At 72.9% G+C, this 230686-nt stretch carries 170 protein-coding genes and 2 pseudogenes (2 of these 172 cut by a window edge); 94 read left to right on the top strand and 78 right to left on the bottom strand.

Annotated features, from left to right (window positions below; translation table 11 throughout):
• Window positions 1-1491: the 5' portion of a pyruvate dehydrogenase gene (locus ACQYWQ_RS25620; RefSeq protein WP_431037823.1), read on the bottom strand. Its footprint begins 255 nt before the window's first position; 1491 of the gene's 1746 nt are visible here — the first part of the coding sequence; its start codon is at window positions 1489-1491; its stop codon lies beyond the left edge, outside the window.
• An 84-nt stretch (window positions 1492-1575) separates the two neighbouring features.
• Entirely contained in the window at window positions 1576-3915 is a 2340-nt protein-coding gene (locus ACQYWQ_RS25615) for a protein phosphatase 2C domain-containing protein (RefSeq protein ID WP_431037821.1), read from the bottom strand.
• 381 nt (window positions 3916-4296) lie between these two features.
• Here ACQYWQ_RS25615 and ACQYWQ_RS25610 point away from each other — a divergent pair, with 381 nt between their 5' ends.
• A complete protein-coding gene (locus ACQYWQ_RS25610; RefSeq protein ID WP_431037820.1) occupies window positions 4297-5280 on the top strand; it encodes a helix-turn-helix transcriptional regulator in 984 nt (327 codons plus the stop codon).
• Window positions 5281-5503: 223 nt separating this feature from the next.
• On the opposite strand, the gene ACQYWQ_RS25605 is transcribed toward ACQYWQ_RS25610, so the two are convergent.
• Window positions 5504-8686, bottom strand: a complete 3183-nt coding sequence (locus ACQYWQ_RS25605; RefSeq protein ID WP_431037818.1) for an NACHT domain-containing protein — start codon at window positions 8684-8686, stop codon at window positions 5504-5506.
• Window positions 8687-8878: 192 nt separating this feature from the next.
• Between ACQYWQ_RS25605 and ACQYWQ_RS25600 the strand changes: the two genes are divergently transcribed.
• Window positions 8879-9067 carry a hypothetical protein gene (locus ACQYWQ_RS25600; protein WP_431037816.1) on the top strand — a complete coding sequence of 63 codons (189 nt, stop codon included), beginning with the start codon at window positions 8879-8881 and terminating at the stop codon, window positions 9065-9067.
• Between the two features lie 99 nt (window positions 9068-9166).
• On the top strand, window positions 9167-9649 hold the full coding sequence (locus ACQYWQ_RS25595) for a DUF456 domain-containing protein (RefSeq protein WP_431037815.1): 483 nt from the start codon (window positions 9167-9169) through the stop codon (window positions 9647-9649).
• Window positions 9650-9803: 154 nt separating this feature from the next.
• On the opposite strand, the gene ACQYWQ_RS25590 is transcribed toward ACQYWQ_RS25595, so the two are convergent.
• From ACQYWQ_RS25590 to ACQYWQ_RS25570, 5 genes are all read right to left on the bottom strand, one after another.
• On the bottom strand, window positions 9804-10385 hold the full coding sequence (locus ACQYWQ_RS25590; RefSeq protein ID WP_431037814.1) for an NAD(P)H-dependent oxidoreductase: 582 nt from the start codon (window positions 10383-10385) through the stop codon (window positions 9804-9806).
• 267 nt (window positions 10386-10652) lie between these two features.
• Window positions 10653-11789, bottom strand: coding sequence for a ribosome small subunit-dependent GTPase A (gene rsgA, locus ACQYWQ_RS25585; protein WP_431037813.1), 1137 nt, complete (start codon window positions 11787-11789; stop codon window positions 10653-10655).
• Between the two features lie 407 nt (window positions 11790-12196).
• Entirely contained in the window at window positions 12197-13150 is a 954-nt protein-coding gene (locus tag ACQYWQ_RS25580) for a biotin-dependent carboxyltransferase family protein (protein WP_431037811.1), read from the bottom strand.
• Window positions 13147-13755, bottom strand: coding sequence for a 5-oxoprolinase subunit PxpB (pxpB, locus tag ACQYWQ_RS25575; RefSeq protein WP_431037810.1), 609 nt, complete (start codon window positions 13753-13755; stop codon window positions 13147-13149). Before pxpB ends, ACQYWQ_RS25580 begins: the two co-directional genes overlap by 4 nt.
• Window positions 13756-14023: 268 nt before the next feature.
• Window positions 14024-14791, bottom strand: a complete 768-nt coding sequence (locus ACQYWQ_RS25570; RefSeq protein WP_431037809.1) for a LamB/YcsF family protein — start codon at window positions 14789-14791, stop codon at window positions 14024-14026.
• A 94-nt stretch (window positions 14792-14885) separates the two neighbouring features.
• On the opposite strand from ACQYWQ_RS25570, the gene ACQYWQ_RS25565 reads away from it, so the two are divergent.
• Complete coding sequence (locus ACQYWQ_RS25565) at window positions 14886-16199, top strand: FAD-binding protein (RefSeq protein WP_431037808.1); 1314 nt, start codon at window positions 14886-14888, stop codon at window positions 16197-16199.
• A gap of 21 nt (window positions 16200-16220) precedes the next feature.
• On the opposite strand, the gene ACQYWQ_RS25560 is transcribed toward ACQYWQ_RS25565, so the two are convergent.
• Complete coding sequence (locus ACQYWQ_RS25560; RefSeq protein ID WP_431037807.1) at window positions 16221-16928, bottom strand: helix-turn-helix domain-containing protein; 708 nt, start codon at window positions 16926-16928, stop codon at window positions 16221-16223.
• Window positions 16929-16937: 9 nt separating this feature from the next.
• Window positions 16938-18182, bottom strand: a complete 1245-nt coding sequence (locus ACQYWQ_RS25555; protein ID WP_431039343.1) for a YhjD/YihY/BrkB family envelope integrity protein — start codon at window positions 18180-18182, stop codon at window positions 16938-16940.
• Between the two features lie 146 nt (window positions 18183-18328).
• Here ACQYWQ_RS25555 and ACQYWQ_RS25550 point away from each other — a divergent pair, with 146 nt between their 5' ends.
• From ACQYWQ_RS25550 to ACQYWQ_RS25475, 16 genes are all read left to right on the top strand, one after another.
• Window positions 18329-19975: an acyl-CoA dehydrogenase family protein gene (locus tag ACQYWQ_RS25550; protein ID WP_431037805.1), complete on the top strand. Its 1647-nt coding sequence runs from the start codon at window positions 18329-18331 to the stop codon at window positions 19973-19975.
• Window positions 19976-20360: 385 nt separating this feature from the next.
• The gene (locus ACQYWQ_RS25545) at window positions 20361-21626 is read left to right on the top strand and encodes a GAF domain-containing protein (protein WP_431037803.1); all 1266 of its coding nucleotides are present in this window, start codon (window positions 20361-20363) and stop codon (window positions 21624-21626) included.
• Window positions 21623-22171 carry a GNAT family N-acetyltransferase gene (locus tag ACQYWQ_RS25540; RefSeq protein WP_431037802.1) on the top strand — a complete coding sequence of 183 codons (549 nt, stop codon included), beginning with the start codon at window positions 21623-21625 and terminating at the stop codon, window positions 22169-22171. Before ACQYWQ_RS25545 ends, ACQYWQ_RS25540 begins: the two co-directional genes overlap by 4 nt.
• A gap of 30 nt (window positions 22172-22201) precedes the next feature.
• Window positions 22202-22516, top strand: a complete 315-nt coding sequence (locus ACQYWQ_RS25535) for a putative leader peptide (RefSeq protein ID WP_431037800.1) — start codon at window positions 22202-22204, stop codon at window positions 22514-22516.
• A 180-nt stretch (window positions 22517-22696) separates the two neighbouring features.
• Window positions 22697-24388 carry a nitrite/sulfite reductase gene (locus ACQYWQ_RS25530; protein ID WP_431037798.1) on the top strand — a complete coding sequence of 564 codons (1692 nt, stop codon included), beginning with the start codon at window positions 22697-22699 and terminating at the stop codon, window positions 24386-24388.
• Entirely contained in the window at window positions 24385-24639 is a 255-nt protein-coding gene (locus tag ACQYWQ_RS25525; protein ID WP_431037796.1) for a hypothetical protein, read from the top strand. The genes ACQYWQ_RS25530 and ACQYWQ_RS25525 overlap by 4 nt, the downstream gene beginning before the upstream one ends.
• Window positions 24636-25364, top strand: a complete 729-nt coding sequence (locus ACQYWQ_RS25520) for a phosphoadenylyl-sulfate reductase (protein WP_431037795.1) — start codon at window positions 24636-24638, stop codon at window positions 25362-25364. Before ACQYWQ_RS25525 ends, ACQYWQ_RS25520 begins: the two co-directional genes overlap by 4 nt.
• Before the next feature lie 89 nt (window positions 25365-25453).
• Entirely contained in the window at window positions 25454-25987 is a 534-nt protein-coding gene (gene cysC / locus ACQYWQ_RS25515) for an adenylyl-sulfate kinase (protein WP_431037793.1), read from the top strand.
• On the top strand, window positions 25984-26922 hold the full coding sequence (gene cysD, locus ACQYWQ_RS25510) for a sulfate adenylyltransferase subunit CysD (RefSeq protein WP_431037791.1): 939 nt from the start codon (window positions 25984-25986) through the stop codon (window positions 26920-26922). The genes cysC and cysD overlap by 4 nt, the downstream gene beginning before the upstream one ends.
• A gap of 2 nt (window positions 26923-26924) precedes the next feature.
• The gene (locus tag ACQYWQ_RS25505; RefSeq protein ID WP_431037790.1) at window positions 26925-28265 is read left to right on the top strand and encodes a sulfate adenylyltransferase subunit 1; all 1341 of its coding nucleotides are present in this window, start codon (window positions 26925-26927) and stop codon (window positions 28263-28265) included.
• Window positions 28265-28522: a hypothetical protein gene (locus ACQYWQ_RS25500; protein WP_431037788.1), complete on the top strand. Its 258-nt coding sequence runs from the start codon at window positions 28265-28267 to the stop codon at window positions 28520-28522. The genes ACQYWQ_RS25505 and ACQYWQ_RS25500 overlap by 1 nt, the downstream gene beginning before the upstream one ends.
• A gap of 145 nt (window positions 28523-28667) precedes the next feature.
• Window positions 28668-29780 (top strand): aliphatic sulfonate ABC transporter substrate-binding protein, encoded by a 1113-nt coding sequence (locus ACQYWQ_RS25495; protein ID WP_431037787.1) that lies wholly within the window; start codon window positions 28668-28670, stop codon window positions 29778-29780.
• Window positions 29781-29884: 104 nt separating this feature from the next.
• Complete coding sequence (locus ACQYWQ_RS25490) at window positions 29885-30679, top strand: ABC transporter ATP-binding protein (RefSeq protein WP_431037786.1); 795 nt, start codon at window positions 29885-29887, stop codon at window positions 30677-30679.
• Complete coding sequence (locus tag ACQYWQ_RS25485) at window positions 30666-31583, top strand: ABC transporter permease (RefSeq protein WP_431037784.1); 918 nt, start codon at window positions 30666-30668, stop codon at window positions 31581-31583. The genes ACQYWQ_RS25490 and ACQYWQ_RS25485 overlap by 14 nt, the downstream gene beginning before the upstream one ends.
• A 3-nt stretch (window positions 31584-31586) precedes the next feature.
• Entirely contained in the window at window positions 31587-32357 is a 771-nt protein-coding gene (locus ACQYWQ_RS25480) for a sirohydrochlorin chelatase (protein ID WP_431037782.1), read from the top strand.
• A 26-nt stretch (window positions 32358-32383) separates the two neighbouring features.
• Window positions 32384-32950 (top strand): GNAT family N-acetyltransferase, encoded by a 567-nt coding sequence (locus ACQYWQ_RS25475; protein ID WP_431037781.1) that lies wholly within the window; start codon window positions 32384-32386, stop codon window positions 32948-32950.
• On the opposite strand, the gene ACQYWQ_RS25470 is transcribed toward ACQYWQ_RS25475, so the two are convergent.
• Window positions 32947-33957, bottom strand: a complete 1011-nt coding sequence (locus ACQYWQ_RS25470; RefSeq protein ID WP_431037779.1) for a ketopantoate reductase family protein — start codon at window positions 33955-33957, stop codon at window positions 32947-32949. The genes ACQYWQ_RS25475 and ACQYWQ_RS25470 overlap by 4 nt on opposite strands.
• Before the next feature lie 111 nt (window positions 33958-34068).
• Between ACQYWQ_RS25470 and ACQYWQ_RS25465 the strand changes: the two genes are divergently transcribed.
• Both ACQYWQ_RS25465 and ACQYWQ_RS25460 read left to right on the top strand, forming a co-directional pair.
• On the top strand, window positions 34069-35496 hold the full coding sequence (locus ACQYWQ_RS25465; protein ID WP_431037777.1) for a carotenoid oxygenase family protein: 1428 nt from the start codon (window positions 34069-34071) through the stop codon (window positions 35494-35496).
• A 244-nt stretch (window positions 35497-35740) separates the two neighbouring features.
• Window positions 35741-36724, top strand: a complete 984-nt coding sequence (locus ACQYWQ_RS25460) for an acetylxylan esterase (protein WP_431037775.1) — start codon at window positions 35741-35743, stop codon at window positions 36722-36724.
• A gap of 65 nt (window positions 36725-36789) precedes the next feature.
• On the opposite strand, the gene ACQYWQ_RS25455 is transcribed toward ACQYWQ_RS25460, so the two are convergent.
• From ACQYWQ_RS25455 to ACQYWQ_RS25440, 4 genes are all read right to left on the bottom strand, one after another.
• On the bottom strand, window positions 36790-37293 hold the full coding sequence (locus tag ACQYWQ_RS25455; protein ID WP_431037773.1) for a DUF4440 domain-containing protein: 504 nt from the start codon (window positions 37291-37293) through the stop codon (window positions 36790-36792).
• Window positions 37290-37862: a DUF1697 domain-containing protein gene (locus ACQYWQ_RS25450; RefSeq protein WP_431037772.1), complete on the bottom strand. Its 573-nt coding sequence runs from the start codon at window positions 37860-37862 to the stop codon at window positions 37290-37292. Before ACQYWQ_RS25450 ends, ACQYWQ_RS25455 begins: the two co-directional genes overlap by 4 nt.
• Window positions 37863-37992: 130 nt before the next feature.
• Entirely contained in the window at window positions 37993-39462 is a 1470-nt protein-coding gene (locus ACQYWQ_RS25445) for a CDP-alcohol phosphatidyltransferase family protein (protein WP_431037770.1), read from the bottom strand.
• Window positions 39463-39652: 190 nt separating this feature from the next.
• Window positions 39653-40105: a MarR family winged helix-turn-helix transcriptional regulator gene (locus tag ACQYWQ_RS25440; RefSeq protein ID WP_431039342.1), complete on the bottom strand. Its 453-nt coding sequence runs from the start codon at window positions 40103-40105 to the stop codon at window positions 39653-39655.
• A 230-nt stretch (window positions 40106-40335) separates the two neighbouring features.
• Here ACQYWQ_RS25440 and ACQYWQ_RS25435 point away from each other — a divergent pair, with 230 nt between their 5' ends.
• Window positions 40336-41460 (top strand): hypothetical protein, encoded by a 1125-nt coding sequence (locus ACQYWQ_RS25435; RefSeq protein ID WP_431037768.1) that lies wholly within the window; start codon window positions 40336-40338, stop codon window positions 41458-41460.
• 776 nt (window positions 41461-42236) lie between these two features.
• Entirely contained in the window at window positions 42237-43088 is an 852-nt protein-coding gene (locus ACQYWQ_RS25430; RefSeq protein ID WP_431037767.1) for a phosphotransferase enzyme family protein, read from the top strand.
• A gap of 382 nt (window positions 43089-43470) precedes the next feature.
• On the opposite strand, the gene ACQYWQ_RS25425 is transcribed toward ACQYWQ_RS25430, so the two are convergent.
• Window positions 43471-44190, bottom strand: a complete 720-nt coding sequence (locus ACQYWQ_RS25425) for a 3'-5' exonuclease (protein WP_431037765.1) — start codon at window positions 44188-44190, stop codon at window positions 43471-43473.
• Window positions 44191-44309: 119 nt separating this feature from the next.
• A complete protein-coding gene (locus ACQYWQ_RS25420) occupies window positions 44310-45554 on the bottom strand; it encodes an SAV2148 family HEPN domain-containing protein (RefSeq protein WP_431037764.1) in 1245 nt (414 codons plus the stop codon).
• 799 nt (window positions 45555-46353) lie between these two features.
• Here ACQYWQ_RS25420 and glgX point away from each other — a divergent pair.
• The 3 genes from glgX to ACQYWQ_RS25405 all read left to right on the top strand — a co-directional run bounded on the left by glgX (window position 46354) and on the right by ACQYWQ_RS25405 (window position 52249).
• On the top strand, window positions 46354-48471 hold the full coding sequence (gene glgX / locus ACQYWQ_RS25415; protein ID WP_431037763.1) for a glycogen debranching protein GlgX: 2118 nt from the start codon (window positions 46354-46356) through the stop codon (window positions 48469-48471).
• A 302-nt stretch (window positions 48472-48773) separates the two neighbouring features.
• Window positions 48774-51191, top strand: a complete 2418-nt coding sequence (gene treY, locus ACQYWQ_RS25410) for a malto-oligosyltrehalose synthase (RefSeq protein ID WP_431037761.1) — start codon at window positions 48774-48776, stop codon at window positions 51189-51191.
• 491 nt (window positions 51192-51682) lie between these two features.
• Entirely contained in the window at window positions 51683-52249 is a 567-nt protein-coding gene (locus tag ACQYWQ_RS25405; RefSeq protein WP_431037759.1) for a hypothetical protein, read from the top strand.
• Between the two features lie 29 nt (window positions 52250-52278).
• On the opposite strand, the pseudogene ACQYWQ_RS25400 reads toward ACQYWQ_RS25405, so the two are convergent.
• The 6 genes and pseudogenes from ACQYWQ_RS25400 to ACQYWQ_RS25375 all read right to left on the bottom strand — a co-directional run bounded on the left by ACQYWQ_RS25400 (window position 52279) and on the right by ACQYWQ_RS25375 (window position 58633).
• Window positions 52279-53028: pseudogene (locus ACQYWQ_RS25400) on the bottom strand (transposase family protein).
• A gap of 324 nt (window positions 53029-53352) precedes the next feature.
• A complete protein-coding gene (locus ACQYWQ_RS25395; protein WP_431037757.1) occupies window positions 53353-55251 on the bottom strand; it encodes a hypothetical protein in 1899 nt (632 codons plus the stop codon).
• Window positions 55248-55799: a hypothetical protein gene (locus tag ACQYWQ_RS25390; RefSeq protein ID WP_431037755.1), complete on the bottom strand. Its 552-nt coding sequence runs from the start codon at window positions 55797-55799 to the stop codon at window positions 55248-55250. The genes ACQYWQ_RS25395 and ACQYWQ_RS25390 overlap by 4 nt, the downstream gene beginning before the upstream one ends.
• Window positions 55789-56985, bottom strand: a complete 1197-nt coding sequence (locus ACQYWQ_RS25385) for a dsDNA nuclease domain-containing protein (RefSeq protein ID WP_431037754.1) — start codon at window positions 56983-56985, stop codon at window positions 55789-55791. Before ACQYWQ_RS25385 ends, ACQYWQ_RS25390 begins: the two co-directional genes overlap by 11 nt.
• A gap of 214 nt (window positions 56986-57199) precedes the next feature.
• The gene (locus ACQYWQ_RS25380) at window positions 57200-58312 is read right to left on the bottom strand and encodes a TniQ family protein (protein ID WP_431037752.1); all 1113 of its coding nucleotides are present in this window, start codon (window positions 58310-58312) and stop codon (window positions 57200-57202) included.
• A 57-nt stretch (window positions 58313-58369) separates the two neighbouring features.
• Entirely contained in the window at window positions 58370-58633 is a 264-nt protein-coding gene (locus ACQYWQ_RS25375; protein ID WP_431037751.1) for a helix-turn-helix domain-containing protein, read from the bottom strand.
• Window positions 58634-58699: 66 nt separating this feature from the next.
• On the opposite strand from ACQYWQ_RS25375, the gene ACQYWQ_RS25370 reads away from it, so the two are divergent.
• From ACQYWQ_RS25370 to ACQYWQ_RS25335, 8 genes and pseudogenes are all read left to right on the top strand, one after another.
• Window positions 58700-60472 carry a TniQ family protein gene (locus ACQYWQ_RS25370; RefSeq protein ID WP_431037749.1) on the top strand — a complete coding sequence of 591 codons (1773 nt, stop codon included), beginning with the start codon at window positions 58700-58702 and terminating at the stop codon, window positions 60470-60472.
• Window positions 60469-61236 (top strand): TnsA-like heteromeric transposase endonuclease subunit, encoded by a 768-nt coding sequence (locus tag ACQYWQ_RS25365; protein ID WP_431037747.1) that lies wholly within the window; start codon window positions 60469-60471, stop codon window positions 61234-61236. The genes ACQYWQ_RS25370 and ACQYWQ_RS25365 overlap by 4 nt, the downstream gene beginning before the upstream one ends.
• Window positions 61236-63371 (top strand): Mu transposase C-terminal domain-containing protein, encoded by a 2136-nt coding sequence (locus ACQYWQ_RS25360; protein WP_431037746.1) that lies wholly within the window; start codon window positions 61236-61238, stop codon window positions 63369-63371. Before ACQYWQ_RS25365 ends, ACQYWQ_RS25360 begins: the two co-directional genes overlap by 1 nt.
• Before the next feature lie 2 nt (window positions 63372-63373).
• Window positions 63374-64534, top strand: a complete 1161-nt coding sequence (locus tag ACQYWQ_RS25355; RefSeq protein WP_431037745.1) for a TniB family NTP-binding protein — start codon at window positions 63374-63376, stop codon at window positions 64532-64534.
• A gap of 100 nt (window positions 64535-64634) precedes the next feature.
• The gene (locus ACQYWQ_RS25350; RefSeq protein ID WP_431037743.1) at window positions 64635-65762 is read left to right on the top strand and encodes a TniQ family protein; all 1128 of its coding nucleotides are present in this window, start codon (window positions 64635-64637) and stop codon (window positions 65760-65762) included.
• Window positions 65763-65928: 166 nt separating this feature from the next.
• A complete protein-coding gene (locus tag ACQYWQ_RS25345) occupies window positions 65929-66681 on the top strand; it encodes a MerR family transcriptional regulator (RefSeq protein WP_431037741.1) in 753 nt (250 codons plus the stop codon).
• Window positions 66678-67379, top strand: coding sequence for a hypothetical protein (locus ACQYWQ_RS25340; RefSeq protein ID WP_431037740.1), 702 nt, complete (start codon window positions 66678-66680; stop codon window positions 67377-67379). The genes ACQYWQ_RS25345 and ACQYWQ_RS25340 overlap by 4 nt, the downstream gene beginning before the upstream one ends.
• Window positions 67380-68875: 1496 nt before the next feature.
• A pseudogene (locus ACQYWQ_RS25335) lies at window positions 68876-69921 on the top strand (site-specific integrase); the annotation flags it as partial.
• 83 nt (window positions 69922-70004) lie between these two features.
• Here the strand turns inward: ACQYWQ_RS25335 and ACQYWQ_RS25330 are convergent.
• Both ACQYWQ_RS25330 and ACQYWQ_RS25325 read right to left on the bottom strand, forming a co-directional pair.
• The gene (locus ACQYWQ_RS25330; protein ID WP_431037739.1) at window positions 70005-70577 is read right to left on the bottom strand and encodes a hypothetical protein; all 573 of its coding nucleotides are present in this window, start codon (window positions 70575-70577) and stop codon (window positions 70005-70007) included.
• 1402 nt (window positions 70578-71979) lie between these two features.
• Window positions 71980-81660 carry a DNRLRE domain-containing protein gene (locus tag ACQYWQ_RS25325; protein WP_431037738.1) on the bottom strand — a complete coding sequence of 3227 codons (9681 nt, stop codon included), beginning with the start codon at window positions 81658-81660 and terminating at the stop codon, window positions 71980-71982.
• 341 nt (window positions 81661-82001) lie between these two features.
• Here ACQYWQ_RS25325 and ACQYWQ_RS25320 point away from each other — a divergent pair, with 341 nt between their 5' ends.
• The gene (locus ACQYWQ_RS25320) at window positions 82002-83966 is read left to right on the top strand and encodes a tachylectin-related carbohydrate-binding protein (protein WP_431037737.1); all 1965 of its coding nucleotides are present in this window, start codon (window positions 82002-82004) and stop codon (window positions 83964-83966) included.
• Between the two features lie 276 nt (window positions 83967-84242).
• Here the strand turns inward: ACQYWQ_RS25320 and ACQYWQ_RS25315 are convergent, their stop codons facing one another.
• Together ACQYWQ_RS25315 and ACQYWQ_RS25310 are read right to left on the bottom strand one after the other, a co-directional pair.
• A complete protein-coding gene (locus tag ACQYWQ_RS25315; protein ID WP_431037736.1) occupies window positions 84243-84467 on the bottom strand; it encodes an antitoxin in 225 nt (74 codons plus the stop codon).
• 80 nt (window positions 84468-84547) lie between these two features.
• A complete protein-coding gene (locus ACQYWQ_RS25310; RefSeq protein WP_431037734.1) occupies window positions 84548-85273 on the bottom strand; it encodes an IclR family transcriptional regulator in 726 nt (241 codons plus the stop codon).
• 277 nt (window positions 85274-85550) lie between these two features.
• Here ACQYWQ_RS25310 and ACQYWQ_RS25305 point away from each other — a divergent pair, with 277 nt between their 5' ends.
• The 7 genes from ACQYWQ_RS25305 (at window position 85551) to ACQYWQ_RS25275 (ending at window position 95130) form a co-directional block, all read left to right on the top strand.
• Complete coding sequence (locus ACQYWQ_RS25305) at window positions 85551-86753, top strand: homogentisate 1,2-dioxygenase (protein ID WP_431037732.1); 1203 nt, start codon at window positions 85551-85553, stop codon at window positions 86751-86753.
• Window positions 86750-87604 carry a hypothetical protein gene (locus tag ACQYWQ_RS25300; protein WP_431037731.1) on the top strand — a complete coding sequence of 285 codons (855 nt, stop codon included), beginning with the start codon at window positions 86750-86752 and terminating at the stop codon, window positions 87602-87604. The genes ACQYWQ_RS25305 and ACQYWQ_RS25300 overlap by 4 nt, the downstream gene beginning before the upstream one ends.
• Window positions 87601-88815 (top strand): fumarylacetoacetase, encoded by a 1215-nt coding sequence (gene fahA / locus ACQYWQ_RS25295; RefSeq protein ID WP_431037730.1) that lies wholly within the window; start codon window positions 87601-87603, stop codon window positions 88813-88815. The genes ACQYWQ_RS25300 and fahA overlap by 4 nt, the downstream gene beginning before the upstream one ends.
• Window positions 88816-89284: 469 nt before the next feature.
• Window positions 89285-90265, top strand: coding sequence for an ABC transporter permease (locus ACQYWQ_RS25290; protein ID WP_431037729.1), 981 nt, complete (start codon window positions 89285-89287; stop codon window positions 90263-90265).
• 1 nt (window position 90266) lies between these two features.
• Window positions 90267-91223: an ABC transporter permease gene (locus ACQYWQ_RS25285; RefSeq protein WP_431037728.1), complete on the top strand. Its 957-nt coding sequence runs from the start codon at window positions 90267-90269 to the stop codon at window positions 91221-91223.
• Window positions 91220-93427 (top strand): dipeptide ABC transporter ATP-binding protein, encoded by a 2208-nt coding sequence (locus ACQYWQ_RS25280; protein WP_431037726.1) that lies wholly within the window; start codon window positions 91220-91222, stop codon window positions 93425-93427. The genes ACQYWQ_RS25285 and ACQYWQ_RS25280 overlap by 4 nt, the downstream gene beginning before the upstream one ends.
• On the top strand, window positions 93424-95130 hold the full coding sequence (locus tag ACQYWQ_RS25275; RefSeq protein ID WP_431037725.1) for an ABC transporter substrate-binding protein: 1707 nt from the start codon (window positions 93424-93426) through the stop codon (window positions 95128-95130). The genes ACQYWQ_RS25280 and ACQYWQ_RS25275 overlap by 4 nt, the downstream gene beginning before the upstream one ends.
• An 87-nt stretch (window positions 95131-95217) precedes the next feature.
• On the opposite strand, the gene ACQYWQ_RS25270 is transcribed toward ACQYWQ_RS25275, so the two are convergent.
• The gene (locus ACQYWQ_RS25270) at window positions 95218-96396 is read right to left on the bottom strand and encodes a cytochrome (RefSeq protein ID WP_431037724.1); all 1179 of its coding nucleotides are present in this window, start codon (window positions 96394-96396) and stop codon (window positions 95218-95220) included.
• A gap of 104 nt (window positions 96397-96500) precedes the next feature.
• On the opposite strand from ACQYWQ_RS25270, the gene ACQYWQ_RS25265 reads away from it, so the two are divergent.
• A complete protein-coding gene (locus ACQYWQ_RS25265; RefSeq protein ID WP_431037723.1) occupies window positions 96501-97217 on the top strand; it encodes a 3-keto-5-aminohexanoate cleavage protein in 717 nt (238 codons plus the stop codon).
• A gap of 167 nt (window positions 97218-97384) precedes the next feature.
• Here ACQYWQ_RS25265 and ACQYWQ_RS25260 read toward each other — a convergent pair whose 3' ends face one another.
• Entirely contained in the window at window positions 97385-98392 is a 1008-nt protein-coding gene (locus tag ACQYWQ_RS25260) for a GlxA family transcriptional regulator (protein WP_431037721.1), read from the bottom strand.
• Window positions 98393-98554: 162 nt separating this feature from the next.
• On the opposite strand from ACQYWQ_RS25260, the gene ACQYWQ_RS25255 reads away from it, so the two are divergent.
• The 3 genes from ACQYWQ_RS25255 (at window position 98555) to ACQYWQ_RS25245 (ending at window position 101904) form a co-directional block, all read left to right on the top strand.
• Window positions 98555-99562 carry a zinc-dependent alcohol dehydrogenase family protein gene (locus tag ACQYWQ_RS25255; protein ID WP_431037720.1) on the top strand — a complete coding sequence of 336 codons (1008 nt, stop codon included), beginning with the start codon at window positions 98555-98557 and terminating at the stop codon, window positions 99560-99562.
• 48 nt (window positions 99563-99610) lie between these two features.
• Window positions 99611-100540, top strand: coding sequence for an NADP-dependent oxidoreductase (locus ACQYWQ_RS25250; protein ID WP_431037718.1), 930 nt, complete (start codon window positions 99611-99613; stop codon window positions 100538-100540).
• Window positions 100541-100752: 212 nt separating this feature from the next.
• Window positions 100753-101904, top strand: coding sequence for a low temperature requirement protein A (locus ACQYWQ_RS25245; protein WP_431037717.1), 1152 nt, complete (start codon window positions 100753-100755; stop codon window positions 101902-101904).
• A 23-nt stretch (window positions 101905-101927) separates the two neighbouring features.
• Here ACQYWQ_RS25245 and ACQYWQ_RS25240 read toward each other — a convergent pair whose 3' ends face one another.
• Both ACQYWQ_RS25240 and ACQYWQ_RS25235 read right to left on the bottom strand, forming a co-directional pair.
• On the bottom strand, window positions 101928-102365 hold the full coding sequence (locus ACQYWQ_RS25240; RefSeq protein ID WP_431037716.1) for a GFA family protein: 438 nt from the start codon (window positions 102363-102365) through the stop codon (window positions 101928-101930).
• A 133-nt stretch (window positions 102366-102498) separates the two neighbouring features.
• Window positions 102499-103710 (bottom strand): MFS transporter, encoded by a 1212-nt coding sequence (locus ACQYWQ_RS25235; RefSeq protein ID WP_431037714.1) that lies wholly within the window; start codon window positions 103708-103710, stop codon window positions 102499-102501.
• 207 nt (window positions 103711-103917) lie between these two features.
• Here ACQYWQ_RS25235 and ACQYWQ_RS25230 point away from each other — a divergent pair, with 207 nt between their 5' ends.
• From ACQYWQ_RS25230 to treZ, 3 genes are all read left to right on the top strand, one after another.
• A complete protein-coding gene (locus ACQYWQ_RS25230) occupies window positions 103918-104874 on the top strand; it encodes a helix-turn-helix domain-containing protein (RefSeq protein WP_431037711.1) in 957 nt (318 codons plus the stop codon).
• A gap of 308 nt (window positions 104875-105182) precedes the next feature.
• Window positions 105183-105566, top strand: coding sequence for a VOC family protein (locus ACQYWQ_RS25225; protein WP_431037709.1), 384 nt, complete (start codon window positions 105183-105185; stop codon window positions 105564-105566).
• A gap of 36 nt (window positions 105567-105602) precedes the next feature.
• The gene (treZ, locus tag ACQYWQ_RS25220) at window positions 105603-107558 is read left to right on the top strand and encodes a malto-oligosyltrehalose trehalohydrolase (RefSeq protein WP_431037707.1); all 1956 of its coding nucleotides are present in this window, start codon (window positions 105603-105605) and stop codon (window positions 107556-107558) included.
• A 116-nt stretch (window positions 107559-107674) separates the two neighbouring features.
• Here treZ and ACQYWQ_RS25215 read toward each other — a convergent pair whose 3' ends face one another.
• Window positions 107675-108802, bottom strand: coding sequence for an aminopeptidase P family protein (locus tag ACQYWQ_RS25215; RefSeq protein ID WP_431037705.1), 1128 nt, complete (start codon window positions 108800-108802; stop codon window positions 107675-107677).
• Between the two features lie 66 nt (window positions 108803-108868).
• Window positions 108869-109318, bottom strand: coding sequence for an ATP-binding protein (locus ACQYWQ_RS25210; RefSeq protein WP_431037704.1), 450 nt, complete (start codon window positions 109316-109318; stop codon window positions 108869-108871).
• A 145-nt stretch (window positions 109319-109463) separates the two neighbouring features.
• On the opposite strand from ACQYWQ_RS25210, the gene ACQYWQ_RS25205 reads away from it, so the two are divergent.
• The 3 genes from ACQYWQ_RS25205 to ACQYWQ_RS25195 all read left to right on the top strand — a co-directional run bounded on the left by ACQYWQ_RS25205 (window position 109464) and on the right by ACQYWQ_RS25195 (window position 111183).
• Window positions 109464-110303 carry a helix-turn-helix domain-containing protein gene (locus tag ACQYWQ_RS25205; RefSeq protein WP_431037702.1) on the top strand — a complete coding sequence of 280 codons (840 nt, stop codon included), beginning with the start codon at window positions 109464-109466 and terminating at the stop codon, window positions 110301-110303.
• A complete protein-coding gene (locus tag ACQYWQ_RS25200) occupies window positions 110300-110485 on the top strand; it encodes a DUF397 domain-containing protein (RefSeq protein ID WP_431037700.1) in 186 nt (61 codons plus the stop codon). The genes ACQYWQ_RS25205 and ACQYWQ_RS25200 overlap by 4 nt, the downstream gene beginning before the upstream one ends.
• Before the next feature lie 164 nt (window positions 110486-110649).
• Window positions 110650-111183, top strand: coding sequence for a hypothetical protein (locus ACQYWQ_RS25195; RefSeq protein WP_431037698.1), 534 nt, complete (start codon window positions 110650-110652; stop codon window positions 111181-111183).
• Window positions 111184-111628: 445 nt separating this feature from the next.
• Here the strand turns inward: ACQYWQ_RS25195 and ACQYWQ_RS25190 are convergent, their stop codons facing one another.
• The 5 genes from ACQYWQ_RS25190 to ACQYWQ_RS25170 form a co-directional block, all read right to left on the bottom strand.
• Entirely contained in the window at window positions 111629-112204 is a 576-nt protein-coding gene (locus ACQYWQ_RS25190) for a GNAT family N-acetyltransferase (RefSeq protein ID WP_431039341.1), read from the bottom strand.
• A 42-nt stretch (window positions 112205-112246) separates the two neighbouring features.
• Window positions 112247-112972 carry a TetR/AcrR family transcriptional regulator gene (locus tag ACQYWQ_RS25185; protein ID WP_431037696.1) on the bottom strand — a complete coding sequence of 242 codons (726 nt, stop codon included), beginning with the start codon at window positions 112970-112972 and terminating at the stop codon, window positions 112247-112249.
• Between the two features lie 37 nt (window positions 112973-113009).
• Window positions 113010-113765: an SDR family oxidoreductase gene (locus ACQYWQ_RS25180; RefSeq protein WP_431037695.1), complete on the bottom strand. Its 756-nt coding sequence runs from the start codon at window positions 113763-113765 to the stop codon at window positions 113010-113012.
• Window positions 113766-113872: 107 nt separating this feature from the next.
• Complete coding sequence (locus tag ACQYWQ_RS25175; RefSeq protein ID WP_431037694.1) at window positions 113873-114946, bottom strand: zinc-binding dehydrogenase; 1074 nt, start codon at window positions 114944-114946, stop codon at window positions 113873-113875.
• Window positions 114947-115233: 287 nt separating this feature from the next.
• A complete protein-coding gene (locus ACQYWQ_RS25170) occupies window positions 115234-116817 on the bottom strand; it encodes a family 43 glycosylhydrolase (protein ID WP_431037693.1) in 1584 nt (527 codons plus the stop codon).
• A gap of 302 nt (window positions 116818-117119) precedes the next feature.
• Here ACQYWQ_RS25170 and ACQYWQ_RS25165 point away from each other — a divergent pair, with 302 nt between their 5' ends.
• The 9 genes from ACQYWQ_RS25165 to ACQYWQ_RS25125 all read left to right on the top strand — a co-directional run bounded on the left by ACQYWQ_RS25165 (window position 117120) and on the right by ACQYWQ_RS25125 (window position 129861).
• Window positions 117120-118217: a PP2C family protein-serine/threonine phosphatase gene (locus ACQYWQ_RS25165; protein ID WP_431037692.1), complete on the top strand. Its 1098-nt coding sequence runs from the start codon at window positions 117120-117122 to the stop codon at window positions 118215-118217.
• Window positions 118218-118950: 733 nt separating this feature from the next.
• Window positions 118951-121236 carry a hypothetical protein gene (locus ACQYWQ_RS25160; protein WP_431037690.1) on the top strand — a complete coding sequence of 762 codons (2286 nt, stop codon included), beginning with the start codon at window positions 118951-118953 and terminating at the stop codon, window positions 121234-121236.
• A 1-nt stretch (window position 121237) separates the two neighbouring features.
• Window positions 121238-122479 carry a TRAFAC clade GTPase domain-containing protein gene (locus tag ACQYWQ_RS25155; protein WP_431037689.1) on the top strand — a complete coding sequence of 414 codons (1242 nt, stop codon included), beginning with the start codon at window positions 121238-121240 and terminating at the stop codon, window positions 122477-122479.
• Window positions 122476-124965, top strand: a complete 2490-nt coding sequence (locus tag ACQYWQ_RS25150; protein ID WP_431037687.1) for a GTPase-associated protein 1-related protein — start codon at window positions 122476-122478, stop codon at window positions 124963-124965. Before ACQYWQ_RS25155 ends, ACQYWQ_RS25150 begins: the two co-directional genes overlap by 4 nt.
• Complete coding sequence (locus ACQYWQ_RS25145; protein ID WP_431037685.1) at window positions 124962-126632, top strand: TRAFAC clade GTPase domain-containing protein; 1671 nt, start codon at window positions 124962-124964, stop codon at window positions 126630-126632. The genes ACQYWQ_RS25150 and ACQYWQ_RS25145 overlap by 4 nt, the downstream gene beginning before the upstream one ends.
• Entirely contained in the window at window positions 126629-126754 is a 126-nt protein-coding gene (locus tag ACQYWQ_RS25140) for a hypothetical protein (RefSeq protein ID WP_431037683.1), read from the top strand. The genes ACQYWQ_RS25145 and ACQYWQ_RS25140 overlap by 4 nt, the downstream gene beginning before the upstream one ends.
• Window positions 126755-126866: 112 nt before the next feature.
• Window positions 126867-127532 (top strand): vWA domain-containing protein, encoded by a 666-nt coding sequence (locus tag ACQYWQ_RS25135; protein WP_431039340.1) that lies wholly within the window; start codon window positions 126867-126869, stop codon window positions 127530-127532.
• Complete coding sequence (locus tag ACQYWQ_RS25130) at window positions 127529-128536, top strand: protein phosphatase 2C domain-containing protein (RefSeq protein WP_431037682.1); 1008 nt, start codon at window positions 127529-127531, stop codon at window positions 128534-128536. Before ACQYWQ_RS25135 ends, ACQYWQ_RS25130 begins: the two co-directional genes overlap by 4 nt.
• Window positions 128533-129861: a protein kinase domain-containing protein gene (locus tag ACQYWQ_RS25125; protein ID WP_431037680.1), complete on the top strand. Its 1329-nt coding sequence runs from the start codon at window positions 128533-128535 to the stop codon at window positions 129859-129861. Before ACQYWQ_RS25130 ends, ACQYWQ_RS25125 begins: the two co-directional genes overlap by 4 nt.
• A gap of 101 nt (window positions 129862-129962) precedes the next feature.
• On the opposite strand, the gene ACQYWQ_RS25120 is transcribed toward ACQYWQ_RS25125, so the two are convergent.
• Both ACQYWQ_RS25120 and ACQYWQ_RS25115 read right to left on the bottom strand, forming a co-directional pair.
• Entirely contained in the window at window positions 129963-130286 is a 324-nt protein-coding gene (locus ACQYWQ_RS25120) for a hypothetical protein (RefSeq protein WP_431037679.1), read from the bottom strand.
• Between the two features lie 68 nt (window positions 130287-130354).
• Window positions 130355-131845 carry a hypothetical protein gene (locus tag ACQYWQ_RS25115; protein WP_431037678.1) on the bottom strand — a complete coding sequence of 497 codons (1491 nt, stop codon included), beginning with the start codon at window positions 131843-131845 and terminating at the stop codon, window positions 130355-130357.
• A 238-nt stretch (window positions 131846-132083) separates the two neighbouring features.
• On the opposite strand from ACQYWQ_RS25115, the gene ACQYWQ_RS25110 reads away from it, so the two are divergent.
• The gene (locus tag ACQYWQ_RS25110) at window positions 132084-134408 is read left to right on the top strand and encodes a GTPase-associated protein 1-related protein (RefSeq protein WP_431037677.1); all 2325 of its coding nucleotides are present in this window, start codon (window positions 132084-132086) and stop codon (window positions 134406-134408) included.
• Between the two features lie 57 nt (window positions 134409-134465).
• On the opposite strand, the gene ACQYWQ_RS25105 is transcribed toward ACQYWQ_RS25110, so the two are convergent.
• The 5 genes from ACQYWQ_RS25105 to ACQYWQ_RS25085 form a co-directional block, all read right to left on the bottom strand.
• Window positions 134466-135095 carry a 4'-phosphopantetheinyl transferase family protein gene (locus ACQYWQ_RS25105; RefSeq protein WP_431037675.1) on the bottom strand — a complete coding sequence of 210 codons (630 nt, stop codon included), beginning with the start codon at window positions 135093-135095 and terminating at the stop codon, window positions 134466-134468.
• Entirely contained in the window at window positions 135092-135988 is an 897-nt protein-coding gene (locus ACQYWQ_RS25100; protein ID WP_431037673.1) for a metallophosphoesterase family protein, read from the bottom strand. The genes ACQYWQ_RS25105 and ACQYWQ_RS25100 overlap by 4 nt, the downstream gene beginning before the upstream one ends.
• Before the next feature lie 232 nt (window positions 135989-136220).
• The gene (gene msrB, locus ACQYWQ_RS25095; protein WP_431037671.1) at window positions 136221-136631 is read right to left on the bottom strand and encodes a peptide-methionine (R)-S-oxide reductase MsrB; all 411 of its coding nucleotides are present in this window, start codon (window positions 136629-136631) and stop codon (window positions 136221-136223) included.
• A 9-nt stretch (window positions 136632-136640) separates the two neighbouring features.
• A complete protein-coding gene (murC, locus tag ACQYWQ_RS25090; protein WP_431037670.1) occupies window positions 136641-138050 on the bottom strand; it encodes a UDP-N-acetylmuramate--L-alanine ligase in 1410 nt (469 codons plus the stop codon).
• Between the two features lie 224 nt (window positions 138051-138274).
• Window positions 138275-138736 carry an indole-3-glycerol phosphate synthase gene (locus tag ACQYWQ_RS25085; protein WP_431039339.1) on the bottom strand — a complete coding sequence of 154 codons (462 nt, stop codon included), beginning with the start codon at window positions 138734-138736 and terminating at the stop codon, window positions 138275-138277.
• A gap of 436 nt (window positions 138737-139172) precedes the next feature.
• On the opposite strand from ACQYWQ_RS25085, the gene ACQYWQ_RS25080 reads away from it, so the two are divergent.
• The 5 genes from ACQYWQ_RS25080 to ACQYWQ_RS25060 all read left to right on the top strand — a co-directional run bounded on the left by ACQYWQ_RS25080 (window position 139173) and on the right by ACQYWQ_RS25060 (window position 146126).
• On the top strand, window positions 139173-140204 hold the full coding sequence (locus ACQYWQ_RS25080; RefSeq protein WP_431039338.1) for a LacI family DNA-binding transcriptional regulator: 1032 nt from the start codon (window positions 139173-139175) through the stop codon (window positions 140202-140204).
• An 88-nt stretch (window positions 140205-140292) separates the two neighbouring features.
• The gene (locus ACQYWQ_RS25075; protein ID WP_431037668.1) at window positions 140293-141903 is read left to right on the top strand and encodes an FAD-dependent oxidoreductase; all 1611 of its coding nucleotides are present in this window, start codon (window positions 140293-140295) and stop codon (window positions 141901-141903) included.
• Between the two features lie 180 nt (window positions 141904-142083).
• Window positions 142084-144213 carry a hydantoinase/oxoprolinase family protein gene (locus tag ACQYWQ_RS25070; protein WP_431037666.1) on the top strand — a complete coding sequence of 710 codons (2130 nt, stop codon included), beginning with the start codon at window positions 142084-142086 and terminating at the stop codon, window positions 144211-144213.
• Complete coding sequence (locus ACQYWQ_RS25065) at window positions 144210-144836, top strand: hypothetical protein (RefSeq protein WP_431037664.1); 627 nt, start codon at window positions 144210-144212, stop codon at window positions 144834-144836. Before ACQYWQ_RS25070 ends, ACQYWQ_RS25065 begins: the two co-directional genes overlap by 4 nt.
• 3 nt (window positions 144837-144839) lie before the next feature.
• Window positions 144840-146126, top strand: coding sequence for a TRAP transporter large permease subunit (locus ACQYWQ_RS25060; protein ID WP_431037663.1), 1287 nt, complete (start codon window positions 144840-144842; stop codon window positions 146124-146126).
• Between the two features lie 129 nt (window positions 146127-146255).
• On the opposite strand, the gene ACQYWQ_RS25055 is transcribed toward ACQYWQ_RS25060, so the two are convergent.
• The gene (locus ACQYWQ_RS25055) at window positions 146256-147041 is read right to left on the bottom strand and encodes a pyrimidine reductase family protein (RefSeq protein ID WP_431037662.1); all 786 of its coding nucleotides are present in this window, start codon (window positions 147039-147041) and stop codon (window positions 146256-146258) included.
• 36 nt (window positions 147042-147077) lie between these two features.
• Between ACQYWQ_RS25055 and zapE the strand changes: the two genes are divergently transcribed.
• Together zapE and ACQYWQ_RS25045 are read left to right on the top strand one after the other, a co-directional pair.
• On the top strand, window positions 147078-148178 hold the full coding sequence (zapE, locus tag ACQYWQ_RS25050) for a cell division protein ZapE (protein WP_431037661.1): 1101 nt from the start codon (window positions 147078-147080) through the stop codon (window positions 148176-148178).
• Between the two features lie 291 nt (window positions 148179-148469).
• A complete protein-coding gene (locus tag ACQYWQ_RS25045; RefSeq protein ID WP_431037659.1) occupies window positions 148470-148703 on the top strand; it encodes a hypothetical protein in 234 nt (77 codons plus the stop codon).
• A gap of 12 nt (window positions 148704-148715) precedes the next feature.
• Here the strand turns inward: ACQYWQ_RS25045 and ACQYWQ_RS25040 are convergent, their stop codons facing one another.
• Window positions 148716-149387 carry an AIM24 family protein gene (locus ACQYWQ_RS25040; protein ID WP_431037657.1) on the bottom strand — a complete coding sequence of 224 codons (672 nt, stop codon included), beginning with the start codon at window positions 149385-149387 and terminating at the stop codon, window positions 148716-148718.
• Between the two features lie 156 nt (window positions 149388-149543).
• Here ACQYWQ_RS25040 and ACQYWQ_RS25035 point away from each other — a divergent pair, with 156 nt between their 5' ends.
• Together ACQYWQ_RS25035 and ACQYWQ_RS25030 are read left to right on the top strand one after the other, a co-directional pair.
• Window positions 149544-150257 (top strand): peptidyl-tRNA hydrolase, encoded by a 714-nt coding sequence (locus ACQYWQ_RS25035; RefSeq protein ID WP_431037655.1) that lies wholly within the window; start codon window positions 149544-149546, stop codon window positions 150255-150257.
• A 16-nt stretch (window positions 150258-150273) separates the two neighbouring features.
• Window positions 150274-151134, top strand: coding sequence for an aminoglycoside phosphotransferase family protein (locus tag ACQYWQ_RS25030; protein ID WP_431039337.1), 861 nt, complete (start codon window positions 150274-150276; stop codon window positions 151132-151134).
• 35 nt (window positions 151135-151169) lie between these two features.
• Here the strand turns inward: ACQYWQ_RS25030 and ACQYWQ_RS25025 are convergent, their stop codons facing one another.
• Window positions 151170-151526, bottom strand: coding sequence for a hypothetical protein (locus ACQYWQ_RS25025; protein ID WP_431037654.1), 357 nt, complete (start codon window positions 151524-151526; stop codon window positions 151170-151172).
• A gap of 206 nt (window positions 151527-151732) precedes the next feature.
• On the opposite strand from ACQYWQ_RS25025, the gene ACQYWQ_RS25020 reads away from it, so the two are divergent.
• The 3 genes from ACQYWQ_RS25020 to ACQYWQ_RS25010 all read left to right on the top strand — a co-directional run bounded on the left by ACQYWQ_RS25020 (window position 151733) and on the right by ACQYWQ_RS25010 (window position 155954).
• Window positions 151733-153037 (top strand): DUF692 domain-containing protein, encoded by a 1305-nt coding sequence (locus ACQYWQ_RS25020; protein WP_431037652.1) that lies wholly within the window; start codon window positions 151733-151735, stop codon window positions 153035-153037.
• Window positions 153038-153269: 232 nt separating this feature from the next.
• Entirely contained in the window at window positions 153270-154028 is a 759-nt protein-coding gene (locus ACQYWQ_RS25015; protein ID WP_431037651.1) for a TIGR04222 domain-containing membrane protein, read from the top strand.
• 195 nt (window positions 154029-154223) lie between these two features.
• Window positions 154224-155954, top strand: coding sequence for an alpha/beta hydrolase (locus tag ACQYWQ_RS25010; protein ID WP_431037649.1), 1731 nt, complete (start codon window positions 154224-154226; stop codon window positions 155952-155954).
• 74 nt (window positions 155955-156028) lie between these two features.
• Here the strand turns inward: ACQYWQ_RS25010 and hemQ are convergent, their stop codons facing one another.
• Complete coding sequence (gene hemQ, locus ACQYWQ_RS25005) at window positions 156029-156745, bottom strand: hydrogen peroxide-dependent heme synthase (RefSeq protein WP_431037647.1); 717 nt, start codon at window positions 156743-156745, stop codon at window positions 156029-156031.
• 62 nt (window positions 156746-156807) lie between these two features.
• Window positions 156808-158286: a protoporphyrinogen oxidase gene (gene hemG, locus ACQYWQ_RS25000; protein ID WP_431037646.1), complete on the bottom strand. Its 1479-nt coding sequence runs from the start codon at window positions 158284-158286 to the stop codon at window positions 156808-156810.
• A 210-nt stretch (window positions 158287-158496) separates the two neighbouring features.
• Between hemG and ACQYWQ_RS24995 the strand changes: the two genes are divergently transcribed.
• Window positions 158497-159786, top strand: coding sequence for a DUF4349 domain-containing protein (locus tag ACQYWQ_RS24995; protein ID WP_431037644.1), 1290 nt, complete (start codon window positions 158497-158499; stop codon window positions 159784-159786).
• Between the two features lie 22 nt (window positions 159787-159808).
• A complete protein-coding gene (locus ACQYWQ_RS24990; RefSeq protein WP_431037643.1) occupies window positions 159809-161182 on the top strand; it encodes an FAD-dependent oxidoreductase in 1374 nt (457 codons plus the stop codon).
• 112 nt (window positions 161183-161294) lie between these two features.
• Here the strand turns inward: ACQYWQ_RS24990 and hemE are convergent, their stop codons facing one another.
• A complete protein-coding gene (gene hemE, locus ACQYWQ_RS24985) occupies window positions 161295-162338 on the bottom strand; it encodes a uroporphyrinogen decarboxylase (RefSeq protein ID WP_431039336.1) in 1044 nt (347 codons plus the stop codon).
• A 210-nt stretch (window positions 162339-162548) separates the two neighbouring features.
• Between hemE and ACQYWQ_RS24980 the strand changes: the two genes are divergently transcribed.
• The 6 genes from ACQYWQ_RS24980 to ACQYWQ_RS24955 all read left to right on the top strand — a co-directional run bounded on the left by ACQYWQ_RS24980 (window position 162549) and on the right by ACQYWQ_RS24955 (window position 170650).
• Window positions 162549-163214, top strand: a complete 666-nt coding sequence (locus ACQYWQ_RS24980) for a DUF3000 domain-containing protein (RefSeq protein WP_431037642.1) — start codon at window positions 162549-162551, stop codon at window positions 163212-163214.
• 305 nt (window positions 163215-163519) lie between these two features.
• Window positions 163520-164179 (top strand): helix-turn-helix transcriptional regulator, encoded by a 660-nt coding sequence (locus ACQYWQ_RS24975; protein ID WP_007820863.1) that lies wholly within the window; start codon window positions 163520-163522, stop codon window positions 164177-164179.
• 177 nt (window positions 164180-164356) lie between these two features.
• Complete coding sequence (locus tag ACQYWQ_RS24970) at window positions 164357-165652, top strand: HRDC domain-containing protein (protein WP_431037639.1); 1296 nt, start codon at window positions 164357-164359, stop codon at window positions 165650-165652.
• Window positions 165653-165962: 310 nt separating this feature from the next.
• A complete protein-coding gene (locus ACQYWQ_RS24965; protein WP_431037637.1) occupies window positions 165963-167177 on the top strand; it encodes a thiolase family protein in 1215 nt (404 codons plus the stop codon).
• Window positions 167174-169303 carry a 3-hydroxyacyl-CoA dehydrogenase NAD-binding domain-containing protein gene (locus ACQYWQ_RS24960; protein ID WP_431037636.1) on the top strand — a complete coding sequence of 710 codons (2130 nt, stop codon included), beginning with the start codon at window positions 167174-167176 and terminating at the stop codon, window positions 169301-169303. The genes ACQYWQ_RS24965 and ACQYWQ_RS24960 overlap by 4 nt, the downstream gene beginning before the upstream one ends.
• Before the next feature lie 246 nt (window positions 169304-169549).
• Window positions 169550-170650 (top strand): LCP family protein, encoded by a 1101-nt coding sequence (locus ACQYWQ_RS24955; protein WP_431037634.1) that lies wholly within the window; start codon window positions 169550-169552, stop codon window positions 170648-170650.
• Window positions 170651-170746: 96 nt separating this feature from the next.
• On the opposite strand, the gene ACQYWQ_RS24950 is transcribed toward ACQYWQ_RS24955, so the two are convergent.
• The gene (locus tag ACQYWQ_RS24950; RefSeq protein WP_431037633.1) at window positions 170747-171865 is read right to left on the bottom strand and encodes a hypothetical protein; all 1119 of its coding nucleotides are present in this window, start codon (window positions 171863-171865) and stop codon (window positions 170747-170749) included.
• Window positions 171866-171973: 108 nt separating this feature from the next.
• Between ACQYWQ_RS24950 and ACQYWQ_RS24945 the strand changes: the two genes are divergently transcribed.
• Complete coding sequence (locus ACQYWQ_RS24945; protein WP_431037631.1) at window positions 171974-172345, top strand: NTP pyrophosphohydrolase; 372 nt, start codon at window positions 171974-171976, stop codon at window positions 172343-172345.
• 28 nt (window positions 172346-172373) lie between these two features.
• Here ACQYWQ_RS24945 and ACQYWQ_RS24940 read toward each other — a convergent pair whose 3' ends face one another.
• The 12 genes from ACQYWQ_RS24940 to ACQYWQ_RS24885 form a co-directional block, all read right to left on the bottom strand.
• Window positions 172374-173870: an ArnT family glycosyltransferase gene (locus ACQYWQ_RS24940; RefSeq protein WP_431037630.1), complete on the bottom strand. Its 1497-nt coding sequence runs from the start codon at window positions 173868-173870 to the stop codon at window positions 172374-172376.
• A 33-nt stretch (window positions 173871-173903) separates the two neighbouring features.
• Entirely contained in the window at window positions 173904-175415 is a 1512-nt protein-coding gene (locus ACQYWQ_RS24935; RefSeq protein ID WP_431037628.1) for an amino acid permease, read from the bottom strand.
• A gap of 150 nt (window positions 175416-175565) precedes the next feature.
• Window positions 175566-177497, bottom strand: a complete 1932-nt coding sequence (gene dxs / locus ACQYWQ_RS24930; protein ID WP_431037626.1) for a 1-deoxy-D-xylulose-5-phosphate synthase — start codon at window positions 177495-177497, stop codon at window positions 175566-175568.
• A 345-nt stretch (window positions 177498-177842) separates the two neighbouring features.
• Window positions 177843-179144 (bottom strand): sugar ABC transporter permease, encoded by a 1302-nt coding sequence (locus ACQYWQ_RS24925; protein ID WP_431037624.1) that lies wholly within the window; start codon window positions 179142-179144, stop codon window positions 177843-177845.
• The gene (locus ACQYWQ_RS24920; protein WP_431037622.1) at window positions 179141-179929 is read right to left on the bottom strand and encodes an ATP-binding cassette domain-containing protein; all 789 of its coding nucleotides are present in this window, start codon (window positions 179927-179929) and stop codon (window positions 179141-179143) included. Before ACQYWQ_RS24920 ends, ACQYWQ_RS24925 begins: the two co-directional genes overlap by 4 nt.
• Window positions 179930-180146: 217 nt before the next feature.
• On the bottom strand, window positions 180147-181277 hold the full coding sequence (locus tag ACQYWQ_RS24915) for an ABC transporter substrate-binding protein (RefSeq protein ID WP_431037620.1): 1131 nt from the start codon (window positions 181275-181277) through the stop codon (window positions 180147-180149).
• Window positions 181278-181395: 118 nt separating this feature from the next.
• Window positions 181396-182595 (bottom strand): ROK family transcriptional regulator, encoded by a 1200-nt coding sequence (locus ACQYWQ_RS24910; RefSeq protein WP_431037618.1) that lies wholly within the window; start codon window positions 182593-182595, stop codon window positions 181396-181398.
• A 357-nt stretch (window positions 182596-182952) separates the two neighbouring features.
• Entirely contained in the window at window positions 182953-184026 is a 1074-nt protein-coding gene (locus ACQYWQ_RS24905; protein WP_431037616.1) for a carbohydrate ABC transporter permease, read from the bottom strand.
• Window positions 184026-185063, bottom strand: a complete 1038-nt coding sequence (locus ACQYWQ_RS24900; protein WP_431037613.1) for a carbohydrate ABC transporter permease — start codon at window positions 185061-185063, stop codon at window positions 184026-184028. Before ACQYWQ_RS24900 ends, ACQYWQ_RS24905 begins: the two co-directional genes overlap by 1 nt.
• Window positions 185063-186508, bottom strand: coding sequence for an N-acetylglucosamine/diacetylchitobiose ABC transporter substrate-binding protein (gene ngcE / locus ACQYWQ_RS24895; RefSeq protein WP_431037611.1), 1446 nt, complete (start codon window positions 186506-186508; stop codon window positions 185063-185065). The genes ACQYWQ_RS24900 and ngcE overlap by 1 nt, the downstream gene beginning before the upstream one ends.
• A 525-nt stretch (window positions 186509-187033) precedes the next feature.
• The gene (gene acnA, locus ACQYWQ_RS24890) at window positions 187034-189754 is read right to left on the bottom strand and encodes an aconitate hydratase AcnA (RefSeq protein ID WP_431037610.1); all 2721 of its coding nucleotides are present in this window, start codon (window positions 189752-189754) and stop codon (window positions 187034-187036) included.
• Between the two features lie 381 nt (window positions 189755-190135).
• Window positions 190136-190699: an LLM class flavin-dependent oxidoreductase gene (locus ACQYWQ_RS24885; RefSeq protein WP_431037608.1), complete on the bottom strand. Its 564-nt coding sequence runs from the start codon at window positions 190697-190699 to the stop codon at window positions 190136-190138.
• Window positions 190700-191073: 374 nt separating this feature from the next.
• On the opposite strand from ACQYWQ_RS24885, the gene ACQYWQ_RS24880 reads away from it, so the two are divergent.
• Window positions 191074-192603 (top strand): UDP-N-acetylglucosamine 1-carboxyvinyltransferase, encoded by a 1530-nt coding sequence (locus ACQYWQ_RS24880; RefSeq protein ID WP_431037607.1) that lies wholly within the window; start codon window positions 191074-191076, stop codon window positions 192601-192603.
• 291 nt (window positions 192604-192894) lie between these two features.
• Here the strand turns inward: ACQYWQ_RS24880 and ACQYWQ_RS24875 are convergent, their stop codons facing one another.
• Together ACQYWQ_RS24875 and ACQYWQ_RS24870 are read right to left on the bottom strand one after the other, a co-directional pair.
• Window positions 192895-194202, bottom strand: coding sequence for an MFS transporter (locus tag ACQYWQ_RS24875; protein WP_431037605.1), 1308 nt, complete (start codon window positions 194200-194202; stop codon window positions 192895-192897).
• Between the two features lie 3 nt (window positions 194203-194205).
• The gene (locus ACQYWQ_RS24870; RefSeq protein ID WP_431037603.1) at window positions 194206-195291 is read right to left on the bottom strand and encodes a GNAT family N-acetyltransferase; all 1086 of its coding nucleotides are present in this window, start codon (window positions 195289-195291) and stop codon (window positions 194206-194208) included.
• A 234-nt stretch (window positions 195292-195525) separates the two neighbouring features.
• Between ACQYWQ_RS24870 and ACQYWQ_RS24865 the strand changes: the two genes are divergently transcribed.
• Genes ACQYWQ_RS24865 through ACQYWQ_RS24830 form a run of 8 tightly spaced genes read left to right on the top strand, consistent with a single transcriptional unit; the run spans window position 195526 to window position 203167 of the window.
• Window positions 195526-196878 carry a DegT/DnrJ/EryC1/StrS family aminotransferase gene (locus ACQYWQ_RS24865; protein WP_431037601.1) on the top strand — a complete coding sequence of 451 codons (1353 nt, stop codon included), beginning with the start codon at window positions 195526-195528 and terminating at the stop codon, window positions 196876-196878.
• Complete coding sequence (locus ACQYWQ_RS24860; RefSeq protein ID WP_431037599.1) at window positions 196875-197888, top strand: transketolase; 1014 nt, start codon at window positions 196875-196877, stop codon at window positions 197886-197888. Before ACQYWQ_RS24865 ends, ACQYWQ_RS24860 begins: the two co-directional genes overlap by 4 nt.
• 5 nt (window positions 197889-197893) lie before the next feature.
• A complete protein-coding gene (locus ACQYWQ_RS24855) occupies window positions 197894-198985 on the top strand; it encodes a transketolase family protein (protein ID WP_431037597.1) in 1092 nt (363 codons plus the stop codon).
• Window positions 198982-199161 (top strand): lysine biosynthesis protein LysW, encoded by a 180-nt coding sequence (locus ACQYWQ_RS24850; protein WP_431037595.1) that lies wholly within the window; start codon window positions 198982-198984, stop codon window positions 199159-199161. Before ACQYWQ_RS24855 ends, ACQYWQ_RS24850 begins: the two co-directional genes overlap by 4 nt.
• A 2-nt stretch (window positions 199162-199163) precedes the next feature.
• On the top strand, window positions 199164-200051 hold the full coding sequence (lysX, locus tag ACQYWQ_RS24845; RefSeq protein WP_431037594.1) for a lysine biosynthesis protein LysX: 888 nt from the start codon (window positions 199164-199166) through the stop codon (window positions 200049-200051).
• On the top strand, window positions 200048-201070 hold the full coding sequence (argC, locus tag ACQYWQ_RS24840; protein ID WP_431037592.1) for an N-acetyl-gamma-glutamyl-phosphate reductase: 1023 nt from the start codon (window positions 200048-200050) through the stop codon (window positions 201068-201070). Before lysX ends, argC begins: the two co-directional genes overlap by 4 nt.
• A 7-nt stretch (window positions 201071-201077) precedes the next feature.
• Window positions 201078-202037 carry a [LysW]-aminoadipate kinase gene (locus ACQYWQ_RS24835; RefSeq protein ID WP_431037591.1) on the top strand — a complete coding sequence of 320 codons (960 nt, stop codon included), beginning with the start codon at window positions 201078-201080 and terminating at the stop codon, window positions 202035-202037.
• Window positions 202034-203167, top strand: coding sequence for a M20/M25/M40 family metallo-hydrolase (locus tag ACQYWQ_RS24830; protein WP_431037590.1), 1134 nt, complete (start codon window positions 202034-202036; stop codon window positions 203165-203167). The genes ACQYWQ_RS24835 and ACQYWQ_RS24830 overlap by 4 nt, the downstream gene beginning before the upstream one ends.
• 133 nt (window positions 203168-203300) lie before the next feature.
• On the opposite strand, the gene ACQYWQ_RS24825 is transcribed toward ACQYWQ_RS24830, so the two are convergent.
• The 4 genes from ACQYWQ_RS24825 to ACQYWQ_RS24810 all read right to left on the bottom strand — a co-directional run bounded on the left by ACQYWQ_RS24825 (window position 203301) and on the right by ACQYWQ_RS24810 (window position 207021).
• On the bottom strand, window positions 203301-204218 hold the full coding sequence (locus tag ACQYWQ_RS24825; RefSeq protein WP_431037589.1) for an AfsR/SARP family transcriptional regulator: 918 nt from the start codon (window positions 204216-204218) through the stop codon (window positions 203301-203303).
• 200 nt (window positions 204219-204418) lie between these two features.
• Window positions 204419-204886: a cupin domain-containing protein gene (locus tag ACQYWQ_RS24820; protein WP_431037588.1), complete on the bottom strand. Its 468-nt coding sequence runs from the start codon at window positions 204884-204886 to the stop codon at window positions 204419-204421.
• 77 nt (window positions 204887-204963) lie between these two features.
• Window positions 204964-206406, bottom strand: a complete 1443-nt coding sequence (locus ACQYWQ_RS24815) for an MFS transporter (protein ID WP_431037587.1) — start codon at window positions 206404-206406, stop codon at window positions 204964-204966.
• A 150-nt stretch (window positions 206407-206556) separates the two neighbouring features.
• Window positions 206557-207021 (bottom strand): DUF3291 domain-containing protein, encoded by a 465-nt coding sequence (locus tag ACQYWQ_RS24810; protein ID WP_431037586.1) that lies wholly within the window; start codon window positions 207019-207021, stop codon window positions 206557-206559.
• A gap of 129 nt (window positions 207022-207150) precedes the next feature.
• On the opposite strand from ACQYWQ_RS24810, the gene ACQYWQ_RS24805 reads away from it, so the two are divergent.
• Window positions 207151-207804, top strand: a complete 654-nt coding sequence (locus ACQYWQ_RS24805) for a MerR family transcriptional regulator (protein ID WP_431039335.1) — start codon at window positions 207151-207153, stop codon at window positions 207802-207804.
• Between the two features lie 36 nt (window positions 207805-207840).
• Here ACQYWQ_RS24805 and ACQYWQ_RS24800 read toward each other — a convergent pair whose 3' ends face one another.
• The 8 genes from ACQYWQ_RS24800 to ACQYWQ_RS24765 form a co-directional block, all read right to left on the bottom strand.
• Window positions 207841-209142, bottom strand: coding sequence for an NAD(P)/FAD-dependent oxidoreductase (locus ACQYWQ_RS24800; RefSeq protein ID WP_431037584.1), 1302 nt, complete (start codon window positions 209140-209142; stop codon window positions 207841-207843).
• A gap of 72 nt (window positions 209143-209214) precedes the next feature.
• A complete protein-coding gene (locus tag ACQYWQ_RS24795) occupies window positions 209215-210027 on the bottom strand; it encodes a 4'-phosphopantetheinyl transferase family protein (protein ID WP_431037583.1) in 813 nt (270 codons plus the stop codon).
• A gap of 176 nt (window positions 210028-210203) precedes the next feature.
• A complete protein-coding gene (locus tag ACQYWQ_RS24790; protein WP_431037582.1) occupies window positions 210204-212000 on the bottom strand; it encodes an acyl-CoA dehydrogenase family protein in 1797 nt (598 codons plus the stop codon).
• Complete coding sequence (locus ACQYWQ_RS24785; RefSeq protein ID WP_431037581.1) at window positions 211987-213756, bottom strand: acyl-CoA dehydrogenase family protein; 1770 nt, start codon at window positions 213754-213756, stop codon at window positions 211987-211989. The genes ACQYWQ_RS24790 and ACQYWQ_RS24785 overlap by 14 nt, the downstream gene beginning before the upstream one ends.
• Complete coding sequence (locus ACQYWQ_RS24780) at window positions 213753-215402, bottom strand: PfaD family polyunsaturated fatty acid/polyketide biosynthesis protein (protein WP_431037580.1); 1650 nt, start codon at window positions 215400-215402, stop codon at window positions 213753-213755. Before ACQYWQ_RS24780 ends, ACQYWQ_RS24785 begins: the two co-directional genes overlap by 4 nt.
• A gap of 23 nt (window positions 215403-215425) precedes the next feature.
• On the bottom strand, window positions 215426-223039 hold the full coding sequence (locus tag ACQYWQ_RS24775) for a beta-ketoacyl synthase N-terminal-like domain-containing protein (RefSeq protein WP_431037579.1): 7614 nt from the start codon (window positions 223037-223039) through the stop codon (window positions 215426-215428).
• Window positions 223040-223117: 78 nt separating this feature from the next.
• A complete protein-coding gene (locus ACQYWQ_RS24770; RefSeq protein ID WP_431037578.1) occupies window positions 223118-229669 on the bottom strand; it encodes an SDR family NAD(P)-dependent oxidoreductase in 6552 nt (2183 codons plus the stop codon).
• 481 nt (window positions 229670-230150) lie between these two features.
• Window positions 230151-230686, bottom strand: partial view of a thioesterase domain-containing protein gene (locus tag ACQYWQ_RS24765; protein WP_431037577.1) — the 3' portion only. The gene runs 328 nt beyond the window's last position; 536 of the gene's 864 nt are visible here — the last part of the coding sequence; its start codon lies off the right edge, out of view; the stop codon is at window positions 230151-230153.

The following is a 230686-nucleotide window of genomic DNA, read 5'->3' as shown; positions in this document are numbered from 1 at the left end:
GCGGGCGACGGCGGCGAAGTCCGGGTTCTTGTTGGTCGTCCCGAAGGACGGCAGCCCGGCCACGAGCATCTCCAGCTCGACCATCCCGAGGGCCGAGTTGTTGAAGAGGACCACCTTCACAGGGAGGTCGTACTGCACGAGGGTCAGGAAGTCGCCCATGAGCATCGAGAAGCCGCCGTCCCCGGACATCGAGACGACCTGCCGGTTCCGGTCGGTGAACTGCGCGCCGATCGCCTGCGGCAGCGCGTTGGCCATCGAGCCGTGCCGGAAGGAGCCGATGATGCGGCGGTGGCCGTTGGGGGTGATGTAGCGGGCGGCCCACACGTTGCACATGCCGGTGTCGACGGTGAAGACGGCGTCCTCGGCGGCGATCTCGTCGAGCACGGAAGCGACGTACTCGGGGTGGATCGGGGTGTGCTTCTCGACCTTGCGGGTGTACGCCTTGACGACGCCTTCGAGCGCGTCGGCGTGCTTCTTGAGCATCTTGTCGAGGAAGCGGCGGTTCTCCTTCGGCTTGACGCGCGGCAGCAGGCAGCGCAGCGTCTCGCGCACGTCGCCCCACACCGCGAGGTCGAGCTTGCAGCGGCGGCCGAGGTGCTCGGGGCGGATGTCGACCTGGACGATCTTGACGTCCTTGTCGGGCAGGAAGGGCGTGTAGGGGAAGTCCGTGCCGAGCAGGATCAGCAGGTCGCACTCGTTGGTGGCCTCGTAGCAGGCCCCGTAGCCGAGCAGTCCGCTCATGCCGACGTCGTACGGGTTGTCGTACTGGATGTACTCCTTGCCGCGCAGCGCGTGCCCGACCGGGGACTTGATCTTCCCCGCGAGTTCCATGACCTCGGCGTGCGCGCCCGCCGCGCCCGCGCCGCAGAAGAGGGTGACGCGGTGCGCCCCGTCGATGAGTGCGGCGAGCTTCTCGATCTCGTCGTCACCGGGGCGCACGGTGGGCTGCTCGGTGATCATCGCCTGCTCGGTGACGCGCTCGGGCGCGTCGTGCGAGGCGACATCGCCCGGGAGGGTGACGACGCCGACGCCGCCCTGGCCCACGGCGTGCTGGATCGCGCTCTGAAGGACGCGGGGCATCTGCGCCGCGTTGGAGATCATCTCGCTGTAGTGGCTGCACTCGGTGAAGAGCCGGTCGGGGTGGGTCTCCTGGAAGTAGCCGAGGCCGATCTCGCTGGAGGGGATGTGCGAGGCGAGGGCGAGCACGGGGGCCATCGAGCGGTGGGCGTCGTACAGGCCGTTGATGAGGTGCAGGTTGCCGGGGCCGCAGGAGCCGGCGCAGGCGGCGAGCTTCCCGGTGATCTGCGCCTCGGCGCCCGCGGCGAAGGCGGCGGTCTCCTCGTGACGGACGTGAATCCAGTCGATCGCGGAATTGCGGCGGATCGCGTCGACCACGGGGTTGAGGCTGTCCCCGACCACGCCGTACAGCCGCTGGACGCCCGCGCGGACGAGGACGTCGACGAACTGCTCGGCTACGTTCTGCTTGGCCATGACACTCGCACCCCTTCTGTGCTCCGTGGGTCCATGAAGTCACAGTGACCGCGATCGTGCCCGTCAAACCGGGGTGGCCAGGGCTCACCTCTCCCAGACGGCGGCGAGGGTGCGGTCGTCGGCGTAGCCCTTGACGCGGGTCTGGCTCGTGGCCAGGAAGGCGGCGAGCCCGGGGGGTTCGGGCGCGGACCACTCCTCGGCGAGGCGGCTGGCGAGCGGCGGGCTGCCGCGCAGTGGTTCGGCGAGGCCCGTGCCGCACAGCAGCAGCACATCGCCCGATCGGGCGATGGAGGCGCGGAAACGGAAGGGTTCGCGGCGCGGTTCCTCGACGGGGGCGTACGGGCTCGGTGGCCGCCCGATACCGGGGTCGAGGGTGAGCGCGCCGGCCTCGGGCCCGGAGCGGGGCTGTCCTTCGGCGGGGACCTCGGGCTCGATGTCGCGCAGTTCGCCGCCGCGCAGCCGGAAGAGCCCGCCTTCGCCCGCGCCGAAGAAGACGCGGGTGCGGCACTGGCCGTCGGTGGGCAGGAGCAGGCAGCGCAGGCTCGCGGTGTACTCCTCGGGGGCGAGCCCGCGTGCGGCCGCCGCGGCGCGCAGACGGCCCAGGGTGCGGTCGGTGAGGCGGTGCAGTCCCGACTTGAGGTCGCCGCGGCGCGCGGCGCGGATGTCGTCGCCGAGGCGGCGGTGGCTGCGGCCCACGGCGGCGCCGATCGACCGCACGGCCTCGGTCGCCGCGCGGTACGCCTCGGGACAGGCCCGCGCCCCGGTCGCCGCGGCGACGAGCACGATCCCCTCGTCGCCCGCCCCGAACCGCACCACGAGCAGCGCGTCCCTGCGCGCCTCGCCGCGGTACCGCGCCGAGTCCCCGCGCTGCGAGACCGCCCGCAGGGTACTGCCCCCGAACCGCCCCCCTTCGAGGACGGTGTCGGGCACGTAGGCGTCGAGCGCCGCCGGATCGCTCTCGGCGAGCGCGGTGGGCTCGGCCTCGTAGGTGGGAGGCCGGTCACCCACGTAGGGGACGGAGGCCGCGGGAGGCACGGGGGCCTCGGCGAGTTCGGCGTGCGCCGCCGGTTCGCGGGCGGCGCGCGAGGGCGCGGACGGGTCCCGCTGCTTCCCGGGCGGTACGGGGGCGGGGGCGGCGGGCGGCGGTACGGGGCTTCGGGGCGGCGCCGCCGGGGAGGAGGTGTCCTCCCGGGGAGCGGCGGCGGGGCGCGGCCACACGGGGGGACCGGGGGCGGGGCGGTACGGCAGGGGCGGTACGGGGGCTGCCGGGGCGCGGTCCGTGCGGGGCGTGGCGTCCTCGCCCGAGGCGGGGCCGTCCTCGCCCGGCTGGTCGGGGCGGGCAGGGGCGCGCTCCGCTGCCGCCGGACCGGGCGGCGACGGGGGAAGCGCGTGGCGTGGGACGCGGGGTGCGGGGCGCGGCGGAGCGGGCTCGTCCCGTACGGGCCCGGGCGGGCCCGCGTCGGCGCCGGTGGTCCCGGGCCACGGCGGCCCGCCCCGTACCGGCTCCGGCCCGTTCCGTACCGGCTCCGGCCCGTTCCGTACCGGCTCCGGCCGCGGTCCGTCCTGTGCCGGGCCGGGGGCTCGCGCCCCCGGGGCCTCTTCCGTGCCCTCGCGCGGCTCCGGCTCCGCGCCGGGCTCGGGCCGGTCCGCCGGTGTCGTCGTCCCTGCGATCCCGTACGCCGCGGGCGGCGGGCCGAAGCCCTCCGGTTCGGCGCGGTCCGCCGTCGTGTCCGCGCCGTCGGGAGCGGCCCGGTCCGAACCGTCGCGCGTGCTCTCCCGCGGCGCGGGTCGCTCGTCGGGGGTCCCCGCCCCGGCCACCGGTGTTCCCTTACCGCGGCGCGGTGCCGCTCCGGTCCACCCGGCGGGGGGCGGCGGGGGCGTGGGCTCGGTACCGCGCTCCGGGGAGGCGCCGAACCAGCCGGTGAAACCGTCGGGCGTCGCGGGCTTGTGGCGCGGGAGCCGCTGCGGAAGGGGCGGAGTCGGCTCGGTCTCCGGGGCGAGGGGGCGCCGCGGGAGAGGGGGGCTGTCCTCCGCCTCCGGAGGGAGGGGGCGGGCGCCCGGGACGTAGGGGCGGCCCAGGCGTTCGGCCGCGGGCCAGGGGGCGGCCGGTTCGGGAGGCGTGGGCGGGAACGCGCGTGACGCCGGGTCGCTCGGCCCGGAGGTCCCGGGCGGCGCGGGCGGTTCAGGGGGTGAGGGCGGCGCGGGCGGCTCAGGGGGTGAGGGGGGCGCGGGCGGCTCAGGGGGTGAGGGCGGCGGGGAGTCCTCGCGGGTGAGCTGTTCCTGCGGTGACCGCACGGTGTGGATCGCCGAGGCGAAGCGGTCGTCCAGCGTGTCCGCGGCGCGGTCGGGGCCCGTGTCCGGCGCCGATTCCTCGTACAGCTGGTCCCACCAGTCGTCCTCGCGCGCGTCCCCCTGTTGGCTCATGCCCTTATTGTCCACCGCGAGGACGGTACGAAAACGAGGCAAGGAGAAGTTACCGGCCGGTCCGGAGAGTTCACGCCGACCGGGCGGCCCTACCCCCCACGGGAGGACCGCCCGGCGGCGCGGGTGACCTCCGGCCCCGACGGGGGCGCCGTCACAGCCGTACCACGCCCTGACGGCGTGGAGTCACCCGGAGAAGTCCGGCCGCGGAAGAGGCTGCGACGCGCACCCCCCACGGATGCTCGATCGCCGACCTTTGGCCAAGACACGGTCACTGTGTCAGATCCGGCGCGGGGCGACGATGATAGAACCTGGCGGGTTTACGCCGTGGCCGGTTTCCGCCAGAAATCTGTGTGTGCCACGGCCGGGGAGGGGATACGGAAGATGCTGGGCGCGATCGGACTGGACGAGCCGCACGAGGCGGCGTACCGGGCACTCGTGGCGGAGGGCGCGGCCGAACTCGGCGCGCTCGCGCGGCGGCTCGGGCGGAGCGAGGCGGAGACACGGGCCGCGCTGCACACCCTGGAACGGCACGGGCTCGCCGCGCGCTCGTCGGCAGGCCCCGACCGCTGGGTCGCCGCCCCGCCGGGTGTCGCGCTCGGCGCGCTCCTCACGCAGCGGCGGCACGAGCTGGACCAGGCGGAACTCGCGGCGGCGTTGCTCGCCGAGGAGTACCGGGCGCGCGGCGAACGCACCCCCGCCCACGACCTCCTGGAGGTGGTGACGGGGACGAACGCCGTCGCGCAGCGCTTCCTCCAGCTCCAGCTGGGTGCCAAGGAATCGGTGCGGGCGCTCGTCACGGGGGCGCCGATGGCCGTGTCGGGGATGGAGAACGACGCCGAGGAGCAGGCCGCGGGGCGGGGCGTCGCCTATCGCGTGGTGATCGAGCGCGAGGTGCTGCACCTGCCCACGGGGCTCGTCGAGCTGTCGGCGGCACTGGGTCGTGAGGAGCGGGTACGGGTCGTGGACGAGGTGCCGACGAAGCTCGTCCTCGCCGACGACACGCTCGCGATGGTGCCGCTCACCTCGCGCGCGCCGGAACCGGCCGCGCTCGTCGTGCACGCGAGCGGGTTGCTCGACGCGCTGAGCGGGCTCTTCGAGTCGGTGTGGCGCGAGGCGCTGCCGCTGCGGCTCGGGGCCTCGGCCGGGGAGGTCGACGAGGGCGGGGAACCGGAGCCGGACCGCACCGACCTGGAGGTGCTCTCGCTGCTGCTCGCGGGGATGACGGACGCGAGCGTGGCGAAGCAGCTCGATCTCGGCCTGCGGACCGTGCAGCGGAGGGTGAAGGGCCTGATGGAGCTGACGGGGTCGACGACGCGGTTGCAGCTGGGGTGGCACGCGTACGAAAGGGGCTGGGTGGCGCGGTGAGCCCGCGCGGGGGCGGGCCTCGCGGGGCTCGCGGGAGCGGGCCTCGCCGGGCCTCGCGGGAGCGGGCCTCGCGGGTCTCGCGGGCCTCGCGGGCCTCGCGGGCCTCGCGGGCCTCGCGGGCCTCGCGGGCCTCGCGGGGCTCCCCGCCCCTGACCGTTGCCCCGTTCCCCAGGACTCCGGACCCCGCTCCTCGTAGGCCCGAGGGTCGGGGTCCGCTTCCTTCTCAGGCTTCGGAGGGCCTGGGTCGTGGCGGGAGGGGATTCCCTGTGGCTGCCAGGAGGGCGCGGTGGGCCGGTGTGGTCGCCTGGGCGAAGCGGCCTCTTGCGAGTTGGGAGAGGACCGCCGTCACCGTGTCGGGGGGCAGGGCCGGGGCCGCCGCCGCGAAGTGTCGGACGAAGGTGTCGAGGGCGGGGGCCAGCTGTTCGGGGGGCAGGGGCTGGAGGAGGGGCGGGATCTCCTCGTAGGGGACGGGACGGTCCGTGAGCAGCGAGACCACGGCGTGGGCGGCGGAGTGGCGCGGGTCCTGGCCGCCCTCCGTCTCGAAGAGGGCCGGGAGGCGTTCGGCGAGCGGGGCGAGGGCGTGGAGCGCGCGGGCGAGGGCGGGCTCGTGGCGCACGCGCGCGTCCCTGGCCAGGTCCGCGAGCTGGTCCCGCAGGGGGCGGGCCTCCGGGCGGCTCCGGGCGGGGAGTTCCCAGGGCGAGGGCACGGCGTCGGGAGGCCCGCCGAGCCGCAGGTCGGGGCTCCGGGGGTGCGGAGCGGGGTGTATGTGGCGGGACAGCGCGGCCCACGAGGTCTCCGTGAGACACGCCTGCCACAGCCGTGCGCAGGCGCGCCAGCGGCCCACGGGGTCCGCCGTGCCGAGGAGCGCGGAGGCCGTGATGCCGGGGCGCAGCCGTACCGCGAGCAGGGCGAGGTTGGCGGTGTAGGTGGCGACGCGGCGCGGGGGCTGAAGGCGCCCGGGGACTCCTGCGAGGCTCGCGCGCAGGTGGGCGCCGAGGTGGTGGGCGAGCGCCGCCGGGTCGGCCGGGCGCACGAGTTCGGCGACGGCGGCGAGGACTTCGGGGTGGTCGCCGAGCGGGACGTGGGCGAGGAGGGGCCGCAGGCGCGTGTCCTCGCCTCGCCCTGCGAGGGCCCGCAGCTCCGTGGCGAGGAGCCGCGCGAGAAGGAACTCGCCGAACGTGGCGTGCAGGAACTCGTACGACTGGTCCTCCTCGCCCGCGCCCTCGGGCCGTGCGGCGCGCACGAAGAAGAAGCGGCCGAAGAGCAGCGGTCCGCCCGGCACGGGAGCGGGAGCCGCGCCCGTGGGGGCGTCCGGCGCGCCCGGGGAACCGCCGGGCGCGCCCGTGCCGGTCTCCGGTCCCGGATACGCGCCGAGGTCGGCGATCGCCTCGCGGGCGGTGAGCGACCTGCGGTGGCGGCGGAACATGCCGAGCGCGAGGACGGAGAGGCGCAGGAACTCCTCTTCCACCGCCGCCACGTGCTCGGCCTCGGGGAGCGGGCCACCTTGTTTGGCGAGTTGTCGGCGGATGAACGCGGTGAGCAGCCGCTCATAGAGTTCGAGCCGCCCGAAACCGGCCCCCGCGGCCGCCCGCAGCGCGTTGTCCGACGCGTCGTAGAGCGCGAGCATCAGCAGCAGGAGCGGCTGGCAGGCGAGTTCGCCGTACGAGCGCAGCAACTCCGCCGCGAGTGGCTGGACTTCACGTGCGGCGAACCAGCGCCTGTTGCGCGCGTTCCAGGCGGCGACCCACTCCCTTATCCGCGCGTCGTCGAAGGGTTCCAGGTGGATCACCGTGCCGCGGCGCGGGCTGAGCATGCGTGCGGCGGCGAGAGTGCGGCTCGTGACGACGACGAGCGTGGGGCGTCCCGCCAGTGTTTCCGCGCTCTGGAACTCCTCCACCTCGGCCAGGAGCCGGCGCCCCTCGTCGGGCTCGGGACGGCCGGCGAGGGCCTGGAGCAGTTCGTCCAGTCCGTCGAGGAGGAGCACGCGCGGCAGGGCTTCGGTTGCGGAGGAGCGCGCGGGTGCGGTGCGCTGGAGTTCGGCGGCGAGGTGCGCGGCGAGGCCGCCGCCCGCGGGGGCGTGCCGCAACTCCACTCGCAGGCAGGTGAATTCGGTGGGCGGGAGACGGGCGGTGAGCAACCGGGTCAGGAGGGACTTGCCCGCGCCCGGGTGGCCGAGGACGAGGAGGGGGGCACGGCCCGCGTCGTCGGTGAGGAAGTGGGCGGCGAGGAAGCCGGCGAGGTCGTCGCGCGGGGGTCTCGTGCGCCACCAGCTCTCGCGGGCGAGGTCCCCCGGACGTGCGCCCTCGCCGGCGAGGCGGTAGGCGGGATCGAGGTAGCCGTCCCGCAGGCTCGGCGGGACCGGCCCCGCGTCCTCGGCGACGGCGAGCGGTTCGCGCAGGAGCCGGTGGGCAGGGGGGGTCTGCCCGGCGAACTCGTCGAGCTTTGCGGCGAGTTCGCTCAGTCCACGCGGTACGGGCCGGGGGGCCGGGTCGAGCGCTTCGGGCGGGTCGTCGGGCGCGGAGGTGAGCCGGAGTTCGGGGCACTCGTGGACGGCGTCGGAGAGCAGCGCCTCATAACGGCGCCAGGCCCGCCGTACCAGATCGGCGGTCTTGTCGTACGGCGGGTCGACCGCGCCGTACACGAGATCGGCGGCCGAGGAGTAGGCGCGGAGGACGTCCTCCCGGATGTCGGCGGGCGCGCGGACCCGGGTGGAGCCGAGCGGGAAGCGGGTCAGCTCGGTGACGACGTCCCCGTCGAAGTCGGCGTACGTGGCGGCGGGTTCGAGTCCGTGATGAAGGCCGGACGTGGCGACGGCCTCACAGAAGGCGGTCACGAGGATCACCCGGTCGGCCGCGCACAGCAGGGCGGTCCTGGTGGTGCCGTGGTGGGCGCGGACCCGGGCCGCGAAGCCCCGCAGCAGGTGCTCGGTGCCGACAGGGGCCGCGCCGCCGAGACGCAGCGGGGCAAGGAGTTCCTCGGCGATCCCTTCGAGCCCGGGGCGGCCGCCCACGAGGACGTCCACGGCCTCGGCGAAGTCCTCGGGAACGGCTTCCACCGGACGGAACGCGGGAGCGCTCGCCCTGCGTCGGCGCGGCGCCGGGCGCTCCCGCTCCCGCTCGGTGAGCGTCACCATCTGGTGGTGGAGCTGCCGCCAGAAGGCGGGATCGAAGGTGTGGTGGAGCGGTGGACGGCCCGCGCGGTGCGCGCGGCAGCACTCCAGGACACGCGCGACGGTCTCCCACTGCGGCGGCCGTCTGAGCCGCCCGTTGAGGAGCTGCGAGACGGCCGAGTCGCCGCGCCCGAGCGGTCCCGTGAGCGCGGTGTGCGGGAGCCCGCAGGCCGCGACGAGGCTCCCGAGCGTCCGGCAGAAGAACACGACAGGTACCGGGTAATCGGTGTCGTCCACGCCCGTCCTCCCCCGCCCGCCCCTTGCGGTCCCGTCCCGCGCGCACGGGGTTCCACGGCGCCCCCGAGCTGCCCGGCTCCCTTTCGTTGCAGGGTATTTCGGAATCGGGACGCTGACAGGAGGGCCTCGGCGACGCTGGGCCCGTGGCCGGGACACGGCACATGGCCGGGACGGGGGTTCGTGGTGGGCGTGATGGACGTGGTGCGCATGGTGTACGGGCTGGGCGGGACGCTCTGCGCGGGTGTCGTGCTGTGCGGGGTGGTGCTGCCGGCCGTGTGGTCGCGGCGGCCCTGGCGGCGGCGGGCGGCGCTGCGGGTGCTCGGGGTGCTGCGCGGGGCGGGCGGTGAGGATGGGGCGCCGGGCGCGGGGAGGGCCCGGTGAGGCGGTACGGGCGCCCCGGGGCGGGCGCGGGGTACTCCGTATGGGCCCCTCGGACGCATCCGGACTGCGCGGGCGGGCGCGGGCGCGCAGGGTGGGGCCATGAGTGTGTGGGAGGTCCTGATCGTCGCGCTCGTCCTGCTGCTCGGCCTCGTCGGAGTCCTGGTGCCGGGCGTGCCGGGCCCCTGGCTGGTGTGGGCGGCGATCCTGTGGTGGGCGCTCCAGTCCCCCCGGCCGCTGTCGTGGGGAATCCTGGTCGGCTCCACCGTGGTGCTGCTGCTGGGCAACCTCGTGCGCTGGCTGCTGCCGAAGCGGCGGGCACGGGGCGCGGGGGCCAACCGGCGGATGATGGTGTGGGCCGGGGTCGGCGCGGTGCTCGGCTTCGTCGTCGTACCGGTCGTGGGCGCGTTCCCCGGCTACGTGGGGGGCATGTACCTCGCCGAGCGGCTCAGGCTCGGCAGCCACGGCGACGCGGCGGCGTCGACCCGTACGGTGATGCGGGCCAGGGGCACCGGCGTGCTCGTCGAACTCTTCAGCTGCCTGCTCATCGCGGCGGCGTGGACGGGCGCGGAGGTGTGGGGCTGAGCCGGGGGAGCTGAGCGACGCGGTCCGAAGCGACGCGGCCCGAAGCGACGCGGCCCGAAGCGACGCGGCCCGAAGCGACGCGGCCCGAAGCGACGCGGCCCGAAGCGACGCGGCCCGAAGCGACGCCGCTTGGGGCGGTGGCGAGTCGCGCCCCTCACTCCTCCCCCGGGAAGCGTGCGAGCGGGGCCTCCCGTGTGAAGAAGGTCTTGGCCTCCTTCAGGGCGCGGGCGTCGGTGAGGACGTCGCCGGGGCGGGAGCCGTTGCCGAGGAGGACGCCGCCGAAGCGCATCCGCAGGAAGGCGGCGGAGAGGCGGAGGGTGCCGACGAGGGGCTCGGCGACCGCGTGGTTCTCGTCGGCCATCGCGGTGACGCCCCACAGCGTGCGGCCCGCCATCTTCTCGCGGAAGGCGGGGTCGGGGGTGCGCAGCCACGTGGACCAGTGGTCGAGGTAGGTCTTCGCGTACGAGGAGAGCGCGTACCAGTACAGCGGCGAGACGACGACGAGGTCGGTGGCCGCGAGGGTGGCCTCATGGAGCAGGGCCTCGTCTCCGGTGACGGGGGTGTGTCCCCCAGGCGCGTGACGGCCGTCCACGAAGGCGGGGAGCGAGAGCGCGGAGAGGTCGATCCAGCGGCGGGAGTACGCCGCGGGAAGCTGCGCGGCCGCGGCCTCGGCGAGGAGGCGGGAATTGCCCTCGGGGCGGGAACTGGCGAGGAGGAAGAGAAAGGAACGGGACATGAACGGCCCAACCCGGGGCGCCCCGGGGCTATTCCGGCGGGAGCGGGACAGGGAGCCGGGACAGGGAGCCGGTGCCGGGAGCCCAGGCCGGCGCCCGCCGCCGAGGCCGGGTGCCGGGAGCCGAGGCCGGGGTCAGGAGCCGGTACGGGCGTGGGCGGGGGCCCGGTATCCCCCGGAGCCCCCGCTCCCGCCTCACCTCGCCCCGCCCCGCGTCACCTCACGGCGCCGCCCCGCCCCGCCTCGCCCCCCGTTCCGCCCCGCCCCGCCTCAGCGGCGCCCCTTCCGCCCCCGCTCCGGGACGGTCCCGTACCGCTTGAGGTCCATCGCCGCCCGGCCCTCGGCGCCGCGCTTCTTCCACTCGCGGCGCTGAGCCGCGCGCAGGAAGGCGTCGGCCTTCGCCTCGATACGGGTGTTCTCACGCCGGAGCTTGCGGTAGCTGTCGAGCCTGCGCCGCGGGAGTGCGCCGCTCTCGACGGCCTCGCGGACGGCGCAGCCCGGCTCGCTCTCGTGGGCGCAGTCGAGGAAACGGCAGCCGGTGGCGTACTCCTCGATCTCGGCGAAGACCTGGCCGACGCCGTGTCCGGCGTCCCACAGGCCCACGCCGCGCAGTCCGGGCGTGTCGATGAGGACGCCCCCGGCGGGGAGCGGGATCAGGTTGCGGGTCGTGGTGGTGTGCCGCCCCTTGCCGTCCTGGTCGCGCACGGTCCGGACCCGCATGTGCGGGGCCTCGGCGAGGGCGTTGGCGAGTGTGGACTTGCCCGCGCCCGAGCGGCCGAGGAGGACGGAGGTCCCCCCGGCGAGCAGCTGCCGGAGCCCGGGCACCCCCTCGCCGGTGTCACCGCTGACCGCGAGGACCTCGACGCCCGGAGCGGCCGACGCGGCGTCGGCGAGGAGGTGCGAGCGGGTCTCGGGGGCGGGCACGAGGTCGGCCTTGGTGAGGACGAGCACGGGGGTGGCCCCGGACTCCCAGCCGAGGGCCAGGAACCTCTCCACGCGGGAGAGTTCGAGTTCTTCGGCGAGGGAGATGGCGACGACGGCGAAGTCGACGTTGGCGGCGAGCACCTGTGCCTCGCTGCGCTTGGAGGAGGTGGACCGCAGGAAGGCGGTACGGCGCGGCAGCAACGTCCGTACGTACCGGGGGTCGGCGCCCGCCGGGTCGACGACGGCCCAGTCACCGGTGCAGACGACCTTCATCGGGTCCCTGGGCACGACGAACGCGGTGTCGGCGCGGACGCCGCCCTCGGCGGTGACGAGGTCGCACTGCCCCCGGTCGACCCGGACGACCCGCCCGAGGGCGAGCCCTTCGGCGGCGTACGGGGCGAAGGCCTCGCCCCACTCCTCGTCCCAGCCGTAGGGAGCGAGGGGGTGCGAGGACGTGGAGCGCTGAGGAGAGGAGAAAGACAAGGGGTGACCCTTCACAGGGGTGGCCCCGGCACCGCGCGCACGGGCGCGGCAAAGAACGCAGGTCAGCCGGCGGCCACAAAGGTGGACTTGACGAACTTCCGCATGCGGGCAACGCCCATCTCGACGACAGCCATCGGTCGCCACCTCCCTGATCGCACGGCCGGCAGCCGCGGCATCGTGTGCGCCGCGGCGGGAACGGACAGGACCCTAGCGACCCGCGCCGAGGACACGCCACCGCTTTTCGCGCGGGGCCGCCCCCGCGCGCGGCGCCGGGGAAGCGGCCCGTCCCGCGCCCGCGGCGCGTGTCCGCTCGCTCCGCCTCCCCTCGCACGGCGTATCCGCTCGCTCCGCCTCCCCTCGCACGGCGTATCCGCTCGCTCCGCCTCCCGCTCCCCCGCCTCGCCTCCTCAGGGCGTGCGAGGCCGGTGTGCGTCGTGGCCAGGGCCCACCGTCGTGGCGAAGCGCAGCCGCTGGCCCGGGCGGGCCTGCGCCGCGCGGTCCACGTCGGCGCGCGTCACGACGGCGATCACCGGGTAGCCGCCGGTGACCGGGTGGTCGGCGAGGAAGAGGACGGGGCGGCCCGAAGGGGGCACCTGGAGGGCACCCGCGACCATGCCCTCGCTGGGCAACTCCCCCGTGTCGGCGGCCCGTTCCAGCTCGGGGCCCGAGAGGCGCATCCCGACCCTGTCGCTCTGCGCGCCGACCTCCCACACGCTCTCCAGGAGCGCGGCGAGCGCCTCCCGCGTGAACCAGCCGGCGCGCGGCCCCGGTACGACCTGGAGCGTCAGTTCCCCTGCGGGCGGGTCGGGTACGGGCGCGAGGTCCACCTGCGGGTGCGCGGCGGGCGGGGGGCCCACGGGGAGCGCGGTGCCCGGGCTGAGCGGGTCGGGGCCGAGTCCGGAGAGGACGTCGGTGGCGCGCGAGCCGAGCACGGGACGCACCGCGAGCCCGCCCCGTACCGCGAGATACGTGCGCAGTCCGCTCGTCGGGCGGCCCAGGCGCAGGACCGCGCCTGCCGGGACCTCGACGGGCGCGTTGAAGGCGACGGGTGTGTCGTCGACCGTGACGGGGCACGGCGCGCCCGTGGCGGCGACGAGGAGCGGGCGCAGGGCACGGACGGCGAGGCCGCCGAGGGTCGCCTCGATGCCTGCCGCGTCCTCGGGGTTGGCGAGGAGACGGTTGGCGAGCGCGAAGGAGGCGCGGTCGGCGGCGCCCGAGCGGCCCACGCCGATGTGCGCGAGCCCGGGGCGGCCGAGGTCCTGGAGGGTCGCGAAGGGGCCGGTGGCGAGGACGTCGAGCGCGGCCTGGACGTCGGCGTCGGGCGCGGGCGGGCGGTTCGGGGGGTGGGGCGGCGTGGTCATCGGGCCTCCTCGAAGCGGACACGGACGCCGGGGCGCAGCAGCGCGGGGGGCTCGCGCTCGGGGTCCCAGACGGCGAGATCGGTACGGCCGATGAGCTGCCAGCCGCCGGGTGAGGAACGGGGGTAGACCCCGCTGTACTCGCCGGCGAGACCGACGGCCCCGGCGGGGACGCGGGTACGGGACTCGGTGCGGCGCGGCACGATCAGCTCGGTGGGACCCCCGGTGAGGTAGCCGAAGCCGGGCGCGAAGCCGCCGAAGGCGACGGTCCACTCGGCGCCCGTGTGCAGCGCGACGACCTCGCGCGGGCTCACGCCCGCGAGGTCGGCGACCTCGTCGAGGTCCTCGCCGTCGTAGACGACGGGCACGCGCACGAGCGGGCCGGGGGCCTCCTCGCCGCGCGCGGGCCGCACCGCGCGCACGGCGCGCTCGACGGCGGCGGGCTCGGCGCCGGGGCCGAACAGGAGCAGGACGGTGCGCGCGGCGGGCACGAGGTCGGCGACGCCGTCGGGCGGGTCGGCGGCGAGCGCGGTGTAGAGGGCGTGGGCGGCCTCGCGGTCGTCGAGTTCCACGAGGAGGCCGTGGTCGGCGCAGGGCAGGAAGAGCATGACGGGCATTCAACCCTTCACGAGCGGGCGGGTGTGGTACGTGGCGGGACGGGGCGCGGGCGTGGCGGGGGCGACGCCGAGCGATGCCGAGGGGACGGGCCGGGGGAGGGTACGGGGCCCGGAGAACAGCACGGGCCGGGGCGACGGTACGGGGCGGGGCGACGGTACGGGGCGGGGCGACGGTACGGGTCGGGGCGACGGTACGGGTCGGGGCGACGCCGCGGGCCAGGGGCGCGGCCGGGAGCGGGGACACGGGCCGGGCCCCCGCTCACCCCGTGAAGGCCCGTACCGTCACCCCTGCCGCGCTCAGCCGCTCCCGTACCGCCCGCGCGATGGCCACCGCTCCGGGGGTGTCGCCGTGGACGCACAGCGAGGCGGCGTCGAGGCGCAGGACGCTGCCGTCGCTCGCCTCGACCGGCTCGCCGCGCGCGAGGCGCAGGGCGCGCGCGGCGATCGCGTCGGCGTCGTGGAGGACGGCACCGGGGAGGCGGCGCGGCACGAGGGTCGCTCCGGGCGTGTAGGCGCGGTCCGCGAAGGCTTCGGGGACGGTCCGCAGACCGGCGTCGGCGGCGAGCCGGAGCCACGCGGAGCCGGGGAGGCCGAGGACGGCGAGCGCGGGGTCGTAGGCGCGGACCGCCGCGACGACGGCGGCGGCCTGCTCCTCGTGGTGGACGATCGCGTTGTAGAGCGCGCCGTGCGGTTTGACGTAGCGGACGGCGGAGCCCTCGACGCGGGCGATGCCGTCGACGGCGGCGATCTGGTAGAGGACGTCGTCGGTGAGTTCGGCGGGCGGTACGTCGATGAAGCGGCGGCCGAATCCGGCCAGATCGCGGTACGAGACCTGGGCGCCGATCGCGACGCCGTGCCGCGCGGCGCCCGCGCAGGCGCGGCGGATGACGCGCGGGTCGCCCGCGTGGAAGCCGCAGGCGACGTTGGCGCTCGTGACGAGGGGCAGCAGGGACTCGTCATCGCCGAGTTCCCAGTGGCCGAAGCTCTCGGCGAGGTCGGCGTTGAGGTCGATGACTACCGGGGGCACGGGGCTCCCTTCGGGCGGGGTGCGGGGGACGTGACGGCAAAGTACCGCGCGCGGAAGCGGGCGGAGCACCGCACACCCTTGGTGAGATGATCCGATGATGAACAGCGAGACCTCCGCCGCGCCCGCTCCCGGCGACATCCTCCCGGGCCCGGTGCGCAACTGGGCGGGCAACCAGACCTTCCGTGCCGGTGTGCTCCACCGCCCCGCGTCGCCCGACGCGCTCGCCGCGCTCCTCGCGAAGGCGGGCGCGGACGGGCGGCACGTGCGGGTGCTCGGCAGCGGGCACTCCTTCAACCGGATCGCCGACGTGGACGCCCCTGACGACCTGCTCGTCTCGCTCGCCGCGCTCGATCCGCTCATCGAGGTGGACACGGCGGCGCGGACGGTACGGGTCGGGGCGGGCGTGCGGTACGCGGAGCTGGCGCGGGTCCTGGACGCGCACGGGCTCGCGCTGCCGACGATGGCCTCGCTGCCGCACATCTCGGTGGCCGGTTCGGTCGCGACGGGCACGCACGGCTCGGGCGACGCGGTGGGCTCGCTCGCGACGCAGGTACGGGCCCTGGAACTGCTCACGGCGGACGGCGAGGTGCGGGTACTGAGCCGCGAGGCGGACGGGGAGCGGTTCGCCGGGGCGGTCGTCGGGCTCGGGGCGCTCGGGGTCGTGACGGCCCTGACCCTCGACGCCGTACCGGCCTTCCTGGTGCGGCAGGACGTCTTCACCGGCCTCGATCTGGACACGTGCGCCGCGCACTTCGACGCGATCACGGGGTCCGCGCACAGCGTGAGCCTCTTCACGGACTGGAAGGAGGCGCGCTTCGGGCAGGTGTGGCTCAAGCGGACCGACCTCGGGGCCCCCGACTTCCCGTGGGCCGCGCCCGCGACGGAGCCCGTCCACCCGGTGCCCGGCATGGACGCGACGGCGTGCACGCCGCAGCTCGGCGCCGCCGGTCCCTGGCACGAGCGGCTGCCCCACTTCCGGCCCGAGTTCACGCCGAGCAACGGCGCGGAGGTCCAGTCCGAGTACCTCGTGGCGCGGGCGGACGCGGTGGCCGCGCTGCGCGCGGTGGCGGGGGTGCGGGAGCGGATCGCGCCCGCGCTCCAGATCAGCGAGGTGCGGACGGTCGCGGCCGACGACCTGTGGCTGAGCCCGGCGTACGGGCGGGACACGGTGGCCCTGCACTTCACGTGGGTGCCGGACGCCGCACGCGTGCGCGCGGCGTGCGGGGCCCTGGAGGCCGCGCTCGCGCCGTTCGCCCCGCGGCCGCACTGGGGCAAGGTGAGCACGGTGTCCGCGGAGGAGCTGCGGGGGCGGTGGGAGCGGATGCCCGATTTCGGCGAGCTGGTGCGGGAGTTCGATCCTCGCGGGCGGTTCGCGAACGAGCTGGTGCGGGAGGTGCTGGGCCGCTAGCCGGGCGCCGCCCGGTGGGGCTCAGCCCTTCCGCGCCGCCCGCAGCTCGCGCGGCGTCAGGCCCGTCAGTGCCCGGCACTCGCGCGTCAGGTGCGGCTGGTCCGCGTAGCCCGCTTCGGCCGCCAGGGCGGCGAGCGGGGTGCCCGCGTCCAGGAGGGGAAGGGCGCGCTGGAGGCGGAGGACCCGGCTCAGGGTGCGGGGTCCGTAGCCGAAGGCGGTGAGGGCCACGCGGTGGAGGCGGCGGGGCGACGCGCCGCTCGCACGGGCCGTCGCGGTGAGCGGGCGGGCGGCGCGGGCCCCGGCGAGCAGGGCGAGGGCGAGCGGGTCGGGCGGTGTTCCCGTGAGGAGGGGGAGCGCGGCCGTCTCCAGGGCGCGCCCCGAGGGTGCGCCATCGGCGAGCGCCGAGGTGAGGGCGTCGTGCAGGTGACGGACGCGTGCGGCGGGCCAGACCTCGGCGAGCGGGACGCGGAGGTCGCGCAGCGCGCGGGCGGGGACGCCGAGCAGGGCGGGCGCTGTCCCCGGCGCGAAGCGGTAACCGGCCCACCGCCCGCGGCCCGCGCCCGCGGGCTGGGCGCGTGTGTCGGGACCGGCGAGCCGCAGCCCGTGCTCCTCGCTCCACAACAGGTCCATGCAGCCGTCGGGAAGGACGGGGGCGCGCGCGGAACCGCCCGGGGTGCTGACCCAGATCCAGCCGCCGGGGCGGCGGGCGGGGCGTTCGCGGAAGGTCATCGGTGCCTCTCAGCCGCCCTGCGGCCACCCGCCGCCCTCGTCCTCGCGCCGTCCCCCGCCCCGGTGCTGGCCGCCGCCCGAGACGTACCCGGGGTCGCCCGAGACGTAGCCGGGATCGCCGTCGTAGGGCGGTTCGCTCTCGTACGGGGGCTCGCCCGGCGGTGCCTGGGTCGGGTCGGCGCCCCGCGGGGGCGCGGGGCTCGCGCCGCCCCGGGGTGTGTCCGTCCGCGGACCGGTGCCCGGAGCGGCGCGTTTCGCGTGCTTGCCCGAGCGACGCTTGACGTGGGCGCGCAGGCGCGAGGAGACGTCCTCGGGGGGCAGGAAACCGGCCCAGCGCTCCGGGTACTCGGAGGGCATGTCGGGGTCGCCCGGCTCGCCGGTTCCCGCGCGTTCGGCGGCGTAGCGGGCCATGACCTCGGCGGCCTCTGCCTCGCGGGCGCGCTCGTTGGCCGCGCGTGCCGCCGAGGTCGCGACGGAGGGCCAGACGCGGTCGATCGCCGCGTTCATCGCGGCGCCCACGAGCACGGCGAAGGCCGAGACGCCGATCCACAGGAGCACGGCGACGGGCGCGGCGAGCGACCCGTAGATCGTCGGTCCCTCGATCGTCGACGTGAGGTAGATGCGCAGCGCGAAGCTGCACACGACCCACATCGCGAGGGCGACGAAGGAGCCGGGCACGTCCTCGATCCACGGCGAGCGGACGGGGACGGACACGTGGTAGAGCGTCGTCAGGAAGACGACGCACAGGATGATGACGACCGGCCAGTACAGGATCTGCACGGCGGTGCCGCTCCAGGGCAGGACGTGCACGACGGTGTCGGGCCCCGCGACCATGAGCGGCAGCGCGATCGAGCAGATGAGCAGCCCGACGATGAAGAGGCCGAAGGAGAGCAGGCGCGTCGCGACGATGCCGCGGACCCCGTCGAGCCCGTACATGACGGTGATGGTGTCGATGAAGACGTTGACGGCGCGCGAGCCGGACCACAGCGCGAAGACGAAGCCGATCGAGATGACGTCGGGGCGCCCGCGGGTGACGTCCTCGAAGATGGGCTGCGCGATGTCGTGGACGCCCTGGTCGGACAGGACGGTACGGGTCGCGTCGAGGAAGTGCTGCTCGAATCCCGCGATCGTGTCGGCGCCCGTCCACGCGTCCACGTAGCCGAGCAGACCGACGAGGCACAGGAGCAGCGGCGGGACCGAGAGCAGCGAGAAGAACGCGGCCTCGGCGGCGAGGCCGAGGATGCGGTACTCCATGCAGGAATTGACGGTGTCCTTCACGAGCAGCCAGGCGGTGCGACGCTTGGACACATTGCGATAAAGCGCCCGGACCCGGCGGAGACGGCCCGGTCTCCGCCGCGTAGCTGTTTCTTTTGCCTGGTGCACCTCCTTACCGTATCCGTATGGCATCCCGCACCCACACAGTGACCAACCAGCCCCCGCCCCTGGTCGGGTACGACGTCTTCGGCGCCGACCTGGCGCTGAGCGAGGCCGTGGAGCGCCACCTCGACCCGGCGCTGCTGTCCGAGGCACGCACCGAGCTGAGCGAGCTGGGGCGGGCGGCCGGCTCGGAGCAGGCGCAGGAGTGGGGGGCGCAGGCGAACGAGAATCCGCCGAAACTGCGCACGCATGACCGTTTCGGCCACAGGATCGACGAGGTCGAGTTCCATCCCGCGTGGCACCGGCTCCTCGGGCACGCGGTCTCGGCGGGGCTCACGAGCGCGTGGACGCGGCCCGGCGGGCACGTACGGCGTGCGGCGGGGTTCCTGACGTGGACGCAGGCGGAGGCGGGGCACGGCTGCCCGCTGTCGATGACGCACGCGGCGGTCCCCGCGCTGCGGGCGCAGCCGGATCTCGCCGCCGTGTGGGAGCCGCTGCTGACCTCGCGCGTGTACGACGAGGGGCTGCGCCCCGCGGGCGAGAAGGCGGGCGCGCTCTTCGGGATGGGCATGACGGAGAAGCAGGGCGGCAGCGACGTACGCGCCAACACGACGCGCGCGGTACCGCTCGCCGAGGACGGCGCCTTCGAGCTGACCGGGCACAAGTGGTTCTGCTCGGCGCCGATGTCGGACGGCTTCCTCGTGCTGGGGCAGGCGCCGGGCGGGCTGAGCTGTTTCCTCGTGCCGCGGGTCCTCGCCGACGGGGAGCGGAACGTCTTCGCGATCCAGCGGCTCAAGGACAAGCTCGGCAACCGCTCGAACGCGTCGAGCGAGGTCGAGTTCGACGGGACGTGGGCGCGGCTCGTGGGCGAGGAGGGGCGCGGGGTGCGGACCATCATCGAGATGGTCGCCGCGACGCGCCTCGACTGCACGCTGGGCTCGGCCGCGCTCATGCGGCAGGCGGTGGCGCAGGCGATCCACCACGCCACGTACCGCGAGGCGTTCGGCGGGGTGCTCGTCGACAAGCCGCTCATGCGCAACGTGCTGGCCGATCTCGCCCTGGAGTCGGAGGCGGCGACGACGCTCGCGCTGCGGCTCGCGGCCGCGTACGACGCCGCGGGCGCGGGCGACGAGCGGGAGCGGGCGCTCCTGCGGCTCGCGGTGCCGGTCGCCAAGTACTGGGTGACGAAGCGGTGCACGCCGGTGGTCGCCGAGGCCCTGGAGTGCCTGGGCGGCAACGGGTACGTGGAGGAGTCGGGGTTGCCGCGGCTGCTGCGCGAGTCGCCGCTCAACTCGCTGTGGGAGGGCTCGGGGAACGTGCAGGCGCTCGACGTGCTGCGCGCGCTCCAGCGCGAGCCCGGCTCGCTCGACGCCTTCCTCGGTGAGCTGGGCCTCGCGCGTGGCGCGGACCACCGCCTGGACGCGGCGGTGAAGCAGCTCTTCCAGGAGCTGGCCGACCTGGAGGGCATCGAGGCGCGGGCGCGGCGGCTCGTGGAGCGCATGGCGCTCGTGCTCCAGGGCGCGCTCCTGGTCCGTTTCGCCCCGCCGGAGGTCGCGGACGCCTTCTGCGCCTCGCGCCTGGGCGGCGACTGGGGCACGGCCTTCGGGACCCTGCCGCACACGGCGCCGACGGGGGCGGTCGTGGAGCGGGCGGGGGTGCGGCTGGGGTAGCGGGGGGCGCGCGGGCGCGACGGGCGCGCGGGGCGGCGGCACCGGCCGTGCGCGGTCCGCCGCGGAGACACGGTTCGCGAGGCGGCAACCGGGCTGTGGGGCCCGGTCGCGCCCCGAGGGGAACGCCTGCCGGAGCGCGGCGGGGTGGTGCCGCGCCGACACGGCACCACCCCGGTTCGCGGCCCCGTAAGGCGCGGGCACCCTCGCGGGTGCCGCCCTCAGCATCGCGCGCGGGGCGCGCGGCGCGCGAGAGTTGCGGAAGGTTGCACCGGGCTTGGCCGATTAGCGGCGCGGACGGCGCCCCGGGCAGCAGGATGGGACCCGCAGCACCGGCACCCGCGGAGGGACCGGTACGTAACCGACGAGAACCATCCGGGAGCCGCACGTGCAGCGCACGCAGCCTCCGTCCCCGCCCACCGCCGCACGACGGGGAGAGGGGGCGCCGCCGCGCCCTGTCATCGACGCCTCCTGGCGCCGCGTCAGCAGGGACGGCGTCGTCCCCGGCCAGGGCACCGAGAGCGAACGTCTCGACCGCGAGGTCCTGGAGGGGCGGCGGCGTACGTCGACGCTGCGCGAGGTGCTGCCCGACCTCGGGCGCGGGCTCGCCGGGGCCGCGCGGTCCGCGGGCCAGGTGATGATCGTCGCGGACGCCGAGGGCCGGGTCCTGTGGCGCTCGGGGGACCGGCGCACGCTGCGGCTCGCGAACACGATCTCGCTCGCCGAGGGCGCCGCGTGGGAGGAGCGGGCGACGGGCACCAACGCGATCGGTACGGCGCTCGCGACGGGCACCGCGGTGCAGGTGCACGGCGGGGAGCACTTCGTCCGGGTGCTGCACCGGTGGACGTGCGCCGCGGCGCCGCTCCACGACCCGCGCGACGGGCGGCTGATCGGCGTCGTGGACCTCAGCGGCCCCCGGTCGACGTTCCACCCGGCGGCGCTGGCGCTCGTCGAGTCGGTGACCCGGCTCGCGGAGACGGAGCTGCGGCTGCGGCACCTGGAGTCGGTGGAGGTGCTGCGCGCGGTCGCCGCGCCGATCCTGAGCCGCATCGCCGGGCCCGCCGTCGCCGTGGACCCGCAGGGGTGGGTCGCGGGCGCCACGGGCCTCACGCCCCCGCGCCGCCTGCCCTTGCCCGCGGCTCCCGGAGACACGCTCGACCTGCCGGGCCTCGGCCTGTGCGCGGTCGAACCGCTGCCGGGGGGCTGGCTGCTGCGCGTGCGCGAGGAGACCGCGGAGCGGGGTGCGGAGCCTGGCCGTATCGTCCTCGACCTCACGGGCGGGCGCCGTGCCGTGCTCACGGTCGCGGCAGGCGGGGCCGGGAGCTGGTCGGCGCGGCTGAGTCCGCGCCACGCGGAGATCCTGTACGTGCTCGCCGTGCACCGCGAGGGCCGTACGGCGGCGCAGCTCGCGCTGGATCTCTTCGGCGACGCGGGCAGGACGGTGACGGTACGGGCCGAGCTGTCCCGGCTGCGGCGGAGGCTGCACGGCGTGCTCGACCACCGCCCGTACCGCTTCAGGGACGGCTGGGAGACGGAGCTGCGGCTGCCGAGCGGCCCCGGCGACCTGCTGCCCTTCTCGCAGTCGCCGGTGGTGGTACGGGGCAGGGGGGCCACAGGGGAGCCGGGCGGCGCGCGTGATTCCCTGAGCCCATGAGCACCGTCGACGTCACCACCTGGTACCTGGAGCAGACCTCGCCCGCCGACGCGGGGGCGCCCGTGCCCGCCCCCGAGGGGGTACACGTCCAGCGCGCCGAGATCGAGTCCCCCGAGCTGAGCCGGTTCCTCTACACGGCCGTCGGCCAGGACGTCACCTGGACCGACCGGCTCTCCTGGGACTACGCCCGCTGGGCGAAGGAGCTGGAGGGCACGCAGACGTGGGTGGCGTACGAGCGCGGCACCCCCGCGGGGTACGCGGAACTGGCGCCGCGCGAGGACGGCTCGGTGGAGATCGTCCACTTCGGCCTCCTGCCCGCCTTCCGCGGCCGCCGCATCGGCGCCCACCTCCTGTCGTACGCGACCGCGCGGGCCTGGGACCTCGCGGGCCCCGAGGGCCGCGTCTGGCTCCACACGTGCAGCAAGGACGGCCCCCACGCGCGGGCGAACTACACGCGCAGGGGCTTTCGCGTGTACCGGACGGAGGTGGAGCGGGAGGAGACGGTGGCAACACCTGGTCCCTGGCCGGGGGCGCTCGCGCGCTGAGGCGGCCGGAGGGGCGGGGCTTCGGCCGCGATGGCGCCGGAGGGGCGGGAGGGGCGGGACCGCGCCGCGCTCACGCCGGGGGGACGGGGCCCCGGCCGCGCTCCTGCCTCTCCGGCGTGCGGGGAGCGGGGCCCGGGCGGGAGCCGCGCGAGGCCGGTCCCCGCGTGCCCGCCCCACCACACCGTCCATATACCGATACGTCTGCGTCCATTCCTTGGACGGCGGTGGACTCCCCCAATCCCCCCGTGCCAGGCTTCCGCCATGTCTTCTGCTGGAATCGCCTTGGTGAGTCGGCGCCACGTCGATCTCTGCCGCATGTCCAGCGCCATCTGTCGGGCGCGCTGACGGACCCACCGCCCCGTCCCCCGCGGCCCGTTCACCCCGCGGCCGCCCTCTCCCCCGCCTGCGCAGCGCCGCGCACGGCCGCCCGTCTCCGCAGGCCCGAGCCGCCGCCTGCCCGCTCGCCGCGCCGCGGCGCCCCGTCAGCGCGGGCAGCGCCCCGCACGCCCCGAAGGACGTACCGTCATGGCCGACGCCCCGACGCCCCCCGCCGCTCCCCGCCGCAAAGCGAGCCGTCACCGTGGTGAAGGCCAGTGGGCGGTCGGGCACTTCACCCCGCTCAACGGCAACGAGCAGTTCAAGAAGGACGACGACGGTCTCCACGTACGGACGCGTATCGAGACGATCTACTCGAAGGCCGGTTTCGACTCGATCGACCCCAACGACCTGCGCGGGCGCATGCGCTGGTGGGGCCTGTACACGCAGCGGCGGCCGGGGATCGACGGCGGCAAGACGGCGATCCTGGAGCCGGAGGAGCTGGACGACGAGTACTTCATGCTGCGCGTCCGCATCGACGGCGGCCGCCTGAGCACCGCGCAGCTGCGCGTCATCGGCGAGATCTCGCAGGAGTTCGCGCGCGGCACCGCCGATCTCACCGACCGGCAGAACGTGCAGTTCCACTGGATCAGGATCGAGGACGTCCCGGAGATCTGGCGGCGTCTGGAGGGTGTCGGGCTCTCGACGACGGAGGCCTGCGGCGACACCCCGCGCGTCGTGCTCGGCTCCCCGGTCGCGGGGATCGCCGAGGACGAGATCATCGACGGGACCCCCGCGATCGACGAGATCCAGCGCCGGGTCATCGGGAACCCCGAATTCTCCAACCTGCCACGGAAGTTCAAGACGGCGATCTCCGGTTCGCCGCTGCTGGACGTGGCGCACGAGATCAACGACATCGCCTTCGTGGGCGTCGAACACCCCGAGCACGGGCCCGGGTTCGACCTGTGGGTCGGCGGCGGGCTCTCGACGAACCCGAAGCTCGGCGTGCGGCTCGGCGCGTGGGTACCGCTGGAGGAGGTCGCCGATGTGCACATCGGGGTCATCTCCGTGTTCCGCGACTACGGTTACCGGCGCCTGCGCACCCGCGCCCGCCTGAAGTTCCTCGTCGCCGACTGGGGCGCGGAGAAGTTCCGGCAGGTCCTGGAGGACGAGTACCTCCTGCGCAAGCTCGTCGACGGGCCCGCGCCCGCCGAGCCCGTCGCCCGCTGGCGCGACCACGTCGGCGTGCACCGGCAGAAGGACGGGCGGTTCTACGTCGGTTTCGCGCCGCGCGTCGGACGCGTGGACGGCACCCTGCTCAGCAAGATCGCCGACCTCGCGGCCGAGCACGGCTCCGACCGGCTGCGGACGACCGTCGAGCAGAAGATGCTCGTGCTCGACGTGCCCGAGGAGCGCGTCGACTCGCTCGTCGCGGGCCTGGAGGCGCTGGACTTCCAGGTGACCCCCTCGCCGTTCCGGCGCGGCACGATGGCCTGCACGGGCATCGAGTTCTGCAAACTCGCGATCGTCGAGACGAAGGCGCGCGGCGCCGCGCTCATCAACGAACTGGAGCGCCGCCTCCCGGAGTTCGACGAACCGCTCACGATCCACGTCAACGGCTGCCCGAACGCCTGCGCCCGCATCCAGGTCGCCGACATCGGCCTCAAGGGCCAGCTGGTCCTGGACAGCGAGGGGCGTCAGGTGGAGGGCTTCCAGGTGCACTTGGGCGGGGCACTCGGCCTGGAGGCCGGTTTCGGCCGCAAGGTGCGCGGGCTCAAGGTGACGGCGGAGGAACTGCCCGACTACGTCGAGCGCGTGCTGCGCCGCTACCTCGCCGAGCGCGAGGACGGCGAGCGCTTCGCCGCCTGGGCGGGCCGCGCCCCGCAGGAGGCCCTGTCGTGAGCCGGCCGAGCGCCGGCACCCAGCGCGCGGTGCCCTTCTACTGCCCGTACTGCGGCGACGAGGACCTGCGCCCGGGCGAGGAGGGGCACGGCACGTGGGAGTGCGCCGCCTGCAACCGGGCCTTCCGCCTCGGCTTCCTGGGCCTGCTCGCGCGCGGCTTCGCCCGCGAGGCCGCGTCCGCGCCCGAGGGGGCGCCGCCCGCCCGTACCACCACCGAAGACCCCAACGGCGAAGGGGAACAACGGACATGAGCCACCCCGGCATACCCGCCACGGACCCCGGCAGCCTCACCGACGACGAGCTGCGCGCGCTCGCCGAGCAGGCGGGCCGCGCACTCGAAGACGCCGAAGCGCTCGACATCCTGCGCTGGGCGACCAGCACCTTCGGGGACCGCTTCTGCGTCACCTCCTCGATGGAGGACGCCGTCGTCGCGCACCTCGCCTCGCGGGCGCGCCCCGGCGTGGACGTCGTCTTCCTCGACACCGGCTACCACTTCCCCGAGACGATCGGCACGCGCGACGCGGTGGACGCCGTCATGGACGTCAACGTCCTGACCCTCACGCCGCGCCAGACCGTCGCCGAGCAGGACGCCGAGTACGGTCCGAAGCTCCACGACCGCGACCCCGACCTGTGCTGCGCCCTGCGCAAGGTCGCGCCGCTCGCCGAGGGCCTGGGCAACTACCGCGCCTGGGCGACGGGTTTGCGCCGCGACGAGTCACCGACCCGCGCGCACACGCCTGTCGTCGGCTGGGACGAGAAGCGCCGCAAGGTGAAGGTCTCGCCCATCGCCCGCTGGACGCAGGACGACGTGGACGCCTACGTCGCCGAACACGGCGTGCTCACCAACCCGTTGCTCATGGACGGCTACGGCTCGGTGGGCTGCGCGCCCTGCACCCGCAGGCTGCTCGCGGGCGAGGACGCGCGCGCGGGCCGCTGGGCCGGACGCGCGAAGACGGAGTGCGGTCTGCACGGCTGAGCACCGCGGGCGGACGCAGGCGGAACGACACGGCGGGACGACACGGCGAGACGCCCGGAGGGACGACCGGGCACGAGGAGGGGTACGAGGTGACGGGAGCGACGGTCTGGCTCACCGGACTGCCGAGCGCGGGCAAGACCACGATCGCCTACGCGCTGGCCGAGCGGCTGCGCGCCGAAGGCCGCAGGACGGAGGTGCTCGACGGCGACGAGATCCGCGCCTTCCTCTCGGCGGGGCTCGGCTTCACGCGCGCCGACCGGGACACGAACGTCCAGCGGATCGGCTTCGTCGCCGAACTCCTCGCCTCGCACGGCGTGCTGGCCCTGGTACCGGTCATCGCGCCGTACGCGGACAGCCGCGAGGCGGTGCGCAAGCGGCACCAGGCCGAGGGCACCCCGTACCTGGAGGTGCATGTGGCGACGCCCGTCGAGGTGTGCGCCGAGCGGGACGTGAAGGGGCTGTACGCCAGGCAGGCGGCCGGGGATCTGAAGGGACTCACCGGGGTCGACGACCCCTACGAGGCCCCCGCGGCACCCGACCTGCGGATCGAGTCGCACACGCAGTCGGTCGCCGATTCGGCCGCCGCGCTGCACGCGCTGCTCACGGAGAGGGGACTGGCATGACGACGACGGCGACGACCGCGGGGAGCGGTACCGAGAGCCCGTTCGCGCTGAGCCACCTGGACGTGCTCGAATCCGAGGCGGTGCACATCTTCCGGGAGGTGGCGGGCGAGTTCGAGCGCCCGGTGATCCTCTTCTCGGGCGGCAAGGACTCGATCGTGATGCTGCACCTGGCGCTCAAGGCCTTCGCGCCCGCGCCCGTGCCCTTCGCGCTGCTGCACGTGGACACGGGGCACAACTTCCCCGAGGTCCTCGCCTACAGGGACCGCGTCGTCGCGGAGCACGGGCTGCGGCTGCACGTGGCCTCCGTGCAGGAGTACATCGACAACGGGACATTGCGCGAGCGCCCGGACGGCACCCGCAACCCGCTCCAGACCGTGCCGCTCACCGAGGCCATCAGGGAGCACCGTTTCGACGCCGTGTTCGGCGGCGGGCGGCGCGACGAGGAGAAGGCGCGCGCGAAGGAGCGGGTGTTCTCGCTGCGCGACGAGTTCTCGCAGTGGGACCCGCGCCGCCAGCGCCCCGAGCTGTGGCAGCTGTACAACGGGCGGCACGCGCCGGGCGAGCACGTGCGGGTCTTCCCGCTCTCCAACTGGACCGAGCTGGACGTGTGGCAGTACATCGCCCGCGAGTCCATCGCGCTCCCCGAGATCTACTTCGCGCACGAGCGGGACGTGTTCCCGCGCGGCGGGATGTGGCTCACGGCCGGTGAGTGGGGCGGCCCGAAGGAGGGCGAGCCTGTCGAACGGCGGCTCGTGCGCTACCGCACGGTCGGCGACATGTCGTGCACGGGGGCCGTCGACTCGGACGCGAGGACGCTCGACGCGGTGATCGCGGAGATCGCCGCGTCGCGGCTCACCGAGCGCGGCGCGACCCGCGCCGACGACAAGCTCTCCGAAGCCGCTATGGAGGACCGCAAGCGCGAGGGGTATTTCTAGCCATGACGACCACTCAGGCCCTGGACACGCGTGCGACGACGCTCCTGCGTTTCGCGACGGCGGGTTCCGTCGACGACGGCAAGTCCACGCTCGTCGGGCGGCTCCTGCACGACTCCAAGTCGGTCCTGACCGACCAGCTCGAAGCCGTCGAGCGCGCCTCGCGGAGCCGGGGCCGCTCGGGCCCCGACCTCGCGCTGCTCACGGACGGCCTGCGCGCCGAACGCGAGCAGGGCATCACGATCGATGTCGCCTACCGCTACTTCGCGACCCCGCGCCGCCGCTTCATCCTCGCGGACACGCCGGGGCACGTGCAGTACACGCGGAACATGGTGACGGGCGCGTCGACGGCCGAACTCGCCGTCGTGCTCGTCGACGCGCGCAACGGCGTCGTGGAGCAGACCCGCAGGCACGCGGCGGTCGCCGCGCTGCTGCGCGTCCCGCACGTCGTCCTCGCGGTCAACAAGATGGACCTCGTGGAGTACGCGGAGCCCGTCTTCGCCGCCATCGCCGAGGAGTTCACGGCGTACGCGACGCGCCTGGGCGTCCCCGAGGTGACAGCGATCCCGATCTCGGCGCTCGCGGGGGACAACGTCGTGGAGGCGTCGGCGCGCATGGACTGGTACGGCGGCCCGACGGTGCTCGAACACCTGGAGACGGTCCCCGTCAGCCACGACCTCACCGGCTGTCCGGCCCGGTTCCCCGTGCAGTACGTGATCCGCCCGCAGTCGGCGGAGCACCCCGACTACCGCGGCTACGCGGGCCAGGTGGCCTCCGGGGCGCTGCGCGTCGGGCAACCCGTCACGGTGCTGCCCTCGGGCCGTACGAGCACGATCGCCGGGATCGACGCGCTCGGCCAGGAGGTCGACATCGCCTGGGCCCCGCAGTCGGTGACCGTGCGGCTCGCCGACGATCTCGACGTCTCGCGCGGCGACCTGATCGCCCCGGCCGGTGAACTCCCCGCGGTGACGCGCGAGGTGACGGCGACCGTGTGCCACGTCGCGGACACGCCGCTGACGGTCGGGCACCGCGTGCTGCTCAAGCACACGACCCGGACGGTCAAGGCGATCGTCCAGGAGATCCCCTCGCGGCTCTCGCTCGACGACCTCACGCAGCACGCGGCGCCGGGGCGGCTCGTCGCCAACGACATCGGCCGCGTCGTGGTGCGCACCGCGGAGCCGCTCGCGCTCGACGACTACGCGGGCTCGCGCCGTACCGGGTCCTTCCTGCTCATCGACCCTGCGGACGGCGCGACGCTCGCGGCCGGGATGGCGGGCGAGGCCTTCGGCGGGAACGCCGCTTCCGCCGAGCCCGTCGCCGCGGACGACGAGGGCTGGGACTTCTGATGACGTGGCAAGGAGCGGTGGCGGTACGCGGGACGGGCGGCACGCCCGCCGCCGGGTCCCGCGACACCGCCGTGTTCGGCGCCGCCGGGTCCCGCGACGCCGCCGTGTTCGGGGACTCCCCCGGGTCCCGCGACGCCGCCGCGCGCGCGGCCCGCGCCGTGTTCAGGGACGCGTACAGCGGTTTCGCCAAGGAGGGCGGCCGGGTGGGCAGCGGCGCGCTGGGCGCCGGGACCGGGGGTGTCGCGCGATGTGTGTGAACCGCGGCCCGCGCCGTCCCCGGGGGAACGCCCGCGCGTTCCCCGCGCACCACCACCGAAGACCTTCCATCCGCCCCGAAGCCTCCTGACGACCCTCCCCCACGGGGACCCGACGAGGACCGGGCCAACGAGAGGACCCCCTCCCGTGCCTTCCGCAAGACTGCGCCGCTCGCTCGCCGCGGCCACCGCCCTGCCCCTGCTCGCCCTCGTCGCCACGGCCTGCGGCTACGGCTCGGACTCGGACGACGACGACAAGGCGTCGAAGGCGCCCGTGGCCGCCGACGCCAAGAAGCTCTCGGCGTCGAGCGTGCGGATCGGGTACTTCCCGAACCTCACCCACGCGACCGCCCTCGTCGGCATCGAGAAGGGTCTCTTCCAGAAGGAGCTGGGCGCGACGACGGTCAAGCCCTCGACCTTCAACGCCGGCCCCTCCGAGATCGAGGCGCTCAACTCCGGTTCGATCGACATCGGTTTCATCGGGCCCTCCCCCGCCATCAACGGCTTCACGCAGTCGCAGGGCAAGTCCCTGCGGATCATTGGGGGTTCGGCATCGGGCGGGGTCAAGCTCGTCGTCAACCCGAAGAAGATCACGTCGCTCGACGACGTCAAGGGCAAGCGCATCGCGACCCCGCAGCTCGGCAACACGCAGGACGTCGCCTTCCTCAACTGGGTGGCGGAGAAGGGCTGGAAGGTCGACGCGCAGAGCGGCAAGGGCGATGTCTCCGTCGTCCGCTCGGACAACAAGGTGACGCCCGACGCCTACAAGTCCGGTTCCATCGACGGCGCCTGGGTGCCCGAGCCGACCGCGTCGAAGCTCGTCTCGGAGGGCGCGAAGGAGCTTCTGGACGAGCGGGACCTGTGGCCCGACAAGAAGTTCGTGATCACGAACATCATCGTGTCGCAGAAGTTCCTGAGCGAGCACGCGGACGTCGTCGAGGCGGTGCTGCGCGGCTCGGTCACGACCAATGAGTGGATCAAGGCCAACGACGAGGCGGCGAAGACCGCGGCGAACGACGCGCTGAAGAAGCTGAGCGGCAAGGCGCTGCCCGCCGATCAGCTCGACCCGGCGTGGAAGTCCATCGAGATTCTCGACGACCCGCTCGCCGCGACGCTCCAGGCCGAGGCCGACCACGCGGTCAAGGCGGGGCTCCTCAAGAAGCCGCAGCTCAAGGGGATCTACGACCTCGGGCCGCTCAACAAGGTGCTCAAGGCCGATGGCCGCCCGGCGGTGGACGACGCCGGTCTCGGCGTGAAGTGACGGCGCGGGGCGCGGTGCCGCCGTACCGGCACCGCGCCCTCTGCCCCCTCCTCGCCCCCGTACCCATAGCGCCCATCCCCCGCCCCGTCTTCAGGAGGTGTCTCATGGCGACGACGTACGCCGATGCCACGGACGGCAGTACGCGTGACGCGGGGCCTGCCGCCCGGCTCGCCCACGTCTCCAAGTCCTTTCCCACTCCCGCCGGGCAGCACCTCGTGCTCGACGACATCTCGCTCGACGTCGCCCCCGGCGAGTTCGTGACCCTCCTCGGGGCCTCGGGCTGCGGCAAGTCGACGCTGCTCAACCTCGTCGCCGGGCTCGACGCGCCCTCGGCGGGCGAGATCAGCACGCCGGGCGCGCGGCCCGCGCTCATGTTCCAGGAACACGCGCTGTTCCCGTGGCTCACGGCGGGCAAGAACATCGAGCTGGCACTCAAGCTGCGCGGCGTGCCGAGGCCCGAACGCAAGGAGCGCGCCGAGGAGTTGCTGAACGTCGTACGGCTCGAAGGGGCGTACGGGAAGCGGGTGCACGAGCTGTCGGGCGGGATGCGCCAGCGCGTCGCGCTCGCCCGCGCGCTCGCGCAGGACAGTCGGCTCCTGCTCATGGACGAGCCGTTCGCCGCGCTCGACGCGATCACCAGGGACCTGCTGCACGACGAGCTGACCCGGGTGTGGCGCGAGACGCGGCTCTCGGTGCTCTTCGTGACGCACAACGTGCGCGAGGCGGTGCGGCTCGCCGAGCGCGTCGTGCTGCTCTCCTCGCGGCCGGGCAGGATCGCGCGCGAGTGGCGCGTGGACATCCCGCAGCCGCGCCGTATCGAGGACACCGCCGTGGCGGAGCTGTCCGCCGAGATCACCGAGGAACTGCGGGGGGAGATCCGCCGTCATGGCCAGCACTGACACACGTACGCCGCTCGACAAGGGCGTTGGTCCCGGGGAGCCGGAGCAGGGCGACCTGGCCGGGCTCGACGCGCTCGAAGCGGCGGGTGGCGGGGGCGGCACCCCGCGGGCCGGGGCCCGCGAGGTCCTGGTCCGCAAGGTCCTGCCGCCCCTCGTCTCTGTCGTCCTCGTCCTCGCCGTGTGGCAGATCCTGGTCTGGGCGAAGGTCACCGACTCGTACAAGCTGCCCTCGCCTGGCGCGGTGTGGGGCGAGCTGAGCGACGCGTGGACGCAGGGGAAGCTGCTCGGCTACATCTGGACGAGCGTCGAACGCGGCCTGTTCGGCTTCCTGCTGGCGCTCGTCATCGGCACGCCGCTCGGGCTGCTCGTCTCGCGCGTGCGGTTCGTGCGCGCGGCGATCGGGCCGATCCTGTCCGGTCTCCAGTCGCTGCCCTCGGTGGCGTGGGTGCCGCCCGCCGTGCTGTGGCTCGGCCTTAACAGCTCGATGATGTACGCCGTGATCCTGCTCGGTGCGGTGCCCTCGATCGCCAACGGCCTTGTCTCGGGCGTCGATCAGGTGCCGCCGCTGTACCTGCGGGCCGGGCGCACGCTCGGTGCGACGGGGCTGCGCGGGACCTGGCACATCGTGCTGCCCGCCGCGCTGCCCGGCTATCTCGCGGGCCTCAAGCAGGGCTGGGCGTTCTCGTGGCGCTCGCTCATGGCCGCGGAGATCATCGCCTCCTCGCCCGATCTCGGCATCGGTCTGGGGCAGTTGCTGGAGAACGGCCGTACCAACAGCAGTATGCCGATGGTGTTCCTCGCGATCTTCCTCATCCTGATCGTGGGCATCGCGATCGATCTGCTCATCTTCAGCCCGCTGGAGCGCAGGGTGCTGCGCACGCGCGGGCTGCTCGTCAGGAGCTGAACCATGCACCACCCCCGTCCCGCGCTTCTCGTCGTCGCGCACGGCAGCCGCGACCGCCGCCATGCCGCGAGCGTGCGCGAACTGGTGGCGCGGGTACGGCGTTCGCGGCCGGGGGTCACCGTGGAGCCGGCCTTCCTCGACTTCACGGAGCCGTCCGTGCCGGACGCGCTCGCACGGCTCGCCGCCGCGGGCGCGCACGAGGTCGTCGCGCTGCCGCTGCTGCTCACGCGTGCCTTCCACGCGAAGAGCGACATCCCCGCGGTGCTCGAAGCGGCGACGCGCGCGCTGCCCGCCCCCGGGGTGCGGGTGCGGCTCGCGCGCGTGCTCGGTCCCTCGCCGCTGCTCACCGCGGCCCTGGAGCGGCGGCTCGCCGAGGCGGGGGTACGGCGTGCCGAGCGCGCGTCGACCGCGGTCGTGCTCGCCTCGGCCGGGTCGAGCGATCCCGAGGCCGCCGCCGTGCTCGACGGGCTCGCGCGGCAGTGGCGGGGCGCCGGCTGGGGCGCGGTACGGCTCGCGTACGCCTCGGCGCGCGGTCCGCGTACCGAGGAGGCGGTGGGGGCGCTGCGCGCGGCGGGCTGGGCGCGGATCGCTGTCGCCCCGTACGTCCTCGCGCCCGGCTTCCTGCCCGACCGCATCGCGCGGGGCGCGCGCGAGGCGGGCGCGGACGTCCTGGCGCGGGAGCTGGGCCCCGCGCCCGAGGTCGCGCGGCTCCTCGTACGGCGGTACGAGGACGCGCTGCTCGCGCGGGCCCCGCGGCTCGCGGCGGCGGCCTGACGTACAGCCGTTCGAAGATCCCCACTATGGTGGGCCGGGTGACTCCGGAACTGCGCACCGAGCGCCTGGTACTGAGCCCGTACGTCCGTGCCGACGAGGAGGACTTCGTCGCCCTCTTCCAGACGGCCGCCTTCGGCGAGCACTTCGGCGACGGCATGCAGTCGCCCGAGCAGGACCGTGCCCTGTTCGGGCGGATCTTCAGCTACGTCTACGCGGAGGAGCGCTTCCCCGTGTGGGCGGTGCGTCTCGCGGGCGCGTACGCCGGGCACGCCGAGATCAAGCCCTCGCCTGCGCCGTGGCTCGACGGGCACGAGATCATCTACGGGCTCGCGCCGCGCCACCACCGCCAGGGGCTCGGCACCGAGGTCGCCGCCGCGCTCACCGCGTACGGTCACGGGACCCTCGGCCTCGCGGAGGTCCACGCGACCGTCGACGCGAACAACACCCCCTCCCTCACCCTCCTCGAACGCCTCGGCTACGAGCGCCGCCGCGAGATCAAGGAGGACAACGGCCACGTGACGTGCCTCCTGACGTCGACGGCGCAGGCGTGGGCGGGGCGCCACGAGGGCTCCTCCGGCGCCGGCGGCGTCTAGCCCCGTACGGCCGCGATCCGCTCCCGTACCTCCGCGACGGTGTAGGCGCCCGCCCCCCTGCCCGCGCGCACCGCCTCGTTGACGAGCGTGCGCAGGGTCTCGTTGACCGGTGCGGGGACGTCGTGGAGACGGCCGGTGAGGACGATCTCGCCGTTGAGCCAGTCGGCCTCGGCCGAGGCGGCGCCGCGTGTCAGGCTCTGCCACGTGGAGCCGCCGCCGCGCGGGATTCCGGGGAGCGGTCGCAGCTCGACGCGGTCGCCGCGCACGCGCCGCGCCTCCTCCTCGCTCGTCGCGGCGATTCCGGCTGCTTCGAGTACCGCGGAGCCTTCCGCGCGCGCCGCCTCGACGAGGGCGAGCGCCTCGGGCCCCTCGACGGGCCCAGTCAGGGCCTCGACGGCGTTGGCGAGGTTGCCGAGCAGCTTGGCGTACTTCCAGGGCATGACGTCGTCGGGCAGCGGCGCGTCGAAGTGGCTCGCGCGCAGGTCGGCGGCGACGGCTTCGAGTACGGGCTCGGTGCGGCCCCGCGGGTAGGTGCCGAGGTGGAGGATGCCGGTGAGCGGGGCGCCGCCCGCGCCGACGGTGCCCGCTTCGACGTACGTGGCCGGCAGCCATACGCACACGCCGATGACCCGCGCGAAGCGGCGCAGCGCCATGCGCTCGTTCGCCACGCCGTTCTGGAGGCACAGCACGGGCAGCCGCTCCCCCGCCGTACCGCCGCCCGCGACAGGGCGCGGCGCCCACGCGTCGAGCGCCGCCACGGTGTCCTGGCTCTTGACGGCGAGCAGCAGCACGTCGTCGGCGCGCAGCTCGCCCAGTTCCTCGGGCCCGCCGACGACGGGCACCCGGTGCACGTGCGCCCCTTCGGGCGTCACGAGCCGCAGCCCGTCCCGCTCCAGGGCCTCGCGGTGTGCCCCGCGCGCGACGCACACCACCTCGCACCCGCTCCCCGCGAGCCGCGCCCCCACGGTCCCGCCGACGGCCCCTGCCCCGATCACGATGTAGCGCATACGGGGGAGCCTGCCACAGCGGCGCCGACCGGCTCCCGCGGGGGCCGCCGCCGGGGCCGCGGGGGCCCGGCCCGGTGTGCGCTCCCGCCCGGTTCGCCCCATCATGGCCCCATGCCCACGCCCTTCGACCCCACCCGGGTCCCCCACCTCTCCGGCCCCTTCGCGCCGGTGACCGACGAGGCCGACGCCCCCGGCCTGGAGGTCGTGGGGGAGCTGCCCGACGCGCTGGACGGGGTGTACCTGCGCAACGGGCCCAACCCCCGGTTCACGCCGGTCGGCAGCTACCTCTACCCGCTCGACGGGGACGGCATGGTGCACGGCGTCTGGCTCTCGGGCGGCCGCGCCCGCTACCGGAACAGGTTCGTGCGGACCGAGGCGATGCGCGCCGAGGAGCGGGCCGGGCGGGCGCTGTGGGGCGGCCTGGAGTCGCTGATCCTCCCGGACGCCTCCGAGGTCGGCGAGGACCTCGCAGGGACCTTCAAGCCGCTGCCCGACATCAACGTCGTCCGGCACGCGGGGCGGCTCCTCGCGCTCGCCGAGTCGGACTGCCCGTACCGCCTCGCCCCCGGGCTCGACACGCTCGGCAGGGAGACCTTCGACGGGCGGCTGCCCGCGGGGATCACGGCGCACCCCAAGGCCGATCCGGTGACGGGCGAGCTGGCCGCGTTCTGCTACGCGCTGGAGCCCCCGTACCTCACGTGGTCCGTGATCGGCCCCGACGGGGCGGTACGGCGCGGCCCGACGCCGGTCGACGGCGTGGACGAGCCGCGCATGATCCACGACATGGCGCTCACCGAGCGCTACCTCGTCCTCGTCCTGGCACCCGCGTTCTTCACTCTCGACGAGGCCCTGCGCGGCGGCTCCTTCCTCCACTGGCGTCCCGAGCGCGGCACGCGACTCGCACTGATCCCGCGCGACGGCGGCCCCGTGCGCTGGGCGGAGGACGAGGCGTTCTGGCTGTGGCACACCGTCAACGCCTACGAGCGGCCCGGGGACGGGCACGTCGTCCTCGACTACGTGCAGTGGCCCGAGCTGTCCCTCGGCGCGCGCCCCGAACGCCGTTCCGCGCCCGGTGCGGCGCACGGGCTCACGCGCGCCGTCGTCGATCCCGTCGCGGGCACGGTGCGCCGCACCCGGCTCGACGACGCGCGCGTCGAGCTGCCGCGTATCGACGACCGCGCGCTCTCGCGCCCGTACGACCGCCTCGCCGTCGCCGCGGGCAGCGGGCGCGCGCGGGACCTGCTGCCGGGCGAGTACGACGCGCTGCGCTTCTACGAGGTGGGCGGGCCCGAGATCACCGCCGTGAGCTGGGACGCGGGCGACCTCGCGGTGGGCGAACCGGTCTTCGCGCCCGAGCCGGGCACACGGGACAGCGCGCGCGGCTGGTGGCTCACCTTCGCGACGGACCGCACCGACGGGTCGAGCAGTCTCCTCGTCCTGCCCGCGGCGGACCCGGGCTCGGGCCCGGTCGCCGAGGTGCGTATCCCTGTCCGGGTCCCGCTCGGGCTGCACGGGAGCTGGCTGCCGACGCAGGAGTGAGCGGTGCCGCGCCGTGACACGCCCCGCGACGCGACACGCCCCGCGCCACGGCGCGAAGCCTTCGCACCTCAGCCCGCAGGAAGCGCTTTCTCCCGCACGCCGTTCCCCCGACGGGGTCCGGCGGCATAGCGTGGGGCGTCGCCCTCGTGCCGCCCGGGGTCGACGCACCGTGCCGGTGTGCTTCCGTGAGCCGCTGTGCAAGGACTTCCGTGCGATGACTTCTGTGCGATGAGGAGAGGCCCCTATGGCCCTGTTCGACCTGTCACTCGACAAGCTGCCCGGCTATCGCAGCGCCTCCGTGGAACCGGAGGACTTCGACGCCTTCTGGAACCGGACGCTCGCCGAGACCCGCGCGCACCCGCTCGACGCCCGTTTCGCGCGCGTCGACGTCCCGCTGACGACCGTCGACGTGTACGACGCGAGCTTCTCCGGTTTCGGCGGCGACCGGATACGCGGCTGGCTCGTGCTGCCCGCGGGCACGAGTGAACCGCTGCCGCTCGTCGTGGAGTTCGTCGGGTACGGGGGCGGGCGCGGCCTTCCGCACACCCACCTGCTCACCGCGAGCGCGGGCTACGCGCACTTCGTGATGGACACGCGCGGGCAGGGCGCGGGCTGGGGCGGCGGCGACACCGTGGACCCGGGCGGCAGCGGACCGGCCGTGCCCGGCTACATGACGCGCGGGATCGAGGACCCGGACACGTACTACTACCGGCGGGTCTTCACGGACGCGGTACGGGCCGTGGAGGCGGCGCGCTCGCACCCGCTGACCGACGCGAGCAGGACCGTCGCGACGGGCAACAGCCAGGGCGGCGGGATCACGCTCGCGGTCGGCGGTCTCGTGCCCGACCTCGCGGGCATCGCGCCCAACGTGCCGTTCCTGTGCGACTTCCCGCGGGCGACGACGCTCACCGACAGGCACCCCTACCGCGAGATCGGCGCGTACCTGAACGTCTTCCGCGACCGCGTCGCCGCCGTGCGCTCCACGCTCGCCTACTTCGACGGCGTGCACTTCGCCGCGCGCGGCACCGCGCCCGCGCTCTTCTCGACGGCCCTGGAGGACCAGGTCTGCCCGCCGTCGACGGTGTACGCGGCGTACAACGCGTACCCGGTCGAGGAGAAGGACATCAAGGTCTACGAGTTCAACGGCCACGAGGGCGGCGGCACCCACCACGAGGCGGCCCGCCTGGCGTGGCTGCGGGGCCTGGAGGGCTTCGCGCTCGACGGCTGACGGAGCGGAGGACCGCGGGACCCACCGGTTCACGGACGGGGTGCCTCACGGACGGGGTACCGCCGTCAGGGGCGCGGGGGTACCCCGTCCGGTGTGCCCGGGGCGGAGGGCGTGCCCGGGCGGCACGGCGTCCGCGGGGGGTACGGCGTCCCCCCGGTGTGGGGGGTCCCTCGGGTGCGGGGCGTCCCCTGGTGGAACCACAGCAGCCACTCCCCCGAGCCGGGCTCGCGGCGCCACAGCGAGGTGCGGTGCACGGTGCGGTCGCCCTCGTCGGTGTCCCAGCGCAGGTGTACGAGGTCGGGGGCGAGCCGGGTCGCGGTCATGGCCGTGACCCGGCTCGGCGTGTCGTCGGGGCCGGTCGCGGGCGCGAGCACGGCGGCGACCGAGGCGCGGTCCCAGAGCCGTCCCGAGGCGCCGATCTCGTGGAACTCCGGGTGCAGGTCGCGCAGGAGGGCGGCCGGATCGCGGCGCACCTCGGGGCGGAGCATCCGCAGCTCGCGGGCGACCACCTCGGCGAGGCAGGGATCATCCGGGTCGGGGCGGCTTCCCCGCCGTGCGTCGGCTGTCATGGGCCCGTATCCTCCTCCGCCCGCTCCGCGAGGGCGAGGAGTTTGTTCGCCGTGTTCCACGTGCGGGTCGTCGTGAAGAGGCCGGGGAGGCGGGCGGGGCGCAGGAGTTCGGTCGCGAGCGTGGAGCGGCTGATGCCGTCCGGGGTGTGCAGGTAGAGGACGCGGTCGCCGATGCGGTAGTCGTCGGGGGCGTGGGCGGCGGGGTCGAGGTCGGCGAAGCGGGCGGGGTCCGCGGGGCCGGAGAGGAAGACGAGCTGGAGCCGCGAGGCGTGGAAGGTGCCTTCGGGGTACGGGTTCGCCGCGAGCGCCGCGCGCAGCCGTACCGTGTCGAGCACGAGGACCGGGACGGCGAAGCCGAACTCCCGCTCAAGGAGCGCGGCAAGCTCGGCGGCGTGTTCCTCGGGCGGGCGCGGCACGCCCGGCACGAACACGATGTTCCCGCTGTTGAGGTGGGTCCGTACGGCCCGGTGCCCGAGCCCGGCGGCCAGTTCGCGCAGTCGCGCCATCGGCACCTTGTGCGCCGTCCCCACGTTCACGCCCCGCAGCAGGGCGATCGAAGCACTCGTCATGCCCCGCACCGTAACCACCGCCACCGACAACGGCCGGGGAACGCCGCTGCCCCCGGTGCCGCGGGGCGGCCGGGGGCAGCGGCGGAGCGCGACCGCGGCGGCGGGGGCCGGGAGGGCGCGTCGGCAGGGCTCAGGAGGGCGAGTGCGGCGACCGCGGACCTTCCCGCTCGCCGCGCTGCGCCGGTACCTGCGTACCGAGGGGGACGGTCTGCCCCTCCTGCCACCGGCCCTCTCCCTGCCGCTCCGGCGCTCCGTGCTGCTCCGGCGCTCCGTGCTGCTCCTGGTACTCCTGCTGCCCCTGCTGCCCCTGCTGCCCCTGGTAGGGGGCGCCGGTGGCGTCGGCGACCTGCGCGAGCTGTTCCTCGGCGAGGGCCGGGGGCGGCAGCGGTATGGACTCCAGGGTGCGGCCGAAGTCGCGCGTGGAGAGCAGCAGTTTGTAGACGATGGCCAGTTCGAAGACGAGCATGAGCGCCGCGGAGACGAGCGTGGCGCCGAGGACCACGTCGAAGAGCGGCCCGACGATGAAGACACCCATCTGGAACTCGATGCCGCTCACGAGGTGCGGGCGGACGCGGTGGCGCAGAAGGGCGGAGCGGATACGCAGGTAGAAGGGGAACTTCCTGCGGAACTCCTGCTGAAGGTCGATGACCTGCTTCGCCGCGGCCGGGGAGGCGTCCTCCTCGCTCTGCCCGTCCGCGCCGGGCAGACCGGAGCCCGAGGGGTCCTTGACCGTCGGATCCTGCTCGTCGAGGTCCCCGGAGCCTGGCAGGCCGACCGCCCGGCCCGCGGCCGGGGCCTCGCCCCGTTCCTCGGAGCCGTCCTCGTCGGGGTCGGCGGGCACGGTCGCACCGGCCGCGCGGTTGAGGTCCTGCTCGATGTCGGCCTCGGGGTTGGCACGCAGCAGGTCCTCCATGAAGGCGAGCTGTTCGCTGTTCTGCGCCTTGCGCGCCGCACGCATCCTGGCCTTGATCTGCCGCCGCATGGTGAGGCGGGTCTTGAAGGTCTCCAGCGCGTTGATGTACCGCAGCGCGTCGCAGAAGACGACGAGCACGGCGAGCCAGATGTAGAGGGTGTTGTCGCTGCGGTGGTACTGGCCCCACATGAGCGCCACGGCACAGGCGGCGACACGGATGCGGTCGAAGATGTAGTCGAGCCACGCGCCGAAGACGGAGCCGCGCCCGGTGAGGCGGGCGACCTTCCCGTCCATGCAGTCGAGGACGAAGCTGAAGTGGTAGACGACCGCGCCGAGAACGATCCACTGCCAGTCGCCGAGCGCGAAGAGCGCCGCGGAGCCGAGGCCGAGCACCAGCGCGGCCCACGTGATCTGGTTCGGCGTGATGCGGGTGTAGCGGGCGGTGAGCCGGACGAGAGGGGTCGCGAGCGGGTCGACCAGCAGGACGGTCCACCACGCGTCGCGCTTCTTCTGCACGAGCTTGCGCACTTCGCGCACCGGCGGGGTGCTGCGGCGGTCGTACGGTGCGGGGCGGCCCCGCACCGGCGCGGCGGCCTGGCCCGGCGCGACCGGAGTGGGGTGGGGTGCCGCTCCGTCGCCTGGAGATGTGGGGGTCGCGGGAGCGAGCGTTTCGTGCTCGTGAGGCATTCTCGGTTTCCTGCCCGTTGCGGAAAGTTCACCTCACGTTAGGGACGGGTTCGGCCGAGAAACAAGGGTCTCCAGGTGCAACCCTCAGGTCACCCCGAAGGTCTCCCGGCCCGATCGCGCATTTTCCGTGCACAACTTCTTCATATTTCGCGCGCGTTTATTGGCGCGTTATCGGTTGGGCACCCCGTTGTTATTCGACGGGCGGAACGAATCCCGGCCCGGACGCGTCACCGGATCCGCCGCCGGACTCGCCGCCGGACCCGCCACCTGTCGCGTTGTACCGCAGGAGGTACGCCGCGAAGCGGTCGAGATCAGCAGCGCCCCAGTCGGCGAGGCGCTGCCGAAAGGCCTCCCGCCGCGCGTCGTTCACCTGCGCGAGCACCTCCTCGCCATGAGCGGTCAAGTGCAGCACATGCACCCGCGCGTCCACGGGGTCGGCGCTGCGCGCCACGAGCCCGGCCCGTTCGAGAACGGAAATCTGGCGACTGATGGTCGACTTGTCGAGCAGGTAATGCGTGGCCAGGTCCGTGGCGCGGCAACCCGGCTGATATTCGACATGACTGAGCAGCGTGAAGGAGACGAGCGACAATTCGGGGTGCATATGCGCCGCGATCCCCCTGGCCCTGCGCGCAAAGGCCGTCATTTCGCGCTGAATGATCTCCAGGGCGGCATCCCTGTCCTGCGCCACGTACCCCACCTCACCCTGCGCCACGCACTCGACGTATCCGAGGAACCCGACGGCGACGCACTCGGCGTACCTCACGTCGCCCGATTGGTTGTATAGTACAACGTAAGCACATGGTTGCATTTGCCAACCACCCCGTTCGTCGTCGCCCGTCCCCGGCACGGCGCGGTTCCACAGGAGTACTCCCGATGAGTTCAGCCGAAGCCCCGGCGCCCAGCAGGGCCCGCGATCTGGCAGCGGCCCGCCATGTCCTGGTCCATCTGCTGACCCCGATGCTGATGTGTGTCGGGATGGGCCTCGCCTATCTCGGCGCCTTCGTCAATCCCTCGCCGCACCACATGCCGGTCGCCGTCGTCGGCGCGGGCCCGAGCACCGCGGCGCTCGCGCAGACGATCCACGACAAGGCAGCGGCGGCGGGCGAGTCCCTCGACGTACGCACCGTGCCCGACCGGGAAGCGGCGCACCATCTGCTCATGGAGCGGCAGCTCTCCGGCGCCTTCGTCCCCTCGGACACGGCACCCGAGCTGCTCGTCGCGAGCACGAACGCCGATACGAGCGCCACGGTGGCCGAGAAGGTCTTCACACCGCTGGCCACCGCCCAGGACAAGCCGCTCAAGGTCACCGATCTCGCCCCGCCCGCCCACGGCGATCCCACGGGGCAGGGCGTCTTCTTCTTCCTCGTCGCCGTGAGCATCGGTTCCTACGCCTCCGTCGCTGTGCTCGGCGGGGCCGGTGCCGTGCTGCGGATGCGCGCCAGGGCCGCCTTCGTCGTCGTGACGTCCTTCGCCGTGAGCCTCATCGGCGCCGCGCTCGCCGGGCCCGTCTTCCACGTCGTCTCGCACGGGTTGTGGGGGGTGTGGGGCATGGCCTGGCTGTACTCGGCCGGCATCCTCTTCCTCGGCGTGGGCCTGCACACCTTCCTGAAGCGGTGGACGACGCTCACGATGATGGTCCTCTTCGTGATGCTGAACTTCACGACGTCCGGCGGGCTGTACCGTCCCGAGCTGCTCAACGGCTTCTTCGGCGCACTGCACTCCTTCTGGAACGGTGCGGGCCTCGTCGAGGGTCTGCGCAGTCTCGTCTACTTCGACCACGTCGGCCTGAGCCGTCACGTGCTCACACTGGTCGCCTGGCTCGTCGTGGGCCTGCTCGCGACGACGGCGGCGGGCCTGTACGAGCGACGCCGCCGCCGCGCCGCCCTCGCGGCGACCTCGGAGCCTCCCCACCACCACGCGGCCGCACGGGCGAAGAACGAGACGCCGGAGGAGCACGAGGAGCGGGAGGAGGAGATGGACGAGTCGGTGGGAGTCTGACTCCGCACCACCTCGGCCACGCGCCACGCCGGGCCGCCGCCCCGGCCAAAGCGGGTGGCTTGGCCACCCCGGCCACCCAAGCCACCTCGGCCACCCCGGCCACCCCGGGCCGATTGAGCCGCCCGGGGGCCCAGGCGCCAGGTGCTCGGCTGGTCGGGGCGCTCGGCCTGCGCGGGGCGCTCGGGGCGCCAGGCCTGCTCGGCTGACTCGGCCTGCCTGGGGCGCTCGGCCTGCTCGGGGTGCTCAGCCTGCTCGGGGTGCTCGGGGCGCCAGGCCTGCGCGGCCTGTGGATAACTTCGATGAACCCGCACACGGTCTCACTCGAAACGGTGAGGTGTTGTGCGGGTTCGTCGGGGTTATCCACAGATCTCTTGGGGTGGCGGGGGTGGGGGTGGGGGATTTGGGAGACTGGTATAGGGGTCGCCCCCCGGGCGGGAGGGGGCTGTCACGGGTACCGGTGTCACGGGTTCCGGCGTCACAGGCACCGCCGCCACAGGCACCGCCGCCACAGACACCGCCGCCACGGCTATCACCGCCGCCATCGCTACCACCCCCCTCACCACCCGCCCCCCGCCCCACCGCTCCCCCATCTCACCCCACCGCCTCCGCCCCCACCCCGTCCCGCCGCGCCCCGCCCCGCCCCGCCCCCCGTCAGGGGTCCCGCCCCGCCACCCGCGGCGGCCCGGTGGGAAACTGGGGGCGGGCGTCCCTGAGCAGGCGGGCGCGGTGAGCACGGTACGGCGGCCCCCGGCAGGGCCCGGCACGGGAGGCGGACGATGGACGAGGCACGGGCGCGCGAGGTGCTGGGCGCGGCAGGGCTCGACGCGGGCGCGGAGCTGATGATGCTCGGCGAGAACGCGGTCTTCGCCTCGGGGGACCTCGTCATCAAGGTCGGGCGGGCCCCCGAACTCCTCGAACGGGCACAGCTCGCGCTCCGCATCGCGGACTGGCTCAAGGAGAACGGCGTCCCCGCCGTGCGCGCCGCGCGCTCCGAGCCGCTGCTTGTCGAAGGGCACCCCGTCACGCTGTGGGAGCGGCTGCCCGAGGCGAGCAGGCCGGCGACCCCCGCCGACCTCGCGACCCTCCTGCGTCAGGTCCACGCGCTGCCCGCCCCGTCCTTCGCCCTGCCCCGGCGCGAACTCCTCGGCGGCGTCGAGCGCTGGCTCCGCCTCGCCGGGGACGCGATCGACCCGGCGGACGCCGCCTTCCTGCGCGAGCGCCGCGACGGCTTCGCTCCTGCCGCCGCGGCGCTCACCCCGCACCTGGCCCCCGGCCCGATCCACGGCGACGCGCTCCCGCGCAACGTACTCGCCGGGCCCGAAGGCCCCGTCCTCTCCGACCTGGAGACCTTCTCCTTCGACCTGCGCGAGCACGACCTGGTCGTGATGGACCTCTCGCGCGACCGCTACGGTCTCCCCGCCGCTGCCTACGAGGACTTCGTGCGGACCTACGGCTGGGACGTACGCGAGTGGGAGGGGCGGCTCACGCTGCGCGGCGCGCGCGAGACGGCCAGCTGTGCGTGGGTGGCCCAGCACGCCCCGTCGAACCCGGCGGCACTCGCCGAGTTCCGACGCCGCGTGAACTCCCTGCGGGACGGCGACACCACGGTGCGCTGGTACCCCTTCTGAGTCCGAGGCAAGGCGCCGCCCCGAGTGAGGCGTCCTGGGCGAGACACCGCCCGGCCGCAGCGTCCGGCCAAGGCACCGCCCGGCAGCAGCCCCCTGGGCGGACACTGCCGAGGCGCAGCCCCCTGGGCGAGGCGCAGCCCGGGCGAGCCGCCCCGCCCCGGCCGCCCGCAGCCCCGCCCCTCAGCCACGGCACCGCGCGCCAACCGCCCCCGCGGCCTCACCCCTCAGCCGCGCCACCCCACACGCCCCAGCCTCAGCCGCCCCGCCTCACCGACCCCGAACACCCCACACACCACCAACCGCACCCCGCACCCCACACCCCGCACTCACGTCACCTCGGCCCACGCCCCGACACACCCCACGCCCTCCGCGCGCCCCCGCCTCACGCCGCAGTCCGCTGCCTCGGGATCACCGGCCATGCCCCCTCCACCACCGCGTCCGGCTTCGTGCGGCGCAGGTACTCCTGGAGGCTCGCCGACTGGCGGGCAGCGGCGTCGACCTGGAGGCGGTGCAGCTCGGCGGGGGGCAGGGCGCCTATGCGGGGGTGGTGGGCGCCGAGGCTGCGGGCGAGGAGCGTCGCGGCGAGGGCGTCGGAGCGGGCGTCGTGGGCGGTGTCCAGGCTGACGCCGTAGTGGGCGCACAGGGCGGCCAGGACGCGGCTGCCCCTGCGGTACCGGTCGGCGTGCTTGTCGAGCACGAGCGGGTCGATCACCGGGGCCGGCTCCGCGCCGAGTTCCTCCGCGAGCGCGGGCACGCCGTGGCGGCGGCACTCGCGGTCGAGGAGGGAGAGGTCGTAGCGCGCGTTCATCACCACGAGCGGGGTCCCCGCCCGCAGTTCGGTGGCGAGCGCCGCGGTGATCTCGGCGACGGCGCCGCGGGCCGGGGCGCCGTCGGCGCGGGCGCGGGCGGTCGGGATGCCGTGGATCGCGGTCGCCTCGGCGGGGATCTCGACGCCCGGGTCGAGCAGCCACGTACGGGCGTGCGTGACGGCTCCGGAGGCGTCGAGGCGTATCACGGCGGCGGTGACGATGCGGTCGTGCTCGACGTCGGTGCCCGTGGTCTCCAGGTCGAAGCCGGTCAGCGGCCCCTCGTACCAGGTCATGTGTGTCTCCCTCGGGTGTTCGGCGACGTGTCCCCCCGTCCGGGCGCCGCGTGGTCCCCACCTTCGCACGCGCCTGTGACAGTGCCCCCGTACCCCTGTGAAGCCCCCGCGAGGCCGCCTCAGGACACGGGCCGCGCGTCCGCCCACGCCGATTCGAACTCCTCGCGGTACGTGTCGAAGAGGCCTCCCTCGCCGTCACCGCCCGCACCGCGTACGAGGCGCCCCCCGCCCCGCACCACCAGGACGGGGGACTCCATGCCCCGTGCCCGGCGCAGGTACGGCTGGACGACCGCGACGCCGTCGGCGGTGTCGCCGTCGACGAGGTAGGCGTTGGAGCGCGGGGTCTCGTCGATGACCTGTATCTCGAAGGCCCCCGGGTCGCGCAGCCGGGCCCTCACACGGCGCATGTGGAGGATGTTCATCTCGACGCTGCGGCTCATCTCGCCGCGCTTGAGGCCGAGTTCGCGCTCACGGCGCTTGACGGCGCTGCTCGCGGGGTTGAGGAAGAGGAGCCGGGTGCGGCAGCCCTCCTCGGCGAGGCGGACGAGGCGGCGCCCGGAGAAGTTCTGTACGAGGAGATTGAGGCCGATGCCCATCGCGTCGAGCCTGCGGGCCCCGGCGAAGAGGTCCTCGGCGGGGAACTGCCGCAGGAGGCGTACGCGGTCGGGGTGGACGGCGACGACGTCCGCGTACCTGTCGCCGACGAGGTCCTCGACGGCGTCGACGGGGAGGCGGCGGGTGGAGGGCACGCCCGTCCCGGCCGAGAGCATGTCGAGGAGCCTGGCCGAGGCGCGCTCCGCCTGCGCGAGGACGCTCGGGTTCAGGGCGCGGTTGCGCGAGACGACGTTGCGCGCGACCTCCAGTTCGTCGAGCGCCAGCTCCACGTCCCTGCGGTCGTCGAAGTACGGCTCGAAGCAGGGCCAGTGGCTGACCATCAGCTCACGGAGCTGGGGCAGCGTGAGGAAGCTGAGCACGTTGTCGTCGGCGGGGTCGAGGAGGTAGCCCTTGCGGCGGCTGACCTCGCGCACCGCGATGGCGCGCTGCACCCACTCCTGCCCCGCGGGTCCCGCCGCCGCCGTCACCCAGTCCTCGCCGTGCACCGGCACGTACACGGGGCGCAGCACCGCGGCGACGACGGCACGCAGCCGTTGTTCGACCAGATTGAGCCATACGTAGACGCGGCCGGCGCGCTGGGCCCTGGTGCGGACCTCTTCCCACTCCTTGGGGCCCCAGTCCAGCTCGGGACCTATCTGCGGGGAGACGTCCACGGTGCCCGTGAGCGGGACCGGTGGGGGCGGGCGGTCCGCCGTGGAGCCCTCCGCGCCGCCGCCTTCGCCAGGTGGCAGCTCCAGCCCTCCCGACACCCGCACACCGCCCCTTCGTCCCACTTCCGCGGCGTCCGCCGCCCCTGTTCAACGATCAAGGAAGACTACTCCGGACGGGGGCCCGGGTGCAGCCGGAGGCCACGGCTCCCTTTTGCCGGGGAAGGGCCCTGGTACGGCCGCGGAGCGGGGTGCGGACAGGGCGTGTACGGCGGGCGGAGGCGGGGTGAGCGGGGCGGGGAGGGCTTGCGGGGATCACCTGACCGGCGGTGTACAGACGGAGCCGGTCCGCCCCGGGGCCGTACCGATCTCGCCATAATCGCTCATCAGGCTGAATTTTCGACGGCGGACTTGACGCTCCCGCACCCGGTCCGACGCCCCCGGCCCGCCCCTCGCCTCCCCACGGCCCGTCCGGGACACCTCCGGCGCGCGGCCCCGCGCCTCCCCGCACCGGTCCCGACGCCTCTCCGCCCCGTCCCGACGCCCCCGCACCCGCACCCGCACCCGCACCCGCACCCGCACCCGGCCACCCCACGCCCCCCGCCCCGCCACCACGCCCTCCGCCCCGCCGCACTCCCGCCCCCGCGCGCCCTGCGCCCGCGCGCCCTGCGCCCGCGCGCCCTGCGCCCCCACGCGCCCCGCCCGCCCCATGCGCCCCGCCCCACCCTCTCCGGCCCCGCCCGAATGCCCCCCGTGCCCCCTCTTCCCCGCGGAGCCCGTTCGTACGTCGGTGTGGTCGCGGCCTCCGCGGGACAGAAGTCCTACGGGAGCGGCCCCTCTTCCGGGAGACTCGGGCCCACGGTGGCCCTTCCCTCGGGCCGGAAACGGAAGAGTCGAGTTCATGCAGCTCTGGCCAGGTGAGGCATATCCGCTCGGCGCCACGTACGACGGCGCCGGGACGAACTTCGCGGTCTTCTCGGAGGCCGCCGACCGTATCGAGCTGTGCCTGCTCCACGACGACGGCTCGGAGAGCGCGGTGGAGCTGCGCGAGTCCGACGCCTTCGTGCGGCACGCCTACCTGCCCGGGGTGATGCCGGGTCAGCGCTACGGCTTCCGCGTGCACGGCCCGTACGAGCCGGCGCGCGGCCAGCGGTGCAACGCGGCGAAGCTCCTCCTCGACCCGTACGCGAAGGCGATCAGCGGCTCGGTCGACTGGGGCGAGGCGGTGTACGGGTACCACTTCGGCGCGCCCGACAAGCGCAACGATCTCGACTCGGCCCCGTACACGATGGCCTCCGTCGTCGTGAACCCGTACTTCGACTGGGGCGACGACCGCCCCCCGCGCACCGACTACCACCGCACGGTGCTGTACGAGGCCCACGTCAAGGGCCTGACGATGCGCCATCCCGATCTGCCCGACGAGCTGCGCGGCACCTACGCGGCGCTCGCGCATCCCGCGATCATCGGACACCTGACCGAGCTGGGCGTCACCGCGCTCGAACTCATGCCGGTGCACCAGTTCGTCAACGACCACAGGCTGGCGGACGCGGGGCTCGCGAACTACTGGGGCTACAACACGATCGGTTTCTTCGCCCCGCACAACACATACGCCTCCTGGGGCGACCGGGGCCAGCAGGTCCTGGAGTTCAAGTCGGCGGTACGGGCGCTGCACGAGGCGGGCATCGAGGTGATCCTCGACGTCGTCTACAACCACACGGCCGAGGGCAACCACCTGGGCCCCACGCTCTCCTTCCGCGGCCTCGACAACGCCTCGTACTACCGGCTCACCGAGGACCCGAAGTACTACATGGACACGACGGGCACGGGGAACTCGCTGCTCATGCGGTCCCCGCACGTCCTCCAGATGATCATGGACTCGCTGCGGTACTGGGTCACGGACATGCATGTGGACGGTTTCCGCTTCGACCTCGCGGCGACGCTCGCGCGGCAGTTCCACGAGGTGGACAGGCTCTCGTCCTTCTTCGACCTCGTGCAGCAGGACCCGGTCGTCAGCCAGGTCAAGCTCATCGCCGAGCCGTGGGACGTCGGCGAGGGCGGGTACCAGGTGGGGAACTTCCCGCCGATGTGGACGGAGTGGAACGGCAAGTACCGCGACACGGTGCGTGACCTGTGGCGCGGGGAGCCGCGCACGCTCGCCGAGTTCGCCGGGCGCCTGACCGGCTCGTCCGACCTCTACCAGGACGACGGGCGCCGTCCGCTCGCCTCGATCAACTTCGTCACGTGCCACGACGGCTTCACGCTGCGCGACCTCGTCTCGTACAACGAGAAGCACAACGCGGCGAACGGGGAGGACAACAGGGACGGCGAGAGCCACAACCGCTCGTGGAACTGCGGCGCCGAGGGCGAGACCGACGATCCGGAGGTCACCGAGCTGCGGGCCCGGCAGATGCGCAATTTCCTCGCGACGCTCATGCTCTCGCAGGGCGTCCCGATGCTGAGTCACGGCGACGAGTTCGGGCGCACGCAGGGCGGCAACAACAACGCGTACTGCCAGGACAACGAGCTGTCCTGGGTCAAGTGGCCGGAGGACGAGGGCGAGGAGACGGCACTCGCCGCGTTCACGCGCGCGATGGTGTGGCTGCGCCGCGACCACCCGGTCTTCCGGCGCCGCCGCTTCTTCCACGGCCGCCCGGTCGAGGGCACGCACGACGAGCTGTCCGACATCGCGTGGTTCACGCCCGAGGGCGGCGAGATGACGCGCGCCGACTGGGACGGCGCGACCGCGAGCGCGATGACCGTCTTCCTCAACGGCAACGCGATCTCGGAGCCGGGCCCGCGCGGCGAGCGCATCCAGGACGACTCCTTCCTCCTCATGTTCAACGCCTCGCCGCAGGACCTCGATTTCGTCATCCCGGTCCATCACGGCAAGGAATGGCAGGTCGTCGTCGACACCTCGCGCGCGGACGGCCTCCCGCCGGGCACGGGCGTCAAGGCGGGCGCGGGCCAGCGGCTCGAACTGAAGGACCGGAGCCTGGTGGTGCTCCAGCGTCCCGCGTGACGCGGCACGGCCGGTCGGGGGGGGGGGGACGGGGACGCTGACGGGGACGGGGACACGTCACGTACGCGGACGGGGACGCGGACGGGGACGGGGACGGGGACGCGGACGGGGACACGTACGCGGACGGGGCGGCGTTACGGCTACGGGGCGACCCGCGTCGCACGGCGCCCGGCCCCCGCACTCCCGCCGCCTTCCTCCCCCCTTCCCTCCTTCCCCGTTCCCCCGTTCCCGTTCACCCGTCCGATTCATCCGTCCGCGCGCCCCGTGACACACTCGCCCGCCGCGCGGGTACACAACCCCCCATGACCTCCGACTCGTCCCGCGCCCCCGAAACGGTCTTCGCCCCGCCGACCGCGACCTACCGTCTCCAGCTCACGCCCGGTCTCGGCTTCGCGGACGCGGCGGAGCTGGTCCCGTACCTCGCCTCGCTCGGCGTCTCGCACCTGCACCTCTCGCCCGTCCTGGAGGCGGTGCCCGGCTCGGCGCACGGCTACGACGTGACCGATCCGACGCGGGTGCGTGAGGAGCTGGGCGGTCGCGCGGGCCTGCTCGCGCTCGCGGGGACGGCCCGCGAGCACGGGCTGGGGCTCGTACTCGACCTCGTCCCCAACCACATGGCCGCCTCGCCCCGGCACACGCGCGCGCTGTGGCACGTGCTGCGCGACGGGCCCGACTCGCCGTACGCACGGTGGTTCGACCTGGACTGGGAGGGCGGCGGAGGACGGCTCCTGCTCCCGGTGCTCGGTGGCCGCCTCGCCGACGTACAGGATCAACTGACCGTGGCGGACGGCGAGTTGCGCTACCACGAGCACTCGTTCCCGCTGCGGCCCGGGACCGAGCACCTGCCGCTCGACGAGCTGCTCGACGCGCAGTGGTACCGGCTCGCGTGGTGGCGCCTGGCCCGTACCGAGCTGAACTACCGCCGCTTCTTCACCATTTCGGAGCTGATCGGGGTACGGCAGGAGGACCCGGAGGTCTTCGCCGCGACGCACGGGCTCGTCCTCGATCTCATGGCCGCCGGCGCCGTGCGGGGCCTGCGCATCGACCACCCGGACGGGCTCGCCGATCCGGGCGGCTACCTGCGGCACCTCGGCGAGCGCGCGGCCGACGTCGCGCCGGGCGGGCACTGGACCGTCGTCGAGAAGATCCTCGCGGACGGCGAGACGCTCCCCGAGGGCTGGCCGGTCTCGGGCACGACCGGGTACGACGCGCTGCGCCACGTCGACGGTGTGTTCACCGACCCGGCGGGGCACGGCGAACTCCTCACGCGCTACCGGGCGCTCGCCGCCCCGGCGGAGGCGCGCGGGGGCACCTGGCCGCCGACCGCGCGCGCCGCGGCGTACCGCGTCGTCACGCACGACCTCGCCGCCGAGGTCGAGACGCTCGTGCGGTACGCGGCGCGCATCGCGCGCGAGGACGTCGCGGCGCGCGACCACGCCCCGTGGGCACTGCGCACCGCGCTGCGCGAACTCCTCGTGCGCGTCCCCGTCTACCGCCCCTACCCGGCGCGCGACGCGGGCGCGGCGCCCGAGGACGTGCTCTCCGCGCAGGCGGCCGAGGAGGCATCGGCCCTCTTCACGGTGCCCGAGGAGGCGGAGTCGGTGGCGCTGGTGCGGGACCTGGCGCTCGGCAGGCGCGGTGACGGGCCCGCGTACGAGGCGTTCCGCACCCGTTTCGCGCAGACCGCGTCCGCGCTGCGCGCGAAGTCCCTTGAGGACCTGGCCTTCTACCGGTACGTGCCGCTGCTCTCGGCGAACGAGGTGGGCGGCGACCCGGGCGCGCCCGCGCTCTCGCCCGACGTCTTCCACGCGTACTGCGGGCGCCTCCAGCGCGACTGGCCGCTGACGGGCACGGTGCTGTCGACGCACGACACGAAGCGCAGCGCGGACGTGCGTGCCGCCATCGCCGTGCTCGGCGAGGTGCCCGAGCGCTGGGCCGCTTTCCTCGCCGAGGCGTCCGCCGCCTGTCCCGCGCCCGATCCGCACGTGGGCTGGGCGGCCTGGCAGCTCGCCTTCGGCTTCGGGCTCGCGGACGCGGAGCGGCTCGGCGGTGCGCTGCTCAAGCACGTACGCGAGGCGGGCCTGCGCACGTCGTGGACGGAGCAGGACGGGGCGTACGAGGAGGAGGTGCGGCGATTCGTCGCTGCGGGCCCGTGCGGGCCGCTCGGCGGGCGGCTCGCCGAGCTGCGCGCCGAACTCGCCCCGTACATCCGCGCGAACGTACTCGGCGGCGCGCTCCTGCACCTGACGATGCCGGGGGTCCCCGACGTCTACCAGGGCACCGAGACGCAGTCCCGGACGCTCGTGGACCCCGACAACAGGCGTACGCCGCCGGACGTACGGGAGACGCTGCGCGCGCTCGACGAGGGCCGTGCCCCGCGCGGCCTGCCCGAGGAGAAACTCGCCCTGACGGCCGCCGCGCTGCGCCTGCGCCGTGAGCGCCCCGACTGCTTCGGCGAGGAAGCGACGTACGCGCCGCTGCCCGCGAGCGGCCCTGCCGCCGCCCACTGCCTCGCCTTCGTCCGCTCCGACCGCGTCCTCACGGCGGTGACGCGGCTCGCGGCGCGGCTCGCTGAAGGGGGTGGCTGGAACGGAACCATGCTGACGCTGCCGCCTGGCCGCTGGCAGGAGGTGACCGGGGAAGGCTCCTACGAGGGCGGTGTGCCGTGTGCCGAGGTGTTCGCCGCCCGCCCCGTCGCCCTCCTGGTACGCGCCGACTGACCACTCGTTTCCCGCCAGTCCCGTCCCCTTTCGTTGACGCCCCCGGGCGCGACTCCCTACGGTCTGGACCACCGCCGCCCCGGCGACCCGGAACCCCGGTGCCCACACCCCGGCGCCCCGGCGTCCCGGGGGCGGCGGTACCCGAGCGGCCCCTGAGCGCGGCCGCGCCTCGCGGGGCGCCCCTCAGCCGCCACCGAAGGCGCGGGTGGCGGCCGCTCCGCTCCCCCCTCTCCGTGTCCTCTTGACCTTGTCGCGACGTCAAGGTTTCTCCTGGCCCCATGCGTATCGGAGAGCTGGCCGCCGTTGTCGGGCGAGGCTGAAGGTTTCAGTAGCGCAAGATTCTTTTCAGTGGGTTCTTCAGTGCCGCACTGAAGATTTCAGTGCGTTAACGCAGCGTGATGGCGCGCCTCCCAGCGCAGCGAGATGACGCCCGCCCTAGCCTTATTCACCCCAAAGTCCCGCGGGCCTTCTGCAGGACGAGGAGGAGGGGCTTGTCAGTAGGCACCGCTACTATCCGGGATGCCTCACGGGACGACGAGCGGAGTCAGGAAATGGGCGACGTGAACGAATCAGCGGTCAAGCGGAAGTTAGGTATCCCGAACTGGCGGAATCTGTCCAAGGACAAGGTGCTCAAGTTCGCGGCAGCGATGCCCGAGATGGCCACCGAGGTGCGGCTCAGGCTCATCGAGCAGTTCCCCGCCTTCAAGGACCTGGGCAAGGCCGACATCGATGCGGTCGCAGAGGCCCACAAGTCCACTCTCGCAGCCAACGAGAACAGTCAGAACCACTTCTACCAGGCTTCGCAGGACCAGCGGGACGCCCTGCGGGCCGACCTCGGTCGGGACGACCTCAGCTGGACACAGCGGGAGGCCCTCCACGACCGCCTTAATCAAAACGTGCGGCAGGCATACGAGAAGGACAGCGAGAGCAAGCAGTTCCTGGGGGCGGGGATGAAGGTGGTGGCAGTCGCCGGCGCAGCCGCCCTCGGGCTGGGCGTGGTATTCGTCGGCGGCAAGCTCGCTGGAACGAGCGAGGACGGTTCCAAGGAACCCCAGTAGGACTGTTTTTGATCGGACACTGAGCGTTTTCAGCGTTGCCTCTCCAGGGTGAGGACGGCTTTCGTGATGACGCTCATGCGGTTGGGGCTGATGCGGGATCTACGGAAGATCTGCCAGGACTTCAGCCGTGCCATGCCTCGCTCGACAGGCGCCCGGGCAGCAGACGGGGCCCGGTTCAAGGTCTGCTCGGTGACGGTAAGTTCACCGCCCGGTGGTCGGCGCTTGGCGGTCGTGACCCAGTCGCCGGCGCCGATGTAGGCCATGTCGGCGAGGACCGGGACGCCCTGGCGTTCGCAGATCCGGAGGATTTTATGGGTGCGGGCGGCCGTCAGGTCGTGGGTTCTGCCCGGCAGTGCCGGCGACAGCCACAGGATCTTGCCGGTCTGGTCGGTGACGACCTACACGTTCACGCCGTGCCGCTTGTGTTTCGAGGAGTAGTCCGCCCTGCCGTCACCGACGCGTTCGCACTCAGCGAGCATGCCGTCCAGGAGAACGAAGTCCGGGGCGTGCACGCGCAGCGTCTTCAGCAGGCCCGGCGCCTGCTCGGCAAGCAGTTCGGTGGCCGCGGTGACGTAGGCGTGGGCGGTGCCGACGGATATCCCGAAGGCTCCAGCGATCTGGGCGAGGGTGTCGTGGCGGCGCAGGTATACGAGTGCGACCAGCGCACGGCGGTGCGGCGGAAGTTTGCACCGCCGGTCACCCTCGCGGGTGAGGATGAGCATCGTGACCCACTCGACCAGTGCGTGGGGCAGGTCGAGTGCGGCAGGATAGGGCACCAACAGGGCTCTTGGGCTGCTGAGATGAGACGTCGAACACCTCCCTCAACGGCACGGGAGCCCTGTCCGTTGCGCACCTCAAACCCGCACCGCGCCCGTCACCCGATCAGTGGGCACGCTGAAAACGCTCACTCATGCGGCTCTCGTCAAGGGGGTAGAGGGCGTGCGAGCCGCCGAAGTGGCCCCGAAAGATGTCCAGTTGACGCTGGGGTCTGCGAGAACGGCGGCAGGTCTCGGCGGCTAGTACCCCAGCAGGACTTCGGTATTCCTGCTGGAGTGCTAGCCGGGGTGAGTACCGTCGTGCACGCGGAGTTGAACGCTGCTCGGCTATTCAGTGTGCACGTCGTCGCCGTCATCCGTTGAGGTAGGGGGGACGAGCCGGTCGGCATCGGAGAGTTCCAGAGCCTTGTGGAGGCCGTCGATCGGTGGCGAGTCGTTGTCGGTCACGATGATCTGCAACTGGTCGATGTGCTCTGTTGCTGCTTCAAGGAGGGTGGAGTACATCTTCCGAAGCCGTTCTAGGTCGACGCCTTCGTGGCCGACGTTGCTGCTAATGCCATCAATGATCAGCAGGTTCGGCAGGGGGATGCCGTCGTCGCTCAGGGCTACCTGTTGATGCGCAAGAACGTGGGCCACGTTCACCAGCACCTCCACACCCTGTGACTGCAGATCAGCGAAAGAACGCCCGTCCACGATCGGCATGTAGGTGTCCCGGTTGATGCGGGACCCAGACTGTTTGTCGAAGCGGGGTGCGTCGAAGCTCCGCAGGGCGGCTTCGAAGGCGCCGTCGAGTTTATCGAGCCGTTCGTGGACGGCGGTGTTGCTGTGCCGGGATGCGGCGATGCGTTCGTTGAGGTCTTCCTGTTCGCGTTCTAGCTCGGTGATCCGTGAGCCTTGGCCCTGAAGTCGGTCATGCACCTTGAGAGCGTCATTGATCCGCCCAAGGTGCTCCTCCAGGCGAGCCTGGCGAGCCGCCACCGTACGGATGCGCTCGGCTTGATCGGTGATGTAGGTGGCGGTGGCCCGGTCGAGCGTCTCTCCCAACTCGGCGCGCCTACGTGCCTGAGCCGAGTGTGCCGCCTTCAACTCTTCAAGACGACGTTCGCTGCGGGCGATGAGGTCTTCCGTTTCGCTGATTTGTTCGATGACGCGATCTTGTTCCGCGGCGAGTGTCGACGGGGCGGGAACCTGCGGCGGGGGCTGGAGGCACAACCTGCAGGTGTCGTCATCGCCGCGCTCCGGCACGCCAGCCCCGCAACGCGGACACGTGTGGAACTCGAAGTCGTTTAATAGACGCTCCGCGACCAAGGCACGTGTGAGACGTCGGCTTTGGGCAATGAGCTGGTCGCGCAGTTCCTTGAGCCGGGCGACTGAGACGGCCTCTGACGAAGACGCTTCGCCCATGCGCGCCAGCTGAACCTCGGATTCAGCGATCTCCTGGCGTAGCGAGACGGTGGAGGGGTCAGCAAGATCCGCTGTCAGCGCCAGATCACTCTGCCTCGCCTCGTTCAGTTCCAGTTCGGTCTGCTGCAGCTGGACCTCAAGGAGGGCGCGGGAGGCAAAGGCGGTCGTCTCAAGAATGCGCTCCAGTGTGGCGGCGTCAGCTGTCAGCGCGTTGAGTTCGGTTGTGACTTTACGCAGGCGTTCACGCAGGCCGGCGGCCTCTGGATCGTAGAGACCGTAAAGGATCTCGAAAACGTACTTGCGCTTGATGTTCTTCTGAGTGTTGTCCGGGGTGCCGAAGACGGAAGTGTCGATTTCCTTTTGCCTCAGGACGCAGTACATCAGGTAGTCACTGATGGTGACCGGTATCAGCGGGCTGGTCTCATCCGTGGGAGCCCGTGGTACGCGCACACGGGGCAGCCCCAACATGCTCAGCCACCAGTTGCGGAACGTCTGATCGTAGCCTGCTTGCAGCTGCGTCGCTGGTAGCCGCCATACCTCTTGTTGGCCGCCGATCTCTGCAATGTCCACCTTGGCTGTGGGCGTACTGACGAGCTGTCGAACGATGCGGAAACGCCGGTCGCCCACAAGGACAGTGCCAGATGCCGTGCGCCCCCGCAGCTCGGGCACCACGCTCACTTCGGCACCTAGCAGGGCGCGCAGGCAGCTCACGGTCGCTGTTTTGCCACCGCTCATGGAGCCGATCACGGCGTTCATTCCGGGCTTGAAACGAACAGTGCGGCTGGTGCCGACCAAGGTCAGCTCTTCGATCCGAAGTCTCACAGCTTGGTCCCCCAGTCCGCCTCGACAATGTCGGGGAACGTCTTATAGATCAGGTCCTTCAACGTGGTGCCGCTGAGATTGAAGTGCTGGCGAAGCAGCCGTGCTCGGTCGCGGACGGCTCGCCAACTTTCGGTCTCGGCCAAGGCCAGCGACAGATCGTGGCCCACCTCAGTGGTGCGGTAGGTAGCGACCGCATCATCGTGTTTGGGTTCGATCAGGCCTTTGCCCGTGAGTGCCCCGAGGAGGGAGTAATAGCTAGGGTCCCAGGGCCCGTAGCGGTATCGGATCATGCTCTGCTCGATCGCGCCCGTGAGCCAGGGGTCCTCGCCAGCCTCTTTACCAGGACGACGCATGGATAAGAGCTGCTTGAAGTGTGCGGGGTAGCGAAGAAGGAAGTCCAGCTTCGCCAGCTTCATCCGGCCCTCGATGCCCTTTGAGCTCTTCGTCTCCGAGAAGGCGTCAATGAGCAGAAGGAGGCGGGCCTGAGCATCGGCCGATGGGGGCTGTCCGGCAGGCGGCGCGGCTGTAGCTTCGAGGTCAAGAGGCATCTCGCGCGTCTCCCCAGTTGAAGCGGCACTCATCCGAAACCGCGCAGGCACGCCCCATCAGCAGCACTGAGTCCTGGGCGTACAGAGGGCGACGATCGTACGCGCTGGGGTTGTCCAGCAGGGCTTGCTGAAGTCCGTCGAAGATGCCGTCAGCTGGCTTGGCAAGCTCCTTATGTGCCCTCGCCGTCCTACGGACGAGGATCAGCAATCGCTCGTCCAAGTCCATTTCGAACGCGCTATCGTCCGGCCACGTTCCCAGTGCCTGTTCCCGGAGTCGGTGGTGATCCGCCTGAGCCCGAAGCATCTGCGCTTCCTCGATGACTTCGCTGGACGCTGCGCCCTGACGGAGCTTGCGCACGAGCGCCGTCTCCGATCCCTGGATGGATGCGGAAACGTCCTCGAGTAGTACGTGATCAGGTCGAGTCAATCGCTGACGAACATCATCAACGACCCTTGCGGTGATTCGCTTACCCAACACCTTCGGTGAGGGCGAGTCGGTTGCCAACAGCTCAGTCCACCGCTCGGGCGGACGCCCTTCTGTAGCTGCAAAGGTGCGACGCAGCAACTCGTTGTACAACGCGTCGATTACAGACATGGGTAGCTTGGGGCCGAGGTCGGCCAGCACGCGTGTATTGCGCGCCTCGACGTCCTCTCGTCTCACCAGCGTCCGAACACGGATCAGCGTCAAGAACTCATCTAGAGCGCCGTCCTCGGGGACCTCCAGATGCTTGGCTACCCGCCTGCGACAAGCGGCGTGCTGTGCTCCTAGCCCCTTAGACAGGGCGGTGACACCGCTGTCACCGGGATCAAGGTGCCCCTCGATGCCAGCGGTCAGCTGATATACGAGCCCAGTGTTCCGCACTGTTGTGTGCGTGCGCCAAAGGCTCTTCAGCGGCCTCTTGGAGATCATGTCTGCGAGTGACCACGGCTCGACTGCATCGCGCGTCTTGATCTGTTGGAAGTCCCAGAACAAGCTGCCGTCGGCGCAGCGAGGATCTCCCCTGCGCGCCACGAGAATGTCCTCAATGTGCTCGCACGTAACGTGCTCTACTGCCCCTCCTGCCAGCATCTCCAGGACGGCCTGCACGGCGATGTGGACCTGGTAGCTGTAGCGGCGCAGTGTGACCGAACCAGAGTCGTCTGGTGCTTCAGTCTCGATGGGATCGGTAATCGAGTCGGCCATCATCCCCCCAGTCTCTTTGCTCCCCCTTGCACGCAGAGTAAGGCTTTGGCGATCCTCAGTCGATCAAAACTAAGGGTGTGGTCTCCAGATCAAGTAGTGAGGAGCAGGGCCTGCTTGAATGCTGCCCCCCTGCCCAGCACTTCTGCCGTGTGCGGCCGGTGCATCAGCCTCCGCACGGAGGTTGATGGACGTCCTCACCGGCAATCTGGTGCTACGTTCACGGCGGACTGGAGGCATCGCGACGCCGGTCGAGGACGTCCGGGGCGAGTGCCTGAGAAATGAGCGCACCCAGCTCATCGCTTGCACGGAACAGGTAGGACGGCGGGTTGCCGCCGAAATCACGGAGGCTGGCCGCGCGTAGGACCTTGAAGTGGCGCTGTGCCGCGGCTGCTGTGTCGTCACTCGCAAGAACGGCGGCAATGACGCGGAGCACCGCAGCTGTGGTCAACGGGTCCCGTTCCATGCTGTACGTACTGGGAGATGTTCGTCGCCAGGGGTACAGGAGTCCGGCATCGGTGGCGCGCCAGGCGACGGAGTTGACATCGGCGTCGTCCCACATCGACCCGCGCCCCTGCGTGGTGTAGCGCTCCTGCAGAGCGGGGTCAGGGCTGGTGAAGGCCTTCACGCGCAGCGGGTTGGGTTCGTTGAGCAGAATGCGCAAGGTCCGCAGGTCGTCGTACCACTGCCGGTCCGGCGGCGACGGCCCCTCGACGGCGATCCGGACCAGCCGCTGGTGGGTGTCGCGTACCAGCGGATCGGTCACGGGCGGTGTGGTGATCTCCCACAGGGGGCGGCCACAGCGCTTGCGCTTGGGTCGACGCTTGCCGCACGCCCGGTACTGCTCGTCGCTGAGCGGGATGAAGCCCGGGCAGCGGCCCGGCGCGTCTCCGCGCAGGTTGGAGGGTGAGAAGGGCGAGCCGCAGGCGGGGCAGAAGGAGACGGTGTAGCAGTCGTGCTCGGGGCACATCACCGCCCACGACCGGTACCACCACAGTGGCCAGCGGGTCGGCGGCTCCACGCACCGGGGGCAAAAGGCCCAGGCTTCTTCGGGGGCCTCGGGCATCTCGCTCAGTCGGTATGGTCTGCTGTCTCGTTCCTCGACGATGCCGAGCAGTGTCATGGCGCGGATGGCTGCGGGGGCCAACCCTGTTGCGACATGCAGCAATTTGGCTGACGCCAGGGGTAGTTCGGCGGTGTGGCGGGCCAGGCGGGCGGCGTGGGCGGTCTTCGGTTCCAGGCCCAGCCGGTGCATTGCCTCGGTTCGGTCCACCTCGTACACCGCGGCGAGGTGATCGACCCAGCTGAACAGGGACTCGCCGGGCAGCGGCACGGGGACCACGGGGAGTCTGCGCGGCCCCCGGTGACGCTCGGCCTGCGAAACAACCATCTATCGGTCGCCAGAGGATTCTGCGGGTGTGTGCTGGAACAGCTCGTACGGCTCGACTCCCAGCGCGCGGGCCAGGGCCGGGATGCGGTCGACGGACACACTGTGGATCGCCGCTTCCGCCTCCGCGTAGAACGAGCGGTCCATCCCCGCGGCGGCCGCTGCCGCGGTCTGGGTCAGTCCGGCGCGCGCACGCAGAGCCCGCAACCGCCGCCCAAAGGCCAGCCGTTGAGCTGGCGCGCCTGCACTGGAATCGCTGTTCGCCACGGACGGCACCGTAGTACAGTCCCCGACTGTAGGAGATCTCCTACAACCCCAAGCTGGGAGGGGTGCGTGGACGGCGCCGGGGAAGTGCCGCGCAGGCTTCCGGCGGTGCTGCTTCCGGTGGCGGGTGAGTCGTTCCCGTCCTGGCTCCACCGCGTGGCGGCTGACTGGCAGATCCCGCCGGGCAGGGCCGCGCGACTGCTGGGCCTGGAGTGCACCCCGGGGTACCGGGTGCCACGGCCAGCATGGTTCGGCGTCTCCCTCACCCAGCGCAGCCTTCAGGGACTGATGGCGGCGACGGGGCTGGACGAGCGGGCGCTGGGCGAGATGCAGCTGTCGCGGTACGCGGATACCGCGCTTGACCTCTTCGCCCGTGAACTGCCCGACCAGTCACGGGAGATGGCCTACCTCGGGCGCCCGCGCCAGGAGTGGGCGTTGACTACCTCCAGCCGTGCGTGTCCCCACTGCCTAGCCCTCCGCCCGGTGTGGCCGGTGTGGTGGCGCCTGGGGATCGCGGCGGTATGCCCCGAGCACCGGGTGCTGCTGGTGGACGTGTGTAGTCAGTGCGACGAGCGCCTCGGCTCCGGCTACACCGGTCGTCCGCAGGGTCTGACTACTCGGTTGCCGATGCTCGACCTGGACCGGTGCAACAACCGGCGGCCCGCGGGGCATGAAAGCAAGGCTGGGCTGTGTCGTCGGCGCCTGTCCGCGCTGGCGACCGTCACCGTGCCGACAGAACTTGCCGCACTGCAGCAGCGGGTCCTGGACATTGCGGACGGCAGCCCGGCCCATCTGGCGGGCAGCCCCGTGGTACAGGCCGAGTTCTTCGTCGCGCTGCGGTTCCTCACCGGCATGGTGCGTCTGGTGGCGACCGCCGAGGAGACCGCGTCCTGTGCGGCGCTGCCCGCCGCGGCGGCCGCAGCGTTCACCGCCGATCAGTACGAGGGGCAGCGGGCCAAGGCGGGTGACACGGGCGGTCGGCTGCAAGCCTGTCCGCCCAGCGCCGCGCATGCGGCAGCCATCCTCGCCCTGAGCGCACCGGCCCTCTTCGCCTCCGACCGGCGCGCGTTCCAGGACCGGTTGACGATGTGGATGGATCGCGCCGCTGCGATCAGGCGTGTGCCGGGTGAAGGGGATCCTCTGCGGTACCTGACCCGCCCTGCCTGTCTGGAGCCGTTTCTGCACGCTGCGGGTGCCCTCGCCAGTCGCCCCCGGGCCAAGGTTCTGTTCACCGCGGACCACCTGCCGCATCTCGTCGACGCCGGCGACTACACGGACCGGATCGCCAAGCACTTGCCGCGCACCGCCGAGGTCGGCGCTCGCCGCCTGGCTGCTTTGGCGCTGGCCCGCCATGCCGGGGCGGCCAGTTGGCTGCACGCCGCCCTAGCACTGGGCATGAACCCCGTCGCGGCCGCACGGGTGACGAACACGCTCGAACCGCGCATCAGTGACGTCAGTGCCTTCTGGACAGACATCGAGCAGCTCGGCAACAGGATCGTGGAGCGCGGCCTGACCGACTACGCTGCCCGACGCCGGGTGCTGTCCGAGCTGACCATCCTGCCGCATGTCGTGCTCAGCTCGATGTGCCAGCCACTGGGATACACCGTCACGGTGCAGCGCCGCCGTCACAGCGCCGCGTGGATCTGGCAGCACTTCACCGGCGGCGACCTCCGCGACGCCCCCGCCTACGAGCCCGTCTTGTGGGCGCCTACTGCAATGGCGCACGTCCGGGAGAGCGGGTGGCGTTTCGCCACCTGGCTGCCCGCGCCCCTCGCCCGCGCCCTGACCGCCTACGGCAACAGCCTGCTCACAGAGCCCGTCCCGCAGAGCGGTGCGGCATGAGCCCGAAACGCACCCAGACGCTGCGCCCGGTCCGGCACACGGCCGAGCAGCTGTTCCTCCACTTCTACGACGCCGACGGCATCGAGCGGCTCTTGCCCGCCGCGCAGGCGGCGGAGGTGCGGTTCGAGACCTGCATGCCCGCCCGTGACATCCCGTCCTACGCCGGGCAGCAGCACACCCCCGGCTTCTACTGGGCCGCCAGCAGCGACACCGTCCTGGAGTACGAGAGCTTCCTGGAAGCCCGCTGGATGAAGCTCCTCGACTTCGATGCCAAGGTCGCTCTCTTCGCGGCCCAGCCGTTCATCTTCGAGGGCATCGACGCGGACGGGCCCTGGACCCACTACCCGGATCTGTTCGTTCGCCGCACCGACGGCTCCGTGCTGCTGCTGGACGTGAAGAACCCCGAACAGATCGACAAGCCCAAAGTCCGACACCAGGCCCGTCGCTCCGCCACAGCCTGCCAACAGCTCGGCTGGGACTACCAGATGGTCGGCGAGCCGGACGCACAGCTGTGGGCGACCGTCGAATGGCTTGCCGGCTATCGCAGGCCGCTCAACGCCGCAGCACCCGTCGCCCAGATCCTGCTCTTTCGCGCCCAACACCCCGTCTCCATCGGCGAACTGCTGTCGCTGTGGCCCGACCCGCAGGTCGAACGCGCCGTCACCTACCACCTCATGTGGCACCACCGCCTGCTGTTCGACCTCACCCACCCCCTGCGCGATCTCACCCGGGTGTGGGCCGCGCCCGCCTTGGAGCACGCCTGATGGATCAACGCCACCGCATCGCCGTGTCCGACTGGATAGAGTTCGAGGAAGAAGAACACCAGGTCACCGGCATCACCGGCGCCCTGGTCCGGTTGCGCTCGGCCTCCGGGCACCACCAGACCATCATGCTCAGCAGGCTGCTCACCGATGCCTCCTTCCGTACCCGGACCGCGCACATACCCGAGACGGCGAACACGACGGTGGGACTCGACCCGGGCGGCGTCCTGGCGCTCCTGCCTAGGGAAGTCCGTACGGCCGCCCTGGAGCTGGAAGCCCACCTCAAGGAGGCCACCACCGGCTACCAGTCGGGCGACCGGCTCGATGCCCAAGAGGGTGAACCCCGGCCCGACTACCGGCCCGACCTCCCGCTCACCACCCGCGTCGAAGCCAAGGCCGCCGAGCTGGGCCTCACCCCCCGCCGTATCTGGCAACTCCTCGACGAGTGGGAGGAGAACGGCCTGTGGGCGCTGGTCGACCGGCGAAAGGCCCGGCTGAAGAACCCGCTGCGCAACATCGACGAACGCGTCATCACCGCGATCCGCGAGCAGGCCGCCGCCGAACGCCACGACAGCTCCTCCAGCGTCTCCACGCGCTTTCGCCGCCGTACCCAGAACCGGCTGGACGAGGAACACGGGCCCGGAACGGTCCTCCTGCCCAAGGAGGACACCTTCCGTCGCATCGTCAAACTGCTCCTCACCCGAAGCCCGTCCGACCCCGCCTACCAGCGGATCTCGGATGCCAACCAGCCCGACCGCACCTTCGGCAACGTCATCGCCCACCGGCCCGGCCAGGTCGTCATGCTCGACACCACCCCGCTGGACGTGTTGGCCTTCGACCCCGCGATGAACGACACCTACAACGTCGAACTCACCCTCGCCCTGGACGTCGCCACCCGCTCCATCCTTGCCTGGCGCCTGACCCCGCTCGGCACCAAGGCCATCGACATCGGCCTTCTGCTCGCCGACGTCATGACCCCCGAGCCGATGCGCCTCGACTGGGCCGACGCCCTGCGCTACCAGATGTTGCGCGTGCCCTTCGAGCGCCACCTCAGTGTGGACGAGCGCCTCGCCGAAGCCGCCGCCCGTCCCGTGATCTACCCCGAGACGCTCCTGTACGACCACGGCAAGCCCTACAAGTCCGACGTCGTCCAGCGCGCCTGTCGCAAGTGGAAGATCGACATGCAGGACGCGCGCAAGCTCAAGCCCACCGACAAGCCCCATGTCGAGCGGCTCTTCGGCACCGTCCGCGAGCAGTTCTCCATGCACGTCGCCGGATACAAGGGCTTCAACGTCGCCCATCGCGGCAAGACCGTGGAACAGCAGGCCCGTTGGACCCTGGACGAGATCGCCGAGTTCTTCGCCGAGTACGTCGTCGCCGTGTACCAGAACAAGCACCACACGGGACTGCACCTCCAGGGCTTCCCCGACCTGAACATCTCGCCCAACGAGGCGTACGCCATGGCGCTCGGCTCGGCTGGCTTCGTCGACTGCCCGCGCGATCCGAACCTCTACTACGAGCTCCTGCCCATCGCCGACGGCGGCCGGGCCATCAACGCCTACGGCGTCGAACTCAACCACCTCGTCTACGACGCGCCCGTGCTCTACCAGTTCCGACGGGCCAAGTCGCCGTACCCAAACGGCACGTGGCCCATCCGGTACGACCCCCGCAACCTGCTGCACGCCTACTTCCACAACCCGCGCGACGACAAGTGGTACACGCTGCGCTGGGCCAAGGCGCTCAGCGACCTGCAGCCCTTCACCGACATCACCCTGCGCGAGGCCAAGCGGCTCGTCACGCTGCGCGGCGGTGACCCGAAGGACGAGGACTTTCAGCAGCAGATCGCCGAGGCCCTGCGGGATCTGCAGAACCGCACGGACGCTCCCGAAACGTGGTCCAAGGCCGACCGTAAGCGCCACACCCGCGACCGGCACCGCGCCGACGCCCAGTCCCAGGACGAAGCCCGTTCCCTGCCGGCCGTCCCCGTGCCGACACCGCGACCGGCACCGGATTCCGCGGCGCCCACCGTCGCGTCCCTGCACGCCGTCCCCGATCTTCCCGGCGAGGACGGCGACTTCGACCCGCGCACTGTCAAACCGGCCGAGGTCTGGAACGCGCGCACCAGCCAGGAGAGCTGATCATGACGCCGCCGCTTTCCCCCACCCCCGACGGCCCGCATGGCGCCGGCACCTTCAGCCACCCCGGCCTGTCCGAGCCGCGCACCAAGGAAGAATGGCGCCTCTACCTCGACTACCAACTCCCGCCCCGTCCAGCCCTGTTGCCCATCGAGGTCTACGAGCAGCTCAGCTCCGCAGAACGCCGCCCGCACAACCAGGCCCGCATGGCTCACCACAGCGCCCTGGTCATCGTCCGCACCAGCCAGATGAAAACCATCCACCACCAGATCCGGCGCCGGATGGTCACCAACGCCCACCAGCCCGCAGGCGCCCGCCGCGGCATCGTCCTCGACGGCCCCGCCACCCTCGGCAAGTCCACCCTGGTCAAGACCTTCGCCTACGACTTCGAGCACGCACTGCGGCGCGACCACCCCGAACGCTTCACGCGGCAGTACACCGTGGAGAACCGGCTGATCGACTACACCCCCGTCGTCTACCTCAACATCCCCTCCCAGGCCACGCCGAAAGACCTGTCCGTCGCGCTCGCCCAGTACCTCGCCCAGCCTTACCGGTCCGGAGCCACCAAGAGCGACATCACCCGTCTCGTCCTGGAGAACATGCGGCTCGTCGGAGTCGAACTCGTGATCATCGACGACGCGCACTTCATGGACCTCTCCTTCAAGGAAGGAAAGGTCGTCAACGACCACCTCAAGTACATCGCCAACCACACCGCGGCGACCTTCATCTACACCGGCGTCGACCTCCAACACTCGGGCCTGTTCCTCGAAGGCTCCGGCTCCGCCCGCGTCACCCAGACCGCCGGACGCAACACCCTCCTGCACATGACCCCCTACGCCATCAGGACCCTGAACGAAAAGGCCGACTGGACCTCCGTCATCGCCGCCATGGAAGACGCACTCGTCCTGTACCGACACCAGGCGGGGACCCTCGCCGCAGAGTGGAAGTACCTGTATCGCCGCACCGGAGGCAACATCAGCTCGCTCGCGGAACTCATCCGTGAAGCAGCCGTCGACGCGGTCCTCACCGGCGCAGAGCGGATCGACCGCAAGCTCCTCGACAGCATCGTCATCAACGAGCACGCGCAGAGCACCTACGAGGCCAACTGGCGGGAAGACCCCAAACCCCCCGCAGACGAGGACGGCCCCGCGGCCGCCGCCAGCTGAACCACGAGTCATATTGGCGCGCATCTGCGACGCCCTGCGGTCGGCAAGCGTCCCGGCGGACAGACCGCACCGTCAACGGCGAACTGTCGTACCGTGCCCTGTGCGCGATCTCCCCGCCGAAAAGATCCGGCGCCTCCCCGTCGTCCCGCGACCGCTTCCGCGGGAATCGCTGCTCAGCTGGCTGGACTACATGGCCACGATGTACGCCGTGCCACGCAAGGACATGGCGCGAGCGTGCGGCCTCCTGGGCCCCGGTGACAAGGCGACGCGCATCGAGGACTCGGGGCCGAGCTCGATCACCTACGGCCTGAGCGACGCGGACGCCGCACGAGCGGAACAGGCAACGGGACTTGAGGTGGAAGACCTGCAGCACATGACCTGGCTGCGCTTCCTGGAAACGGCCGTGAAGCCCGAACTGGCCGATGCCGCCCCACGCGACCGCTTCGCCGTCATGAAGGCAAGCTGGATCGACCCGAGGGAGCTGAGATTCTGCCCCTCCTGTATCCAGGAGACGGACGGGCGCTGGTTCTTGGAGTGGTGCACTCCGTGGGCCTTCGCCTGCCTGCGTCACGGCTGCTACCTGTTGAGCGAGTGCCCCACCTGCCGCACGGCCCTCCGCACCGGAGACGTCAAACTCGCGAACGGACGCTGCCGAGGGGTGGAACGACACCGGCTGCTCGGCAGCATCACCTGGCGGTGCGGCATCGAGTACCGGAAGATGCAGGCCCCTGTCCTACGGGACGATTCACTCGCCGAACTGCAACTCCACCTGGAACAACACCTCGCCTGGCCGCAGCCGACATCGGACCAGGCCAAGGACGATCTCGCCGACCTCACGGCAATGGCCGAGTTCGCGTTGTACGCCGCCACCCCGGAACACCTGGACGGAGCCGATCCCGTCGTCCGCGAGAGCTTCACCGAGTTCTGCGCCAGCACCACACTCGGGAACTACCGCACCATCCAGGGCAACCCGAGTCCGACGGCGCGGACGGCAGCCCTGCGGGTCGCCTCGCAGATCGTCTTCAGCGCCGACCCTTGGTCCTCGGCCCGGAAGATCGCGGACTTCGCCTCTCGCCCGCTACCCAGCCATGTTGTCCCACTGCACCAGGCATGGCTCAAACAGCGACCAAGGGACACCACGCGGCGTCTCGAGCGGATCGTACGATCGGTACGCATCGCAGCACCCTCAATACGCACGCCCGACAGACGAGTTGTACCCGGCCCTTGAACGCCTGGTGACTACGTAGCGTTAGCCGGCCCGGCGGGCGTAGCACCGGCCGAGCAGGAGACTGAAATCATTTGTGCGTCGACTGTGACCTGGACCACCTCACGAAAGATTTCAGTGCCCAGGTCAGGCGGCCGGCCACTGAAATCTTTCGTGCCGCCCGACAGCCGTGGCCGGTGTGAGCACCAGGACCGTCCGCCACTACCACCGGATCGGTCTCCTGCCCGAGCCCGCCAGGCAGCCCAACGGCTACCGCGCGTACGGTCTGCGGGACGCCGTCGAGCTGGCGCGGGTGCGGCGGCTGACGGAGCTGGGCCTCAGTCTCGACGAGGTACGGGACGTGCTCGCCGAGGACGCGGGCAAGGACCTCGCGGAGATCCTCGCCGAGCTGGACGCCGACCTCGCACGCCAGGAGGAGACGATCCGGCGGCGCCGCGCCCGGCTGCGGGATCTCCTCGCGCAGGCGGAAGCGGAGGGCAGCCTTCCGCCGGAGGCCCCCGTCTCGCCCGCGCTCGCCACGCTCTTCGCCGACTTCGACCGCGCCACCGCGCATCTCACGGCGCCTGAGCCGGAGTCGCTCGCGCTCGACCGCCGCCTCCTCGCGCTCCTCGACACCTCCGCCGCGGCGTCCGGTCCGGGCGACTGGCTCGGCCCCCTCGCGGAGGCGTTCACCGCCGACCCGGAGGCGACGCGCCGCGCGTACGCCCTTTACGCGCGCTTGGACGACCTCGCGCACGCCGCACCCGACGACCCCCGCGTCGAGGAGACGGCCCGCGCCCTGGTCGCGCTCCTCCCGCGGGACCTCCCCGCCGGGGCCCCCTCGGACAGCGCCTTCCTGGACGCCGTCTACGCCGGCTTCGCCCCGGCCCAAGCCGCGGTACTGCGCCGCGTCATCACCCTCCTGAAGGAGCGGACGCCATGAGACGGCCACCTCTCACCGCACTCGTCCCCCGCCCCGTACGCCACCTCGCCGCGCACGAACTCACCTTGTGGCGCGACCTCGCCCGCTGGGCGGCCCGCCGGGGCCCGCGCGATGTCGGCGAGGGCGACGTCGCCGCACCGTACGCACCCGCGCAGTCGGCGACGATGTACGGCCTGCTCTTCGTCGCCGTCGCGGAGACGGTCGCCTTCGCGGTCGTGATCCCCTGGCCGTGGCTCCACGCGCTGATGCTCGTCATCGACCTGTGGAGCTGGTTCGTCCTCGCCCTCCACTCCTCGTGCGTCGTCCGCCCGCACGTCCTCAAAGCCGACGGCTCCCTCCGCCTGCGGTACGGGGCGCTGCCCGACGTCACGGTCCCCGCTTCCCGCGTCGCGGCCCTCCGCACCGACCGGGCGTACCCCGACGCACGCCTCGGTGCGGTGACGGCCTCGGGTACGGCGGACCTCCCGGTGGGCGGCATGACGACACTGACCGTGGACCTGACCGAACCCCTCACGTACACAAAGCCGTTGGGCACCCGCGCCGAGGCCCGCGCCTTCCGTTTCCACGCGGAGAACGCTCCGCGGATCGCACGGACCCGAAGCGACCGGCCGAGCCCGGAGACACCACCTCACGGCGCACGCATCCCGGAGGGCCCCCAGACTCGCGCTGCTGAAACATCCCCGGGGCCGATCTCCTGAGGCCGCTCCCTCGTGACCGGCTCACCGTGACGCGCGCCGAGAACCCCCAGGAATCACCACGCCTGGAAGGCCCGGGACGCACCCCACGCCGGAGTACTCGCCGAGGATCACATCGAACTCCCGGAGTTCCGCACGCGCCCCGGCACTCCCCCTCCCGGGAGCACCCCGCCCCACGATCGCCCGCGCAGGCCGCCTTCACGCCCGAGCGAACCCCCTGCTCCTGGGACGAGGCGTCGCCCTCATCGTCATCAAGGAACTCCTCGGCCACGCCCACATCGGCGTCACCGCCACCGTCTACGCCCTCGTCCGACTCCGCCTCCAGCGCCACGCCATCGACGCCCTGGGACATGCCCTCGGCGGGCAGGACGACGATCCGGACGACCCACCTGCCGCAGCCGTCGTCCGCTGACGTTGCCGTCAGCGTTGCCGTCAAACGGCACGAGGCCCTCCCGAAGAGTTCGGGAGGGCCTCGTTTCGAAGCTACGAGAATTCTGCCAGCCAATCCCAGTCACCAGGGCATTTACGAAGCTCGCCGAGTCCGTAAGCAATGGCATGCTCAAAGGTGGGCGAGTCGGTTCGAATAAGCCCACGCTCGCCGAGTCCAGGACCTGACATGACAAGGGTCCAGGGCTTACCGCCCTCCGCCATTCTTTCGTGATCAACCTTGATGATCACCGTAACCCCGACGCCACCCAATCGCTCCATCAGCTCCTCAACATTACTAGCCGACGCATCCATTAGTACCCCCGCAACATCGACGCGATCTGGCCATTTTCCATCGCGTGCCCCTTCTTGCCAGGGTCTCTGACTCTAGCGATTACGCTCCACAGCTCGTCCGACGTTGGACCGCTGGTAACTCCATTGCGAGACATGAGCTCCGAGACCGCTGCGTGGGCGGTGCGCTTATTCCCATTAATGTACATGTAACCGCCCGCGATGTCGCGAATCACGACAGCAGACTTTTCCCAGAAGCTGCCATAGCGACTCGCATTGATCATCATGTTTTGCGGAGATCCATGCAGAAGAGTCTGCCCATCTTCATTGAACCCTCTGTTGATTTTCGCGATTTCATCGCTGTCAATCCCGACGTTGAACCCGCCAGTGAGGCGGCAGTTCGAATTGTGAACCAGGACGGGCGTGGCCCCGCCAGTACATAGTACGTATGCGTGCTGAAGTGCTGTCATCTGCGTTTTCGCAGGTCAGCGGAATTCGACCAGTCCGTGGGTGTGCGTGGAAGTGCCGTGCTGTACGCCCCTGTCGCCCTCGGCGTTTCCGTCAGACGGCTACGCGCGCGAGGGCGGCGGAGTGGGCTTTGGCCGGTGTCCTGTTCGGGTTGGGGTCGGGCATGGCCAGGGGGCCGTACGCTGGCCGGCAACTCGGGCAGGCTTTGGGCCTGACCGCAATGTGACGAGTGGCCCCCTGGCCTTGCCCGACGCGGGCCCCGGCCCGAACAGCTGGGTAAAGCCCACGGAGCCGACCGACCCCACCCGCACGCCGACTACCCGACGTACTGGCTCAGCAGTGTCGCCGTTCACCGGCTCCGCGAGAACACCCACACCCGATACGCCGCCTGCGTCCGCCTCCACCTCGTCCCCGGACTCGGCACCAAGAACAAGAAGGTCGCCCGCCTCACCACCAAGGACGTACGCACCTTCCTCGACCGGCTCCGCACCACCTGCCAGTGCTGCACCCACGCACTCGACGCCGGGCGGAAGAGGTGCTGCGCCATCGGCGAGTGCTGCCAGAAGCAGCTGTCCCCTTGACCGTGACCTACGTGCACTCAGTGCTCAAGTCGGCACTGGAACGCGCCGTCCGCGAAGACGAGCTGCCCCGCACCATCGCCCGCAGCGTCAAGACCACCGCACCCCGGCCGACGCGTATCCGGCCCTTCACCGCAGCCAAGGCCCGCCAGTTCCTCGACGCCGCCCGCGCCGACCGGCCCCACGCCCTGTACGAACTCGCCCTGCGCACCGGCCTCCGCAAGGGCGAACTCCTCGACCTCCACTGGGAAGACCTCGACCTCACCACCGGAACAGCCGGCATCCAGCACTCGCTCCAGCGCACCCGCACCCAGGGCCTGACCGTCCTGAACACCACGACGCTCGCCTCCGAACGCCGCATCGCCCTCCCCACCGAGTGCATCAACTCCCTCAAGAGCCACCAGGAACGGCAGCAGGAGGAGCGTCAGGCGGCCGGAACGGGTTGGACGGACAACAGGTTCGTCTTCACCACCCCGAAGGGCAGGCCGCTCGACCCCACCTACCCCAGCCGCCGCTTCCGCCGCCTTCTCCACAAGGCCGGGCTCCGGACGATCCGCCTCCACGCCCTCCGACACTCCACCGCCACCCTGCTCCTGGAACAGGGCGCGGACCTCGTCGTGATCAAGGAACTCCTCGGCCACGCACACATCGGCGTCACCGCCACCGTCTACGCCCGCGTCCGACTCCGCCTCCAGCGCCACGCCATCGACACCCTCGGCAACGCCCTCGGCGGCCAGGACGACGATCCGGACGACCCACCTGCCGCAGCCGTCGTCCGCTGACGTTGCCGTCAGCGTTGCCGTCAAACACGCAGGAAGCCCCACCGAGAATGTACCTCGGTGGGGCTCCTGGATTACTTTTGGGGTCAGCTCGCCAATCGACTCTTAATCGCCACCAGACGCTCTCGGCTAGCGGTTCGGTCACCCTCTCTGAGTTGCGAAATAAGCCCCGCATTCAATACCCCCAGAGGAGGAGCGGAAATCGCACGACGCTGAGACTCGGCCTCCTGGGCGAAGAATTCAGCACCCGGAAGGTTCTGATCCAATTGCCCCATCGACGTCAGACATGCGTGCGCGCATTTGAGTGCATCCTCAGTATCGACATGGGAGCGATAAAGGACAGCGTAACGCAACGCAAGCACCGAGTAGAAGGAATAAATTCCTCCCACTTCGACGATCTCTTCGTCGGACGGTTCGAGCTCTTGGAAACCCTCGAGAGAGGCCACGTACCTCTGGAATGATTCTGCCGGAATTACAGGATTCCAAAGATCCTCTACGACGCGGACGATGAAATCAGCATCGCCCCTCCGCGCAGGATCGTCGCCACACAAACCCGTGAAGATCTGCACCATCCGCTCCGCACAGCTCGCAACGAAGGTTGCAACCTGGTCCTGAGACTGCTCTCGGAGGGTGGCCTCAACGGCCTCGTCGACTACCACTCAAAACTCCTCTGGCGAGTTGTAGTTGTCCCACTTCCGGGATACACCTCGCCCATCATCTTACCGCCTGTGCCTCGGATGAGTGGTGCACACCTACCCAGGCAAACGTTACGAGACGTGCCTCCTGACACGGGAGTCCATCCCATGTCATTAATGAAGAGTAGGGCATTCTGCTCTGCGTGAGTGCCTGGAATGTTGTCGGCGACGATCTCACCCTTGCCAATGGCGGACATCTGCGCGGGCGTCAGACCATCACCAGATCCGGCAACAACGTTGATCGGGCCATGAGGAGTGTCCGCCCTAATTACAGCTACCGTACTTACGTTTTTACGAACAAACTCGTCCGGTTCAGCGGCGTGAATTTTACTCGCCCGCGCAGAGAGGTTGCAATTGTGGACAAGGACCGGCGTCGCGCCCGCGAGTACATAGTACGTATGCGTGCTGAGGTGCTGTCATCTGCGTTTTCGCAGGTCAGCGGAATTCGACCAGTCCGTGGGGGTGCGTGGAAGTGCCGTGCTGTACGCCCCTGTCGCCGTCGGCGTTGCCGTCAGACGGCTACGCGCGCGAGGGCGGCGGAGTGGGCTTTGGCCGGTGTCCTGTTCGGGTTGGGGTCGGGCATGGCCAACCCATCGCAGCCGTCGTCCACTGACGTTGCCGTCACCGTTGCCGTCAAAGCCCCGAAGGCCCGCCGGAAGCATTCCGGCGGGCCTTCGGCAGATCCTCGGCGACATCAAATCCGACGGAGGTCAGTCTGCTCATCCCTGAACATCGACACACCACTCCTGCCATCGGAGATGTCTCGAACATTCCGAGAAAATTAGCCAGCGTCTCGCAATTCTTCAATCGAGGCAGAAATTAGGCCTAGATTCCCCTCTAGCCCGGCTAGCCCTTGAGCACTCTCCAGAAAATATACGGACCGAGACCTCAGCTCGCTACTAAATAGCCCACACATGAGAATTAGGTCGATGCAAGCCGTACGAGAATCAAGCGTTGCGCTCGTTTCAAGAATCTCAACGTAGGCCGGATATCCTAGGCTGATCTCCTTCATGCACTCCGCTTCGGACGCCGGACCGTATACGCCCGGATCCTCCTCGCTCACCACGGCGGCCGAAATATCCGAGAGAAGCCCTAGAATTAGATCTTCGGAATAGTCCGAGCAGCGCCATAGACAATGAACGAGACTAGACGCCAAGGCGGTTGAGGCTTCACATAGAAGTCCTTGCGCAAATGCGACCTGCTCTACCCGGCGCGCAGCGCCCACCGCAACCTCCCGGCTGCCAGCGCGGGAAAGGTCCCAGAGAGCATCCCCGAGTACACGAGCATCACCAGAGACTCCTTGGAGTGATCCCCAGGAATGCCGTCTCAGTTCAAGGTCCATATCGGCCCCAACCACCCTTAAGCGTTATTCATCGAAGAGTCTCAATACGTCTGAATCGAACACTGTACCCGTCCCCTTGAACCCACTACGTCCGAACTGGCCTTCACATGAGACGCAGATATTGATCGGCGCCCCAGTCCGAGGCCTTACGGCAGTAGTGAATACAATCTTCGACGGGTCGCCTCCGAGCTGGTTGACAACGCAAGTCTCTGCGCAGACACCCTTAGACGATGCACCTGCGGCGTACTGTCCGGTCTCCGAATTGTATCCAGCCGTGACAGTGGCTGGCCTCTTTCTATTGGAGAGCTGGGCCATTTCTCCGGCGTACTCATCCCGAAGCCCTTCCGCCTTCGACATGAGTTCATCTGGACCCAGACCTGCACCATCTCGGGGACCCGTTCCGCAATTGTGGACAAGGACCGGCGTCGCCCCCGCCAGCACGTAGTACGTATGCGTGCGGTTCACGGTCAGGTTGTGGACCGTCGTGGTCTGGGTCCAGGCCCGTACCGCTGTGATCTGGGCCTTCGTGCCGGGGCCCGTGCTCAGCCACTGGCCCGGTTCGAGGTCGCCGGCGTCGCGCCATTTCTTCAGGTCGGGGACCCAGAAGGGGTGGCCCTCCGTCGCTGTCACGCGGGCCGTGGCGTCGCCCTTGTCTCCGTCCGTGTCCAGGGTCAGGTCGACCAGGTGCTTGGTGCCGCTGCCGGTGATGGTGGCCGTGACCTTCTCGGGGGACGTGTCGCCCGTGGTCGGGTCGGTGGCCTCGACCTCGTCGCCCTCGGTGATGTCCTCGATGGGTTCGCGGCTGCCGTCCGCCATCAGGACCAGGGTTCCCTCGGCGAAGCTGTTGGCCGATGCCGCGAGCCCGGCCACGTCGACGGCGCAGGACGTGTAGTCCGCGGCCGTCTCGATCTTCTCGGCCGCCTCCGCGAACCTGTCCGCGTACTTGGCGGCCTTGCCCGCCATCCGGCCGGCCTTCGCCGCCCGGACCGCTCCTGCTCCCGCGCCCCCGAGGGCCACCCCTGCCACCGTGGCCGCCGCCCAGGCGCACGCCTCCATGTCGCCCTCGGTGAGGCAGTCCTTGAAGTCGTTGAAGCCCGAGACGTCGGCCGCGATCTCCAGGCCCGCCTTCAGCCCGTCGAGCAGGACGGGGGCCGCCGCGCGCGCGAACTCCGTCGCCGCCTCGACCGCGGCGGAGACCGTCTCCACGACCTCACCGGCCGCAGCGACCATCGCCTCCCGCAGGTCCGTCGCCGCCTGCGCGGCGTCCGCGATGACGTCGCGGGCGGTGGACAGGGCCTGGGCGGGGAGGTTCGCCGCCGCCGAGACGATGTCCTTCGTCACGGAGATGAGCGGTTTCACTGCCGCGGCGATTTCGGGGAGCGGGCTGTTGCGTATCGCGTAGGTGACCGCCTGCCTCGCCTTCTGGGTGATGGCTTTCGCGCGGGCCACGGCGGCTCGTTCGGCCGCCTCGGCCTTCTCGCGGGCCCAGGCCGCCGCCGATTTCGCCGCGGACGCCGATTTGCCCGCCACCCAGGCGACCGCCGACGACACCTTCTGGGCCGCCCAGCCGATCGCCGACCTGGCCTTCTGGTAGACCCAGCTCGCGGCTTTGCTGATGGTCCTGCCGACCGCCTTCACCACCGAGATGGCGGCCCTGATCGTCTTCTTGACGACGTTCTTGACGGCCTTGGCGGTCTTCTTGATGACGCTGCCGACCTTTTTGGCCGCGCTCTTGATCGCGCTGCCGGCCTTCTTGAGGCCGGAGACCGCCTTCTTGCAGAAGCCGCAGCTGGGCCAGTGCCCGTCGGGGTCCACGTAGTCCAGCGGCGCGCCTGCGCCGTAGGTGTACCGGTTGGCGAGGATGGAGGCGCCGCCCGTGTAGTCCACCGCGTCCCGCGAGCCGAAGGTGCCGGTGCCGCTGTCGTACCACCGGGCACCCATGTTCACCTGCTCGGTGTCCGGGTCCGTGTAGTCGCCCTGGTAGCCCAGTTCCCCCGCCACCGCCCCGTCGTCGCCCGCTCCGGCGCCGGTCCGTTCGCCGAACGGGCTGTACGTGGCGGAACCCGCCAGCTCCGTCAGGTCGGCGTCGCGCGCGTCGAAGTCACCGACCACGTCGCCGTGCGAGTCGCTCAGCGAAAGCTGCGCGGTGCCGTTCTCGGCGACCGACAGGAGTTCGTCCATCGGGCCGCGGCCGTAGGAGGAACTGCCGTCGTTGACCGGGTCGGGGCTCAGCCCCGCGTAGGAGAAGCCGACGCCGTTCCGGGAGGCGACGCGGTCGAGCGAGTCGTACGTGTAGGAGACGTCGCCGGCCTGGAGGAGCCGGTCGAAGGCGTCGTGGGCGAAGTCCTCGGTCAGCCCGGAGCTGGTCCGCGATGCCAGGGTCCCGCGCGAGGTGTACGTGTAGGTGTAGTCGCCGTCGGAGCGCACCCGGTCGCGCTCGTCGTAGACGGCGGTCTTGTCGCCCTCCTTGGTCCGGTTGCCCGAGGCGTCCCAGGCGTAGCCGGTGGTGGTGCCGTTCGCGGTCCAGGAGGTGAGGCGGCCCGCCTGGTCGTAGCCGTAGCTGTTGTCCGCGGCGTTGCCGCCGGTGATCTTCTTCGAGGTCAGGTGGTCGTTGTCGTCGTAGCCGTAGTCGATCGACGTGACGGTCTGCCCGTCGCTGTTGGCGAGCGTGTCGGTGTCGATGCGGCCGAGGTCGTCGTAGCCGTAGGAGCGGCGCTGTCCCGCGCCGTAGGAGACCTGCCTGAGCATCCCCGATGTGTCGTACGCGTACGCCTGCGCCGTGCCGGTCAGGGAGTCCCGCGCGGTCGACAACTGCTGGGTGACGTAGGTGAACTGCGCGGTGCCCGTGGCGTCGGTGCGGCTGGTGAGCAGGCCGTCGTCGTCGTAGGTGTAGTCGGCCTTGCCCGAGGGTCCTTCGGCCGACAGGAGGAGGCCGCGGTCGTCGTAGGCGTAGGTGTTGTCGCCCTCGGGGGTGCCCGCGGAGGTCAGGCGGCCCGCCGCGTCGTAGCCGTAGTGCCGCTCGGCGGTGTCCGCCTCGGCGCCTGTGCCGGTCTCCTGGATCAGTCGGCCCGCGTGGTCGTAGCGGCGTGTCTGCGTGACGCCGCCGGGGGCGGTGGCGCGGACGGCCTGGCCTGCCGCGTCGTAGGCGGTGGACCACGTGCGGTCGGCCGCGTCCGGGTCTGCCGCGGTGGCGGGTTCGACGACCGACTCGGCGAGCCCGAGTGTGTTGTAGGTGTACGAGGTCGCGTTGCCGCGGCCGTCGGTGTAGCGGGTGCGGTGCCCGGCCGCGTCGTAGCCGAAGGACGTGGTGAGCGAGGTGGTGTCGCCGACAGGTTCGGTCTGCGTGGTGAGACGGCCGAGCGCGTCGTAGGCGTACCGGGTGGTGTGGCCGAGCGGGTCGGTCGACGCGGTGAGGTTGCCCGCGTCGTCGTAGGTGTAACCGACGGTCCGCAGCGGGTTGTTGTCGGGCGCGAGGTCGGATTCGGAGACGAGCCTGCCCGCCTGGTCGTAGAGGAGGGACGAGGTGCGGCCGAGGCCGTCGGAGCGGCGGACCTCGCGGCCCGCCAGGTCGTAGCCGAACTGGGTGACGGCGCCGCCGGGTTCGGTCAGCCGGGTCATCTGGCCGAGGCTGTCGTAGGCGAAGGACGTCCGCGCGCCGCCGGGGTCGGTCCGCGTGGTGACGTTTCCCGCGTCGTCGTAGGCGTAGTGCGTGGTGAAGGCGTCCTGGACGGGCTTGCGTGCGATCTCGGTCTGGCTGACGGGGCGGTCGAGGTCGTCGTAGGTGGTCTCCGCGCGGGCGCCGGTGGGTCCGGTGGCGGAGAGGACCTCGCCTGTGCGGGTGTAGGTGTACGTCCAGTGGGCGCGGTCGGTGCCGGTGCCCGCGGGTTCCTCGCGCTCGGTGAGCCGGTTGAGCCGGTCGTAGGTGTAGCGGCTGACCTGGTCGAGCGGGTCGGTCGCCTCGACGAGATTGCCGAGCGCGTCGTAGCGGTACTGGGTGGTCGGGGTGACGGGGGTGCTCGCGCCGGGTGCCGTGTAGGGGGCGCCCGTCGCGCTGGTCTGCCGGCCCAGCTGGTCGTACCGGGCGTGGGTGAGGGTGCCCAGCGGGTCCTGCGTGGAGGTGGCGGCGCCGTAGGTGTCGAGGCCGACGACGGTCAGCGGGCGGCTGGCCTGCGGGCTGCCGCCGTCCTGCTCGGTCTCGACCGCGGGGGCGAGGGTGGAGATCTGGCGGCCCAGCGCGTCGTAGCCGTAGTCGGTGGTGTGGCCCGCCGGGTCGGTGACGGACCGGGTGAGTCCACGCTGGTCGTAGGCGTAACGGGTGGTCAGGGTCGCGGTGCCGTTGTGCACGGTCTCCTGGGTGGCGTTGCCGGCCAGGTCGTAGACGTAGTCGACCTGTTCGGGGCTCGCGCTCACCGGCCACGGCACGTTGGAGGGGTTGCCGCTGTTCTTCGTCGTGGTGACGTTGCCCGCCAGGTCGTAGGCGAACGTGGTGCGGCGGGCGAGTCCCGCGGGGTCGGTGACGGTGGAGGCGACGCGGCCGACGGTGTCGTAGCCGGTCTCGGTGACGGTCCTGCCGTTGTCCGTCGTCTCCTTGGTGACGTTGCCCGCGCCGTCGTACTCGTCGGCTTCCACGACGAGGTCGCGGGTGGTGCCGTCGGCGTCGTGGAAGTCCTTGAGGACGACGGACTTGACCAGGTCGTCGCCGTAGTACTGGTACTCCAGGGTGCGGCCCATCGCGTCCGTCTGCTGGGCGAGGCGCCCGGCCATGTCGTAGGCGTAGGACTGGGTGACCAGGTCGCCGTCGGAGGCGTCCGCGTCCCCGGGGTCGCCGTCCCAGTCCGTGAGCCGTACCTCGGCGATCATGTTCCGCGCGGTGTAGGCGTAGGTGAAGCGGTTGCCGTTGCCGTCGACCATGAAGGTCTGGTTGCCGAAGGGGTCGTACCCGTAGGAGGTCTCGTTGCCCTCGGCGTCGGTGACGCGCACGGGGCGGCCGTACTCGTCCAGTTCGTACGTCATCGCGCGCGGCGGGTCGGCGCCGATCACGTCGTCGATGCCGGTGGCGGTCACGATGCCGTCGGCGTCGTAGGTGGTCGTGGTGCGCTGCTGGTGCCGCGCTCCCGTGACGGCGTCGCCGACCTTCGGGTCCAGGCTGGAGACGAGGCGCGAGAGCTGGTCGTAGGTGTACGTCGTGGTGACGCCCGCGGGCTCGCTGTCGGAGATCTCCGTCGCGCTGACGCGGCGCCCGATCGCGTCGTACGTGAAGCGGGTCGTGAGGCCGGAGGGCTCGACGACCTCGGCGATGTCCCCGCTGGTGAAGTAGGCGTAGCGGGTGACGGCGCCGCGCGGGTCGGTGCTGGTCTTCAGGAGCCCGGTGGGGGTGTTGCCGCCGTCGCGTGCCGGTTCCACGCCGGTGGTGTAGACGTTGGTGACGGTGCCGCCGTCGGGGTTCTTCTGCGTCAGCAGGTTGCCCTTGGTGTCGTACGTGGAGGTGGTGCGGTAGCGGTTGTCGCTCGCGCCGGTGGAGCGGGCGTCCCGGACCTCGGTGGGGAGGTCGGCGCGCAGGTCGTCGTCGTCCGGGTCCGCCGGATAGGTGGTGTAGGACGTGTAGCAGTCGCCCGGGGACCGGCAGGTGGTGCGGGTGGTGACGTTGCCCCTGTCGTCGTGGCCGAGGGTGACGGTGTCGCCGGTCTCGCTGGTGACGGCGGTCTGGTAGCCGCGGTCGTCGTAGGTGTAGCTGCGGATGGCCACGCCGTCCACGGGGTGCCGGATGAAGTCCGGGCTGCCGTCGTCGTTGCCCGGCGGGGTGGTGCAGAAGGTGGGGTCGCCAGGATCGGGGTCGGTGCACGTCTCGACGGGGTCGGGCGGGGAGGGCGAGGGCTCGGGCTGCTCGTCGTACTGCCGTACGCCCAGGCCGAGGGGTTCGCCGTAGCGGATGAGCTGCGAGGTCATGCCGTCGTACTCGTAGTAGTACGGCTGCCCGACCGGGTCGTGGACCTCGACGGTGCGGCGCAGGTCGTCCTCGTCGCCGAAGACGGCCGGGGGGCCCAGTTCCCAGGTCCCTCCGTTGGCGTCGGTGTACTCGCGCACGCGGTCGCGCGCGGTGTCGTAGGAGATCTCGGCGGCGGTGCGGCCGCTGGGGAGTGTGGTCCTCGTGAGCAGGGCGGCGGGCTCGGTGCCCAGGGCGTAGTGCGTGGAGACGGCCGGGAGCCCCAGCGGGTGGTGGTAGACGGCGACGTCGTCGATCGCTCCGGCGAAGGAGCGCGCCTGCGCGCCGCCCCAGCCCGGCCAGCCGGCCGGGGAGCTGGGGCGGGCGGCGCCGATCTGGTTGTACGTGAGTTCCCCCGCCCGGAGCTGGCCGCCGTCGAGCGTGGCGGCCTGTTTCCCGTCCAGGTAGAGGGTCTGGCCGGTGCCGGACGCGGAGAGCGCGGCGTGGTGCCAGTTGCCGTCGTTGACGTTCGCCGTCGTGGCGGTCATCGGGTGGGCGGTGCCGTCCCAGAACTGCCCGCGCAGCTTGCCGTCGGTGCCGACGTAGAGGGTGGGTACGCCGGTGGTGGGGGCCGTGCCCCACTCCTTGTCCTGGTAGCCGACGAGCGGTCCGCCGGTACCGCCCGGGAGGGTCTTGAACCAGACCTCGACGGCCGCGTCCCTGCTGGATTTGAGGACACCGCCCGGCAGGGTGACCCGGGACGTGGTGCCGTTGAAGGTGGCGGCGGTGGAGGTGTCCCCGGCGGCCGAGCCCGTGGTGCCGAGGGCGACGTCCGTGTAAGTGCCCCGGTCCTTGCCGAGGTTGACCTCGATGGTGCTCTCCGCCGATGTGCCCTCGCTGTCGCCGAGCCGCCAGTAGGACTCGGGGCGCGTATCCCGTACGCCTGCCGCGTAGTGGCTCCCGGAGGTGTAGTCGTAGCCGGTGCAACCTCCTGCGGGGTCGCAGACCTTGTCGAGCACGTCGCCGGTGTAGGAGTACGTCCAGGCGAGCGGGGCCCCGTCCACCGGGGTGGTGGTGACCCGCGTGACGTGGGCGCCGGTCCAGGTGAAGGTCAGGGAGCGTGCGCTGCGGGGGTTCTCGGCCTTGGCGAGTCTGCCGCCGGAGTAGGTGTAGGTGACGACGTTGGAGGTGGCGTCCGTGGTCCTGACGAGGAGACCGGTGCTGCTGAAGGCGTACGTGGTCCCCGACTTGTCCCGCAGGGTCCACGTACCGGCCGCGGTGTCGTGCGTCAGGGTGGCGAAGCGGCCGGGCGGGGGTGCGTAGGTGCCGTCGGGGTTCTTGCCGAAGCGGACGTCGCGGCCGTCCGGGTAGCGGATGACCACGTTTCCCGTGCCGTCGTCGTCGGGGGTGAGCCGGATGTCGTAGCGGGTGGTCCAGCCGCTGCCGAAGGCGAGGTCGCCGCGGGAGTCGAGGCTGTTGTAGGTGCGTACGAGCGTCATGTCAGGGCCGACGCCCGCGAGTGAGGCGTCGACGGCCGAGGTGGCGTAGTTGCCCACCTGGGGGTCGAATTCCAGTTCCTGGCCCTCGGTGAGCCGGGAGGTGATCTCCGGCTGCGGGACGGAGGTGAGCATCGCGACGCGCGCCGTGGGCACCTCGTTGCTCGCGTCCTTGACGAAGCCGCGCCACAGGTAGGTCCTGTCCCAGGAGAGCCTGCCCGCGGGGACGGGGTAGGCGGGGCTCGGCTGGTAGGCGGAGGTCGTGCAGTCGGCGGGCTCGCCCGCGTCGTCCTGCGCGCAGATCTCGAATTTGTACTGGAGCGTGGACCCGGCGGGCGCGTCGATGTCCACGGCGGCGGCCCACAGTTGGGGCGTGAGCGTCTGCGCCTGGTAGCCGTTGGGCGGGTACTGCTCGCGGATCACGGGGGCGATGTCGAAGACCTGGAGGGAGAGCCGCCCGGGTGCCACTTGTTCGTCGGTGAAGACCGGTCCGCCGGAGCGGACCATGCTGAAGTCGAGCAGGTACGTGCCGGGGGGCAGCGCCTTGATGGTGGCGGTGAGGGTGGTTTTGGCGCCGTACGCGACGTTGGTGGTGAGGTTCGCCGCGCGCTGCTGGGTGACGAGCTTGCCGGTCTTGTCGTACGCCCGGTAGGCGAGGTAGTAGGTGCCGGGTGTCCAGGTCTGGGAGCCCTTGTTGGTGACGGTGAGCTTGACCTGGCCGTTCTGGTTCTGGAGGACCGGCGGGTCGGGGACGGGCTGGGCGAAGGAGTAGCTCGCGTTGTACGGCGAGTGGGTGACGTACAGCTTGGGCGGGTTGGCGGTGCCGTGCCCGGCGAACTTCTTCCAGCCGAGGGAGTCGGTGGCCGAAGCCCGTACGGACAGGCCGTAGTTGGGCTGGGTTCCGTCGGCCCAGCGCTGGACGAGGTCGCGGCCTGCTTTGCCGAGGTCGAAGAGTTCGGCGGCGGCGGGGCAGGCGGACGTGGAGGCGCCGAGGGCGATGTAGCCGTGGGCGAAGGACTTGGACGCGAGGCTGCCGCCGACGGCGGGGCCCGGGTAGGCGAGGCCGGTGCCCGCGGACCAGGGCTCGGTGACGGGGTGGACGGAGACCGGGCGTGCCTTGCAGGACGCGGAGTCGTAGTTGGCGAGCTGGAGCTGGGCGCCGAAGATCTTGTGGTGGCCCAGCTCCTCGTCCAGGGAGGGGAATCCCAGGTAGGCGGCGCTCGTGCCTTCGGCGCCCTTGCCGACCTGTAGTTCGTTGGTCCCGACGACCGATGAGGCGCCGCTTCTGACGTAGGCGCTGGTCCCGGCGGACGAGGTGTCCACGGAGGGGTCGATCCTGACCGGGAAGACGCGCTCGGGGGCGTGCAGCCATTCGGGGTCGGCGGCGATCCTGAGCGCCTGGCCGCCGTCCGGCCGGGTGACGAGGTCGTAGGTGACCTTGTCCGAGCGGGCGGGGGCCCCTTCGTCGCCGCCGCGCCCCGAGTCCTCCATGAAGGGGGCGGGAACGACCGCCACCACGCGCTTGCCGGCATCGGTCAGCTGGACGGCGCCGTCCACGAGGCGGGCGGTCAGCCCGTGCGGGGCGAGCGGGAAGAGGAAGGTGGCCGGGGCGTCGGCGGAGCGCAGGACCAGCGTTTCCTTCACGCCGCCCGCCTGGGACTCCAGCGTCAGATCGGTCTCGTCGAGGACGTCGTGGTACGTGACCGTGGCGCCGTCGGCGTGCCCCTCCACCCCGGCAGCGCCCTGGAGGCCGTACGACAGGCCGGTGCCGCCGGGGAGTTCGACGGTGGCCAGGCGTGGGGTGTCCGCCTGTCGGCCGATGCGCACGGCGACCGCGTCGGCGGTGTTGTGCCAGCCGTCGGCGTCCTCACGCAGCTCGGTGCGGATGGGCTGCCATGTGTCTTTGTCGTCGCGGTAGTTGAGCGGGGTGGGGGACAGCTCGGTGGTTCTGGTGCCGTCCTCGTTGGCGTAGGACCTGCTGAACCCCGTGCGTTCGGCGCGGAGTTCCTTGCTGTGCGCGGTGTCGAAGCCTTTGACCCGCGTGGTCGGCGGGGTAACGACCTCTGCCTTGTTGCGGGCTTTGGCGGCGGCCGCCGGACTCCTCCTCGCCTGCTGGGCCGGGTATTTCGCCCGCAAGGTCCGGGGGACCTCCGTGTTGGTGTTCTTTCCGCCGACGAGGTGTTCCCTGCCCCCGGCGCTGCCCCAGCGCTGCTCGGGTGCCGAACGCCCGTGCGGCGCCTTCGAAAAGAGGGGGATGCCGGTGTCCGTCAGGGCGAGCGAACTCACCGCCAGCACGGAGGTCAGCAGGAGCCCGAGGAGTGCCGCCCACCGGCCGCGCCTGAATCCGCGGGACCTTCGTCCGCGGTCAACCCTCTTGCAGGCAGGCACAGTTCCCCCTCAGATCACGGCACGCCACAAGTGACAGCCGGAGTCTGTGCCTCTCGTGAAGATTCCGTCCAGACGCACACCGACTCGTCACTTCCCCGCCTTCTTTCACCCCCCGCTGTTCACACGTACGCCACTGCTTCGTTCGCTGAAGCCCGCCTAGCGTCCTCTGCGGGAAGCGCCGTGATCGCGAGGCAGTCCCTTCCCCCTCCCCCGAAGTCCCTTGAGCCGGAAGGACATTGATGAGACCCGTTGCAGGAAGGTCATGGGGCCGACGCCTGACCGCGTGCACGGCCGCGCTGGCCGCGCTCCCCCTGACGCTGACGCTGTCGGCCACGGCGCACGCGGCGGACGACGTGAACTGCGCGTCGACCGGCGCCCTCTACTCGGTCACCTCAAGCGGCGGGCTGCTGCGCCGCAGCCTGAGCGACCCCGCCGGCGGCACGGGCGGCTGGCCCGCCTCGACGACCATCGACACGGGGTGGGAGCAGTACCCCCGCGTCCTCGCCGGTCCGAGCGCCACGTTCTACGGGATCAAGTCCGACGGCCTCTACTTCAGCCACAGGGACGCCTCCGGCACCTGGGACGTCCACCACCAGAAGATCAGTACGGGGTACGGCGGTTACCGCCTGGACGCGAAGCGGAACAAGATCACCATCGACACCACGGGGCACCTGTGGTTCATCGACGACGACGGCGACCTGCGCTGGACGCGCTACCTGAGCGACACCAAGACGTGGGAACCCGCGGGCGGGAGCAAGAAGACGGCATCGGGCTGGGGGCGCTTCTCCATGATCGTCGCCGCCGATGACGGCGTGCTCTACGGGGTGGATTCCGCGAACGGCCGTCTGCTGCGCTCCCGTTACGACTTCGCGAGTCAGCGCTGGCTCGAACGCGACCGCGAGGTCAGCGCGGCCGACTGGCGGCAGACGGAGGATCTCACCTCCTTCGGCGGCGACGTACTGCTGCGCGTGCTGCCGAGCGGGGAGGTCCGCCACTACCGCTTCCACGAGGACACCGGCGCCTTCGCCCCGTACAACGACCTCCTGGGGGGCGGCGCCTACGTCGCGGCCTACACGAGTGTGGCCGGGTCCGTGGCCTCCTGCCGTCTCACCGCTTCGCACACCCCGCCGGCCCCCGTCATCGCCGTCGATCCCTTCACGCCCAACAGCGTCCTCCAGGCCGCCGGCGGTGAGATCGAGTACGCCTACACCGACAACATCGGGCGGCTCGTGCACGGCAGGCAGACCGACCCCTCGGACTTCAACTCCGTACGCTGGGCGACCGTTTCGGGCGACGATGCCTTCTCGGGCCGACCCCAGCTCACGGAGCTGACGGACGGTCGCACCGCGCTCACCGCGCAGAACGTGAACAGTCAGGTCTGGTTCCGGCGCCACGCGGCGAGCAGCCCCGACTGGGAGGACTGGTACAACTTCGCCGGGGCGATGGCAGGACACCCGGTCACCGCCAGGACGCCTGCCGGGGCCGTCACGCAGTTCGCCGTGGACGCGGACGGCAAGCCCTGGTACCGCACGGACTTCGCCGGCTGGCTGCCGCTGAGCGGCGACGGGCTGACGGGCTCGCTCACCGCCGTCACCGTGCGCGACGGCGTTCAGCTCTTCGGTACGGACACGACCGGCGTGCTGCGTACGGCGGCCTTCTCCGGCGGAGCCGTCGGCGCCTGGACCGCCGTGGGCGACCAGGCCGTCACCGGTGCCCCCGCCGTCGTGGTCTATCCGGGCTACCGGCTCGGCGTCTACGCGCGCGCCACGAGCGGCCGCGTCGTCACCGTGAGCCAGCCGTCCGAGGGCGCCGCCTTCCCTGCGGCTTTCGGCGAGGTCGGTGACCGCGCCTTCGCGGGTACGCCCTCGGTCGTCGTCAGCCCCCTGACCGGCATCACCGAGATCGTCGCCCGGAGCGAGGACGGCTACGTCTACAGCACCGGCGAACAGACCCAGGGTTCGGGGAGCTGGCGCACGTGGCAGCAGGTGAGCTTCGAGTCCTCGGCGACGGACCCGACCGCGTTCACCTACACCAACGCCTCTGGCCCCACCTGGGCATACACCTTCCGCACCAGCAGCAACCAGACGCGCGTCTACGAGGTGGCGCCCACGCTGCGGCGCTCCTCCCCCGCGGCGAAGGCGCCGGAGCCCGGGCCCGCGCCGGTCTTCACGGCACGCGCGCTTCCGGCTCCGCCGAAGCGGTGACGGGGCGACGGGGTGACGCGGTGAGCCGCTGAGGCGCGAGGCGCCGGGAGGGCGCCCCCGCCCGGCCCCGCCGCGGCTGGGAGGGGCGGGGGCCCGCCTCCGGCGCACGGCGTCGTTCCACGTACCGCCGGAGCGCCCCGCCCTCCCTCCCAGCCCCGGACCGGACGGCCCCGCCCGAGCGGCCCCTCCCGGAGGGCCGTTCCGGACGGCCCCCCTCCCGAAGGGCCCCGTTCCGGACGGCCCCCCTCCCGGAGGCCCCCTCCCCGCCCGACGGGCTCAGTCCTTGTCCGTGTCCGTCTTCCGCTTCTCGCCCAGCTTCTCGACGAAGTCCTGCGCCTTGTCGACGCCCGTGTCGATCTTCGCGCTGTACTTGCCGTCCGTGCGGGTGTCGATGAAGTCGCCGGCCTTCTCCAGGCCGCCCGCGATCTTCTCGCTGTGCTCCCCGGCCAGTTCCTCGGCCTTCTCCTTGAGGTTCTTCAGATTGTCGAACAACCCTGGCATTCCGGGCTCCTTCTCGTCTCCGCGGTCGTCTCGCGCAGTCGTCGCGCGCACGGGGCCCCGATCATCCCACGGCCCCCGCCTCAGTCCTCCCCCGCGAGCAGCTCCGCCATCCGTCCCGCCGCCGCCACGACCAGCGGGATCGCGCGCTCCGCGACGGACGGGCGGTGGGTGATGACGTTGATCGCCGCGGGGTCCCCGGGTTCGGGGACGCGGACGGGAGCCGCGATACCGATCGTGCCGGGCGTGATCTCCTCGTGCGTGACGGCCCAGCCGCGCGCGCGGACCTCCGCGACGCGCCCGGGTTCGCCGGGGAGCGGCTCCGAGGCCGAGAGCAGCGCGAGCCCCGCCGAGCCGCGGTCGAGCGGGTCGCGGTTGCCGACCCCGTACGAGAAGCGCGGCCCAGGTCCCGGGGGTTCGACGACGGCGACGGCGACGGCGTGCGCGCCGTCGGGGACCACGAGGCAGGCGGTGGCGCCGAGTTCGACGGCGAGGCCGCGCAGCACCGGCATCGCGACGTCGACGAGCGGCGGACGGGCGCGCCGCGCGAGCGTGTAGAAGGCGACGCCCACGCGGTAGCGCCCGGCCGCGTCGCGTGCCGCGAAGTGGCTGCGGGTCAGCGCGGTGAGCAGCCGGTACGCGATCGAGCGGTGGACGCCGAGTGCCGCGGCGACCTCCGAGGCTCGCAGCCCGTGCGGCGCCTCGGCGAGCATCCGCAGCACGCCGAGCCCGCGCTCCAGCGTCTGCGCCCCGTCCGCCCGGCGCGCGGGCGCGGCCCCGCGCCCCTTGTCAGCCTCACGCGCCGTCATTCGCACTCCTTAGCCGTCACTTTCGGCCCGGTCCCTTGACGTGGCACGGGCCGTCTCCGCACAGTGTTGCAACATTCAATCCCGCATGTCTCGATAATCGCAACACCATGCCACCAAGCGCACCGCGGAGCCGATCCGCACCGCGTTGCCGCCCCGTCCGGGTGACACCACGACGACCTCGCGCGCCCGGACGGGGAAGTCTGCTCGTACACGGCGGCCCGTACGACCCGGCGGGCCGCACCGGCAGAGCGCCCGCACCCGGGCGAGAGGAGACCCCGTGCCCCACTACCGCGCCCTCGGCGACGTGCCCCCCAAGCGCCACACCCAGCACCGCACTCCCGAAGGCGGCTTGTACTACGAGGAGTTGATGGGTGAGGAGGGCTTCTCCTCGGACTCCTCGCTCCTCTACCACCGCCACCTGCCCTCCGCGATCACCGATTCCACGGTCTGGGAGCTGCCCGACCAGCGCACCATCCCCAACCACCCGCTCCTGCCGCGCCACTTCGCACTGCACGGCCTGGTCAAGGGCGAGCGCTGGCGGGACGCGGACGTCGTGACGGGGCGGCGGCTCGTGCTCGGCAACGGTGACGTGCGGATCTCGTACGCGGTCGCGGGAGCGCCCTCGCCGCTGTACCGCAACGGGCTCGGGGACGAGTGCGTGTACGTCGAGTCGGGCCGCGCGGTCGTCGAGACCGTCTTCGGGCGGCTCACGGCGCGCGCCGGGGACTACGTGCTGCTCCCGCGCGCGACGACGCACCGCTGGCTGCCCGAGGGGGACGAGCCGTTGCGTGTCTACTGCGTCGAGGGCAACAGCCACATCGCCCCGCCCGCCCGCTACCTCTCGCGGTACGGGCAGCTGCTCGAACACGCCCCGTACTGCGAGCGCGATCTGCACGGGCCCACGGAACTCACCGCGAGCGAGGGGCAGGACGTCACGATCCTGGTGAAGCACAGGGGCGCCGGCGGCGAGGTCGTCGGGACGCGCTTCACGCAGGCCGAACACCCCTTCGACGTCGTCGGCTGGGATGGCTGCCTGTACCCGTACACCTTCAACATCGCGGACTTCGAGCCGATCACCGGGCGGGTCCACCAGCCGCCGCCCGTGCACCAGGTCTTCGAGGGCACCCACTTCGTCATCTGCAACTTCGTGCCGCGCAAGGTGGACTACCACCCGCTGTCCGTCCCTGTGCCGTACTACCACTCGAACGTCGACAGCGACGAGGTGATGTTCTACTGCGGCGGCGACTACGAGGCGCGCAAGGGTTCGGGGATCGGGCAGGGCTCGGTCTCGCTGCACCCGGGCGGGCACAGCCACGGGCCGCAGCCGGGGGCGTACGAGCGCTCGGTGGGGGTGGATTTCTTCGACGAACTCGCCGTCATGGTCGACACGTTCCGGCCGCTCGAACTGGGCGAGGGCGGCCTCGCGAGCGACGACGGCGCCTACGCGTGGACGTGGGCGGGACGGGGGCCGCAGGCATGACCGTGCCCGCCGCGCTGCTCGCCGCGCTCGTCGACGACGCGGGCCTCTTCCCGCCGACCGCGCTGCCGATGGACCGCGCGCTCGCCCGGCACCGTGCGGACCTCGCCGCAGGACACCCGGTGCACACGCACCGCTTCCTCGTCCCCGCGAGTCAATTGGGCCTGATGCGCGCCGGTTTGCGCGCGGACGACTCCTTCGCGCTCGGTCTCGTCGCCGACCGGGGCGCGGAGGGACTCGCCGACGACTGCGCGGCGCTCGCCGCCGATCCGCGGCTGCGCCTCGCGCTCGTCGAGGCGCCGCTCGCCAGGTTCCCCGGAGGGGTGCGCGAGGTGGTGGCCGCGGTGCCTGACGGCGTACCGGTGTACGCGGAACCGGCCGCGCGTGCCGCCTTCGAGCCCCTGCTCACCGAACTGGCCGCGCTCGACCGGCCCGTGGGCGCCAAGCTGCGCTGCGGCGGCGTCCGCGCGGAGCTGTTCCCGACGGCGCCCGAGGTCGCCGCGTGGCTCGTGGCCTGTGCCCGCGCGGGCATTCCGTTCAAGGCGACGGCCGGGCTGCACGAAGCGGTACGGCACACCGCGCCCGCGACCGGATTCCGCCACCACGGCTACCTCAACCTGCTGCTCGCCACCGCGGCCGCCGCCGGGGGCGCGACCACGGGCGAGGTGGTGGCGGTCCTGGAGACGGAGGACGCGCAACGCCTCGCGCGGCGCGCGCACGCGCTGGGCGGCGCGGGCGCCCGCGCCGCGCGGCGCTTGCTCGTCTCGTACGGCTCGTGCAGCACTTCGACCCCCGTCCGGCAGGCAGCGGACCTGCTCGGCATCCCCCGTACGTACCAGGAGACTCCCGTATGACCGCCGCCACCTGGGCCGATGTGCCCGCGGGCTCCCCCTTCCCGCTCCAGAACCTCCCCTACGGCGTGTTCACGCCCGCGGGCGACACGCGGCCCCGCGTCGGCGTCGCGATCGGCGCGCACGTCCTCGACGCCGCCGCCGTGCTCGGGGACGGCACGTTCGCGCACGACGCGCTCAACCCCTTCCTCGCGCAGGGCCGCACCCGCTGGACGGCGGTACGTGCCGAGCTGACCTCGCTCCTCACCGACGCCCGCCACCGCGCGGCCGTCACGCCGCACCTGTACCCGCTCGACTCGGTGCGGCTCCATCTCCCCTTCGAGGTCGCCGACTACGTCGACTTCTACGCCTCGGAGCACCACGCGGCGAACGTGGGCCGCATGTTCCGCCCGGGCGCCGAGCCGCTGACGCCGCAGTGGAGACACCTCCCGATCGGCTACCACGGGCGCGCGGGCACGGTCGTCGCCTCGGGTACGCCCGTCGTCCGGCCGCGTGGCCAGAAAAGGCCCGCCGAGGGCGAGTTGCCCGGTTTCGGGCCATCGGCGCGGCTCGACATCGAGGCCGAGGTCGGCTTCGTCGTCGGTACGGGCTCGGAACTCGGCGCTCCGGTCGCCACGGACGCGTTCACCGAGCACGTCTTCGGCGTGTGCCTCGTCAACGACTGGTCGGCGCGCGATATCCAGGCGTGGGAGTACGTACCGCTCGGGCCGTTCCTCGCGAAGTCGTTCGCGACGTCCGTGTCCCCGTGGGTCGTGCCCCTGGAGGCCCTGGGGGCGGCCCGGGTGGCTCCCCCCGAGCGGGCCCACGAGCTGCGCCCTTACCTGCGCGAGACGGAGGACTGGGGCCTGGACCTGCGCCTGGAGGTCCGTTTGAACGGGGAGTGCGTCGCGCGGCCGCCGTTCTCGGCGATGTACTGGACGGGGGCGCAGATGCTGGCCCATATGACGGTCAACGGCGCCTCCTTGCGTACCGGGGACCTCTACGCCTCGGGCACGGTGAGCGGCCCTGAGCCCGGGGAGCGCGGCTGCCTGATGGAGCTGACGTGGGGCGGCGAGAAGCCGCTCAACCTCGCCGACGGGACGAGCCGCGCCTTCCTGGAGGACGGCGACGAGGTGACGATCACGGCGACGGCGCCGGGCGCGGACGGCACGGTGATCGGCTTCGGCGAGGTGACGGGGAGGATCGCGCCCGCACCGGCCGGGGATCGGTCATGAGACGCCGGATACAGGACAGGCGGGCCCGGCGCCACCGCTTCCCGCACGCCCGTTTTCCTGGCGTTTCCGCGCCGGAAGTGGAGATTTCGCGAAGAATGGGTGGTGCGTACCCGCAATTTAACCTGATCGCGACCTGCGGAATCTTGACGCGATATCTCGCCACTTGGAATCGTCAGCAGCAGTGCCGCCCGCATCGCACGGCTGCCCTGAACTGGTCCACTCACACGCGAGGTTGTCGCTCCATGCCCGGCGCACTCCCCATCCCGGCTTCGACCACAGGTGCCACCCCGTCAGCCGATCTCAGTGTCGTACACGGGAGTTGTCGCGCACCACTCATTTTCTGACCTGGGCATCTCGCACGTCCGTCCGAGCACGCGCGATCCGTTGCCCGGTCACCCACCCCGACCACGTGCCCGCCGCATCCGCCGGACACGCAGGCCGAAGCGCTCTTACGAAAGGCCGGCTAGCAGTGCTGCGTTACATCGCCCGCAAAGCAGTCGGCTGGTTTTTGATGATCGTCGTCGCGACCAACCTCACGTACTTCCTCGCCAACGCCTTCCTCAAGCCCGCGTCGAACTACACCGCTCTGCGACCGCCTCGAACTCCAGCCGAGATCAACCACGCCCTGTCGCTGTACAACCTCAACCCGGACAAACCACTGATGAGCCGGTGGTGGGACTGGATATCGGGGATCGTGACCCGCTGGGACTGGGGGCAGTCGCCGACCGGCGGCAGTGTCAACAGCCAGGTGTCCTACCGGATCATCGTCAGCGGCGAGCTGGTCATCGCGTCGACCGTCCTGTCGATCGTCATCGGGATCGCGCTCGGCGTCTACACCGCCTCGCGCCAGTACAAGGCCGGTGACCGGGTGTGGCAGGGGATCTCCGTGATCTCCTTCAACACCCCCTCGGCGGTCGCCTCGCTCGGCGTGGTGGCCCTCGCCATCACGTTCAACCAGCACCTGGGCAGCTCGCTGCCGGTCGCGGGGGCGGAGAGCCCGGACGCCTCGGGGTTCTGGGGCGTGCTCGGCTCGCGGGGCCTGCACGCGATCCTGCCCACGATCTCGCTGACGTTCATCTCGTACGCGAGCTACCACCTGTTGCAGAGGTCGCTGCTCCTCGACAACATCAACTCCGACTACGTCCGCACCGCGCGGTCCAAGGGGCTGACACGGAAGCAGGCCATCTACCGGCACGGGCTGCGGACCTCGATCATCCCCGTCGCCACGCAGGTCGCCTTCGCGATGCCCGCGCTCTTCACCGGTGCGGTGATCACCGAGACGGTCTTCGCCTGGCACGGGATGGGCGAGTACTTCAGCAAGACGATCGGTACGAACGACGTCCACGGTGTCGTCGCCGTCGCCGCGTTCGGTGCGCTCATGACGGCGGTCGGCGCGATCCTCTCCGACCTCGTCATCGTGGCTCTCGACCCCAGGATCAGGGTGAGCTGACATGGCCATCAACATGCCAGGCGTCGGACCCGACGCCGAGGCGGCCCGCACCGACGAGGCCGCGACGCCCGCACCGGGAAAGCCCGGCGGGACCGGCAAGCGGATCTCACCGTTCAAGCTCTACGCGCGGCGATTCGCCCGCAACAAGGGCGCGCTCATCGGAATGATCCTCTTCGTCCTGCTCGCCCTCTTCGCGATCTTCGGCCGGTTCCTGACGCACTGGAACTACACGGAGGCGGACTTCACCGCGCTCAAGGTGGCCCCCGGCGAGTCCGATCACCTGCTCGGCACCAACAGCGCGGGCAACGACATCTACGCGCAGCTCGTGCACGGCCTCGGCCGCTCGATGATCATCGCCGTGGTGGTCTCGCTCCTGACGACGGCCATCGCCGGGCTCTTCGGCACCACCGCCGCCTACTTCGGCGGCAAGGTCGAGCGCGTGATGCTGGGAGTGGTCCACTTCCTGCTCGTGCTGCCCTCGTTCCTCATCATCGCGCTGGTCGGCACGCACTACCGCGGTGACTGGAAGATCCTCATCGTGGTCCTCACCATCTTCGGGTGGATGCTCACGGCGCGCGTCATCTGGTCGCTCGCGACCTCGCTGCGCGAGCGCGAGTACGTGATGGCGGCGCGCTTCATGGGCGTCAGCCCGATGCGCACCATCGTGCGCCACCTCGTCCCGAACATCGGCTCGCTGCTCATCGTGACGTTCACGCTCGGGGTCGCGTCGACCGTGCAGTCCGAGACGGCCCTGTCCTTCATCGGCTTCGGCGTCAAGCAGCCCGACATCTCGCTGGGCGCGATGCTCGCCGACGGGCAGGGCACCCTGTCCACCGCTCCCTGGCTGTTCTACATGCCCGCCGCGCTCGTGGTGCTGCTCACCGTCGCGATGGCACTCATCGGGGACGGCCTGCGGGACGCCCTCGACCCCACCTCGCAGTCCGGAGGCCGCGCATGACCGAGCAGAGCACCCTCACGACCGCTCCGCGCACGGGGCAGCCGCTGCTGTCCGTGCGGGACCTGCGGGTGAGCTTCCCCTCGGAGGCGGGCCGTGTGGACGCCGTCCGCGGCGTCTCCTTCGACCTGCACCGCGGCAAGACCCTCGGCATCGTCGGCGAGTCAGGTTCCGGCAAGTCCGTGACGTCGATGGCCGTCATGGGCCTGCTCCCCGAGTACGCCTCCGTCACGGGCGAGGCCGTGCTCGGCGGGGAGAACCTCCTGGCGCTCGACGACAAGCGCATGTCGAAGGTGCGCGGCAAGCACATCGGAATGATCTTCCAGGACCCGCTCTCCTCGCTGACGCCGATCTTCAGCATCGGCGCCCAGATCGTCGAGGCCCTCCAGATCCACCAGGACATCTCCTCGGCGGCCGCGTGGAAGCGGGCCGTCGAACTCCTCGACCTGGTCGGCATCCCCAACCCGGACCGGCGTGCCAAGGGATTCCCGCACGAGTTCTCCGGCGGTATGCGGCAGCGCGCCGTCATCGCGATGGCGATCGCGAACGACCCCGACCTGATCATCGCGGACGAGCCGACGACCGCGCTCGACGTCACCGTGCAGGCGCAGATCCTCGACGTGCTCAAGACGGCCCAGCGCGAGACCGGGGCCGCGGTCATCATGATCACGCACGACCTCGGTGTCGTGGCGGGCTCGGCCGACGACGTCATGGTGATGTACGCGGGCAAGCCGGTGGAGCGGGCCGGGGTGGACGAGCTGTTCGCGCGCCCCCGGATGCCGTACACGATCGGCCTGATGGGGGCGATACCCCGCCTGGACGACCGGGCCAGGGACGCCCTGACCCCTGTCCCGGGGACCCCGCCGCTCCTGGTGAACCTTCCGGACGCGTGCCCCTTCGCCGCGCGGTGCCCGGTGGCGGAGGACGCCTGCCGGGCGGCGGAGCCCGAGCTGCTGGCGATCGGCGACGGACCAGGGACGAGTACGGGTACGGGTACGGGCGAGGGTGGTGCGGCCGCGGGCGAGAGCCCCGCGCACTCCGTCGCCTGCCGCCGTTCCGCCGAGATCAGTGACGGCGCCATCGACGGTGAACCTGTCTTCCCCGTCCCCGCCCTTCGGGAGCCCGCGGCCGCCGGTGTGCCCCGCGAGGAGCGCCCGAAGGTGCTCGAACTCTCGGGCCTCACGAAGACCTTCCCGCTCACCAAGGGCGGCATGCTCAAGCGGAAGGTCGGCACCGTCTTCGCCGTCAACGGCATCGACCTCGACATCCGCGAGGGCGAGACCCTGGGGCTCGTCGGCGAGTCGGGGTGCGGCAAGACGACGACGCTCCTGGAGATCATGGGTCTCAAGCCGCCGGAGCGCGGCAGCATCTCGGTCGCGGGCAGGAACGCCGCCGATCTGCGCCACAAGCGGGACATCGCCGCGGTCCGCCGTGAGATGCAGATGGTCTTCCAGGACCCGATGGGCGCCCTGGACCCCCGTATGACGGTCTTCGACATCCTCGCCGAGCCACTGCGCGCCGCGGGCGGGCACGACAAGGAGGACCTCAGCGCCAAGATCGCCGAACTCATGGAGCTGGTGGGCCTCGACCCCGAGCACAGGGACCGCTTCCCCGCGGCCTTCTCCGGCGGCCAGCGCCAGCGCATCGGCATCGCCAGGGCGCTCGCCACGAAGCCCAGCCTGCTCGTGCTCGACGAACCGGTCTCGGCGCTCGACGTCTCGGTCCAGGCGGGTGTCATCAACCTGCTGAACGAGCTGAAGGCGGAGCTGGGGCTCTCCTACCTCTTCGTCGCCCACGACCTGTCGGTCGTGCGGCACATCTCCGACCGGGTCGCGGTCATGTACCTGGGGCGGATCGTCGAGATCGGCGACATCGACGCGGTCTTCGACCACCCCAGCCACCCGTACACGAAGGCCCTCATCTCCGCGATCCCGCTGCCCGACCCGGTCGCCGAGCGGGGCCGGGAGCGTGTCCTGCTCAAGGGCGACCTCCCGAGCCCCACCGACGACAGCCCGGGCTGCCGCTTCGTCAGCAGGTGCCCGCTGCACCTCACGCTCCCCGAGTCGCGCAAGCGGCAGTGCCTGGACATCACCCCGGAACTCACGGAGCGGGCCACCCCGGACCACTCCTCCGCGTGCCACTTCGCGGACTCGTCACCGGCGGACCTGACCACGTCCGCCGACGTACCCACTGAAAGGCAGTCATGAGAAAGCTCGTTCTGAGCGCGGTGGCCTTCGCCGCCACCGCGTCACTGGTCCTCTCCGGTTGCGGGGGTGACAGCGACAACAAGTCCGACAGCAAGAAGGACGAGAAGGGCGCCACCTCCGAGGCCCAGGTCCTCACCTCGTACAACCCGCAGCCCGCGAGCAACATCCAGCAGGGCGGCAAGCTGACGCTGCCGGTCGCGGAGATCCCCGACCAGCTCAACGACCTGCACGGCGACACGACGGTGTACGGGTCCAGGATCTCCTGGTTCTACAAGCCGCAGCTGTCCTACAACGACCCCAAGGGCAACATCACCTACAACAAGGACTACCTCACCGACGTCAAGCAGACGGTGGTCGACGGCAAGACCCAGGTGACGTACGACATCAACCCGAAGGCCAAGTGGAACGACGGCCAGGACATGGACTGGACCATGTTCCGGGACACCTGGAAGGCGCTCAACGGCAAGGACAAGGACTACGTCGTCAGCTCCACCGACGGCTACTCCAGCATCGCCTCGGTCAAGAAGGGCAAGGACGCGAAGGAGGCGATCGTCACCTTCGGCAGTGAGTTCGTCTACTGGAAGTCCCTCTTCACCAGCCCCCTGAACCCGCACATCGCCAAGGCCGACGACTTCAACAAGGCCTACATCAGCAAGCCGCACCCGGAGTGGGGCGCCGGCCCGTACACGATCACCAAGTTCGACGCCAAGGGCGGCACGATCGTCTACAAGCCCAACCCCAAGTGGTGGGGCGCGAAGGCGAAGCTGGACCAGCTGACCTACGTGCAGATGGAGGACAGCGCCAGCGTCAACGCCTTCAAGAACGGCCAGATCGACGCCGTCGAGGTGCGCGAGGGCGAGGCGCTCAACCAGGTGAAGGGGGTCAAGGGCACCGAGGTGCGCCGTGGCACCGACACCACGACCAACCTCCTCATGTTCAACAGCACCTCGCCGGTGCTGAAGGACGCCAAGGTGCGCAAGGCCCTCATGGAGGGCATCGACCGCACGCAGTTCGCGAAGATCGCCTTCCAGGGCATGGGCTACACCGAGGGCCTGCCGGGCTCGCTGAGCCTCTACTCCTTCCAGAAGGGGTACCAGGACAACTTCGGCAAGCTCGTGAAGTTCGACGCCGAGCAGGCGAAGAAGGACCTGGACGCGGCCGGCTGGAAGGTCGGCTCGGACGGGGTCCGCGAGAAGGGCGGCAAGAAGCTGGAGGTCACCTACCCGACCGTCAGTGACCGCGCCACCATCAAGGCACGCGCCACCGCGCTCGCCCAGATGATGAAGAACATCGGCGTCAAGCTGAACATCGACGCGCACCCGTCCGCCGACTTCAACAAGATCCTCACGCAGCGCTCCTTCGACATCTTCAGTCTCGGCTTCACCTCCAGTGACCCGAACGGGATGCTCTACATCTGCCAGGTCTTCTGCTCGGACTCCGGTCTCAACCTGTCCCGCTCGGTGCCGAAGAGCATGGACAAGGACATCGAGGCCGTCACCAACCTGCCGACGCTCGACGAGCAGCTGAAGGCCGGTAACGAGATCGAGAAGAAGGCTTTCGCGACCTACGGCGTCATGCCGACCCACAACGGTCCTTCGATCTGGGCCGTCAAGAAGGGGCTCACCAACTACGGTGCCGCCCAGTTCTTCGGCAACTACGGCATCATCGGCCCGCCCGAGCTGATCGGCTGGGAGAAGAAGTAATCCGGTAGCGCAGCACCACTCGTGGCCCCGTCGCACCTCGTGCGGCGGGGCCACGCCGCGTCTCCGCCCAGGCGGCCCCCGGCGGCCTCACCCCCCGAGCCGCACCAGCAACCGCCGCGGCCCGCGCACCCGCACCCCCACCGCCCTCGGCGCGAACCCCGGAGCGAGCGCGAGCCCCCGCAGGCCGAGGAGCGGCGGCAGCCCGTACCGCGCCGTCAGGAGCCCGAGGTCCGGCCAGGGATGCGCGGGTACGGGCACGCTCCCGCCCCGGTACGGGTCCCAGCTTCCCGGGTCCGGGTACTCCACCGGGTCCCAGCCCGCGGCCCCGAGCAGGCACAGCACCCGCTCCCCCGCCGCGACCGCCCCGCCCGGCAGCCGCACCCGCTCCCGCGCCCGCAGCACCAGGTAGGGCGCGGGCGGGTCGTGGCGCAGCGTCTCGGCCCACACCGCGTCGACAAGCGCGGGCTCGTCCCGTACCGCCGCGAGGTGCGCGGGGCGCGTGAGGAGCGCACCGAGGAGCGAGGCGAGCGCGTAGGCGGTGGCGCGCTCGGCGCCCCGCGCCCGTACCGCGAGCGCGTCCGGCAGGGGCAGCGGCGCGGGTCCGCCCGCGCGGCACCAGCGGCGCAGCACCTCGGTGCGGCGGTACGGGAGGCCGAGCGCGGCGCCGAGCGCGACGGCGGGGAGCCAGTCGCAGAACTCCGGTACGAGGTCGGCGCTCGCGCGCGAGCCGAGCCGCCCGGCGAGCACGTGTCCGGCCCGCGCGACCACCCCGGCAACGCGCGGCGGCAGGGCGGCGGCCCGGACACCGGAGGACGCGGAGGGCGCGGACGCGCCGTCCGAGGGCCCGTCGGCGGACGAGCTGGCGGCGGACGAGCTGTCGGAGGGCACGTCGGCGGATGAGCTGTCGGCGGGCACGTCGGAGCGCACGTCGGAGCGCACGCCGATGCCGACGAGGCCCGTCCCGTCGACCAGCCCAGGGATGTCCTCCGTCGCCGCGTCCGCCACGAGTCCCGGTTCCGCGAGTGCGGCGCGTACGTCCGCGGCGCGGCCCACGAGCCAGATCCCGTCGCCGCCCCCGGCGGTCCCCGGCACGCGCACGGGCCCCGGCTCGCGGTGCAGGAGCCGGTAGTACGGGGCCGGATCGCGCGCGACGCGTGCGGCGAGCGAGGCGAGGGCGGGGACGTGGCTGCGGAGCGCCGCCTCGGCAGGGGCCCGTACGAGCGCGCCACCGCCCCCGTCGTCCGCTCCCGCCGCTCCTGGTGCCACCGCCGCCTCCCGTCCCGGCCTCCCACCGCACCACCGGCGGGCCACGCGCGCCACGCCGGGCGGCCGTCCGGGTGAGCGGGCGGGTCTCTGCCAGGATCGGCCCCATGCTTCAGGTCTGTCTCAACGGGGTCCGCTCCCCCGCCACCGGGCGCTGGTTCCCCGCCACGCCGGGCGCGCTCGCCGCCGAGGCGCGCGCCGCGTACGAGGCGGGCGCCGACGACGTCCATGTCCACGCGAAGGACGCGGAGGGCGCCGACTCGCTCGCGCCGGGCGACGTGGCGCGGGTGCTGCGCGCGGTACGCGAGGCGCTGCCGCCCGGTGTCGGCGTCGGCGTGACGACCGGGGCGTGGGCGGAGCCTGACCCCTCGGCGCGGCTCGCGCACGTACGGGCGTGGACGGAGCTGCCCGATCACGCCTCCGTCAACTGGCACGAGCCGGGCGCCGATGAGCTGGCGGCGCTGCTCATGGAGCGCGGTGTCGGGGTCGAGGCGGGGCTGTGGTCGGGGACCGACGGCCCGGCGCGCTTCCGCGCCTCGCCGCTCGCGCCCCGTACGCTCCGCGTGCTCGCCGAGGTGACCGACCCGGAGCCCGCTTCGGCGGCCTCGACGGCCCGCGTCCTGCTCGGCGCCGTCTCACCGGCCCCCGTGCCCGTCCTGCTGCACGGCGAGGACGAGGGGGCCTGGCCGGTCCTCGCGCTCGCGGCGGAACTCGGTCTCGACACGCGCACCGGCCTGGAGGACACGTTGTTCCTGCCGGACGGCACCGCGGCGCGCGGGAACGCCCCGCTCGTACGCGCCGCCCGCGCGGTGATCGAGGGATAGACGCCGCGTCCCCGCCTCCGCACCACAGGCATCACCCACGGGACACCGACCCTGCCGGGCCCAGGACGGGGGAAGGGGGCGGGGAGGGAGCGGCCTGCGGGGGCCGGAGCCCCGTCACCCCGCGGGCGCGCCCGACCTCGCGGGCGCGCCCGCTTACGGTCCCGCCGTCACCCCCGTACGGCCGCGCCCCGGGCCCGGAAGGTGTTGCGGTACGCCTTCGGGGACACCCCGATGACCGTGTGCAGGTGCTGGCGCAGCGAAGCGCCTGTCGCGAACCCGACCTCGCCGGCGATCCGGTCGACGGGCAGGTCGGTGGTCTCCAGGAGGTGGCAGGCGCGACGCACCCGCTGCTGGATGAGCCAGCGCCCCGGGCTCATGCCCGTCTCGTCCTGGAAGTGCCGGGCGAACGTGCGCGGGCTGGTGCCCGCGTGCGCGGCCAGCTCGGCGAGCGACAGGGGGCGTTCGAGGTTCTCCAGGGCCCAGGCCCGGGTGGCCGCCGTGCCGCTGGCTCCCTCGTGCGGCACCGGCTGCTCGATGTACTGGGCCTGGCCGCCCTCCCGCCACGGCGGGACGACGCACTGCCGTGCCACCTGGTTGGCGACCGCGCTGCCGTGGTCGGAGCGGATCAGGTGGAGGCAGACATCGAGCCCGGAAGCGGCGCCCGCCGAGGTCAGGACGTCACCGTCGTCGACGAACAGCACGTCCGGGTTCAGGGCCACGCGCGGGAACATCCGGCGGAACGTGTCGGCCAGCGCCCAGTGCGTGGTCGCCGGCCGCCCGTCGAGCAGTCCCGCGGCGGCCAGTGCGAACGCCCCCGAGCAGATGGAGACGACGCGCGTGCCGGGCCGGATGCGGGCGAAGGCGGCCCGTACGGGGTCCGGCAGCTCCGCCGCGACGCAGGCGTCGTCGTACGGCGGCACGACGACGGTGTCCGCGGTGTCGAGCGCTTCGGGCCCGGACGCGACGGTGACAGTGAAGTCCGCGTTGGTCACCACGGTGCGGTCGTCCGTCGCGGCGCAGGTCACCACCTCGTAGGCGCCGTCGACGTAGGGGAACACCCGGTTCGGGATGCCCAGCTCGAAGGGGTAGAGGCCGTCGAGCGCCAGCACGACGACGCGGTGCGCGGGCGTGGTGCGGGATTCCGCGGGGGCCGGGGCGAGGGATGTGGACGCCATGTCCTTATTCTATCGTTTACTGTCCATCTTGCCATTGCCCAGGTCAGAGCCCCTGTCGCACGCTGGAGGCCAAGAACGGCGCCGTCATGGATCATGACAAAAGGCGCATGGGGAGCCACCGGCGTCCCCGCCCCTCACCCCGCTCAAGGAAGGCGTTTCGATATGGCCAGGCGCGTGCAGTTCGACCGGCTCGGCGGACCCGATGTGCTTCGCGTACGCGAGGTGGACACGGGCTCTCCAGGCGCTGCCGAGGTACTCGTCCGCGTGGCGGCGATCGGGCTGAACCGGGCGGACGCGATGTTCCGCGAGGGCAGCTACTTCGTCCAGCCGTCCTTCCCCAGCTCCCTCGGCTACGAGGCCGCAGGGACCGTCGAGGCGATCGGCGCGGACGTCCCCGGCCTCGCCGTCGGCGATCCGGTCGCCGTCGTCCCCGCTTTCTCGCTCAACGACTACGGCACCTACGGCGACCACGTGATCGTCCCCGCCGCCGCCGTCGTGCCCCGCCCGGCGCACATCGAGCCGGTCACCGCTGCCTCCGTCTGGATGGCGTACCTCACCGCCTACGGCGCGCTCATCGACGAGGGCGGCCTGCTCCCCGGCGACCACGTCCTGCTCACGGCGGCGTCGGGCGGCGTGGGCCTGGCCGCGATCCAGACCGCCCGCCGTATCGGCGCGGTGCCGATCGCCACCGTACGCGGCACGTCGAAGCGACAGGCGCTCCTCGACGCGGGGGCGGCCGCCGTCATCGACACCGAGGCCGAGGACCTGGTCGCGCGCGTCAAGGAGATCACCGGCGGCCGGGGCGTCCGGCTGGCCTTCGACCCGGTGGCGGGCCCCGGGGTCGACACGCTCGCCGAGGCCATCGCGCCCGGCGGCAAGCTGCTCGTGTACGGCGCCCTCGACCCGCGTCCGACCCCGCTGCCGAACGCCGCGTCCTACCCGGACCTGAGCACGAGCATGTTCACGATCTTCCGCGTCACCGGGGACCCCGAGCGGCTCCGCCGCGCGGTCGCCTTCGTCAACGCGGGCCTCGGCGACGAGTCCCTCGTACCGGTCGTCGACCGCACGTTCGCCCTCGACGACGTCGCCGAAGCCCATCGGTACATGGAATCCAACGCCCAGACCGGCAAGATCGTCCTCACTGTCGGCCACGACACGGAAGCGGCCTGATTCCGCTCGCCCCCACCCCTCACCGACCGACAAGAAGGAACCGTATCCATGCGTGCGATCACTCAGAACGCCTACGGAGGGCCCGAGGTCCTCACCGAGACCGAGCTGCCGCTTCCCGAGCCGGGAGTGGGCGAGATCCGCGTCCGGATCGCGGCCGCCGGTGTCAACCCCACCGACTGGAAGCACCGCGACGGCAGCATCCCCTACGACCACGGCCTGCCCGCCACCACCGGCTGGGACGTGGCGGGGACCGTCGACAAGGTCGGCCCGGGCGTCACGATCTTCGAGGAGGGCGACGCCGTCTTCGGGATGCTGCCCTACCCGTACGAGCCCGGGGGCTACGCCGAGTACGCCACCGCCCCCGCGCGTGCCTTCGCGGCCAAGCCGGACAGCATCGACTTCGTCCAGGCCGCCGCGCTGCCCCTGGCCGCGCTCACCGCCTGGCAGGCGCTCAACGACACCGCCGGGCTCGCCCGCGGGCAGCGCGTCCTGATCCAGGGCGGCGCGGGGGGCGTGGGCCACCTCGCGGTGCAGATCGCCCACCACATCGGCGCCGAGGTCATCGCCACCGCGTCCGCCGCCGACGCCGACTTCGTACGCTCGCTCGGCGCCGACCAGGTGCTCGACTACCGCACCACCAGCATCGTCGACGTGCTCAGCGACATCGACGTGGCGGTCGTCCCGCTCACCGGCCGGACCCGCCTCGACTCCCTGCGCGTCGTCCGCCGCGGTGGTGTCCTCGTCTCGCTCCTGGGAGCCGATGAGGAAGCCCTCGCCCTGGCCGCGGAGCGCGACGTGCGCTACCGCAGCATGATGGTCCAGTCCGACCACGCCGGGATGCTCGCCATCGCGGGGATGGCGGCCTCGGGGGCGCTGCGCGCCCAGCTCCACGGGACGCTTCCGCTGTCCGACGCGGCCGAGGCTCACCGCCTCGGCGAGGGCGGGAAGATCGACGGGAAGCTCGTCCTCGTCCCCTGACCGCGCGGGGGCGGAGCCGTCGGCCTCGGCGTGCGGCCGACGGCTCCGCCCCCTCTTCCCGCCGCACTCCCGCCGCCTCCTCCCCCTTTCTCCCCGCGCGCGTCCGCCCTCCCTCTCTCTCCCCCCCGCGTCTGCCCTCCGAACCGGTACGAATCGGCTTGTCGGCGTCCGGCCGCGTCCCGGGCGGCGCGGGATGCTGATGAGCTGGGCGGATGACCCGCATGATCGCCCGCAGCCGGAGCGAGGCCCATCGTTCGGCGACCTCCCTGGAGCTGCTGTTCGACCTCTGCTTCGTCGTGGCCGTCGCCCAGGCCAACACCCGGCTCGTGCACGCCCTCGTCGAAGGCCACCCGGGTACCGGAGTCGTCGGCTACCTCGCCGTCTTCTACGCGATCTGGTGGGCCTGGATGAACTTCACCTGGTTCGCCTCCGCGTACGACACGGACGACGCCCTCTACCGCGTCGTGACCCTGGTGCAGATCACCGGCGTGCTCGTCCTGGCCGCCGGGGTGCCGCGCGCGTTCGACGAGGGCGACTTCACGATCGCGGTCGCCGGATACGTCGTGATGCGGCTCGCGCTGACCTCCCAATGGCTCCGCGCCGCCCACAGCGATGCCGAGCCGCGCGCACGCCGGGTCGCCCGGCGGTACGCGACCGGTGTCACGCTCTGCCAGCTGGGCTGGATCGCGATGCTCGCCCTGCCGGAGGCGGCACGGGTCTGCGCGTTCGTGGCACTCGTCCTGGCCGAGCTGTCGGTCCCGGTGGTCGCCGAGCGGGACCTGGCCCTCGCCTGGCATCCGCACCACATCGCCGAACGGTACGGCCTGTTCACGCTCATCGTCCTCGGCGAGACCGTCTCCGGTGCGACCGTGGCGGTCCAGGAGGCGCTGGACGACCACGACGCGACGGCGCGGCTGCTGCCGCTCGCCGCCGGAGGACTGCTGATCGTCTTCACCGCGTGGTGGCTGTACTTCGCCGTGCCCATCCACACCTACCTGGTCTCGAACAGGCAAGGCTTCCTGTGGGGCTACGGTCACTTCGTGGTCTTCGCGTCCGCGGCCGCCATCGGGGCCGGGATGGAGGTCGCCGTCGAGGAGACGGCGGGCGAGGCGCACGTGTCCGAACGGGCCGCGGCGGCGGCAGTGACCGTACCCGCCGCCGCGTTCCTCTTCGTGGTGTGGCTCCTGCACTCCCGGCACTTCAAACGCACTCTTGCCCAGCAACTCACCATGCCGACAGGCGCGTTGGCGATTCTGCTGTGCACGTTCGCGGGGCCGGCCGCGATCCCGGCCGCCGGGGTGGCGGCCGTGCTCACGCTGGCCGCGGGCTCCGTGCTCATGCGGCGCGGCCCGGAGGGCTCATGAGCGGGCGGCGCCCGCCCCCGCCACTACTTCGCGTCCCCCTCGAACCGCGGCCGGTCCCCGGAGGTCCCGACCCAGTCCTGGGCCCGGCGCCGCCACACCTCGGCGGACGGCTCGATGCCCGAGGGGTCGTCGAGGGTTCCGGCCTTGACGATCAGGAGATCGGGCCGCTCGTGCAGGACGGTGAAGACGGGCGTGCCGCAGTCGCCGCAGAAGAGCCGGTCGCGCGGGTTGCCGTTCTCCGTTCCCGTGGTCCGGAACGCCTTGGGCGCACCCTTGATCTCCAGGGACTCACGCGCGACCAGGACGTTGACCGAGAAGGCCGAGCCGGTGTGGCGCTGGCAGTGGCCGCAGTGGCACACGACGACGGCTTCGGGCCGCGCGTCGAACCGGTAGCTGATCGATCCGCACAGGCAGTGGCCGGTTCGGGTACGGAGGTCGGTCGCCGCAGGGGTGGTGCTCATCTCTTGTTTCGCTTTCTCGTGGATTGCCGGGTCCCGTGGATTGCCGGGCCCGTGGATCGCCGGGCCCGGGCACTACCGGGCCTGGTGCCGCCCGGCCGGGCGGTGCCGCACGGTGGCGGCACGTCTGGCGCCCTCAGCCTTCCGGCGGGAAGGCGTGCTTCCTGCCGCCGATGACGGTGAGGGCGGAGGCGAGGAGGAGGATCAGGGCCGCCCAGGTCAGCGAGACGGCGCCCAGCCCCGCGATCAGCAGGCCGCCGATGAGGCTGCCCACCGCGATGGAGGCGGAGAACACGCTGATGGTGATCGACTGGGCGACGTCCGCGGCCTCCTGGGTGGCGTTGATGGCCGCCCCGATGAAGAGGCTCGGGGAGCTGCCGAACGCGAAGCCCCACGCGGCGACCGCCACGTAGACCAGGACCGGGACCCCGGACAGCGCGCCCAGGACGAGCGCGGCGGCGCCGAACACGACGGCGCTGCTCACGGTGAGCTTGCGCAGGTGCCTGTCGATGTGCGCGCCGACGACGAGGACGCTCAGCACGGACGTGACGCCGAAGGTGAACAGCACCCACCCGGTCTGGCCGCCCATGCCCACCGAGGAGAGCAGGTCCGTGATGTACGTGTAGAGGAGGTTGTGCGCGACCATGTACGTCGTCAGCGCGAACAGGATGGTCCGCAGGCCGGGGATGACGAGGGCCTGCGCGAGCGTGAACCGGCTCTCGACGGGCTGCCCCGGCAGGTTCGGGACGGCGGCCAGTACCCAGATCATGGACAGCAGGGTGACGGCGGCCGCTGCGTGGAAGGCGAGCGCCCAGCCGCCGATGCCGCTGAGCAGCGTGCCCAGCGGGATGCCGAGCGCCAGGCCGATCGGCGTGCCGGCGAGTGCGATGGCGATGGCACGGCCCTGCCGCCCCTCGGGAGCGAGGCGCGCGGCGTACCCGCCGAGCAGCGGCCAGATCAGCCCGGTCCCCAGGCCCGCGACGAAGCGCAGAAGCATGGTCAGCGCGTAATCCCCGGAGAGCGCGGTGAGCGCGTTCATCACGGCGACGACGGCCAGGGCGAGCAGCAGGACGTGCTTGCGCCGCCAGGTGGCCGTCGCGCGGGCGAGCGGGATGGCGCCCAGTGCGGTGGCCAGGGCGTAGAGGGTGACGGTCTGGCCGGTCAGGGAGACGCTCGTACCCAGCGTGCGGCTCATCTCCGGCAGCAGACCGGCCGGGAGGCACTCGGTGAGGATGCTGATGAAACCGGCCAGGAACAGCCCGAGGAGGGCCTTGACCGGGAGACGGCCCCGAGGCGCGGGCGCCGCGCCTGATGCCGGGCGGGGGGAGGGGGCGAGGGTGTCTGTCATGGCGTCTTCCAAGCGCGGTCGGTCGTGGCGTTTCCCGCGGCGGGCGTGAGCCCGTGGGAGTGGGGTGTCCGGGGGCGGGGCCCGACCGGACACTGCGAGAGTCCGCCCAGCGCGCGGGTTCAGCCAGACACCCCCTTCGTCCACGTTTCGTGGAGCTATCACTGGCAGGGACAGGCTTGGCGGCGCGAACCGCGCCATACTCGGCACATGCCACGCCACGACGCCCGTACCGCCGCGGCCGCAGCCGCGCGAACGGCCCCGCGACGAGAGCCCCAGGAGGAACAGGAGGGTGTCGACGCGCGCGCGGAACTGAGCGAGTTCCTGCGTACTCGCAGGGACCGCCTCAAGCCGGCCGACGTCGGGCTGGCCGACTACAGCAGACGCCGTCGCGTGCCCGGGCTGCGCCGCGAGGAGCTGGCCCACCTGGCGGGCGTCTCGGCCGCGTACTACACCCGGTTCGAGCAGGGCAACGCCCGCAATGTCTCCCGCGAGGTGATCGACGCCATTTCCCGCGTGCTGAGACTCTCCGACCCCGAGCACGCCCACCTGCTGCGCCTGGCTCAGGCGGGCAGGACGGGGCAGCGCCCGAAGGCGCCGCGCCAGCGGGTCAGGACCGAGTTGCGGGAGATGCTGGCGGCGATGGAGGGCATGCCCGCCTACATCTGGGGGCGGCGCAGCGATGTCCTGGCGTGGAACCGGACCGCGGGCGCTCTCTTCGGGGACTGGGACACGCGCACCCCGCGGGAGCTGAACTGGGGCCGGATCTTGTTCCTCGACCCGGCCTCGCGGAAGCTGTTCGTGGACTGGGAGACCACGGCGTACGACGTCGTGCGGCAGCTGCGGCTCGGAGCGGGCAAGTACCCGGACGACGCGCTCCTGGCCTGCCTGATCGACGAACTCGCCGCGGAGAGCGAGGACTTCCGCAGGCTGTGGGCGGCGCACGACGTCAAGGGCTACACCCACGGGGACGTGCCCCTCTCCCATCCCGTGGTGGGGGAGCTGACACTGCGCTACCAGAGCTTCGCGGTCGCCGACGACCAGGAGCAGTACCTGACCACGTACCACGCCGCCCCCGGCTCACCGTCCGAGCGGACGCTGCGGTCACTGGCCGACTGGAGTGCCGGGGCGGCCCAGGAGCACCCCGCCGGGGAACCGGCCGACTAGCCTCCGGCCGCTCGTGCTGTCCGTGAGGTACGCGCGGACCGCCGCCGCCGTCCCGGCACCCTCGGCGCGGGCGCGCGGGCGCGCGGGCGCGCGGGGGCCCGCGGCGTGGCGTGGTCCCCCGCGCGCCCGCCGGTCCCGGGACCGGGCGGGCACCCCGGCCAGGCGCGGCCCGGCGGCGGGCCTGCCACTGCCTGCCGTGTCCGCCCGGTGGCAGACCAGGGCACCGCGCCACCCCTGCCCGACGCCCCCGCGCCCCCGCACCCCCGCGTAGAACCGCCCACCCGGCCCGGGGCCACTACCCTCGCCCCATGCTGACCCTCGGAATCCCCGTCATCGGCGTCGCCGACCTCCCCCGCGCGGTCGCCTTCTGGACCTCGGCGCTCCCCCTCGTCGAGAGCGAGGAATGGCGGAGCGACACCTGGAGCACCCTGCGCCACGCGGACGGTTCCGGCCGCGCACTCGGCCTGATGCTCAGCCAGTCCCCGCCGGAGCCCCGCCCCCGCATCCACCTGGACCTCTTCACGGAGACCCCCGAGGAGCAGTCCGCCGAGGTCGCCCGCCTCCTCACCCTCGGCGCCCACCGCGTCGACTGGCCCCTGTACCCGGAGAACCCCGACTTCGTCGTCCTGTCCGACCCGGACGGCAACCTCTTCTGCGTCGTGGACCTGAGCCGGGCGCCCAGCGGGGGCTGACGGCCGCGCCGTGCGGAACGCGGGCTGCGGCCGCCGGTGCCCCCGCCCCGACCCGCCCCACCCCGGCCCCGTCCCCGGCAGAGCGCCCCCGACACAGCGCCCCCGCCCGAAAACGCCGCGAATCCCGTGGATCTGCGCCACGATGGACACCGAGCGTCACCGACCGGCCTCAGCCGGGCGCCGCCCCGGCCGCGGCCGGTCCCGGGCGGTCCCCGTCCCTCCCCCGACCAAGGAGATCCGGTGCAGTTCTCAGTGTGGGCCCCGCAGGCGAAGCAGCTCCGCCTCCAGGTGGAGGACGCGGCGCACGGAATGGAGCGCGACCCCACCCGCCCCGGCTGGTGGACGGCCGAGGCGGAAGCCGGGCAGGGCACGCGGTACGGGTACGTCGTGGACGGCGCGGGCCCGTACCCCGACCCCCGCGCGCGCCGCCAGCCGGACGGGCCCGACGGGCTCAGCGCCGTCGTCGACCAGGGCGCGTACGTGTGGCGGCACCCGGAGTGGACCGGGCGCGGGCTCCCCGGCGCGGTGCTCTACGAGATGCACGTCGGCACGTACACGCGCGAAGGCACCTTCGACGCGGCCGCCGAACGGCTCCCGCACCTCGCGGAGCTGGGCGTCACGCACGTCGAGCTGATGCCGGTCTGCCCCTTCCCCGGCACGTGGGGCTGGGGGTACGAGGGCGTGTCGCTGTGGGCCGTGCACGAACCGTACGGCGGTCCCGACGGGCTCAAGCGGTTCGTGGACTCGGCCCACGGGCTCGGCCTCGGCGTCGTGCTCGACGTCGTGCACAACCACTTCGGCCCCTCGGGGAACTACCTCCCGCTCTTCGGCCCCTACCTGACGGACCGCCACAGCACCCCGTGGGGCGCCGCCGTGAACCTCGACGCGCCGGGCTCGGACGAGGTGCGCGCGTACCTGCGCGAGAGCGCGCTCGCGTGGCTGCGCGACTACCGGATCGACGGGCTGCGCCTCGACGCCGTGCACGCGCTGCGCGACGAGCGCGCGCTGAGCTTCCTGGAGGAGCTGTCGGGCGCGGTCGCGGAGCTGGCCGAGTCGACGGGCCGCCCGCTCTTCCTCGTGGCCGAGTCCGATCTCAACGACCCGCGTGTCGTCACGCCCCGTACGGAGCACGGCCTCGGCATCGACGCGCAGTGGAACGACGACTTCCACCACGCGCTGCACGCGACGCTCACGGGCGAGGCGCAGGGCTATTACGCGGACTTCGCGCGCGAGCCGTACGCGGCCCTCGCCAAGACGCTGACCGGCGCGTTCTTCCACGACGGCACGTACTCGTCCTTCCGCGGCCGCCACCACGGCCGCCCCGTGGACCGCGCGCACGCCTCGGCGCACCGCTTCCTCGGCTACTCCCAGACGCACGACCAGGTCGGCAACAGGGCGCGCGGCGACCGCCTGAGCGCCCAGCTGGAGCCCGGCGTACTGGCCTGCGCGGCGGCGCTCGTCCTCGCCTCCCCCTTCACGCCGATGCTGTTCATGGGCGAGGAGTGGGGCGCGTCGACGCCGTGGCAGTTCTTCACGGACCACACCGACCCCGAGCTGGCGGAGGCGGTGCGGCGCGGGCGCAGGCGCGAGTTCGCCGAGCACGGCTGGGCCGAGGAGGACATCCCCGACCCGCAGGACCACGCGACGCGCGAGGCCTCGGTCCTGGACTGGGCCGAGCTGGCCGAGGAGCCGCACGCGCGCCTCTTCGCCTGGTACCGCAGGCTCATCGAGCTGCGCCGCACGCGCCCCGACCTCCAGTCCCCCGACCTGACGGCCGTGAAGACGGCGTACGACGCGGAGGCGGGCTGGTTCGCCGTGCGGCGCGGGGACGTGCGGCTCGCGGTGAACCTGGGAGCCGACCCCGTCGACGTACCGGTCGAGCCGGGCCCGGTGAAGGTCCTCGCGGCGTGGGAGGACGTCGCGGAGCCCGACGGCTCGGGGACGGTGACCGTGCCCGGGCGCTCCTGCGTGGTCCTGGCCGAGGAGGCGTGAGCGGGACGGCGTGCGCGGGGCGGCTGAGCGGGGCGGCGTGAGCGCGGTCCGCGTGCGCGGGGGCGGTACGGGGCGGGGCGCGCCCGGCGTGCCCCGTGCCGCCGCAGGACGGCCCGTCAGTGCACGACGGCGAGGTCCCTGGACGTCTTGTTGAGGCGCTCGCCGCCGGTCTCCGTCACCGTCACGATGTCCTCGATACGGACGCCGAAGCGGCCGGGGAGGTAGATCCCCGGCTCGACGGAGAAGCACATCCCCGGCACCAGCTCCTGCGCCTCGCCCTCGATCATGTACGGGGGCTCGTGCGTCGTGACGCCGATGCCGTGCCCGGTGCGGTGGATGAAGTACTCGCCGTACCCGGCCTCCTCGATGACGGCGCGCGCCGCGCGGTCGATGTCCTGGCACGTCGCCCCGGGGCGCACGGCCGCGCACCCGGCCTCCTGCGCGCGCCGCACGATCTCGTGCACCTCGCGGACCTCGGCCGAGGGCTCGCCGACGCTCACGGTACGGGTCGTGTCGGAGCCGTACCCGTGCTTGAGCCCCCCGAAGTCGAGGACGACCGTGTCGCCCTCCTCGATGACCCGCTCGCCCGCCTCGTGGTGCGGGTTCGCGCCGTTGGGACCCGAGCCGACGACGGTGAAATCGACCTGCGAGTGCCCGTGGCCGAGGAGCAGCGCGGCGAGATCCGCGGCCACCTCGTTCTCGCGGCGCCCGGCGAAGCGCGTGCTCTTGATCTCCTCGTACGTGGCGTCGGCGGCCTCCGCCGCGGCCGCGAGCCGGGCCAGCTCCGCTTCGTCCTTGACCGCGCGGAGCATGGGAAGCGCACTGGTCAGCGCGTCGAAAGTGGTACGGGGCAATGCGCGCTGGAGGCTGAGCAGGTGCAGCGCCCAGGCGTTGTCGCTGATGCCGAGGCGGCCGCCGAGCGGGAGCAGCGGGACGACGAGCCGGTAGGGGTCCTGCCCGTCGCGCCAGGCCTCGAAGGTGAGCGCCCCGGCGCCCGGGGCCTCCTCGGCGTCCGGCGCTTCGAGCGCGGGCACGACGAGCACGGGCGAGCGCCCGGCGGCGAGGACGAGCAGCGTGGCCCGCTCGGTCACGGCGGGCACCCGGTAGCCGGTGAGCCACTCCATGTCCGGGCCGGGCGTCACGACGAGCCCGTCGAGCCCGGCCGCCTGCGCGTCCCCGGCCGCCCGCCGCATGCGGCTCTCGTACTCGGCGGGGGTGAAGGGGTCGGGGGTCTCGGTCGCCATCGGCTCGCCTTTCGCGGTACGGGTACGGCGAGCGCCAGCGTACGGGGAGCGCGCGCCCACGTCCCCTCAGAGCACGCCGTCAACGGCGAACTCGGCCCGTACGGTCTTGCCGACGGCCCCCCGTTCGACGACCTCCCACCGGTCCGCGCAGGCATCCACGAGGACGAGCCCGTAGCCGCCCTCCGCGAGCGGCGCGCGGGGCGCGGGCCGCCGTGGCGGGCGGCACTCCGCGCGCGCGTCGGCGACGTCGACCCGCAGCACGCCCTCCGTCACGCGCAGTTCCGCCCGCACCTCGAAATCCCGCCCCGGCACCTTGCCGTGCGTGACCGCGTTGGCGGCCAGCTCCCCCACGACGGTCTCGACCCGCCGCACGAGAGCGCTCCCGCCGACGAACCCCCACACGCCGAGTTCGTGCACGACGAGGAGCCGGGCGAGGCGGGCCCCGAGCAGGGTGGAACTGAACCGCTGGACGAAGGGGGCGGGGGTGGGCGGACGGGGCGTGTGCGTGGTCGTCATAGCGGCAAGGCTGGCGCGCTGACCTGCGTGATCCCAGGTACCCCACTCGTACAGAAAGTGAGCGTACGAGTGCGAAGGGTGGACAGTACGAGTAACCGGCCGAGACCATGAGCCGTTGTTCCGTACGGCGCGAAAGGCAGGCGGCATGGCGATCGGCGCGACCCCGACGGAGCCCGAACCCTCAGAGACTCTGAAGGTGTTCGGCGCGGTCGTCAAGGTCTTCCGTAAACGGGAGGGCCTGACCCAGGAGCGGTTGGCCGAAGTCCTCGGCTACTCGGTGGACATGATCTCGTCCATCGAGCAGGGCCGCCGGATGCCGCAACCGGACTTCGTGCAGGCGGCCGAACAGGCCCTGCATGCGGCGGGGATGCTGAGTCCTCTGCTGCCCCATGTGGTGCGGAAGCCGGGGCTGGCCAACCACTTCCGCGAGTGGGCCCTGCTGGAGACGGAGGCGATCAGCCTCTACACGTACGAATGCCGAGTGCTGCCAGGGCTGTTGCAGACGGAGGCATACGCCCAGGCAGTCGAACTGAACGTGCCGCCTCTACCGACCACCGAGGAACTGAGGCAGCGCCTGGCTACTCGGCTTGAGCGCCAGGAGTTGCTGAGCACGGATCGCCAACCCCCGTGCGCCTTCAGCTTCATCATCGAGGAGGCCATCTTCGTCCGCAGGACCGGTGGCGACGAGGTGACGTGCGGAATCCTGGACCACATCCGGCGGGTCATCGACGAACACTGGAACGTCCAAGTGCAGATCATGCCGCTCCACCAGCCCGTGCACGCGGGGCTCGACGGGACCATGAGGCTGCTGGAAACCCCCGACAACATGTGGCACGCCTACTCCGAAGGCCAGGAGAGCGGCGTCATGATCTCGAACGCCAAATCCGTCAGTGTGCTTCACCAGCGGTATGCGAAACTTCGCTCACAGGCGCTGACACCGGAGGACTCGGTGCGCCTGCTTGAGCGACTGCGAGGAGCACTATGACCACCGTGGAACTGTCCTGGTTCAAGAGCAGCTACAGCGGCTCGGGCGGGAGCGACTGCGTAGAGGTCGCCCTCACCCCCCTCGCCATCCACATCCGCGACTCCAAGGACACCACGCGCCCCAGCTTCACCGCTGCGCCTTCCGCCTGGGCGGACTTCCTGGAGCGGATCGCCGCACGCTGAAGCAGGATGCGGCCGAGGGCAGGGCCGTCAGCCCGTGCCCTCAGCTGGCTTCCCGTAGCCGCACGGCGGCACCGCCCCCTTCTTGTCGCGAACTTCGGCGTCCTGCCTGTCCGGGAACGTGCGGGCCCGTGCGGGCGTGGCGGCGGCGTCGCTATGGTCACCCCGTGGACGGCGCCAGGTGGTTCGAGGACGAGGGCCCGGCTGGGGACGACGAGGAGCCCTGGGAATTCAGCGAGGCCGACCTGTCCTTTTTGGCGGCCCTGCGTGCCCGCGCCGCCGCCTGGCGGGTGCCCCGGGCTCCCCACCACGTCGGACGGTCCGAGGACGAGGCGTCGCTTCTCGTCCGCGTCGGCCTCGCCGATGAGGAATACCACCTCGTACTCGGCGAGTGGGCCGTGCACTTCTACGGCGCGTACGTGCTGGCGGGGAAGGTCGGCGATCAGCTCTACAACCTTCACGAGTCGCCCGCGTACGGCTCCTTCCGGGCCACCGGCACGGCCGAGGATCTCGCGGGACGGTGCGCCGACTGGTTCGAGAGACTGCTGAGCCGCCCGGTTGTCCGGGAGGAGTGGCCGTCCGAGGACGGGAGGCACGCGGTCCGCTGGGAGTTCGCCGACACGGGCGAGCCCCTGGTGTCGAGGTACCCGCTCCCCTGCGACGGCTCACCCCCGGCCCACCGCCACCGGGTCCGCCCCTGATCCCCGGGCCGTGCACCGGAGCCCGCCCGAACCGCGCCGCCTCCCGGGACGCGCGCGAGCCCTCGTCCGGCCCGCTTCGCGTGGGCGCGGTACGAGGGGCACGGGCGGGGGGGAGGGACACCTCGGGAGCCTCCTACCGCCTGGAAGCCGGGCCGGGTCCGGGGGCGTCCTTCGTGTGCGGCCGAGCGGTGCGTGGCTCGCGCGGAACGGTCCTGGGACGCCTCGTACGTGACGGGCGGTCCGCTTGGTTCACCGGTCCCGAGGTACGGCCACAAGCGCTGTGGTCCCTTGTTGAAAGGGCGGCCGTGGAGCGGTGGTGGAATCCGGCGCGGGTGGGGGTGGCGCGGGTGAGGGCGGGCGGGTGCGCGTGCCCGACGTGTGGGGCGGCGCCCCGGGGTGCGGGCCGGGACCGTGCGCGGACGCGCTGCGGGGGCGCGGCCGGGGATCAGCGGCCACCGGTGCCCGTACCGCGCTCCCAGTCCGCCCGTGTCAGCACGTACTCCACGTCCCCGTGCTCCGAGCCCTCGATCACTTCCGGCCAGTCCTGGGTGTAGTGGCGGAGGAAGGTGAGGCCGCACTTCTCCATCACGTGGCGGGACTTCGTGTTGACCGTCATGGTGTTGGCGGTGACGCGGTGGACACCGAGGTCCGTGAAGCCCTTGCGGATCAGGGCGCGGGAGCCTTCCGTGGCGTAGCCCCTGCCCCAGGCGTGGGTGTGGAGGCGGTAGCCGAGTTCGACGTCGGTGGCGCTGTCCTCGGTCAGGGGACGGAAGGCGAACCAGCCGAGGAACAGACCGGTTTCACGCTCCTGCGCGACCCAGTAGCCGCGTGTGCCGAGGCCCGGGTAGTCGTGGAGGAGGCGGGGCAGGGGCCCCGTCCGGATCTCCTCGCGGGTCGTGGGACGGCCGCCGTTGATGAAGCGCATGACGGCAGGGTCGCTGTCCAGTGCGACGAGGTCGTCCACGTCGGCCTCGGTGAAGGCGCGCAGGGTGAGGCGGTCGGTCTCCAGGAACACGTGCATGGCGCGATCCTCGTCCATGACGGCCGGATTCCACCACGGGATTCAGGCGCGCGGCTCCGCGAGGGGCGAGGAGGCGGCGAGGTGACGGGCGAGGACGAGCGCCACGGCCTCGTCCACGATGGCGCTGTGGACGGGGTCGGGCGGTACGAAGTCGTCCCGTATGAGCTGGGGCCACAGGAGTTGCCCGCAGATCATCCCGAGGAACTGTTCGGCCACGGCGGACGCCGGCCGCTCCCCCGCCCCGGCCGCCCCGGCCGCCCCGAGGACGAGCGTCCCGGCACGGCTCTCCGCCTCAAGGTAGTCGCGGAGCCGCTCGTAGAAGGGCCCGCGATCGAGGGCGAAGCCGGTGCCGACGCTGTGGGCGAGTTCCGGCATCCGCGGCAGTTCGGTGATGACCAGACGGCACAGCGCCGCGGTGCCGGGACGTGCCAGCAGGCACGCGTAGTCGCGTCCGATGCGCGTCAGACCGTGCCGCGGGTCCCCGGGAGCGGGCGCTTCGGCGTACTGCTCGTCCAGCTGCCACTGCTCGGCGGCGACGGCGGCGAACAGCGCGGCCTTGGAGGGGTACCACTTGAACAGGGTGCCGGTGGAGACCTTGGCCTCCTTGGCGATCCGGGCCAGGGAGGTCTTGTCGTACCCGTGGGCGAGGAAGAGGTCCCTGGCGGCGGCGATCATGCGCGCGCGGTTCTCCGCCTTCACACGCTCGTGGTACCCGGGCGCGCACGCGCCGTCACGCGCTCCTGAACGGTCCTGGTCCGCCGTGGTCATCCGTACCCCTCCTGCGACTCGCTCGCATCCTCGCATGTCAGAGCAGCGTCTGGCCCCCGTCCAGGATCAGGTCCTGGCCCACCGTGAACGCCGAGGCGTCCGAGGCGAGGTACACGACGGCCTCCGCGATCTCCTCCGGCCTGCCCATGCGCCCCAGGGGAATGCCCGAGCTGATCGCGTCCAGAGCGGCGACGTGCCGGGCCGGGTCCTCGATCCCGAGCTTGGCGTACAGCGGGGTGTTCACGGGACCTGGGCTGATCGCGTTGAAACGGATGCCGTGCGAGAGCAGCAGGTCGGCGTTCCACGACCGCATGAGAGAGGCCACCGCCGCCTTCGTCGCGGCGTACGCGTTCGACCGGCCGTACCCGCCGTGCGCGCTGTTGGACGCGTTGAGGATGACCGAGGACGGGTTGGCGAGGACGGGGACGAGAGCCTGCATGAGGAAGAACACGCTCTTGACGTTGATGTCGAAGAGCCTGTCGTAGCTCTCCTCCGTGTGGTCCTCGAACGGACGCCAGTCCGAGACGCCCGCGTTCAAGAAGGCCACGTCCAGCTCGCCGAAACTCTCCCGCACCCGGTCGGCGAGCCCCCGCTGCGCCTCAAGATCACGTGCGTCCGCCTCCACGACGGGCACGCCTTCGCCGAGCACCTGTCGCGCGTTCTCGATACTGGCCGGGGTGACGCCTGTGACGAGCACGTCGGCGCCCTCCGCGAGGAAGTGCCTGGCGGTCTCCAGACCGATCCCGCTCGTGCCGCCCGTGATCAGGGCACGCTTGCCCGCAAGACGCTTCATGATTCCCGTTTCCTTGCCGAGACAGAGAGGTAAGTCGAACGACTTACTTTCACCGTAGCCCGGCCGCACCCCGGAGGCAAGTCGCCCCACTTACCACCGGGTCTCCGCTACTCACGGCCGCCGTCCCCGTCGGCACCCGCACGCCCCTCCTCGGCACCGGGACGGTCCTCCGCCCCACCGGCACGCCCCTCCGCCCCACCGGCACGGTCCTCCGCGCCGCCGACGAGCAGCAGGGACTTGCCCACCACGGCGCGGGCGGCCAGGGCGCGGTGGGCGTCGGCGGCCCGCTCCAGGGGATGCACGGCGCCGATGACCGGCCGCAGGCGTCCCTCGGCGGCGCGTGCCAGCGCGAGGCCGAGCAGCGCGCGTACGTCCGCCTGCTCCGGCGGGCCGTCCTTGAGCGGCGCGTGCAGCCGGATGCCGCGGCGGGCGGCCTCCTCGCCGTCCGGAGCGGCAAAGCCGTCCGCGGTGCCGTAGGTGAGGTACCTGCCGCCGTCCGCGACCGCGTCGACGGTGCGGGTGCCGAGCGCGCCTCCCGCGCCGTCGTACGCGAGTGCGGCGCCGCCGCCCGTCGCCTCGCGCACCCGGTCGGTCCAGTCCGCGCGCGTGTAGTCGACGACCGCGTCGGCGCCCAGGTCGCGGGCGAGGGCCCGCTTGGCTTCGCTGGACGCGGCGGCCACCACCCTCGCCCCGGCCTCTACGGCCAGTCGCACCAGGAGCGTGCCCGCCCCACCGGCCGCCGAGGTGACCAGGACCCACTCCCCGGGGCCCGGCGCGCCCACGCGGTGGAAGCCGAGCGCGGTCACGCCGTCGTGCACCAGCGCGGCCGCCGCCGTGGTGCTCAGCCCGTCAGGAACGGGAAGGACGTCCTCCTCGCGCACGACCGCCTGTTCGGCGTACGTGCCGTCACCTCGTACGACGACGCGGCGCCCCCTCCAGCCCGGGTCCACCCCGGCGCCGACCGCCAGCACCTCGCCCGCCCCGCCGCTGCCCGGCACGTACGGCAGCGTGCGCGGGAACAGCTCCCGGCCCCAGCCCGAACGCAGCAGGGTGTCCAGGAAGATGACATCGGCCGCGACCATCCCGACGACCAGCCGGCCGGGCCCAGGCACCGGCTCGGGCATCTCCACCGGGGTCAGCACCTCGGGGCCGCCGAAGGAGGCCACCTGGATCGCGCGCATGAACAATCACCTTTCGCCGGGGACGGCCTTCCCGCGCACTCTCCGGCCTCAAGTCCGGTTGAGGTCAAGAGGCCGGGAGGTGCGGCGCGGCGTCCGACGGCCCGCACCGCCTCCGCCGCACCGCACCGCACCGCCTCCGCCGCACCGCCTCCGCCGCACCGCACCGCCTCCGCCGCACCGCCTCCGCCGCGCCGCCTCCGCCGTGCCGCACCGCCTCCGCCGTGCCGCGCCGTCGACGTCTCCGTCCCGGTCGCGGGAGTGCCGCAGGCCGGCGTGGGGACGCGCGGTCAGTTCGTCCAGACCTCCGCCCTGTCCACGCTGACGTAGGCGGCGCCCGACTGGTCGTCGCGCTCGCCGGTCACCCGGACGCGCAGGGTGTGCGTGCCGCTCGCGAGCCGGGGGCTGAGGTACTGGAGGTTCTCGCCGGTACGTGGCGTGCCGTAGTAGTCGAGGCGTTGCTCGGCGCCGCCGTCGATACTCACCGCCGCGTAGCCGTTACCGGTGTCCCGTACGGAGAGCAGCGCGATCCTGGTGCCGGTGAAGGTGTACGTGGCGGTGTCGCCCGCCGTCGCGCTCCAGTGGTCGTCGCCCCAGAAGCACTGGACGCCGCAGTCGGTGCCGGAGTTCCAGGTGCCGGTGTAGGCGAGCGAGCCGGCCCCGTCGGAGCGCCCGTCGTCATTGATCCAGTAGGCGCCGGGGCCCGGGTCGCCCGAGGGCAGGTCCTGGGTGGCCCCGGTGGCGAGCGGGACGCCGAAGTCCGGGCTGCCGTCCGCGTTCCAGCCGATGCGCTGGGCGCGCGTGGTGCGGTTGCTGTAGGTGTTCTCGGACGTGGACTTGGCGTGGTAGACGATCCAGTCCTCGGTGCCGTCGGGGGACGTGAAGAGGGCGTGGTGGCCGGGCCCGTAGACGCCGTGGTCGTCGGCGCGCGAGAAGACGGGGCCCTGGTGCTGCCGCCAGTTGTCCGGCACGAGCGGGTCGGCGCCGTCCGGCAGCGACATCATCCACAGCTGGTAGTCCGGCTTCCCCGTGTCGCACGTGGAGTACGTCATCCAGGTGCGGCCGTTGCGGTAGAGGAACTCGGGCCCCTCGCGCACCTCGGGGCAGCCGCCCGCCGCGTCGAGCGCGACCGCGTCGCCCGAGACCGTGTACGGGTTCGCCATCGGGGCGAGGTTGAGGCCGTTGTGCTGGTACTGGTTGATGCCGCTGTAGGCGAGGTAGAGCCTGCCGCCGACCTGGAGGATTCCGGGATCGATCGCGAAGTCTTCGGCGTGGTTGGGCGGCGCGAGCTTCGCCTTGAAGTGGTACGGGCCGAGCGGGTCGTCGCCCTCGGACTCGGCGACGAAGACGCGGTGGTGGTCGTCGGTCCCGTCGTCGGCGGTGTAGTAGAGGTACCAGCGGCCGTCGAAGCGGTAGAACTCCGGCGCCCAGATGTCCTTGTCGCGGCTCGCGTCGGTGTCGGTCCACACGGTGACGGGGTCGGCCGTGAGCAGAGTGCTCAGGGAGGGGGAGCGCCACATCTTGACGCTGTCGCCCTGGGTGGTCGTCAGGTAGTAGTTGCCGTTCCAGTACGTCATGTACGGGTCCGGGCCCGTGTTGAGCGGGTTGCGGAACGTCCCGGCGGCGGCCGCCCCGGGGGCGGAAGCGGAGGCCGGGGCCGACGCCGTGGCCGGGGCGGCTCCTTGCGCGGCGGCTGCCTCGGCGGGGCGGAGTGCGGCGGCGGCCTCGGCGGGGCGGATCGCGTTCGCGCCCGCGCCGAGCAGGACGAGGACGGCGAGGACGCCGAACAGGCGCAAGAGGCGGAACGAGCGCGAGGGGTGGTGCGGACGCGGGGTGCGGATCGGGCGCGAGGGGTGGGGCGGCTGCGCGCGCATGTGGGGGGCTCCTTCTTCGCGAACCGCCCGACCCGGCCGGGCGGCCGGGCCTGACGGGGTTTTACAACGATGCAGAGCTGTCGCGGGGTCACCGTAGGGACGGCCCGCCGCGGCGTCAACACTCCGCGCGAGCGGCCCCGGACCGGCACGCACACTTCCCGGCCCGCGACACCGCACCCGCCACCGGCCCGCGCCCCCGGCCCGCGCCCCCGGCGCGCCCCCGCGGGGCGGCCCCCGGCACGACCCGCACGGCACCCGCGCAAGGCCGCACTCGGATGCGGCATTGCGGTACGAATAGGGACATGTCTGAGCCGGTCTCCCCGCCCGCCCCACGCCGCGGGCACAGGCACGTCCTGCGTCCCGCCGTGCTGATCCCCGTGCTGTCCATGACGGTCCTCGTCGTGATCGACCTCGCGGTGCCCCGGTCGGTCCACCTGGGTCCGCTCCTCGCGGTGGCCCCGGCCCTGACGGCCGCGTCCGCCGGGCCCATCACGACGGCGGCGGTCGGGGTGCTCGCCGTCGTCCTCCAGTTCCTGCTCGGACTGGCGCGCCAGGAGACCAACACCCCGAACACGGCGGTGCAGGTGACCGCCGTCGCCCTGATCTCACTCGCCCTCGTCCTCTACAGCCGGGCCCGCACCCGCCGCGATTCGGAGCTGGCCCGGGTACGCGTCATGGCCGAGGCGACGAACGATGTCCTGCTGCGCCCGCCACCCGAGCGCCTGGGCCCGCTGCGGCTCGGCTCGGAGTACCGCGCGGCCGGTGAAGTGGCCCAGATCGGCGGGGACTTCTACGGCGTTGTGCGCACCCGCGGGGGGACCAGGCTGCTGATCGGGGACGTACGGGGCAAGGGCCTCGCCGCACTCGACGACACCGCCCTGCTCCTCGGCGCCTTCCGCTCGGTCTCGCACCTCGGCCTGAGCCTGCCCGGGCTGGCCGCCCACCTCGACGCGGCGCTGGAATGGAGCAACGAGCAGAAGGGCGCGGGTGAGGACTTCGCCACCGCGCTGCTCGTGGACGTGCCCGACGCGGGCGAGGAGGTACTGCTCCTCTCGTGCGGCCACCCGCCCCCCTACGTCATGCGCGCGAGCGGGCCGGAGTCCCTGGAGTCCACCCGCCCGGCCCCTCCGCTGGGGCTCGGGACCCTCGACCCGGACGCGTGGACGGTCGACAGGCACGCCTTCCGTCCCGGCGAGACGCTGCTCCTGTACACGGACGGGGTCATCGAGGCCAGGGACGGCGACGGGGCCTTCTACCCGCTCGCGGAGCGCCTCGCCCTCTTCAGCGGCCGCGACGAGGACCGGCTGGCGCGCCTGGTCGTGGAGGACGTCGTGCGGCACACGCACGACCGCCTCGCCGACGACGCGGCCCTGCTGTGCGCGTACCGCTTCCCGGCCTGAGCCGGCCGGAGACGCGCGGCGGCTTGCCCGCGCAGCCCCCGCGCCCATGAGGGAGCACTTCACCCCGGCGCCGCACACCCCGGCCGACCGACAAGCGACGCGCGCGGGCCACGCATGCCACCGATCCGAGGATTCCCCACGTCAGCCCCCACCCCCGCTCACACCTCCCCCACCGCCGCCCATGCTGCCGCTGCCGCCACCGAGGTCGACGTTGTCGCCGAAGCACCAGGCGCAGCCTGATCAAGAGCCCCCCAACGGCAACCGCGAAGGCGGCACCAATTTCCCGACGGCGACCGTGGCAAGACCCCCGAGCTGCCACACCACCGCGCGATCACGCCTGCCGACCACCGCGAGGGAGGCGCCCGCCGGTCCGGACGGAAAGAACGATGAGCAGGCCGTGCCCGCCCAGGACGCCGGTCCCGGCACCCCACCCGGGGAAGGGCCATGCCGCCTCGCCCCGGCTCACCTCAAGGGCCCGCCCCGTCACCCTTCCGAACGACACGTCACGACGTCAAGTTTGACGGCCGACTCCCGCACGGCACTCGGACCCGCCCTTCAAGTCCCCTGCGGCAAGGCCTGCTTCACCAAGCCAGCGAGACCCGCCATCCCGTGCACCAGCCTTTCGCGTTCCGGCCGACAGTGTCAGTCCGGAGCATTACAGTCGCCTGTGCCGTGCGGCAATCGGAAGCGCTCACGGTGCGCACACACACGCTGAGCACGGGGGGATACGCCAGTGGCACGGGAGTTCGGCCACCACCTCGGCCTGCCTCACGCGCTTCCCGCGCTGCCGCTCACCCCGCTGGTCCGCGCCTACGACGAGGTGCTGACGCTGCAACACGATCTCGGCCCCACCTGGTGGGGTGAGGCACTGTGCGCGCCCGGCGAACGGCTTTCCGTGCTCGACGGAGTCTTCGCGAGCCGACCGCCACTTCGCCGACGCCACCTCGGACCTCACGAACTGCGCGCTCGCGCCCAGAACTTCCCTGAGCGGGCCGCACTGCTCACCGCATGGGCGGAGCGGGAGAGCGAGAGTCCGGGCGCGTTGCGTCGCGCACTCTTGTACGAGCTGACGCGACAGACACCCCTCGGCGCCTCGGCCGCAGAGCTTCCCGAGGTGCTCGACACCCCGGAACGGGAGGCACTCGCCGCCGCGCTCACCGCCACCCCCCGGCTGAACGCGCGGCAGGAGCGCGCCGCGCGGGAACTCGCGGACCTGTGGCACGCCGGACGCCTGCGCACGCTGGTCCGGCACCTTGCCCTGCTGCCCGTCCCTGCTCGCGCGGAAGCAGCGCAGGCGGCGTTCTCGGAGCAGGTCGAGCGCCGGACGTCGCGGACCGACGCCCTGCTCGACCGGGCGGCGCAGTACGAGCGGAGCGGCCTGACGCGGGAGGCGGCAGGGGCGTACCTCCGGGCGGCGCGACTGGCGACGGACTGCCCCACAGCCCTGCGCGGCCTCGTCCGTACGCATACGGCCGACAGCGGCTCGCAGGCGCCGTTGCGCGCGCGTCTGCGTCAGGACGGTGGCGTGGACCTGGACTGGGACCCGGCGGACACCCGCACGTACGACCCGCGGTCAGACGGTCGCACGGCCGACGTGGCGGACTGCTCGGCGAGCGACGCCGCAGACGTGCTGCGGATCGTGCGTCTGGAAGCCCGGCAAGGCTCGGCTCCCGTCCTGGCGGAGATCGCCCGGCTGAGCGGGGGGCAGGAGGCCAGGGACCCCTCACCGCCTCCCGGATCGCGGGTACGGTACGCGATCGTTCCGCTCCACGCCGGCCACCGGCCCGGGCCGCCGCTCGTCTCCGACCCGGTGGAGATCACGCCCCAGGTGAGCGCGGTCACAGTACGCGACGCACCCGCCTCCTTGCACGCGCGATGGACTCCGCCGCCCGGTGCGACCGCCGTCCGCCTGCGACTCGAAGGCCCTGCGGGACTGAGCCGCGAGACCTGCGGGGAGTCGGTGCAGGAGTGGACCTGGGAGGAGCTGCCGACCGGCCCGTACCGGCTCGCCCTCACCGCCGAATTCCGCACGCCCGAGGGCACGACGCGCTGTGCGTCGGCGCGCCGGGTGACCGCACGGGTACACCCCTGGCCGTCTCCTGTGCACGGGCTGTTCGCCGAAGACGTGGCGGACGGGGTGCGCCTGAGGTGGGAACCGGAACGCCCGGAGCGCGGTGAGATCAGCCTCGTGGAGTGGCCGGACGGCGCGGCGCCGCCCGTCGGCGAACACCTGACCGATATCGAGGCCCTGGCTCCGCTGTCATGGGAACCGGCCGACGAGGCAGGTACGTTCCGGGTTCCCGCCGGCCCCGCGCGCACGGTGGGTGCTGTGGCCGTGCTCGGTGCCCGAGCCCTGACCGGGCCGACCGTCCGGATACGGTGCCGCGCAAAGGTGAACGGTCTGCGCGCCGAGCGGCTCGCTCCCGGCCGCGCGCGCCTGATCTGGGACTGGCCGCCCGACACGCCGGCGGTGACGGTGCTTGTACAGCAGAACGGCACGATGGCCGAGCACGCGGTGACGCGCAGTGCGTACCTGCGTCAGGGCTGTCTTCTGGACCTCGCACCATCCGCCGCACTTCTCACCGTGCGCGCCGAATCAGCCGCCGAGCCCGCAGCGCTTCTCGTCTCCCCCGCGGACTCCTCCGTGCCCCTGTCCGCCGATCTCGTGGTCTCCTACGCCTTGACCGGCGGACGACGACTCCTGCGCGCGGGTCCGAGCGGACCCCGTGTCCACGTACGTCTCAGGAGTGCGGCGGAGCCCGCGGACGAGGCGAGCGTGCCGGAGTTCGTACTGGTGGCGCGGGTGGCACAGGCGGGGGCCCCGCACCCCAGGAACGTGGAGGACGGGGTGGTGGTGCTTCGCGTGAGCGGGACGGAGCTGGCACGGCGGGGTGCGGTGGAGCTGCCCCTGCCACGCCGACGCCGTGAAGGGCCGTTTCTCCTGCGCGCCTTCCTCGTCGGCGGCAATCCCGGCGCGCGACTCGAAGAGCCCCCTCTCACAAGCCTGGTGGTGCACTGACATGACAACTGTGATCTGCCCGTACTGCTTCGAGCGTTCCCCCGCAGCGCGGCTGCCCTTCCGCTGCCTCATGAAGACGACAGGGGTACTGGGGAAGGCTCCCTGCCACCCTGTGCGCGACGATGCCTGGGCGGACTTCATGGGCAGCAGTGCGGCACCGGCCCAGCGGGAGCGGGGGCCCGTCTTCCTCGCCCCACGTCCCCTCGCGTCCCTTGGCTCCGGTCCGGGGCGGGCGGCCTGCCCCGACTGCGGAGTCGTCTCGACCCTCCGCGTCTGCCGCCGCTGCCACAGCGACCTGCCGAGCGACTACTGCGACCAGGACACCCGCATCATCGCGCTGGTCGGCCCGAAGGCGGCGGGCAAGAGCACTTACGTACAGGTGCTCGTCAACGAATTGCGCCACCGCGTGGGCCGCGCCTATGACGCATCGGTCGTCCCTATGGGGGCCGAGACCCAGCGCCGCGACCGCGAGGCCGCCGAAGATCTCTACGAACGACTCCGGCTGCCCCAGGCGACGCGCCCCGCCGCCACGGGCTTCAACCAGCCGTTGCTCTACCGGCTCAGCCTGCCCCGTCCACGCCGCCCGGGCAGCACCCTGCACACCGCGCTGGTCTTCTTCGACGCTGCCGGGGAGGATCTCGCCGACGACGACGCCACGCGTCGTTACACCAGTTACCTGGCCTCCGCCGACGGCATCATCCTCCTGGTGGACCCCCTCCAACTCGGCACCGTGCGCGACCTCGTGCCTCCGGCGGACGGCCCGCTCCCCATCAGTGAGACGCCCGCGCAGCAGATCGCGTCGAACATCGCCGAGCAGTTGCGCGCTCACCGCGGCCGCAGGACCGGCGGCCGTCTCGCCACCCCGGTGGCAGTCGCCCTCACCAAGACCGACCGCCTGCGCGAACTCGTCCCGCCGCACTCCCTCCTGCTGCGCAATGCCTCGCACGAGGACGGGAACTACCGGGAGAGCGAACGGCGTTCGGTGCACGAGGAGGTACGCGGGCTCCTGGAGGGCTGGGATTCCGGGGCGTTGTACCGGCAGTTGAACCACGATTTCGCGGAGGTCTCCCTCTTCGGCCTCTCCTCGCTCGGGGCTCCTCCGCCGCCCCACGCTCCCTCCGATGTCCCGCCCTCGGGTCCGCAACCGCTGCGGGTCGAGGACCCCCTGCTGTGGCTGTTGTCCCGGCGCGGTCTGCTCCCCCGAGCCCGCGAAGGCCGCAATCGCCGGGAGGTTCCCGCGTGAACCTCCCGCACCTGCACTACACGTGTGCGCCCCCGGGCAAGGACGGCTCCGGTTTCCGCTTCACCGCCGTATCCGCCGGAGTGCCTTCCTCGGTACTGCGCGAGGCGGAACCCCTCATCGGGTACGAGCCGCCGCGCTCGGCGCCCGGTTCGCCCAGTGCCGCGGAACTGACTGCCTTCCCGGTGTCGCTGAGCCTGAGCGCGCTCCAGGACGGCGGCCGACTGCTCTGCCGTTCCGCGTACCTGGGCGCGGACTACAGCGGACGCTGGGGAAATTTCCACGCCCACGCCGTCCACCTCGCCCGCGACACCGAGCTGCCCGGCGCCGCGCTGCCCATCACGACCTGGGAGTCGCCCGGCTGGCAACGGACCCCGCCGACGGGCCCGGTGCCCGGGCCCCAGGCGGACCTCTGTCCGGGTGTCAGCTTCGACACCGGGACGATGACCGCGTTCGCGCGGGCGCGCTCCGCGCGGCTCGCGGCCTTCCTCACCGACCTCCGGCAGTCGCTGACGCTGCCGAGCGCACCCCAGCTCGTGGTCGTCGAGGAGAACACGCTCGACGTGGTCCGCTGGATCGCGCTGGCCTGCGTTTCCGTCCCCCGCGCCGAGGCGGGCACGCTGACCTTCACGACGTACACGCGCAGCCCGCGACTCGCACCGCAGCAGATCCTCGGCGTCCTGCCGGAGACCGCGGCCGAACTCGTCACCGAGGGCCACCGCTACCGGCTGCACGACCCCACCCGGCCACCCGGCCCCACGACCGACGCCTGGGCCGAACTCGCCGCCGCCGTCTGGCAGGAAGGCCACCCGGCGGTACTGCGAAGGGCAGCGGAGCTGGCGCCGTTCCACAGGGGTGCCCTCGCCGCTGTCGCGGCGGCCCACGTCACCGGACTCGGGGCGGCGGCCCGCACGGCCGCCGCCGACTGGCTCGGCGCGCACCCCGAGGCGCTGAGCGACAGCGAGCTGTCGGGCTGTGTCGGCATGCTCGCACGTACACCGCCTGCCGATGCCGTCGCGGCGAAGGCGCTGCTCACCGTGCTCACCCGCCTCCGCGACCGGCTCCCCGCCACGAGCAGGGACGCCCTCGCGGAAGCCCTCCTGCGGGCCGGCGCACAAGGGATTCCCGGCGCCGGTGAGCTGCCACAGGACGTACGGCTGGACAGCGCGTCCCGCACGCGGCTCGCCGTCGAACTCCGGCCGCGTCTTTTGACGTCACTGTCCGCCCCGGACGTCCCGCTCCGGCAGGTGGTGGAGCTGGCCGGGCTCGCCGACCGTCTCGGCATGCCGCTCGGTTCCGCGCTCGTCGCAACCGCTCAGCCGCTCGCCGAGGCGCTGGTGTCGGCCGACCGGGCCGCACGGGACGACGGTCGCTCGGCGCTGCCGGGCGCGGACACCCTGGAGCGGCTGCCGGAGTTGCGTGCCGCGCTGCTCCCGCGCCTCGAAGAGCTGGCGGCCGACCGGCCCGCCGAAGTGGCCCGGATGCTCCGGCACTTCCGCGTGCCGCTCGACCCCGCGCTCTCGCTGCCGCATCTGGAGATGTGCGCGCACGCGGCGCGCCTTCCCGCCCGTCCCGCCGATCCGCTCGCCGCCTGGCACACCCTGCTCAGGGAGAGCAGACTGCCCTACGCGGCGGAGCCGCTGCTCCTGCGCACGGCGCAGGCCCTCGCGTGGAGCGAGACGCCGCCCACTGCCCAGGAAACGCACCTCATGCTCCAAACCGCCGGTGCGGAGGCCCATCGTGCGGCCGGGACGTGGCAGGACGCCGTCGACGTCGCGCTCGGAGCCTCACCCGAGGACCCGCACGTCCTCGCTCTCGCTCCCGTACTGCTCGGCCTGTTCCCCGAGGAGATCCCGCCCCGGGTCCGGGCCGCGCTGCTCCTCCTCGAACTGGCCCACGAGGCACGTGGCGGTGACTTCGCGGGCACCGCCGGCCCCGCACGTGGCGGCTGGATCGAGCGGGCGACGGGGCTTCGGCGGGCCGCCGAGCCACTGCCCCCCGCCGTACGGGAGCGCGCACACCGAGCCCTGGCCGCCGCGGTGCTCGCCGGTACCGGGGATACCTGCGGCGAGCTGCGCGCGCTGGCGCACAGCGGCGACGCCGAGCTGATGCACACGTACGCGCTCCTGGCCCGGGAGGAACCCTTCCGAGCCCGCTTGCGCGCCGAGCCGCGCCTGGCCGCCGCCTGCTTCACGGGCTGGACGATGTACGCCGACGCAGGGCATCGCTGGCGCGAAATCTCGGCCGGGCTTCTCCAGGATGTGCTCCGTCCCGTCGTACGCGCCTACCGGGAGAGCGAACTGACCCGGGTCGAGGCAGCGCTGGAACGCCCGCCCGGGCATCGCGCGGACGCCTTCCGCGAGTGGGCGGGCCCGGGGCCACTCGGGCGGCTGGGCCGCCGCCTCCTCGGCAGACGCGGTGGGAAGACGCGATTGCCGGAGCCGGGACGGGCCGACGTTCGACCGCGGGACGAAGGGGAGGCACTGTGAGCGGCCTGCTGGGGGTGCTCGTGGTGTGGTGCCTCGTCGTGGCACTCCCGCTCGCCCTGCTGCGCGTGTGGTGGGAACTGCTCTGCTACGCGGTCGTCGCGGCGGGGCGTGCCCTGGGCCCGCGGGAGCGCGGGGCCCACGACCCAAGACTGCGGCCGATGCGGGCCGATGGGGAGCCCGCGTTGCTCGCGTACTGGTACGCACGGCTCGTACCCGACGCAGTCGACGCCCTACGCGCCGCGTACCGCGTCGTGTGGCAGGGGCTCCAGTACTGGCTTCGCGGCCGCGCCGGCCATCTGCTGCGAGGGCGTCGGCCGAGGACCGGCCTCAAGGGCGGGCCGTGGGCCAAGGTCTTCTTCTCGGCGGTGGCACCCGGCGTCGCCCTCGCGTCGCTCCTGGGAACGGCGCTCGCCTGGGCGACGCTCTTGCCGGTGTTCGTGCTCTTCGCGGTTTTCCTGGTGCCCTGCCTGCTCGTCCCCTGGTGCTGTGCCGCGTTCCTCCGCGCCGGACGAGCCTCGGAGCGGTGGCTGCGCCGCGTGCGTCCCGCGTGCCCGTACCCCGACTGTTACCGGGACATCAAGGTGCTCGCCCGAGCGTGTCCCGGCTGTGGTGACCTGCACCGTGCTCCGCTGCCCGGACGGTACGGCGTGCTCCGGCACGTCTGCCGTTGCGGTGACCGGCTCGCGGTCGTGCCCTCGGCCGCCCGGCGCGCGCTCCTCTGCCATTGCCCGCACTGCGAACGGCCACTGCCCGAAGTCCTCGCACGCACCCGCGTGGTGCACCTTCCCCTTGTCGGGGCCGCGTCCTCGGGCAAGACGATGTACCTCGCAGCTCTGCTGCGCGGGCTCGACTCATGGGGCGAGCGCGGAGGCTTCCGCGTAACGTCCGCGACCCGGGAGGACCAGGCGACCGCGCGGACGCTGGCGGACGACGTCCGGGGCTCGGGCTGGGCCCTCAAGACGCAGGGGGAACCGCGCGCGCTCATGCTGCTGGTGAGCCGGGGCAGGCGACAGCGGTTGCTGTTCCTGTACGACCCGATGGGCGAGGCTCTGCGCGACCCCGACACCCTCCGCCGGCAGGAATACCTCGCCCACGCGGACGGGGTGCTGCTCCTCGTCGATGTCCTGGCGGACCCGTCAGTGCGCAAGCGGCTCTCCGCCGCCGACCGCCTGGCGGCCGAGCGGGGCCGCCCCGCCGTCAGAGGGCCGCTCGACACGTACTACGTGCTGACCGGTGAACTGGGTGCGCTCACAGGGCGTCGTGAGCGGCTCGCGGTGGCGTCGCTGGTGCCGAAGCGGGATCTGCTCGACGGACTGGACAGCCTGCCGGTGCTCGGCCCGGAGGTGGACGCCTGGCTCACGGACGTCGGGCTGGGGGTCCTCGTATCGGGCCTCGCCCACGATTTCGGTGCGGCACGGCACTGGGCAGTGAGTGCGCACAAGGCCGTTCAGGAGACCGACGGCAAGGGCGAGGCCCGGCGTGCGGCGGAGCCCGTGCTGTGGCTGCTGCGCCGTTCCGGGCTGCGACTACCGGGAGTCCCGGTGCCGGGCAATGGCAGGGGATCCGGGGTCAGGCTGCCCCGGCAGCGCGGCAGCGGCGCGGCCGGGACGGGCGCCTCGGCGCCGGGGGCCCCGGACGAGGAAGCGCGGGAAGCGAGGGCGCGGTGAACTTGTCAGCCGGATACGTCCGCTGGCGTACCTTGCTCCTCCTCCTGTTCGGCTGCGCAGTCGTGAGCGGGGTCGCGGGGACGCTGTGGCTCCTGTGGCGCATCGGGCGCCTTCTGCTGTGAGACCGGGGCGCGGAACCGCATGCGTCGAGGCCGCGCGCAGGCCGTGCCTTCCGTACCACCCACCCTCTTCGTGAAAGGAATTCCGCACGTGCACGACATTCCCGGCGGACCGATGGCGAACCGGCCCGTCCACTTCATCTGGCTCCTGGACACCTCGTACTCCATGCAGGGTGCCAAGATCAGCCAGCTCAACTACGCCATCAGAGAGGCCGTCCCCGAGATGCGCTCGGTGGCGCACGACAACCCCGCTGCGCAACTGCTGCTGCGTACGATGACGTTCTCGACCACGGCGCGCTGGCACAACCTCGCCCCTGTGCCGGTGGACGACTTCACCTGGCAGGACGTGACCGCTGACGGCGTGACGGCGCTCGGTGAAGCCCTGCATCTGGTCGCGCGCGAGCTGGAGACCCCGCCCATGCCGCAGCGAGCGCTCAAGCCCGTACTCGCTCTGGTCTCGGACGGAGTGCCGACCGACGACTGGCGGAACGGGCTGAAGGCACTCGACGCGACCCCGTGGGGGCGCAAGGCGGTACGTGTCGCGATCGCCATCGGCGAGGGCGACGCGAACCGGGACGTCCTCCAGGAATTCCTGGGCAACCCCGAACTGCGCCCGCTGGACGCGAACAGCCCCCGGCAGCTCGCTGCCGCGATCCGTTGGGCTTCCACCGCCGCGGTCAAGGCGGCGTCCCAGCCCCTCGCGGCCGACGGCGACCCGCTCACCAAACAGGCGGCATACGCTCCCCCCTCGCTCCCCGACGACGACGAAGACGTGTGGTGACGGCGCCGCACGCCATGATCTGGTCGCTCCTCGGCGGAAGCGTCCAGGGGGCGAACAAGAAAAGGAACCAGGACGCGTTCCGGCACAGCGGTCTGGGGACGAGCGAGGCCCCGCTCCTCCTCGCGGCCGCCGACGGGCACGGCGCGGCCGCTCACACGCGCAGTGCCAGAGGCGCAGAGCTGGCGGTCGAGCTGCTCACGAAGGAGATGGGCCGCTTCGCGGACCTCGCCCGCGCACGGCCCGGGCAGCGCGCGCCCGTCCTCTCCTGGCTGCGGCACTATGCCGAGGACGCGCTCCCGCGCCAGTTCGTCACGGAGTGGCGGCGTCAGGTGCTCCGGGACTGGGAGGAGGAGCACGATCCCGCCGCGGACGGGCTGCCCGTGGACAAGCGACTGGAGCTGTACGGCACCACCGTCATCGGCGCCGTGCTCACCCCCCAGTTGCTCACCGCCTGGCAGCTCGGTGACGGCGAACTCAGCCTCGTCGACGAGGACGGAACGGTGCATCTGCCGCTCGCCCCCGCCACGGCGGCTCTGGGGGACGAATCGGAGTCCCTCTGCCTGGACGAGGCGTGGCGGCTCATGCGTCTGCACTGGGAGCCCCTCGCGGGCGCCCATCTCGCCCCGGTCCTGCTCTCGCTCTCCACGGACGGCCTCTCGCACAGCTTCGTCGGCGATGAGGGTTTCCGCGGCTTCGTACGAGACCTCGCGGGGCGGACACGGGGCTCCCGCGAGGCGGTGGAGGCGGTCCGCGAGGCACTGCCGCGATGGCTCTCGGAGGCTTCCGCCCACTCGGGCGACGATACGACGCTGGTGGCCGCGGTACGGACGAACGGCACGGCTGGGACGGACGGCGAGGACGGCTCCGGTACGGCGGTCCCCTCGCCTGCGGGCGGTCCGGCGGCCCCGGTACCGGCGAGTGAGGGAGAGGAACCCGTACCAGCGGGTTCGCCGGCCATCGAAAAGAAGCCCGGCCCCGGGGCCGGGGACAGGGAGACTTCATGAACGGAATGCTGGCACCTGGTACTCCCCTGACCACTACGGAGGGGGTCACCCTGGAGGTCGCCGAACTGCTCGGCTCGGGCGGACAGGGCGAGGTCTACCGCGTCCTCGGCCCCGGGGGCCCGCAGGCACTCAAGTGGTACTTCCCGGCCTGCGCGACGGATCAGCAGGACGAGATCGTCCAGCAGTTGGTGGCGCGGAATCTCGACGACGACCGGTTCCTCTGGCCGAGCGCGCACGTACGCGACGACACAGGATTCGGCTACGTCATGCCGCTGCTTCCCGACCGTTTCCGCAAACTCACCGATCTCTTCCGTCGGACCCTGCACACCAGCCCTCGGGCCCTGCTGGCCGCCGCGTTGAACACCGTCGAGGCGTACCAAGTCCTCCACGCCCAGGGCATCGCCTACCGCGACATCTCCTGGGGCAACGTCGTATTCGACCCGGCGAACGGGGATGTCCTCATCTGCGACAACGACAACGCCGTGGTGGAAGGGGAGAACAGCGGCATCACCGGGACGATGCATTTCATGGCTCCGGAGCTGGTGCGCGCCGATCCTGGGGCGAGGCCGGGGACACAGAGCGACCTGCACTCGCTGGCCGTCCTCCTCTTCATGCTCCTCATGAACCATCACCCGCTCAGTGGACGCAGGGAACTGGAGGTGCACTGTCTGGACGAGGCGGCGGAACGCCGTCTGTACGGGCGCGAGCCGGTCTTCGTCTTCGATCCGAAGGACCGGTCCAACGCGCCCGACCCACAGGAACAGGGCACGGTGCTCGCGACCTGGGAAGCGGCCTGCCCCTCGCTGCGGGAGCTGTTCACGCGGAACTTCACCGAGGGTCTTCACGAACCCGCCCGCCGGGTGCGTGAGTCCGAGTGGCGTGACGCGCTGCGCGCGGCCTACGACGCCGTCGTCGAGTGCGCGCACTGCGGCAGGCAGAACATGACGGAGCCCGGCTCCGGTGACTCGCGCCCGTGCTGGCGCTGCGGACAGCTGGTGACGCTGCCCGCCCGCCTCACCGTGACGACGCTCGGTCCCCGCGTCGTACGGCACATCAGCCTGCACCGGACGGCACGGCTCCAGGCGCATCATCTCGAAGCCGAGCCGGCACGCCACGACTACGGGGACGCCACGCTCGTCGGGATGCTCACCGAACATCCCAAGCAGCCAGGGCGGTTCGGGCTCACCAACCGATCCACGCAGTCATGGACGGCGGAGCGCAGGGATGGTTCGCGGCAGAGTGTGGACCCTGGCCAGACCATCCCGCTGCGCGCGGGCCTCAGCCTGGATCTGGCGGCGGCCCACGCGGTGGTGGAGACCGTCTGACGCCGGGGCCGGGCGCTCCCTGGACGGAATCGTCCGGCAGGGGCGCGCCCGGCTCTGCCGGACGAGGCGTCGGTGAGAGCCGTCGGCGAAGGCTCCCGGTGTCAGGCGACCAGCGTCGCGAGTTGCTGAGCGAGGAGGAGCGCCGCGCTGCCTGCGCCCAGCGCCTGGGTGACAGTGCCCAGGACGCGACGGACACGGCCCTGGTCCACGGGGCGTCCCTCCGCCGCAGCCGCGGCGATCTCGGCCCCGACCTCACCGGCCCGGGCCGCGAGGTCGGGCCGCTGCTCAGCGTGCAGTGCCTCTGTCAGCCGCGTGGCGAGCCCTTCGAGGTCTCCGTCTCCGCCGTAATGACGCACCTCGATCCTGCCGTTGTCGCCGAAGTTGCTGTTGCCGCCGATGGAACCGTGGAAGTTGTACGTGCTCATTCCTCGTCGTTCCCCTCTTTCCGGGTGATCACAGCGGTGATCGCGTCGGGTCGCCGTGCCTGCCGTCGTCACGCGCCGGGCTGCGGAGCCGGGCTGCCTTGCTGCGGCTGCGGCCCGTACTGGTTCTGGATGGTTCCCTGAGCGCCGAAGACTCCCTGATTGATGTCTCCGGTGAAGTTGTAGGTCTGGTTGTTGATCACCTTGCTCGCGCTGTCGAAGCTGCTGGTGTCGATGTGGTGTGCCGTGAGGAAGCGCTTGGTGGCGAGGAGGACGCCCTGCTGGAGCCTGTTCAGGATGTCCTGGGCGTCCTGGAGTTCGTTGTGTCCCATGCGTTCCTGGTCCGCCCAGCGCGAGCGCAAGGTGTCCCTGGCCCCGTAGTCGTGCTGCAGTCGGTTCCTGGTGATGTCCCTGCGCTCCCGTTCGAGACGCCTGGCACGGACGGCCCGCTGTCTGGCCCGGGCCAGACAGCGCCCGGGCGCGCCGCGCAGCCGCCACTCCTGCTGGGTGCGCAGCATGTGGACCATGCGGCGTACCCGGCGCCAGCCGGGGTGCGGCACGTGGTCGACAGCGTCGAAGCGGGGACCGAGCGGGGGGATGAGGTGCACCGTGACCTCCCAGCTCAGTTGTGCGGCATGCAGCCGGGCCCTCAGGTGCATCACGACGACGATGCGGCCCCCCTCCCCCACTCGCTCCAGACTCAGGTAGGTGCGCATCCCTGCTCCCGGGTGGATCAAGGCGGACCGTACGAGAGCGGAGGGCACCCTGGTGAGCGGCGGGCGCTCCGGATCCGGGACCAGGTCGCCGCCGAGCAGCGGGGCGTGGGTGCCCGCGACGTAGAGGCGGTTGTGGGACCGGAGTCCCTTGAGGCCCGAGAGGTGCTTCATCTCGCGGGCAACGAAGGTGTGCAACTCGGCTTCGTCGAACGGCGTGATGGTCTGCGTACCGCCGTTCGGCGCCTGGGCGGGACTGCCGACGTCGATGGGCTGCCACACCGTCTTCCGCACACGCTTGCCGTGCCCCACGAACGGGTCGTCGTGGCCCACTTCGGCGTCGTACACGACGACGTTCGCCCGCCGGAGCCCGGAGAGGCCCGTCTCCGCCTCCGGGTCAACGGCGGGCGCCAGCGCCTCCGGTCCTTCCGCACCCCAGTGCACGGTGTACGCGGCGTTCCACGCCTCGCCGAGCGCTCGGTACCGCAGCACCCAGGCAAGACCCCACAACAGCACCACGGCCGCGATCAGGCTCGTGGCCCACGAGGCCGCGCCACCGAGAAACGAGAGCACTGCCCCTGCACCGGTCACGACGAGGAGCGCGAACAGCAGCGCGAACAGGTGGTCCCTGGCCCGTTCGCGCCGCACGGCCACTTCCGCGTGACGGACGAGCGCCACGAGGTTGACACCGAGGGGGAGCCCCAGGGCGTCGATGCGGTCGCCAGTGAACTCCTTTCGCACTTGACGGGCGAAATCCGGGTCGAGGTGCGTCGACGCGCACAAACGGCGGCTCACCGCGTCGGCGTAGTACTGCGGAACCCTCGGCATGTGCCGGGCAGGCGTTGTCACTGTCACCCCTCGGTCCGTCCCCCGCCGGAAGCCCTCGCGCATGCCGGCAAGAGGTCCGCGGCCATCACGTCCACCGTAGTCGGCCCCGCGGACATCGCGCCGACCCGTGAGGGCCGGGGGCGGGCGGGTGAGGGGGTGGGGGCGGAGATTCGGCTCCGGCCTGCCGGGAGTTGGCGCTCCCGCTACGATTCCCGCACAGTGCGGGATCGGACGTGTGTGCGGTGGATGCGGAGACGGTATGGCGGACGGACGATCGGGTGGCGCGGGGCCTTTCGGGGAGGTGCTCGGTGTCGTCGATCCGGCCGCCGTGGCGGGGGGTTCGCCCGCTCTGCGGCCCGTGCGGGTGACGGTGGGAATCGACGTGGTACGGGCCGTGGCCGCGCTGGAGTGGCCCGTGCCCGAGGCCGGGACGAGCGTCGGGGTGCTCGATGTACTGCCGGGCGGGGCCAGGGTGTTGACGCGGGTGAGTGCGCAGGGCGGCGGCGGGGTCGCCGTGCACGGCGTGCATCTGCCCGCCGGGGTGCGGCTGCCCGGGGGCAGGGCGCCCGTCGCGTTCCTCGACGCGCCCGGGTGGGGCAGCGGGGACCCCTTCGGGGCCGAGCCGCCCGTGTCGTCCTCGCTCGGCGACTTCGCGCGGGCGCGGGGGCCGTGGATCGGGGCGTTCCTCGAAGGCGTACGGGAGGTGCTGACGCGGGACGGGGCGGGGGCGCCGTTCCTCGTCGCCGAGAAGGACCCCTCGCTCGTGGCGCGGTGGATAGCCCTCGCCTGCGCCGTACTGCCCCCGGAGCGGGCAGGCGCCCTGTCGTTCACGACGTACGGGCCGCGGGAGGCCGCGCGGAGCGGGCGGCTCGTCGTCGGGGTGCCGCTCGGGAGCGCCGCGCCCGTCGCGGGGCAGCGGCTGCTCGACGGTGCGCTGCCCCCGGCCGAGCCCGTCACGGACCTGTGGGCCGCGGGCGCGGCGTGGCTGTGGCGCGAGGGGCGGCCCGAGGTCGCCGCGGGCGCTCGGCCCGCGCTCGACGGGTTCGCGCTCGTCGCGGCCGCGCACCGTGAGGGACTCGCGGTCCCCGCGACCGTACGGGCCCTGCTGCCCGCCGCGCTCGACGCGCTGCCCGGCGGTGAACTTTCCGAGGCCGTTGGTGCGTTGACCGATCTGCTCGGCGCCGAGGCGCCCGCGAGCGATGCCGAGGCAGCCGGTCTCGCGCGGGTGTGGGCCCGGCTCGAAGACCGCGCGCCGCTCCACGTCACCGCGCCGCTCGCCGGAGCGGTGCTCATGGCGCTCGCCGCCGGCCGGCCCACCGGGGTCCCCGTACCGGGCACGGCCTCGCTCACCGCGTCGGGCCGTGCCGCGCTCGCCGCGCGCCTCGGGGCGGGACTGCGCGAAGCCGTCGCCGAACCCACGCTCGGCCCGCGCCGCTCCGTCGCGCTGCTCCAGGCCGCCGCCGTACTGGGCGTCGAGATCGACGCGCCCACGCTGGAACAAGTCGCCGACCGGCTCGTGGCCGCCCTGACGCGCGTACCCGCCGAGGAGGAAGCGCTCCCCGCGCCCGGGGCGCTCGCGGGGCTGCCCGAACTGTGCGCCGTGCTGCTGCCCCGGCTTGAGCAGTACGCGGCACGTGAACCGCTGGGCGCTCAGGCCCTGTTGCGTGTGGTGGACCTCCCGCTCGACGCCGCCGTCAGGCCCGTGCCGCACCTGCGCATGTGCGCGGGCGCCGCGACGGCCCGCGCGCTCGCGCTCGACGCGGTCGCGGCCTGGGACGAGCTGCTGCGCACCTCGCGCCCGTCATGGTCGACCGAACCGAGCTTGCTGCACACGGCGTTGCGCCTCGTGTGGGACGAACAACCCCCCGGGCTGGCGGAGATGGCGCACGTCCTGGAGGCCGCCGACTCCGACAGCCACCGCGCGGCGGGGACATGGCGCGAGGCGGTCGCGGCGGCGGAGCGCGGCGGCACGGGCACGGAGGCGGACGCGGCGGCCGGACAAGCCCTCGCCGCCCACCTGTTCCGCTCCTTCCCGGCCGAGCTGACCCCCCGGACCCGCGCCCGGCTGCGACTCCTCTCACTGGCCGGTGACATCGCCGAGGGACGCGGCACCGACTGGGCCGAACAGGCGGTGCGGCTACGGGAGTCGGGCGGCCTCACGGAGCCCACCGGTCTCCTCGCGCACGTGTACGCGGTCCTGGGCACCGCGGTGCTCCGCCGGCCCGGCAGCCCGGAGGGCGAGTTGTACGGGCTCGCGCACTCCGCCGACACGGAACTCCTCGCCGCGTACCAACAGGCGGCCGAACAGCCCGCGTTCGGGGAACTCCTGCGGAGCGATCCGGCGACGGCGGCGGGCTGCTTCGTCGACTGGACGGCTCACCCGGGCGCGGGCCGCGCGTGGGAGAGGACGAGCGCGGCGCTCCTGGACGACGTGCTGCGTCCCGCGCTGCGATCCGCGTCCCGCGCCCACCTGACCGCGCTCGGCTCGGCACTCGCCGCGGGCGGCCCGCATCGCGCGAGCGCTTTCGAGACCTGGCACCAGCGCACCCGCGCAGGCCGCTGGCGCCGTCTGCTCGGGGGCTGACCCCGGGCGCGTCCCACGGCCCCCGCACGTGCGGGCCGCCCCCCGCGCGGGCCGGACTCAGTTCCGTATCACCACCGACGTCACGACCAGCCCTTGCCCCGCCGCCCACTTCCCGGTCAGTTCCCTCACCGGGCCTTCCACCAGCACCCGCGCGGTGAAGGTCCCGTCAGCGGACAGGGCGAGTTCGGCCTCCGTGAAGTCGAGGAAGCGGCGGGCCAGCGGGAACCACGCCTTGTAGACCGATTCCTTGGCGCTGAAAAGGATGCGGTCCCAGGAGGGGCCGTCCCCGGGGAGGGCCGCGAGGGCCTCGCGGTCGGCGGGGAGGGCGATCATGTCGAGGACGCCCGGGGGCAGGGGAGCGTTCTCCTCCGCGTCGATGCCGAGGCTGCGCCAGTCCTCGGCGGGGGCCACGGCGGCGGCGCTGTAGCCGGGGCAGTGCGTCATGCTGCCGACGATCCCCACGGGCCAGCCAGGGGCGCCGCGTTCGCCGGGGAGGAGCGGGACCGGCGGCCTGCCGAGCGCAGCGAGGGCGCGGCGCGCGCAGGCCCGTACCGTCGTGAACTCCGCGCGCCGCTTCGCGACCGCGCGCGCCACGAAGGGCTCCTCCTCGGGGAAGAGCGTGGCGTGCGGGTCCGTGCCGTGGTGGTGCGCGGCGCTGACGCCCTCGGGAAGGATCTCGGCGATCACGCGGCGGCCTCGGGGAAGACGGGGCGGGCGAGGTCGGCGCGGCGTCCGTACCGCTTCCACTCGCGCGGGTAGCCGAGCGAGACCTCCTCGAAGGGCACCCCGTCGTAACGGGTCGAGCGGGGGATGTGCAGATGCCCGTAGACGACGGCGCGGACGTCGAAGCGCGTGTGCCAGTCGGCGGTGCGGACCGTCCCGCACCACTGCACGAACTCCTGGTGCGTCATGATCTCGGTCGGCTGCCGCACGAGCGGCCAGTGGTTGACGAGGACGAGCGGCGGACCGCCCGCCGCTTCCGCGAGCCGCTTCTCTGTGTACGCGACGCGGTCAGCGCACCACTGGGCGCGGCCCGCGTACGGCTCGTGGTGGAGCACGGCTTCGTCGGTGCAGATGATGCCTGCCTCGTGCGCGCGGGCGAGCGAGGCCTCGGGCGTCGTCGTGCCGGGGGCGTACCAGGAGTAGTCGTACAGGGTGAAGAGGGGGGCGATGCGGAGCGGGCCGCCCGAGCCGCCGCCCGGGCCGCCCTCCGGCCCGCCCCAGGGCCCTTCCCACACCGGCCACGGGTCCTCGGGCGTCAGGACGCCGATCTCACGGCACAGCGCGACCAGCTTGTCGTACCGTGCCACGCCGCGCGCCTGGTCCGGCTCGCTCGGCAGGGTCCACAGCTCGTGGTTCCCCGGCGCCCATACGACGCGGGCGAAGCGGCGGGCGAGCAGGCGCAGCGCCCACTCGATGTCGGCGAAGCGCTCGCCGACGTCACCGGCGACGATGAGCCAGTCGTCCGGGTGGCCCGGGCGGATGTCCTCGGTGAGGGCCCGGTTCTCCTCGTAGGAGATGTGCAGGTCGCTGACCGCGCGCAGCGTCGCGCCCCGTGGTGTCTTCCCCGTTGTCGTCACCCGGGGAGCCTAGAGCGAAGGGGCGGGCGGCGTCACCCGTCCCGCCCCCGGAGCGCTCACGCGACACGGCGCGACACACGAGGAGGACACGCGCGGCGGCAGCGCGAGGCACGCACGCGGCGCCATGCGGCGCTCACGCGGTGTCGTGAAGCACTCACGCGGAGTCGCGAAGGGCCCACGCACCGCCGTGAAGCACTCGCGCTCCGCCGTGAAGCACTCGCGCGACCTCGGGTCAGCTCTCGTCCTCCGCGACGAGCTTCACCGAGATCGAGTTGATGCAGTACCGCTGGTCCGTCGGGGTCGCGTAGCCCTCGCCCGCGAAGACGTGGCCGAGGTGGGAGCCGCAGTTGGCGCAGCGCACCTCGGTGCGGACCATGCCGTGCGAGCGGTCCTCGATCAGTTCGACCGCGTCCGTGTCCTTCGGGTCGTAGAAGGACGGCCAGCCGCAGTGCGACTCGAACTTCGTGTCCGAGGTGAACAGCTCGGCCCCGCAGGCGCGGCAGTTGTAGACGCCCTTGGTCTTCGTGTCGGTGTACTCACCGACGAAGGCGGGCTCGGTGCCTGCCTGGCGGAGCACCGCGTACTCGTTGGGCGTCAGCTCCTCGCGCCATTCCTGGTCCGACTTCTCGACGTTGTACGCCATGCCTGCTCCTCAGCTCTCGTGGTGCGGTCCGGCGGCGAGCCGGTCCAGGATGGCGGGGCCGAGGTCCGTGACGTCGCCCGCTCCCATCGTGAGAACGAGATCACCGGGCTTCGCCATTCCCGCGACGGCCTCGGCCGCCTCGTCCTTCGCGTGCAGCGGGCTCACGTCGGCCCCCGCGGCGCGTCCCGCCGCGATGATCAGCTCGCTCGTGACGCCCTCGATGGGGTCCTCGCGCGCGGGGTAGATGTCGAGGACGAGCGAGGAGTCGGCGAGCGCGAGGGCCTGGCCCATCTCCTTGCCCAGCTCCTGCGTGCGCGAGTACAGGTGCGGCTGGAAGACGACCAGGATGCGGCCCTCGACGGCGCCGCGCATCGCCTCCAGGTCGGCTGCCATCTCGGTCGGGTGGTGCGCGTACGAGTCCACGACCTGCACGCCCTCGGCCTCGCCCTTGAGCTGGAGGCGCCGCTTCACGCCGGTGTAGCCGCGGACGGCGGAGGCGAGGTTGTGCACGGGGACGCCGAGGGCGACGCCCGCGACGAGGGCGGCGACGGCGTTGTGGGCGTAGTGGCTGCCCGGCACGGAGACCGTGAACGTGAGCAGCTTGCCGTCGAGCGAGACGGTGACCTCGCTGGTCAGCCCGCGCGGGGTGACCTTGAGGACCCGTACGTCCGCGTCCTCGGCCGAGCCGTACGTGACGACCTTGAGGTCCGCGCGGTCGCGCACCCGGCGGGTCAGCTCGCGGGCGCCCTCGTGATCGGCCGAGATCACCAGGGTGCCGCCGGGGACGATCTTGCCGACGAAGGTCTCGAAGGACTCGTAGATCTCCTCGATCGAGGCGTAGTTGGCGTGGTGATCGAGTTCGACGTTGAGGACGACGGCGACCTCGGGTGCGTACGTGTGGAAGCTGCGGTCGCTCTCGTCGGCCTCGGCGACGAAGATCTCGCCGGTGCCGTGGTGCGCGTTGGAGCCGGGCGCGTCGAGGTCGCCGCCGATCGCGTACGAGGGGTCGAGGCCGAGCGCCGAGAGGGACACCGCGAGCATCGAGGTCGTCGTGGTCTTGCCGTGCGTGCCCGCGATCGCGAGGGGCCGCGTGCCCGCCATGAGGGCGGCGAGGGCGTCGGAGCGGTGCACGACCGGGATGCCGAGTTCCTCGGCGCGGACCAGCTCGGGGTTGTCGGCGCGGATCGCGGAGGAGACGACGACGGCGGAGGTGCCCTCGGCGAGGTGGGCCGCGTCGTGGCCGATGTGGACGGTGGCACCGAGGGCGCGCAGCGAGGCGGCGGTCGCCGAGTCCTTCGCGTCACTGCCCGCGACGCTCGCCCCGCGCTGCGCGAGAATCCGGGCGATGCCCGACATCCCGGCCCCACCGATCCCGATGAAGTGCGGTCGGTCGAGGGCGGGGGGAAGGGCGGGGGCCATGTGGGGTGTCTCCAGGGGGTGGGGCCGGGACACCGCGGTGCGTCCCGGAACGGATTCTTCGGGGCCACCTTAGAACGAAACGTCCAGCGACTTGGCAATGCCGAGCGGCTGGGCGAACGGCTCGCCGCTACAGGCGGTCCCGCCCCCGCCACGCGGCACGCCGCCCCGGAACGCGAGCACCGCCGCCGGTCTCCTCGCGTTCCGGGCGGGCCCCGGCCGGGACGTCAGTTCTCGGCGTCCGGGGTGTGCGCGTAGAGCTTGAGGACGGGCACGCCGACCTTGTGGCGGGCGCGCGAGGCCCAGTCGCGGTGGAAGAACTCCTCGACGTAGTGCGGTGCCGTCAGGACGATCACCTCGTCGGCACCCGTCTCCTCGACGGCCTTCGCGATCGCGTCGAGCGGGTGGTTCTCGACGACGTGGCCCACGGCGTCGGCGCCCGCCGCGCGCAGCGACTGGAGCGAGTGCTCCAGGGCGATCTTCGCGGGCGGCACAGCGGACTCGCCCTCGGGCACCTCCGCCTCCCGCACCGCGTCGGTCAGCTCGCCGATCGCCACGTCGTCCACCGCGCGCAGCAGCCGGTCCTGATCGCCTCTGGGCTGCATCAGGACATGGAAGGACACCGCTTCCTCGCCGTGCAGGGTGGTGACGAACTCGATGTCCACCGTGGACAGGGCCTGTTCGATCATCAGTACGCTCGTGAACACCTCGGGCGCCTCTTCTCTCAAGGGCCGGCGATCACCGGCCGTACGGTTTCCCCACTACCCCGTGAACGGAGTGGCGTGCGTTCCTAGTCTGCCCAGCGGACGGTAAACGGAACGGCACATTCCGCAAGGAGGGCCCCAGGACCCGGGCCGTACGGGCGGAGCGGCACCTCTTCACGGCCGGCCGCGTACGCCTCCCGTGGCACAGCCCACACCTCTCGCACGGGGAAATCCCGCACGCACCCCTTGACGTCCGCCCATCCGAGTCGCAGAGTGCTCACTAATGCGCATTACTAATACGCATTAGTGCCGCATGGGTGAGCGAGGTCGACAGGTGAACGACAACAAGCGGGGCAAGCCGGGCAAGGCGGAGAGAACACCGCGCGAGCCCGCGAAACGGGCACGCCCGCGCCAGGCGGAGGTGGCGCGGCTCGCGGGCGTCTCGCAGGCGACGGTCTCGCTCGTGCTCGGCAACAAGCCGCAGGCCGCGACGATCTCGGACGAGACGCGGCGGAAGGTCATGGAAGCGGCCCGCACCCTCGGTTACGTCCCCGACCCGGCGGCGCGCAGCCTCGCGGGGGCGGGGAACGACCTGCTCGGCGTCTTCAGCTTCACCGCGACGTTCCCGACGGACGTGCAGCACTCGTACTACCCCTTCCTCGTCGGCGTCGAGCAGGAGGCCGCGGCGCGCGGCTTCGACCTCGTGCTCTTCACGGGGTCGAGCGCGCACGGCGCGACGCCCGGCCCCGAGGCGCTGAGCCGGGTACGGCTCGCCGACGGCTGCCTCTTCCTCGGCCGGCACGCCCCCGCGCGTGAACTGCGGCGCCTCGTCAACGACGGTTTCCCCGTCGTGCACCTGGGCCGCAGGGACGAGCTGGACGGCCTCGCGTGGGTCGGCGCCGACTACGCCCCGGCGAGCCGCGAGGTCGTACGGCACCTCGTCGCGCTCGGGCACCGGCGGATCGTGCTCGTACGCGAGGACGACGAGGCCCCGGCGACGGCCGACCGCGAACGCGGCTTCCTCGCGGGCCTCGACGAGGCCGGGCTCCCCGTCGATGACGCCGTCTTCCGCACCGCCGAGCCGGACGCCGACCTCACCCCCGAGCGGCTGCGGGCCTGGCGTGCGGAAGGTGTCACCGCCTTCGTCGCCGAGGAGACGGACACGGGCGCCGCCTGGCGGGCGCTGCGCGCGGCCGTCGCGGCGGCCGGGTACGACTGCCCGCGCGAACTGAGCCTCGCGCTGCTCGGCGACCCGCCCCCCGACCTCGCGGGCGAGCCGGTGCCGACCGGCTTCGCCATCCCGCGCACCCGGCTCGGCGCCGCGGCGGTACGGCTGCTGGCCGCGCTCGTCGCGGGCGAGGAAGCCGACGAACCGCTCGTCCCCTGCGCCTTCAGGCCCGGGGCGACCGCGGGGCCCGCGCCCGGCGTGGTGCGGGACCTGGCGACGACCTGACACGCCGCCGGGCCCCGTACCCGTCGACAACACCGCACCACCCGCACCACCCGCACCACCAGCAACACCCGCACCACTAGGAGAGCTTGTGACCAGCCAACCGGACATCCTCGTCGTCGGCGGAGGGCTCGGCGGCGTCGCCGCCGCCCTCGCCGCCTGCCGGGCGGGGCGCACCGTCGTCCTGACCGAAGAGACCGACTGGGTCGGCGGCCAGCTCACCTCGCAGGCCGTGCCCCCGGACGAGCACCCGTGGGTCGAGCAGTTCGGCGTCACGGCCTCGTACCGCGCGCTGCGCGAGGCGATCCGCGCCTACTACCGCGACCTGTACCCGCTGCGCGCCGAGGCGGCGGCGCAGCCGACGCTCAACCCGGGCGCCGGGCGCGTGAGCAAGCTGTGCGCCGAGCCGCGTGCGGGACTCGCCGCGCTGGAGGGCATGCTCGCCCCGTACCGCTCCGCCGGGCTGCTCACGCTGCTCACCGAGCACCGTCCCGTCGCGGCGGCGACCGAGGGCGACACCGTCACGTCGGTCACGGTCGAGAACCTGCGCGACGGCGGCCGCCGCACGTTCGCCGCGCCGTACGTGCTCGACGCGACCGAGACCGGTGAGCTGCTCGAACTGGCGGGCGTGGAACACGTGCTCGGCGCCGAGTCGCGCGCCGAGACGGGCGAGCCGCACGCGCCCGCGCAGGCCGACCCGCTCAACCAGCAGGGCATCACCTTCTGCTTCGCGCTCTCGCACCACGAGGGCGAGGAGCACACGATCGAGAAGCCCGCCGACTACGACTTCTGGCGCTCCTACCAGCCGGACTTCTGGCCCGGCCCGCTCCTCGGCTTCCTCGCGCCCGACCCGCGCAGTCTGGAGGCCGTGCCCCGTACCTTCGTGCCGAACCCGGAGCAGGACCCGCTCGCCGTGAGCGCCGACCAGTCGGCGGACGCCGGGGACAAGGAGTTGTTCGGCTTCCGCCGCATCCTCGCCCGCAAGCTGCACCGCGAGGGCGCCTTCGGCTCCGACATCACGCTCGTGAACTGGCCGCTCAACGACTACTGGCTCAAGCCCCTGATCGGCGGCGGCGAGAAGACCACCGCCGAGGCGATCCGCGAGGCCAAGCAGCTCTCGCTCTCCGTCCTCTACTGGCTCCAGACCGAGGCCCCGCGCGCGGACGGCGGCAAGGGCTTCCCCGGGCTGCGCCTGCGCCCGGACGTCATGGGCACCGATGACGGGCTCGCGAAGGCCCCGTACGTGCGCGAGTCGCGGCGCATCAAGGCCGTCACGACCGTCACCGAGCACGATGTGGCGATCGACCTCGTGGGCCCCACCGGCGGCACCCGCTACCCGGACTCGGTCGGCGTCGGCAGCTACCGCATCGACCTGCACCCGTCGACCGGCGGCGACAACTACGTCGACATCGGTTCGGTGCCCTTCGAGATACCGCTCGGTGCCCTCGTGCCGCGCCGCGTGCGCAACCTGCTCCCCGCCGGCAAGAACATCGGCACGACGCACATCACGAACGGCTGCTACCGGCTGCACCCCGTCGAGTGGAACATCGGCGAGGTCGCGGGGGCGCTCGCCGCGCACTGCCTCGACGAGGAGCTGACGCCGCGCGAGGTGCAGGCGGACGAGGGCCGCTTCGCGGTCTTCGCGGGGCTCCTCGACCGCTCGGGCGTCGAGCGGCACTGGCCGGAGGTACGCGGCTACTGAAGCCGAGGGCGGTGCGCGGCCACGACGGCCGCCCCGCCCGCCGATCCCCACCGGGCCCGGGAAGCTTGACGGCGCGCCCGGCCACCCGGGGCGGAGACCGCCGGGCGGGACAGCTCCACCTGTCCCGCCCGGCCCACCGCCCACGCAAGCGCCGACCCAGCACAAGGAGGTGCCCAGACCATGACCACCCACCGCATCCGCGTCGGCATCGACGTGGGCGGAACCTTCACCGACGCCGTCGCCGTGGACAGCGCGACGCTCTCCCTCGTCGGCCAGGTGAAGGTCCCGACCAGCCACCATCACGAGGACGGAGTCGCGCACGGCATCGTGACGGCGCTCGACAAGCTGCTCGCCGAGACCGGACACACCGCCAAGGACGTGTCCTTCCTGGCCCACGGCACGACACAGGCTACCAACGCCCTGTTGGAGGGCGATGTGGCGACCGTCGGGCTCGTCGGCCTCGGCGGCGGCGCGGGCGCGCTCTTCACCAAGCGCCTCGCCTCGCTCGCGAAGACCGAGCTGATCCCCGGCAAGCACTTCCCGCTCGTCTACGCGCACGTCGCCGACCCCGGGGACCGCGCGGCGATCGAGCGGGCCGTCGACCAGGTCGTACGCGCGGGTGCCGAGGTGATCGTCGCGAGCCAGCCGTTCAGCGTGGACCGCCCCGAGGGCGAGGACGCGGTGCGCGAGGCCGCGGCGGCGCGCGGCGTCCCGATGACGGCGGCGCACGACATCACCTCGCTCTACGGCCTCCAGAAGCGGACCCGTACCGCCGTCGTCAACGCGGCGATCCTGCCGCGCATGTTCGCGACCGCCGACCTCGTCGACGCGGCGATCACGAAGGCGGGCGTCGAGGCGCCGCTCATGGTGATGCGCTGCGACGGCGGCGTCATGTCGCTCGACGAGATGCGCCGCCGCCCGCTGCTCACCGTGCTCTCGGGCCCGGCGGCCGGGGTCGCCGGCGCGCTCATGCAGGAGCGGGTCAGCGAGGGCGTGTTCCTGGAGACAGGGGGCACGTCGACGGACATCAGCGTCGTGCGGCGCGGAAAGGTCACCGTCCGGCACGCGACGCTGCTCGGCAAGACCTCGTACCTCTCGGCGCTCGACGTGCGCACGGTGGGCGTGGGCGGCGGCTCGATGGTGCGCATGAGCGGCGGCAAGGTGACCGCCGTCGGCCCGCGCAGCGCGCACATCGCCGGGCTCCCCTACGCGTGCTTCGCCGAGCCAGGCGAGCTGGCGGGCGCGACGCTCGCCACGATGCGCCCGACGCCCGACGACGCGGACGACCACGTCGTGATCGACGCGGCGGGCGGGCGCTACGCGCTCACCATGACGTGCGCGGCGAACGCGCTCGGCCGCGTCCCCGAGGACGACTTCGCGCACGCGGACCGCGAGACGGCCCGTACCGCGCTCGCGCCGCTCGCCGCCGCGCTCGGCACCGACGTGGACGGCGCGGCGACGCAGATCCTCGACGCGGGCGTCGCGCAGGTGCGCGAGGTCGTGGACGCGATGATCTCGGACTACCGGCTCGACAAGGACGCGGTCCTGCTCGTCGGCGGGGGCGGCGGTGCCGCCTCGGTCACGCCGCACCTCGCGGCGGCGACCGGGCTCGAAGGGAAGCTCGCGCGCCACCACGAGGTGATCAGCCCGATCGGGGTCGCGCTCGCACTCGTGCGCGAGCAGGTCGAGCGGATCATCCCCGGCGCGGGCCAGGAGGACATCCTCGCGGTACGGGCCGAGGCCGAGCGGGCCGTCATCGCGCAGGGCGCGGCGGCCGACGCGGTCGAGGTCGAGGTGACCGTCGACCCGCAGACCAACACCGTGCGGGCGGTCGCGACGGGTGCCACCGAGCTGCGCACCCAGGACCGCGCGCACCGGGCCGACGACGCGGAGCGGCTGCGCCTGGCCGCGACCAGCCTGAAGGCGCCGGAGGGCGAGGTGCGCGAGCTGGCCCGTACGAACGCGTACACCGTCTACGGGACCGAGAAGCACCGCAGGCTGCGCGGTACCAAGCACCCCGTGCGGGTCGTGGACGCCGACGGCGTCGTGCGGCTGCACGCGCCGGACGCGCGGATCGAGACGACGACCGTGGGCGGCGCGGCGCACACCCTCGCGACGCTCGTGGACGAGTCGACCGCGTACGGGGACGGCGGGGTGCGTGCCCCGGCGCTGCGGCTGCTCATCGGCTCGCGCATCGCGGACCTGTCCGGGGTGCTCGACCCGCGGCCGCTGCTCGCCCTGGCCCGTACCGAACTGGAGGGGCGGCCCGCCGACGAGCGGGTCGTGGCCCTGGTGGAGGAGCGCTCATGACTGTCCTGACCGAGGATCTTCCGGCCGTCGACGCCAAGGGCCTTTCGGCCGTCGACGACATCGCGTACGGGGCGAGGTTCCTCGCCTCGCTGCCGCTGCACGCGCACCGCGACCCGGCCGTGCTGCGGCGCTGGGCCGAGGCCGCCGACCGCTTCGGCACGGACCTCGCGCGCACCCCTTCGCCCGCTCCCGCGCACGTCGTCGAGAGCACGGGCGGCCTGGAGCGCGGGCTCCTCGCCCGGTACACGTCGCGGCCGCAGGCCGTGGAGCTGTACACCGACGCGATCGCGGCCGCCGAACGGCTCGTGGCGCGGCACGGGTGGCGCCAGTGGTTCCCCGCCGGTTCGGTACGCGCCGCGGCGCTCGCCCACGAAGCCGTGCACGAGCGGCTCCACCACGGCCCCGAACGGGCCGCGCTCAAGCAGGCCCTCGGGCACACCGCGCTGCGTCTGGGGCGGCTGCGCGTGCCCGCGCACGTCGCGGGGGCGGAAGAACTCGCCGCCCACGCCTACGCGCGCACCGTCTGTGGTCTCGGCCGCAGCCCGCTCCTGCTGTCCGCCGCGCTCGCCGCGGCCTGCACCGCCGCAGCGCCCGCCCCGGCGCCCTCGGCCAGAGAGAAGTAAGTCATGGGCATCATCATCCTGATCATCATGGCGGCCGGTGTCGCCGCGATGCTCACCCGCAAGCTCCCCACCGCCTTCGCGCTCGTCCTGCTCGGCGTCGTGATCGCGTTCGTCTCGGGCGCGCCGCTCACCGGCAAGAACAGCGTCCTCGACACCGTGCTCCAGGAGGGCGCCCCGGCGCTCGCCGCGACGATGATCGCGATCCTGCTCGGTTCGTGGCTCGGCAAGCTGCTCGACGAGACGGGCATCGCGGGAACCCTGGTCCGCAAGATCGTCGAGTTCGGCGGGGACCGGCCCACGATCGTCGCGCTCGGCGTCCTGATCGTCTCGACGCTCATCGGCACGGTCACGGGCTCCGCGCCCGCCGCGATGCTCGCGGGCATCATCGGCATCCCCGCGATGATCGCGGTCGGCATCCCGAAGGTCACCGCCGCGGGGACGGTCCTCATGGGCATCGCCGCCGGGATGCCGTTCGAGCTGCCCGTGTGGCAGTTCTTCTCCAGCGCGCTCGACATGCCGGTCCACGACGTGCGCCACTTCATGATCCAGCTCTTCCCGTTCGCGCTCTTCGCTGCCGTGATGTTCGTGCTGATCGAGTCGCGGCGCCGGGGCGTCGAGCACGCGTGGGCCTTCCGTACGGAGGCGCCGCGCTCGAAGGGCGCGCGGCGGCGCGCGGAGCTGGGCGACGCGCCGTGGTACGCGCTGCTCACGCCGCTGGTTCCGCTCGTGCTCGCGCTCGGCTTCGACGTCGCGATCATCCCCTCGCTGCTCGCCGGGGTGCTGTACGCGCTCGTGACGACGACGCGGCCCGGCGAGATGAACCGGCGCCTGCTGCGCACGCTGTACAGCGGCTTCGAGGTCGCCGCCGCGCCGATGACGCTGTTCGTCGCGATCGGCATCCTGCTGGCGGCCGTGAAGCTGCCGGGCGCGGTCGACGCGCTCGAACCGCTCGTGCGGGCGGTCACGCCGGAGAACCCGATCCTGTTCGTCGTGGTCTTCGCGTTGCTCGTGCCGCTGTGCCTGTACCGGGGCCCGCTCAACGTGTACGGGCTCGGCGCCGGTATCGCGGGCGTGCTCATCGCGACCGGGATCTACCCGGCCATCGCGGTGCTCGGCATCACGGCCTCGTACAACCAGGTGTTCGGCGTCGCCGACCCGACGAGCACGCAGACGGTGTGGGCCGCGCAGTACGCGGGCGTGAGCCCGCAGCAGGTGATGATCCGCACGCTGCCGTACGTGTGGTTCGTGGCCCTCGGGGGCTTCGTGGTGACGGCCGCGGTGCACCTGTGACAGGGCGCTGAGCCTGGGGCGGGCCGCTTCCTCGCGGGAGCGGCCCGCCCCCTTTTCGTGTCCGGCGCTTTCGTGTCCGGCGCTTTCGTGTCCGGCGCTTTCGTGTCCGGCGCTTTCGTGTCCGGCGCCTCAGGCCCTCTCGCGCACGTACCGCGTGAAGAGGAAGCCGTCCTCGGTGAGGATCGACGCCGGACGCATGCGGGCCGGGGTCGTGAGGGCCTGGGGCGCGTGGGCGAGGCGGCTCGCGTCGCCCGCGGTGAGGAACGGCGACACGGTGAGGCAGAGTTCATCGACCGTGTCCGCGGCGATGAGCCGCCCGAGCAGACGGGGACCACCCTCGGCGAGCTGGCGGCGCAGGCCGCGCGCGACGAGTTCGGCGCGCAGGCGGACGGGGTCCGCGCCCCGGCCGCCGCCCGCGACGACGACCTCCGCACCCGCCTTCCGCGCCGCGGCGACCCGCCCGGCGGGAGCCTCCGCGCCGGTGAGGACGAGCGTCGGGACGACGGGCTCGGTGAAGAGGGGCAGGGTGAAGTCGAGGTCGAGCGAGGCCGAGACGACCGCGATCGCCGCCGCGGGCGCCTGCCCCCGTTCCGCGCGCGCCGCGGCGAAGGCCTCGCGCGCCTTCGCCGGGCGGTACTGCTCCTTGCGCACGGTCTCCGCCCCGACCACGACGACGTCCGCGAGCGCCCGCAGGACCCCGAAGACCCGCATGTCGGCCGGTCCCGAGATGCCCTGCGAGCGGCCTTCGTGGAAGGCGGCGCCGTCGAGCGTCGTGACCATGTTGGCGCGCAGGACCCCGGCCTCGGGCAGCGGCTCGGGGTACGCGTAGAGCGCGGCCAGTTCGGCGAGCGGCCCTTCGCGATCGAAGCCGGTCGCGCTCGGTGTCGGGTCGGTCACGGGGAACAGGCGTCGCATACCGGCAGTCTCGCACGGCGCCTAAGCTGGGTGTTCGTGTCGACCCCTACGCCCTCGCCCACGCCCATAGCGGAGGCGCGGCCCCTGTCGCTGTGCGCCCGCGAGCCCCGCGTCCCGCCGGAGCGCCTGGTCGCCGAACTGGTGCCGCCGCCGCGCTTCGACGCGGTCCGCTTCAGCACGTACGTGCCCGACCCGAAGCAGCCGAGCCAGTCGGAGGCGGTGCGGGAACTCTCCGCGTTCGCCGCCTCGCTCGGCGCGTCCCCCGCGGCCGCTGTCAAGCGCGGGTGGTTCGGCCGCAAGGCCCGTACGAGCGCGCCCGCCGCGCCGCGCGGGGTGTACCTCGACGGGGGCTACGGCGTCGGCAAGACGCACCTGCTCGCCTCGCTGTGGCACGCGACCGACGCGCCGCCCGAGAAGAAGGCGTTCGGGACCTTCGTGGAGCTGACGAACCTCGTCGGCGCGCTCGGCTTCCAGCAGACGGTGGCGACGCTGAGCGGCCACCGGCTGCTGTGCATCGACGAGTTCGAGCTGGACGACCCGGGCGACACGGTGCTCGTCTCCTCGCTCCTCGCCCGGCTCGTCGAGGCGGGCGTGGCACTCGCCGCGACGTCGAACACGCTGCCCGGCAAGCTCGGCGAGGGCCGCTTCGCCGCGCAGGACTTCCTGCGCGAGATCCAGGGCCTGTCGGCGCACTTCCGCGCGCTGCGCATCGACGGCGACGACTACCGGCACCGGGGTCTGCCCGAGGCGCCCGCCCCGTTCACCGAGGAGCAGGTGGTACGGGCGGCGCGGGCGACCCCCGGCGCGAGCCTCGACGCCTTCCCCGCGCTCCTCGGCCACCTCGCGCGCGTGCACCCGAGCCGGTACGGGGCGCTCACGGACGGGCTGAGCGCGGTGTGCCTGACCGGGGTCGCCCCGGTGCCCGACCAGTCGACGGCGCTGCGCCTCGTCGTCCTCGCCGACCGCCTCTACGACCGCGAGGTCCCCGTCCTCGCCTCGGGCCTGCCCTTCGACCGGCTCTTCTCGGAGGAGATGCTGAACGGGGGCTACCGGAAGAAGTACTTCCGCGCGATCTCGCGGCTCACGGCGCTGGCGCGCGACGCGAAGCCGCTGGTGGCGAGGGGAGCGGAGGAGTAGCGGCGGGCGGACGACGCTTCACGGGTGCGCGCCGGAGAGATCCAGCGGCTTCGGCGCGACCCGGTTCTCTCGGTCGCCGTACCGGCCCACGGGGGTCGCGCCCTCGACAAGGCACCGCCCCGCGCTCCCCCGGCCGCGCCCCCGGCCTCCCCACCGCAGTGCCGCGTGAACGCCTCGCGGGCGCGGGGTGCGGTCGGCGTACCGGGCGGGGACGGCGTACGAGGGGGGATGGCGTACGAGGGGGACGGTCCACGGGGCGGGCGGGGCGCCCCCGCGTCGTAGCCTGGCGGCATGGTGCACACCCCGCAGGACCCCGCCACCGCCGTGCCGAGCGCGGAGCGGCCACGTGCCGCCGAGGAGCCCGGACGCGCCGACGGCACCCCGGCCGCGCGGGGCGCCGAGGAGCCACGGGCCGCGTGCGTGCTGTGCCAGGAGCCGAGCGAGTACCCCGAGTCGCACCGGGGGATCACGCTGTGCCCGCGCTGTGCCTGGCTGGAGGGGCAGCGCACCGCCTGCTCGGGCTGACCGGGGCCGGGCTCAGCCCGACTTGGCCTCCGGCTTCGCCTCGCTCGGCCGTACGATCACGAAGCCCTCGCCGTCGAGCCGCAGTTGGACCGCCTCGCCGGAGCCGCCGCGCAGCATCGAACCGACGCTCTGCGAGCGGTGCAGGCTCGTCCGCAGGTGGGCACTCCAGCCGACGACGGCGTCGGTGTCGACGAAGACGGGCTGTCCCTGGCCGACCGGGATGACGAGCGGGTGGCCCTCGCACATGAGGCCGAGCTTCCCCGACCCGGAGAAGACGCTGTTGAAGAGGCCGCCGCCGGTCATGCCCGCGCCCTTCACCGTCTTGATCTCGTAGCCGAGGCTGGGGTCGAAGCACAGCACGTTGCGCCCGTTGACCGTGAGCTGGTCGCCCTGCTCGATCTCGACGACGAAGACGTTCTGCGCCTCGTGCGCGAACCAGGCCTCGCCGTTGCCCGCGACGGACATGAGGGGCAGGCCCTCGCCGGTCACCGCGCGCTTGAGGAGGCCCCCTATGCCCTGGCCCTTGCGCTCGAAGCGGAGATCCCCGCGGAAGGCGATCATGGCGCCCTGCCGCGCGAACATCTCCCCCTGCACGACGTACTTGAGGGTCTTGGGGTTCTCCACCGTCAGCCCCGGGACGGCGGAGCGGGCGAGGAAGTCGGCACCGAACAGATCGCTCTTCATGCGCTCATCATGGCGGGGCGCCCGTGGCACGCCAAGCGTTTTCGAGGCTTGGGGCAGCGGTGTGGCAGAACGGTGGCAGAAGCTGCCGGAGGCGTGGCAGAAGCGTGGCAGGCCGTCCCCCTTTGACGCCGCCGCACGCCTGGCAGACTGGAGGACGTGACCAGCAGCGACTTCCCTCCCCCGCCCTTCGACGACGCGCGCTCGCCGCGCGACGAGGCCCCCCAGTTCGTCCTCCCTCTCGTGCTGCACCTGGAGAAGACGGCTCCCCCGGCCCGTACCGACGCCCTGGAGACGGCGGCCCGCGCGGTGCTCGCGCTGCTCTCGGACCCGCGCGCGGAGGGTGAGGGACCGTGGGCGCAGGCGGTACGGGACTGGCAGGACGCCCGCATCCGCAAGGTCGTGCGGCGGGCGCGGGGCGCCGAGTGGCGGCGGGCCGAGGCGCTGGACGGGCTGACGCTGCACGGCGGCAGCGCCGAGGTCAGGGTCTACCCGCCGATCCCGCTCGACGGCTGGCCCAAGGACCTCGCGAAGCTCCAGGTCTCGGGTACGGAGCTGAGCGACCCCGAGCCGCCCGCCGCACCCGCTCCCGGCACCCCGGTCGTGTGGCTCAACCCCGAGGTCGAGATGTCCGCGGGCAAGACGATGGCGCAGGCGGGGCACGCCGTGCAGCTCGCCTGGTGGGAGCTGGACGACAAGCGCCGTACGGCGTGGGCCGACGCCGGGTTCCCGCTCGCGGTGCGGAGGGCCGACAGCAAGCGGTGGCGGGCGCTCGTCGCCGCCGGACTCCCCGTGGTGCACGACGCGGGGTTCACCGAGGTGGTGCCGGGATCGGCGACGGCGGTCGCCGATCTGCGCGACTTCGCGGGCTGAGCGACGCGTGCCGACGATGCCCGCGGCCGAGGTCTCGCTCACGCCCGGCCTCGTGCGAGAGCTGCTCACCGCGCAGCACCCGGACCTCGCCGCGCTGCCGCTCGCGGTCCTCGCGCACGGCTGGGACAACGACGTGTGGCGGCTCGGGACTTCGTACCTCGTACGGCTGCCGAGGCGCGCCTTCGCCGCGGATCTCGTACTGAACGAGCAGCGCTGGCTGCCCTCGCTCGCCGCGCGGCTGCCGCTCCCGGTGCCCGCGCCGGTGCGGGAGGGCGTGCCGGGGTGCGGGTACCCGTGGGCATGGAGCGTCGTCCCGTACCTGCCGGGCGGGACGGCGGCGCACACGCCACCCGCCGACGCGGAAGCGGCGGCCCGGGCCCTCGGCGCCTTCCTGGGCGCGCTGCACACGCCCGCGCCGGCCGATGCGCCGGTCAGCGCGGTACGCGGCGTCCCGCTCGCGCGGCGGGCGGCGCGCGTCGCGGAGGACGTGGCGGCGCTGGGCGACCCCACGGCGCAGGAGGTGTGGCGCCGCGCCCTCGCCGCCCCCGCGTGGTCCGGGCCCCCGCTATGGGTCCACGGCGACCTGCACCCGGCCAATGTCCTCGTCCACAAGGGCCGGTTGAGCGGTGTCGTCGACTTCGGCGACCTCACGTCGGGCGACCCTGCGACGGACCTCGCCGCGGCCTGGATGCTCTTTCCGCGCGCGGCCGACCGTGCCGCGTTCCGCGCGGCGCACGGCCGGGTGGACGAGGCGGCGTGGACCCGCGCCAGGGGCTGGGCGCTCGCCCTGGGCCTCGTCTTCGTCACGCACTCGGCGGACAACCCGCTGATGGCGGGGGTGGGGAAGCGGACGCTGGAGGCGGTGCTGGGGAGCTGAGGCAGGCGTCTCCCCTCGGCTCGTCAGCCGTCTCCTCAGCCGAGCGCGTCCACGCAGTCGAGGCAGCGGCTCGTGGCGCGTGCGGCCGTGTTCCCGCCCGTGGCGGCCACCGGTGCGCCGCCCTCCTTGATGCGTTCCCACAGGCCAGGGGGCGGGTCGAGAATCCAGCCCCAGCGCGGGGCCCTGACGTCGTCCTCACTCATGTGGTCGCAGGCGCCGGGGACATGGGCCTTCCCGTCGCGCCTGATCAGGATGGCCGTACCGGGGAACTGCCGCCATTCCTGGCGCACGGGACGGCTTTCCGGGGCCTTCCTCGGGGTGCTGCCGTCCTCGGGGCAGGCGCATCCCCTGCCGACGACGAGGTCGCACCGGGGGCAGTACGTGTCGCTCATGCGGCGGAGTGTCCCATCCGGGGACCGCGCAGGAGCACCGTGGTGGCCCCCGGTGCACGGGCGAGAACGGCGCGACAAGCCCGTACGTCCCGGCGAAAGCCCTCTCCCACCTCAAGTACGGCTCTGAGAAAGCCACCCGAACGATTGACCCGCGCCCCCGCCGGTCATCACCCTGTCGCGAGAGGTACGACAGGAGGGGGACGGGGATGACCGTGGAAGCGGGTGCGCGAGCGGCGGCAGGTCTTCGGCTCGGGGCCGGGATCGGGTGGCGGCCCGAGATCGCCGACGCCGTGGAGCGGATGGACGTGGACTGGGTGGAGGCCGTCGCCGAGAACGTCTGCCCGGGCCACGTGCCGGAGTCGCTGCTGCGCTTGCGGGCGCGCGGCGTGACGGTGGTGCCGCACGGGGTCGGGCTCGGGCTCGGCGGTGGTGAGCGGCCCGATCCCGGGCGGCTCGCCGCGCTCGCCGAGCGGGCCGAGGTCCTGGGCGCGCCGCTCGTCACGGAGCACATCGCCTTCGTCCGGGCCGGTGCCCTGGAGGCCGGTCACCTGCTGCCCGTCCCGCGCACCCGCGAAGGGCTCGCCGTCCTGTGCGAGAACGTCCGCATCGCGCAGGACTCGCTGCCCGTACCGCTCGCCGTCGAGAACATCGCCGCGCTCTTCACGTGGCCGGACGAGGAGCTGACCGAGGGGCAGTTCCTCTACGAACTCGTCGAGCGCACCGGCGTACGGCTCCTCATCGACGTCGCGAACCTGTACACGAACCAGGTCAACAGCGGCGAGGACGCGATCCGGGCACTCGACGAGCTGCCGCTCGAAGCGCTCGCTTACGTGCATGTCGCGGGCGGCGTCCTGCGCGAGGGGGTGTGGCACGACACGCACGCGCACCCCGTGCCGCCGCAGGTCCTGGCACTGCTCGGCGAGTTGAGCGCGCGGGCGGAGCCGCCCGGGGTGCTCCTTGAGCGGGACGACGACTTCCCTCCGCCCGGTGAGCTGGAGGGGGAGTTGCGGGCGATCCGCGAGACGGTGCGCGGGAGTGCGGCGGGTCCCCGGAGGAACGCCCCCGTGCCCCGTACCGGGGGCGGCACCGTCCCCGAGTCCGCCGTCCCCGAGGCCGGCCGCACGCGCCTCGCCGGGGAGCAGCACGCACTGCTCTCCGCGCTCGTCGCGGGCGGGCCGGTGCCCGGCGGCTTCGACGCGGAGCGCCTCGCGGTGCAGGCCGGGGCGCTCGCGGGCAAGCGGGGGCAGGTCGTCGGCAAGGTGGCCCCCGAGCTTCCGCACCTGCTCGGGGCGCGGTACCGGGCGGCGTTCCGCGCCTACGCGACGACACGGCCGCTGACCGGCGGCTACCGCCGTGACGCGCTCGACTTCGCCGCGCACGTGCTGGCACACGCCGACCCTCCCCTGCCCGCCCGCACCCGCCGCGCCCTCACCCGCTGGCACGCGGATCGCTCGGGCCCCGTACCACCGCGCCGGGGCCCGTGGGGACTGTGGGGACGACGCGCAGCCTGACGGCGGTCCCGCCACCCCGGCCGGGCGCCCCGCACCGCCCGTCCCCTACCGCGCCCGGCCCGCACCGCCCGCCCCTCACCGCGCCCGGGCTGGGCGCTCGCCCTCCCGTACCACCCCGCCGCACCGCCCGTCGCCGCACCGCACCCCCGCGCCCCCGCCCCGTGCCGCACGTCACCGGGCCGCTGTGAGCACCGTCATGGCAGAAGTCACGCAACGGCGTTACAAAGCGGAGGTGTTGTGGATACCGGTCCTGTTGCTGGCCTCGGCGGCCTCCGTCGTCGCCTGTGCGCGGCTCTTCCGCGCGGCGGTACGCGCCGCCGATCCCCGTTACCGGCTCACCGCGGGCCGGGGCGATCCCGCCGCGCGGCCGCTCGGGCTCTTTGAGACCGCGTTCCTCGTCGGCGGCCCCGCGCGCGTCGCCGAGGTGACCCTCGTGGCGATGGCGCGGCGCGGGCGGCTGATCCTCGCGCACACCGGCTGGGCCACGGCCGTCGCCGACCGCCCGGCGGACGCGCTGGAGGGCGCGGTGCTGCGCGCGCTCGGCCCGGGGCTGCAACTCCCCGTCGCCGAGCTGCGCACGGCCCTCGCCGATTCGGCGGAGGTACGGGACCTGGAAGCGCGCCTGAGCGCGGCGCGGCTCGCCGTGCCGGCCGAGATCCGCGCGCTCGTCTCCGGGGCGCTGCGGCAGTTGCGGCGCACAGTGCTCGCGGTGCTCCTCGCCGGGCTCGCCTCGCTCGCCCTCCTGCCGCACGGCGGGCACGCGGCGCCCGAGGTCGCCGGCTGGTTCGGGCTGCCGCTGCTGCTCGGCGCCGGGAGCCTCGTCATCGCACGCGTCGATCTCGCCCCGTACGGGCGCTGGGCGACGCCGCTCGGCACCGAGGCGGTGCGCGGGGCCGCGAACCACGAGACGCTCGCGCTCGCCGTGCACGGCCTGCGGGCGGTGCACGAGCCGCAGTTCAGGGCGGCGCTCACGGTGCGTACGACGGCCTGAGCGGCCCTCCGCACCGGCGTGACCCCAGGCGAGATCCCAGGTGTGATCCCAGGGACCGCCGCCCCGACACGGGGCGACGGTCCTTTACTTCGCCCCTTCTCGTACGAATTATCCCTTTTATCGTTTCTTCGTCCCGCTGCCCACCGCGCCCCGCTGTGTCGTGGCGTGCCGTGGCGGCGGAAGGGATCGCCCCGTATGAGATTCCCCCGCAGGCCGGCCCCCCGGTTCGTCCTGGTCCCGGCAGCCGCCGGTTCGCTCCTGCTCGGCTGCCTCGGCGCGGCCCCGGCGGGCGCCCAGCCCTCGCGCCTCTCCCCCTCACCCGCCCCTTCGGCGGCGCGGCAGCCGGCCGGGGTCGGTACGAGCGTCGCGCGGGCCGCGGCGCGCGGCATCACGTTCGGCACCTGCCCCGCGGTCGAGCAGATGCCGCGCAGCGTGCAGTGCGGGACGGTCGACGTGCCGCTCGACTACGCGCACCCCGACGGCGAGCAGATCAGCCTCACGGTGAGCAGGATCGCCGCGACGGGAGCGCCCGCGAAGGCGGGCGGCAAGCACACGGAGCGGCAGGGCGCCCTGCTCTTCAACCCGGGCGGCCCCGGCGGTTCGGGGATGTACTTCCCGCTGCTCGGCGCGTACCCAGAGTGGAAGAAGCTCGCGGCGGCCTACGACTTCGTGGGCTGGGCCCCGCGCGGCGTGGGCCGCTCGGCACCGCTGAGCTGCCAGGACCCGAAGGAGTACGCGAAGGCCCCCGACACCTCGCCCGTGTCCCCCGACGAGACGTACAAGCGGGCGCGGCTCGCGCGCGCCGAGGCGTACGCGAAGGGCTGCGCGAAGCGCTCGGGCGACAAGCTGCGCCACTACACCTCGCTCAACAACGCGCGCGACCTCGAAGTGCTGCGCGCGGCGCTCGGCGAGCCCGACCTCAACTTCATGGGCGCCTCGTACGGCACGTACCTCGGCGGCCTCTACGCGACGCTCTTTCCCGGTCACGTGCGGCGCATGGTTCTCGACTCGGCGGTCAATCCCGATCCCGAACAGATCTGGTACCGCAATAATCTCGATCAGTCCTTCGCCTTCGAGCAGCGCTGGAAGGACTTCACCGACTGGGTCGCGCGCCACGACGACGCCTACCACCTCGGCAGGAGCGGTACGGCGGTACGGGCGGCCTACGACGAGGTACGCGAACGCCTCGCCCTGCACCCGGCGGGCGGCACGGTGGGCCCCGCCCAGCTTCAGGCCGCGTTCCTGAAGGCCGCGTACTACGACGACTACTGGGCCTCGCGCGCCGAGGTGCTCTCGCGGCTCGTCGTCGGCAAGGACGACAAGCCGCTCCTGAAGCTCGCCGCTCCGCCCACGGAGGCAGCGGCGAAGGAGGAGGAGAACGGCACGGCGGTGTACACGGCCGTCGAGTGCAACGACGCGGCGTGGCCCACGGACTTCGCGACGTGGGACGAGGACAACACGCGGCTCGCCTCGGTCGCGCCCTTCGAGACGTGGGACAACGCCTGGATGAACCTGCCCTGCGCCTCCTGGCCCGTCCCGCGCCAGCGGCCGCTGGACATCGGCGTGCGCCCGGGCGTCCTGCCCCCCACGCTGATCCTCGCCGCCGAACGCGACGCGGCGACCCCGTACCCGGGCGCGCTCGAACTGCGCCGCCGTCTCGGCGGCGCGGCCCTCGTCACGGAACGCGGCGCGGGCACGCACGGCATCGCGGGCGGCGCCAACGACTGCGTCAACGCGGCCGTCGACACGTACCTCCTGACGGGCCGCGTCCCCGGCAACGGCACCCTGGACTGCGCCCCGCACGAGGAACCGGAGCCGTCCGCTCCCCCCGAGGCCGACAACCGCACGCCCGCCCCGTCCCCCGACGGCACGGAGAGCGGCACCACCGTGGTGGGAAGAGCGCGGGAGGCGCTGCGGGAGAGGTGAACCGGTCGGGCGCGCCACGCGCGAAGGGGCCCCTGCCCGCCTCGACGGCGGGACGGGGCCCCTTCGCGCGAGCCTCAGGCCAGGCCCTGCACCAGCTCCGTGACCGAGCGGCGGCGGCCCGTGTAGAAGGGGACCTCCTCACGGACGTGGCGGCGGGCCTCGGAGGCGCGCAGGTGGCGCATGAGGTCGACGATGCGGTACAGCTCGTCGGCCTCGAAGGCGAGAATCCACTCGTAGTCGCCGAGCGAGAAGGATGCCACGGTGTTGGCGCGCACGTCGGGGAAGCCGCGCGCCATCTTGCCGTGGTCGGCGAGCATCGTGCGGCGCTCCTCGTCGGGCAGCAGGTACCACTCGTACGAGCGCACGAAGGGGTACACGCTGACGTAGGCGCGCGGGTTCTCGTCGGCGAGGAACGCCGGGATGTGCGACTTGTTGAACTCGGCGGGGCGGTGCAGCGCCATGTTCGACCACACCGGCTCCAGGGCGCGGCCGAGGCGGGTGCGGCGGAAGAGGTTGTACGCCTCCTGGAGCGCGTCCGAGGTCTCCGCGTGCCACCAGATCATGAGGTCGGCGTCGGCGCGGAGCCCGGAGACGTCGTACGTGCCGCGCACGGTGACGTCCTTGGCGGCGAGCTGGTCGAAGAGGTCCTGGACCTCCTCGGCGTAACCGGCCCGGTCGTCGGGCAGCACGTCGCGGAGCTTGAAGACGGACCACAGCGTGTACCGGATGACCTCGTTGAGGTCCTTGGCCTTCTTGCCCGCGTTGGGGATCTTCTCAGGAGCAGCACTCATGCCGACCATTCTCCTTCCTCACTCTCCGCGACCCGACGCCGGGCCCGGTCCGCGGCGCCGGCTCAGCCGACGCCCAGCAAGCCGTCCACCGCCGCCTGGGCGCTCGCCACGCACGCCGGGATGCCCACGCCGTCGTAGGCCGCGCCGCACACCGCGAGGCCAGGGAGCTTCGCGACGTGTTCGCGCACGCGCGCGATGCGGGCGTGGTGCCCCACCGGGTACTGCGGGAGACCGTCGTTCCAGCGCGTGACGACGGAGGCGAGGGGGCGCGCTTCGAGACCCGTGGCGAGGCGCAGATCGCGGCGCGACAGGCTCACCAGCTCCGCGTCGTCGCGCGCGAGATCGGCGGTGTCGCCGTGCCGCCCGATCGAGGTGCGCAGGACGAGCAGATCGGGGTTCTCCTCGTCCACCCATGCCCACTTCTGGCTGCTGAAGGTCGATGCCTTGATCGTGCGCCCGTCGACGGGCGGCACGAGGAAGCCGCTGCTGCCTGCGGGCAGCGCCGCCGTGTCGGCGCGGCGGTACGCGAGCGTGACGAGCGCCATCGACGCGTACTCGACGGCGCGCAACTCGGCGGCGGCCGCGGGCGACTCCGCGTCGAGCAGGCGCGCGGCGCGCGGCGCGGGCAGCGCGAGGACGATCGCGTCGGCCTCGATGACGCTGCCGTCGGTGAGGACGACGCGCCAGGCGTCGGGCGTGCGGCGCAGCTCCTCGGCCGCCGTCCCCGTGCGGATCTCGCCGCCCCGGTCGCGCACGGTGCGGGCCACAGCGAGCGGCAGCGTGCCGAGGCCGCCCTTGAGGCCCTGGAAGACCGGGCCGCCCGGCTGCCTGGCGCCCGCGCCGTTCGCCACGTTCGCCTGCGCCGCGCGCACCGCGTCGGTCAGGCGCGGGTGGTCCTGGGCGGTCTTCCACAGCTGCGGCACGGCGGCGCGCATCGAGATGCGGTACGCGTTGCCCGCGTAGACCCCGCCGAGGAGCGGCTCCACGAGCCGGTCGACGACCTCGCGGCCCAGGCGGCGCGCCACGTACTCGCCGATCGCGACGTCGTCGCCCAGTTCCTCGGGCGGCAGCTCGGCCTCCGCGCCGATCCGCCGCAGCCCCTCCTCCGAGAGCACCCCCGCGAGGCTCCCCGCCTCGGCGGGGACACCCATGACGTGTCCCTTCGGCATCGGGCGCAGCGCGTCGCGCGTCCACAGCGAGGCGCTCGCCGTGTTCGGCGGCTGGAGCTTGTGGCCGAGCCCGGCCGCGCGCGCGAGGGCGACGGCCTCGGGGCGGCGGGCCAGCATCGACTCGGCGCCGAGGTCGACCCGTACGCCCTCGATCTCGCCGGAGCGCAGCTTGCCGCCGAGCCGTGCGGCGGCCTCCACGAGCGTCACCCGGGCCCCGGCGTCGAGCGCGCGGAGCGCGGCGGCGAGCCCGGTGATGCCGCCGCCGAGTACGAGGAGGCGGGGAGCGGTGCCGGACGCGGGCACGCCGGGGGAAGACGCGGGGAACGGTGAGGAAGTGGCGGAGACGGGGGTGCTGCTGGGGACTTCGCTCATGGGTCCACTTTCTCACCGTACGGACTGCGGGCGGCGGGAGGGTCGGGCTTGCGGGGGCGGGCGCGGGGGGCGCGCGGCACGGGGCCGCGCTTCCGTCCCGTGTCCCCCTCGTGACCGCTTCGGTATCGCGCGGGCCGATCGTCGCGACGCGCTTCTCCGTCCAGTCATCAAAGCCCCGAACACACCGGGGCCCGTGGACGAGGGGGAAGCATGACGACGACGCACGGAACCCGTGGGGGCGGCAGTCGGGACGGGGGCGCGGCACCCCGGTACGGGGCACGCGGGGCCGGGCGGCGCGCCCGGCTGCTCGCGGTGCTCGGCCTGCCGCTCGCGGCCGTGCTCGCGCTCGGCGGCTGCTCGGCGGACGACGGCGCCGACAGCGCGAGCGGCAAGCGGGCCGTGGCGGGCGAGGCGAACGACGCGAGGGCCGACGCGGGAGCCGCGCGGCCCGGCAGCGGCGCGGGCGACGCGAGCGGCACGGGCGACGGCGGCGACGCGAGCGGCACGGGCAGTTCCGGCGGAACCGGCAGCTCGGGCGGCGCGGGCAGTTCGGGCGGCAAGGCGGCCAAGACGGTCGAGGCGGAGGCCCCGACGCCCAAGGGGCCGCACCTCATCCGCACCGCCACGACGCGGATACGGGTCAGGGACGTCGCCGCCGAGACGGACCGGGCCCGTGCCGCCGCGGCCGACGCGGGCGGTTTCGTCAGCGAGGAGACGACGACGGGGGCGGGCGGCGACCGCGCACGCTCGCGGCTCACGTTGCGCGTCCCCGTGGACTCCTTCGACGCGGTGCACAGGACGCTCGCCGCCGGGCCCGGCACCCTCCTCAGCGACGAGGTGCGCGCGCAGGACGTGTCCTCGGAGGTCGTCGACATCGACAGCAGGGTCCGGACGATGCGGGCGAGCGTGAACCGGGTCAGGGCGCTCATGGACGACGCCACGAAGATCGCCGACGTGACCGCCCTGGAGAGCGAACTGAGCACGCGGGAAGCCGACTTGGAGGCACTGCTCGCGCAGCGGGCGGGGCTCGCCGACCGTACGGCGCTCTCGACCCTCACCCTCGTCGTCGAGGGTCCCGACGCCCCGGCCGAGACGAAGGAGAAGAAGGGCGCCGCGAGTTTCGGCGGCGCGCTCGCCGGCGGCTGGCACGCGCTCGCCGCGACGGTGCGCGTCATCGGGATCGCCCTCGGCGCCCTCCTGCCGTTCCTCGCGGTGGCGGCCGTGGTGCTGCTCGTGGTGGGGGCGGCACGCAGAGCCGTACGGGGCCGTCGGGTGCGTACGGGAGGTACCGCGGGTACGGCCGCGAGCGGGGCCGGTACGCCACCGGGCACGGGTGCGACGGCCGCGAGCACGGCGGACGCGGCGGACGCGGCGGACGCGGCGGACGCGGCGGACGCGGCGGACGCGGCGGACGCGCCCCGGCCCGCAGCGGAGGACACGCCGGAGGAGCCCGTCACCGGCACCCCGGGCTCCGCGCCCGAGCCCCCCGCCCGGCCGTGAACCCCCCGCGTAGCCTGCCCGCATGACGGAACGACTGGTTGTCATCGGCGGCGACGCGACGGGGATGGCGGCGGCCTCACAGGCGCGTCGGCTCAAGGGCCCGGACGAGCTGGAGATCATCGCCTTCGAGCGCGGGCGGCACACCTCGTACTCGGCGTGCGGCATCCCGTACTGGGTCGGCGGGGATGTCGCGGGCCCGGAGGACCTCGTGGCGCGCACGCCCGAGGAACACCGGGCCCGCGCCATCGACCTGCGCACGGGCACCGAGGTGACCGCGCTCGACATCGAGGGGCGCCGGGTGCGGGCCCGCGAGCGGGAATCGGGCGGTGAGTACTGGACCGCGTACGACAAGCTGGTCATCGCCACCGGCGCCGCGCCGCTGCGCCCCGGCCTGCCGGGGATCGACGCGCCGGGCGTGCACGGGGTGCAGACGCTCGACGACGGCGAACGGCTCCTCGCGACGCTGACGAGAGCCCGCGGCAACCGCGCCGTCGTCGTCGGCGCCGGGTACATCGGTGTCGAGATGGCCGAGGCCCTGATCCGGCGCGGCTACGAAGTGACCGTCGTCAACCACGCTCCGCAGCCCATGACGACGCTCGACCCCGACATGGGCGCGCTCGTCGACGAGGCGATGCGCGGCATGGGCATCACGATGGTCAACGGAACGGCGGTGACCGCGCTCGGCACCGGCCACGACGGGCACGTCGACGCGGTGCGCACCGAGGAGGCCGAGTACCCGGCCGACGTCGTCGTGCTCGGCCTCGGCGTCCGCCCGCAGACCGACCTCGCGCGGGCCGCGGGCCTCCCGCTGGGGCCGGCCGGCGGGCTGCTCACCGACCTCGCGATGCGGGTGCGCGGGCACGAGGAGATCTACGCGGGCGGCGACTGCGTCGAGGTGCTCGACCTGCTCGCCGGGCGTACCAGGCACATCGCCCTCGGGACGCACGCGAACAAGCACGGCCAGGTCATCGGCTCCAACATCGGCGGCGGCTACGCGACGTTCCCCGGTGTCGTGGGCACCGCGGTGAGCAAGGTGTGCGAGCTGGAGATCGGGCGTACGGGGCTGCGCGAGCGGGACGCGGCGGCCGCCGGGTACCAGTTCGTGACCGTGACGATCGAGTCGACGAGCCGCGCGGGCTACTACCCGGACGCGTCCCCGATGACCGTCAAGATGATCGCCGAACGCGGCACAGGCCGGCTCCTGGGCACCCAGATCGTCGGCCGCGAGGGCGCGGGCAAGCGCGTGGACATCGCGGCGGTCGCGCTCACGGCGGGGATGACGGTCGAGCAGATGACAGCACTCGACCTCGGCTACGCGCCGCCGTTCTCGCCGGTGTGGGACCCGGTGCTCGTCGCGGCCCGCAAGGCGGTGAAGGCGGTGCGGGAGGCGAGGTGACGGGGGCGGGTACGGGGCGGCGGTACGGGTACGGGGCGCCCCGTACCCGTACCGCCGCCCCGCCCCGTACCGCCCGTACCTCCCGCACCGCTCGGGCCGTGCGGCCCCGCGGTCAGCGCCGGGTGCGCGCGTGGACGTCCGCGACGAGGTCCGTGAGGACGCCCGGGTCCGTCGCGGGGAGCACGCCGTGGCCGAGGTTGAAGATGTGGCCCTCCAGGTCGCGGGCCGCGTCCAGGACCTCCGCCGTCTTCTCGCGGATCGCGGCCTCGTCGGCGAAGAGCACCGCGGGGTCCAGGTTGCCCTGGAGCGCCTTGCCGGGCCCGACGCGGCGGGCCGCCTCGTCGAGCGGGACGCGCCAGTCGACGCCCACGACGTCCGCGCCCGCCTCGCCGAGGTCGCGGAGCAGCTCGCCCGTACCGACGCCGAAGTGGATGCGCGGCACGCCGTACTCGGCGACCGCGGCGAAGACCTTCGCGCTCGCGGGCCGCACATAGCGCCGGTAGTCGGCCGGGGAGAGCGCGCCGACCCAGGAGTCGAAGAGCTGCACGGCCGAGGCGCCCGCCTCGATCTGCACCTTGAGGAAGCCGGTCGTGATGTCGGCGAGGCGGTCGAGCAGCCGGGCCCACAACTCGGGCTGCCCGTACATGAGCGCCTTGGTGCGCTCGTGGTTGCGCGAGGGCCCGCCCTCGACGAGGTAACTCGCGAGAGTGAACGGCGCGCCCGCGAAGCCGATGAGCGGGGTCGCGCCGAGTTCGGCGGTGAGCAGGCCGACCGCCTCGGTCACGTACGAGACGTCCTCGGGCACGAGCGGGCGCAGGCGGGCGAGGTCGGCGGCCGTACGGACCGGGTCGGCGACGACGGGGCCGACGCCCGGCTTGATGTCGAGGTCGATCCCGATCGCCTTGAGGGGGACGACGATGTCGCTGTAGTAGACGGCGGCGTCGACCTTGTGGCGCAGGACCGGCTGCATCGTGATCTCGGCGACGAGTTCGGGACGCGTGCAGGACTCCAGCATCGGGATGCCCTCGCGCACCTTGAGGTACTCGGGCAGCGACCGGCCCGCCTGGCGCATGAACCACACGGGCGTGTACGGAACGGCTTCACGCCGACACGCCTTGAGGAAGACGGAGTCGCGAAGAGAAGGGGACGGCGTCATGTCGTTGTCACTCACGCCGACAAGTCTGTCATTCTCCTGGACCACCCCCGTCGGCCCCTCCGGCGTGACCGCGCGCACACGGCCGCTCCGGCGTCCGATGCGCGGGGTCCGGGGCGGGAACCGTGTGCGCGGGCCCGACTTCGGGCCAAACCTTCCGCCACACGGCGAGCACCCCCCACCCCCCGCGCGAATGCGCATACGCTTCCCCGCATGGCTGCGGCTCAGGAACCACAATCCGGTGGTACGGACGGGACAGGCGGTACGGGTGGGACTGACTTTCAGGGGGCTCCGGCCGATTTCGGGGCCGCCGTCGCCTCACTGCGCGCGGCGCGGCCACGACCTGAGATCGAGCTGAGCCCCACGCGCGCCCCCCGGCGCCTCGCCCCCTGGGCCTTCGCGCTGGAGGCCGCCGTGAGCGACGGCGACGGCGATGACCTCGCGGACGGACGTCTCGTGCTGCTGCACGACCCCGCGGGGCACGAGGCGTGGAAGGGCCGCTTCCGGCTCGTCACGCTCGTCCGCGCCGAACTGGAGCCGGAACTCGCGGCCGACCCCCTGCTGCCCGAGGTGTGCTGGTCGTGGCTGACCGGCGCGTTCACGGCGCGCGGTCTCGCCTACGGGGAGGCGGGCGGCACGGTGACGCGGGCGAGTTCGCACTACTTCGGCGGCCTGCGCGAGCGGCCCTCCGCCTCGCAGATCGAGATCCGCGCCTCCTGGACCCCGCGCGAGTCGCCGAGCGGCGTGCCCGACGCGACGGCGCACCTCGCGGCGTGGTGCGAGCTGCTCTCGCAGATCGCCGGGCTGCCCCCTGCGACGGGCCCCGGCGAGGCGGCGGTGGTCTCGCTGCCGCAGCGCAGGGGGCCGCGCGGTTCCTGAGGCGGACCGGGGCCGCGCGGGGGGCTCTGACGATTACGGATCGGTTACGGACCGGTAGGGGAAGACATGACGTCGTTCACGAACGGATGACACGCGAGACCTGATTCGTTCGAGTTCTCGTTCCGATCTCTTCGTGATCGAAAACTCGTCCTAATCATTCTCTTTTTTCCTCCCTCGTTCGTGATCATCCCCTAAAGGACTCCAGGGGTGCTGCCGACATTCATTTCGACCTTGTCGGCACGGTTCGCCCGGCTTCTTCCCCGGCCGGGACCGTCCCGCTCCTCTCCCCCACCACAGGAGGCCCGGTGTCCGTTCTTCTTGAGCAGCCCGCAAGCCTGGTCGCCTACCGTCCGAACAAGCCGACCGCGATGGTCGTCGTGGCCGACCCCCGGGTGCGTTCCACGGTCACCCGGCACCTCTGGGCGCTCGGCGTACGCGACGTCATCGAAGCCTCGTCCATCGCCGAGGCCCGTCCCCGCATCGGCAACCCGCGCGACATCTGCGTGGCCGATGTCCACCTGCCCGACGGTTCCGGGCTCACCCTCCTCTCCGAGACCCGCGCCGCGGGCTGGCCCAACGGGCTCGCCCTCTCCGCGGCCGACGACATCGGCGCCGTGCGCAACGCCCTGGCGGGCGGAGTCAAGGGCTACGTCGTCACCGGTACCCGTACCAACGTCGGGCTCCCGGGGCGTCCCGGCGCCGCCCAGCTCGGCGCCGCCTCCCGCACCCACCGCCGCCCCCCGGGTACCCCGAGCCACCCGGGCGGCTACCGCGAGCTGTCGGGTCGTGAGGTCGAGGTCCTGAGACTGGTCGCGGAGGGCCAGTCCAACAAGGCCATCGGCGTCTCGATGGGCCTGTCCGCACTGACCGTCAAGAGCCACCTCGCCCGGATCGCGCGCAAGCTCGGCACCGGCGACCGCGCGGGGATGGTCGCCGTGGCCCTGCGCACCGGCATCATCCACTGAGCCCCGCTTCCCCCCAGTCCCCGTTTCCCCCAGCCCCCGAGCCGCTGAGCCCCGAGTCGCTGAGCCCCGGGTCCCCCGGCCCTGAGTCCTTCAGGTCCACGTCCCCGCGCACCAGGGAGGCCACCGGCGGAACATTCCGTCGGTGGCCTCCGGCACGTCCCCGGATACCCTTGACCGGTGACCGATGCCACCGACGCCCAAGACAGCCCAGCACCCCCCGCACCGCAGGTCTCCGGGACGGACCCCGGGGCCGGGGAAAGCACCGCGCATCCGGCACCGGTCCCCCTCCTCGAACCCCGCGAAGGCATTCCCCCCGTCGTCGCCGACCCCGAGAGCCTCGCCGCCGCCGTCGCCGCCTTCGCGAGCGGCAGCGGTCCCGTCGCCGTCGACGCCGAGCGGGCCTCCGGCTACCGCTACGGACAGCGGGCCTACCTCGTCCAGCTGCGGCGCGAGGGCGCGGGCACCGCGCTCATCGACCCCGTCGCCTGCCCCGACCTCTCCGGGCTCGGCGCGGCGCTCGCGGACACCGAGTGGGACCTGCACGCCGCGACCCAGGACCTGCCCTGCCTGCGCGAGGTCGGCATGGTCCCGCACTCCCTCTTCGACACGGAGCTGGCCGGTCGCCTCGCGGGCTTCCCGCGTGTCGGGCTCGGCGCGATGGTCGAGAACGTCCTCGGCTACACACTGGAGAAGGGCCACTCGGCCGTCGACTGGTCGACCCGCCCGCTGCCCGAACCCTGGCTGCGGTACGCGGCGCTCGACGTCGAACTCCTCGTCGACCTGCGCGACGCGCTGGAAGCGGAGCTGGCCCGGCAGGGGAAGCTGGAGTGGGCGCTCGAAGAGTTCGACGCGATCGCCACCGCGCCGCCGCCCGCCCCCCGCAAGGACCCCTGGCGCCGCACCTCGGGGATGCACCGCGTACGCAGGCGCCGTCAGCTCGCCGTCGTGCGGGAGCTGTGGACGCTGCGCGACCGCATCGCGCAGCGCCGCGACGTCTCGCCCGGCAAGGTCCTGCCCGACGCGGCGATCGTCGAGGCCGCACTCGCCGTCCCCGTGAACGTGCACGCGCTCGGGGCGCTCCCCGCCTTCGGGCAGCGCGCGCAGAAGCGGCAGCTCGACCAGTGGCAGGCCGCGATCGACCGGGCCAGGGAACTGCCCGAAGGCGAGCTGCCGCAGCCGGGCGCCTCGATCGCCGGACCCCCGCCGCCGCGCGCCTGGGCGGACCGCGACCCGGAGGCGGCCGCGCGGCTCTCCGCGGCGCGCGCGGGTGTCAACGCGCTCGCCGAGCGCCTGCACCTGCCGCAGGAGAACCTGATCACGCCCGACACCGTGCGTCGCGTGTGCTGGGAGCCCCCGGCCTCGGCCGACCCGGACGCGGTCGCGGAGGCGCTGCGCGGCTACGGGGCGAGGCGCTGGCAGATCGAGCACGTGACGCCCGTACTGACCCGGGCCCTCCAGGCCCACGCGGCCTGATGGCGTCGTCCTCGCCTCCGGGAGCGCCCAAGCCGGTGTCGCGCCACCCGACGTGCTCGGTCGCCCGTTCCGCACGACCCGCGCGCGACGGGCGTCTCGACACCGTCGCGCTCCCTTCGGCTCGGCCGACGCCGCTCGGCCCCGCGGGCCTCGGCGGGTGGGCGCGCCGCCGTCCCTGCGTCGTGTGACCTACGCCGCCCCCCTCGCAGGGGTGCAACTTATGGTTACCGACGAGTAGCATGGCCGGGAGAGCGACACGCCCCGCCGTGCCGCGTGGCAGTTCCGTCCCGCACCCTGGAGGAGAGCCAACGTGCCTCGTACCATCCGGGACGTCGTCTTCGTCGACGGCGTCCGCACCCCGTTCGGCAAAGCGGGCCCCAAGGGCATGTACCACGAGACGCGCGCCGACGATCTCGTCGTGAAGGCCATCCGGGAGCTGCTGCGCCGCAACCCGGACCTGGACCCGAAGAAGATCGACGAGGTCGCCATCGCCGCGACGACGCAGATCGGTGACCAGGGCCTGACCCTGGGCCGCACGGCGGGGATTCTCGCCGGACTGCCGCAGTCGGTCCCCGGCTACTCGATCGACCGCATGTGCGCGGGCGCGCTCACGGCCGTCACGACGACCGCCGGTTCCATCGCCTTCGGCGCCTACGACGCGGTCATCGCCGGTGGCGTCGAGCACATGGGCCGCCACCCGATGGGCGAGGGCGTCGACCCGAACCCGCGGTTCGTCTCCGAGAAGCTCGTCGACGAGTCGGCGCTCTTCATGGGCATGACGGCGGAGAACCTGCACGACCGCTTCCCGCACCTGACGAAGGAGCGCGCCGACGAATACGCCGTGCGCTCGCAGGAGAAGGCGGCGAAGGCGTACGCGAACGGGAAGATCCAGGCCGACCTGGTACCGGTCTCGATCCGCCGCACCTCGCCCGAGGCCGGGGAGACGGGCTGGGGCCTCGCGACGGCCGACGAGCCGATGCGCCCCGGCACGACGATCGAGCAGCTCGCGAACCTCAAGACCCCCTTCCGCCCGCACGGCCGGGTGACCGCCGGGAACGCGGCCGGTCTCAACGACGGCGCGACCGCGTCGATCATCGCCTCCGAGGACTTCGCGCGCGAGAACGGCCTGCCGGTCAAGATGCGCCTCGTCTCCTACGCCTTCGCGGGCGTCGAGCCGGAGGTCATGGGCTACGGGCCGATCCCCGCGACGGAGAAGGCGCTCGCCAAGGCGGGCCTGTCGATCTCCGACATCGGCCTCTTCGAGATCAACGAGGCGTTCGCCGTCCAGGTCCTCGCCTTCCTCGACCACTACGGCATCGCCGACGACGACCCGCGCGTCAACCAGTACGGCGGCGCGATCGCCTACGGCCACCCGCTCGCCTCCTCCGGCGTCCGGCTGATGACGCAGCTCGCGCGGCAGTTCGAGGAGCAGCCCGAGGTGCGGTACGGCATCACCACGATGTGCGTCGGCTTCGGCATGGGCGCCACCGTGATCTGGGAGAACCCCCACTGGGAGGGCAAGTGAGCACCACCACCGAGCTGCTGCGGGAAGCCGCCGCGCTCTTCCCCGACGAGGTCGTCACGCAGGCACACGTGCGCCACCTCGACCTTCCAGGCGCGGGCCGCTTCGCGCTCATCACGCTGGACAACGGCCTCGACCACACGAAGCCGACGACCTTCGGCCCCGCCTCGCTCGCCAATCTGAGCGCCGCGATCGACCAGGTCGAGCAGGAGGCCGCCGACGGGCAGCTCGTCGGTGTCGGCGTCACCGGCAAGCCGTTCATCTTCGCGGTCGGCGCCGACCTCAAGGGCGTCGGGCTGCTCAAGCGCCGCGAGGACGCGCTCGCGATCGGCCACGGCGGGCACGAGGTCTTCAAGCGCCTCTCCGGGCTCGCGGTGCCGACGTTCGCCTACTACAACGGCGCGGCGATGGGCGGTGGCGTCGAGGTCGGTCTGCACTGCGCGTACCGCACCGTCTCGGCCGCGCTGCCCGCGTTCTCGCTGCCCGAGGTCTTCCTCGGCCTCGTCCCCGGCTGGGGCGGCTGCACGCTGCTGCCGAACCTGATCGGCGCCGAGAAGGCCGTCAAGGTCGTCATCGAGAACTCGCTCAACCAGAACCGGCAGCTCAAGGGCAAGCAGGTCTTCGAACTCGGCATCGCCGACGCGCTCTTCGAGGGCGCGGACTTCCTGGAGCAGTCGCTGCTGTGGACGGCTGCCGTCCTCAAGGGCGAGATCACCGTCGAGCGTCCCGAGGTGGACCGGGGCGAGGCCTGGGACCAGGCCGTCGCGGCGGGCCGCTTCCTCGCGGACGGCAAGGTGCACGGCGCCGCCCCGGCCCCGTACCGCGCCCTCGACATCATCGCCGCGGCGAAGGACGGCGACCTCCAGGCCGGTTTCGACGCCGAGGACGAGGCGCTCGCCGACCTCATCATGAGCGGCGAACTGCGCAGCGGCCTGTACGCCTTCGACCTCGTGCAGCGGCGTGCGAAGCGCCCGGCGGGCGCGCCCGACAAGTCGCTCGCGCGCCCGGTCAACAAGGTCGGCGTCGTCGGCGCCGGGCTCATGGCCTCGCAGCTCGCGCTCCTGTTCGTACGCCGTCTCGAAGTGCCGGTCGTGCTGACCGACATCGACCAGGCGCGCGTCGACAAGGGCGTCGGCTACGTGCACGCCGAGATCGACAAGCTGCTCGCCAAGGGCCGCGTCAACCAGGACAAGGCGAACCGCCTCAAGGGCCTGGTCACCGGTGTCCTGGACAAGGCCGAGGGCTTCTCGGACGCCGACTTCGTGATCGAGGCCGTCTTCGAGGAGATCGGCGTCAAGCAGCAGGTCTTCGCCGAGGTCGAGGCGGTCGTGCCCGAGGGCACGATCCTCGCGACGAACACCTCCTCGCTCTCGGTCAGCGAGATGGCCTCGAAGCTCCAGCACCCCGAGCGGGTCGTCGGTTTCCACTTCTTCAACCCGGTCGCCGTCCTGCCGCTCCTGGAGATCGTGCGCGGCGAGGCCACGGACGACGCCTCGCTCGCGACGGCCTTCGCCGTGGCGAAGAAGCTGAAGAAGAGCGCGGTGCTCGTCAAGGACGCCCCGGCGTTCGTCGTGAACCGCGTCCTGACCCGCTTCATGGGCGAGATCCAGAACGTCATCGACGAGGGCACCCCGGTCGCCGTGGCCGAGAAGGCGGTCGAGCCCCTGGGCCTGCCGATGTCGCCGCTCGTGCTCCTGGAGCTGGTCGGCCCCGCGATCGGCCTGCACGTCTCGGAGACGCTGCACGGCGCCTTCCCCGAGCGCTTCACGGTCTCGCCGAACCTCAAGGCGGTCGTGGACGCGGGCAAGCGCGGCTTCTACGTGTACGACTCCGGCAAGCCGGAGCTGGACCCCGAGGTCGCCGCGCTCCTCAAGCAGGGCGACACGGTCCTGACGGAGGAGCAGGTGCGCGACCGCGTGCTCGACGCGGTGGCCGAGGAGATCTCGCTCATGCTCGCCGAGGGCGTCGTGGCCGAGGCGCAGGACATCGACCTGTGCCTCATCACGGGCGCGGGCTGGCCCTTCCACCTGGGCGGCATCACCCCGTACCTCGACCGCGCGGGCGTCACCGAGCGCGTCACGGGCAAGCGTTTCCTGCCCGAGGGCGTGGCGTCGGTACCGGTGGCCTGAGCCGGCGGGCGCACACGGAGCACAGGGCGGGCCGCCCCGGGAGACCCCGGGGCGGCCCGCCCTCGTACGCCCCCGGCGTGCGGCCGCCCGGGCGCACGGGAACCAAGCACCGCTCCTCGCACATCCCTTCGAGGGGGTGGCTTATAGTTCTAGGCCACGCGCGGACCGGCACCCCACTCCAGTCCCCCGCAGCGCACGCATCGCCGCCCCCACAGCGACCTCGGCCGAAGACCCGACTGGAGCAGGATGAGCTACGACGACACGCCGCCAGGGCCCCCGGCCACCCCCCGCGGGGAATCGCACCGCAAGGACCGCCGCAAGGGCCGCAAGCGCCATGTCGGCCGCTGGGTCCTGATCGGTCTCGTGGTCGTCGTCCTCGCCGCGGGGGGCACCGGCTGGTGGTACTACGCGCACCTGAACGGCAACCTCAAGGGCGTCGACCTGAGCAAGCAGCTCGACGAGGCCCAGCGCCCGAAGAAGGCCGTCGCCGCGGGGAACGCGACCAACCTGCTTGTCCTCGGCTCCGATTCGCGCTCAGGCGACAACGGCAAACTCGACGCGGGGAACGTGAGCGGGGCCCGCTCGGACACCGCGCTGCTCGTGCACGTCCCCGAGGGGCGGCAGCAGGCGGTCGCCGTGAGCATCCCGCGCGACACGCTCGTGGACCGGCCCGCGTGCAAGGACAGGGACGGCGGGCAAGTGCCCGCCGCGCACCGCGTCATGTTCAACTCGGTGTACTCGGTCGCCGGGCCCGCCTGCGTCGTCAAGACCGTCGAGAAGATGTCGGACGTGCGCGTCGACCACCTCGTCGAGGTGGACTTCGCCGGGTTCAAGGGGCTCGTGGACGCGATCGGCGGCGTCACCGTGACGACGGACGAGGACATCCACGACTCCAAGAGCGGCTTCGACCTGCCGAAGGGCACGCACAAGCTCGACGGCACCGACTCGCTCAAGTTCGTCCGCACCCGCTACGGCCACGGTGACGGCAGCGACCTCGGCCGTATCGGTCTTCAGCAGCAGTTCCTGCTCGCCCTGCTGAGCGAGGTGAAGAACCAGGACCTCCTCGGCAGTCCCACCAAGGCCATCAAGATGGCGAACTCCGCGACCAAGGCGCTGACCACCGACGAGGACCTCGCCTCGCTCACGTCCCTCGCCAAGTTCGCCCGCAGTATGCGCGGGATCGACCCGAACACGATGGAGACGATCATGATGCCGGTCGCGTACGACAAGCAGGACCCCAACCGCGTCGTGCCCGCCGAGCCGCAGGTGACGCGGTTGTGGAAGGCGATCCGCAACGACGTCGACATCCCCGAGTCGGCGAAGAAGTCCCCGGCGACGGGCGGCTGAGCGTCCGCGCGAGGCACGCGGTGAGCAGGGGGCCGGTCCGCACGCGGGCCGGCCCCCGCGCCGTGCCCGGGTCCGTCCCCCGTCCCGTGTCCCGTGTCAGACCGTCAGTACGGGCCCGAGCGCGAGCCCCCGTCGCCCGTCGTGGCGGGCGAGGCGCAACCGGCCGTCGGGGCCGTACACGCCGACGACGAGGCGTCCTGCCCCGTCCACCGCGAGCCCGGGGCCGCCGATGCCGTGCAGCCCGGTCGGCGCCCACCACAGCCCGTCCTGCTCGTGCTCGCTGCGGCAGTGCGCGAGGAAGACCTCGCCCGCCTCGTCGCGGTAGGCGAAGACGGTGGAGTCCACGCCGTCCACGGGCGTGCGCAGCACCGTGACCGGGCCCTCTCCAGGGGCCCCGCCCAAGGGTATGAGCCAGCCGCCGGGGCGGTGGGCGACGACGGCGCCGCTGTCGGGATCGGTCCAGTAGTACGTGACACGGCCCGGTGAGGTCTCGATGCCGGTGAGGCTGCCGGGGCGCACCGAGAGCGGGATGTCGGGCAGCCGCTCGAAGGGGCCGTGCGGCACCTCGCGGCGGAAGTGCCAGGCGGGTTCCTCACCGGCGGCGAGGAGTTCGAGGGTGCCCGTCGACGTGGCGACGGCGGCGGGGCGCTCGTAGAGCAGCCGCCCCTTGAGGTCCTTCCACCCGGTCCACTTGCCGGTCTTGTCCTCGCGCCGGATCGTCATGCCGCGCGCCCCGTTGCACATCACGAGGTGGACGGTGCCGCCGTTGTCCACGGCGAGCACGGGGGTGCCGACGCGGGGCTGGCGCGACACTATCTTGATGTGCGGATTGCCCAGCGAGCGGAAGGTACCGAGGGTGCGGCCGGTCTGGTACTGCACCGCGTGCACGAACTCGACCACCGGGCCCGTGCCAGGCTCCCTGCCCGTCCTGCGGCGGCCCGCGAGGTGCACGTAGCGGTGTGTGTCCTGCGCCAGCGTGAGGTGGTCGATGCCCGTGGCGGGGAAGAGGTCGGGGCCCTGCCAGTCCTGCCCGCCCGGCCGCTCCTCGGTCCAGCGCAGCACGCCCTCGGGACCGTAGGCGTAGGCGGTGAGACGGCCGTCGCCGCCGCACACCAGCCAGGAGCCGGAGGGAACCCGCACCTCGGCCGGGCCCCGCTGTTCCGGTCGCTCGGCAGTCCTCTGCGCGGTGCCACCGCGCCGTGCCGCTCTGGCCATTCCACCGTCCTTCTGTTCCAAGGGCCGGTCCACCGGCTGCCGTCCATCATAAAAGCCGCCTTCTCCGGGCCGTCCGCGCACCCGTGCCCCGCACGCGATGATGGGCGGATGGACACACAGCGCACACTCGTCGTGGACGCCGCCAATGTCGTCGGCTCGGTGCCGGACGGCTGGTGGAAGGACCGCAAGGGGGCCGCCGAGCGGCTCAGGGACTCGCTCGTGCGGTACGGGAGCGAGGGGCTGCCCGGCTGGCCGGCACCGCTCGACGTGGTGCTCGTCGTGGAGGGCGCGGCGCGGGGCGTGACGGGGATCGACGGCGTACGGGTCGTGGCCGCGAGCGGCAGCGGCGACGACCGCATCGTGGCCGAGGTCGAGCGTGCGCCCGGGCCGACCCTGGTCATCACGGCGGACCGCGAACTGCGCACGCGTGTCACGGCCTTGGGCGCGGAGGTCGCGGGGCCCCGCACCGTACGGCCCTGAGGCGCCGCCCCGGGTGCCGCGCCCGCCGCTAGCGCGGGCCGGGCACGTACAGCACCGCGCCGTCGATACGCCCGGCGCGCACGTACCCCGCCCGCAGCCAGGCCCGCAGGGTCGGGGTGCGGGAGAGGCGGTAGGGGGCGCCGCGCGCGTCGTCGACGACGAGAGCAGGGGGGCGGGCGGCGAGTTCGCCGCGGAACGTGGGCCAGGCGCCCCGTACCGCCCACCGCTCCCCCACCGTCGCCGTGCCGGTGCGGCCGCCGCCGAAGTTGGTGAGGAGGCCGGCGGTCAGGTAGCGGCTCGCGGGCGGGCGGTGGGCGAGCCAGTACGTCTCGGGGTGCATGCCCCAGACCAGGACCGCGTCGCCCGGCGCGGTGCGGCGGGTGATCTCGGCGGCCACGCGGCGGGAGTGCTCGTAGCCCGTACGGGGCGCGAGCAGGCCCCAGACGAGGAAGGCCGCGCAGCCGCAGGCGCAGACCGCGAGGGCGGCGCGGCGGGCGCGGCGCGGCACCTGGGCGAGGGCGCCCGCGCCGAGGAGCGCGAGCGGCGGGACCAGGTGCAGGAAGTAGTGGCCGAAGAAGCGCAGGCCGAGCGCGGTCGCGAGGGCGGCACCCACGAGCCAGAGCCACAGCCAGCCGGTGCCCGGCCCGAGTCCGGTGCGCCGGGCGCGCAGGGCGGCGAGCGCCGCGGGCAGCACCCCGGCACCCGCGCCCGCGAGGAGCGCCGCGTTGACGAGGGCACGGCCGGTGAGCGTCGCGAGCGAGCCGGAGAAGGCGAGGTAGTCGCCCGAGCCCGTGAGGGTCCAGAAGAGGAAGCCGCGCGGGGCCGTGGCGAGCGCGGCGAGCAGGACGGGCAGGGCGGCGGAGCCGAGGAGCAGTCCGATGGCGCGGGCCCTGTCCCCGGCCGGGGCGCGGTGCGGTACGCACCACAGGAGCGGGAGCAGGACGGCGAGCCCGGTCTGCTTGGCGAGGAAGGCGGCGGCGAGGGCGAGCCCGGCGCCGCACCAGTGGGCGCGGTCGGCGCACCACACGGCGGCGGTGGTGGCAGGGAGCATGAATGCCTCGAAGCTCGCGGCCTGGGTGTCCGCCGGGCTGAGCCCGGCGGAGAGGAGGAGGCACAGGACCCCGGCGGCGGCCCCCGCGCGGGGGCCCGCGTGGCGGCGGGCGAGCGAGGCGGTGAAGGCGGCGGTGAGGAGCCAGGCGAGGACGGCGAGGAGCCGGGGGCCGAGGAGCGTCGTATCACCCGTGAGGGCGAAGGAGGCTTCGTAGAGCCAGGGGACGAGCGGGGGTTTGCGGTCGACGACGGTGTCGTAGAGGCTCCCGCCTGCGGCGAGCATCCGGGCCTGGACGGCGAGGTAGCCCTCGTCGGGGTTCCACAGGGGGCGGGTGAAGGAGGGGGCCCGGACGAGGAGGGCGAGCGCGGTGAGTACGGGGAGCAGGCGCCACCAGTAGCGGTCGCGGACGGCGGGGGGCGGGAGCGCGGCGGTGGGCGGGGCTGCCGGGGAAGGCGGAGGGGGCGGGGCGAGCATGACGCTCAACCTATCCGCCCCCTTCGCCCGGTTTTACCCCTTGCGGGATGGCGCGTTGGGGGTGTCGAGGCGGCTGTGGCGGTACCCGTAGACCCCGTACAGGACGGTGCCGACGACCATCCAGATGAGGAAGCGGAGCCAGGTCTCCGCCGGGAGGTTGAGCATGAGCCACAGCGAGGCGAGGACCGAGGCGATGGGCAGCCAGGGGACGAGCGGGGTGCGGAAGGCGCGGTCGAGGTCGGGGCGGGTGCGGCGCAGGATGAGGATGCCGAGGGCGACGACGACGAAGGCGAAGAGGGTACCGATGTTGACGAGTTCGGCGAGTTCGTCGATCGAGGTGAATCCGGCGACGACGGCGACGACCCCGCCGAGGAGCGCGGTGGAGCGGTAGGGGGAGCCGAAGCGCGGGTGCACCTTGGAGAAGCCCTTGGGCAGCAGGCCGTCACGGCTCATGGCGAAGAAGACGCGGGTCTGGCCGAGGAGCAGGATCATGCAGACCGAGGTGAGCCCGACGGCGGCGCCGAAGCTGATGAGCCCGGCCCAGAAGGGGTGCCCGACGGCCTTGAAGGCGTCGGCGAGCGGGGCGTCGACGGTGAGGTCCGTGTACTTCTGCATCCCGGTGACGACGACCGAGACGGCGACGTAGAGGACGGTGCAGATGGCGAGGGAGCCGAGGATGCCGCGCGGGACGTCGCGCTGCGGCGCGCGGGTCTCCTCCGCGGCGGTCGCGACGACGTCGAAGCCGATGAAGGCGAAGAAGACGACGGCGGCGGCCGTGAAGATGCCCATGACGCCGAAGTTCGCCGGGGTGAAGCCCGCGATGAGCTGGATGAGCGGGGCGCCGAGGCCGCCCCCGCCCTCGGTGGGCCTGGACGGGGGCACGAAGGGGTCGTAGTTGGCGCCCGTGATGAAGAAGGCGCCGACGATGACGACGATCAGGACGACCGTCACCTTGACCGCGACGATGACGTTCGTGACGCGCGAGGAGAGCTTGGTGCCCGCGACGAGGATGCCGGTGAGGACCACGACGAGGAGGGCAGCGAGCAGGTCGAAGCCGAAGTGCCCGTCGTGCGTGCCGCTGAGCCACTGCGGCAGGTGGAATCCGGCGGTGTCGAGGAGGGAGCGGATGTAGCCGGACCAGCCGACCGCCACCACCGCCGAGCCGAGCGCGAGTTCGAGGATGAGGTCCCAGCCGATGATCCAGGCGGGGAACTCGCCGAGCGAGGCGTAGGAGAAGGTGTACGCGGAGCCCGCGACAGGGACCGTCGACGAGAACTCGGCGTAGCACAGCGCGGCGAGCGCGCACACGACCCCGGCGACGGCGAAGGCGATGGCCACCGAGGGGCCCGCGTTCTGCTTGGCGACCTTCCCCGTGAGCACGAAGATCCCGGTGCCGATGACGACCCCGACGCCGAAGACGGTCAGGTCGAGCGCGGAGAGGGATTTCCTGAGCGCGCGCTCGGGGTCCTCGGTGTCCTTGATCGACTGCTCGATGTTCTTCGTGCGGAACAGGGTCCGCGCACGGAAGGGGCTGTGGCTGTTCAACGGGCGACCTCCCACCCTCGGGTGCACGCATGATCGCGAAGGCGATGGGCCACGTGTGCCCGGCCACGGCTTCTTTCACGCGGATGGGCCGCCGTTTCCACCCTGAAGAGGGGTTTCACCGGCGGCCCTTACCCGGAGGGAGCAGCGCGTTCAGTCGCGCGTGCGCTCCACCTGCTCGTCGGCGGTGGCCCGCTCGGTCTCGTACGCGCCCTGGAGGCCCGCGACGAGCCCGGTCACCTGGCGGGCGATGTCCGGGGCCGTGAGGCCGATCTCGGCGAGCACCTCCTTGCGCGAGGCGTGGTCGAGGAAGCGCGGCGGGATGCCGAAGTCGCGCAGCGGGAGGTCGACGCCCGCGTCGCGCAGCGCCTGGGCGATCGCGGAGCCGACGCCGCCGACGCGGCTGTTGTCCTCGACGGTCACGACGATGCGGTGCTTCTCGGCGAGCGGGGCGAGGGCCTCGTCGACCGGCTTGACCCAGCGCGGGTCGACGACGGTCGTGGAGATGCCCTGCTTGTCGAGGAGCTTCGCGGTCTCCAGGCACATCGGGGCGAGCGCGCCGACGGAGACGAGGAGCACGTCGGGGTGCTCGGTACCGGCCTCGCGCAGGACGTCCATGCCGCCGACGCGGCCCACGGCGGGGACGGCGGGCCCCACGACGCCCTTGGAGTAGCGGACCGCGGTCGGCGCGTCCTCGACGGCGACGGCCTCGCGGAGCTGGGCGCGCAGCTGCTCGGCGTCGCGGGGCGCGGAGATCCGCAGCCCGGGGACGATCTGGAGCAGCGACATGTCCCACATGCCGTTGTGCGAGGCACCGTCGTCGCCCGTGACGCCCGCGCGGTCCAGGACGAAGGTCACGCCGCACTTGTGCAGTGCGACGTCCATGAGGACCTGGTCGAAGGCGCGGTTGAGGAACGTCGCGTAGACGGCGAAGACGGGGTGGAGGCCGCCGGTCGCGAGCCCGGCGGCGGAGACGGCGGCGTGCTGCTCGGCGATGCCGACGTCGTAGACGCGCTCGGGGAAGGCCTCGGCGAACTTCTTGAGGCCCACGGGCTGGAGCATCGCCGCGGTGATCGCGACGAGGTCCTCGCGCTCGCGGCCGATGCGGACCATCTCGTCGCCGAAGACGGAGGTCCAGCTCGCGGCGGCGGTCTTGACCGGGAGCCCGGTGTCGGGGTGGATCGGGCCGATGCCGTGGAAGCGGTCGGCCTCGTCGTGCTCCGCGTGCTCGTAGCCGCGGCCCTTCTGCGTGATGCAGTGCACGATGACGGGTCCGCCGAAGCGCTTGGCGCGCGTGAGGGCGGACTCCAGGGCTTCCAGGTCGTGGCCGTCGATGGGGCCGACGTACTTCAGGCCGAGGTCCTCGAACATGCCCTGCGGGGCGATGAAGTCCTTGAGGCCCTTCTTCGCGCCGTGCAGCGTCTCGTAGAGCGGGCGGCCCACGACGGGGGTGCGCTCCAGCATCTCCTTGCCGCGGGTGAGGAAGCGCTCATAGCCGTCGGTGGTACGGAGCGTGGCGAGGTGGTTGGCGAGGCCACCGATCGTGGGCGCGTAGGAGCGCTCGTTGTCGTTGACGACGAGGACGAGGGGGCGGTCCTTGGCGGCGGCGATGTTGTTGAGCGCCTCCCAGGCCATGCCGCCCGTCAGGGCGCCGTCGCCGATGACGGCGACGACATGGTCGTCCTTGCCGAGGACCTGGTTGGCCTTCGCGAGGCCGTCGGCCCAGCCGAGCACCGTCGACGCGTGGCTGTTCTCGATGACGTCGTGCGCGGACTCGGCGCGCGAGGGGTAGCCGGAGAGGCCGCCCTTGGAGCGCAGCCGGGAGAAGTCCTGGCGCCCGGTGAGGAGCTTGTGCACGTAGGCCTGGTGGCCGGTGTCGAAGAGGACGCGGTCGCGCGGGGACTCGAAGACGCGGTGCAGGGCGATCGTCAGTTCGACGACCCCGAGGTTGGGGCCGAGGTGGCCGCCGGTCTTGGAGACGGCTTCCACGAGGAAGGTCCTGATCTCCCCGGCCAGTTCTTCGAGCTGCTCAGGGCTGAGCCGGTCCAGATCGCGCGGTCCCGTGATGCGGGTCAGCAGCGGCACCCGTGCCTCCTTGCAGTAGAGCGGTCGATCCTTGCCGGGTCGGGCGGTCTTGCGAGTCTAATGTTCCGCCTCCGGGGCCCGTCACCGGTTCCGGGGGACGAATCTCACGTCCTGCGCGGTGGCGGGGCCGGTCCATGATCCACCTTCGTGGGGGCGCGGGCCAGCCGGGGGGCCATTTGCCCCGCGTCCCTCCCCGCGCCGGGGCGGAGGACTCGGGGCTCCGCCCCCCCGGCCGGGCCTCTCAAGCGCCGGGTGGGCCGAACGGCCGGGTGGGCCGAACGGCCGGGTGCCCCGCCCTCTCGTACGGAGACGAGGGGACGGGGCACCCGGGGGCGCCGGCAGCCGTCAGGCGCGACCGGCGGACTTCTGGGTCTTGCGGGTCACGGAGTCGATGACGACCGTGGCGAGCAGCACCGCGCCGGTGATCATGTACTGGATCGGGGACGCGACGCCCTCCAGGGCGAGACCGTTCTGGATCGAGCTGATGACGAGGACACCGAGCAGCGCGTGCCAGGTGCGGCCGCGTCCGCCGAAGAGGCTGACGCCGCCGATGACGGCCGCGGCGATGGAGTTCATCAGCAGGTCACCGGTACCGGCGCCCTGGTTGGCGGTGGCGATCTTGGAGGCCAGGAAGAGGCCACCGGCCCCCGCGAAGGCGCCCGCGACACCGAAGACCGAGATCCGGATCAGGGTGACGTTGATGCCCGCGCGCCGCGAGGCCTCGACGCTGCCACCGAGGGCGAAGACCTTGCGGCCGTAGGGGGTACGGCGCAGCACGAAGTCCGTGAGGACCACGAGGGCGAGGAAGACGACCAGCGCGAGCGGGGTGCCCTTGTACTGGTTGAGCATGATCGCCACGGCGAAGGCCAGCACGGCGAGCAGCACGGTCCGCAGGATGATCTCGCTGAGCGGGCGCGAGGGGACGTCGGCCGCCTTGCGACGACGGGCGTCGGAGAAGGAGCTGAGGAAGAAGAGCACCACCGTGACGAGCGCGATGCCGTAGCCCACGGCGACGTCGCTGAAGTAGTAGGTGGTGAGCTTGACGATCCCGCCGTCGGGGTTGAGGTTGATCGTCCCGTTGTCGCCGAGGATCTGGAGCATGAAGCCCTGCCAGAACAGCAGTCCGGCGAGGGTGACGGCGAAGGCGGGGGCACCGAGGCGGGCGAAGAAGAAGCCGTGGATGGCGCCGATGACGAGGCAGGTGACGATGGCGATGAGGATCGCCAGCCAGTCGTTCACCCCGTGGTTGACGGAGAGGACCGCCGAGAAGGCGCCCGCGACACCGCTGACGGAGCCGACCGACAGGTCGATCTCACCGAGCAGCAGGACGAAGACGATACCCACCGCGATGAGGCCCGTGCCGACCATCGTGATGCTCATGGCGGTGAGGTTGCCTGCGGTGAGGAAGCCCGAGTTCAGGCTCTGGAAGATGATCCAGATGACGACGAGACCGGCGATGACGGGCATGGTGCCCAGCTCGCCGCCGCGTATCTTGCGCTTGAACTCGGTCCAGTAGCCCGCGAAACCCTGCTCGCGCACGAGCAGACGGGGGTCGACCGCGGCGACCGAGCCCGCGGCGCTCTCCGGGTTGCCGGTGCTGTCCTGCACCGCCCCCGGCTTGTCGTTCTTCACGTTCTGGGCGCTCACTTCTGCACTCCCCCACTGCGGGCCGCGCGACGGGTCACGGCGTTCTCCGTGGCACCGGTGATGGCGGAGATGATCTCTTCCTGGGAGGTCGTCTTCACGGGGAAGACGCCGTTGTTGCGACCGAGCCGCAGGACGGCGACGTTGTCCGCGACGGACTTCACGTCGGCCATGTTGTGGCTGATGAGGACGACCGCGAGGCCCTGCTCGCGCAGGCGCTCCACGAGGTCAAGGACCTGGGCGGTCTGCTCGACGCCGAGGGCCGCGGTGGGCTCGTCGAGGATGACGAGCTTGGGGTCGCCGAGCATCGAGCGCGCGATGGCGACGGTCTGGCGCTGGCCACCCGAGAGCGAGGCGACCGGGATGCGGACGCTCGGGATGCGGATGGAGAGCGTGGTGAGCAGCTCGCGGGCGCGGCGCTCCATCTCGACCTCGTCGAGCACGCCCCAGCGGCGCACCTCACGACCGAGGAAGAGGTTGCCGACCACGTCCAGGTTGTCGCACAGCGACAGGTCCTGGTACACGGTGGCGATGCCCAGCTCCTGGGCGTCGTGGGGGCGGTTGATCGAGACCGGCCGGCCCTCCCACTCGATGACACCGTCATCGATGGAGTGGGCACCCGCGATCGTCTTGACCAGAGTGGACTTACCGGCGCCGTTGTCGCCGACCAGGGCGAGCACCTCACCAGCGTGGACCTCAAGCTCTACGTCGGTGAGCGCCTGAACGGCACCGAACCGCTTGGAGACCCCGCGCAACGCCAACACGGGCGCAGCGGACACGTGAACCATCTCCTTCGCCGCCTGACCGGCGGGGATGCCGCGTCCGTTGGGGGTGACCGGACGCGGTGGGTTGAGCAGATTGGGGGGATTCCCGCCCGTGGTCCGTCCGGCGCCCCGTCCCGTTAGCGGGACTGGTGAGGGGGCGGGGCACCGGACAGGTCTGGGTGGGAGCGAGACGAGGGCGCTCACGGGCCCGTGGACCGCGTGAGCGCCGTCTCGACCGCGCTTACTTCAGGCCGGCCTTGTCGCAGGCGTCCTTGTAGTTGGCGGTGCAGATCTCGGAGAGCTTGTAGAACTTCTCCTTCAGGACGGTGTCCTGGATGTTGTCCTTGGTCAGCGAGACAACGGGGATGATCTTGCTCGGGATCGCCTTGTCGGTGCCGCTGTCGACCTTGTCGGGCGCCAGGGAGGCGAGGTCCTCGCCCTTGCCGATCGCGACGGCCAGCTCGGCGACCGTGTTGGCCTCGGTCGGGTAGGACTTGTAGACGCTCATGTACTGCTCACCGCTGAGGATGCGCTGCACGGCGGCCAGCTCCGCGTCCTGACCGGTGACCGGGGGGAGCGGCGAGATACCGGCGGCCTTGAGGGCGGTGATGATACCGCCGGCCATGCCGTCGTTGGCGGAGTAGACGCCGACGATGTTCTTCTTGCCGAGAGCCGAGATGGCGCCCTCCATGTTGGAGTTGGCGTTCTCCGGCTTCCACTCCTTGGTGTCGTACTCCTTGCCGACGCTGACCTTGCCGTCGAGGACGGAGTGCGCGCCCTTCTTGTAGTCGCCCGCGTTCGGGTCGGTCGCCGACCCGTTCATCATGACGATCTTGCCCTTCTTCGCCTTGTCGCCCAGGGCCTTGAGCAGGGCCTCGCCCTGCGCCTTGCCGACCGACTGGTTGTCGAAGGAGGTGTAGGCGGAGATGGGGCCCTCGGCCAGGCGGTCGTACGCCACGACCTTGATGCCGTCGTCCACGGCCTTCTGCACCGAGGAGCGGATGGCCTTGGCGTCCACGGCGTCGACGATCAGGACGTCCACCTTGTTGGTGATCATCGTGTCGACCTGCTGCGCCTGAAGGCTCGCGTCCTGCTTGGCGTTGTTGTAGACGACCGTGCCCTTGCCGTTGGTCAGCTCCTTGACCTTGGCGGTGATCAGCGGCTTGTCGAACTTCTCGTAGCGAGCGGTCTGGTTCTCCGGGAGGAGCAGACCTATCTTCAGCGCGTCGCCCTTGGACTTGCTCGACGAGGACGACTTGGCGTCGTCCTTCTTGCCGTCGTCGCTCTCCTTGGCGGACCCGCAAGCGGCCAGCGAGACGGCGAGGCCCGTGGCGGCAAAGGCAAAGGCAGCACGACGCATACGCGTGTTCATTGAAACCTCCCTGACGAGGCCGCGTCGCTGCGGCCGAGGTGGCTGGAAGTCAACTCGGCCGCGCGAGCGGCGTCAAGGAGTTAATACTTAACGAGATGGCAACGGTGTCATGCGTTTGCTAAGTGAAGGCAGGACGCGCGGCCGGAACCGGCGCTTCCAAGAGGGTCGAATCCCCCATTTCACTCAGCGCGAGGGCGAGCGCTCCCAGGACCTCGGCCCGCCCGCCGAGGGCCCCGGGGAGCACGGAGAGCTGCCGCGCCGCGCTCGGGATCGCGTACCGCCCGACCGACTCGCGGATGGGCCCGAGGATCAGCTCCCCCGCCTCCGCGAGGTCCCCGCCGAGCACGACGCGGCTGGGATTGAGCAGATTGCAGAGGTTGGCGACCCCGCTGCCGATGTGCCGCCCCACGTCGCCCACGACGCGCCTGCACCCCGGGTCGCCCTCGCGGGCCAGGCGCACCATGCGCTCCAGGGTGAGATCGGTGCCGTGGCTGGAGTGCAGCAGCGGCAGCACGTAGCGCGCGGCCGTGAACGTCTCCAGGCAGCCGCGGTTGCCGCAGCGGCACACCGGGCCCGACTCGTCGAGCGTGATGTGCCCGATCTCGCCCGCCGTGCCGCCGGGGCCCCGGTAGATGCGCCCGTCGATGACGAGCCCGGCCCCGACGCCGCTCGCGACCTTGATGTAGGCGAGATCGCGCACGCCGCGCCCCGCGCCCCACACCAGCTCGCCGAGCGCCCCCAGGTTGGCGTCGTTGTCGACGTGCACGGGCACCCCGAGCCTTCCGCTCAGCTCCTGCGCGGGGCGGGTGCCCGACCAGCCGGGCAGGATCGACGTGGAGCCGAGCGTCCCGGACTCCACGTCGATGGGCCCCGGCACGCCGAGCCCCACGCCCGCGATCTTCGCCTCGTCCACGCCGGTCGCCGAGATGAGCCTGGCCACGACCTCCTCGGCCCGGTCCAGGCCCTGCGCGGCCGAGGCGTCCACGTCGAGCGGCTCGGACTCCTCGGCGAGCACCTGGTGCGCGAGGTTGCCGAGCGCGACCCGCAGGTGCGTGTGGCCGAAGTCGACGCCGATGACGATGCCCGCGTTGCCGCTCAGCGAGACGCTGCGCGCCCTGCGCCCGCCCGCCGACGTGGGCGTGACCTCGACGGTCCCGATCTCGCGCAGCTCGCGGACGATGTTGGAGACGGTGGCCGCGGAGAGCCCGGTCGTCCGCGCGATCTCCGCCTGCGTCAACGAGCCGGCGAGCCGCACCGCCCGTACGACGCGTTCCAGATTGGCCCGGTGCAGCGACGACTGCGACCCCGGAGTCTCCATTGCCCCATCCACTCCCGCCCTCGACCGGGCACCCCGCAGGGGGGCACCCGCGACCGGTCACTCGGAGTGACGGCGGCCACGTACAAGTTATGAACTCCAAGTTCCGCTGTCGGGGTTGCCGCAGTCAAGTCCTTGACGGAGTTCGTTGTACGGGCGTGAGCGGACCGTCACCGCGCGCAGGGGGCGGTCCAGGACACGCGGAAGACCGCGCCCGCCGCGGCCCCGAGGGGCGCGCGGCCGGCGCGGTGCTTTCCGGCCGGGCCGATGTTATGTCAGTTCGCTTGCGCGAAGGGTGAATCAGCGAGGGCATCACGGGCGCTCACACTTGCGCGCCGCTCGCCCTTCCCTCTGCCGCCGCTACTTCACGGCCCCCGCCGTGAGCCCTTCCTGCACCTGGCGCTGGAAGAGGATGTACGCGGCGAGCACCGGGAGCATCGCCATCACGAGTCCGGCGAAGAGGCCCGAGTAGTCGCCCTTGTAGCCCTGGCTCGTGGCGAGGGCCACGAGCCCCTGGGTGAGGACCTTCTTGTCCTCGTCGGTGTTGAGCACCGTGGGCAGCAGGTACTGGTTCCACTGCCCGAGGAAGTTGAAGATCCCGACGCTGATGAGCCCGGGCCGGGCCATCGGCAGCATGATCTGGAAGAAGGTACGCGTGTGGGACGCCCCGTCGATCATCGCCGCCTCGGCCACCGAGCCCGGCAGGGTACGGAAGAAGGAGGTGAGGAAGAAGACCGTGAAGGGCAGCGAGTACGCGATGTAGACGAGGATCAGGCCGTGGGTCGTGTTGAGCAGCCCGAGGTTCTTCATGACGAAGAAGAGCGGCACGAGCGCGAGGATGACGGGGAAGCTCATCCCGCCCACGAACAGGTAGTAGATGAAGCGGTTGCCGGGGAAGTCGAAGCGCGCCAGGACGTAGGCGCACATCGATCCGAGCAGCAGGGTGCCGACGAGCGAGAAGCCCACCACGACGACCGTGTGGAGGAAGTAGTCGCTCATGTGGGCGTTGGTCCACGCCCGCGACCAGTTGTCGAAGTGCAGCGAGTCCGGCAGGGCCCACGGGTGGTTGAAGATCGACCCGTCGTCCTTGAAGGAGGTCATGACCGCCCACAGGAGCGGCATGACGACGAGGATCGCCCAGATCACGAGGAAGCCGTGCGAGAAGACGTTGAGCACGCCGCCGGTCTTCGCCCCGCCGCGCGGCCTCGGTGCCCCCGCGGTGCCCGTACGGCCCGTCGTGCCCACCGGGCCGTCGGGTCCTCCCGGGCCGCCGGGGCCTTCCGGGCCGCCGGGGCCGTCCGGGCCGCCGGGGCCGTCCGGGCCGCCGGGGCCGTCCGGGCCGCCGGGGCCGTCCTGCCCGGGTACGAGGGCCCCGGGGGCCGCGTCGGCCGGCTCGCCCTGCTCCGCCGGGGGTGGGGTGTCGGTGGTCTTCATCAGAACTCCAGCCGCTCGCGCCTGCCCAGCCGCATCACGAGGCCGGAGAAGATCAGCGTGATGACGAGCAGGGCGACACCGATGGTCGTGGCGTAGCCCGCCTGTCCCTGGCCGAACGCCTTCTGGTAGACGAGCAGCGGCAGCACAGTGGTGGAGTCGGCCGGGCCGCCGGGGCCCACCGACATGATCTGGACGACGGCGAAGGCCTCCGCGCCGAGCGAGAGGATGCCCATGTAGACCCAGCCGGACTGCACGGTGTCCCACAGCAGGGGCAGGGTGAGGCGGAAGAAGGTCGTGAAGCGCCCCGCGCCGTCGAGCAGCGCCGCCTCGTACAGCTCCGAGGGGATCGAGGCCATCCCGGCCGAGAAGAGCACCACGAAGAAGCCGACCTGCGTCCACACGAGGACGGCCATGATGCACCACAGGGCGAGGTTCGGGTCCCCGAGCCACTCCGGCTGGACGCCGCCGAGACCGACGCCGCGCAGCACGGAGTTGAGCGCGCCGGTCTTCGGGTTGTAGGCGAACTGGAAGAGCAGGGCCACGATCGCGATCGAGAGGACCTGCGGGAAGAAGTAGACGATCTTGTAGAACGACGAGCCGCGTACGCCCGCGATCGCCGCGCCCTTCCTGCGCCGCCCGCCCACGTTGATCATGAACGACAGGAAGAGCGCGATGCCGAGGACGATGACGGGCAGCAGGACGACGTAGGTGACGCTGTGCTGCGCCGACTTCCAGAAGGTGTCGTCGTCGAACATCTTCTTGTAGTTGTCGAAACCGACCATCTTGAAGTCGGGGCTCAGGCCGGTCCAGTCCGTGAAGGAGTAGTAGATGGCCTGGATGAACGGCCAGATCACGAAGACCGCGTAGAGCGCGAGCGGGACGATCAGGAAGCCGATGACGAAGGGGTACTTGCCGCGGTCGGCGGCACTGCGGGGGCGCTTGCTCGCGCGGCCCTGGGCTGTTTTCCGCGTACGGCCGGTGGCCGGGGCGGACGCGAGGTCCGCTCCGGCTCCGGCTGCGCTGTGCTCGCTCGCCATCAGCTGTGCTTGTAGTGGGGGATCGAGTCGTCCTTGGCGGCGGCGTCGGCGAACTCCTGGCACTTCTTGATCGCCTCGGCCGGGCTCATGCGCCCCGCCATCATCTCGCCGAGGGCACCGACGCCGATCTTCTGCTTGTTGAGGTCGACGTACCAGTCCTGGAGGCGCGGGTTGAGGACGTTCTCGCCGGCCTTGTCGAGCGCGTCGATGCCGGACTGGAGGGCGGTGGAGAGTTCGAGCCCGTCGGTGCCGCCGTTGAGCGCGGAGAGGGACTTCACCTTCTGCGTGAAGTTCTTCGAACTGGCCTCGGAGAGCATGACGCGGAGCTGCTCCATGCCGCCGTCGGGGTTCTTGGCGTTCTTCGGGACGATGAACGGCTCGCCGCCCGACGCCCACAGGGTGCCGAAGGGCAGCGCGTCCGAGCTGTCGAGGCTGGAGGGCGCGGCGACCTTCATCTGGAAGTCCTTGGGCGTGGTCTTCGCCGCCTCGTTCTCGACCCAGGAACCGTTGGGGATGAAGAGCGCGTTGCCCTTGGTCCACTCGGTCTGCGACTGGATGTGGTCGAGGCCGGGGGTGCCCTTGAGGACGTAACCCTTCTTGTACAGCTCGTAGTACGCCTCGAAGGCGGACTTGACGGCGGGGTCCTTCCAGGCGTTCGGCTCCAGGTTGTCGATCGCGTCGAGTACCTTGCGGCCGCCGATCTTGCCGATGAACGGGAAGAGCGAGAACGGGATGTAGTACGGGTACTTGCCCGCGTAGGTCCAGCCGGCGATGCCCTTCTTCTTCGCCGCGGCGCAGACCTTGAGCATGTCGTCCCAGGTCTCGGGGTACTCCACCTCCAGCTTGTCGAGGGCGGTCTGCGAGTACCACACGCCGTAGACGGTGTAGGCGTAGTTGAAGACGTAGCAGGCCTCGCCCTCGTACTGGCCCATCTCGACGATGCCGGGGCGCAGTGTGTCGCGCACCTTCTTGGCCGGGTCGTCGTAGGAGGGCGCGTCGAGGAGCGGGGTGAGGTCGGCGAGCTGCTTCTTGCCGACGAGGACGCCCATGTCCATCTGCTCGGCGCCGGAGTTGTCGATGAGGTCCGGCGGGGTGCCGCCGTTGAAGCGCGGCTGGAGCGTGGACTGGATCTTCTGGGTGGGAGTGAACTTCACCTTCGCCTTGGGGAAGTTCTTCTCGTAGATCGCGACGGCGTCCTTGCCGTACTCGCTGCCGAAGCCCCCGTCGAAGAGGACGAAGTCGAGCGGCGCGCTCTCATTGACGCCGAGCGGGTTCTTCCCGCTCTTGGTGCCCTTCTTCTCCGGCTTGTCGTCGGAGCCGCTGTCGCTGCTGGCACAGGAGGCCAGGAAGCTCATCGTGGGCACGGTGACGAGACCGATCGCGGCGGAACGCTTGATGAGGTCGCGCCGGCCGAGACCGTGGCCGTTCGCTCGGGAAGATCCCATGCTCAAGTCCTCGCTTTCATCCAGGACTCAGGCGGTGAACCGGACCTTCCCCGGCACCGCGGTGAAGTGTGACTGGGGTCGTGCTGGAACTGCGGGGTGGTGCGCGCCGGTTGGGTGCGGAACGGCGCCGTGCGAGCGTGGCCGCCCGTGTGTCCGTGCCCTTCTCCCCCGGTTCCGCGCGGGTCCGGCTTTCCGGCCCGGGCGGTCGCCGACAGGTATAGTCCACTTGCGGTACAGGGGGCAAGATCGAAAGCCTCATTGGCCTTGGAACTTTCCCTAGTTGAGACATCGGGGAAACGCCAGGTAGCCGGAGGTGTCGGCAACTTCCCAGTACAGAGGGGTTTTTGGGGACGCGTGCACCGGCGATTGTTCCCCCGCTCAACGAAGTACGGGACAGGGTGCGGGAGTTCGGGAGAGCGCGCAGGAATGAGGCGCTCCGCTTTCAGCGAGGACGCGAAAGGGCCCCCTCCCGTCGCCGGGAAGGGGCCCTCACCGTGTGCCGCCGCCCTCAGGGGCGGGCTCGCGTCACTTGCGGATCAGCGAGCGGAGCACGTACTGCATGATGCCGCCGTTGCGGTAGTAGTCCGCCTCGCCGGGGGTGTCGATGCGGACGACCGCGTCGAACTCCACGCCGGTGTCGGTGGTGACCTTGACCGTGCGCGGGGTCGTGCCGTTGTTCAGCTCGGTCACGCCGGAGAAGGAGAAGGTCTCCTCGCCGGTGAGGCCGAGGGTCTCGGCGGTCTGGCCCTCGGGGAACTGGAGCGGCAGGACGCCCATGCCGATGAGGTTCGAGCGGTGGATGCGCTCGTACGACTCGGCGATGACGGCCTTGACGCCGAGGAGCGCGGTGCCCTTGGCCGCCCAGTCGCGCGAGGAGCCGGAACCGTACTCCTTGCCCGCGAGGACGACGAGCGGGATGCCCTGCTCGATGTAGTGGCGCGAGGCGTCGTAGATGAAGCCGACCGGGCCGCCCTCCTGCGTGAAGTCACGCGTGAAGCCGCCCTCGGTGCCCGGCGCGATCTGGTTGCGCAGGCGGATGTTGGCGAAGGTGCCGCGGATCATGACCTCGTGGTTCCCGCGGCGGGAGCCGTAGGAGTTGAAGTCGCGCCGCTCGACACCGTGCTCGGTGAGGTACTTGCCGGCCGGGGTATCGGCCTTGATGGCACCGGCGGGGGAGATGTGGTCGGTGGTGACCGAGTCGCCGAGCTTGGCGAGCACGCGGGCGCCGGAGATGTCCTGGACCGGGGCCGGCTCCATCTCCATGCCCTCGAAGTACGGGGGCTTGCGCACGTAGGTGGACTGCGGGTCCCACTCGAAGGTGTTGCCGGTGGGGACCGGGAGGGCCTGCCACTGGGCGTCGCCCGCGAAGACGTCCTCGTAGGACTTCTCGAACATGTCCTCGCCGATGGCGCTGGCGACGACCTCGTTCACCTCGGCCTCGCTCGGCCAGACGTCCGCGAGGAAGACGGGGGCGCCGTTCTGGTCGGTGCCGAGCGCGTCCTTGGTGATGTCGATCTTCATCGACCCGGCGAGCGCGTAGGCGACGACGAGGGGCGGGGACGCCAGGTAGTTCATCTTGACGTCGGGGTTGATCCGGCCCTCGAAGTTGCGGTTGCCGGAGAGCACCGAGGTGACGGCCAGGTCGTTGTCGTTGACGGCCTGGGAGACCTCGTCGGGCAGCGGGCCCGAGTTGCCGATGCAGGTCGTGCAGCCGTAACCGACCAGGTTGAAGCCGACCTTGTCGAGGTACGGGGTCAGGCCCGCCTTGTCGAAGTAGTCGGTGACGACCTTCGAGCCCGGGGCGAGCGTGGTCTTGACCCACGGCTTGCGGGTCAGGCCCTTCTCGACCGCCTTCTTCGCCACGAGCGCGGCGGCGACCATGACGTACGGGTTCGATGTGTTGGTGCAGGAGGTGATCGCGGCGACGGTGACGGCGCCGTGGTCCAGCTCGTACGTCGTGCCGTCGGGGGCGGTCACGGTCGCCGGGTTGCTCGGCACGCCGTTGGAGACGGCCGGCGAGTCGGAGGCCGGGAAGGACTCCTGGCCCGCCTCGTCCACGCCCGCGTCGGAGACGTAGTTGCGCACGTCGCTGACGAACTGCTGGGCGGCCTCGGCCAGGACGATGCGGTCCTGGGGGCGCTTCGGGCCCGCGATGGAGGGGACGACCGTGGAGAGGTCCAGCTCCAGCTTCTCGGAGAAGTCCGGCTCGGCGGCCGGGTCGAGCCACAGGCCCTGCTCCTTGGCGTACGCCTCGACCAGGTCGACCTGCTGCTTGCTGCGGCCCGTCAGGCGCAGGTAGTTCAGCGTCTCGCCGTCGATCGGGAAGATCGCGGCGGTGGAGCCGAACTCCGGCGACATGTTGCCGATGGTGGCGCGGTTGGCGAGCGAGGTGGCGGCGACGCCCTCGCCGTAGAACTCGACGAACTTGCCGACCACACCGTGCTTGCGGAGCATCTCGGTGATGGTGAGCACGAGGTCGGTCGCGGTGGTGCCGGGCTTCAGCTCACCCGTGAGCTTGAAGCCGACGACGCGCGGGATGAGCATCGAGACCGGCTGGCCGAGCATCGCGGCCTCGGCCTCGATGCCGCCGACGCCCCAGCCGAGCACGCCGAGGCCGTTGACCATCGTGGTGTGCGAGTCGGTGCCGACGAGCGTGTCGGGGTACGCCTGGCCGCCCCGGACCATGACGGTACGGGCCAGGTGCTCGATGTTGACCTGGTGGACGATGCCGGTGCCCGGCGGGACGACCTTGAACTCGTCGAAGGCGGTCTGGCCCCAGCGCAGGAACTGGTAGCGCTCGCGGTTGCGGCCGTACTCCAGCTCCACGTTCTCCTTGAACGCTTCGTTGGTGCCGAACTTGTCCGCGATGACCGAGTGGTCGATGACCAGCTCGGCGGGGGCGAGCGGGTTGATCTTGGAGGCGTCGCCGCCCAGCTCCTTGACGGCCTCGCGCATCGTGGCGAGGTCGACGACGCAGGGAACGCCGGTGAAGTCCTGCATGATCACGCGGGCGGGGGTGAACTGGATCTCCTGGCTCGGCTGGGCCTGCGAGTCCCAGTTGCCGATGGCCCGGATGTGGTCGGCGGTGATGTTCGCGCCGTCCTCCGTGCGGAGCAGGTTCTCCAGCAGCACCTTGAGGCTGTAGGGAAGGCGAGCAGAGCCCTCGACCTTGTCCAGCCTGAAGATCTCGTACGACTCGTCACCCACGCGCAGCGTGCTGCGGGCGTCGAAGCTGTTCGCCGACACGACAGTCTCCTTCATTTCTGTGCGCGTACCACCACAATGCTGCCGCCATGCCGCCGATCCCGTCAGCTAAGGTAGGGCTTAGTTAGGTAACCCTTACCCGGGGCGGCGGTCGCGGTGCGCCTCGGCAGATATCTCGATGTCGAGATAACCCTAATACACGCGGCCCGCCCGGTCATGCCCCGGGCCGCCGGGCGCTGCACGGGAAGCGGACGGCACGGGGCGGCCCGGCGGCGACGCGGGAGGAGGGACGCCGGGAGTTCTGGGGCGTTTTCGTACGGTTACGCCCTGCCGGAATCGCGGGTTTCGCGCCGCCCGGCGCGGTACGGCCATTGCGGTGGCGGTACGGGCGCGTGGCGCGCGTCACCCTCGGCCCCCGGGCGCTCAGCACGCGGGCGGGCCCGCCTCGACGCGGCGCGGGACGGGGCGAGCCGGTCGACGCGCTCCCCGTCCCCGCCCGGCGCCCGCCCCACCACGTCGCCCCGCCTCCGCGTACGGCGCGATCAGTTCGGCCGCACGGTCCGGGTCGCGCGGCGAGAGGCCGCCGGTCCGCACGGGCGGGCGCGGGCGCCGCACGCTCGCGGGCAGCAACTGGGCGCCCTCCACGGTCCAGTGGGCACCGTGGTGCGTGACGCGCTCGCCCGTCCAGTAGCGGGCGAGCGGCCCGAGGCCCTCGTCGAGCGTCCCGGCGAGGACGCGCGGGTTTGTGGGCTCGCCGAAGGCTTCGCCCTCGACCGGGCCGCCGAGACCGGCGCCGAGGACGACCCGGCCGCCGCTGAGCGCGTCGAGCGTGGCGACCTGGCGGGCGCGTGGGCGGGGGCGGCGGCGCGGGACGGGGACGAGGAGGGTGCCCGGGCGCAGGCGCGCGGTGGCGAGCGCCGCGGCCGTGCGGAGCATCCAGGGGTCGCCGAAGGGAACACCCCTGCCGCGCTCCCCGTCGTGCCGCACGTGGTCCCGCGGTGCCGCACGTGGTCCCGCGGTGCCGCACGTGATCCCGCACGAAGAGCCCGTCCCAGCAGGCCTCCTCCGCGATGCGGGCCCGGAGGGCGACCGTGCGCGGGTCGGCGAAGTCACCGAAGCCGGGGATGTTCACGCCGTAGCGCATGAGCGCGCCCTGCGGCGGGTACACGAGGCGGCGCAACGGCTCCGGGGCACGCGCTGTCGCCCGAGTGGCGCGGACGGCGCTGCCGGGGTTCACTGAAATGCCCTCACCTTGCCTGCTGCGCAGCGGGCATGACGCCCCGCGGCCCGGCGGCACGCGACCTCACGGGCCCCTCACCCCCCAAGCGGCGACGATCTCATATCTGAGATAGCCTGCGTTCATGGCAGACGATTACCTCGTACGCATCGGCAAGCTCATCCGTGACGCCCGTCAGCATCGCGGCTGGTCACAGGCGCAGCTCGCCGAAGCGCTGGCCACGAGCCAGAGTGCGGTGAACAGGATCGAGCGCGGGAATCAGAACATCAGTCTTGAGATGATCGCACGTATCGGGGAGGCCCTGGACAGCGAGATCGTCTCGCTCGGGTACTCCGGCCCGATGCACCTGCGGGTGGTCGGCGGTCGCCAGCTGTCGGGAGCGATCGACGTCAAGACGAGCAAGAACGCCTGCGTCGCGCTGCTGTGCGCGAGCCTGCTCAACAAGGGCCGTACGACGCTGCGGCGCGTGGCCCGCATCGAGGAGGTCTACCGTCTCCTCGAAGTCCTCTCGTCGATCGGCGTCAAGGCGCGCTGGATCAACGAGGGCAAGGACCTGGAGCTGGTCCCCCCTGCCGAGCTGAACATGGCGGCGATCGACGCGGACGCGGCGCGCCGCACCCGTTCGATCATCATGTTCCTGGGCCCGCTGCTGCACCGCATGGACCACTTCACGCTCCCGTACGCGGGCGGCTGCGACCTCGGGACGCGGACCATCGAGCCGCACATGATCGCGCTGCGCCGCTTCGGTCTCGACATCACGGCGACCGAGGGGCTGTACCACGCGGCCGTGGAGCGGGCCATCGTCCCCGACCGCCCGATCGTGCTGACCGAGCGCGGCGACACCGTGACCGAGAACGCGCTGCTCGCCGCCGCGCGCAACAGCGGCGTCACGACGATCCGCAACGCCTCGTCGAACTACATGGTCCAGGACCTGTGCTTCTTCCTGGAGGCCCTGGGCGTACGGGTCGACGGCATCGGCACCACGACGCTCACGGTGCACGGCGTGCCCGACATCGACGTCGACGTGGACTACTCGCCCTCCGAGGACCCGGTCGAGGCGATGAGCCTCATCGCCGCCGCCGTCGTCACGGAGTCCGAACTCACCGTGCGCCGCGTGCCGATCGAGTTCCTGGAGATCGAGCTGGCGGTCCTGGAGGAGATGGGTCTCGACCACGACCGCTCCACGGAGTACGTCGCGGACAACGGCCGCACCCGCCTGACCGACCTGACGGTCCGTCCCTCCAAGCTGGAGGCGCCGATCGACAAGATCCACCCCATGCCCTTCCCCGGCCTGAACATCGACAACGTCCCGTTCTTCGCGGCGATCGCCGCCGTGGCCCAGGGCAAGACCCTCATCCACGACTGGGTCTACGACAACCGCGCGGTCTACCTGACCGACCTCAACCGCCTCGGCGGCCGTCTCCAGCTCCTCGACCCGCACCGCGTCCTGGTCGAGGGCCCGACCCGCTGGCGCGCCTCCGAGATGATGTGCCCGCCCGCGCTGCGCCCGGCGGTCGTCGTCCTCCTCGCGATGATGGCGGCCGAGGGCACCTCGGTCCTGCGCAACGTCTACGTCATCAACCGGGGCTACGAGGACCTGGCGGAGCGCCTCAACTCGGTGGGCGCCCAGATCGAGACGTTCAGGGACATCTGAGCCGCGCGTGCCGCCGCGCTCCTCCCCGTCCTGCCGACCGGCGGGGCGGTGCGGGGTGCGGCGGCAACGGGCCGGGGGCCGCGGAGACCGGAACCCCTGGCGCGGTCGCGCGGCCGCGGAGGAGAACGGCCGTCGCCTCGCCCGGCGGTCCCGACCCCGACGCCGCGACCGCCTCGGCCGCTTTGGCCGCCTCGGCCGCCTTGGCCGTCGGCCGGGAAATGTCGTCGGAGGTGGCCGAACGCCACTCCCCCGAGGGCTCCTTGCCGCCGCTCTTCCGGTCGGCTCAGGAGGTCAGGAGGGGGTGCCCGCGACCGCCGGGGTGGGGGCGGGGGCGCCCTCGGCGGCGACGCGACCGGGGATGAGGCCCGGCCGGCGCAGAACGAACATCACAGCGAGCAGCGCCACCGCGCTCGCCGCGCCCAGCAGGGCGAACGTGAAACGCCCCGTCGTCTCGTAGAGCGCCACACCGATCAACGGGCCGACGACGTTGCCGAGATCGGAGACCAGGCCGAAGAGCCCGTACGCCTTGCCGTCGTCGGCGCTGGCCGCCTTCAGCTCCACCACCCCCCGCCGCGCCGCGAGGAACAGCGTCGCGTAGCCCGCCATGTAGACCAGGAAGCACGCGGCGACCACCCAGACGGACGTCCCCGCGGCCAGCGCGCCCAGGCCGACGGCGCTGAGCGCCAGGCCCGTCACGGTCAGGCGCCGCAGCGACGGCGTGAAGCGGCCCATCAGCCACATGACGAGCGCGGACATCGCCAGTCCCCCGACGAGCACCGCCGAGATCACGGAGCGGGAGGAGTCCGCGTCCACGGCGCGCAGGTGCAGGGGCAGCAGCGGCTCCAGCGCCGAGTAGACGACGAAGGTGAACATGTCCATCAGGCCGAGGAGCAGCGCCCACACGTACCAGCGGGACGCGGCGGCGGGGACGGCCGCGGTCGCGGCGGGCGCCGCCGGGGCGGGCGCGTCCTGGCCCCGCCGCACGTCCCCGGCGCCTGTGCCCGGGTCCGCGGGCGTGCCCGCGCCGGGCGCCGGTTCGTCGTCGGGTCCGGGAATCGCCAGGACGAGGCCGACCGCCGTCAGCGCCGTGACCGCCGCCCCGGCGAGGAAGAGGCCCGTGAGCGAGGCGGGCCCCGCCAGACCGGCGATGAGCGGCCCGAGGAGGAAACCCGCGATGGCGGCGGCCCCGAAGGAGCCCATCATGCGGCCCGTCGGGACGCCGTGGCGGCGGCACAGGGCCGTCATCCCGGCGTAGAGGGCGGGACTCACCAGGCCCTCGCCGACGCCCCACACGACGCGGGCGGCGAGCAGGGCCGCCCCGTTGCCCGCGAGGGCGGTGGCGGCGATGCCGACGGCCGCGAGGAGCATCGACAGCATGGCCACCCGGTCGGCGCGCCACCGGTCCACCCACCAGCCGCCGAGCGGCTGCGCCAGCGCCTTCGCCGCCGCGAAGAGCGCGAAGGTGAGCGCCACCACGAGCGGGCCCGCGCCGACCCTGTCCTCCAGGTCCGGCACGAACGGGATCATGACGGTGTACGAGGCGTTCACGCTGACGACGGCCGCCAGCAGCAGCGCCGCGCGGCGCCGGGCCGCTCCCATCGACTACTCCCCCTTGATGTAGGCCGACAGTTCGGTGTGCATCCGCCGCAGTCCGGGGACCAGGTCCGGGCGCGGCCCCGGCGCGTACACCAAGGCGTACAGGTCCGTGCCCGTCAGCGCGTGCCGCTCCTTGAAGCGGTAGTTGTCCCGGCCCCACTCCAGGCGCCGCACGCCGTTGGCGTAGGCCCACTCGGTGCCCCGGTACATGAGCGCGACGTACGTGCTCAGGTCGTGCAGGCTCGCGTAGCTGACGCCGCCGCACATGAAGGTGACCTCGGTGCCGCGCCGGAAGGAGAAGAACGCCCCGACGAGCCGGCCGTGCGCCTCGGCGACGAGGAGGAACGCCCCTGGCACCTCCAGCAGGGCGGCCAGGGACGCCTCGTCGAAGAGCGGTGGCCAGTCGTTCTTGTCGCTGGTGTCGACCGTCAGCGGGTACACGGCGGGCACGAGGGCGCGTGCCTCCGCCCCCTGAACCACCCGTACCGTCAGGCCGCGTTCGTCGGCCCGGCGCAGGCGTCGGGCCACGTCCCTGCGGATCTTGTTGGTGACGCGGTGGAGCTGGGTGTCGAGGTCGGGGGCGAGGTCGGTGGCGTAGGTGCGCTCCAGGAGCAGGCGCCCCACGGGCTCGCCCGCCACCCGCAGCCAGTCCGCCACGCCCTCCTCGGTGAGGTTGGGGACGACGAGGAGTTCCCCTGCGCCCTCGGCGATCCACTCCATCGCCGTGGAGTGCGCCCCCTCGATGAGGGCGGCGGGCACGTGGCCGCGCCGGGTGTACATGGAGTACGGCGAGCCGGCGAAGACGACGGGGTCGCCGAAGCGGCCGACGAGGCCCACCTGCCGCTCGTAGCCGTCCCAGAAGGGGCTCTCGTGCAGGGCGTACAGGGGCAGCACCGCCGTGCCGCCCTCGGCGTCCGGGGCGGTGTGCACGTACGCGGTGCGGGCGCGGCGTTCGACCGTGACCCGCTCCCAGCCGCGCAGCCACGGCGCCGAGTCGTAGAGGCAACTGGGCACCACCCGCTCCGGCACCGTCGGTGAGATGCGCCAGCGGGGCGCGGTCACCACGCCCTGCCCGGTGCGCGTGACGTCCATCCCGCAACCTCCTGCTCGGCCGTCCCGGTCACGTCCTGGCCAGGCTAGGAGCCGGCGCTCTCACCGCGCTCTCACGGACGGCCTCCCGGCGCTCTCGTGGGCGCGGAGCCGGGTGAGAGGGGCGGGAGAACGACGGCCCGTAGGTTCCCTGGCGGGCTCCGGCCCACGACGCCCGGCCCGCACCAGCCGGCTCCGGGCCGGTCAGGCGCAGTCCTAGCTCACCTGGAGAGAGACATGACGGCACAGCTGGCGATGTTCGGTAGCAAGCCCGTGGTGGAGCCGGAGCACCGGCGCCTGGAGTGGCCGGTGGTGACGCAGGCCGACAGGGATGCCGTGCTGCGCGTCCTGGACAGCCGCAAGTTCACCGTCGGCGCGAAGAACGAGCCGGAGATCAGCGGCCTGGAGAGCGAGTGGGCCGAGTTCTGCGACACCCGGTACGCGGTCGCCGTCAACAGCGGCACGGTGGCGCTGGAGCTGGCGCTGACGGCGCTGGGCATCCAGCCGGGCGACGAGGTGATCGTCCCCGCGCTGAGCTACGTGGCGACGGCGATGGCACCGCTGTACCAGCTCGCGGTGCCGGTGTTCGTCGACATCGACCCCGTCACCTTCAACATCGACGTGCGGCGCGTCGAGGAGAAGATCACCGACCGTACGCGCGCCATCATCCCCGTCCACCTGGGCGGGCTGCCCGCCGACATGGACGAGATCCGGGCCCTGGCGCGCCGTCACGGCCTGCTGGTGATCGAGGACGCCGTGCAGGCGCAGGGCGGCACGTACCGCGGCGAGACGGCCGGTTCGATGGGTGCCGCCTCGGTGTTCAGCCTCAACGTGGAGAAGTCGGTCCCGACCTGCGGCGAGGGCGGGCTGATCGTCACCGACGACGAGGAGGTGGCCACGCGCTGCCGCAGTCTGCGGGTGCTGGGCGAGGACCTGAGCACCGACGAGCGGCTGTACGTGTCCGCCACGCGCGGCTCCAACCTCAAGCTCTCCTCCGTCCTGGCCGCGTTCACCCGGGCGCAGCTCGGGCGGTTCTGGGACTACCAGGAGCGGCGGGACAAGAACATCCCGGTGTTCCTGGAGCGGCTGGGGGCGCTGCCGGGGATCGTCGTTCCCACGGCACCGGACGACCGCACCCACATGTGGCACATGCTGCGGTTCCGGTTCGACCCGCGCGCGGCGGGCCTGGAGGAGGTGGCGGCAGGCCCGTTCCGGCAGGCGCTGCGCCGGGTGCTGCTCGCCGAGGGGGTGCCGCTGACCCACTACCAGATCATCCCGCTGCCCGGTCAGCCGGTGTTCCAGAAGCAGGACGCGTACGGCAAGGGCTACCCGTGGTCGCTGCCGGGGGTCAACCCGCAGCGGTACGACCTGGCGGACTACCCCGTCACCTGCCAGGTCATCGAGGACTCGCTGTGCCTGCGCCGGATGCACCTCAACCCGGACGCGGGCCCGGCGCTGGACGCCTACGCGAGCGCGTTCGAGCGGGTGTGGGAGAACCTGGACGTCGTCGGGCGCATCGCCCGTTCGCTGGACTACGCGCCGCCGTGGGCGGTCGTGAAGGGTCACGAAGGCGCGGGGAGGACGGCGTGAGCGTGCCGGTGGCGGCCGGGACGGCGCCCGCGGAGGCGGCCGGGACCGCGGAGGTCGCGGGGGCGGCGCAGGCGGGCGAGGCGACGCAGGCTCCGGAGGCGGCGAAGGTCGAGGGGGCGGCGCAGGCTCCGGAGGCGGCGCAGGCCGGTGAGGTCGCGGAGGCCGTCGCCGTACGGGAGTTGCCTCTCGATCCCCACGACGAGTTGCGGGAAAGGGCGCTGGCGGTGCGGGAGCACGTGCTGCGGATGGCCGCAGGCACGGCCGGTGCGCACGTCGGCGGCTGCCTCTCGGCCACCGACGTGCTGGTGGCGCTGTACTTCCGTGTGCTGCGGCTGCGGCCCGACGAGCCCCGGTGGGAGGGGCGCGACCGCTTCGTGCTGAGCAAGGGCCACGCGGGGGCGGCCCTGTACGCCACCCTCGCCGAACGGGGCTTCTTCCCCGTGGCCGCTCTCGACACCTACGGCACGCCCGCCGGGCATCTCGCGGCGCACCCGACACCGGCGGTCCCGGGCGTGGAGTTCGCCACCGGCTCCCTCGGCCACGGTCTCTCGCTGGCCACCGGGCTGGCGCTGGCCGCCCACCGGACCGGCACGGACACCCGCGTCTACACCCTGCTGGGCGACGGGGAGTTGCAGGAGGGGTCCAACTGGGAGGCGGCGATGTCCGCCGCGCACCTGGGTCTCGACCGCCTCACCGCCGTCGTGGACCGGAACCGGTTGCAGATCAGCGGCGGCACCGAGGAGCGCATGGGCCTGGAGCCGCTGGCCGACAAGTGGCGCGCCTTCGGATGGCGCGTGACGGAGACCGACGGGCACGACTTCACCCGGCTGTTGCCCGCGCTGGAACAGCCCCCCGAGCCGGGCCGCCCCTCGGTCGTCATCGCCGACACCGTCAAGGGCCGGGGGGTGCGGCACCTGGAGCACCGCAAGCAGGGCCACTTCGCGAAGCTGTCGGCGCCCGCGTACGACCGGGCGCTGGCCGCGCTGCGGACCGGGCGGGCCGCGCGGTGAGCGGCGTGCCGACGGCGGCAGGCCCCGCGCCCGTACCCGCCTTCGCCCGGGCGGTCCAGGAGGCCGCGGGTCCCCACGCGCCGCGGTGGGACGGCTCGGACCGTACCGCCTACCGGATCGCGCTGCTGGAAGTCGCCCTGGCCGACCGGCGGATCTGGTGCCTGGACTCCGACATGGGCGGCCTGGAGAAGTCGTTCCAGGCGGCGCTGCCCGAGCGGTACGCGGACCTGGGGATCGCCGAGGCGAACATGATGTCCGTCGCGGCGGGCCTCGCGGCGACGGGCGTACGGCCCTTCGTCAACACCTTCGCCGCTTTCGCCTCCGCGCGGGCCCTGGAACAGGTCAAGACGGATATCGCCTACCCGGGCCTGCCGGTGCGGATCGTCGCCACCCACTCCGGCCTGTCCGCCGGGCACCTGGGGCCGACCCACCATGCCACGCAGGACCTGGCGGCGCTGCGGACGCTGCCGGGGATGACGGTGATGACGCCCGCCGACGCCGAGGAGACGGTGCGGATGGTGCGGGCGGCGGCCGAACTGCCCGGACCGGTGTACATCCGCCTGGGCCGGGGGCCGGCCGAAGCGGTGGGCGGTCCTGCGGAGTTCACCGTCGGCCGGGCGCGGCGGCTGCGCGAGGGCGGGGACGTGACGCTCGTCGCCGCGGGCTCGCTCCCCGTCCTCCTCGCGCTGCGCGCCGCGCGGACGCTGGCCGCCGAGGGTGTCCGCGCCGCCGTCCTGGACATGCACACGATCAAGCCGCTGGACGTCGCCGCCCTGGTGGCCGCGGCCCGCGCGGGGGCCGGCCTCGTCACGGTCGAGGACCACTCGGTGCTCGGCGGGCTCGGCGGCGCCGTCGCCGAGGCGCTCGCCGCGCACGCCCCGGCGCGGGTGGTGGCCCTGGGCGTCCCCGACGCCTTCGCCACCCGGCCCGGCGGGCACCAGGAGCAGCTCGCCGACGCGGGCGTCACCGCGGAGGCGGTGCACCGCGCCGCGCGGGCCGTCGTCGACGGCCACCCCTACGACCCTCACCCGCACCACCACCCGCACCACCCGCACCACGCCCCGCACCATCCGAGTCACGAGGAGAACGAGTCATGACCACCGCCGTTACCAACGCCTGCCCCGAGTGCGCGGGAATCGTCGCCGCGCCCGCCCCCGTCCGTGTGTCGTCCATCGTCGTCTGCCCGTCCTGCTCCGTGGAGCTGGAGGTCATCTGCGTGGACCCGGTCGAGTACGCGCTCGCGCCGGAGATCGAGGAAGACTTCGGGGAGTGACCGTGCGGACGAGTGCGTCACCGGACGGCACCCTCGCCGTCCTCCTCTCCAGGGTCCGCCTGGAGGAACGGCTGATCCTGGAGGCCCTGGAACACCGGAACGTGCCGCACGAGTCCGTGGACGACCGCACCCTGGTCCGCGACCTCGCGTCGCGGACCGGGGTGCGCCACCGCGGCGTGCTGAACCGGATCATGTCCCACACCCGCGGCCTCTACGCCGCGCGGCTCTTCGAGGCGGCCGGGCAGACGGTGTTCAACTCCGCCGACGTCATCGACGTGTGCGGCGACAAACTGCGTACCTCGCTCGCCCTCGTGGCCGCCGGTGTCCCCACGCCCCGCACGGTGGTGGCCCTCACCCCGGACGCGGCGTTGCGCGCCGTCGAGGAGATCGGCTACCCGGCGGTGCTCAAGCCGCTCGTCGGCTCCTGGGGGCGACTGCTGTCGAAGGTCAACGACCGGGACGCCGCCGAGACCGTGGTCGAGCACCGGCAGTCGCTGCGCTCCCCGCAGCACTCGGTCTTCTACGTGCAGGAGTTCATCGACGCGCCGGGCCGCGACATCCGCGCCCTGGTGCTGGGCGACCGGGTCGTGGCGGCGGTGTACCGCGCCTCGGACCACTGGATCACCAATACCGCACGGGGCGCCACCACCCGGGTGTGCGCGGTGACGCCGGAGCTGGCGAAGCTCGCGCGCGCGGCGGCGGACGCGGTCGGCGGCGGGATGCTCGCCGTCGACCTCATCGAACGGCGCGACGGCGAGGTGCTGGTGACGGAGGTCAACCACACGATGGAGTTCCACGGCCTGATGGCAGCGACCGGCCTGGACGTCGCGAATCTCGTCGTGGACCACGTCCTGGACGCCCTGCGCGCGCAGGAGGTGACGGCGGCATGAAGGCCACCGTGGTCGGTGCCGGCGGTTACATCGGGGGCGAACTCCTGCGCCTCCTGCTGGACCACCCCCACCTGGAGCTGACGCAGGCCACCTCGACCCGGCTGCGCGGCCGGCCCCTGCACTCCGCGCACCCCAACCTGCGCGGCGCGAACGCGCCGGCGTTCGTCGCGGACGAGGACGCCACCGAGACCGACGTGGCGTTCCTCGCCGTGCCGCACGGCTCCTCGGCACCCGCCGTGGAGCGCTGGTCGGCGCTGGCCCCCACGGTCGTGGACCTGAGCGCCGACCACCGCGTCCCCGACGACGCCCTGCGCGCCCGCCACTACCCGCACTCCCCCGCGAAACGGGAGTGGCTGGACCGCTTCCGGCCCGGCATACCGGAGCTGTACCGGGAGCGGCTGCGCGGTGCCTCGCACATCGCGGTCGCCGGGTGCATGGCCGGGGCGGGCATCCTGGCGCTGCACCCGCTGGCCGCCGCCGGACTGGTCGCGGGCCCGGCGCTGGTGGACGCCCGTACGGGCTCCAGCGGCGCCGGGCGGGTACCCGACGAGGGCAGTCACCACCCGGAGCGGGCGGGCGCGCTGCGCATGGCGAAACCGCACGGGCACCGGCACACCGCGGAGATCGAGCAGGCGTGCGGGGTGCCGGTGCGGATGACCGTGACCGCCGTGGACGCCGTCCGGGGCGTCCAGGTGGCGGTGCACATCACCCCGTCCCGGCCCGTCACCGAGCGGGAGCTGTGGGCGCTGTACCGCGACGCCTACGGCGGCGAGCCCTTCGTACGACTGGTGCGGGAGCGGTCGGCGCTGCGCCGGATGCCCGATCCGAAGATCCTCAGCGGTACGAACTTCTGCGACATCGGCCTCTCCCTCAACTCCGAGGGGGACCACCTGATCGTGGTGGCGGCCTTGGACAACCTGGTGAAAGGTGGGGCCGGAAATGCCGTCCAGTGCGTCAACATCGCCGCAGGACTTGAGGAGTCGGCGGGACTCCGCTTCGCCGGGCTCCACCCCGCCTGAGCGGATCGTGGTCAAGATCGGCGGCTCCTTGCAGAGCAGGATGGGCGAGGCCTGCGCCGACATCGCCCGGCTGAGCGCCGCGGGCCACCAGGTGGTCGTGGTGCACGGCGGGGGCGCGGACGCCGACCGGCTCGCCGCCGAACTCGGGCGGCCCGCACGGCGGATGACCGCGCCGGACGGCCGGGAGAGCCGCTACACCGACGGCCCGGCGCTCGACGCGCTCGCCATGACGATGCTCGGCCGTGTCAAGCCGACGCTGCTGGCTGCGCTCAGCGGCTCGGGGCTGTGGCCGGTGGGGCTGTCGGGGCTGGACGGCGCGCTCGTCACCGCGCGGCGCAACCCGCCGACGCGGGCGGTGGTGGACGGCGTGGAGCAGGTGGTGCGCGACGACCACTCCGGCCGGATCGCGGGGGTGAACCCCGCGCTGCTGCTGATGCTGCTGCGCGGCGGGTTCACCCCGGTCGTCTCGCCCCCGGCGCTGGACGCCGCGCGGGGGATGATCAACGTGGACGCCGACCGGCTCGCGGCCCGGCTGGCCGTCGCGGTGGGCGCGGACTGGCTCGTCCTGCTCTCGGACGTCCCCGGGCTGCTGCGCGACGGCGCGGACGCGAGCAGTCTCGTGGAGCGGCTGCCGCACGCCGAGCTGGACGCCTATCTGCCGCTGGCGGCGGGGCGGATGCGGGTGAAGGTCCGCAGCGCCGCCGAAGCCTTCGCCGCCGGGGTGCCGCACGTGGTGCTCGGCGACGGGCGGCTGGAGTCGCCCGTCACGGCCGCACGCGAAGGGGCGGGCACGGTGTTCGTCGCCGGTGGGCGCCCCGCGCCGACCGGGCGGGGCGCACGCGGGCGGCGGGCCGGAGGGAGCGGGCGGGCGGCCGCCTCCCCGTCGTCCTCGCGCGGCAGGTCGGCCGCCGTCCCGGGGGCTGCCCCGGCTCCGGGAGCGGCCACCGCGCCAGGGGAGGCCCGATGAGCGCCCCCTCGGCCGCGCGCGCCGAGGCGCTGCTGCGGCGCATGGTGGAGATCGCGTCCCCGTCCGGCTCCGAGCAGGATCTCGCGGCCTTCCTGGAGCGGGAGTTGCGGGAGTGGGGGTTCCGCACGCGGCGGGACGCGGTGGGGAACGTCCTGGCGGAGCGGGGGCCCGCCGACGGGCCCGTCATCATGCTCGTCGGCCACATGGACACCGTCCCCGGCCCGGTGCCGGTGCGCCGGGAGGGGGACGTGCTGTACGGGCGGGGCACCGTGGACGCCAAGGGGCCGCTGGCGACGATGGTGTGCGCCGCCGCGAGCGCGCGGACGGGCCCGGTGCGGGTGGTGGTGGCCGGGGTGGTGGAGGAGGAGACGTTCGGGCGCGGCGCCACCCACCTCGCGCTCGGGCCCCGCCCGGACGCGGTGATCGTCGGCGAGCCCAACGGCTGGGCCGGGGTGGGCATCGGCTACAAGGGCCGGGTCGTGGTGCGCTACGAGGTACGGCGCCCCGCAGCGCACACCGCGTCCCCGGAGGAGCAGGCCTCGGACGCTGCGGTCGCTTTCCACCACGCGGTGCTCCGCTACTGCGAGGAGCACGTCACGGGACCGCGCGCCTTCGACCGGCCGCTGGCGACGCTGCTGCGCGTGGAAGGCACCATCGAGCACGCCCGGCTGACACTGGCCGTGCGTACCCCGCCCGGCTTCGACCTGCCGCGCTTCGAGGCGTTCCTCGCCGAGGCGGCCGGTGACGCGCGGCTGTGGATCGACGACCGGACCCCGGCGGTGCGCGTGGACCACAGGGGGGCGGTCGTGCGCGCCCTGTGCGCCGGTGTCCGCGCCCAGGGGGGACGTCCCACGCTGAAGCTGAAGACGGGGACGGCGGACCTGAACATCGTGGAGCCCGTCTGGGGCTGCCCTGCGGCGGTCTACGGTCCCGGGGACTCCGCGCTGGACCACACCGGCCACGAGCACATCGACCTGCGCGAGTACGCGACCGCGATCGAGGTGCTGCGGCACGGCCTGGAGGCGCTGGCGGCGGAGCTGGCCGGGGGTGCCGCGCCGGGGGCCACGGCCGGGACCGGGGCGGCGGGAGCGGGCGGGAGGGCGACGGGGGCACGGGACGCGGTCCGGTGAGGCCGGTGGGGGCAGGGGCGCGGTCCGGTGGGCCCGGCGCGCGTCGGCCGTCCGGCACGCCGGGCGCGCGGTCCGCGGCCCCCGCCGCGCGGGCTCCCCGGTCCGGCGCTCCGGGCGGCGGGGGCCACGGGCGTCAGCGGGTCGTGCCGGACGCCTCGCGCGCGGCGTGCCCGGCGCCGCCGCCGGTGCCGCCGTAGAGGCGCACGGGGCGCCCGTCGATGATCCGCTGGTGCAGGTCCTGGAGACCGGCGCACGGGTCGAGGCCGACGCGGCTGACGAGGGCGGCGCGGCCGGCCCGGTAGGCGGCGAGGGCGTCGGCGCGGCGGTCGGAGAGGTAGAGCGCGGTCATCAGGCGGCCCCGCAGCTGCTCGCGCAGGGGGTGCTCCTCGACCAGGAGGCTGAGTTCACCGACGAGTTCGCGGTGGCGTCCCAGGGCGAGTTCGGCGTCGAAGCACTCCTCCAGGAGCGCCAGGCGGCGCTCCGCCCAGTACGCGGCGACGGGGGCCAGGCCCCGGCTGCCGAGCCCCGCGAGGGGTTCGCCGCGGAAGAGGGCCAGGGCGGCGCGGTAGTGCTCGACGGTGCCCTCCAGGTTGTCGGGGGCGGCGGCCCGGCCGCGTTCCCTGTGGGCCTCGAACTGGCGCGTGTCGAGGTGGGCGTCGGACACGCGGAGCAGATAGCCCCCGCGGACGGTCTCGATGAGGTCGGGCGGGCCACCGGCCTCCGTCCACGCCTTGCGCAGCCGCCATACGCACGTCTGGATCTGCTTTTCCGCGGTGACGGGCGGAGTGCCGCCCCAGACCGCGTCCACCAGGCGGCTGACGGGCACGGCCCGGTCGGCCTCGGTCAGGAGCACGGCGAGAACCGTCAGCTGGCGGCTCTCGGGGAAGGGCACGTCCCGCCCGTCGACGCGTACGCGCAGGGGCCCGAGGAGGGAGAAGGACACGTCGGGGACGCGCGCGGCGCCGAGGAGGACGGCGGGTCTCGCGGCGGTGCCGGAGAACGGGGCTCCGGAGGCGCGGGAGGTGGTGCCGGTGGTGAGGGGCAGACGCATGGTGTTCTCCGGTTCTGTGGAAGGCCCGGCCCACCGCGGTGCGGCCGGCGTGGTTGGCGCGACAGAGGGAGGAGCGGCGAATGCGGGGGGTGGCGCGCGGCCCGGGAAGGAAGGGCGCGAAGAGCCCCGTCCGGCGCGGGCCGCCCCGGGGGGCGCCCGGGGGCGGTGGGACCGGACGGGGCCGGTGTCGCGGGACGGGGTCAGTCGTCCTCGTGATCCTGCGGGAGCTTGAAGACGGAGAGGTATCGCACGGGCGTGACGGCCTCGAAGTGGCTGTGGCGCGAGCCGGCCGCCGCGGCGAAGACGTCTCCGGTGGTCATCGGCACGCCCTGGTTCAGACAGTCGCCCTCGATGACGTACAGGAACTCGGTGTGCGCGTGGGTATGCGGTTCGGTGACGTATCCGGGCTCCGCCTCGACCAGGGCCATGAGGTAGCCGTCGGCCCGGGCGGTGAGCCGGGCCCGTGCCCTGCCGTCGGAACCCCAGGGAATCCAGGGAACGGAGTCGTCCACGTGGACGAGGGACCAGCCCTCCAGGGAGGGGACCTCCGCGGACGGCGCCTGCGGGGAAGGGGCCCGCAGGGGGGAGCCGCCGGGCGCGGGGGCCGGGGCGGGGGCCTGTGCCGGGGCGGGGGCGGTGGGCGTGGCGGGTTCGGGGACGGCAGGCATGACGCTCCTGGGACGCGGTCCGTACCCCCGTGGCGCGGGGCCACCGGGGGGACCGCTGGTCGGTGAGGGGTACGGGGTCAGACGGCGGCCTTGGCGGCGGCCTCGGTGCCGGGAGCGCCCTCGGCGGCGGGCGCCTCCGGGGCGGGCGACTGGCGGGGGATGCCGAGGGCGCACACCGCGCCGAGCAGGACCACCCCGACGCCCACCCACACCGCCGGGTGCAGGCCGTCGACGAACGCCTGCGGCGACGTGGTGGCGCCGGAGCCCGCGAACACCGTGCTCAGCACGGCGATGCCCAGCGCCCCGCCGACCTCGCGGACGGTGGTGTTGGCGCCCGACGCCTTCCCCGCGTACTGCGGGGCGACCGAGGCGAGCACCACCGCGGCGGTCGGCGCGAAGACGAAGCCCATGCCGATACCGGCCACGACCATCGGGGCGACGAGCGTGCCGTACGGGGTGTCGGCGCCGGCGACGAGGTTGATCCAGGCCAGGCCCACGCCTTGCAGGAAGAGCCCCAGCGCCATGAGGCGTCCGCCGCCCACCTTGCTGGTCAGCAGGCCGGCCACGGGGGCGACGAACATCGGCATCAGGGTCCACGCCAGGGTGCGCACACCGGCCTCGAGCGGGGAGCGCGGCGGGGCGATCTGGAGGTACTGGGCGAGGAGGAAGAGCGAACCGAAGACGCCGAAGTACATCGCGGCGGAGACGACGTTGGTGAGGGTGAAGGCCCGCACCTTGTAGAAGGACAACGGCAGCATCGGCTGCCGGACGCGGCGCTCCCACACGAGGAACACCGCCAGCAGGACCACGGCGGCCACGAAGGAGCCGATGACGGTGGTGGAGGTCCAGCCGTCGGTCTCCCCGTGCACGATGCCCCACACGAGGGCGAACAGCGCGGCCGAGGCGAGCACCATGCCGGGCAGGTCCAGGCCCACCCCGTCCTGGCGGCTCTCGCGCAGCACGAAGCGGATCAGCGGGAGGGCGACGATGCCGACCGGCACGTTCACCCAGAAGATCCACTGCCAGTCGAGCCCGTCCACGACGGCGCCGCCGACGACCGGGCCGAGGGCCACGGCGAGGCCGCTGATCCCCGACCACAGGCCGAGGGCCAGTCCGCGCATCCGGCTGGGCACCGCCTGCGAGAGCAGCGTCAGCGACAGCGGCATGACCGCGGCGCCGCCCACCCCCTGGACGGCACGGGCCGCGATCAGCTCACCGCTCGTGTCGGCCAGCCCGCAGAAGACGGAGGCGACGGTGAACAGGGCGATGCCCAGCATGAACACGCGTCGTCGCCCGAAGCGGTCGCCGAGGGCAGCGCCGGTCAGGAGCAGACAGGCGAAGCTCAGCACGTAGGCGTTGACGAACCACTGCAAGGCCTGTGTGTCGGCGTCCAGTTCGGTGGCGAGCGTGTGCAGGGCGGTCGAGACGACCAGGTTGTCCAGCGCGACCATGAACATCGGGACGCTGCACGCCACGATCGACAGCCACAGGGGCACCGACCGGCGTTCGGGCTTGGTCATGGTGAAGCTCCAGCGGGAGGGTCCGCCGCGGGGCGGACGGGTGAGTTCGGACGGGCGAGTTCGGACGGGGCGGGGAGCGGACGGGGCGGAGCGGACGGGTGAGCGGCCTGGCGCCGGGCGGACCCGCAGGGGCGGGCGCGGGGAGCGGGGTCAGGAAGCGGCGCGACCGGTATCGGCCTGACCGCTGTCCCGCTCGTCCCGCTCGTTTCGGGCGTCCTGTTCCGCCCGGTGCCTGGCCAGGCGCTCCTTGGCGTCCGCCCAGGTGATGGGCAGCTCGCCGACGGGAACCTCCCAGAAGGTGAAGTCCGAGCGGCGCATGGTGGGCCGCAGCCCGGTCATGATCGACTTGTGGGGTTCCGTCTTGGCGTAGGCGTACAGCAGCTCGCGGTTCTCCCAGGCCGACAGCGTCCAGAAGGTGCGTTGCAGCGGGTTGGCGATGAGGGAGGCGCCGAGCGCCCCCTGCGCGCCGCGCACCTGTTTCCAGGCGGCCAGCGAGCGCAGGAAGAACTTCGGCACGTCCTTCAGCGACCGCACCTCCAGGCGGGAGGCCATGACGAGCGCGCTGCCGGTTTCGGCGCGCGGGGGGTTCGGGGTGGTCCAGGGGAGAGTGGGCACGGCGATTGCTCCCGACGTGGAGGGCGCCTCGCGCGGCCCCTCGCGGACCCCGCTCGCGACCTATTGGACAGTGGCACTACCCATGATAGACAGTAGAACTATCGAGTGGCCAGGAGGAAGGTGAACATCGTGCGAATCTCCGAACTCAGCAAGCGCAGCGGAGTCTCCGTGCCGACGATCAAGTACTACATCCGTGAGGAGCTGCTGCCCCCCGGCCGCCTCGTCTCGGCCACCCAGGCCGAGTACGACGAGCAGCACCTGCGCCGGCTGCGGCTGCTGCGGGCGCTGATCGGGACGCGCGGCCTGTCCGTGGACACCACCCGGCAGGTCCTCCTCGCCCTCGCCGAGCGCAGTTCCTCGCCCCACCACGTCCTCGGCCTGGCCCTGGGCGCCATCCGGGTGGGCGGGGAGCCCGCCACCGACGACGCGTCCGGGACGGGCGGGGCGCCCGCGGAGCCGGACGAGGCCGAGCGGTCCGTCACCGCGCTCCTGGACGAGCTGGGCTGGGACGTCTACAAGGAGACCCCGGCCAGGGAGGCGCTGGCCGAAACCCTCACCGCGCTGCGGCGGTTCGGCGTGGCCGACGACTGGCGGGCACTCCTGCCGTACGCGCGCCTGGCCGCCGACACCGCCCGCCTGGACCTCGACCAGCTCGACGGGCTGGACGATCCGCTGGAGATGGCCGAGCGGGCGGTCGTCGTCACGACCCTGCTGGAACCGGCCCTCCTGGCGCTGCGCCGCCTCGCCCAGGAGCACGAGTCGGCGCGGCGCCACGAGAGCTGAGCGGCGCACGGGAGCCGGGTCTTCCGGGTCCCGCGCTCAGCCGTCCAGCTCGGCGAGCAGCCGCAGCGCGGCCTGCTTGCCCGAGGCCCAGGCCGCCTCGTGCGAGCCGATCTGGTCGACGCCCAGCTTCGGGGAGTGGAAGTAGGAACCGGCCAGCTTCACGCGGGTGTTCTCGTTGACCCGGTAGATGTCCTTCTGCAAGGCACGGACCGGGCCGTCGAGGACGGGGTGGGTGTAGCGGAAGCGGGCGATGACCTTGTCCGGGTCCAGCTCGCGCGGGTAGTCGAGGGTGATGAAGTAGTCCGTGCGGGACGTGAAGTCGTGGAGCTTGTTGAGGTAGTACACGACGTACGTGCGCGGGGCGCCGTCCAGTTCGACCTTGCCGTAGTTCCACGACTCCCAGCGCGCGCGGTCACCGGAGATGACGGAGGTGTCGGTACTCAGGGCCACGTCGGAGGCGTGGTAGCGGACGGTGGACAGCACCGCACGCTGGTGGTCGGTGGGGTTGCCCAGCAGGGCCAGTGACTGGTCGGCGTGGGCGGCGAGGACGACGTGGTCGTAGCGCTCGCGACCCGCCGCGGTGACCACGGTGGCGTGGTCGGCGCCCTGTTCGACGGCGGTCACCGGCTCGCCCGCGCGGATCTCGGGGCCGATGGCGGCGATGGCCTTGCGCACGTAGCTGATGGAACCCCCGCCCACCGTGCGCCAGTCGACCCGGCTGCCGCCCAGGCCGCCCTCGTCGTGGCCCATGAAGAAGGCGATCACGGTCGCGGCCGGCATCTCCCAGATCTGCTCGGCAGGCACCGACCACACGGCGGAGCACAGCAGGATCAGGTACGAGTGGCGGAACTCGGCGCTGTAGCCGCCCGCGTCGAGGTACTCCCGCATCGGCAGCTCCGCGCGCCCGCGCAGGAAGTCGCGACGGCCCTCGGTGTGGAAGCGGCGCACCTCCCGCCACACGGGCAGGAACTCGGGCGTCGCCGCGTACCGGGCGGTGACCTCCTCCTCGGGGAGGTCCAGCTCCCTCGTGCCGTACTCCAGCCCCGAGTCCAGGTCGAAGAAGTTGAAGCCGCCGGGGTGGTCCACCATCTCCACGCCCAACTCGTCGAAGACCGGCGTCATCGTGGGGTAGGCCAGGCGGTTGAAGACGATGAAGGCGGTGTCCAGGCCCAGGACGCGCCCCTCGTCCTCCACCTCCACGGTGTTGGCGTGGCCGCCGAGCCTGTCCTCCTTCTCGTACAGGGTGATGTGGGCGCGCTCGCGCAGGTGGTAGGCGGCGGAGATGCCGGACGGGCCGGCGCCGACGACGGCGATACGGGGCGTGCGGGGCTGCGACATGGTCTCTCCACGGTCGGGTGGGGCGGGTACGGACGGACAGGGGGGTTCAGGTGCGGGGGGGTGGGGGGTGGTTCAGGTGCGGGGCGGCCCGGGCGGGGGCGCCGGTACGGGCCCGCCGGTGGCGGCTTCCTGGAGGGCCACCCCGAGGACGTGGCGCGGCCCCGGGCGCAGCAGACGCAGGCGCCAGGTCGCTGCCTCGGCGGCGGGCAGCCGGGGGTCGTCCACGGTGAGAGCGACCCCGCCGGGTTGTCCCGCGCCGGGCGGGCCGCCGTCGCGGAACGTGAAGGAGGACAGGGGGCGGGTCAGACCGGTGCCGAGCGCCTTGAGGTACGCCTCCTTCAGCACCCACAGCTCCGTGAGCCGCACCGCGCGGGCCGCGCCGTCCAGGGCGTCGAGGGCGGCTCGTTCGGCGGGCGCGAGGTGCGGCGGGAGGTGCGTGAGCGCGTCGGGCCTGGCGGGGACGCCCTCCACGTCCACGCCGCAGCCGCCCACCGGGGTGACGACGCAGGCGATGAGCCCCTCGGTGTGCGAGAGGTTGAACCGCAAGCCCTGGTCGGGCGGCGGCAGTTCGGGGCGGCCCCAGGGCCCTGTGGTGAAGTGCCAGCGCTCGGGCGGGCGGCCGTCGTGGGCGCTGAGGGCGTGGCGGACGAGCAGGCGCGCGCCGAGGTGGCGGCGACGCGCCCCCGCCCCCCGCAGCCGGGCCCACCGCTCGCGCTCCGCCTCGCTCAGCACGTCCGTGCCGCCCACCCGCGCGGCGAAGGCGTCCACCGCCTCCTCCGGCAGCAAATGGAGCGTCGCGGGGCCCGCGGCGAGGCGGTGAACGGCGGGGGCGGGCAGGGAACCGGCGTCCGGGGGGAGAAGCGCGGCGGGACGGGGCAGGGGCACCGGGGGTCACTCCTCTCGGCGACGGGGACGGTACGGGGGGACAGGGCGGTACGGGGCGGTACGGGGGCGGACGGACCGGAGGGAACGGACGCGGCGGGCGGCGGCGGGCCGGAGGGGTGCGCCCGCCCCCGGGCGGCGGTCGGGAGCGGGCCGGACGGCGTGCCCCCGCCCCGGCGTCAGCGCCGCACGGTGTCCGTGTCCAGCTCCCGCCGGGCCAGCGGGAACTGCCAGTGCGAGAACAACTGGTCGGCGCCGTGGAAGTGCCGCAGCACCCGCATCACCTCGTCCACCACGCCCGGGTCGGTGACCGACTCGTGCGGTGCCAGGGCCCGCCGCAGCCGCTCCAGTTGCAACAGCAGGAGCGCCCCGTTGGGCAGCGGCTCCTCCATCACCTCGTGGGAGTGCACGAAGGTGTGCACGCAGGCTGCGACGGCGTGCAGGAGGCAGTACTCCTTCGCCAGGTCGAACAGCTCCGCGCTGTTGCCGAAGGCACGGCCCAGCTCCGTGCGCAGCCGCTCCGCGCGCTCCCCCAAGGAGACGGTACGGGCGAGCAGTTCCTCCGCGGTGGCCGCCGCGCGGCGCAGCCACCCGCGCTGGTCCTCCTCCTTGGCGTCCTCCGCGAGGGCGTCGAGCGCGGCCACGGAGGCCGGGGCGGCGAGCAGCGTGTCGTCCCTGCCCCGCGCGAACAGCTCCTGACGCCAGGGCTCGTACGTCGGCAGCCCGGCGCCCATGCCGTACAGCACCGCCGCGTTCGCCTCCGCCGCCGCCCGGTCCCGGCCGGTGGCGGAGGCGAGACGGGTCAGCAGCGGCTGGAGCTGCCCGGCGAGGTTGCGCAGGTTGACCACCGTGTTGCCGTCGGCGAAGTTCGCCACCGGCAGGTCGCGCAGCATCTTCTGGAACACCCCGTAGTGCGGGTGGTCGCGCAGGAAGTAGCGGGCGCCGAGGACGACGGCGAGCTGCGACATGGCGCGTTCCATCATCGTCGGCACCAGGTACTTCGCCACCGACGAGTGGACGCTGGCCTGTTCCGGGGCCTGCTGGAGCCCGCGCACCGCGCCCAGGCTCACGGCGTCGGCGACCATGAGGTCGGCGAACACCTCCGTGAGCTGGCGGCGGCTGTAGGGGATGTCGCTGACCGTCCTGCCGAGGATGACGCGGCCCTCGGTGAAGTCCAGCGTCACCCGGAGTCCGGTGTCCACCGCGGAGATCGCCATGCCGGAGATCTGCGCCCTGGCGGCCTGTGCCGCCTTGAGCGCGATCTCCAGGCCCTGCCCCTCCCGCCCGATGAGCGCCGAGCGGGGCACGAACACGTCGTCCACGCGCACGCCGCTCAGGTCCATCCCGCGGATGCCGTGCAGCCGCTCCTTCGGCAGCTCCGTCACCGAGCCCGCGGGGGCCGCGCGCTTGTCGAGGACCAGGACGGAGAAGTCGCCGCTGCCGCCGCGCTCCCCCGTGCGGGCGAACACCACCATCGCGTCGGCCCGGGTGGCGTTGCCGATCAGCCACTTCTCGCCGCTGAGCAGGTACCCGCCGTCGACGGGCCGCGCCCGCATCGCGTTGGCCAGCAGGTCACTGCCGTAGCCGCGCTCGGACAGGCCCCAGGAGAGGCGCTGGCCGTTCTTGATCGCCGTGACGAACTCGGCCTGCTGCCCGGGGCTGCCGCCGGTCCACACGGTCATGAAGGCGAGGTTGGTGATGATCAGGGCGGTGGCGGTGGTGGAGTCGCGGCGGGCGATGAGCCGCACCAGGTTGAACTCGGCCTCCACGTCGCCCGCCCGTCCCCCGTGCTCCCCCGGCAGGGCGTACTCGGGTACGCCCCAGGCCCGCAGCGGGTTGACGAACTCGTACGGGTAGGACTCCCGTTCGTCCAGTTCCAGGACGCGGCGGAAGGGCATCGCGGAGGAATCGTCGTGCGGGCAGCCCAGGAACTCCTCCAGGCGGACGGCGAGCGCGGTCAGGTCAGCCCTGGGCATGGACGGCCTCCTGCGGGGCGTCGAGGGGGACGGGCAGGGCGGTGAAGAGGGCATGGGAGGTGTGGAGCGCGCCGACGGCGTCGCGGGCCGGTTCCAGGTCCCTGGCGCGGCGGCGCGGGTCGGTGCCCGCGGCGCGGGACAGGAGGTAGGCGAGGACCGAGCGCAGCCAGCCGGTGTCGCCCGGCGCGGTCCCGTACAGGCCCGTGGTGCGCGAGGCGACCCACAGCCGGACGCAGACGGCGGCGCCGTGCAGCCAGGCGTAGCTCTCGCCGAGGTCGGCGAGGGCGTGCGGGTCGGCGTCGGCGCCCCGGGTACGGGCGGCGAGGGCCGGCAGTTCGGCGACGGCGTCCGCCAGCTCCTTGAGCAGCGCGGACGTGTCGGCGTCCGTCTGTCCGGCCAGCTCGGCCGCGAGGTCCTGCAGGGCGGCCAGGACGGGGTCGGGGCCGCGTGCCAGGAGGTCGAGCCGGGCAGGTTCGTAGGCGGGCAGGGCCGCTTCGAGGTCGAAGACCGCGTCGACCGCGGGCGCGGGACCGTCCGCCGTCGTGGCCGTGACGAGCGTGGGCAGCTGGGCGGCGTAGGAGCGGAGGTTGGCGTAGGGGCTGGCGTCGATGACGCGGACCACCGCGGCGTCGCGGCGCAGCTTCTGGAACACGCCGTCCCCCGGGGCCTGTCCGCGCAGCACGGAGCGGGTGGCCAGCACGGTCGAGCAGTGCCGCAGCACGTCCTGGGTGGCCTCCGCGACGAGGTGCTTCGCGGCGGGTCCCCACACGCTGTACGTCCGCGGTGTCACGTGCACGCCCCGGGCCGCCGCCGTCGCCACCGCGTCGGCGGCCAGCAGCGCGGCGCTCGCCGCGGCGCACTCGCGGCGGGCGTAGGGGGTGGCGTCCAGGGTGGTGCGGCCGAAGCGACGCGTCGCGGTGAAGTCCAGGGTCAGGCGCAGCGCCGTGTCGGCGATGCCCAGGGACCCGGCCATGCTCATCAGGCGCACGGCCTGCTGGGCGCGCAGGGCGACCTCCAGGCCCTCGCCCTCCTTGCCGACCCGCGCCCCGGGCGGGACCTGGAGGCCGTCGAAGCGCAGGGTGGCGAGGTCCACCCCGCGCATCCCGTCGGTGCGGGGCGCCGGAAGACGGGTCAGTCCCTCGGGCGTGGTGCCGCGTGGGGTGTCGATCAGGTAGGCGGTGAAGGCGCCGGGGCCGCGCGCGCCGGTGCGGGCCACCACGTACACCGCCTCGGCGCGCGTCCCGTTGCCGACGAGCCACTTCTCGCCCCGCAGCCGGCCCTGCTCGTCGAGGTGCAGCGCGCCCGAGACCAGGTCGCTGCCGTGGGCGGCCTCCGTCATGGCGAAGGCCACGGCGCCGCCCTCGCGCAGTATCCTCGCGACCTTCTCGCGCTGCCCGGCCGAGCCGTGCACCTGGAGGCAGGTCGCTGCGATGATGCTGAACATCGTGCCGGGCATCACCGTCACGTCGCGGCGGGCAGCGGCACGTACCAGGGTGAGGCTGCGGTCGAAGGACTCGAACGTGCCGCCCCACTCGCGGGGCAGGTAGGCGAGGTGGAAGCCCGCCTCGAAGAGCAGGCCGCACAGTTCCCCGGGGAAGGCGTCGGCCTCGTCGCGGGCGACGGCGGCGGCGAAGCCGTACGGGTTGGCGGGGTCGGCCGGGTCGCCGAGGAGCAGCTCCACCTCCGCGGGAGTGAGGGCGGGGGTGCGGGCGGGCGCGGCGGTGCGGGCGGGCGCGGGGGTGCGGGCGGCGCTCATGAGGCACCCGCCGTGGGGGCGAGGGGCAGCGGGGTCTCGCGCGGCACCGGCAGGTACTCGGCCGCGCCGGCGGGCACCCGGACTCCGGCCAGGCGCAGCTGGGCGAGACGGGTGTGGAACGCCGCTCCCCGCATGAGGTGCTGGGCGACGTCGGCGACGCGCCGGTTGCTGGGGTTCTTCAGGTAGCTGCCGGTCACCCAGTCGTTGAAGGAGCCCATCGCCGGTCCGCACCAGACCTGGTAGTCGGGGGTACGGGCCTCGTCCCCCGTGACGGCCCAGCGCGAGGCCATGCCGAGGTACCAGCGGAACACCAGCGCCATGCGGCGGCGCGGGTGGTCGGCGGCGCGGGTCAGCTGCTCGGGGTCGCGGTTCGTGAAGTAGCTGACGCAGTCCGCCCACACCTCCTCCAGGGGGCGCCGGAAGATCTGTTTCTCCAGCCGCTCGCGCTCGTCGCCCGGCAGCGCCTCCAGCCCGTCGTACGCCTGATAGAGCTGGTAGAGGCGGCGGGCGCGCATCGGGAAGAGCGTGCCCTTCTTCAGTACTTGCAGGTCCACGCCCATCTCGAACATGTCGGCGGCCGGGGCCATCTCGCAGTCCGCGATGCCCGCCTCGGCGAGCATCGCCCGCACCTGCGGCGAGGTGCCGGACTCCAGACACGACTGGTTCACCGACCCCGTGACGACGTAGTCGGCGCCCATCGCGAAGGCGGCGGCCAGCGAGGCGGGCGCGCCCAGGCCGCCGGCGGCGCCGAGCCTGATGGGGTCCTGGTAGCGGTGTTCGCGCTGCACGGCGTCGCGCAGGCGCGCGAGGACGGGGAAGAGGGCCGGGAGGGGGCGGCGGTCGGTGTGGCCGCCGGAGTCCGCCTCGACGGTGATGTCGTCGGCCAGCGGCACCTGGTGGGCGAGCGACGCCTGCTCGGCGGTGATCAGGCCCCGCTCCAGCAGGGCGGTGACGGTGGCGGCGGGGGCGGGGCGCATGAAGCGGGTCGCGGTCTCGGGACGGGAGACCTTCGCGATGAGCCGGTTGCCCGTGACGACGCGCCCTTCCGGCCCGCGCCGCAGCCCGGCCAGCCGGTAGCGGACGATGTGCGGGGTGAGGTCCATGTACGCGGACGCCTCCACGCAGCGCACACCGTGCCGCAGGGCCAGTTCCACGGTCTCCCGCTCCAGGCGGTCCTCGCTGGGGCTGTGGATGACGTTGATGGCGTAGGGCAGGCCGGGGATCTCCCGCGCGAAGCGGCGCAGGGTGTCCTCCACGACGGAGGGCAGCAGACCGGCCGCGCCGAAGGAGGCGAGCAGGTTCTCGCGGGCCATCGCGATGACGAGGTCGGCGGAGGCGATGCCACCGGCCATCGCGCCCGCCATGTAGGGCAGGCGCACGCCGTGGGCGGCGGTGAAGGCCGCCGAGCCGAGGCGGTGCGGGGGCAGCGGAGCGGCGGCGGCGAGGACGCCTGGGCCCTGCCCGCCCGGCGCCGCGGTGCCGCCGGAGACGGCGGCGGGCCCGGCGGGACCTGCGACGACGAAGCAGGGCTGCTCCAGGTCGGCGAGTGCCTGGTGGACTCCGGAGGGGTCGGTGGCGGGGAGGCCGTCGCCGTGCCAGCGCAGCGGCGGGCCTGCCTGGGGTGGAGTGGGGTGCGGGCTGGACATGGGGTACGTGGCTCCTCGGCTGGTCAGGCGGGGTCGGTGGCAGAGCGGACCTCGATGGCCGCGTCGGTGAGCTGGTAGATGCGCAGGCCCGGCTTCCACAGTTCGGCGTCGGCGATCACCAGGAGCCGGTCCGCCTCGCGGCGCACCTCCTTGACGTGGACGTCGAAGCGCAGTTCGCGGTCGTCGCGCAGGATCTGGCCGCGGTACTTCCAGCCCATCTCCACGCCGGTGGCCATCGCGAAGCGCGGCGCTTCGATGCCGGCCGCGAGGTCCCCTTCCAGCACGAACAGGCGCAGCGCCTGGAGGACCGCCTCCACGCCGAGGGAGCCGGGCATCACGGGGTCGCGGTGGAAGTGGCAGGAGAAGTACCACTCGTCGGGCCGCACAGCGCGCCTGCCGTGCAGGTAGCCGTGGCCGAAGCGCCCGCCGCCCGCCACCAGGTCGATGTGGTCCACGAGGTCGAAGTGGTCCCCCGGCAGGTGCAGGTGGCCGCCGTCGGGGTCGGTGAACCAGGGTGCGTCGGGGGTGAGTTCGATCTGGCGCACGCGATCGGCCGCGGGCTGCTCCTGTTCGATCCAAGGCGCCGTCCAGCCGCCGTTGTCCAGGCCCACCTGGTTGGCGAGGGCGGCCTCGGAGAAGTACCCGAAGAGGGATTCCCCGGTGTAGAACACCTCGCCGTCGGCGGAGAGTTCGTAGGAGAAGTTCTGGAGGACGGCGCCGGAGACGGCGGAGGTCATCAGCAGCGTGGAGTGGTGGCGGATGGTCTTGCCGCGCAGGTCGATGTCGCGCACGAGGGTGGCGCGGCCGTCGAGATTGCGGATGGAGTACTCCTGGGCGGGGTCCTTGAGGGTGGCGCCGAGGTAGTAGCCGAGGAAGATCGCCGCCTGGAGCGAGGACTCCATGTAGACGCAGTTCGGCATGTGCGGGTGGGAGTTCTGGCGGTAGTACCAGGCGTCGTCCGGCGAGTCGTACTCGGTGACCATCTCCGCGCCGGGCGTGAGGTCGCCGCGGGTGCCCTTGAGGGACATGACGCGGTCGACGAACCGGAAGTCGCCGTTGGGGATGTAGGGGGCGCGGCTGTCGCGGTAGACCTCGAACTCGGGTCCCATCGCCACGTCGAGCAGGCCCTTCGCGGCGTGCGCCAGGTGCAGCTCGTTGATCATGGCGGGTTCGCCCGCGCGGTTGCGGCGCCCGAGGAAGACGGGCACCCCGCCGGTCTCCGGGCGGTAGGGGGCGCCGTCCTTCTCGCGTACCTGGAGGCCCAGGTTGCGCATCCGGATGGCCTGCTTGTCGCCGAGGTGGACGATGATGTCGGCCCGCACCGTGGGGCGCGGCAGGAGCGTGATGTCGGTGATCTCCACCTCGTAGCGGATCTCGCGGTGCTCGGGGGTGATCTGGCCGCGCACCTGCACGTCGATGCGCTCGTCGGTGACGGTCTGGAAGCGGGCGTCGGGCAGCGTCAGGTGCATCCCCAGGTAGAGCAGTTCGATCTGGAGGAGCTGCACCGCGCCCTCGGCGACGAGGGAGCCGGCGAGGACCGGGTCGTCGGGGAAGTGGCAGGCGAAGTACCAGGCGTCGGGGGTGAGGCGCTTGACGGCGGTGAGCTTGCCGAGGCCCCTCGGCCCGCCGAGCCGGTCGATGGTGACCTCGTCGACCATGCGCAGCATCGGGCCGGGCAGGCGCAGCGCCGGGTTGAGGCCCTCGTCCTGGGCGTGTTCGGGGCCGAAGACGTCTCCGGGGCGGCCCTGGGCGAGCAGTTCGAGGTCGTCGCCGCTCAGGTGCGTGACGTCGGTACGGGCCAGGGGCTTGAAGTAGCCGGGGGCGAGGGCGGCGCGTTCGGCGCGGTCGCGGTCGCTGATGACGACGCCGAGGGAGGCGTCCAGCTCCTCCTGCGTGAAGAAACCGGCGCAGGCGTCCCGCAGTTGGAGGATCAGGCGGTCGTCGGCGAAGCAGTCGTAACTGAAGAAGAACAGGGTGGTGTCGCCGTTGTGGACGAAGCGGTCGATGGAGATCTCGTAGCGCAGCGTCTGTCCGGCCAGCGGCAGCGGGCCCTTGAAGATGAGCGAGGAGTCGAGGAGCCGGTAGACCCGCTCGCCCTTGTTGCGGAAGTCGATGCCGAGGTAGCTGACGAGGAGCAGGTCGCACTGGCCGGCCTCGACGGTGACGGCGGGCGGGGCGGCCCCGTCCACGAGGTACCAGGCGTCGTGCGGGATGTCGTACTCGGTGGTGATGCGGGCCGGGCCGAGCGTGCCGGGGGTGGCCTCCAGCCGGGTGACGCGGGTGGCGAAGTGGTACGGGGGCGCGGGCAGCCGTACGCGCTTGGCGTAGGAGTCCACGGCGGCGAACTCGGGGCCGAAGACGTGCGCGACCTTCCCGGTGGCGAACTCCAGGAGCGCGGCCTCGTCCCAGATGACGCCGGGGGTGGCGGCGGGGCGGTGGAGCTGCCCGGGAGGGGTGCTCGCGGCGGTGGCGGGCGGCTCGGGGCTCGCGGAGCTGCCTGTCGGCCCGGCGGGACCGGTGGTCGCGGGCCGGTCGCCCGCGGAGGGGCCGGGCGGGAGGGGCAGGTGCGGTGCGGGGGCCGGGGTCGGCGCGGTCTCCTCGGCACTCGGGAGGGCCGGGGCGGGGGCGGGCACGGGCCCGAGCGGCCGCGCGGGCGCGGGGGCCGGGGCCGGGCCTGTCGTGGTGTCGAGGAGGGATTCGGCGCGGGTGAGGGTGGCGTCCTGGAGGATGCGCTGGGTCTCCATCACCACGGCGTGCGTGGCGAGGATCTGGTGGCGCAGTTCCCGTACGGTATCGGCCGCCGGGTGCCCGGCGGGGCGGCCCTGATCGGCCGCGGGGGCGGCCGGGGCCTCGGGAGCGGCCGGACCTGTGGGGGCCGGGGGCTGCTCGCCGGGCGGGGCCCAGGGCAGGAAGGCGATCGGGTCCCCGTCGAACTGGATGACCTCGGGGTCCGCGACAGTCGGGTCGGCGGGCATGGGGTCGGGCTCCTCGGATGCGGTGGCGGATGCGCTCTCGGGTGGGCTCTCGGGTGCGCTCTCGGACGGGCTCTCGGGTGCGGCGGCGGGCGAGGTGGCGGCGGGTACGGCGGTGTTCGGCACGGGTGCCGGGGGTCCGGCGGGGGCCGCGAGGGGCGGGGAGGCGGCCAGGGCGGTGGCGCCGCCGGACACGACCGTCGTGGCGGTAGCGGAGCCGGCGGAGACCGTGGCCGCCACCGAGTACGGGCGTCCGCCCACGAGGTCGGCGGTGGTGCCCGCCCCGTGGGATGCGGCGGTCCCCGTGGTGGCGGTCCCCGTGGCGGCGGTCGAGGCCAGGACCGTCCGGGCTCCCGCCGCCACTTGCTCCGGCACCGGGTCGCCGCCGCCCACCCGGAAGCGCGGGCGGGGGCGGGTGGTGGCGCTCGCCGGGGTCTCGTCCGGGCCGCCGAGCAGCGCCGCCAGGTCCACCGGCAGGCCGTTGCCGACGAGTGGGGCGACGAGCCGGGCCACCGCTCCCGCCGCCGAAGCGCCGCGCCGGTCCACGCACACGGCGGCGTGCGGCAGTTCGCCGAGGGTGTCCTTCACCCAGCGGGTGCAGGTGGCGCCGGGGCCGACCTCCAGGAAGTAGCGGTAGCCGCGCTCGTAGGCGGTGTGCACGAGGCGGGGGAAGTCGATGGGCGAGCGCAGGGTGTGGGCGATGCGCCGGGCCACCCTTCGCCGCTCCAGGCCGGGCAGCTCCTGGTAGTCGTAGGCCGACAGCAGCTCCAGGCCGCCGAGGGAGCCGGTCGGGTAGTCGTTGAGCCCGGCGAGCGCGTCCACGTCGGCGTCCACCACCGGGCAGTGCATGACGACGCTGACGGGCGAACGCGCCGCCTGGCAGCCCAGTTCGGCGATGAGCGCCCGGCACTGGGCCGGGTCCCCCGCGACGACCAGTTCCCCCGGAGTGTTGACGTGGGTGAGGAAGACCCGGTCGTAGGAGGCGAGGGCCTTCTCGGCGCGGTCCCTGCCGGTGAGCAGCACGTGCGAGGCCCACAGGTCCTTGTCGGGCGTCTCCTCCGGTACGTCCCACAGCTCCCGGACCGTGCGGCGGCGGCCCACGAGACGGTCCTTGAAGACGGGCGTGTCGCTGATGAGGTCGTCGCGGCGGCCCTCGGCGCTCCACCCGCCGGTGGCGAACAACATGCTGGACTCGCCCAGGCTGTAGCCGAAGCCGCCGTGCGCGGTGATCCCCAGCACCTGCCGTACGAGGTGGGTGTAGAGGATGGCGAAGGAAGTGCCGGTGGCGAGCATGAACGGCACGTCCTGTGCCAGCGTGTCCTCCAGCCGCATCAGCTCCCGCCGCCCCGGCGTGCGCAGGGTCCGCGGGTAGAGCAGCGAGGCGCGCAGCTGCCGCGCCGGTTCCTCGGCCTGCGCCTCGAAGTGCTCCAGCAGCCCGGGGAAGGCGCGGAAGAGGTCCTGGCCGAGCCCCGGGTAGGAGTTGAAGGCGCCCGGGTAGACGAGGGCGACCTTGCCGTCGGGGCCGAGGGGGCGGGCGGTGGCGTACGAACCGGCCGGGGTGGCCCACTCGCCGCCCGAGGCGAACACCCCGGGCAGGTCCCGCGCGGCCGCCTCGGCCTGCCGCAGCAGCTCCTCGCGGTCCCGTCCGGTGAGGACGACGCGCACGGGGCGCCCGGGCAGGGCGCGGGCCGCCGCGCGGGCGAGGACCAGCGGGTCGGCGCCTTCGCGCAGGGCGGTGGCGTGCGCGTCCACGGCGGCGAGCAGTTCACCGGTGGTGCCTGCGGAGAGCGCGAGCAGGACGGGGCCGCGGGCGCGGGCGAAGGCGGTGGCGTCGGTGCTGCCCGCTGTGGCGTCGCCGGAGAGCACGAGATGGGCGTGGGCGCCGTGCGCGCCGAGGATGCTGACGGCCGCGTGCCGCCGCTCCCCCGCCCGCGCCCGCAGCCACGGCCTGGACCGGTCGGGGACGTAGAGGGCGGACGGTTCGAGTGCTTCGGCGAACGCGGGCGCGGGGGCGTTCCAGCCGGTGGTGCCCGGCAGGTAGCCGTGGCGCAGGGACAGGACGGTACGCAGCAGCCCGGCCATGCCGGAGGCGCTGCCCGTCGAGCCGAACTGGGCGGCGGCCGAGCCCAGGGCGGTGGTGCGCCGCTCGTGCTCGGCCACCTCCGCCCCGCCCGTCGCCCGGTACACCTCGCCCAGGGCGGTGACTTCGGCGAGGTCGTCGGGGAGCAGGCCGTCGGCGTGCGCCTCGACGTAGCCGACCGCCTCGGCCCCGATGCCCGCCTCGGCGAGGGCGGTTCGGGCGGTGGCGGCGAGGGCGGCGGCGTCGGGGCCGGGGCGCTGTCCCTCGCGGGCGGGGGCGGCGCCGGTGGCGAGGGCGTCGAGGCGGGCGTGGACGCGGCGGCCGTGCCGGGAGCCGGAGCGGGTGAGGACGACGGCTCCGGCGCCGTCCCCCAGGCGCGGGCCGTGGGGGCCGTCGGCGAAGGCGAGTCCGGCCTCGCCGACGGCGTCCGGGCGCAGCAGGGCGTGTTCGGCGCTGCCGGTGAGGTCGACCGCGCCGACCAGGACGGCCTCAAGACCTTCGTCGAGGAGCAGCAGCCGCGCCGCCTGGAGTGCCTCGGCGGTGCCTGCGCCCTCGGCGGAGACGGTGAAGGACGGGCCGGTGAGGTTCCACAGCGAGGAGATCCGGCTGGCCATGACGTTGCCGATGTAGCTCAGGACCTCGTTGGCGACGATCGGCGGCACCACCGCGTCCCGGGCGACCTCGCTGAGCGCCGCGAGCACCTTGCCGTCGATCTCGACGCCCGCGGCCTCGCACTGGGCGCGCAGGAAGGTGCCCACGGTGTGGCGGGTGAGGCGGGCGCTCGTGTAGGGCTCCAGCTCCATCGCGACGATCACGCCGATCCGGCGGCCGGGCGGCGCGCCCGCGCCCGGCGGCACGGCGCGGCTGTACCCGGCGTCGCGGAGCGCCTCGTCGGCGACCTCCGTGGCCAGGGCGTGCTGGAGGTTGTAGGTGCGCAGGTCGGACGGGGGGATCTTCTGGTCGACCGGGTCGATGTCGACCCCGTCGACGTACCCCCCGGCGGGCGCGTCGGCACCCGCGAGCCCCGCGGCGGCGAGGGTGCCACCGGTGGTCTGCTCCAGGCCCCGCCAGCGGCGCGGCGGGAGCGGCCGGAGCGTGTCGGCACCCTCGTACACGGCCCGCTCGACGGCGTCCACGTCGCCGAACTCCCCGAAGTGCGCGCCGAGGCCGATGATGTCGAGCGCGGGCAGCGGTACGACGTCGGGGCTCTCCACCGGGGTGATGTCGGCGGCCTCGGGTGCGGAGAGGACGACGTGGGCGTTGGTGCCGCCGAAGCCGAAGGCGGACACGGCGGCGCGCAGCGGGCCGGGTTCCGTCGGCCAGGGCCTCAGTTCACGCACGAGGCGGTCGGGGCCGACCTGTCCGTCGGCGCTCGTCACGGGGTGCTCCACACCGATGGTGGCGGGGATGCGGCCCTTGTCGATGGCGAGGATGACCTTGAGCAGGCTGCTGAGCCCCGCGACGGTCAGCAGGTGGCCGATGTTGCCCTTGACGGAGCCCAGCAGCGGCACCTTGCCGTGTCCGCCGAAGAACGTGGCGACGGATTCGGCCTCGGTGGTGTCCCCGAGGGGGGTGCCGGTGGCGTGGCACTCCAGGTAGTCGACGGCCGCCGGGTCCACTCCGGCTTCCGCGTAGGCGAGTGCGTAGCAGTCGAGCTGGCCGTCGCCCTGCGGGACCAGGAGGTGGCGGCCGCTGCCGTCGTTGCTGAGGCCGATGCCGTCGATGACGGCGTGCACGCGGTCCCCGTCACGGATGGCGTCGGCGAGGCGTTTGACGGCGACCATCCCGGCGCCCTGCCCGGTGAGGATGCCGCCCGAACGGTTGTCGAAGGGCTGGCTGAAGCCGTCCTCGGGGTAGGCGTGGAGGTCGCCGAACGACAGGTGGATGAGGGTCGGGTCGGGGGCGCACACCCCACCGGCCAGGACCATGTCGGCCTGCCCCGAGGCGAGGTGCGCGCAGGCGAGTTTGAGGGCGTACAGGGCCGACGAGCAGGCCGCGTCGAGGGTGTAGCGGGGTCCGCCGAGGTCCAGGGCGGTGGCGGTGACGGCGGCCGGGGAGCCGCTGACCCGCAGGTTCTCCTCGCGCAGCAGGGCCGGGTCGACGAGCGGCCGGCCGTCGGGCAGGCCCGCGAGTGCGGGGGCGCCGGAGCGGCGCAGGCCCTCCAGGACGGCTTCCTGGGCGAGCGAGACGCTGAGCGCTGCGGAGGTGGGGGTGGGGAAGGAGTAGTTGCCGAGGACGAGGGCGGTGCGCCGCCGGGTGGCGGGGTCGTCCAGGTGGCCGCTGTCGCGCAGCGCCTCGCGCGCCGCGTACAGCGACCAGTGGTGGATGCGGTCGAGGGCGCCGAGGGTGTCCGCGTCCACGTGGTAGCCGGTGGGGTCGAAGACGAAGTCGGTGATGAAGCCGCCGCGGCGGCAGTGGAGGCGGTGGCGGGGGTCGAGGTCGGCTTCGGCGGGCTCGTCGGTGAAGACCTCCGCCCCGCCCTCGTGGCGGCAGTCGCGGCCGTCGCGCAGGTTCTCCCAGAACTGCTCGGGGGTGTGGGCGCCGGGGAAGAGGCAGGACAGGCCGACGATGGCGTACTTGCTCATGCGAGCGGGGTCCCTTCGTGGACGGTCGGCCCGCCGGGCGGGCGGGGGCGCCGTGGGCGGGCCGACCGGGTCGGGTCGTCAGGCGGTTTCGGTGGCCGGTCGGCCGGCGAACTTGGCCGTGAGCTGCGGCGCCGAGATCACGGACACCTCGTCCCAGACGGTGAGGACCGTGCCGTCGGGGGTGCAGGCGGTGACGGTGAGGCGGGCCGGGCCGCCGGTGGGGGCCGCGACGGGCTCCACCACGACGAGGAACGTGTCGCCGTCGGGCAGTGCGTGGTGCAGGGCGGCGCGGGCCACCGAGAGCGGCAGCCCGGCAGCGCCGCGGAAGCGCCGCACCCACACGAGGGCGGCCTGGAGCAGCAGGTCCGCGGCGCCGGGCGCGTAGCGCTGACCGCTGAACGCCCCGTCCCCGAAGGGCGGTTCGGGCAGGGAGCACTCCAGTACGAGGCGCGACTCCTCGTCGGCGAGGACGCGTCGCAGGCCGCGCAGGGACGGGCCGTGGAAGAGGGTGCCGTCCCGGTAGAGGCCGTCGGCCGCCGTACCGCCGCCGAGGGCCGGCAGTCCGGTCAGGGGCGCGGGCCGCGGCACGGGGGTGGTGTCCAGGACGGCGGCGTAGTGCGAGCGGGGTGCGCCCTCGACGCGCTGGGAGCGCAGGGCGGCCGTCACCGTGCCCTCGCCCTGCGGCGCGGGGGTGAGGGTCACGTCGAGGGCGGCGGGCTCGGTGCCGTCGAAGACGATGCCCTTGTGGACCGCGAAGTCCTTGACGGTGCGGACCTCCTGGCCGGTGACGCGTTCGGTGAGGCCGACCGCCAGGCCCAGGGCGAGCGCGGCGGGCAGTACGGGCGCTTCCCCGATGACGTGGTCGCCGATGACGGCCTCGCCGGTCAGCGGCGCGAGGGCGCGGCGGACGGTGACGGGTGCCGCGGGCGCGGTGTCCGGCTCGGACAGGGGGGTGGTGGGGCCGAGGACGGTGACGACGTCGTCGGCGTGCTCGGCGGCGAACTGGTCGGCGAACAGCTCGGCGCCGAGTTCCCGCGGGATGAGGGCGATGCCGCGTTCGGCGAACACGGCCTTGATCTGCGGGGACACCATGCCGCTGTCCCAGGCGCCCCAGTTGAGCGAGGTGACGCGGGCGCGGGGGTGACGGCGCTTGAACGCGGACGCCCAGGTGTTGAGGGTCTCGTTGGCCATCGCGTAGTCGGACTGGCCCCGGTTGCCGAAGAAGCCGGCGACGGAGGAGAACAGCACGACGTGGCGCAGGGTGTCCTCGTCGAGGGCGGCGGTCACCGCGCGCAGCCCGGTGAGCTTCGGCGCGAAGACCCGGTCGATCTCGCTGGCCTTCTTCTGCGCGACGAGCTGGTCCGCGAGGACGCCCGCGCCGTGCACGAGGCCGGTGACGCGGTCCCGGTAGGGGGCGAGGGCGGCGGCGACGGCCTGCGGGTCGGTGATGTCGACGGCCAGGTAGTGGGCCTCGGAGCCCGCGGCGCGCAGCCCCTCCAGGGTCTCGCGGATCTCCCGGCAGCCGGTGACGGCCCGGTAGGCGTCCTCGACGCGCTTGGGGGTGGGCTTCTCCCCGGCCGCCTTCAGGTCGGCGACGGCGGCGGCCTTCAGGGCGGCGGCGTCGTGCACGCCCTGCGCCCAGGCGGGTTCGTCCACGAGGGGGGTGCGGCCGAGCAGGAGCAGGCCGGTCCGGTGGCGCCGGGCGAGTTCGGCGACGCAGACGGCGGTGATGCCGCGCGCGCCTCCGGTGACGACCAGCAGGTCCTGCGGGCCGACGGGGTGCGCCTCGGCCCCGGCGGGGTGCGGTGCGCGCGCGCCGAGGCTCAGCGTGACGCGGCGGGTGCCGTCGTGTCCGGTCTGGACGGGGGTGGTGGCGGCGTCGCGTGTCTCGGCGAGTACCAGGTCGGCGGCGGTGTCCGCGTCGAGTTGCGGGGCCAGGTCGACGGCCCGGCAGAACACGCGGGGCGCTTCCACGGCGAGGGTCTTGACCAGTCCCGCGACCCCGCCGAGGGGGGTACGGGCCTCGTCGACGCCCGTGACGCCGAAGGCGCCGTCGAGCCGGGTGACGGTCGTGTAGGCGGTACGGCCGGTCGCGGCGCCCGCGGTCAGCGGCTCCACCAGGTGCTTGGCGGTGAGCAGGGTGTGCGCGAGGCGGCGGACCGCCTCGCCCCAGTCGGCAGGTTCCTTGGTGCACAGGTCCAGGACCAGGCTGACGCCCTCGGTGACGATCTCCCCGGTACGGGCGGCGAGTTCGGTGACGCCCCAGCCGGTCAGGGCGTGGTCGACGGCGCCGTCCACGCGCTGCGGGACGCCGGGCAGGCGCAGGACGTGCACCTTCCATCCCTGGCCCTGCAAGCGCGCGGCGAGCGCGGGGGCCAGCTCACCCCCGTCGTCCACCAGGAGGGCGGCCGACGACTCGGGGTAGGCGGCGAGGAGTTCGTCCGGGGCGGGGAGGGTGACGAGGGCGGCCTGGGCGCGGCCTATTCGGGGCGGCTCGGGGGTGGCGGGGGCCGGGGACGCGGGCGCGTCCGTGGTCGGCGCGGGGGCGGCCTGGGTGGCGGGGGCGGCCTCGGCGGGGGCGGCCTCGGCGCCGGAGATGAACGAGACGATGTCCTGCAACGTCCGCAGCTCGCCCAGCTGCTCGGGACCAGCGGCCGGAGCACCAGCAGCGAACCGCTCGTGCAACACCCCCATGATCTCCACCCGCTTGATGGAGTCGATCCCCAGATCAGCCTCCACATCCATCCCCAACTCCAGCATCTCCGCCGGATAACCCGTCTTACCCGCCACCACCTCAAGCAGAGCCCCAGCCACCTCACCAGCAGTCGGACCAGCAGGAGCGGGAGAAGGGGCAGGGGCAGGGGCAGGGGCGGTCGGTGCCGGGGCCGCCGGGGTGGAGGCCGGGCCGCCGGTCCGGTGCGGCACCGCCGTCGGTGCCGGGGCCGCCGGCGCGGGCGCCGCCGTGGTCGTCACGGCGGCGGGAACCGCCACCGGCTGCGGTACCGCCACCGGCTGCGGCGCCGTCAGCGGTGCGGCGGGGGCGGGGGCCAGCGCCGCGGGGAGGGCCGGGGCGGCGGCCGGAACGGAAGGTGCGGCGGCGGGGGTCGCACCCTTCTCCAGCGTGGCGAGGCGGCTCAGGATCTCGTGGGCGTGCAGGTGGGTGCGGCCGATGGCGAGGCTGTGCTCCTTCACGGCGGTCACCCCGGTCAGCACCTGCGGCAGTTGCCCCTGCTCGTAGGCGCGTTCCAGCAGAGCGGCGAGACGCTGGGCACTGTCCAGCTGTCCGCTCAGGTACTCGTCGTGCAGCGCCAGGTGGTCGGCGATGACGCCGGCCAGGTGGTCGTTGTCCACGGATGTGGCCTCCTGGGCGAGGGGTGCCTGCGCGGTGGTCGCGAGCGACTCGGCGGCACGGGCGGCGGGAAGGGCGGCGAGGTCGGCCGCGGGGGCGGGCGACGCCGCGGGGACGGTGGCGACGACACCGCTCCTCGCTTCCTCGTCCGGCCGTACGGCGAGGGCGGTGCCGGTGGCGGCACCGGGTGCGGTGGTGCCACCGGGAGCGGACCCGACGGTCACGCCCACCGGGGCGGGCGCCCCCGGGCCGCGGGAGGGGGCGGGGGGAGCGGAGGGGCCGCCGGTCACGGAGGGAGCGGCACCCACCGGCGCGGACGGTGCGGAGGAGGCCGCGGCGACCGGCGCGAGCGGCGTCGTGGCGGGCGGGAGCGACGGAGCGGCGGCGGGTCCTTCCTGCGGCCCCCCGGCTCCTCCTGTCACCACGTACGGCACCCGGTAGCCGTTCTCCAGCACGTCCTGGTAGGCGGCCTTGCGCTGCGGGGAGACGTAGTTGATGCCGTTGAGCAGGATCGACATGCCCTTGGCGGGCTGGCGCTCCACGGGCGGCGCGACGTAGTCGTCCGCCGTGCGCAGCGGCAGGCCGAGGACGGCGAGGCGGGCGACGGTCTGCTTCAGCGCCACGTCCGCGTCCCGGCCGGGGCCCGCGTCGGTGGCCACCGCGGTGTGCGGCCGGTCCTTCAGGACGCGGCGCACCAGCTGCGTCAGGACGCCCTTCGGGCCGAACTCCACGAAGGTGCGGTACCCCGCCGCGTACATCTCCTCGACCCGCGCCGCGAAGTCGACCGGGTTGATGAGCTGTTCGGCGAGGACGCGGGCGTTGGCGGCGGTGTCGTCCCCGTAGGAGGCGCCGCGCGTGTTGGCGTACACGGTGCGGCGGGGCGCGCCCACCCCCGCGGCGTCGATGTCGGCGCGGAAGGTCTCCACGGCGTGGCTGACGTAGGGGGTGTGGAAGGCGGCCGAGACGGGCAGCCGGGCGGCCTTGACCCCGGCGGCCTTCGCCGCGGTGACCAGCTGCTCGACGGCGGCGGTGGCGCCCCCGACGACGATCTGGTCAGGGGCGTTGCGGTTGCACACGCGCAGGTCGGTGCCGTCGGGGAGGGCGGCGAGCAGCTGGGCCACCCGCTCCTCGGGCGCGCTGACCGCGGCCATCGCCCCGGCGTCGCCCGTTCCTTCCGCGGGCGGGGCCATCGCCGCGCCGCGGGCGCGGGCGAGGGCGTAGTACGCCTCGTCGTCCAGGGCCCCGGCCGCCCACAGAGCGGTCAGCTCGCCGAAGCTGTGGCCGAGGCAGCCGGCCGGGTCGAAGCCGAGTCCCGCGAGGTAGCGGAACTGTCCGGCGGCGAGCGCCCCGATGGCGGGCTGGGCGTACCGGGTGGCGCGCAGTGCGGTCTCCTGGGCGGCGCGCGCGGCGTCGTCGAAGACGGGCGGCGGGAACGCGACGGCGGAGAGCGGGAGTTCACCGGCGAAGGGCCGGTTGGCCGCGTCGAAGGCGGCGCGCAGCGGCGGGAGCGCGAGGACGGCGGTCAGGCCCGGCTCGACGTACTGGCTGCCCTGCCCGGCGAAGAGGGCACCGACGCGGCCGATCTCCTCGGCGTCGGCGGCGGCCCGGCGGAAGTGCACGCCCTTGGGGTGGGACCAGGCGCTTTCGGCGGGCCGCTTGCGCAGCTCGCGGACGGCCAGCTCGCGCAGCGCCGCCGCGTCCTCGTCGCCGCGTGCGGCGAAGGCCACCCGCGCGTGGTGCCCGGGTGCGGGTCCGTCCTGGGGAGCGGCGCCGGACTCCAGGGCACTCAGCAGGGCCGCGGTGTCGGGGGCGTGCCACAGGTGCACGCGGGCGACGGGGAACATGACCTTGAGGTCCTCGCCCTGCCCGTACTCCTCAAGGACCACGTGGAAGTTGGTGCCGCCGAAGCCGAAGGACGACACCGCGGCGCGGCGGTGGGGGCGGCGGGGCGTCCTGATCCAGGGGCGCAGGCGGGAGTTGACGTAGAAGGGGCCGTTCTCGAAGTCGACGGCGGTGTTGGGCCTGTCGACGTTGATGGTGGGCGGCAGCACCTTGTGGTGCAGGGCCAGCGCCAGCTTGATCAGGCCCGCGGCGCCCGCCGCGGCCTTGGTGTGCCCGATCTGCGATTTGACGCTGCCGACCGCCGCGTACTGCCGCTCGTCGGTGGCGCCGTTGACGACGGCGGCCAGCGAGGACAGCTCGGTGGCGTCGCCCACGGCCGTGCCCGTGCCGTGCGCCTCGAACAGCTCCACGTCGGCGGGCGAGCAGTCGGCGTCGCGGTAGGCCCGTTCCAGGGCGAGGACCTGCCCCTCCTTGCGAGGCGCGTAGATGGACTTGAAGCGGCCGTCCGAGGAGGCGCCGATGCCGCGCAGCACCGCGTAGACGCGGTTGCCGTCCCGTTCGGCGTCGGAGAGGCGGCGCAGCGCCAGCATGCCGATGCCCTCGCCGATGAGGGTGCCGTCGGCGTCGTCGTCGAAGGGGCGGATACGGCCCGTCTTGGAGAGCGCCGGGGTCTTGCTGAAGCACAGGTACATGAAGATGGTGTTCTCGGCGTCGCAGCCGCCCACCAGCATCGTGTCGGCGCGCCGCTCCAGGAGTTCGCTGACGGCCGACTTGACCGCACCGAGCGAGCTGGCGCAGGCCGCGTCGACGGTCATGTTGATGCCGCCGAGGTCCATCCGGTTGGCGATCCGGCCTGCGACGACGTTGCCGAGCATCCCGGGGAAGCTGTTCTCCTCCCACGGCGCGTACGCCATGCGGAACTTGGCGGCGATCTCCTCGGCGTCGCGTTCGGTGAGGCCGCAGCTGCGCACCACCTCCTTGAGCACGGGGGTCTGGAGGCGCGCGGTGAGGGGCTGGGTCAGCTGGTTGGCGCCGGTGATGCCGAGGACGACGCCGGTGCGCGAGGCGTCGTACCAGGGCTGTTCGGCTCCGGCGTCCTTGAGCAGGTCGCGGGCGACGACGAGGCTCAGCAGTTGCAGGACGTCGGTGACCTCCAGGGTGTTGGGCGGCAGCCCGAACTCCAGGGGGTTGAAGGGGGTGTCGGGGATGAACCCGCCTCTCTTGGCGTACGTCTTGTCCGGCACCGTGGGGTCGGGGTCGTAGAACTCCTCGGTGTCCCAGTGCGTGCGGGGCACGTCGGTGAGGCAGTCGGCCGCCGCGGCGACATTGCCCCAGAACTCGCGGAGGTCACGGGACTGGGGGTAGAGGGCGGACAGGCCGACGATCGCGATGGGGTCGCGGGCGAGGCGGCGGTCGAGGTCGGCATCCTGAGCGTTCACAGCGAGGCTCTTCCAGGAGTCGGGACAGGAAGACATGGCCCAGCCTCAACGGGTGGAGGAAGGGCATGGAGGTGCTGGAGGCGGGCCCGTGGGACGGGTGGTCCCGGTGACCGCGGGTCGTGCGGGCGGCGCGGGGCGGGTCGTGCGGGGTGACACGTCAAGGGGGGCGCGAGGGACGGCGAGGCCGCCGGGTCGCGCGGGCTCCGTCGGCCTCGGGTCCGGCCGGCCCGGTGGGGGGATGTCACGGGACGGCGGGAAGGCGGGGACGGAGCGGTCGGGGCGGTCGGGGCAGGCGGGAGGGGCCGGGGACCGGCGGGGGGTCCGCGCCGATCCGGGTGGGTTCCGGCAGCAGTGGTCCGGGTTCCCGGTTCCGGGTCCGGTGGCCCGGTGGTCCGGGTCGGTGGTCCAGGTTCACGGTTCCGGGGTCAGGGGTCCGGGTTCAGGGGTCCGGGTTCAGAGGTCCGGGGTCAGGGGTCCGGGTTCAGGGGTCGATGAGGAGCGAGGCCACGGTGGTCGCCGCGTCGGCGCGCGACAGCATCGTGTAGTGGTCGCCGGGACACTGCCGTACGTCGAGGCCGTACGGGGCGAGGGACTCCCAGCCCATCGCGCCGCCGTCGGGGAGGAGTCCCCGCGCCGCTCGTACGAGCACCACGGGCACCGGCGAGGGCGTCGGCCGGTGAGGCAGCGTCAGGCGGTTGTTGCGCAGCAGCCCGTCGACGTAGGTGTCGTAGAGCTTGCGCAGGCCGGGGAGCGGGGTGGAGGGCAGCAGCACCTCGGCGGCGATCGCCGCCTCCAGCAGCACCTTCAGCCCGTCCTCCGTCCCCAGGCCCGCAAGACGCTCCTCCTCGACCGGCAGCGGCCTGCCGCGTTTCGCCCCGAGGTACATGGCGAACCAGCCGAGCAGGAGCGCGGGCTCCAGCGCGTCGTCCTCCTGCTTGAAGGCGTCGACGGGGGCGATGCTGTCCAGGAGCACCAGCCGGGACGGCAGGCGCCCCGGGCCCGCGAGGGCCGTCATGG

The organism is Streptomyces sp. P6-2-1 (assembly GCF_050613165.1).
Classification (GTDB): domain Bacteria; phylum Actinomycetota; class Actinomycetes; order Streptomycetales; family Streptomycetaceae; genus Streptomyces.
The sequence above is the reverse complement of the archived record's forward strand: the minus strand, read 5'-3'. Positions and strand labels throughout refer to the sequence as shown.

Coding starts and splice junctions, on each gene's coding strand:
- ACQYWQ_RS25615 (WP_431037821.1), bottom strand. CDS start 3,915: ATGAGCCAACAGGGGGACGCGCGCGAGGACGACTGGTGGGACCAGCTG.
- ACQYWQ_RS25610 (WP_431037820.1), top strand. CDS start 4,297: ATGCTGGGCGCGATCGGACTGGACGAGCCGCACGAGGCGGCGTACCGG.
- ACQYWQ_RS25600 (WP_431037816.1), top strand. CDS start 8,879: ATGGACGTGGTGCGCATGGTGTACGGGCTGGGCGGGACGCTCTGCGCG.
- ACQYWQ_RS25595 (WP_431037815.1), top strand. CDS start 9,167: ATGAGTGTGTGGGAGGTCCTGATCGTCGCGCTCGTCCTGCTGCTCGGC.
- ACQYWQ_RS25590 (WP_431037814.1), bottom strand. CDS start 10,385: ATGTCCCGTTCCTTTCTCTTCCTCCTCGCCAGTTCCCGCCCCGAGGGC.
- ACQYWQ_RS25580 (WP_431037811.1), bottom strand. CDS start 13,150: ATGACCACGCCGCCCCACCCCCCGAACCGCCCGCCCGCGCCCGACGCC.
- pxpB (WP_431037810.1), bottom strand. CDS start 13,755: ATGCTCTTCCTGCCCTGCGCCGACCACGGCCTCCTCGTGGAACTCGAC.
- ACQYWQ_RS25565 (WP_431037808.1), top strand. CDS start 14,886: ATGATGAACAGCGAGACCTCCGCCGCGCCCGCTCCCGGCGACATCCTC.
- ACQYWQ_RS25560 (WP_431037807.1), bottom strand. CDS start 16,928: ATGACCTTCCGCGAACGCCCCGCCCGCCGCCCCGGCGGCTGGATCTGG.
- ACQYWQ_RS25555 (WP_431039343.1), bottom strand. CDS start 18,182: ATGGAGTACCGCATCCTCGGCCTCGCCGCCGAGGCCGCGTTCTTCTCG.
- ACQYWQ_RS25550 (WP_431037805.1), top strand. CDS start 18,329: ATGGCATCCCGCACCCACACAGTGACCAACCAGCCCCCGCCCCTGGTC.
- ACQYWQ_RS25540 (WP_431037802.1), top strand. CDS start 21,623: ATGAGCACCGTCGACGTCACCACCTGGTACCTGGAGCAGACCTCGCCC.
- ACQYWQ_RS25535 (WP_431037800.1), top strand. CDS start 22,202: ATGGCGCCGGAGGGGCGGGAGGGGCGGGACCGCGCCGCGCTCACGCCG.
- ACQYWQ_RS25530 (WP_431037798.1), top strand. CDS start 22,697: ATGGCCGACGCCCCGACGCCCCCCGCCGCTCCCCGCCGCAAAGCGAGC.
- ACQYWQ_RS25520 (WP_431037795.1), top strand. CDS start 24,636: ATGAGCCACCCCGGCATACCCGCCACGGACCCCGGCAGCCTCACCGAC.
- cysD (WP_431037791.1), top strand. CDS start 25,984: ATGACGACGACGGCGACGACCGCGGGGAGCGGTACCGAGAGCCCGTTC.
- ACQYWQ_RS25505 (WP_431037790.1), top strand. CDS start 26,925: ATGACGACCACTCAGGCCCTGGACACGCGTGCGACGACGCTCCTGCGT.
- ACQYWQ_RS25500 (WP_431037788.1), top strand. CDS start 28,265: ATGACGTGGCAAGGAGCGGTGGCGGTACGCGGGACGGGCGGCACGCCC.
- ACQYWQ_RS25490 (WP_431037786.1), top strand. CDS start 29,885: ATGGCGACGACGTACGCCGATGCCACGGACGGCAGTACGCGTGACGCG.
- ACQYWQ_RS25485 (WP_431037784.1), top strand. CDS start 30,666: ATGGCCAGCACTGACACACGTACGCCGCTCGACAAGGGCGTTGGTCCC.
- ACQYWQ_RS25480 (WP_431037782.1), top strand. CDS start 31,587: ATGCACCACCCCCGTCCCGCGCTTCTCGTCGTCGCGCACGGCAGCCGC.
- ACQYWQ_RS25475 (WP_431037781.1), top strand. CDS start 32,384: ATGGTGGGCCGGGTGACTCCGGAACTGCGCACCGAGCGCCTGGTACTG.
- ACQYWQ_RS25470 (WP_431037779.1), bottom strand. CDS start 33,957: ATGCGCTACATCGTGATCGGGGCAGGGGCCGTCGGCGGGACCGTGGGG.
- ACQYWQ_RS25465 (WP_431037777.1), top strand. CDS start 34,069: ATGCCCACGCCCTTCGACCCCACCCGGGTCCCCCACCTCTCCGGCCCC.
- ACQYWQ_RS25460 (WP_431037775.1), top strand. CDS start 35,741: ATGGCCCTGTTCGACCTGTCACTCGACAAGCTGCCCGGCTATCGCAGC.
- ACQYWQ_RS25455 (WP_431037773.1), bottom strand. CDS start 37,293: ATGACAGCCGACGCACGGCGGGGAAGCCGCCCCGACCCGGATGATCCC.
- ACQYWQ_RS25450 (WP_431037772.1), bottom strand. CDS start 37,862: ATGACGAGTGCTTCGATCGCCCTGCTGCGGGGCGTGAACGTGGGGACG.
- ACQYWQ_RS25445 (WP_431037770.1), bottom strand. CDS start 39,462: ATGCCTCACGAGCACGAAACGCTCGCTCCCGCGACCCCCACATCTCCA.
- ACQYWQ_RS25440 (WP_431039342.1), bottom strand. CDS start 40,105: ATGACGGCCTTTGCGCGCAGGGCCAGGGGGATCGCGGCGCATATGCAC.
- ACQYWQ_RS25435 (WP_431037768.1), top strand. CDS start 40,336: ATGAGTTCAGCCGAAGCCCCGGCGCCCAGCAGGGCCCGCGATCTGGCA.
- ACQYWQ_RS25430 (WP_431037767.1), top strand. CDS start 42,237: ATGGACGAGGCACGGGCGCGCGAGGTGCTGGGCGCGGCAGGGCTCGAC.
- ACQYWQ_RS25425 (WP_431037765.1), bottom strand. CDS start 44,190: ATGACCTGGTACGAGGGGCCGCTGACCGGCTTCGACCTGGAGACCACG.
- glgX (WP_431037763.1), top strand. CDS start 46,354: ATGCAGCTCTGGCCAGGTGAGGCATATCCGCTCGGCGCCACGTACGAC.
- treY (WP_431037761.1), top strand. CDS start 48,774: ATGACCTCCGACTCGTCCCGCGCCCCCGAAACGGTCTTCGCCCCGCCG.
- ACQYWQ_RS25390 (WP_431037755.1), bottom strand. CDS start 55,799: ATGCCTCTTGACCTCGAAGCTACAGCCGCGCCGCCTGCCGGACAGCCC.
- ACQYWQ_RS25385 (WP_431037754.1), bottom strand. CDS start 56,985: ATGATGGCCGACTCGATTACCGATCCCATCGAGACTGAAGCACCAGAC.
- ACQYWQ_RS25365 (WP_431037747.1), top strand. CDS start 60,469: ATGAGCCCGAAACGCACCCAGACGCTGCGCCCGGTCCGGCACACGGCC.
- ACQYWQ_RS25360 (WP_431037746.1), top strand. CDS start 61,236: ATGGATCAACGCCACCGCATCGCCGTGTCCGACTGGATAGAGTTCGAG.
- ACQYWQ_RS25355 (WP_431037745.1), top strand. CDS start 63,374: ATGACGCCGCCGCTTTCCCCCACCCCCGACGGCCCGCATGGCGCCGGC.
- ACQYWQ_RS25340 (WP_431037740.1), top strand. CDS start 66,678: ATGAGACGGCCACCTCTCACCGCACTCGTCCCCCGCCCCGTACGCCAC.
- ACQYWQ_RS25320 (WP_431037737.1), top strand. CDS start 82,002: ATGAGACCCGTTGCAGGAAGGTCATGGGGCCGACGCCTGACCGCGTGC.
- ACQYWQ_RS25315 (WP_431037736.1), bottom strand. CDS start 84,467: ATGCCAGGGTTGTTCGACAATCTGAAGAACCTCAAGGAGAAGGCCGAG.
- ACQYWQ_RS25310 (WP_431037734.1), bottom strand. CDS start 85,273: ATGACGGCGCGTGAGGCTGACAAGGGGCGCGGGGCCGCGCCCGCGCGC.
- ACQYWQ_RS25300 (WP_431037731.1), top strand. CDS start 86,750: ATGACCGTGCCCGCCGCGCTGCTCGCCGCGCTCGTCGACGACGCGGGC.
- fahA (WP_431037730.1), top strand. CDS start 87,601: ATGACCGCCGCCACCTGGGCCGATGTGCCCGCGGGCTCCCCCTTCCCG.
- ACQYWQ_RS25285 (WP_431037728.1), top strand. CDS start 90,267: ATGGCCATCAACATGCCAGGCGTCGGACCCGACGCCGAGGCGGCCCGC.
- ACQYWQ_RS25280 (WP_431037726.1), top strand. CDS start 91,220: ATGACCGAGCAGAGCACCCTCACGACCGCTCCGCGCACGGGGCAGCCG.
- ACQYWQ_RS25275 (WP_431037725.1), top strand. CDS start 93,424: ATGAGAAAGCTCGTTCTGAGCGCGGTGGCCTTCGCCGCCACCGCGTCA.
- ACQYWQ_RS25265 (WP_431037723.1), top strand. CDS start 96,501: ATGCTTCAGGTCTGTCTCAACGGGGTCCGCTCCCCCGCCACCGGGCGC.
- ACQYWQ_RS25260 (WP_431037721.1), bottom strand. CDS start 98,392: ATGGCGTCCACATCCCTCGCCCCGGCCCCCGCGGAATCCCGCACCACG.
- ACQYWQ_RS25255 (WP_431037720.1), top strand. CDS start 98,555: ATGGCCAGGCGCGTGCAGTTCGACCGGCTCGGCGGACCCGATGTGCTT.
- ACQYWQ_RS25250 (WP_431037718.1), top strand. CDS start 99,611: ATGCGTGCGATCACTCAGAACGCCTACGGAGGGCCCGAGGTCCTCACC.
- ACQYWQ_RS25245 (WP_431037717.1), top strand. CDS start 100,753: ATGACCCGCATGATCGCCCGCAGCCGGAGCGAGGCCCATCGTTCGGCG.
- ACQYWQ_RS25240 (WP_431037716.1), bottom strand. CDS start 102,365: ATGAGCACCACCCCTGCGGCGACCGACCTCCGTACCCGAACCGGCCAC.
- ACQYWQ_RS25235 (WP_431037714.1), bottom strand. CDS start 103,710: ATGACAGACACCCTCGCCCCCTCCCCCCGCCCGGCATCAGGCGCGGCG.
- ACQYWQ_RS25230 (WP_431037711.1), top strand. CDS start 103,918: ATGCCACGCCACGACGCCCGTACCGCCGCGGCCGCAGCCGCGCGAACG.
- ACQYWQ_RS25225 (WP_431037709.1), top strand. CDS start 105,183: ATGCTGACCCTCGGAATCCCCGTCATCGGCGTCGCCGACCTCCCCCGC.
- ACQYWQ_RS25215 (WP_431037705.1), bottom strand. CDS start 108,802: ATGGCGACCGAGACCCCCGACCCCTTCACCCCCGCCGAGTACGAGAGC.
- ACQYWQ_RS25210 (WP_431037704.1), bottom strand. CDS start 109,318: ATGACGACCACGCACACGCCCCGTCCGCCCACCCCCGCCCCCTTCGTC.
- ACQYWQ_RS25205 (WP_431037702.1), top strand. CDS start 109,464: ATGGCGATCGGCGCGACCCCGACGGAGCCCGAACCCTCAGAGACTCTG.
- ACQYWQ_RS25200 (WP_431037700.1), top strand. CDS start 110,300: ATGACCACCGTGGAACTGTCCTGGTTCAAGAGCAGCTACAGCGGCTCG.
- ACQYWQ_RS25190 (WP_431039341.1), bottom strand. CDS start 112,204: ATGCACGTGTTCCTGGAGACCGACCGCCTCACCCTGCGCGCCTTCACC.
- ACQYWQ_RS25185 (WP_431037696.1), bottom strand. CDS start 112,972: ATGACCACGGCGGACCAGGACCGTTCAGGAGCGCGTGACGGCGCGTGC.
- ACQYWQ_RS25180 (WP_431037695.1), bottom strand. CDS start 113,765: ATGAAGCGTCTTGCGGGCAAGCGTGCCCTGATCACGGGCGGCACGAGC.
- ACQYWQ_RS25175 (WP_431037694.1), bottom strand. CDS start 114,946: ATGCGCGCGATCCAGGTGGCCTCCTTCGGCGGCCCCGAGGTGCTGACC.
- ACQYWQ_RS25170 (WP_431037693.1), bottom strand. CDS start 116,817: ATGCGCGCGCAGCCGCCCCACCCCTCGCGCCCGATCCGCACCCCGCGT.
- ACQYWQ_RS25165 (WP_431037692.1), top strand. CDS start 117,120: ATGTCTGAGCCGGTCTCCCCGCCCGCCCCACGCCGCGGGCACAGGCAC.
- ACQYWQ_RS25155 (WP_431037689.1), top strand. CDS start 121,238: ATGACAACTGTGATCTGCCCGTACTGCTTCGAGCGTTCCCCCGCAGCG.
- ACQYWQ_RS25135 (WP_431039340.1), top strand. CDS start 126,867: ATGGCGAACCGGCCCGTCCACTTCATCTGGCTCCTGGACACCTCGTAC.
- ACQYWQ_RS25125 (WP_431037680.1), top strand. CDS start 128,533: ATGAACGGAATGCTGGCACCTGGTACTCCCCTGACCACTACGGAGGGG.
- ACQYWQ_RS25120 (WP_431037679.1), bottom strand. CDS start 130,286: ATGAGCACGTACAACTTCCACGGTTCCATCGGCGGCAACAGCAACTTC.
- ACQYWQ_RS25110 (WP_431037677.1), top strand. CDS start 132,084: ATGGCGGACGGACGATCGGGTGGCGCGGGGCCTTTCGGGGAGGTGCTC.
- msrB (WP_431037671.1), bottom strand. CDS start 136,631: ATGGCGTACAACGTCGAGAAGTCGGACCAGGAATGGCGCGAGGAGCTG.
- murC (WP_431037670.1), bottom strand. CDS start 138,050: ATGGCCCCCGCCCTTCCCCCCGCCCTCGACCGACCGCACTTCATCGGG.
- ACQYWQ_RS25085 (WP_431039339.1), bottom strand. CDS start 138,736: ATGATCGAACAGGCCCTGTCCACGGTGGACATCGAGTTCGTCACCACC.
- ACQYWQ_RS25070 (WP_431037666.1), top strand. CDS start 142,084: ATGACCACCCACCGCATCCGCGTCGGCATCGACGTGGGCGGAACCTTC.
- ACQYWQ_RS25065 (WP_431037664.1), top strand. CDS start 144,210: ATGACTGTCCTGACCGAGGATCTTCCGGCCGTCGACGCCAAGGGCCTT.
- ACQYWQ_RS25060 (WP_431037663.1), top strand. CDS start 144,840: ATGGGCATCATCATCCTGATCATCATGGCGGCCGGTGTCGCCGCGATG.
- ACQYWQ_RS25055 (WP_431037662.1), bottom strand. CDS start 147,041: ATGCGACGCCTGTTCCCCGTGACCGACCCGACACCGAGCGCGACCGGC.
- ACQYWQ_RS25045 (WP_431037659.1), top strand. CDS start 148,470: ATGGTGCACACCCCGCAGGACCCCGCCACCGCCGTGCCGAGCGCGGAG.
- ACQYWQ_RS25040 (WP_431037657.1), bottom strand. CDS start 149,387: ATGAAGAGCGATCTGTTCGGTGCCGACTTCCTCGCCCGCTCCGCCGTC.
- ACQYWQ_RS25030 (WP_431039337.1), top strand. CDS start 150,274: ATGCCCGCGGCCGAGGTCTCGCTCACGCCCGGCCTCGTGCGAGAGCTG.
- ACQYWQ_RS25025 (WP_431037654.1), bottom strand. CDS start 151,526: ATGAGCGACACGTACTGCCCCCGGTGCGACCTCGTCGTCGGCAGGGGA.
- ACQYWQ_RS25020 (WP_431037652.1), top strand. CDS start 151,733: ATGACCGTGGAAGCGGGTGCGCGAGCGGCGGCAGGTCTTCGGCTCGGG.
- ACQYWQ_RS25010 (WP_431037649.1), top strand. CDS start 154,224: ATGAGATTCCCCCGCAGGCCGGCCCCCCGGTTCGTCCTGGTCCCGGCA.
- hemQ (WP_431037647.1), bottom strand. CDS start 156,745: ATGAGTGCTGCTCCTGAGAAGATCCCCAACGCGGGCAAGAAGGCCAAG.
- hemG (WP_431037646.1), bottom strand. CDS start 158,286: ATGAGCGAAGTCCCCAGCAGCACCCCCGTCTCCGCCACTTCCTCACCG.
- ACQYWQ_RS24995 (WP_431037644.1), top strand. CDS start 158,497: ATGACGACGACGCACGGAACCCGTGGGGGCGGCAGTCGGGACGGGGGC.
- ACQYWQ_RS24990 (WP_431037643.1), top strand. CDS start 159,809: ATGACGGAACGACTGGTTGTCATCGGCGGCGACGCGACGGGGATGGCG.
- hemE (WP_431039336.1), bottom strand. CDS start 162,338: ATGACGCCGTCCCCTTCTCTTCGCGACTCCGTCTTCCTCAAGGCGTGT.
- ACQYWQ_RS24980 (WP_431037642.1), top strand. CDS start 162,549: ATGGCTGCGGCTCAGGAACCACAATCCGGTGGTACGGACGGGACAGGC.
- ACQYWQ_RS24955 (WP_431037634.1), top strand. CDS start 169,550: ATGAGCTACGACGACACGCCGCCAGGGCCCCCGGCCACCCCCCGCGGG.
- ACQYWQ_RS24950 (WP_431037633.1), bottom strand. CDS start 171,865: ATGGCCAGAGCGGCACGGCGCGGTGGCACCGCGCAGAGGACTGCCGAG.
- ACQYWQ_RS24945 (WP_431037631.1), top strand. CDS start 171,974: ATGGACACACAGCGCACACTCGTCGTGGACGCCGCCAATGTCGTCGGC.
- ACQYWQ_RS24940 (WP_431037630.1), bottom strand. CDS start 173,870: ATGCTCGCCCCGCCCCCTCCGCCTTCCCCGGCAGCCCCGCCCACCGCC.
- ACQYWQ_RS24920 (WP_431037622.1), bottom strand. CDS start 179,929: ATGGTTCACGTGTCCGCTGCGCCCGTGTTGGCGTTGCGCGGGGTCTCC.
- ACQYWQ_RS24915 (WP_431037620.1), bottom strand. CDS start 181,277: ATGAACACGCGTATGCGTCGTGCTGCCTTTGCCTTTGCCGCCACGGGC.
- ACQYWQ_RS24910 (WP_431037618.1), bottom strand. CDS start 182,595: ATGGAGACTCCGGGGTCGCAGTCGTCGCTGCACCGGGCCAATCTGGAA.
- ACQYWQ_RS24905 (WP_431037616.1), bottom strand. CDS start 184,026: ATGAAGACCACCGACACCCCACCCCCGGCGGAGCAGGGCGAGCCGGCC.
- ACQYWQ_RS24900 (WP_431037613.1), bottom strand. CDS start 185,063: ATGGCGAGCGAGCACAGCGCAGCCGGAGCCGGAGCGGACCTCGCGTCC.
- ngcE (WP_431037611.1), bottom strand. CDS start 186,508: ATGGGATCTTCCCGAGCGAACGGCCACGGTCTCGGCCGGCGCGACCTC.
- ACQYWQ_RS24880 (WP_431037607.1), top strand. CDS start 191,074: ATGGCAGACGATTACCTCGTACGCATCGGCAAGCTCATCCGTGACGCC.
- ACQYWQ_RS24875 (WP_431037605.1), bottom strand. CDS start 194,202: ATGGGAGCGGCCCGGCGCCGCGCGGCGCTGCTGCTGGCGGCCGTCGTC.
- ACQYWQ_RS24870 (WP_431037603.1), bottom strand. CDS start 195,291: ATGGACGTCACGCGCACCGGGCAGGGCGTGGTGACCGCGCCCCGCTGG.
- ACQYWQ_RS24865 (WP_431037601.1), top strand. CDS start 195,526: ATGACGGCACAGCTGGCGATGTTCGGTAGCAAGCCCGTGGTGGAGCCG.
- ACQYWQ_RS24850 (WP_431037595.1), top strand. CDS start 198,982: ATGACCACCGCCGTTACCAACGCCTGCCCCGAGTGCGCGGGAATCGTC.
- argC (WP_431037592.1), top strand. CDS start 200,048: ATGAAGGCCACCGTGGTCGGTGCCGGCGGTTACATCGGGGGCGAACTC.
- ACQYWQ_RS24830 (WP_431037590.1), top strand. CDS start 202,034: ATGAGCGCCCCCTCGGCCGCGCGCGCCGAGGCGCTGCTGCGGCGCATG.
- ACQYWQ_RS24825 (WP_431037589.1), bottom strand. CDS start 204,218: ATGCGTCTGCCCCTCACCACCGGCACCACCTCCCGCGCCTCCGGAGCC.
- ACQYWQ_RS24820 (WP_431037588.1), bottom strand. CDS start 204,886: ATGCCTGCCGTCCCCGAACCCGCCACGCCCACCGCCCCCGCCCCGGCA.
- ACQYWQ_RS24815 (WP_431037587.1), bottom strand. CDS start 206,406: ATGACCAAGCCCGAACGCCGGTCGGTGCCCCTGTGGCTGTCGATCGTG.
- ACQYWQ_RS24800 (WP_431037584.1), bottom strand. CDS start 209,142: ATGTCGCAGCCCCGCACGCCCCGTATCGCCGTCGTCGGCGCCGGCCCG.
- ACQYWQ_RS24790 (WP_431037582.1), bottom strand. CDS start 212,000: ATGCCCAGGGCTGACCTGACCGCGCTCGCCGTCCGCCTGGAGGAGTTC.
- ACQYWQ_RS24785 (WP_431037581.1), bottom strand. CDS start 213,756: ATGAGCGCCGCCCGCACCCCCGCGCCCGCCCGCACCGCCGCGCCCGCC.
- ACQYWQ_RS24780 (WP_431037580.1), bottom strand. CDS start 215,402: ATGTCCAGCCCGCACCCCACTCCACCCCAGGCAGGCCCGCCGCTGCGC.
- ACQYWQ_RS24775 (WP_431037579.1), bottom strand. CDS start 223,039: ATGAGCAAGTACGCCATCGTCGGCCTGTCCTGCCTCTTCCCCGGCGCC.